We start from the raw sequence: 230686 nt of genomic DNA on the forward strand, positions 1-230686 counted from the left end.
GGCATATTTGGCATCGTTGCGGGTATTCAGCAGGAGGTTACTCGTGCTGTGGGAGCCGCCCGCCTTGACCGCAACTCCACAGGTGCCCCCATCGTTTTGGCCGCGGCGACGGTGGGAGGGCTCTGCGCTCTCGCAACCGTTGCGACTTCCCCCTGGTGGGCGAATGCAACGCTCCCCACGAATACCGCCGTTTCGGTCGCGCTCTTGGCTCTCGGTGTCGCGCTCTATGCGTTTCATTCCGCGTTGAGTGGTGCGGCCGCAGGTTCCCAGCGGTGGTTTCTGTTTTCCGTCTTTGGCGGTGGTGAAGCGCTCTGGCGTCTCGCGGCAATGGCGGCAGTGTCGCTCATTTCTGCATCTCTTTTGGGACTCGAGGCGGCCGCGATTTCACCGATTCTTTTGTGGCTAGTACTCGCCCTACTTGATCCCGGGACCCGAACGATCATTCGCTCACGAGCAGACGTTTCATACGGCAGGCTCATGCGAAACGTTTTCATGGCCATGGGCTCCTCAACCGCCTCGGCCGTCCTCATGACCGGGTTTCCGGTGCTGCTTAACGCGAGTGAGAAGGCGTCTCCTGGGTCATACACGTTCTTGGTCATGGGGGCACTGATTTTGGCAGTGTCGATTTGCCGTTCCCCGATCATGATCCCTCTTCAGGCTTTCCAGGGGGTGGCGATTGCGGCGTTTTTGCGCCAGCGTCACCGTCCTATCGCGGCGTTTACTCGCCCAGCCGCGGCGTTACTCGGTGTGGGAGCTGCGGGTGCGATTGCGGCCTTTTTCGTGGGGCCTTGGCTTTTTCTTTTGATCTACCCACCGAAGGCGGGGGCGGAGGGTGCGTATGCCTCTGTGGCAAGCGGTCCTGTTCTCGCTGCGTTGACGTTTGGCTCCGCGATTATGGCGCTCTTGGTTCTCTCCGGTACAGCGGTTCTTGCACTTGATCTTCACCGCACATACCTGGCGGGTTGGGTAGTCGCCGCGGCAGTGACGACAGCACTCTTGTTCGCCTTGCCCCTCAGCATCATTCCGAAGGTTCTTGTCGCGCTTTACTGCGGGCCAGCGGTGGGGTTCTTGACCCACCTGTTCGCCATGAAACGCTCCGCCGGCCGTTTCCGCGCTCGCGTAGCCGAGGCGATCTAGTTAGAGTTCATGCTCACGCCGTAGCGGCGCTTGATGTACGCGCCATAGAGCGCCCTGTAGAGGCTCGGCGAGACCTTGAGCAGTATGGCAGCAGCTCCGAAAACTGGTCGAACTTTAAGACAGGTTGCGGCCTCGCCGAAGGAAATACGACGGCGGATTTCTTTGAGCGCCTCGCTTGAAGTGCTGGACTTCGCGACCAATACCTGTTGAGCGTTATTGAGATACGTCAGAACTTTCGAAACCGTCAGTGCCTCGCGGAGCTTGGGGTCGCTTCGGTACTCGCTAGTCGCTTCAGCCATGAGCGTGGTCAGCTTGTCGCTTTCCTCCACCGGGGTGACCCTCCCCCACGTCAGTCCATCGGTATCGATCGAGTATCGATAGAGCGGCTCTTCTACTATGGAGACCAAGCTCGCGTTCATCAAGGCTTGAAGCACAAAAAGGGCATCTTCCGCACGATGAATCTCTTCCGAGAAACGAAGGCCCCCGGCGATTCGCGCGCGGAAGATCTTGTCCCACAAGAACGGGGTAAACGACCCACTCAACATTTTGATGGCCGCGCGCAAGCCTGCTTGCTGACCTAATTCGGCGGGTTTTCTTAGATTCTCCTCACCGTCGGCCGATATAACCTTGTGGCCGCACGAAACAACGTCGGTGTTCGCCACCTGTGCAGCCTCATGGAGTGTGGCGAGGAACGTCGGTTCGTAAGCGTCGTCCGAATCAAGGAAGGCAATCCACTCTCCGACCGCTTCTTCCAGTCCAGCATTTCGCGCCGCAGACACTCCGCGGTTAACTTCGAACGAAATAGTCTTCACTCGAGGGTCTGGCTCATCACTGAGATAGCGAGCGATTTTTTCCCGTGCATCGTCCGGTGAAGCGTCTATGACGACGATCAGTTCCCAGTCCGCATCGGTCTGAGCTTGCACCGAGGCGATTGCAGAAAGAACTGTCCGGCTGGTGTTGTAGACGGGCATAATGATCGATGTTCGGGGAGTTCTCATCTCCGTGACCGCTCCTTCTTGTCCAACAGAACTATTCCTCAGCCTCCAGGGCTAACGTCGACGCTCTCCTCCACATCGTTATCGTGGGAAGTCGTCGCAGGTACGGCTAGAAGGCCTCCGAGGGTAACGACAAACGCGAGCTCGAACTCGTTTAAACCACGCCGTATTGTTTGCGTGCATAGAGGGCGTACAGCCAACCGTATACGCGAGGGGCACTCTTCATGAGCATCGCAGCAATGGCAAGAGTTGGACGCACCGGCACCGTTCTCACGATTGGTTTGAAGCCGAGTTTTTTCCGCACGTCTTTCATGTAGAGAGCTTGGTCGTCGTCTTTCAGTAAGCGCAGGGCAGCGTGCCCCGCATTCACGTAAGTGTTAATCAAGCAGATCGAAAGCCCGGGCTCAATATCACGAGGGCTTCGCTGACTCCTCAGAACTTCTCGCAGGTAGTCGAGGAACTTTACCGATTCACTCATGGGAGGCACCGAGCTCCACGTGATCGATTTTTCGTTGACGGTGTAGAGGTGCAGAGCGTCCTCGATCACCCGAACGTTGCGCGCCATTCCAAAGACCTTCACGGCATACGCTGCATCTTCAAGGCGGTTGATGATGGGGAACTCCGCCCCTTCAATAGCAGAACGTCGGAAGATTTTGTCCCATGCGTACTGCGAGAGTCGATCAATGAGAAGGAGTTCCTGCGCCTCGCTTCCGCTGTAGATCCCCGCCTCGCCCTTGAGCCGGTCACGCTTGGGCTTTGCGTCGGGCCCTACGACCGTGTGTGCGCACACGACGATATCGACGTCCGCAGAAGTCGCCTCATGCATGCGCTCGAGGAAGTTCGGGCGATATGCGTCATCGGAGTCGAGGAACGCGAGCCACTCACCCCGCGCCTCACGTATTCCCGCGTTACGTGCACCGGGGAGGGTCAAATTAGTGTCGTTCTCAATGAACCGTATCCGGTCATCTTTGCACGAATCGAGGTGCTCCAGGATTACTGCGCGGGCGTTGTCCGGGCTGCAATCGTTCACGATGATCAACTCAAAGTCCGCAACCGATTGAGAGCGCACGCTTTCGATCGCTCGCACCACCGTGGCTTCGGTGCCGTAAACTGGCATGATAATTGAGGTGCGCGGGGCTTCATTCTGCTGAGTCATATGCACGGTCGAGAGTCTACCCGAGCACCGATGGCATGGAGCCAGCGCTTCTCCCCGTCGAATCGCCGCCCTTTCCACAATCTTGCGAGGAGTTCTCCCGTGACAGCTCACGACCATGAGGCCGCATCTGCTTTCGCCACCGACTTGGGCGCATTCGTCACCCAGTCGCCGAGTTCTTTCCATGCCGTGGCGACCGTGATCCGCACCCTCCTGGAAGCTGGCTACACGGAGCTGCATGAAGCGGAGTCGTGGGACGGGATCACCACCGGAAGCCGCTATTTCGTGCGTCGCGACGGCTCCATCATCGCTTTCGACGTTCCGACTGGAACCACTGGCACGACGCCTCTTCGCATTTTCGGGGCGCACACGGACTCCCCCGCACTTAAGCTCAAGCCCAAGAGCTCAATCAGCTCGCACGGCTTCAACCAGGTTGGTGTCGAGGTCTACGGCGGTGCACTTTTCAATTCGTTCCTCGACCGCGATCTGAAGCTCGCGGGTCGCATGGTCCTCGTAAGCGGTGAGGAGGTGCTCGTTCACACCGGGCCGTATTTGCGCGTGCCTCAGCTGGCCGTTCACCTCGATCGGGCCGTGAACCGAGACGGCCTCAAGCTCGATCCTCAAAAGCATCTCCAGCCCATCACCGGGCTTGCGGGCGGCGGCGACCACGATGTGCTCGCTGACCTCGCCGAGATCGCTGGGGTCAACCCCAAGGACATCGCCGGATACGACATCGTCACGGTCGATACGCAAGAGCCCCAACTCATCGGCGCACGCAAAGAGTTCCTCGCGAGCGCACGGCTCGATAACCTCCTCTCGACTTTCGCGGGCATGCGCGCGATGGCCGAGCTTCACAGCACTGAAGGCGCACCCATCGCGCTGTTCGTTGCCAACGATCACGAAGAAGTCGGCTCGGCGAGCCGCTCCGGAGCCGCCGGCCCGTTCCTTGAAGATGTCCTCGCGCGCCTCTACACGGCGCTTGGTGCAAGTGATGAAGAGAGGCGGCGTGCGTTTAACCGCTCGATTGTGGTCTCCTCCGACGTCGGACACTCCATCCACCCGAACTACGCCGAGCGGCACGACCCGGCCAACCAGCCCGTTGCCGGCAAGGGCCCGATCCTCAAGATCAACGCTGATCAGCGTTACGCGACCGACGCTCGCGGCGCAGCGTTCTGGGCCCGCGCATGCGCTCACGCCGGCGTGGCGTACCAGGAGTTCGTGTCGAATAACGCAATGCCGTGTGGCTCCACAATCGGCCCGATCACCGCGACTCGCCTCGGCATGACCACGGTCGACGTTGGTGTTCCCATCCTCTCAATGCACTCGTGCCGCGAGCTTACGGCGGTCACCGACCCCTATGATCTGTATCGAGCCGCGCTCGCCGTGCTCTCCCCCGAGGTTCCCACCGGCTTCTAGTCTCGAGCGGACTTCTACCCCCTAACGAATCGGTTTTATGTCGTCATCTGCAGCATCTGCTCCCACTCATCGTGCGGAGCTCCCGAAGGAAAAGCGTGTTTTTCGCACCGACGTCCACGGATTGAGGGGCCTCGCGGTTTTCCTCGTCGTGATTTACCACGTGTTCGTGGGTCGCGTTTCGGGCGGCGTTGACGTTTTCTTGTTCATCTCCGCGTACTTCCTCACCGGAACGTTCGTGCGACGCATGGAAACCGGAAAACCGATCGCTGCCGTGGGGTACTGGGGCCGAACATTCAAACGTCTGCTACCACCCACCGTGGTGGTGACGTTCGCGATTCTGGCCGCGACCTACCTTTTCCTCCCTGCGAGCACCTACGTGCCGATGCTCAAGGACGCGTTCTTCACCCTCATCCAGGGCGAAAACTGGTGGCTCATCAACCAGGCCACGGATTACTACGCAGCCGACCGCACCGCGGCAAGCCCCTTCCAGCATTTCTGGTCGCTGTCGATTCAGGGGCAGGTGTTTCTTGCCTGGCCTCTGCTTTTCGCACTTCTCGCCCTGGGACTGAAGGCTTTTGAGCGCCGCTTCCCGCCAAAGAGCCAGCACCAGCACAACATTCGCGTGTGGTCCACGAGCGGTATCGCGATCGGCGCCGTCACTCTCGCGAGCTTCATCTGGTCGGTAATCGAAACCGCCGCGGACCAGCAGACCGCGTACTTCGACACGTTCGCCCGCTTTTGGGAGTTCGGCCTTGGCGGGCTCGTCGCGATCGCTCTTCCACTGATTGCTGAGCGCACCGATACGCTCCATCCCCATAGCCCGAAGGGTCGCTCGTGGCGTTTTGCCCTGTCGATGGTCGGCGTTCTCGCGCTCGTATCGATGGGCATGCTCGTGGATGTCGCCGGAAAGTTCCCCGGCTGGCTCGCCATCTGGCCACTCTCGGCAGCCGCGTTCATCATGGTGATGGGCTACAACCCGATTCTCAGTTCGAAGCCGCTCCAAAAGCTCGGTGGCATCTCCTACGGGCTGTACCTCGCTCACTGGCCGCTGCTCGTGCTCACCCTGCAGATTCTTGACATCCCCAAGGCGCCGTTCTGGCTCGGTGTGATCCTCGTGCTCGCAAGCCTCGCGCTCGCATGGCTGATCACGAAGTTCGTGGACACGCCGTTCCGCCGTTGGAAGTGGGCCGGCGCCAAGACGCACAGGTCGGTCGCGGTCGCCCTTGTGACCGTCGCCGTCGGGCTCGTTCCCGTTATCGGTGCCCAGCAGTACCTCGAGTACCGAACGGAACAAGTGCGCGCGGAGGCTTACAAAAACAACCCCGGCGCGCGAGTACTCGCTGACGACTACACCCCATTCGAAGATGCTGATGACTCGGCTCCTGAACTTCCTGGGGCTGCGGGCCTAGAGAATGAATGGTGGTCACTGCCCGAGTCATGTGACGAAATTATTCATGATTCCAACGCACCCGCGCCGTTCGAGGATACGTGCCACGCCCTGCTTCGTGGCGAGGCCGACGCCAATACGATTGTGTATTTCGGCAACTCTCATATTCAACAAACGGCATCAGCTTTTGAGCCCTTGGCTGAAAAGGCAGGGTTTAATTCCGTCGCGCTCGTCAAGAATGGGTGCGCTCCGTACTTCGACGAACCCGACTACTGCGTTAGATTTGCGGAGGAAAGCACAAACGTCATCAAGGCGCTCCACCCGAAAGTGGTCGTGATGGACACGACTTTTATCGACGCAGAGAACGAGGAAAGCATTAAGCCCGAGGTCATCGGAGTTGTTCGAGAGTTGACTGACTCCGGAATCGAGGTCATTGCACTGAGGGACCAGCCCCACCTCGAGGCGAATCTGGTTCAATGCCGAGAAGCTAACCCTGACAACCCCGAGGCTTGCATCGACCGATCGTGGCAGAAGCTTCCCGCCGAGCGCCCCGATCAGGAGTTGGCAGATGACCCGCGTGTCCACTTCGTCGACTTCAATCCCAGCATCTGCCCTGACGGTGAGTGCGTCCCGGCCATTGGCAATGTGACCGTTTTCCTTGACGTCGACCACATCACGAAGTCATACGCCGAATCATTGCAGGACGTCGCGCAAAAGCAACTCGAGGAAAGCGGATTCTCGTTCTAGTTCGCCTACTCCTTGCGAACCGTCAAAGATCTAAGCCGCTTCCTCGATAGCCTCTCTCGCCGCGTCGGCGCGCTCAACGACCTCGTTATCGCCGGACGTGTCGCGCACGCGGCGCGCGTCCTTGGTGAGCTCGTCGATCTGGTAGAGGGCGCTATCGAGAAGCCCCTCGGCCGCGCACAAGAGAGCGAGATCGATGCGTGCGTGGATCACCTCGGGGGCGTCATCCCCATCGACAAGCAGCGCGGGAAGAGAAGCGAACGCACCCGCACTTGACGCGGGAGCCCCTTCGCTGAGAAGCGCTCGAAGGCGCGCCTCGGCACTTTCGCCAATCTCAACGCGGTCATCAAACATCGCGTACTCCCCCGTGCTCGGTTTGGGTGTGCGCCGGCTGCTCTTCTTCGCGCGCCTGGGCGGCTTCCAGATCGCGGCGCATTTGTTCCATTTTCGCGACGCTCATGGGCGGCCGCTCAAGCCCCTCACGCGTGGGATCTGCGGTTTCCGACGCTGGCCGGGCACCATCGACGCTCAACGATCCCGCAACGTCCACCCCAAAGATCGTGTGGATTGCTTCGAGGAACTGATCAGCCTGTCCAGTTTTGGCGAGTTCTTGAGCGCGCACCATCGGGGAATGAAGAAGCTTGTTGTAGACGCGCCCCAGCGAGCGTTGCACCTGTTCGGCGGCGGCTTCGCCGGAGCTTCGGCGCACCTCGTCTACTTCGAGAACGATCATGTCCTTGACGCTTCGGCGCAGAGCGCTCACGGCCGGATCAACAGCACGGATCTGCTGACGCTCCTCGAAACGCACCACCCCCGTATCAATCAGTTCACGTGCGCGCTCGACCTCACCGCGGGCACTCTCGCCAGCGCGGATCGATTCAAGAGCCAGTACACGCACACCCGGAAGCACCGCGGCTGCAGGGTCGACATCGGCGTGGAGGGCCAGGTCGAGGATCACGAGCTCCTCACTCGTGGCACGAGCCTCGAGGGCACGCTCAAGTAAAGGCGGATCGATCACGTGCGTGCCACCGCCGGAAGCCGCGATCACCACCGCCGCACTCGAAAGAGCAGCCTCGAGCTGGTCGGGCGCCACGGGAAGAGCGCCGTGCGAGTCGGCAAACTGGGCAGCGCGGCCACTTGGGGAGTACACGCGCAAGGTTCCGACGCCTCTTAGGTGGAGTTCCGCGCTTGCAACACGCGCGAGAGCCCCCGTGCCAATGAGAAGCGCCTCACGCCCCTCGAGCTCGGTCGTGAACAGATGTGCGGAATCGAGTGCCACCGCGACGGAGCTTCGGCCCGCGGCCCCCACCTTCGTTTTCGATGTGACCTGCTTCGCGGTGCGCAGCGCGCCCTGAAAGAGGTCGTTGAGAAGAGTTGTGGTGTGCCCGGAGGCGAGCGCGCTCGAGAAGGTCGTGCGCACCTGCCCGGTGATCTCGGCCTCGCCGAGCACCTGGGAGTTCATTCCCGACGCCACTTCGTACATGTGACGTGCGGAAATGCTGCCCGCATCCACGACGAGCATGCGCGCAACGTCCTCCGCCGGCAGGCCGCTCGTGTCAGTCACGGCGCGCGTGACGAGGTCGATCGCGTCGTGGAAACGGTCAACATCGGCGTAGACCTCAAGACGGTTGCACGTCGCGAGGCACACCCAGCCGGTGAGCGGCTGCTCGGGATGGGCCTCATTGAGCGCGGCGAGGCGCGCATCGAGGTTCTCGGAGCCTCTAGTGATGCGTTCAAGCCCCTCGAGCCCAAGGTTGTCGTGTGTGGCGCGCAGAGCAATAAGCATGCAGCAAGCCTACGGTGCGGGGACTTCTTTCTCATTGAGATCGGGCACAATAGAGGCGATGACCACGCCACATTCTGAACTGCCACCAGTCTCCTCCGCCGCACGCGAAAGCGCCCTCGTGAAGCGGCTCGCGGGCCGCGGTGCCGAGGTCGCTTCCGAGCCGCCGAGCGTGTGGTTCATGCGCCAGGCGGGGCGCTCGCTTCCCGAGTACCGGAAGGCGCGCGAAGGCACAAGCATGCTCGAAAGCTGCCTCATGCCCGAACTCGTCACGGAAATCACGCTCCAACCTGTGCGCCGACACAAAGTCGATGCAGGCATCTTCTTCTCCGACATCATGGTCCCGCTCAAACTCGCGGGAATCGACGTGAGCATCGAGCCCGGCATCGGCCCCGTGCTCGCCCACCCGATCCGGTCCAAAGCCGACATCGACGCACTCCCCCCGGTCGATGACGTGTACCGCGCCGCCCTCGAGCCCATTCGCGAGGCCGTTCGCCTCACGACCCACGAACTCGACAAGAAGCCCCTCATCGGCTTTTGCGGAGCCCCCTTCACGGTCGCGAGCTACATGGTCGAGGGCCGCCCGAGCCGCGATCACCTCCGCACGCGCGCCCTCATGACCGCCGAGCCCGAGCTGTGGGCACGCCTCGCACAGTGGGTCGCCGACATCTCGGGCGAATTCCTCCGCGCGCAGGTCGAAGCTGGGGCGAGCGCCGTGCAGCTCTTCGACTCGTGGGCGGGGTCCCTCGCTGAAGCGACCTACCGCGCGCACGTCCTTCCGTTCTCGAGGGCCGCACTCGACTACGTGCGTGACCTCGATGTTCCCCGCATCCACTTTGGTGTTGGCACGGGGCACATGCTCAAGGCCATCCACGAGGCTGGCGCAACAACCGTCGGACTCGACCACCGCACCCCCATCCCCACCGCGATTGAAACCCTGCCCGCCGGCACTGCCGTTCAGGGCAACCTCGACCCCGCCCTCCTTTTCTCCTCGGAAGAAGCCCGCTACGCCGAGGCCGCGCGCATCGTGCGCGAAGGCCGCGCGGCAGCCGGGCACGTCGTCAACCTCGGCCACGGGGTGCCACCGGACACGGACCCGCAGGTCCTCACCGATCTCGTGGCCTTCATCCACGAACAGTAGGAGCACTCGGCATGCACACGATCGACACCGTCGTGATCGGCGGCGGAGTATCCGGCCTCATCTACGCCCGCGAGCGCGCCCTCAAGGGCGATCAGGTACTCGTTGTCGAAGCCCAAGACAACGTGGGTGGAGCGGTCTGGTCGCACACGCTTCAAGGAATCGAAACCAACACCGGGGCGGAAGCGTTCGCGATCGGTCGCGACGCGATGCTCGGTCTCGTCAAAGACCTCGGGCTCAAGGATCGCATGGTCGCTCCCGCGACCGGCTCGAGCTTCATCGTGGGCGATGATCGCGCGTACGCCTCGCCCCGCAACGCCGTGTTCGGCATGCCCGCGAAGCCCCTCGCGAAGGATGTGCGCGAGGCCCTGGGATTCTGGGGTGCAGTGCGCGCCTGGCGCGAACGCTTCGTCCCGGCGAAGCGCGCAACGGGAGATGACGTCACCGTCGCGGAGTTCGTGCGGGCGCGCTACGGAAAAGCCGTGCTGGAGAGGCTCGTCACCCCAATCATTCGGGGCGTACACTCGGCCGACCCGGAAAAGCTCGAGCTTCGCGCCGTGATGCCTCGCCTCGCCGAGCGCGTGCAGGAACTCGGAAGCGCCCGGAAGGCCATCGAAGAAATTCTCGACCAACGCGGGGTGCGGTCAAGTTCGGGCTCCGCGGTCCACTCACTCACCCCCTCGATGGCTGAGCTTCCCAAGGCCCTCGCTCGCGACATCGAGGCCCACGGCGGAAGGATCTTCACTCACACCCCCGTGCTCGGGTTGCGCGCCTCAAGCGAGGATCGAACGTGGATCATCACTGCCGCGACCCAGGCAGCGGCCTTCACGCGCGAGTTCAAGGCCCGCACCCTCGTGATTGCTACGGGCCCCGAGTTCGCCCGGCACCTTCTGAGCGCACCGGCACCCGACATCGCAGACCTCATCCCCGTGGCCCCCGCAACGCCCGTGCGGCTCGCAACCCTCGTTCTCGACAACCCGGAACTGAACGCAAAGCCGCGCGGGAACGGCGTTCTCGTGGACCCCGCCGCGACCACGATCCGCGCGAAGGCCATGACCCACGCGAGCGCGAAGTGGGAGCACATCCACCGCGCCGCGGAGGCCTCGAAACCAGGGCGGAACGTCGTGCGGCTCTCCTACAACCCAGACGCCGACGGCTCCTTGCCCGATGCCGAGCGGTTCCCCGAGCTCGCGATCCACGATGCGGCCGCGATTTTTGGCCTGCAGGCGTCGGACCTCACCGTTGCTGACTGGGCCCTCACCGACTGGACCGGCACCATGCGCCAATCCGGTCCCGGCCACACGGCCGCCCTCAAGGCCCTCGCTGAGGCACTCGAAACGCAGACCCGCGGGGCCGACGCTCCCCTCCCCCACCTCGAGCTCACGGGCGCCTGGCGCGCCGGTAACGGGCTCGAAGCCATCACGCGCTTCACGCGCGAGCTCGCCTCACGTTAAATCCACTCAGCACCACAAAAAGAAAGGACCCTCCCATGAGCGAGGACGTCAAGGAACAAATCCGTTTCACCGCCTATTCCGTGTACCGCAAGATCGGCGGTCTCAACGACGAAGGTATCGTCACGCCTGAGCAGGTGCTCGAGGATCTCGAGCGCACCGTCGCCTCCCTCGCGAGCGCCGACGTCGAGGTTCTTGGCTTCTACGACGTTTCCGGTTTCCGCGCCGAGGCTGACCTCATGATCTGGCTCGCGAGCGAGCGCCCCGAAGCGATCCAGGAAGCCCTGCGCCTGTTCGAAAACTCGATCGCCAGCACCTACCTCGAGAAGGAATGGCAGGCCATGGGCGTGCACCGCGGCCACGAGTTCTCCCGCAGCCACAAGCCCGCGTTCATGGAGGCCGATAAAGAGCGCAAGGACTGGATCACCGTGTACCCGTTTGTGCGCAGCTACGACTGGTACCTCCTCGACGAAGCCGAGCGTCGCGAAATGATGAAAGAGCACGGCATTTACGGGCGCGAATATCCGAACGTGTGGGGCAACACAACCGCCGCTTTCGCGCTCGGCGACTACGAGTGGCTCTTGAGCTTCGAGGCCGACACCCTGCCCGAGCTCGTCGACATGATGCGCCACCTGCGCTACACGAAGGCCCGCCTGCACGTACGCGAGGAACTTCCCTTCCACACGGGCCATCGCATCGGTGAACTCGACGAGGTCGTGGAGGTGCTCCTGTGACCGAGGCGGCAGTGACCGAGAACGGCCGCGCCTACACGGCCGTGCTGTTCTCCTCGTTCGGCGGGCCCGAAAAGCACGAGGACGTGATTCCGTTCCTGCGCAATGTGACGCGCGGGCGCGGCATCCCCGATGAGCGCCTCGAAGAAGTCGCGACCCACTATCGCGCGCTCGGCGGAAAAAGCCCCATCAACGAGCAAAACCGCGACCTCATCACCAGGCTCGAGGCCGAACTGAAGCGCCGCGAGCTCGACCTTCCCGTGTACTGGGGCAATCGCAACTGGGAGCCGTACGTTGCCGACACGGTTCGACGGATCCACGAAGACGGCCATACGAAGGTTGTGGGCCTCGTGACGAGCGCGTATTCGAGCTATTCGAGCTGCCACCAGTACCACGAGGATTTTCGCAAGGCCCTCGACGAGACTGGACTGAAGGGCACGCTCGCGATCGATAAGGCCCGCGTGTACTACAACCACCCGGGATTCCTCGAACCCGTCGTGGACGGCGTGAAGAATGCCCTGGAGGCACACCGCGCGCACGGCCACGAGGCCGGTGCCATCGAGATTCTCTTCTCGACGCACTCAATTCCCACGACGATGGCGGATGTCTCGGGACCACGACACACGTGGGAAAAAGGCTCGGGCGGCTGGTACGTCGCCCAGCACGAGGCAGCGATCGAGTACGTGATGAAACGCGTGCGCGAAGAGCTGGGCTCTGCGCACACTCCCGAGAACTACCGACTCGTCTACCAGTCGCGTTCGGGTGCGCCGCACGTGCCGTGGCTCGAGCCGGACATCAACGACGTCATCGATGAGCTCGAGGGACGCTCGGCTGTCGTTGTCGTGCCGATCGGCTTCGTGACCGACCACGTCGAGGTCGTATGGGACCTCCACACGGAGGCGAAGGAATCCGCCGAAAAGAAGGGGCTCGCGTTCATCCGCGTGGCCACGTCCGGAAGCGACGACCGATTCATCGGTGCACTCGCCGACCTCGTCGAGGAGGCCGTGACACCCGGTTTCGAGCGTCGCGCCGTGATCGATGTTCCGGGCGCGCTCGAGAACGAGAAGCGCACCGGTGACTGCGGACTCGAGTGCTGCCTCGTCCGCACCCCGGAGGGCACGTTCGCATGATGCGGCTCGGCACACGCGCCTCGACGCTCGCGCGCACGCAGTCCGCATGGGTGGCCCGCCAGCTCGTCGCGGGCGGCGAGGGGGATTCCGACGGTTTCCAGCTCGTCAACGTGTCCACACACGGAGATCGCGACCGCACGAGCCCGCTCACGCGGATCGGCGGCACGGGCGTTTTCGTGTCCGCGGTGCGCGAGGCGCTCCTCGCCGGTGAGGTCGACGTGGTCGTCCACTCGCTCAAGGATCTGCCCACGCTTCCCGCCGACGGCATTCGCCTCGCGGCGATCCCCGTGCGCGAGAATCCGGCCGACGCGCTCGTGACCCGCGAGGGCGTGAGCGACCTCGCGGCGATCCCACACGGTGGCCGCGTGGGGACCGGCAGCCCGAGGCGTGCGGCGCAACTCATGCTCGCGCGCCCGGACCTCGAGATCGTGCCAATCCGAGGCAATATCGAGACGCGCATGGCTTTCGCCGAACGCGGTGAACTCGACGCCGTTGTGCTCGCCGCGGCGGGCCTTCTGCGGCTGGGGCTCAACGACCGCATCGCCGAGGTATTTCACCCGTGGCAGTTCCTGCCCGCGCCCGCGCAGGGAGCACTCGCGGTCGAGGTTCGTGAGGATCTGGATCCCGAAAGCGCTCTCGCCCTTGCGCTCTCGGCGCTCGATCACGCACCGACGCGCTTCGCTGTGGCAGCCGAACGCGCGCTTCTACGCGCGCTCGAGGCCGGGTGCTCGGCGCCCGTTGCGACATTCGCCGAGGTCACGGATGATGATCGACTCCTTCTCAAGGCTGGGGTATACGGTCGAAACACGACAATTGTTCGCGATATCCACACCGACGAATCGGTGACGGCGGCCTCGGCCGAGGCCGCGGGCAGAGCGCTTGCGGAGGACATGCTCGCCGCTGGCGCCCGAGATCTACTTGCTGAGGAGTGGCTAGCATGACAGCACCCGTTCTTGTGACGCGCCCCGAGGGGCGCGGCGAAGGCCTCGTCGCGGAGCTCAACGCTCGCGGTTTTGAGGCCGTGCATTCTCCGTTCACGGAGTTCTCGTTCGAAACGGACGCCGATCTTCGCGATGCCCTCAGCGACCTTGCCCACGGCGAATTCGATTGGCTGCTCCTCACGTCGGTCACGACCGTCAAAGCGCTTCGAGCGCTGCCGGAATGGTCGGAACTTCCCGCGGTCCAGGAGTTCAAAGCCGCCGCGGTCGGTGAGGCCACGGCGAAGGCCGCACGCGAGGCCGGCCTCGAGGTCGAAACGATCGCTCAGGGAAGCGCAGCCTCGCTCATTGACGTGTTCCCCGTCAATCAGCAGGGTGGCGATGGCCTCGCGCAGCGCATCTTCTACCCCGTGAGCTCCGCGGCCGCACCGCAGCTCGAGCTCGCCCTCCGCATGGCCGGCTACGAAGTTCAGCGCGAGACCGCGTACCGCCCCAAGACCATTCCGCAACCGAGCGAGATCGTGGACAACCTCGCAGCCGGCGGTTTCAGCGCCGTCGTCGCCACGAGCCCCATGATCGTGCGCGCTCTCTCGAAGCTCGCGATCCACGAAGGAACGAAGCTCGTCGTCATCGGAAAGCCGAGCGAAGATGCAGCGATCAGCGTTAATCTTCCGGTCGCCGCAGTCGCAAAAGACCCGAGCGACCGCGCGCTCGCCGAGGCCGTCGCCGAGGTCCTTGGAAAGGAAAACTGACCCATGAGCACCAATGCTCCCCTCCACCGCCCGCGCCGCCTCCGCTCGAGCGGCATGATGCGCCGCCTCAACCGCGAGGTGACTCTTCGCAGCGCCGATTTCATCCTCCCCGCGTTCGTGCGCGAGGGCGCGAGTGAACCGCGAGAGATCACCTCGATGCCGGGCGTGATGCAGCACTCGCTCGACTCGCTCGTCGAGGCGGCCCGCGAGGCTGCCGAACTTGGGCTCGGCGGCATCATGCTGTTTGGCATCCCCGAAAAGAAGGATGCCGTCGGGTCCGGCGCCACCGACCCGAACGGCATCCTGAACGTTGCCATCTCGCGCTTACGGGAAGAGGTCGGCGATTCTCTCCTCGTGATGGCCGATTTGTGCCTCGACGAATTCACCGATCACGGCCACTGCGGTGTTCTTGACGAGCGCGGTGGTGTGGACAACGACAGGACTCTCGAGGTCTACCGCGAGATGGCGCTCGCGCAGGCACGCGCGGGTGCGCACGTCGTCGCCCCCTCGGGCATGATGGATGGCCAGATCGCCGCAATTCGCGACGCGCTCGACTCCGAGGGCTTCACGGACGTCGCGATCTACGCCTACACCGCGAAGTACGCCTCGGCGTTCTACGGCCCCTTCCGCGAGGCCGTTGATTCCTCGCTCTCGGGCGACCGCAAAACCTACCAGCAGGACCCGGCAAATGGCCGCGAGGCGCTGCGCGAGCTCGAGCTCGATCTCGCCGAGGGTGCCGACATGATCATGGTCAAGCCCGGCCTCCCCTACCTCGACGTGCTCGCCGAGGTCGCCGCCGCGAGCCCCGTGCCCGTGGGCACCTACCAGGTCTCGGGCGAGTACGCGATGATCGAGGCCGCGTGCCAGAACGGCTGGCTCGACCGCGAGCGCGCCGTGCTCGAATCACTCCTCGCGTTCAAGCGCGCGGGGGCGGCGCACGTGCTCACGTACTACGCCCCGTACGCGGCAAAGCTCCTCGCAGATCTGCCCCCGCACCTTCGCGAATTCGCCTGATCCCCACCCCTCAGGAGGTTTCCATGTCCACGAACGCCGAGCTTTTCGCCCGTGCCCAGCACTCGATTCCGGGAGGGGTGAACTCCCCCGTGCGCGCCTTCGGGAGCGTTGGCGGCACTCCCCCGTATCTCGTGAGCGGGAAGGGTGCGCTCCTCACTGATGTCGAAGGCACCGAGTACGTGGACCTCGTGGGCTCGTGGGGGCCCATGATTCTCGGCCACGCCGACGAGACCGTCGTCAACGCCGTGACCGACGCCGCCTCTCATTCCCTCAGCTTCGGCGCTCCCCACGAGGGCGAGATTCGCCTCGCCGAACTCGTCATCAACCGCATCCCCGCGGTCGACAAGATCCGCATGGTCAACTCGGGCACCGAGGCAACCATGAGCGCGCTTCGACTCGCGCGCGGTTTCACGGGGCGCGATCTCATCGTGAAATTCGCGGGCTGCTACCACGGCCACGTCGATTCGCTCCTCGCGGAGGCAGGTTCGGGGGTGGCCACGTTTTCGCTGCCGGGCTCGGCGGGGGTCACGGATCCGACGGCCGCCGAAACCCTCGTACTCCCCTACGGTGACCGCGAGGCTGTGCACGAAGCGTTCACCGAGCACGGCGAGAGAATCGCCGCGGTGATCACCGAGGGCGCACCGTGCAACATGGGTGTGATCGATCCGGGAGATTTCAACGCTTTCCTTCTCGAAAAAGCGCATGCGGCAGGCGCGCTCCTCATCGTCGACGAGGTTCTCACGGGCTTTCGTGCGAGCGCTACCGGCGCTCACGGCCTCGACGGTGTGGTCCCGGACCTCGTGACCTTCGGCAAGGTCATCGGCGGCGGCATGCCCGTGGGAGCCTTTGGCGGCCGAGCCGACATCATGGAGCGTCTCTCGCCCCTTGGCCCCGTGTACCAGGCGGGCACGCTCTCCGGAAATCCACTCGCCACCGCCGCGGGTATCGCGACGTTGAGCCAGCTCGATGACGCGCTTTACGCCCAGCTCAACGAGTCGGTCACCACCCTTATCTCTGCATTCGACGACGCGCTGAGCGCCGAAGGCGTACCCCATTCGATCAATCGCTTCGGCACCCTCTTCTCCGTGTTCTTCACGGATCGCGAGGTGCGCTCTTACGAGGAGGCGAAGAGCCAGGACACCAACGCTTTTGCACGCTTCTTCCACTCGATGCTAAGCCAGGGTATTTACCTTCCCCCGAGCGCTTTCGAGGCGTGTTTCGTTTCGAAGGCTCACACGCCCGATATCCTTGATCGCATCATTACCGCACTGCCCGCCGCAGCAAAAGCCGCGGCCTCAACCAAGGAATGACCTCATGAGCGAAACCCAGGATTGGAACGCCCACGGCTACGGCGACGAAGCGTTCGCGGAGTTCCCGCCGAACCTTAACACCGACGCCGCCGCCGCGGCCTTCCTTGCGCGCCTTGGGCTTCTTGGCGCACTCGCGGGCGTTCTGGCAGGTCTTGCCGCCTCACAAATCACGTGGTGGCTTTCGCTTGGGCTTTTCCTCACGTGGGTGATTGGCGTGATCGCGGCAGGGTGCATCGCCGGCGTCGCCTCAAAGAAACATCGCGCGGGAGTGGGGTATCCCGCGGATGGAGAGGCATGGCTTCGCACTTTCGCGCGCACCTTTATGGTCGTTGGCATCGTGCTCGGCGTCGTCACCGTCGGAATTGCCACGGCGCTCGCCTTCGCCTTGCGACCCGGCGCGAACGCCGCGGCAGCTGAAGCCGCGACTTCCGCGAACTTCACCCCCGCGATCCTCCTGGGCATCGTGTCGATCCTCGCGATCGCAGGGATGCGGTGGATCGCCTCAACGCGCACGGCCTGGCTGCTCTACGGCGCCAAGAGGTAGCTCAGATCACACTTGAGCACTTGCTGCATTACAATATTATTACGATTGTGACGAAAGGCTTCTTCGGGGACCATCGGTCCGCATAACTGACCTAAGCTGAGGGCGTTCCATTCCTCTCGCGTGAGGCTGCTGCCATGTATCCCCTCTCCTCTCTTACCGGCCGACGCATCTCGGCTGCCCTTCTCGCCGCCGGCGTCACCTTCACCCCGCTCGCCGTGCAGGCTTCCCCCTCCGATCCAACCGACGAACCGACCCTCTCGACGACCGAGGCCCCCTCAGAACCGGCCCCCTCTGAAACCCCTGTTGAGGAAACCCCGGCCGCTCAAACTCCCGGCACGGAGGCTCCCAGCGAAAACAACACCGACGCGCCGCTCGAGGCCCCTACGTCCACGGACGAAACCCCGGCCCCTGCGCCTCGCGAATCGGCACCCGCCCCACGCGACTCCACAACCACCTCCGTGGAGGAATCCACCACCGATGCGCCCGCAGAGAAGCCCGCGTCGAGCATCCGAACCTTCAGCGCGACCCCCGAAAGCACGCCACGCTTCGCCATCGTCGGCGCGATGCGCGGCTACTGGGACGAGGCCGGTGGCGCGGATTCTTGGATTGGTAACCCCACGTCCAACGAGCAAAAACTCAACGGCGGTGGCTACGTCCAGCACTTCGAGAATGCCGACCTCTACTGGTCCCCGGGCAACGGTGGAGCACACGCCGTCAACCGCGGTGGAGGTTTCGAAACGTTCTGGAAGCGCAGCGGTCATACGCGCGGATGGCTGGGGTACCCCTCGACCGATGAGATTCGAGTGCCCGGCGGCGTTACGCAAAAATTCACGGGCGGAACCCTGTACTTCGACTTTGCCACGAAGAATGTGTGGGTCACCAAGGGCGGCATCGGTGACCACTACGAGTCACTGGGTGGGGCGCGCAGCTGGCTCGGCCTGCCCACGGGGAACGAAACCAAGACTCGAGGCGGCTATTATCAGCGCTTCCAAAACGGACACGTGTACTACTCGGGGCGCCCAGGTGCGCATGCCATTTCCCACAAGGGTGCAATTTTCGGCATCTGGGGTCGCAACGGTTACGAACGCGGCGAACTTGGCTTCCCCACGTCCGAAGAGTACTCGGTACGCGGCGGCCGAGCGCAAAACTTCCAAAACGGCACGATCTATTGGAATTCGCGCAACGGCATCACCGAGGTCACCAAGCATGCCATCCACGCGAACTACGTAAAACTGGGTGGGCCGAAGAGCGCCTTTGGGCTGCCTCGCACCGGTGAAATCACCCTCAACAATGGAGTGGTGATCCAGTACTTCGAGAACGGGCAGATGTACTGGCATCCGCGCACGGGCGCCTACGGCGTCCATTCGGGCATGCTCAACCAGTACGCCAAGCGCGGCTTTGAGCGGGGCTTCCTCGGCCTTCCCACCTCGAACGAGTACACCTACAAGGGGCAGTTCCGCCAAAACTTCGAGAACGGAGTTCTGTACTGGACGCGTTCGAATGGCACAGGGGTCGTGGGCTGGGAGCCCGCGAATCCCTACTACTTCGGCCCCACGAATAATCCCACGACCTCTCGCGGCGGGCACAACCTCACCAAGGGCTGGAACGGCGTTCGCGTAGCCGCTGTCCAAAAACGCCTCGGGATCTACTCAAATGGCCACAGTGCAACGATGAACGCGAAAACGATCGGAGCCGTCAAGTCTTGGCAGCGCAAGCGAGGTCTGCCCGTCACCGGTGTCGTGGATAAGCGCACGTGGGATTCGCTAGGCACTGGCGTGAGCTGGTACGCGGATGGCTTCACAGTGAAACCCAAGGTAGGCATCACTGCAAGCCGTCAAGAGCGCATCGACACCATGGTGAATTTTGCGCGTTCGCAGGTAGGCTCGCCCTACACTTGGGGCGGTGCCGGCGGCTACACACTAGGCTACGACTGCTCAGGCATCGCTATCCAGGCAATGAATGCCGCCGGTCTCGAGACGGGGGTAACGCCCGAACAACATGCCGGTGCAAACTGGCTCTCAACGCACTACTTCTACAACTCCAAGAAGTTCCGCAAGGTGCCAATCTCGCAGATTCAGCGCGGCGACTGGATCTTCTACCGAGACTCCGGCGGCACCATCCGTCACATGACGATGTATCTGGGCAATGGTCAGATGCTGCATTCCTGGGGTCCTGGCGTTCACATTCGCTCGTACACCCGGAACCTTCCCGGTCGCAAGGCTGACCCGTACGTTCTGAGGCCCTTCTAGTGCAACAGGTGACTCGCCGGGTCGTGTGCGCAACGGCCGCCCTGCTCGTAAGCGCTTGCGCAGCGTGCTCGGGCGGCTCCGCACCCGAACCGGGTTCGCGTTCCGAAAGCGCCACGGCAACACAAAGCGCTACGACTATCCCCGAAGAGGGGCGCGTGAGCGAATCCGAAGCGTCGCCAGGGGACGGATACGTGCCCTCAAAAGCTGACCCAGACGGAAAGTTTGACGAGTCACTCTTCACGCCCGAGGCCGCGAGCCTGCCCGGCTCTCGCACACAGGACACCCCTGAAATGTGGGAAACCTACGCGACAGCCGGTGCGCACATGTATGAGGAGGACTCCACCGGGCGCGGCACCTTCCCCGAAGGTGTTCTCGACATGGAAAAGGACCCGGCAGGTGACGGCTCGGCGTACATGAAAGCGTTCGGTGAGGTGATCTCCGACGTCGAGACGAGTGCTGATCGAGCGGCTGCAAGCCCAAATGACCCTGAGGCGACGATCGTAAACCGCTATGAGCAGTCAGTGTTGATCCGCATCCTCAAAGACGATGCCGGTGCGAGCTACGTCGTGGCTCAGAGCACCGACACACAGCACGTCATCACCTACGCCGCCAAGATCTAGCGCTACCTGCTATCGACCCGCGATCGCGCGGCGGTAAAGATCCACGAAGTCCTCGCTCGCGGCTACCCACGAGTGCTTTTCAGCCTCGCGTCGCGCTGCGGCTGCCACGGACGCTCTTAGCTCCACGCCTCTTTTTCCCGCGAGTACATTGAGCCTCTGCTCGAGTTCAGTTTCGCTGCCGAAGAGGAAACCCGTTTCACCGTCAACGATTTGCTCCATCGTGGGGCCGGAGCGAGCCGCGAGGGGCGGAAGGCCCGAAGCCATCGCTTCGAGGAGGACAAGGCCAAGCGTCTCGGTCACGGAGGGGAATACGAACAGGTCGTGGTCGCGGTAGGTTTGCGCGAGAGCCTCACCGCGGAGAACTCCTGCGAACTGTGTGCGGGTGCCGCGGTACTCACGCTCAAGAGTGGCGCGCTGCGGCCCCTCGCCCACGATCGTCAATTCCAGGTCATTGCGGCGGCGCATGAGGGGCACGAGTCGAATCAGATCTTTCTCGGCGGCGAGACGCCCCACGAAAAGCAGCTTCAACCTGCCTTGTCTGTCGCCATGTGGCGGGGCTAGCGTCGGACTCTCCGCCGGATGAAAAAGCCGCGTGTCCACGGCCCTGCGCACGACCTCGACGTGCTCAAGCCCCATCGAAAGAGCTTCCTCGCGCATCGCTTCGCTCGTAACGGCGTTGACGGCGGCACCGCGGTGGAGGCGCCGAGTTGCCTGTGCGATGATCGGCGCGCTCCACGCCCACCCGCGATATCGGGAAAGATATGCAGGAAGATTCGTGTGGTAGCTCGCGACAAGCGGAATCCGGTACCGCCGCGCCGCGCGGACGGCTGTCTGGCCGAGCAGGATCGGCTGCGCGGCATGGATAACGTCGGGGCGAAACTCCCGCACGACCCGCTCGGTGAGGCGGTGTGCGGAAGGGGTGGGGAGCGACCAGGGCCGGCTCGGGTAGAACGGCACGTGCACGGTTCGGGCACCGTGAATGGGAGCGCTCAGGCCCCGGCGCAGCTTCGTGGATTCCGACGCCACCTGGTATTTCTCGACGCCGAGCCCCGGCGCGATGATCTCCACCTCGTGTCCCTCGGTGAGGAGGTGATCAACGAGGTGGGTTAGGCGCGTGACGACCCCGTCGACGCTCGGCACGAATGTCTCGGTCACGAGGAGAACCTTGAGTGGTGCCTCGCCAGCCCAGAGGTTTACTTGCGCCACGTGACGCCCGGGAGGATCAACTCGTTCTTCACGCGGTCGGTGTGAGAGCGGGCTGACTCGAGGATCTCCACGAGCACGCTCTCGGTAAGAAGGTGCGGCTCGAGGCCCAGATCGATAAGGCGCGTATTCACCGCGTTGAAGTAGTGGTGGTATTTTTCCACGCGCGGGTTCTCGAGGTGGTCGATCCGTGCATCGATGCCGAGTTGCGCGGCTGCCGAGACGACCTTGACGGCGAGTTCCTCAACGCTGAATGACTCCGTGAACTGGTTGAACACGCGGAACTCACCGGGCGCCGCGGGGTTCGTGCACGCGAGTTCGATGCATCGCACGGTGTCCTCGATATTGAGGTACGCACGAGTTTGGGAGCCCTCCCCGTACACCGTGAGGGGGTGGCCGACCGCGGCCTGAATCAGGAAGCGATTGAGCGCTGTACCGTACACCGCGTCGTAGTCGAAGCGATTCACGAGGCGAGGATCCATGCGGGTCTCATTCGTGTGGAGCCCATAAACGATGCCCTGGTTGAGGTCGGTCGCGGCGATATTCCAGATCTTGCACGCGAACATGATGTTGTCGCTATCGTGCACCTTCGAGAGGTGGTAGAAGCTGCCCGGCTGCTTCGGAAACGGCAGGCGGTCCTTGCGGCCGCGGTGTTCGATCTCGATGAAGCCTTCCTCAATGTCGATATTGGGCTGGCCGTACTCGCCCATCGTTCCGAGCTTCACGAGATGACATTCTGGAGCACAGTCGCGGATCGCCCACAGAACGTTGAGCGTCCCCTCGACGTTGGTGCGCTGCGTGTAAATGGCGTGCTCGCGGTCGATCATCGAATACGGGGCACTGCGCTGCTCGGCGAAGTGCACGAAGGCCTCGGGTTGCACCTCGGTGACGACTGCGCGCAAGAAGTCGTAGTCGCCAAGATCGCCGATCCGTACGTCGATACTCGATCCCGAGATCTCCTTCCATGCGGCGACGCGCTGCTCGAGAGGGAGAATCGGAGTCACCGAGTTCGAGCCGAGTTCGTCATCGATATCGCGCCGCACGAGGGAGTCAATAATCGTGACCTCGTGTCCCTGCTTCGAGAGGTGCAGCGCCGTGGGCCAGCCGCAAAAACCGTCACCGCCTGCGACAATAATGCGGAGCCCACGTTTCGTACCCTGATCGCTAGCCTGCTGCACTGCCCGTTCCTCTCACTTCGTGTCGTTACTCCACAATAGTGACCTAGTGAACAGCATCGTTGTTCAGGATTGCGCTCGCGCCGCCCGAACGAGGGTGTCGTTGAGAGCGGGCCACACGTCGGCATGCTCCTCACTAAACGGCTTCGACGACAAAAATGCTGCGCTGAGCCCACCCGGAACCGCCTCCGGGTCAACCCAGAGAAACGACCCCGACTGGCCGAAGTGCCCAAACGTGCGCTCCGAGTTAAGGGCGCCCGTCCAATGCGGGTTTTTCTTCCCCTTGATCTCCACACCCAGACCCCAGTCATTCGGGCTTTGGCGGCCGTAACCGGGAAGAACACCGGAAAGATCCGGGAAATGAGGGCGGTGCGCGGATTCAGCAAGCTCCGACGATATGAGCGTGGGGCTCATTAACTCACGACCAAGCACAAGAAGATCCTCGATGCTTGCGCGGTAGTCTTTGGCTGGCGAGCCGGCCACCTCGACGCTCTCCATCCCCAGCGGCTCCGTCACGCTCTCGCACACCCACCGCTCAAAGTCCGTGCCGACCGCGCGCGCAACAACGCGCCCGAGTTGCTCAATACCCGCATTCGTGTACATGCGGCGCTTTCCGGGCGCGGCAAGAAACTCCCCGCCCTCGAACGCATAACCGGCGGCGTGGGCAAGCAAGTGTTCGACCGTGCAGCCCTGTGGAGTCTCGTCACCCGCAGCATCGTCGAGGGCAAGAGCTCCGCGATCGATCGCGACGAGCGCGGCGTATGTCGCGATCAGCTTCGAGACGCTCGCGAGCGGGAACACTCGGTCAAGGTCCCCGTACGCGGTGATTAAGCGACCGTCGGAACTGATGAGGCCAACGGCCGAATCAAAGCTCAAGGGCGAGAGGAGCGACTCAAGAGACTCCGGATCAACGTGGGCGGGATTCGCGTGCACATCACTCATGCACCAATCCTCCACCACATCCTTACATCTGAACGAATCGTGCATGCGGCGCACGCGATAGACTCGCGGCGTACGACGTTTACCCAAGGAGACCCACGTTGAGTTTTCTCGACCGAATCGAGCGCAGCCTCGACCGCGGAGTGTCGAACGTGTTCTCGCGCGGCGGCAGCATTAAGCCGCTTGACCTCGCCCAGGGGCTCAAGCGCGAATGCGACGACCAGATCCAGGTCCTCGATCGCGCCCGCACGCTCGCACCCAACACGTACTCCGTGTACCTCAACTCCGTGGACTACGAACGCTTCGCCTCGTGGGAAGACACCCTCGTGGAAGAGCTGCAGCGAATCCTCGTGGACCACGCCGATCAGCAAAAGTACCTGTTCGTGGGCAATGTGACGGTCGCCCTCAAGCGCGATGACGAGGTCAAGGCCGGCCGGTTCGAAACGGAATCGAGCACCGAACGCTCCTCGCTCGCACCCGCCACGACCGGCGGCGAAAACTTCCAGCCGATCCTTGAGATCGACGGCCAGCAGTACCTGCTCACGGGACGCGTGACCGTGATTGGCCGCGGGGGCGATAGCGACATCATTCTCGACGACACGGGCGTGAGCCGCCACCACCTCGAATTGCGCGTGGATGGCACCGCTATGACCGCGACTGACCTCGGCTCGACGAACGGCACGTTCGTTAACGGCGAGCGCATCACGACCCCTACCGGTCTGCCCGATGGCGCCACGATCCGCATCGGTCGCACTCGCCTCACCGTCATTCTGCCCTCGGGCGCTCCCTCCGAGTGGTGAGGTCTGCGTGAGCGAGCTAACCCTCATCGTTCTGCGCTTCGGCTTCGTCGTCGCGCTGTGGCTCTTCGTCATCGTTGCGCTCATCGTGATGCGCAACGACCTCTTCGGAACCACGGTCATTACGCGCGGCGGGAGCGGCCGAAAGGCAGGGGCTGAGCGGCGCACCGTAAGCGACCCTTCTGCGCTCCATCAAGGGCAGAAAACCACCGACCCGAATGCCGTGCAAACCCAGCTTGTTGTGACCGCCGGTCCGCTTCGCGGCACCACCATTCGCCTCGCAGCCTCGCCGATCCTTATTGGCAGGGCCCCCGAATGCACACTCGTGCTCTCAGATGAGTACGCTTCCAACCGTCACGCACGGGTATTCCCGCACGACGGCGAATGGTATGTCGAGGACCTGGGCTCCACTAACGGCACGACGCTCGCCGGCAAGCCGCTCGAAGGCTCCGCGCCCTTCAAACCGGGCGCCGCCATCACGATCGGCAACACCCAAATTGAATTGAGGCGAGGCCCCCGATGACCATCGCGTTGCGCTACGCCGCGAAAACAGACGTCGGGCTCGTACGCTCGAACAACCAAGACTCCGGTTACGCCGGCTCGCACCTCCTCGTCGTCGCCGACGGCATGGGTGGCCACGCCGGCGGTGATGTCGCAAGTTCCGTTGCGGTGGGGACACTCGCCGAACTCGAAACCGACGCTCCCGGAACCGACATCGTCGCCGCTCTTGAAGGCGCGGTTCTCGATGCCAACGACGCGATCCTGAGGCGCGCACGCGAAGAACCACAGCTCGCGGGGCTCGGCACGACCGTCACCGCGCTCCTTCGCGCGGGCAATAAGTTCGCGCTCGTCCATATCGGTGACTCACGCGCCTACCTCGTACGCAATGGCCAGTGCACGCAGGTCACAAAGGATCACACGTTCGTGCAGCGTCTCATCGACGAGGGCCGCCTTACGCCCGAAGAAGCCGAACGCCACCCGCAGCGCTCCATGATCATGCGCGTTCTCGGCGACGTTGACGCCGATCCAGAACTCGACCTGAGCCTCAAGCCCGCCGTCCCGGGTGACCGCTGGATGCTGTGCTCCGATGGCCTTTCGGGCCTCGTATCTTTCGAGACGATCAGCGACGTCCTCGCCACGGTCGAGGACCCCGAGGAATGCGCCGAGCACCTCGTCGAACTCGCCCTCAAGGCCGGCGGCCCAGACAACATCACGTGCGTCATCGCGGATGTCATCGATCTTGACACTCTCCGCAAGGGCGATCCAGGCCCCTCGAGCGGGAGCGTCGTGGTTGGCGCCGCCGCACGCGACCGTCACCGCCCCACCGCTGCAACGGGCCCCGCGGCGCGCGCCGCGGCCCTCACCCGCGAAGAAGCACCCTACGAAGACGAAGACTACGAAGAGGAACCTCCCCGGCGCTCCACGTGGCCCGTGATTGCCCTCTTCGCCCTCATCGGTGCGCTTCTCGTGGGCGGAGGGTGGTTCGCTTACGACTGGACGCAGGACCAGTATTACGTGGGCAGCAACGGCGAAAACGTCGTGGTCTACAAAGGCATCGCCCAGGACCTCGGCCCGCTCTCCCTCTCCCACGAAGAGCAAGTCACCGACGTTGCCCTGAACGATTTGCAGCCCGTGACACAAACCCAGGTCACGAACACCATCAGCGCGAAGAACCGCGAGGATGCCGACCGCATCGTTGCACAGCTCGCAGCCGAAGAGAGCCTCTCGAAGGACACCTCCACGGACGCGAGCGATCAGGGCGGCGCGAGCGACTCGAGCGGTACCCCCTCGGACGGTGGGCGATAGTGGCAACGGTGATCAGCTACCAGGCACGGACAAGGCGCATTTTGCACCTTGTTCTGCTCGTTGCCGCTTTTGCGATCGGTCTCGGCGCTAATGTCCTCGTGGATCTCGGTCGCAACGACCAAATCTCCTCCTTGACCTGGTGGCAGATCGGTGCTCTCGGCGTCGCAGCGTTGCTCACGTACATCGTCGCGTCGCTGCGGATCTCCTATGCCGACCCGCTGCTCTTGCCGATCGCTTTCCTCGTGAACCTCGTGGGTCTCGCCACCATCAAGAGCGTTGACCTCGTCTACGCCAAATACACGTCGTGGGGGCACGGTTTCGCCTCACGCCAAATCATGTGGACCGTACTCGGCCTCGCCTGCGTGATCGGTGTCCTGGTGCTCATGAGGGATCACCGCCAGCTACGTCGCTACACCTGGATCACGGGAGCCGTCGGACTCCTCTTCCTGCTCCTCCCACTCGCACCCGGCATCGGTGCCGCGAACTACGGGGCGCGCATTTGGATCCGTATCGCGGGCTACTCGTTCCAGCCCGCCGAGGTCGCGAAGATCCTCTTTGCCATGTTCTTCGCGGGCTTCCTCGTGTCAAGGCGCGATACCCTCGCTCTTGCGGGCCCGCGCATCCTTGGCATCACGCTCCCCCGCTGGTCCGATCTCGGTCCGCTTCTTTTCGCGTGGGCAGGCGCGACCGCCGTGCTCGTTTTCCAAAACGACCTTGGCACCTCGCTTCTGTTCTTCGGCCTGTTCGTCGTGATGCTTTACACGGCCACGGATCGCCTCAGCTGGTTCATCATCGGCGCGCTCATGTTTGCCCCTCCCGGGATCTACTACGTGCTCAAGCTCGGACACGTACAGCGGCGCTTCGAGTGTTGGCTCGACCCCATGAGCCGCGAGAACTTCAGTAACTGCGGGCAAATCAACAACGGCATCTTCGGCATCGCGAACGGTGGAATCTTCGGCACGGGGTTCGGTGAAGGCCGCCAAGACACGGTCCCCTTCGCGCAGTCCGACTTCATTTTCGCCTCGGTCGCGGAAGAGATTGGCCTCGTGGGCGTGTTCGCGCTCCTCGCGCTCTACGCGCTTTTCGTGCAGCGCGGACTCCGCTCGGCGGTGGGGATTTCCGACGGTTACGGGAAGCTCATCGCGGCCGGGCTCTCTTTCACACTGGGCCTTCAAGTATTCATCGTCGTGGGAGGCGTGACGCGAGTGATCCCTCTGACGGGTCTCACGCTGCCGTTTATGGCGGCGGGCGGCTCGAGCCTCGTGGCGAACTGGATCATCGTGGGGCTGCTCATGAAGCTCAGCGACGCGGCTCGACGGCCCGCTGCCCGCAGCCTCGGCGAAACTGAAAAAACGATCGCGGTCGAGCAGCACTCACGGCGCACCATGGACGCGGAGGTGACCGCATGAACAAGCCGCTTCGCCACGTTTCACTCGTGCTCGCCGTGCTCCTGCTCTTCCTCTTCGGCTCCACCACGTACTTCCAGGTCATCAAAGCGGAAGAGCTCAACTCCAATGGCCGCAACGCCCGCACGATTTACAACGAGTTTGGCCGCCCACGCGGGCCAATCGTCGTGGACGGCGTGGCAGTCGCCTCAAGTACGAAGGTCAACAACCGCTACGGCCTCAAGCGCGAATACGCTCGTGGCCCCCTGTACGCACCCGTCACCGGCTACAACAGCGTCGTGTACGGGTTCGGCGGCATGGAAAAGGCCGCAAACGAAGAGCTTTCGGGCAAGGCTGATTCACTCTTCTACGACCGGCTTATGACCGTGCTTTCGGGTCACGACCCTCAAGGCGCGCAGGTCGAACTCACGATTAATGCGAAGGCGCAAGAGGCCGCCTACGAAGCCCTCGGCAATCGCCGGGGAGCGGCCGTGGCGATCGACCCCACCACGGGCGCAGTGCTCGCGATGGTCTCAACCCCGAGCTACGACCCGAATGCCCTTGCCTCGCACAACTCAAAAGACGTGCAAAAAGCATGGAAGCAGCTCAACGACGACCCGAATAAGCCCATGCACAACCGTGCAATCGCGGGGAATCTGTACCCGCCGGGCTCAACGTTTAAGCTCCTCGTGGCCGCAACTGCGCTCGATTCCGGCGGCTACACTCCCGAATCGGAGATCCCCGGCCCCGGAAGCTATCAGCTGCCGAACTCGTCAGTCTCCCTGGCGAACCACCCGAGGGGCGACACCTCCCCATGCGGCCCGAATGATGTGTCGAGCTTGCAATCGGCTCTCGAGCAAAGCTGCAACACCTCATTCGCGATGCTCGGCGTGCAGCTTGGCGAAGACTCTCTGAAGAAGAAGGCCGCCGAGTATGGCTTCGGCGAGAAAATGGAGATTCCCCTCGCCGTCACGCCCTCCTCGATCGCCTCCGACATGGACGACGCGCAGCTCGCCATGAGCTCCATCGGCCAGTACGAAGACAAGGTGACCCCGCTCCAGATGGCGATGATGGCCGGGTCTTTCGCCCACGACGGGATCGTCATGGAGCCCCAGCTCATCAAGTCGGTGCGCACGGGTGACCTCAAGGAAATCACGACGCTCACCCCGCACAAGAAGAGCCAGCCGCTCTCCGCCGCAAATGCCGCGCAGATGCGGCAAATGATGGAAGCCACCGTCACCGACGGTACCGCCAAGCGAGCGCAGATCGACGGTGCCGACGTGGGCGGAAAAACGGGAACGGCGCAGTGGGCGAAAGGGAAAAAGCCCCACTCGTGGTTCGTTGGCTACGCAATCAAAGGCGACAAGAAGGTCGCGGTGGCCGTTGTCGTCGAAGAAGGCGGCTATGGAAGCGCCGTCGCAACCCCCATCGCGCGGGACCTCATGAAGGCAGTGATCGAGGAATAGCATGAAAACACGTAAAGGACTCGTTCTCGAAGGACGCTACGAGCTCACTCGCCTTATCGCCACGGGTGGCATGGGCCAGGTCTGGGAAGGCAAGGACAAGGAACTCGACCGTCCCGTTGCCGTCAAAGTTCTGCGCGAGGAATTCGCGGGCGAAGAGGGCTATCTCAAGCGTTTCCGCGCAGAGGCACGCCATACCGCCGCCCTCGCACACGAAGCGATCGCTGGCCTCTACGACTACGGTGAGCTCGATGGCCGCGCCTATATCGTGATGGAGCTCGTCAAGGGCCGGCCGCTCTCCGACATCATCGAGGAGAATCCCGATGGCCTCGGCGAAGAGCGCGTCATCGCCATCCTCAAGGAGCTCTCGAAAGCGCTCGACGCCGCGCATGTGAAGGGCGTCGTGCACCGCGATGTCAAGCCCGAGAACGTTCTCGTTGACGACAAGAACGACTGGGCGCTCAAGATCACCGACTTCGGCATCGCCCGGTCAAATGACCAGGCGAAACTCACGAAGACGGGCCTCGTGATGGGCACCGCGCAGTACCTGTCACCCGAACAGGCAATGGGCAAGCAAGCCACGAGCCTTTCCGATATCTACGCGCTCGGCATCGTCGCCTACGAAATGCTCACCGGTTCCCGCCCCTTCACGGGCACGAGCCAGGTGGAGATCGCGATGGCCCAGGTCAAGGAAGCGCCGCCGGAGCTTCCCGAGCGCATCAACGCGGATCTGCGGCGCCTCGTCATGATGATGCTTGCGAAGGCTCCCGCGAACCGGCCACGCTCGGCAGCCGTTGTTGCACGCATACTCGACTCGATCGAACGAGGCGAAGAGCCGCGTTTCGGGACGAGCGCCGTTCGTGCACCGGGCGCACGCTCAGACGCGGGCGCCACCTCGAAGAAGAACGACGGCACGCACTCGAGCCGCAAAATCACGTCGAAGGCCAACTCTCGTACGGCAAATCCGATTTCCCCCACGGGAACGCGGACTGCGGCGATGCCGCTTGCGGGCGTCGGGTCGAAACCCGTCACGATCCGCTCGTCGTCCACGGCGGCTTCGGCACCAAGCGCGCGTTCGGCCGCGAGCGCCAACTCCGCAGCGAGCGCGAGCAGCGAGCACAGTGAGGCGGCTCGCCGCGGGACATCCACGGGGCAGAGCGTAGGTAAGGTCAGCTTGCCGCTCATCATCGTCATTGCGGTGGTCGTGATCGCTGCAATTGTGGCAATTCTCGTGGGGACGGGGGTCGTGTCCCTTGGCGCGAGTGCAGATTCATTAGACTGGACGGGCGCGGACGTCAGCGCACTTTTGAGGAAGGCTACGGTGACATTGTGAGTGAAGATCGCATGTTGCTCAGCAACCGCTACGAAATCGGACGCCTTCTCGGGCGCGGCGGTATGGCTGAGGTATATCTTGCGCGCGACACGCGCCTGCACCGCACTGTCGCCCTCAAGGTTCTGCGCTCGGATCTCGCTCGCGACCCGCACTTCCAGGAGCGCTTCCGTCGCGAAGCGCAGTCGGCTGCAGGCCTCAACCACCCCACCATCGTGGGCGTCTACGACACGGGCGAGGATCACCGCACGGAGCCCACCGGCGAAGAAGTGACGATCCCGTACATCGTCATGGAATACGTCGAGGGTGACACTCTGCGTTCGTTCATCTCCGCAGAAAACCCGATGAGCGAGCATCGCGCTGCGGCGGTCATGGAGGGCGTGCTGAGCGCGCTTGAGTACTCGCACAACGCGGGCATTGTTCACCGGGATATCAAGCCCGGCAACATCATGATCACGAAGAACAATGAGGTGAAGGTCATGGACTTCGGTATCGCTCGCGCGGTATCCGAGTCCACGGCGGCGATGACGCAAACCCAAGCGGTGATGGGCACGGCGCAGTACCTCTCGCCGGAGCAAGCACGCGGCCAGCAGGTGGATGCGCGCAGCGACGTGTACTCGGCCGCCGTCGTGCTTTACGAGCTCCTCACGGGCCGCCCGCCGTTCACGGGGGACTCCCCCGTATCGATCGCCTACCAGCACGTTCGCGAGACTCCAGTTGTCCCTTCGACGTACAACCCGAACCTCGGTAAGTACATGGATGCCGTCGTGCTCCACGGCCTCGCGAAAGATCGCGAGGTGCGCTACCAGAGCGCCGCGGATTTCGCGAAGGACATTCGCGATGCCGCTGCAGGCCGTGAGCCGCGCATCCTCGGCGCGGCCGCCGCGGGCGCTGCTGGCCCCGCGAGCGCCGAAGCGGCAACGCAGGTCCTAAGCCCCTCGGATTTCTCGACTCCGGACTCGTTCCAGGACCAAGAAACTCAGATCATCCCCGCGCACACGGCTCCACTCGCCACCTCGAATGCCCCCGCCGCAGGTTCAGCTTCGCCCGCACCTCGGGGGGCACACAGCGCTATTGAGGAGATCGCGCCGGAAGAGGAGAAAAAGAGCCATGCGGGTATGTGGATTGCCGCGCTCATCGTTCTCCTCCTCGTCGTGGCTGGGGCCGCGTGGTGGTTCATTGCGCAGCAGAATCGCGAGCCTGAGCAGGTGAGTGTTCCCTCGGTCGTGGGCATGGCGGAAAGCGATGCGAAAAACACCCTCACCGAGGCGGGGCTGACTCCACAGTTCTCCGAGGAAGCAAGCACGGAAGTCGACGAAGGCCTCGTCATCTCGACCGACCCAGAGGCCGACACCGACGTGGTCAAGGGCTCAACCGTCAACGTTGTCGTCTCGAGCGGTCCCGATGCCGCTGCCGTCCCGAAGCTCGAGGGCCTCACTAAGGACGAGGCGAAACAGGCCCTCGAAGAGGCCGGCTTCTCCATGTCCGTTGCCGGTACGGAAGACTCCGCCGAGTTCGACAAGGATGTTGTGCTCCGGTCCGAGCCGAGCGAGGGCGCGAGCGCGCCGGAAGGCAGCGCCGTAAAGGTGTGGGTCTCGAGTGGCCAGGTGGAGGTTCCCAGCGTGGTTGGGTTCACCCAGTCCGACGCCGAACAGGCCCTCAAGGATGCCGGATTTGAGGTGACTGTAGCCGGCCGCGAGGCGAAGGACGGCGAAACGATCGGCACCGTTCTCGAGCAAACACCCGCCGAAGGCAAAGCAGCAAAAGGCTCGACCGTGCGTCTCGTCGTCGCTGCAGAAGCCGGACCGGTGACGATCCCGAATGTGGTGGGCCAAACTCTCGAGGACGCTCGTGCCCGCTTGAGCGACCCAGCTCTCAACCTTGGCACTCACGTACAAGAGGAGTTCTCTGCCACCGTGGAAAAGGGACGCGTTATCCGCACGGATCCCGAGGTTAATTCCGAGGTGAAGTCGGGCTCGAGCGTCACGATCATCGTGTCGAAGGGTCCGGAACCCACGCCAACGCCTGAACCTACGCCGGAGACGACCACCCCCGCGCCAACGGTTTCGCCAGTCAACGGGAATGGCAACGGCAACGGGAATGGCAACGGCAACGGGAATGGCAATGGCAATGGCAAAGGGAACGGTCGGGGCCGCGGTAATGGCGGCAACTGAACACTCAAGCGCCCCGTGCCGCATCCTCGTTGTCGATAATTACGACTCGTTCGTGTACACGATCGTCGGGTACCTCGAACAGTTGGGGGCCGAATGCGTCGTCGCGCGCAATGATGCCATCCCCGAATCCACGGGCGGCACCCCCGATCTTTCGGAGTTCAACGGGGTGCTCATCTCCCCCGGTCCCGGCAACCCTCTCACCGCGGGCTGCACGCTCGAGGTGATCGGCGAATGTGCCCGTACCTCAACTCCCATGTTTGGAGTCTGCCTGGGCCTGCAATCGCTCGCCCACTATTTCGGTGCGACCGTGACGCACGCGCCGCAGCTCATGCACGGCAAAACGAGCCTCATCCATCATGATGGTCGCGGCCCCTTCGCGTCGCTTCCTACACCTTTTGAAGCGACGAGGTATCACTCGCTCGCGGTTGTTCCCGAAACGGTTGATGAGGACATTCTTGAGATCACGGCCCGCGCTGACGACGGCAGCATCCAGGGGCTGTCTCACAGAAGCCTTCCACTTCACAGCGTGCAGTTCCACCCGGAGAGCGTGCTCACGAGAGGCGGGCATGCGATGCTCGCCTTCTTCCTTGAGCTTGCCGAGGGCCGCGATGGCTCACGCGCAAAGGACCGCGCCCGCGGGCTCGCACCCCTCCTCACGCCCGTCACCCCTCACTGAGGACGCACCGAAGGTTCCGTGTCGAGGGGCACGCCTTCGCCGCTTGCCTCGCTGAACGCGCTAGTAAGCGGCGAGGGCCGAAACTGTGCCTTGGTTGAACGGCATATACGGTGCGATCACGGGGAACACCCACCCGAACAGCAGCACCACGAGGGCCGCAAAGAGGATGAGTAGCACGAGCACCTTGACCCACCATGGGCCCGGAATGATCCTGTAGAGCCAGCCGTACATTACTTCTTTACCTCCGCAAGCTCTTTGGGGATGCCCTTGCTGCGATCAACCCAGTGGTCGTACTTCGCGTACGTGATGTAACGTTGCGCGGCTGAATACATGGGGTGGCACGCCGTCATGGTGAGCATCCGCTCCGTGGGCTCCTCCCCCGGTTTATTCGGAACCGGGGCAATCACCTGCACGTCGTTCGGCTGCACAATCTCCGATCCCGTTACGTAATACACGTAATAGGCCTTCGGACCTTCAACAATCACCGGATCACCGGGTTCAAGCCGCGCGATATCGTGAAGCGGCCGGCCATACGTCGAGCGGTGACCGGCGAACGCAAAGTTCCCCACTTCGCCGGGAAGGGCCGTGTCGGGGTAGTGGCCGTTGCCGATCACGTTGAGGACCTTCTCCATGCTCACGCCCTCGGCCATGGGAGACGTGGCCTTATCGAACTTCGGCACGTGAAGCTCGCCCCACACCTCGTTTTCTTTAACATTCTCGATCTTCGGCGGTTCACCTTTTTCCGGCGGCGCAATCTTCTTAGGCGACGGCCCGCCCCACTTCGACTGAAGCTCCTGAATAATCACCGCGTGCTCGCGGTCGGCAACGACGTCTGTCCACCACAGCTGCCACACAACAAAAAGGAGGAGGAAAGCTCCGACGGTAATCAACAGTTCGCCGAGCACACCGATAATGCTCGAGGCTATGCCGCGTTTACGCTCAGGCACTCGCCTGTGGCGGGAAGAGGTCACAATGTCTCCGATTCGGAAGGGGGTTTAATCGGCAGGCGTCGGAATCAAACGAACCTACTCCTTCACGCACTGTACCCTAATATATGCCGCTGCCGGCACCGCTCCCACCCCTCGGGGCGGGGCCGACACCCTCGTTCCAGTTGTGAAAGGTTACCGTTACCCATGGCCAAGAAAGTTCGGCGCTCCTCGACCATTCCCACCCAGCAGAATCAACCCGCACGGGATCGAGTGACACGCGCCGAGGCCGAAACCCGCCGCTCACGTCGCGCACAAGAAAGCGCCGCCGAGGCCTACAAACCGAGCCCCGCGTGGCTCGTGCCCACCGCCGTCACACTCCTCATCCTCGGCATTTTGTACATGGTCGTGTATTACATTTCGAGTGCGCAGTATCCGCTCCCCATTGGCGATTGGAACCTCGCCGTCGGCATCGGCATCCTTCTCGCGGGCGGGGGACTCCTGACTTTCTGGAGGTAGCATGAGCGACACACAAACCGCACCCCTTCACCCATGGCGGCGCTTTGTCGCCATCGGTGACTCGTTCACGGAAGGTATCGGCGACCCCGATCCGAACGTTCCAGGCGGGGTCCGCGGTTGGGCAGATCGTGTCGCCGAAGAGCTCGGGCGCACGTGCCCCGATTTCGCGTACGCGAACCTCGCAATCCGCGGCCGGCTCTACAAACAAATCATCGAGGAGCAGCTCGAACCGGCGATCGATCTCAAGCCGGACCTCGTGAGCTTCTTCGCGGGCGGCAACGATGTGATCCGTCGCGGCGATCCCGACGCGATCGCCTCCGATATCGAGGTCGCCGTCGCTCAACTCGCCGAAACGGGCACCGACATCATCCTGTGGACCGGCCCCGACGTTGGCAACACTCCCGTTCTGAACCTCATCCGAGGGCGTTCCGCGATCTACAACGAAAACATGCGCACGATCGCGAAGCGCTACAACACTTTCGTTGTGGACCTCTGGGCCACCCGCCAGCTCGTGCACGAAGGCATGTGGGCCGAGGACCGCCTGCATTTTTCACCACTCGGCCACCACACGATTGCGCGCGAAGTCCTTGCCACCCTCGACGTCCCGAACGAGCTTCGAGAATTTAAGCCCCACGACCCGCCGCAGCGCACGTGGCGCCAGGATGCCGAGAAGGACCTCGTGTGGGCTCGCGACCACCTCGGTCCCTGGGTGATGCGGCGCATTCGCGGTGAAAGCTCGGGAGATGCCGTGCATCCCAAACGACCCGAAGCCTCCCCCGTCTTCGGCGAGGGCATGCCGCCGGGCTCAGCTTCCCGGGAAGCGGAAGACTAGCGGCGCTCTTGTGCGATAGTGTGCACTCGGACACAACCCTCCTACCCCTAGGCATCCTCATGACGATGACTCAGCCACGCGCACTCAAAAAAATTGCAGCCCTCCTGATGATCCCCTTCGTCCTCCTCGTCGCCGGTTGCGGCAAGCTGGAGGCAACGCTCACCGTCGAGAGCGACGAGAAGGTCGTGTTGGAGGGAGTCGTGACCGGGCAGACCTCCTCACTTGATCTGATCGGCGCGACCCCCTCGGACGTATGCTCCGCGAAAGACACCACCAATGACGGTGGAGAAACGACCCAAGGCAAGGTCGAGGTGAAACTGACGGAAAGCGGCGACACCTTCGAATGCGAGTTCACCAGTACGGTCGAGGACGCCAAGGACATCAAGAAAATCCTCACCTACGACGAAGATTCGAACACGTACACGCTAAAAAGCATGTTGCCCCTACCGCGGATCGCCGACCAGCTCGCCGGAGGCGGTTTTACGGCTGACGTCACGATCGTCATGCCCGGCAAGGTCACGGAGTCGAGCGTCGGCACAATCGACGGCAACAAGGTCCACATCACCGATATCAAGGAGTTTCTCTCGGAGTACGAGATCAAGTCCGAAGGCTCCGGTTTCCCCTGGCTCATCGTCATCATCGTCGTGGTCGTGCTTGTCCTTCTCTTCGTCGTCGTCGCAGCCGCAGCCGCACTCTTCTTCCTGATGCGCAAAAAGAAGAAGGGGGCCGCCGCGAACGTCCAGAATTTCCAGCAGCAGGGCCAGCCTCCTTTTAGCCAGAACCCCTCGCCCGCCTTCCCCCAGCAGGCTCAGCAGTTCCAGCAGCCACAATGGTCGCAGCCGCACAACCAGGCGCCGCAGCAGAGCCAGCCACCTCAGGGCAACGGTCCCCAGAACTTCTACGGCGACCAGGGTCCCACTTCTGCCAACCACTAACCAGCCATCGTTGTCGACCAGCACACACCCGCGTTTTCATGAAAGAAAGGTTCCACGTGACGCACACACAGCCACGCTTCCTCAAGAAGTTCGCCGCCTTGATCGCCATCCCGTTCATGCTTCTCCTCGCGGGTTGCGGCAAGCTTGACGCGACCATCAACATCGAGAGCCCCGAAAAGATCACCCTCGAGGGTGTCGTCTCAATAAAGAAATCCTCGCTCGAGGAAATCGGCATGACCCCCTCTCAGTTCTGCGGCGATGAAGCTCTTAAGGAATTTACTGGTGAGACCAAGCCGGATCTCAAGCTAGAGGAGAAAGACGACGAGGTCGTGTGCACTTTCTCTGGCCAAAAGGATGAAAAAAACCCCATGGGCGATGCCTTGAAGTACGACGAGGAATCGGACACCTACACCTACCACGAAGACTCGAAGGGTTCATTTGGTGACCAGGCGGCGGCTGCCGGCTTCAAGGTCGATTTCACCTTCGTTTTCCCCGGCAAGGTCACCGAATCGAGCGTCGGCAAGATCGACGGCAACAAGGTCCACATCACCGACACGAAAGAATACTTCTCCGACATCAACATCAAGGCCGAGGGCAGCAGCTTCCCCTGGCTCATCGTCATCATCGTGGTCGTTGTTGTTCTTCTCCTTGTCCTTGCGGCGGTCGTCATCGGCGCCCTCGTGTTCATGAAGCGCAAGAAGAAGTCCGGTGCCGGCGACGCACACTTCCAGCAGCAGGGATCCTTCCAGAACTCGATCCACGGAGGTGCGCAGCCGCAGGGGCAGCAGGCACAGCCGAGTGCCCAGCCGAGCTTCGGCCAGCACCCCTCGCAGGGCACCTCTAACGCGCCCCAGCCGCCGAGCTACCAGGCTCCCCAGCAGGGCAGCTATGAAGCACCGCAGCAGGGGCAGCAGCCGCCTCAGCAGGGTTTCCAGGGGCACTCGTTCAGCGAACCTGGCAATCAGGGTCCTCAGGACAACCCCGGCCAGACCTTCGGTAAGCAGTAACCCCACCGCGCCCTGAGAGCATCACAACCGAGGGCCCGTGACTAGACTCACGGGCCCTCGGCTCGCACTTCGGGACGTACCGGAGTAAAGTAATACAGGTCAGTTCGAGAGAACAGACAAAAAGCGCCCGTAGCTTAACGGATAGAGCATCTGACTACGGATCAGAAGGTTGGGGGTTCGAATCCCTCCGGGCGCGCCAGCAACTAGGCCCTCCACTTCGGTGGAGGGTTTTTGCGTTCTCCACCGTTCATGGAGAGTGTGCCCCATGCGGAACGCCGCACCCCACCCGGCATGGGCGAGTGTGCGGCGTTCTCTTCGACCTCGATGGCCTGGGCGAATGTCAGGAGACGATCTTGCCGGGGTTGAGGTTCTTGCCCGGGTCCTGAGTCTCGTAGAGGTCACGCATCATCTTGACGCCGAGCGGGCCCACCTCTTCCTCAATCCAGGGCTGGTGCTCGGTTCCGACCGCGTGGTGGTGCGAGAGGGTGCCGGCGTGCTTCTGGAACTCACTTTGCACCGCATGCTTGATCGCCGTGTACTGCTCGAGCATGACCTCGTTGTTCGCGTAAGGAACGGCGAACGTGAAGTACAGGCATGCACCCTGGTGATAGCTGTGGCTCATGTGGCAGAAGAAGAAGCCGGGAATCCCGAGCTCCTCGAGCTTCGCGTAGAACGTGTCGTACACCTTCGAGTGCATCTCGTTGATCCGTGCCCACGTGGTGCCCGTATCGGAAACGTCGCCGAACACGTTGAGGCCAAGAAGGAAGTCACGAAGGTAGGGAGTATCGAACTTCTTCTGGTCATAGATCGCCCCGGGCCCCGCACCGAGAGTAATGCCGCCGGCCTTCTTGACGATCTTCTTCACTGCGGCCTGCTCGCGGCTGATCTGGGCTTTCGACCCCTCGAAGCACACGTAGCTCATGCACATCTCGTTCTCGGTGTCCCAGCCCTTCTTGCGCAGGTACGCGAAAAGGGTGTCCTGGACCTTACGGGTGATCTCGCCCTTTTTATCCTTGGGCTCCTTGAGCATCGAGAGGCTAAAGGCGGTCTCGGGGCCGTCGCTCAGGCGCGTGAACACGGGGTGGACTTCGCTACGGGCAATGGCGTGCATGGCGCGGATGCCGGATTCCCAGTCGGGGAACATGTACGCGATGACGACGCGGTTTTCTGCCATGCGGTGCACGCGCACGGTGCATTCCGTGATGACGCCGAGGCGGCCTTCGGAGCCGAGGATCATTTCGTGAATGCTCGAGCCGGAGTCGCGGCCGGGAATCGGCTTGGTCTCGACGATCCCGTCGGGGCGCACGACCTTGAGTCCTCGCACGATGTCCTCGATGTCGCCGTAGCGATCGGACTGCATGCCGGTCGAGCGGGTCGCAGCCCAGCCACCGAGCGTTGAGTACGTGAACGAGTCGGGGAAGTGCCCCATCGTCCATCCGAGCTCGTTGAGCTGCTCTTCGAGGTCCGGGCCGTACACGCCGGCATCGACGCGTGCGAGGCCCGAGGTGTCGTCGATCGAGATGACCTCGCGCATGCGGCCGAGGTTGATCGTGATGATGGGGCGCTTCTCGTCAACGTTGGGGGTGACCGAGCCGGAGATTGAGGAGCCGCCGCCGTAGGGAATCGCCACGAGATCGTGCTCGACGATGTAGGCGAGGATTTGCTGGACCTCGTCGTCACTCTTCGGGTAGATCACGGCGTCGACGATGCGGGCAAAATCCCCGGTGCGCGCGCGGAACAGGTCGATCACGGAGCGGCCGAAGGAGTGGACGACGCGGTACTCGTCATCATCGAGAAGGTTGTCCTCCCCCACAATGCCGGCGAGGGCGACGCGGTCCTCGGCACCGAGGCGGCTCGAGGGAACCTCATAGTCGCTCAGCTGCGGCTCCGGCGCCGGCGTGAGCTTCTCGAGATCCATGCCGATCTTGGACTTGGCGAAGCCGGGGAAAGCGGGCTTGTTGTCCCAGCGGAAGGTGATGTCGTCAAGACCCCACCCCCACCACTTGTGTCGCTTAACCTCGCGTGCCGAAATAGGGCTGTTCATGACGCTTGCTCCTCGGGTGGTTGGGTTCCCATGATGGCTAGGTAATTCTGGGTTTTGAGAGTTCCGACGGCTTCCTGAATCCGCGCGTTGAAACTGAGGGCGCTTTCGCCCTCCTCCGCGCGCATGGGCGCACCGAACACCACACCGACGGGAGGCTTGCCCGGTTTGGGCCAGCTTCGACCTTTCGGCATCGCTTCGTGTGCGCCGATAAGCGCGGCGGGAATGACAGGGATGTTTTCAGTGATGGCAAGGGAAGCCGCGCCGGGTTTGAACTCGGCCATCTTCCCGGTTTTTGAACGCGTGCCTTCGGGGAAAACGAGCACGGGGACGCCCGCGGTGAGCAGTGTTCGCGTGATGCCCGAGTGCTTGCGGGAGCCGTCGCGGTCGATGGGGAATGCGTTGAAGAGCGCTCGCACGAAGATGCGGCGGTACCAAATGTCAAAGAAGTACTCTCGCGCGACGCCCGTGGAGAGGTATTTTCCCTGGGTAAAGGGGAGACCTTGAGCAAGCATGGGTGCATCGAGGTGGCTCGAGTGGTTGGCGACGAGCAGGAATGCGCCGCGCACCTTTTTCACCTTGGGGTTGACGATGATCTTTTGCGTGACGGCGCTTTTCACGACGCCCTTGAAGCCGATTCGCACGAGCAGCGCGCGAAGGTAGGCGCGCCAGGGCGAACGATAGAGGGAAGGGTCGTGATACTTGCTCACTTGGTTCCCTTCTTGGGGGCTTTCGACAGTGGTTTTTCTTTATCGCGCCGCTTCGTAAACCATGCCGCAATCGAATGCATGATGTTCCGGGGAGCGGTGCGGGCGAGGAAAGCGAGCACCTTGAAACGCTTTGAGGGCACGGAGATGAGCTTTCCGCGTGCGACATCATCGAGGCATTCTTTGACGAGGCGCTCGGGAGAAAGCCACAGGAAATCCGGGATCGACGAGCCGGAGATGCCGGCGCGCTCGTGGAATTCGGTGCGCACCCAGCCCGGCTGGAGCGAGGTCACGTGCACGCCGCTTCCCGCGAGACGAACCGCGAGGGCTTCGGTATAGGTGTTGCCCCACGATTTGATCGCCGAATAATTGTTCTGCGGGAGATACCCGGAAACGGAGTTCACGTTGATGATCCACCCCTTGCCGCGCCGAGCCATCGCGCGACCGGCCGCATTCGAGAGGTGAAGCACGGCCTTGATCATGACCTCGATCCCCGAGTCATGAAGCGAGAGGTCATCGCCGAGAATGTCGCTGCGCACACTGAAGCCCGCGTTGTTGACGAGGATGTCAACGGCGGGGTGTTCGATGCTTTCTTGCGTAAGACGCGCTGCGACGCGGTCCCGCTCAGCTTCCACTTCGAGGTCGCACACCATTTCTTCGACATCGATGCCGTAGCGGGTGCGGAGGTCTTGAGCGAAACGCGAGAGGCGATCGGCATTGCGAGCAACCAGCACGAGGTCGACACGCCGCTTAGCGAATTCGCGCGCGAAAGCGGCCCCGATACCAGAGGTGCCGCCGGTGATGAGGGCCCTATGCATGGCCCCTACGATACACTAGGCCCGCGCGCCCACGAGCGCGCCCCAATACTTTCACCATTGCTCGATCGCGAGGATTTATCCGCATGTCTGTGCCCTCTACCAGCGCAAATACTCAGTATCGCGAAGTTCTTCTTACCGGGGCCACAGGCTTTCTAGGCCAGGCTGTTCTTCAAGCTTTCCTCGAGCATTTCCCCGAGGTTCGCGTGACGGCGGTTGTGCGCCCGAAGGGGACGCTCACGGGGAAGAAGCGTCTTGCCACCTTGCTGCGCAAGCCTTCGTTCACCTCGTGGAGTGATCGCGTAGGCGAGGACGCCGTGCGCAAAGCCTTCGAGGAACGCACCGACGTCATCGAGGGCGACCTGACGAATCTTCCCCCGCTCGAGCGCACTTTCGATGTCGTTGTGCACTCGGCGAGCTCGGTGAGCTTCGACCCGCCCATTAACGAAGCCTTCGCCACGAATGTGGGGGGAGCCAAGAACCTCTACGAGGCACTCCTCGAGTCGCAAAAGACCCTCCCGGGCGGCCAGGATCCCCACGTCATTCACGTGTCCACTTCGTACGTGAGCGGTCTCGCCAAGGGCCTGTGCCGCGAGGGCCGTCTCACGCACGATGTGAGCTGGCGCGAAGAGTACGACGCCGCGTTCGCCGCGGCTCGAGAGGTCGATGCGCTCTCGCGCACGCCAGAACAAATCAGGAAGAACCTGCGCCTCGCCGAGCTGAAGAGCGGCAAGATGGGCCCGAAGGCAATCGCCTCGGTCGCGGAGGATGCCCGCCGCGCGTGGGTGCGCGCCCGCCTGCAGGATTACGGACTCCAGCGCGCGAATTCGCTTGGCTGGACCGACATTTACACGTTCACGAAGGCCATGGCCGAGCGCGTCGGCGAGGAAATGTGGGCCGATTCCGGCCACCGCCTGAGCTTCGTGCGCCCCGCGATCATCGAATCCGCTGTCTCTCACCCCTTCCCTGGCTGGATCGACGGGTACAAGGTCGCCGACCCGCTCATCATGGCCTACGGCAAGGGCCGGCTCTCGGAGTTCCCGGGCCTGCCCGATTCGATTCTCGACATCATCCCCGTCGACCACATCGTTGGCGTGATCCTCGCCCTCGCAACTCAGAACGTTGAGCGCACGGGTGATGAGGCGTACTACCAGGTTGCCTCGGGTAACTCGAACCCGCTCCCCCTTCACGAGATGGTGAGTATCGTCCACGACTACTTCGTGGAGAATCCTCTGACGGACGACAAGGGCGAGCCGATCGCGGTTCCTATGTGGACCTTCCCCTCCGTTGATTTGGTAGAGGCGAAGTTCTGGGCAACCAATAAAGCAGTCAAGGCAGCCGAGGTTGCCGTCGGACGCCTCCCCGGCACTCGCACTACCCGCGCCTGGGCTGGCAAGCTCCACAAGAACTCCGCGGGCCTCGACACCCTCAAGAAATTCATGGGGCTCTACAAGGCGTACACGAAGACCGAAATGGTCTTTGACGATGCGAACACGCGCGCGCTTCGCGCCTCGCTCCCGAAGGAGTTCCTCGAGAAGTACGACTTCGACATCACGGATCTCGACTGGCGCTCCTATTTCCGCGATCACCACCTGCCCGCGGTCACCGAACTCACGAACGCCTACTCACGCCAGAAGGCGGCCCGCAAGGCTCGAGCCGAACGCAAGCCGAGTGAGCTGACAGCCTCGAGCGACGCTCTTGCCGTGTTTGACCTCGACGGCACGGTGATCGCGCAGAACATTGTGCAGCAGTACCTCGCGATCGTGAAGGAAACGCGTTCAAGCGCCGGTGGCGCAAAGGAAGTCGTCAAGCTCGCGGGGGCGCTCCCCCAGTACCTGCGCAATGAGCAACACTCGCGCTCGGAGTTCATTCGAAGCGTCATGCGCCGTTACAAGGGCTTCAGTGTCGCGGAGCTCAAGGAAGTTCTTGCGGGTGAGCTCGGCGAGAAGGTGCGGGGCCAAATCAGGGCTCAGGCGCTCGAGCGCCTCGAGGAGCACCGGGCTGCTGGTCACCGCACAATCCTCATTACGGGGGCCCTCGACATTCTCGTGGAGCCGCTCGCAGATCTCTTCGACGAAGTCGTCGCGACCCACATGCACGAAGAAAACGGCGTGCTCACGGGCTACCTTGCTACTCCCCCGGTCGTGGGAGAAGCCCGCGCGAATTGGCTCAAGAAGTACGCGCACAACGGGAACTTCGATCTCGCCCATTCTTACGGCTATGGCGATTCGCATGCCGACGCCGCCTGGCTCGCAGTGCTCGGACACCCCACGGCGATCTCCCCTGACCTCGGCCTTTACGCCGAGGCAAAGAAGAATCGCTGGTCAATTCTCGAGTGGAAATAGACGCTGATTTCCACTAATGACCGGGCGAGGGCGTAGGCTAGGGACACGGCGCACAGTGCGCTACTGCTCCCTTTATCCCTTACTCCTAAAGGAGACGTCCCATGGACGACCTCGCAAACAAGATTAATATCCCGCCTGCGCCGGCCATGGCGAAGGCTGTCGAAGATGGCATGTACGCGAAGGCCACGATGCCGGCATGGAAGATTTTCTGGCTCGGCCTCACCGGCGGTGCCTACATCGCCTTCGGCTTCATCATGTTCGTGACCACCCAGCAGGGTGCTCCCGGCGAATGGCCGCTCGGCATCACAAAGATGATCGGTGGCGCGCTCTTCGCGACCGGCCTCATCATGGTCATCAACTCCGGTTCTGACCTCTTCACGGGCACAACCCTCAACGTCATGCCGTTCCTGTCGAAGCGCATCACGGCCGGCCAGCTGTTCCGCCACTGGGGCCTCTCCTACGTCGCAAACTTCATCGGTTCGGTGACGATCGCAATCCTCGTGTTCCTCGCGAACACCCCTGCCACGAACAAGAGCGCGTGGGGCCTCATCATCCTCAACGTCACGAAGGGCAAGCTTTCGCTCGACTGGGGCAACGCTTTCGTGCTCGGTATTCTCTGTAACTTCCTCGTGTGTATGGCCGTGTGGCTGACCTTCGCGGGCCGTTCGTTCCTCGACAAGGGCCTCGCCATCGTCGTACCGCTCGTGATCTTCGTGTCCACCGGCTTCGAGCACTCGGTCGCGAACATGTTCATGCTTCCCATGGGCTGGCTCATCAAGACCTTCGGCGCGGATGCCTTCTGGGCTGGTGAAGCCGTCACGAACGCTGGCGTCACTGCCGCGGACTTCGACATGATCAGCTGGGACAAGATCATCCTCGGCAACCTCCTCCCCGTGACCCTCGGCAACATCATCGGTGGCGCCCTGTGCGTGGGCTGCTACTTCTGGGTGGCCTACCGCAAGGATGCCATCAAGGCCGAGCGCGCAGCCGCTGTCGCCGCTAAGTAACGGCGCACCTTCCTCGCCAACAGTCAAAGGCCCGGCTCCCTCACATCGAGGGGCCGGGCCTTCACGTTGACCGTGCTGCGGGGAATCAGCCGGTGTTCTTCATACCAGCGGCAACCCCGTTGATGGTCGTCAGCAGAGCGCGCTTTTCCGCATCCGTAATCTCGATGCCTCGTTCGTGCGAATCGCGCACACGCTGCAGCATCGCGACCTGCATGTAGCTAATCGGGTCGAGGTAGCGGTCACGCACCTCGAGGGTCCTCTTGAGCACGGGCGAGTTGTCGAGAAGGTTCAGCACACCCGTAAGGCGCTCGATTTCGGCAACCGCGAGCTCGTACTCCTCGCGGATCGTCTCGAACAGATGCCACAGGCGCGTGGGCACAAGAGAGTGCACATAGTGCGAAGCGATACCCATGTCGGTTTTCGCAAGCGTCATCTCCACGTTCGAAATGACCGTGCGGAAGAAATGCCAGTTCTCGTACATTTCCTTGAGGTCGTCCTCGTAGCCGGCCTCGCGCGCAGCCTTGAGGCCTGAGCCCGCGCCGAACCAGCCGGGGACGATCTGGCGGGACTGCGTCCAACCAAACACCCACGGAATGGCGCGCAAACCGTCGAGGCCTTTTTCGCTCGTCGTTCGCTTAGAGGGGCGCGAGCCGATCTTCAAGTCACCAAGCTGCTCCACAGGCGTGGACGCCACGAAGTACTCGGGCAGGTCGGGATCGTCAATGAGGGTGCGATAGCGCGCGAAGGAGGCGTCGGAAAGACTTTCCATCACCGTGCCGAAGCGCTCCAGATCTTCAGGGCTCGTGCGGGGCTTTCGGTGCAGAGCCGAGCCCTGCATGACCGCCGCGAGCGAAAGGTCGAGGTTTTCGCGTGCGAGCACGGGCAGCATGTATTTATCGGAGATGACCTCGCCCTGTTCGGTGAACTTGATTTCACCCTCGAGAACACCGTAGGGCTGGGCCAGGATCGCGTCATACGTGGGGCCACCGCCGCGTCCGACGCTTCCCCCGCGACCGTGGAACAGGCGGAGGGTCACGTTGTGTTTGGCGGCAACATCGCGAAGGCGGCGCTGCGCCTGATGGATCTCCCACTGGCTCGTGATGACGCCCGATTCCTTGTTCGAATCGGAATAGCCGAGCATAATCTCGTGGCGATCGCCGCGAAGGCGCACGATCTCGCGGTAGCTCGGGTCACTGAGGAGTTCGTCGAGGATCTCGCCGGCGTGGCGAAGCTCTTCGACAGTTTCGAGGAGAGGGCTAAAGCCGATGTCCGCGCGGGGTTCGTCGCCCGCAAGGTTCACGAGTCCGGCTTCGCGCGCGAGCAGTGCCACGGCAAGGATGTCGTCGGCGCCGCGGGTCATCGAAACGATATAGGTCTGGATGACATCGGGGCCGTACGTACGCTGTGCCGTGCGGATTTCGCGGAACACGTTGAACGTGTTCTGCACCGAGGGATCGAGCGGTGATTCCTCCCCGAGAAGCTGCGCGCTGGCGAGTGGTCGCTTCGACGCAAGCTCGGAGGAGAGCACCTTCGTGCGCTCTTCGCGCGTGAGCTCCCCGTAGGCCTTGTCGAGTTCGCCCACGCGGTCGAACATCTCCGCGAGGAGGTCATGATGTTTTTCGGCGTGCTCACGCACGTCCATGATGGCGAGGTTGAGACCGCTGCCAGCGAGAACGGACTGCGCGAGGGCTACCGAACCGTCGGCCATGAGGTCACCGCGGTGAGTACGAAGTGATGCGCGCAGCTCTTCGAAGTCGTCCTGGAGCTCCGCACCCGTGAGATAGTCGACGCCGGGCTCGTGGGCCTCGCCATTGTGGATGCGCTTGCGCGTTGCCGCGAGTTTCGCTCGCATCGAGAACAGCTTGAGCCGGTAGGGCTCGTGGGCGAAGAGCTCGAACTGTTTCTCAGGGACAAACGCGAGGGCCTCTTGATCCTTTTTGAGACTCTCGTTGAACTCCTGGTCTTCACCGATGAGGGTTGAGCTCATCGACAGTTCAAGCGTGAGCGAATCGAGGAACGCCTCGGCAATATCGATCGCGGCATCGGCCTGAAGTTTGAGGACTTCGCGCGTGACATCGGCGGTCACATACGGGTTGCCATCGCGATCGCCGCCAATCCAGGAGCCGAAACGCAGCGGCACCTTCCTCACGGGAAGATCCGCGCCGTAGTCGCGCAGTTCGTGGCGAAGGGCGTCGAGGACCTCGGGAAGAGTATGGAGGTAGAGAGAACGCAAATAGAAGATGGCGTTGCGCGCCTCATCTTGGGGCGTTGGCTGGGTGCGGCGCAGCTCGTCGGTCTGCCAGAGCGCCTCGATCGTCTCTGCAAGGTCGCGATCCTGCTTTTTACGCGCACGCGTGCCTTCGTCGGTGTCGGTTTCGAGGAGGGTGGACACGCGACGCAGCTTCGTGAGAACCGCGCGGCGCGATGCTTCGGTGGGGTGGGCCGTGAAGACAAGGCGCACATCGAGTTCATCGACCGTGCGCTGAAGCTCCTCGGCCCCGGCTTCTTCTGCAATCGACCGCACCGTGCGAGGGATCCACGAATCGTTTTCGTTCTGCCCCTGCAGTTCTCGCACGCGATAGGTCTGCTCGGCGGCATTCGCGAGCAAGAAGTACTGCGTGAATGCGCGGGTGAGTTCCGTGGCCTGCTCGATGGGCAGTTCCGCGAGGCGGCGCTGCACGCGCATCGTGTCCTCGGCCGATTTCGACTGCTTCGATTGCTTCGCAAGTTGGCGCACCTCCTCAACCAAGTCGAGGAGTTCTTGGCCGTGCTGATCGGCAAGCGTTTCACCGAGGAGTGTGGAAAGCCTACGCACAGTCGCGCGAAGCGGCGCGTCAATGAGCGGGTCATCACCCACGACCGGGAATTCCGCTGTCAATGTGGGCACGTTGTGAAGGCTATCGTCGTGCTGTTCGCGCACCTGAAACCTCTCGTTTGGAAGCGGGTGGCACCCGTGGCGAACCGAAAACACCGGCGCGGCGCCCGCGGTCCCCCATCAGCGCCGAATGAGCCGGGGCCAGTCTACTCCCCCACGCGTCCCACCTGCATCCACGGGGTTGAACCGCATCCGACACGCATTGCAGCGAGTGATACGAGGCACTCCAGCGCGTTCGTTACCTATGCGACGCCACGTGGAAAATCAACGCGGCAAAGGTTAAAAGAGATTCCCCCACCCGCGTTTAAGCGGGCGGGGGAACATCCCATCTGCGGAGACGAGAGGATTTGAACCTCCGAGGCGGCTCTACACCGCCTACTCCCTTAGCAGGGGAGCGCATTCGGCCACTCTGCCACGTCTCCTTGCGCGCACGGCGCTGAGTCAGCCTACCGAACTTCGTCGAGGGGCTCAAATTTTTCGCGGTACGCGCCACATTGCGTGGGGGCGAAGATCACGGTTTGACGTAGACGCCTTTGCCTTCAAGCTTGACGACGGTGAAGCCCATACCGAGCTCCTCAATTTTCACATCCGCGGTCCCGTCGCCGTGGTCCTTGACGGTAAAGGCGGCCCCGTCGAGGGCCTGTCTGATGGATTGTGCCTTGGTCGGATCCACGGGCGGAACGTTCTGATTCGCGGCGCGTATGCATGCGTCCTTCTCGATTTGGCTCTCGAGCACAAAGTAGGATCCGTTACTCTCGGCGGCCGCCAGCTCGCACGCCACTGACCAGTTGCTTTCCGTGCGCGCCTGGATGTACGCCGCGGTGACTTTTACGGCCTGCTGCTTTTCCTCCTCGGTGAAGGGCGTGGGGCTGAGCTTGACGGTCGCGCCACCTCCGGCAGTTGGATCTTGCGTGGCCGGCGCGGGCGCAGGGTTCGGCGCGGGGTTGGGAGCGGGACCGCCACTCGGGTTTGGCTGCGTAGGCGCAGGTGCCGGGGCCGTCTCCCCGCCTCCCGGTTTGGGGGCGGGTGCAGGCTTCGGGGATTCCGACGGTTGCTCGCTCGACGTGCTCGCCGAGCTCGACGGCTCACTGCCACCTCGCGAGGAAAGGATGGCGCCACACCCGGTGAGCGTCCCCGCCACGAGGACCGCGGCGAGGACAGTGGATAGAGGACGGGTTCTCCGGGCGGGGTTCATCGTTTCGCCTCCGTAACGTTGAGGTGTCAGGACCACGTGGGGCACCGAAAAGCTTTAGAAACCCTCGATCAGGATACGCAGGCTACCGTCGTCAAGCCGTACGAGTTTCTCGCCGCTGACCTCGCCATCGCGCTCGAAGGTTGCAGTTCCGTCACCATTGTCGTGGAGCGTGAAGCGTTTGGGGTCCGAATCTTCCATGATCTTCTCTTTGGGCATCGAGGAGATCTCGCCCTTCTGTATGTTCTCCTCTAGCTCTTGCGCACACAGAGATTTGAGCTCGGGGACATCAGCTCGCAACAGGTCGCCATTTTTCGCGAACACGAGCATGCCACACGCTTGCTCATACTCCCCCTCGAAAAGTTTCAAGACGAGGTCCTGCGGGAGCTGCTGACCTTTCTTCATCTCTTCAGCGGTGAGAGGTGTGGGATCGAGCTTTGCATGTGCGCTTTCGGGAATCCCTTGCGGAGACCCGGCATCGCTACCGTTTGAGGAGGTCGGCGACTGTTTGTCGTCGGGTTCGGTGGCGCCATGGGAGCCGTCAGCCTCACTGTCGCTCGCGCTTTCGGCAGGCGTGCCTGGCGTCGCGGCCGACGAGGACGAGGACGAGGTCGCTTCCTTGTCCTTTCTGCTCTCGTTCATCGCGCCGCACGATGCGGCACTCGTGACGAGCGCACCTGCTGCAAGGGTCACCGTGAGAGCTCGGGCAAGGTATTTTGTCGCTGTCATCTCGATTCTCCTAGGACCTAGTTCGGGTTTACGGCTGGCCAGTGAGATCCATTTGGGAGGGTTCGAGCCGAACGCCGCCGTCCTTGATCTTGAGGACATTGAAGCCGAGGGGTTGGCCGCTCATGGTGAGGGCATAGGTGCCGTCGCCGTTATCCTTCAGTTCAAATTTGGCGGGATCGAACTCCGATTTCACTTGTTCCTCGGGAATGCCCGCGCCTCCTTCCCCACCAGCGCCGCCAGCACCGGGGAACTGGCCCGTGTAGATCTGGGCGCATTGCTCGCGCGTTTCAGGCGAGCTGTCCATGCGGTAACGTGTTCCGTCAGTGTTTTTGAAAACCACGGTGTCACAAAACACCGTGAAGTCTCCGCTCACCGTGATCTTTACGAGAAGGTCGGACATCAATTGCTTGCCCTGCTCCTTCTCCTGTTCGGTGAGAGGCGTGGGGTCAAGCTCCGCGACCTCGCTACCGGCGGGGAAGGCGCCGCTACCCAAGCCACCGGGGCCCGGCGCAGGGGCGTCACCGCCGCCGTCGCTCGGCGAGGCAGGGTTCGGGTCTGTGCTCCCTTGGGTTGTCGGGCTTTCGGTCGGGTCAGGGAGTTCACTTGCCGAGGGCGCGGGCGTCGGCGAAGCCGCGCCTGTGGACGGCGATTCGGAAGCGGAAGCTTTCTTCGTTTCGTTGATGGCGCCACAGCCGGCTGCTCCAAAAACAAGGAGTCCTGCGGCAGCGACAGCAAAGAGCGATCGGGTCCTACGGAATGTCGTGGTCATGGGAACCTCTCAGATGAATGAGGCGTGGGGCGCGCCGGGTGGTGTCGTAAAACTAACGTAATGGGCGTTCCTGGCACATTCCTCGAACAACGCACCATATTGTCAGCCTGCGCAACTTTTCCTCGAAGACGACGACCACCCGCACCTCTCGAACTGCCGCCGTTAAAAGGCGAAGGTGGCTCGGTAGAACGAACTACCGAGCCACCCAGGCTTTACTCTTCTCTCACCTCAGCTCGGACCAGCGATTCGAGCCTTGGAGGCGATCATCACCAGTTCCGCAAATCGAGGAGCGGGCCCTCACCCTTCACCTTGACGAGCGAGAGGCCAAGATCCTGGCCCTGGAACGTCGCCTTGGCGGTACCGTCGCCATTCGGCTCGATCTCAATGTTTTCGGGCGTCAACATCTGCTTCATTTGCTCAGCCTGTTCCTCAGAGATGCCCTGCGAGGAGAGAATTTTCTCGTTCTGAGCAGCACACTGCTTGCGGATCTCTTCGGTGTCCGCACGCTCGTAACCGTCGCCGTTCCTCACCACCATATTGGGGCACGCATCCTCAAACCTCTTATCGAGCGAGCTGGTGAAGAAGTCGGCCACAACCTGTGCGCCCTTCTGCTTGTCCTCCTCCGTGAAGGGGGTCTCGTCAAGCTCCACGGGCGTGCCGTGCACGCTCGAGCCCAAGTCGTCGCCCGTGACAGCACCGCTGCCGGAGTCCGACCCCCCATCCGAGGACGAGGCTGAGCTCTCGCTCGACGTCGAGTCCTCTTTGGTTTCTGAAGCGGTCGTGGTCTCCTTCGAGGCGGAATCATCCTTCTTTGCTTCGTTGGAGGCGCCACAGCCTGCAAGGCCGAACGCGAGCACGCCAGCGGCGGCGATGATAGATACCGAACGGTTCTTACGCATGAAAGTAGACATCGTCAACCTTTCGTGTTGGTCAGGGCCAGCGGCCCATGAGTCTCGCCCTTCGCAGAGCCCTTGAGGTTCACATTCGTGACGCTCTCGAGATTCACAAAGGAACGCGGACAAACCTAGCATCACTATTTCCGTGCATTCTCAGGTTTAGGGAAGGTCGTCACACTTGCGCATCGAGGCTCAAAGCTTTGCGCACGAATTCCACGTGCGTTGGCGTTCCAACGCGATACTTCACGGCAGTAAGCACGCCGTGAGCATCGATGACGAAGCTCGAACGGATCACGCCCATCTTTTTCACGCCATACATATTCTTTTCTCCCCAAGCGCCGTATGCCTCCATGACGGCATGATCCTCGTCTGCCGCCATCGCATAAGGAAGATTTTCTTTTTCCACGAACTCCTCGACCTTTTCAATCGGGTCGGGGGAAATGCCGAGAATACGCGCACCATTCGCGGTCAGTTCTTCGACATGATCGCGAAGGTCGCGTGCCTGACGGGTGCACAGAGAAGTTCCCGCCGCTGGGTAGAACCATAAAAGGGCGCGCTCGCCTGCAAGGTCAGCGAGCGTGATTCGACCCCCACCGGCGAGCGGGAGGTCGAAGTCGGGGGCCTTATCGCCCGGCGCAAGTTTGACGTTCATGGGGGTTCTCCTTCGTGTCAGAACTGAGTCTCTTGATCGTACGTACGGCCACGGTGAGAAAAGCAAAACCCCGCACCGAACGCGCATTAAGCACGCCGGAAACGGGGTGGACGCACGGTGAGGCGTGCGCCTTCTTGCGGAGAGTAAGGGATTTGAACCCTTGGTGCAGGGTTGCTGCACAGCGGTTTTCAAGACCGCCACATTCGGCCGCTCTGTCAACTCTCCCTGCGCCCCAGAAGCGAGGCGCCCGTACATCCTACCCTCTCTCGATCAGGGGGAGGAACACAGGCCGGGCATCCCCCGCATCAACGCCCTTTCGACGTTTTCCCCACCCTCAAGGGAGGAAGCGGGAGTCGGGACCGCCGGTAAGGAGGCATTGCAGCACGAGTTCCGCGCCGTGCTCATCAATATCGAGCGTTTCCGCATCGGCATACGACTTCACACGATCGCTCGCCTGCCCCATGGCCACGCCCACGGCTGCCCAATCGAGCATTTCGACATCGTTCGAACCATCACCAACGGTCACGGTGTGCTCGGGATCCACTCCAAGGCGCTTCCGCAGAGACTCGAGCGCACTCGCCTTCGTCGTCCCGGGGGCCGACATGTCGAGCCAGCTCGACCAGCCCACGGCATACTCGCAGCCACTCACACCCGCGCGCTCAACGATGCGCGCAAATTCATCGAGGGGAATATCGGGCGCAGTCACCACGACACGCACAACATCCTTCGCCTCGAAAAGCTCCTCAATGCTCGCCGGGGCCGCCTGAATTCCGAAGTCAAGATCATCGAAGCTCTCGGTCCCGATGAAACCACCGCTCACCCGTTCAATCGCGAAGCGGGCCGTGGGCACAGCTTGGTACATGGCGCGTAGCGCAGGCTCGGGGTCAAACGTCACCGTCTCAACGATCTCGTAGGCGGCGTCGGAGGCCCCCGTGATCCGCGTAGTGACCGCACCGTTCGCGCTCACCGACCAACCGTCTGATACGCCCGCCAAGCGCACGATCGGGAGAGTCGTGTTGAGCGAACGCCCGGTCGCAATCACCACGTGGTGGCCGGCCTCGCGAACCGCATGAAGCGCGCTTCGCACGCGCGGATCCATGACACCCGCGTGGTCCACGAGCGTGCCATCCACGTCGAGGCCAACGAGGGCCCGATGCCCTGAAAGCGGTTCGAGCAGGGAACGCAAGTGTTCCTCGTCGAATCCTCTGGTGCTGCGCGCCGGGCTCATTGAACCTCGAAGACTTCGCGGCCGCCGAGGTAGGGGCGCAGCCCTTCGGGAACCACGACGCTGCCGTCGGCCTGCTGGTGATTCTCGAGCAGCGCGACGATAAAGCGGGTCGTGCCCAGCGTGCCGTTGAGGGTTGCGACCGGGCGCAGCGCCCCGTCCACTCGCTCGCGGATGTTGAGGCGACGTGCCTGGAACTGCGTGCAGTTCGAGGTTGAGGTGAGCTCGCGGTACGTGTTCTGGCTCGGCACCCACGCTTCACAATCAAATTTGCGGGCGGCGGATGTGCCGAGGTCGCCCGCGGCGGTGTCGATCACGCGGTAGGGCACGTCGATGAGGTCCATCATCTCGCGCTCCATGCCGAGCAAACGCTCGTGCTCCTCGTAGGAGTCCTCGAGCTTGCAGTAGGAAAACATCTCGACCTTGTGGAACTGGTGCACGCGAATGATGCCGCGCGTATCCTTGCCGTAGCTGCCCGCCTCGCGGCGGTAGCACGCACTCCACCCGGCGTAGCGCAGGGGCCCATTGTCGAGGTCGAGAACTTCGTCGCGGTGATAGCCCGCGAGCGCGACCTCGCTCGTGCCGACGAGGTAGAGGTCGTCGTCCTTGTCGAGGTGGTAGACCTCATCGGCGTGCTCGCCGAGGAAGCCGGTGCCATCCATCGTTTCAGGTAGGACGAGGGTGGGCGTGATGACGGGCGTGAAGCCCGCGCGCGTCGCCTTGTCGAGGGCGGCGTTGAGGATCGCGAGCTCAAGTTGCGCACCCACCCCGGTGAGGAAGTAGAAACGCGAGCCGGAAACCTTCGCGCCACGCTGCATGTCGATCGCCTTGAGCTTCTCGGCGATGTCGAGGTGATCGCGCACCTCGAAGTCGAAGCTCGGGATCTCGCCGTGGGTCTCGCGAACCTCAAAGTCCTCTTCGAGCCCTTCTGGGGCGCCTTCCGCGATGTTGGGGATCGCACGCAGCGCCTTCTCGCGCGCCTCCTCAGCTTCACCTGCGCGCTGTTCGAGGTCCTTAACCTTCTGGCTCAGCTCCTTCGCCTCGGCAACGAGCTTCTGCTTTTCCTCACCTTTGGCCTGGGCGACTTTCTTACCGAAGGATTTCTGTTCGGCACGCAGCGACTCAAACGACTGCGTGGCCTCACGCCAGGCCTGGTCGGCTTCGAGCACGGCGTCAACAGTTTTGGGGTCGCGGCGGCGCGCCTTCTGGGCCTCGCGCACGCGGTCGGGATTCTCACGGAGCAGTCGCAGATCGATCATGTTTTCCAGGGTACAGTGCCACGCCGCCCCCGTATGCTGGAGCGGTGGAAAAACTACACGTTGGGGTCGTCGTCAACCCGTCAAAGCTCAAGGATGTCGCCGAATTTCGCGGCCGGGTCGTGAGCCACGTCTTCAGTGTGGACCCGGATGCGCAGGTGTCGTTCTACGAAACAACCGTGGAGGATCCGGGCTTGGGGCAGGCACAGCAGGCGGTGTCTGACGGCTGCTCGGTTGTCCTCGCGGCCGGTGGCGATGGCACGGTGCGCCTCGTCGCCGCGGGGCTCGCCCATACTGGCGTGGCGCTCGGCATCATCCCGATGGGCACCGGTAACCTTTTTGCGCGCAACCTCGACATTCCGATCGATAATCTGCGCGGCGCGGTCAGGGTTGCCCTCACGGGTGAGGCCCTCACGGCGGACCTCGGCTACCTCCAGCACGGTGAGAGCCTCGAGGGTGCGAACAAAGCGAAGGAAGAACCGTTCCTCGTGATCGCGGGTTTCGGCTTCGATGCGGTCATCATGGAAAATACCGATTCACGCCTCAAAAAGACCGTGGGCTGGCTCGCTTACGTAGTAGCGGGAGCAAAGAAGATCGTGGGCCGCGGGCAAAGCGTCGAACTCGAGCTCGATGGCCGCGCCGCGAAGTCTCTCGAGGCCCGAACCGTCATGATCGGCAACGTGGGGCGCCTTCCCGGCGGGATTACGCTCATGCCAGGCGCGGATCGGTCGAATGGTTCCCTTGAGATTCTTGCGCTTGATTGGAAGGGGGCGGCGGGCTTTTCCCAGATCCTCGGCCAGCTCGTGCTTCCCGGCGCACCGAAAACCCTCGCAAAAATCTCGAATCACCGTACGTTCCAGGCCCGCGAGGCTGTCGTGAGCACCTCGAAAGCTCTCCCCGTTCAAGTCGATGGCGACTATCTCGGCGATGCCACGCATCTCGTGACGCGTGTGGATGCAGGCGCTCTCGTGATCCGTTCGGCCCGCTGATGCGCGTTAGTCTCGCGCAATGAGCGCCTCGAGGCCCGCGACGAAACCGCGTGCCTCTTCGTAAGCGGTATCAGCATTGTGGTCCACAACGTAGGGCACGGAACCGTCGGCCCTACCGTACGAGCCGAGGAACACGAGGCGCGAACAGATGCGATGGAGGCCTCGCAGCGCGGAGGCCACGCGACGATCCTCGAGGTGCCCCTCGAGGTCGAGGGAGAAAGAGTAGCGGCCGAGCGCGTCACCGATGGGGCGCGATTCGATGCGCGAGAGGTTCACGCCGTTCGAGCTGAGAACCTCGAGCATCTCGAGAAGCGATCCGGACCGATCGTGGGCGAGGTGCGCAACGATCGTCGTTTTATCGGCGCCCGTGCGCGCCGGGATGAGACCGTCGCGTTCCACGAGCACAAAGCGGGTTTCGGCGCCTTTCGTATCCTCGATGCCCTCGGCGACGATGTGCAGTCCAAAATGTTCGGCGGCGAGCGGCGAGCAGATCGCGGCGGCGGTACGGGCACGCGGATCTGCGTCGTCAAGCTCCGCGATCTCGCGGGCCGCAGCTGCTGTGGAGAGCGCGGGCTGCGGTGAGGCGCCGGGAAGGTTTTCGCGCACGAACGCCTGGCACTGCGCTTGGGCGTGCGGGTGGGAGTACACGGCTTCAAGATTCTCGAGGCTCGACGGCACACGGGTCGCGAGCACAAACGTGATGGGAACGATCTGCTCGGCGACGATCGTGATGCCGCCGGTCGCGGCGAGCACGTCGAGGGTGCCTGAAACCCCGCCCTCAACGGAGTTCTCAATGGGGGCCATCATCGCGTCGACCTCGCTCGCGACGAGGTCGCCGATCGCTTCGGCAACACTGCGGTAGGGCACGAGGGTCTGCTCTCCGTCATCCGGTCGCACGGGCAGCGGACCCATGAGCGCCTGCAAGAGCGCCTGATGGGTGAAGGTCGTCTCGGGGCCGAGGAATCCATATCGCATGTCCCTAAGAGTACGGGTATGCGCATGATCGCTACGCTTGAGTCCATGCACGAGATCTCTCATGCGCGTACACGCGTTGCTGGCGCGGGCCTCATCGCCGCCTGCCTCGCGCTTCTCGCCGCGCTCATCCTTGCCCCGTCCCTCCACTGGGGCGGTCTGCGCAAAGATGCGACACCACCGGTCGACGGGGTGCACACGCTCTACGTCACGAGCGGTCTCACGTGGGCAGACATCACGAAAGAGGACACTCCTGCCCTGTGGTGCTTCGCCGAAAATTCTGGCGCTGCGGGCCTCGCCCTTTCGAGCGAATCGGTCATGCCCACCAAGCGGCAGGGCCTCGAAACCCTTGCGACGGGCGCTCGCACCCCGGCACTCGGGGATACACATGCAGCGGGAACGGGCGGCAGTCCGGGTGGGAAGGAATGGTCCGACGCCACCTCCGCGCTCACCGAAGCCGGCATTTCACTCGTCGATCTCGGCGATGTGGCAACGGACAAGGGCGTCAGCAGGTTCGCGCACGAACGCAGTGTTCGCGACATCGATGCGGCATTCGCGAAGCACGCGGGCGACTGTGGCGAGCGCGGGGTGGCACTCGCGAGCATCGGCTCCCTCAATCCCTCCCCCGAGCAGGCCTACGAGGTGGAGCACACGCGTGGCTACGATGCTCTCCCCACCCCTCTCAACCTGCAGGTGTACATCGATTCGCGCTGGGGTCCGGCGTTTCTCACAAGCCCGTCGACGCGCCAGGTCGGCGTCGTCATGAATCTCGACCTCGCGGCGAGCTTCACCGGCACGGAGCAGCTCGGTATCGGCCGAGCCGCCGTCGGAACCTCCACCACCAAAGGCGCCCAGATCGCGCACGCCCGCGAGGTCACCTTCGCCTCCCGCACCACCGAGGACTCCCTCGCCCCCCTGCTCGGCGTGATCGTCGCGATCCTGCTTGTTTCAGGTGCCCTCGCGCAGCGCGTCCCGGCGGCGCGGCATGTCGCGAACGTCAGCATTCTCGCGATCCCCGTGGGCTATACCTCGAGTATCGTCCCGCTCAGCGCCCTCATTAACCTAGGAGTTCATCCTCTTTTCGCGATCGCGGCGTGGACCGTGCTCGGCACGGCAATTTTCGGCATAGGGCTCACGTGGGGCGTCACGCTTCTGGGCTCCGCCCTTCCCGAACACAGTCGCCGGCTCCTCACCCCCGCACTGGCGGCTCTCATGACCGCCGGCGCGATACTCCTCGACGCCGCGCTCGGTTCACACGCGAGCTTCACGTCGCTGCTTGGCAATCAGCCCATCTATGCTGGCCGCTTCTACGGCCTGAGCAACCACATCACGGGCATTACCCTCGCGGCGTGGGCCCTCGGAGTGGGCATGCTCATCCACGCACTTCCGGCCTTCACCACCGGCAGACGGCCAGGCCCTGCGCGCGTGCTGTTCGTGGGCGGCACAGGTGCACTCGTGGGGTTCTGTTCGATCGCCCCGGGGATGGGGGCCGACGCCGGAAGCGCCCTCATCTACGCTCCCGTGACACTCGTCGCCTGCCTCGCCCTCAGCGGCATTCAACTTCGCCCGTGGCACGTTCTCGCGGCGCTCGCGGCGGGCACAGGGGTGTTTGCCCTCGCGGGCGCTCTCGACTACATGCGCCCCGCCTCCTCGCGCACGCATCTGGGCGAATTCGTGGCGACGCTTGTGGAGAAAGGCTCCCCCGCGGGCGCCGCTTCACAGTTCTGGGCAGTGTTCGCGGATCGCACGTCACGCATGCTCGAACCGCTCACGCTCTATTCGCCGCTGCTCATGGTCCCGCCCGTGCTCTTTGCGCTCGCACTCACCTACGGCGCGGTACGCAGGGGCTCTCTCGCGCGTGAGCTCCCCTACCTCTATCGACTTCGCCTCGCTGCCATGGCTGGCGCGTGGATCGGAGCGCTCACGAATGACACGGGCCTCGTGCTCGTGGGCCTCGCCTACGTTGTGGGCTTCGCGTTGAGCCTCACGGCTCGCGCGGCACTTAGTGCTCGGGCTCCTCGCGAGGCTCGTCCACCGGCTCCACCGACCCCTCAGAAACTCTGACCTGCGCGTTCTTCTCGATCGAGGGAACCGCAAAATGTTTCACAGGCGGGTTCTCCACGATCTCGGGCGTCTCGGGGCGCTCACCCGTGAGCGCGCGCACCGGCCCCTCCTCGCCAAGTGGATCATTCGGCGACAGGGACCGCCGCTTCGAGAGCGCACGCATGACGTCTTTGAGCTGGCTCGCACGGTGAAGCTGCGAGCGAAGGTCCTTGCCGGTCGCACGGTGCGTAAGTTCGGCAGGGATCTCTTTCACCCAGAACCCCTTGTGCAGGGCGTCGATCGTGAGGCCCGTTTCCACGCCCCAACCGTCGGCGAGAGGCTGCACCGCATCCCACGTTTCGCGCGTAATGCAGCGCGTGCCACTCAGCGGCTGCACGGTCTCAAAGCCCGTGGCCTTACGGATGCCATTGCGAGCCGTTTTCACAACGAGGCCCATGCCTGCGGCGCCTTCTTGTGCGGGGAGGATGGCGATCGCCATGTCCACGTTGCCCTCGAGCACCGCATCCACGAGCGGCTGCGCACCGCTTGCGGATTCCTGCATGTCAGCATCGATAAACAGCAGCGCGCGTGCCGACTTTTCGATTGGCGACGGCTCGCCGCCCTCGTTCCTTTGCTCGGCGTGCTCGGTTTCCTCACGCATGTGCACGACGCGCGCGCCAGTCGCCATAGCCGCGGCCTTGCCGCGATTGCTGCGGTGGCGCACCACGACCGCCCCGGCGCCCTTCGCCAAGGCCGCCGTGGCATCCGAGGAACCGTCGTCGACAACGACAACGAGGTCGACGCCGCGGATAGTAAACGAGGCGGCAACGGTCTTTTCGATACGTTCGGCCTCGTCCTTCGCGGGGATCACGACAGCGGCTCGCGTGGGCCGCGCTTCCCCGAACGTCGCGGCGTCGACGCTGCTCATCGCAGGGTCACCTCACGTGCGACAATTCCGCCGCGCGCGCGACGCTCGAGAGCCGTAAGCGGCTCCTCGCTCGAAAGCGCCGCTTCGAAACGCTTGAGGAACTCGGGAACCTCATTCTCCACGCCCTCGACGCCGAAGCCCTTCGGCAGGTCCCATACGGGAATCGTGAGGCCATCAGCACGGAACGAGCCCACGTAGCGCGTGCCCTCGCCGATACCCGACTGACGCTTCGCGTGCAGGCGCGCAACCGCGTCGATCACGCGGTCTTCGCTTTCGTCGAGAACCCAACGCAGATGCTCCTTGGGGCCCGCATCGACCCAATACGCGTGCGGCAATCCGCCCACGGCGGCCGTCGGCATGATCGCCTCGTTGGCCTGCTCGAGGCCCTGCTCGATCTGCTCGGTGCGCTCCGCACCGGCGCCGAGCCAGTACTCGAACGAGTCGTGCACGTCGACCGTGTAGTTCTCCTCAATGACGAGGATGTCCTGAAGCCGCGGTGAATCCTCCGCGACCTTCACGGTCGTCACTGCCGTTCCGGGCTCCGAATCAAGCGCCTGCTTGAGCGCTGCGCCGAGACCGCGCGAAGTGTCATTACCGGGAACGCTCGCCTGCATCCCGAGCATGACTGTGCCGTTATCGCGCTTGATCGCAGCCCAGTTCATGGGGAGGATCGTGGCGATCACGGCATCGCCACCGCCAAACTCGGGGGCAATCTTCGCCTCGAGGGTCGCCGATGGGATGAGTTGGCGCATCGCCACGAGATCGTGTTCGGCGATGAGGCCTTCAAACGGACGGCGAACGAGAGTAGTGCTAGAAGTCATGGCCCAAGTCTAGCGAGGCGGCGGGGGAACCTCCCGAACGGCCACGATCAACACGCGAGGAATCCTCGCGTATCCACGTTTCGTGTGGATAGTGACCGTTTCCTCGTCGGTTTCGACAACGTAGCCGAGGGCATCCGCAACCTTTTCTCGACCTGCATGCGTGCGCGGGTCGAGCGCGTAGCGGGCCGTCACGCGCGTCCCCGGCGTGAGGATCGGCGCCCAGCCCGTACGCACTCTCTTGGACGGTTGCCCGGCAGTCATCGCGTAGAGGCGGCTTCCGCTGTCGCTGCGCGCGCGTCGGAATCCTCCGGCACCTCGGTTCCCGTGACCTTCCCGATCACCGTCATGAGGTGATAGATCACGAGCGCCGCAAGGGTGCCGAGCGCGATGCCGTTGAAGGTGATGCCGGCGTCCTTAGGGCCGAACGTCCACGTCACGTTTGCGATGCCCACGACGAGCGCGACGCCCGCCGTCATCTGGTTGCGCGGCCGCGAGAAATCCACGCGACCGTCAACCCACATGCGCACGCCCACGATGCCGATGAGACCGTAGAGCACGAACGTGACGCCGCCAAGCACGCCTGCCGGAATGGAGAAGATGAGCTGGCCGATCTTCGGCGACATCGACAGGGCGATCGCGGCAATGCCGGCAACCCAGTAGGCAGCGGTTGAGTACACGCGAGTCGCGCTCATGACACCGATGTTCTCGCCGTAGGTGGTTGTGGGCGAACCACCGAACGTTGCCGAGAGGGCCGTCGCAATGCCGTCAGAGAAGAGGGTGCGGCCCACCATGTGGTCGAGATCCTCACCGGTCATCGACCCCACCGACGTCACGTGGCCCACGTTTTCGGCGATGAGCACGAGGATCACCGGCAGGAACATCGGGAGAACCGAGAGGTCGAAGTGCGGGTGGTGGAACTCGGGAAGTCCGATCCACGGCGCCTTATAGAAGGCAGTGAGGTCAACTTCGCCGCGCGCGCGGGCGAAAAGGTAGCCCACAAGGACGCCGAGGAGAACGGAGACACGCCCGAGGATGCCCTTGAAGAGGGCCGTGCACAGGACGATCGCGAAAAGCGTCACCGTCGCGGTAAGGGCCGATTGCTGGAAGTTTTTGTAGGCCGTGGGCGCGAGATTGAAGCCGATCAGGGCGACGATGGCGCCCATGACGACGGGCGGCATGAGTGCGGCGATCCATCGTGTGCCGACGAACTGCACGATCACGCCAACGAGGGCGAGTGCCAGACCCGTGAGGAGCACGGCGCCGAGGGCGGTGCCCATATCGTGCGCTTTCGTTGCCGCAACAATCGGGGCGATGAACGCAAACGAGCTTCCGAGGTAGCTCGGGACGCGGTTGCCCGTGATGAGAAGGAAAAGGATCGTGCCGAGGCCCGAGAAAAGAAGGGTCGTGGACGGCGGGAATCCCGTCAGGAGCGGAACGAGGAACGTTGCGCCGAACATCGCAATGACGTGCTGGGCGCCAATCCCAATCGTGACCGGCCATGCGAGTCGTTCCGAAGGAAGAACGACTTTCCCTGGCTCAACGGTGAGCCCATTTCCATGAATTTTCCACAGTGGCATGGCGGCCTTTCTTTTTGGGGAGAGGGGTTACGACTCCTTGGCGGGGTCGGGATCAGGGGCAGCGGGCGAAAGTGCCTCGGGGGAAACACTCACGGGGAAGCGGTGCGTCCGACGCCGGGCTTCGGACACATCGGGGAGGAAAGCTGTAGCGTCAGCTACGCCGTTAATGCGGGCACGGAACTGAGCGAAGGTGCGCTCGAGATCTGGCGCGCCGTGCTCATCACGCATGGGCGCGGGAACCGTAATCATCAAGGCAGCGGTGATGCCCGCAACGAGGCCGAGTCCACCGTTTGTCAGGCCGGCAGCAGCCCCCGTGACGACCGAGAACACGACGACCCCGAGGAAACCGATAAGCGTGAGGGCCACACCGATGGACACCGCGTTTCCACGCGCTTTGACGGCACTCTTTCGCACGAGGGCCTTGCGACCAAAGTGTGAGAGGAGCGCGAGCAGAGCAACGAGGATGAGTTGAAGGATCACGAGGCCCGAGCCCCCGCGCGCGTCGTACCCCACGAGAACCGCGATGAAATACACGAGCACGGCTGCGAAGGCCACGATGTGCATCGTGCGGGAAAACTCGAACGTGCGGGCGGCATACATGAGCCAGTCCACGCGCTTGAAATTGAGTGTGCTCGAGCGCACATAAGGGCGTGAAATGAGAAGTCCGAAGGCGGCGAGCGCAAACGGGAGCCACACGTAAGAGGTGGAGAAGCTTCCCGGCGCCGCGTATTCGAGGCGCAGAGAGTTGTCGGCAGCCGCGCCCACAACCATCGCTGCCGCCGCACCCACGAGGAACACGTAGTGCGAGGGGCGCTCATTGAGCTTCGGATTCGCAATGAAGAGGCCAAGAGCGAGAGAACCAAGAGAGTAGGAGAAGGTGACGAGCGCGAACGCCGGGTCACCGTTGATCGCCTTGCCCACCATCATGACGAGCGAGAGCACGAAGCTCGCGATGAGCAGCACGCGCAGGAGGAGGATCCATCGCGCGGCGCGTCTCTTCGCGGCATCGCTCGGAACGTGTCCTTCGAAACCGCGTCGCTCGGACCCCATCACCGCACCCATGAGTAGGAGTGCAACCGAAACGCCAACGCCTACGCGCGGCCCATTCGGCAGGGGCACGAGGAGATCGGGAATCGAGGCAATGAGGTCGTAGCCGAGAGCACCGATCGAGGCCACAAACGCGGGAAGCATGCCTATCCGGCGCACGATCCCGAGATAGCCGAACTGCTCGGGCCTTTGGGGTTCCGCGTCCTTCATATAGGCGGGGACCCATCGCAGGAGATACACGGCGAGGATGGTCGCGATGCCAATTCCCGCCGCGACCGACGGAATCCACGCGGGAAGCGCGTCCGGGGCGTGTGTGTACGTGGTCGTGAAACTCGAACCGAAGGCGAGAACAACGATGATGTCGCGCAGCGCGTCCCAGCCGCTCAAATCGCTGAATTGCGGGGGAAGCTGCACGGAGCGCTGCCGAGGCGCCGCCGGAGGCGTGGCGCCCGAGCGCGCATAATCGCTCTCCTCGGGAGGCGAAGGCGCCGCGATTTCGGCCGTCTCCGTCACTGGCTCCTTCGGCGCCAGGCCCGGAGCAAAGTAATTCTCCGCCTCGCCCTCGAGGTTCGCTCGCTGCATTCTCAGGCGCGCGAAATCATCGCTATCGGGAAGCTTTTCTGTGGGGAGAGTGCCCGGTTCGGGAACAAAGATCCAGTCCTCGGCGGGATCTGCTCCCGCCTGGACGCGATCATCACGGTTCTCCGGTACCTGATCCTTCGCCATGAGCTCCCTCGTTTGTGTCGCGCGGCATGCCGATGCGGGGAAGCGCCTTCGAAGCAAGCACGGCAGGAACGCGCGCGTATCGCGAACATTGTAGAGGCGAGAAGGGCGCTCGGTGCGGCCGTTTCGCCTCGCGTGTCGAGAATCTCTTCAGGGCACCGTTTTACAGGCCCGAGTAGCGCCTCGAGAACCGTACAAGCGCAGAGCGCGCCGGCCCCTGCCGCGCCTCACGAACGCGACACACGAAAAGCGTGTGCGTTGCGGCTTCGTGCGACGATTCAACCTCGAGACTGAAGGTCGCAAGCGATCCATCAATATGAGCGTTGCCCCACGCATCCCGCTGATGGGCGACTCCTTCGAGCATCCCTTGAAGTGGGAGGCCCGGCTCACCGAAGCGCTCGGCGAGCCCCTGCTGCTCGGCGCCAAGTACGCTCAGCGCGCACACTCCCGTCTCGTCAAGCGCCTCCGCGGCGCGCGAAAGCGAATACAGGCTCACCGCCATCGTGGGCGGGTCATACGACACGTCAAGGAACGAATCGATCGGCGTCACGAGATCCCATCGCCCCACGCGCATGCTCACGAGCGCGATCGCCGACGCAATGTCCTCACTCAGTCGTCGATAGTTCTCAACATCCACGGCTGCTCCTTTAACACTCGGTCGCGATTCCAGGCAGGCAAGCGTCGGACCCACCCCGAATGCGAGCGTAACGGTTTGACGCTTACCGCGCCCTCTCCATACTCCCGAGCGGCCACCTAGTGCATTCGTTTGACCGACCCACACTTCGCCGCGTTCGCCGCCGCCGACATCGACACCCCCGGCACCCCCGGCGGAAGCATCAACAACCTGCACCCCGACGTCCTCGCGATCCTCACCAAAATGCGCCAGCTACATGCCGCACCAGGCTGGATCGGAATCAACCCCACAAACGGCAAGGCCCAACTGATCTGGGCCATCGATCCCGTCTACAGCGACGGCGACCCCACCAAGCCCAACCGCCCCATGAAACTGCTCAAACGCGTCCAACACGGCCTCAACCCCAACGCCTACCGCTGGAACTGCTACCCGTTCAGAATCCACAAGCTGAAAGACCTCGAAGCGATGCTCGAACAACTCGGCGCACTCACCACAGCCCCCGACAAAACCCCCACACCCGCAAAAACCGGGACAGACCTGATCCTTCAAGCCAAAGCCAACCGTGAACGCGCTCAACGCATGCGCGCCCTCTCCGACGAGCTGGACGGCCTCAGCGTCGAAGAACTCGAACGCCACGCCCCGTCCTACATCCAAGGCGTCCGCGTCCTCTACGACGCAGCAGGCACCCCACAACGGGACGAAACAGCCTTCCGCCACGCCCTCAAAACCGCCCACAGGCTCCACAAACGCGGCCAACGCCTCAAAGACAACCTCATCATCGACGCCTACGAACACGCCTACCGCATCGCCCACGCCCAAGACACCCTAGGCCGCCCCGACGAAATGCCACCTATGCGCGACCGCCTCACTATGGCCCGCCGCGTCCGCGCCTACGTCACCACCAACAAGACCGGCAAGGTTGCGGGAACTGGCCTCAGCTCCACCCAACACGTCACCCCCGTAGAACGAAACGCCCTACGCACCTTCGGCTCATGCGGCGGCAAAGCGACCGTCCAACGCCGCGCCAACAACCCCGAAGAACGCGAACCCCTCCGCAAAGGATGGGAAAAAGCAAACATGCAGCGCCAGCGACAGGCCAAAGCCTCGAAAGCGGAAGTGCTCGCCTTCCTTAGCAAACAGATCGCAGAGTCGGGGACACAGCCGACTAGACGTGAGGTGATGGACGAATTCAACCTCTCCGAGAGCACTGCAAAGCGGTACATTCGCACTGTGCGCGACCTGCTCTAGGGGGGGTCAGGCCATAAGCATAAAACGGTTCCCCCTCCCCCCAGGGAGGGCACAAGACTTCTAACCCACTAACCACTCGGAGCCCCCATGCCTAAGCCTCTTGTTCTCTCCGATGTCCGGACTCGTGCCGGAGCCTTTGTGGCTGACTGGCGCGAGGCTGAAGGCTACGAGAAGGGGGAGGCGCAAGAGTCTGTTCGAGGGCTGCTTGCCTGCTTTGGTATTAGTGGCCGCACGGCTGCGGTGTACGAGAAGCGAGCCAGGCGTGCATCCACCGGGCAGCATGGGTTTATCGACGCGCTGACCTCCGGTACGGCACTTATCGAGATGAAGAGCGCTGGAAAAGACCTCGAGACTGCCGAAGCACAGGCGCTCGACTACATCGAATCGCTTACTGAACACGAGCGCCCTGATTCGGGATTATCTCTAGCTCAGCCTTCATTACCTGGCAGCGCGCAATTGGTGGTGCGCTCGAGTCCCGCCTGCGCTTCTCGAACACGGTGGTGTGGAACAACCTCCCCCTGCCTGAAGTCGACGAGAAATCGCGGCAGCAGGTCATCGAGGCAGGCAAGGGTGTCATCGCGGCCCGTGAGCTGCACCCCGAACGCTCACTCGCAGATCACTACAACCCACTCGCCATGAGTCCCGAACTTCTCAAAGCACACGCCACCCTCGACCGCGCGGCGGATAAAGCGTTCGGCGCGAAACGAGCACTCCACTCCAACGAAGAACGCCTCGCGCTCCTCTTCGAACGCTACGTCGAGATGACTGCCTAGAGCTGGCTGGTTTCCTAGTAAATTGCAACGGCGTCGATGACTAAGGTTGGTCCCTTCAGGAAGAAGCTTTCGTCTTCGTGGTTTTGCCACGAAGGGTCTAATGTCGGAAGAAGAGTCTCTGAAAGGTCATCCATGCTTGGACGCATACGAGAACGGACTGTTGGGTCCCACCCGTGTAGTGTCCAGCGCTCAGTCGATAGATACCCCTCGTCAGGGTCGTCCGGGATGAGGTTTCGAACAGTACCCAGAACAGTTGCATCTCCCTCCAATGCGTCACTTCCTGCTATGCCTTTGCCGATGAAGTGTCCTGGGGTGCAACTGATGAAGAGGTGGTCAAAAACGCCCTGGATGTCTGGTGTCATGCGGTATAGCAAGGGGATGTCCGGTAGAGAGTTCCCGAAATAGACGGACTTGAGAACGCTGTAGATCTGGGAATCCGACATTATCCCGGAAGGGTTCTCTTCAGTGCACTCCCCACGAGAGATTCGTGCAAGAGCTTCCAGATCGACATCTTCTCTCGCAAGGAGCTGTCGAAAGGCATCCATGATCTTTCCGACCGCGCTTACAGGGCTAAGTGACAGCTTCCCGTCGACCTTCACAAAGGCGTCGCGCCAGGTAGTCCAGTGGTCTTCTTGGGTGCCGTCTCCTAATGGAAGTACTGTGAACCCTTGATTCTCTTTTTCCATCTGATCAAGGGGCTTGCTGAAAGTCACCTTGTCGGAGTTTTCGAGCGTGTACGCGTGCTGCACCTCCACCACTTTTGTCGTGGTGGCGCTGCCTCCGATGCCATATATACCGACTTTGCCTTCGGCCCCACCGGTGTTGCTAGATCGTTCGGAATATTCCACTTGCTTGGGTGTACGGGGGATGCCGCAGTACTCGGCTTGGGCGTAGAAGTCGGCTTTATTGAGATAGCGAGGCGATCGAAGTGGCATAGCTAATGATCTCACTCTCTACTCGTTGAGCGCCCTATTTTCGTGGATGCTTTCGCTTTGGCATGCCCAGTACGCGAGAGACAAAATCCGTGACCCAGGGTTGGGCCTGCGCCTCTAAATCAGATCGTGTTCCGTAGCATGAGATGGACCCGTACACCAGATCGCGTCAGTGTCGTAGTGGGGGTACACGTGATGCGTACCTAGCACTGCGCACAAAGAGCGATACCTGGACTATCGGGACCCACATCACCCGCAACCCCGGCACAGGCCAAGGAAAACGCTACCGCGCACTCATCCAAGAGCAACTTCTGAACATAGCTGACACCCACGGCATTACGATCACCGCAACCGCCGCCACCCCTGAGCTTGCCGAGCGATACCAACAAGAAATCCCCGGGCTCATTGCAGGGCGCCGAGTGTTCCCACGACGGGTTGCCCTCTGCCGAAAGCCTGCACCTGACGCGCTTCGTCACCTGGGGCCATGCGAAGGGTGACGACGACCGCGTCTGCAGGGGTGGCAGGCTGAAACAAGCTATCCCTCTGTGTCTCCTGCGAAACTTCTGGGACTTAGGTCTGTTCGTGATTGCTGTGATGTGAACGTAGCATTCAGTTGATGCCTCGGCCGGGGGTGTTATGGGAGCAGCAGTGGTGCTGCAAGTGAGTAGGGGTTCTCGCGTGGTTGGTTGGGCTGAAAACAGGGTTCTTCGTCGTGCCGTTTTTGCTGTGGCATTTATTGTGTGCGCAGCGTTGTTGATAGCGGGATTGGAGCCAGTTGAGGCGTGGGCAGCCCCACGCGGTGCAGAATCCCCGAGTGCCCCAGTTGCAGGGCCTACTGACTCGAAAGATCCTGTGGATTTTCCGTCTGCAGCTATCCGCGCACGCGCGACGGGTCAGCGTGTTGAGGTGACGGCGGAGCGTTCAGAGTCATCGACGACGTGGGTGAATCCGGATGGTTCGGTGACCACGGAGCAGTTTGCGGCCCCTGTGCGGTTCAAGAATGACAAGGGTGAATGGGCCTCGTTCAACACTGATCTGGTGGAGAAGGCGGATGGTTCGCTTGCTCCCGCGTCAGTGCCTGAGGGTGTTGTGTTGGCGGGCGAGGTGAATGGCACAGATGCTCAACCGGCTGAGGTGGCGTCACTGTCGGGTGGTGCAGCGGATTCACAGATTAGTGGCGGTTACAAGAGGACACGAATTACAGAAAATGGCACGTATCATCACTATAAAAACCGAGGCTATAATATGGAAAACAAAATCAGACCATGTAGGTATCGAAATTGTCGTTGATTTGTGAGGTGAAAATTGGTTACTGAATGGAGAGATTTTAAAGAACTGAAGAAGAGCCTTAAGGGAGCGGGGAAGAAGGAAATGCAAGCCTTTGTTCTGCTCCGCAATAGCCTTATGAGGCAGCTAGATCGCGAAGATGTTTGGCGGGAGCTATGTAAGGATCTTGGCTATAAGCCTGATGGTGAGGAGTTTCTCTTTCTCCGTGCCGGCATACTGAGCAAGGGGCCGTCGTTTTGTAAGTCTGTGATTGCTGACCCGTCTGTACTGCGCCGGCACAAGAACCAGGAGTGTGAGGAGATACTGTATCTCGCGGATGAGATTTTAGAGGATGAGATAGACGATGTTGGCTATGAAACGGGCGTAAACGCTAAGGGGTGGACAGCTGCCGGTCTAGAGGAGCTTTCTGAGGTTGACGGTGCGTACGTTGAACCTTTCGTCTTTTGCCATTCGGAAGATAGGAGGGAGCGTCCGGAGTATCAATCTGTAGATGACGATGGAGTATCGCGTATTCGATACCCAGCGATCGGTAATTTAAGGTCATGTGAAATCTTGGCGGGTCCAGCGATAGAGGATAAGATTCTTGTCGATTCAACCCTAAAGGAGATGCTCCCTACCACACTGAATATTCTTTATCGTGAAAAAGAGCATGATGGACCCTCTAAGGTGTACTTTGAACACGATTACTATATTGGTTTCTTCGTGGAGGAACTAGTCGTTGTGATCGAGGTTTCTTCTTCGCGCCTATCACACCTTGATGATGATACTATGGTTGAGAGGCTAACTTCCTTAGCGATTGAGGCTTTGCCGGTCCTCTTCTCACTTGACTCGGTGTAAAAGAACGCATTGGTGTTTCAAGTTTACTTCTGTTTGAGAAGGTGGGGGTAATCGGACTATGCCGAAAAATTTGATCGGTTGGTGAAGAATTGTGTGGCTGGTCTTGCGAAGAATCAGATCCTTACGGTAGGTCAAGTCTCTGTGACCCAACTCAGGTCGAACGCGTGGACCAGCCAACGATTATGCGGTGAGAACACGTCGGTGACAAATGTCGTATAGAGGAAGCCAGCCCTGGTATGAACATAGGTAATGTCAGCACCCCACAACCGGTTCGGCCCGCTGGCGCGGAAGTTGCGCTGGATCAGATCCGGGCGTGTATCAGGAGACTGAGAGCACCTGGTGGTCATCGGGGACGGACCGCGACGCACCCCGCACACACCAGCACCTTTCATCAACCGGGCGGTCTGATCCCGACCGATGTCCCACCCAGCTCGTCGCATAGGATGCCGCATCTTCCGTACTCCGTACACACCATAATTCTCAGTGCGAAGACGTGTGATGTCACCAAGAAGCTACTCATCGCGTCATGCCCGAGCTGAAACCGGGCGGCTTTTGGCTAGGCGTTCTCCTCACTCGTGATCCCCACGGCAAAAAATGATCGCGTTCATTGATATGTATCGTGATCGTTTCTCTCTCTCGAGTGCTGATGCCGTGTGATGAACGACCACGCCGTTGGTGGCCACTGAAGCGTTCGTTCGTAGTGCGGCCATGCTCCAAGGTGAGGGTCTACATAAGGCATGAATTCCTGTACGTAGCCGCCACATGGCCGTCCACTGCCGCATGTCTTGTGTGCTGTTTCAATAGGGCAGTGAAATGGAGCTTTTCCGTATTGGCTCGCGCTGCACGTGCGCGTCTCATTGAGTACACGCCATTGGCACGTACCGACCTCGTGTCCTCCGCGGTATCTCTGTGGGTACTCTCGAACTCAACGAGACGAAGTCCAGCAGGGTTTAGAGACAGGGGGACAGGGCGATGGTGACCTACACCGGGCAGCGCGTGGGGTACATGCGCGTGAGCTCTGTAGACCAGAACCTCGACCGGCAAAGCCTCGCGATAGGCGGCTGCGACAAGGTCTTCTCCGATAAAGCCTCCGGCAAGGGCGTAGACGGTCGTCAGGGGCTTCGAGAAGCCTTGAACTTCCGGGAGGGGGACCTGTTCGTTGTGGCCTCTATGGACCGTCTAGCGCGCTCCTTGCGTGATCTGGAGTCCATCGTCACGCGACTAACCGATGATGGCGTCACCCTCCACTTCGTGAAAGAGGACCTCGTCTTTCGACCGAACTCCGAGGACCCCTACGCGCGTTTCCAGCTCCACTTGATCGGTGCCGTGGCAGAGCTTGAGCGCTCACTGATTCGCGAACGCCAGCGCGAAGGGATCGAAGCAGCAAAAGCTCGAGGCGTCTATACCGGGCGAGCGCGCGTCCTCACCGACGAACAAGCCCGCGAGGCGAAGACCCTCGCTAAACAAGGCATGACCAAGAAAGCCCTCGCCCAGAAGTACGGGATCGGCCGCTCAACCCTCTACCGCTACCTCGCGCAAACCGAAGAAACGGAACACCCCTCAGATACGCACCCCACGTAGTTACCGACAGGAGGCGAACGAGCACGCCACTAACCCCTACCATCCCCCTGTTGCCTACTACTCACACGCCCCTTCACGAACCTTACCTTGAAGTGCCCCGGGGGTGCTCCTAGGCATTTGCCTTGATTTCTATCATTTCCTATGGCGAGTGCTGCTTCCAAAATTCGGTTTCAACCTCGGACAGAGTTCGGTATCCCACGCTTTGGTGGGGTCGTGCTTCTTTACACCACAACACCCACTCAAAGGTCGCTATTTCTACATCGACGATGTCGTTCCACCTGCGAATATGGATGAGCCCGTTTTATAGGAACCGTTGACGCTTTTAACTAGAGCATTGTCATAGGAATCGCCGACAGTTCCGGAGGAAGCGCGATCCCATGTTGGGAAATCCGCTCGTTGTAGACAACGCTGACAGGCTGGGAGCCGTGATCAGAGTGGGGCACCAAACCTGTTGTTTCTTCGGCGCACACATAGGTAGCATCCACCACCCACAGCTTGTTCGGGCCTTGGGCTTTGAACTCACGCCTCACCAACTCCGGGCACAAAACCGGCACGTGAGGCCAGCGAGTGGTGATAGGCAAGCGTCCTTTACCTTTGTTAGATACGGCCGCCAAGCGCATCAGCCTGGCGGTTTGTCCACGACCGAAATCGATTCCGTCACAGCGAGGAACAAGCCAAATCTTCCGCACACCGCCAACACCGTAATTAACTCTATTTACTGTATCCATGCGTTCAGCCAGCACAGTGTCACGAAGACGGCGAGCACTGAGTCCTCGGGCTTTAGATTAGCGATCATCACGCGAGGTTATGAACCCACCAGCCCGGCTTTTCGTCAACGTCTTGCAGACGAACTCGACAGAGAAATGATTCCGGTGCTCATCGATGAACCGAATCATTTCTGACAGGGGGTCGAGTTCCGACGTGAAAAAGCTGCGGCAGCTTTCAGTAGTTCATTGGTGTCACGTAGTCCGTGATTTTCACGGCGTGACCTCGCGTTTTCGGCGACCAGATCTTCAGGCATTGGTTCTGAGATCTCTCCTGCACGGCGGGCCCGCTGAGTCCATTGACGAACCATGCGCCAGGAAACCCTCACCTTTGGGGCTATTGCCTGACAGGCGGCCCGCATCGACATGTTCTCCGCCAAGATACGGTCCTCTACAAGACGGACCACACGGGCCTTCGCACTCTAATCAACATTTCTTGGCCTACTCTAAATTCCCCATCTACTCAAACGGAACAAAAACTGGGACACTTCACTTAGAAGCCCCGCACAGCGCCACACAACCGTTTAGGGGAATACGCCACACCCCGACTCTCACCAAACGGCGTGCGCGCACACTACCCTGGAATCCATGACCGGACCCGCACGCACTCCCAGTCGGCGCACCTTCCTCACGGCGGGCGCCTCCCTCGGCGCCCTTGCCCTCGCGACCACCGCCGCGGGCTGCCAAAGCTCACCGAACCCAGGCGACCCCGACTACCCCTCGATCGCCGAACAGTTCAACCTGGCCGTCCCCAAAGGGCACCTCGACGTCACAATCGGCGCCCCACTCGGGCATGACGGCCTCAGCCCATTTACGACCCGCTCCCTCCAGAACACCGCCGCGCTCTGGCACGTCTACGAGGGCCTCTCGATCATGGACCCCACACGCGGGAGAACCGAACCGGGCCTCTCACAAAACCTCTTCGACCCCGCTCAGGTCACCTTCGATGTCTTCCTTCGCGACGGCGCGATCTTCCACGACGGCACCCCCGTAACCCCCGCCGATGTTGCCTACTCCTTCGAAGCCGCGCTCGACGAGAACAACAACTACCCCCACCGCGAACTCCTCGACTTCTTCGACCGCGCCACCCCCATCGCCGACAACGTCGTGCAGCTCCGACTCAACTACCCCACGCCCGAAATCAACGAGCGCCTCTCCCTCGTGAAAATTATCCCCGAGGGAACCGACCCTGCCACGCTTCTCGAGAAACCCAACGGCACGGGCCCGTGGAAGATCACGGAGCACGACGCCGAAGCCGGGACCATCACCTTCGAAGCTTTCGACCAGTACTCCGGCGTATGCCCCGCGCTCTACGAAACCATGACCTGGCACGTCGAACGCGACGAATCCGCAATCACCAAAGCTCTCACGGACGGCAGCACGCACGTGGCCCTCCCCGTTCCCGCAAAGAAATACCGCGAGCTCGAGAAAAGCTCCCAGGCCAAGAACGGCACGCTCCACCTCGCCGCCCAGAAGGGCAAAGCCGGCATCTACGCAATGTTCAACCACGCCGAGGGACACCCGTTCGCCGCGATCGAGGCGCGACGCGGCTTCATGAAGGCCTTCGACTACAAAGGCTGCGCGAAACGGGTCTTTGCAGGCCACGTCGACCCTGTCAAGAGTCCCGTCTACCCCGGCACACCCGGCTTCACATCCGCTTCAAGCGTGTACACGCACGCACCTGAAGAGGCGCGCGAACTCTTTACCCGCGCGGAAGTCGGCAAGGTTCGCCTTCTCGCCAGCAACGAGACCTGGACTCAGGGAGTCGCCGAATCCGTCAAGGACAGCCTCGCCGCACTCGGGCTCGAGCCTGACCTCGAAGTTCTCCCCTGGTGGGATGTCGTGACGCGCATGGAAGAGGAATCCGACGGCTGGGACGCCGCCCTCGTGTTCCTCGACCCCGCATTTGTCGGCTTCAATCCCGACACACTCCTGCGCTCCCTCTACGCCTCACCCTTCTGGGTCGATTCCCGCCTTCGCCTCGGGGAAAGCGAACTCGTCGCGGAGATTCGCGACGTGCTCGACCGCAGCACGAGATCCGAATTCGTTGGCAACGAACTTCAGCGCGCCTTGGAAAAGCTCATGAACCACATCTCCACGGAGATCCCCATGTACCCGCTCGTGTGGATGCACACGCTCAGCGCGATCAACACCTCCAAGGTCGCTGACCTCCCCGACACCCGCTCCCTGGGTTTCGTCGCCTCGACCGCGACGCCGCCCGAGGAAATGGGGAAGAAGCGCTAGTTGGCGGCGACCTCGAGAAGGCGCCTGAGCGGGCGGTAATGCTCAATGACCGCTGCGCGGTAGGCGGCCGCATCGCCAGCAACGAGCGCATCAATGATTGCATCGTGGGCGTTCACCGTGTCACTGATGTCCTTGGCTTGCGGCAACCCGGCAGCAGGAACAGCTACCGTGTGAATCCGCCAGAAAGCCATGCCTAGCTGCTGCATCATGTGATTGCTTGTCGCCGCGAGTAGATCGGAGTGGAACGCCTCGTCACACGAAGCAAAGCCTCGACCTGCCTCGACACACTCGCGCATGTTCTTCACGTGCTCTCGAAGCTTCGGCTGCGAGGAACCGCGGTATACCTCAATGAGCTCATCGGTGAGCGCAAGGTCAAGAGCCATGCGCACTTCCACAACTTCACGCAACGTGCTCAGATCGTCTTTCGCATTGAGGCGGGCACGAAAAAGAACGGCTTCAATCATGGGGGCGAACGACAGCTCACCCACGCTCATGCCACGTCCGTGCTGAATAGAAACAATATCGAGCGACTGAAGCGTGCGCAGGGCCTCGCGCACGCTTGAGCGAGAAACACCCAAAGCACCCTGAAGCGATGCCTCCGTAGGGAGCGGATCCCCCGGGCGTAGGTGGTGCTCGAGGATGTACTCCTTGATCGCGTCGACCGTTGCGTTACTCGCGGTCCGGCGCTTGCTTAGCCGTTCACGATTCTCGGGCGCGAGCCCCATGGATTCTTCGGCCACGATCTGCCTTTCTCATGCTCCGAGCTTCCAGTATCGCCACCTCGGCAACATTGACAAAGTCTCGACGGTGCTCTTATGCTAACAGCAAGTCATCAGACGTCTGATGTCTCTATGTGGGGAGCGTTCCCCTAATCCCCCTTTGCAAAGGAGCAAAAGTGAGTAACTCACGCACTGTCTCTCGCCGCACAGTCCTCAAGACGGGTGCTTTCTCGGCCGGCGCCGCGGGCCTCGTCGCTGCCATTTCGGCATGCGCCCCCTCCGATAAAAAGTCCGGTGGTTCCGGCGGTGCAGGTGGCAACGCTGGTTCAGCAAATGAAGACGGCACGATTAAGGCCTCGATTTCCTACGAGCTCGGCACCAACGGTTACGACCCGATGACGACGACCTCGGCACTCACGATCGCAGTTAACTGGCACACCCTCGAGGGCCTCACAGAACTCGATCCGGCGACCGGCGAGGTGCACCCCGCGCTTGCGTCCGAGCTACCGAAGGGTGACAACACCACCGTCGATATCGAGCTCCGCAAGGACGCTAAGTTCCATGACGGCTCCCCCGTGACCCCCGCGGACGTCGTGTTCTCGTTCGAGCGCGTGCTCGACCCCGCGAATAACTCGCTCTACTCGCAGTTCATTTCCTTCATCGACTCCGTTAAAGAAAACGGCAACAACGGCGTGAGTATCGCCCTCAAACACCCCGTCGGCCCGCTTGCCGAGCGCCTCGCAGTCGTCAAAGTCGTTCCGAAGGCTGCCGTCGAGAAAGATGCCGCAGGTTTCGATGCCAATCCCATCGGTACCGGCGCATGGAAGATGACCGATAACGGCGCCGCTTCGAAGATTGTAAAATTCGAGCGCAATGACGACTACACGGGTCAAAAACCCGCGCGCGCCAAGACCATGGAGTGGCAGGTCATCCCCGACGCCGCGACTCGCACCAACTCGCTCCAGTCGGGCGACGTTCAGGCAATTGACTCGGTACCCTACCTCTCGATCGACGCCCTAAATTCCGTCGCGACCGTCGAATCCGTTCAGGGCTTCGGCCTCCTCTTCGCGATGTTCAACAACACCGAAGGCAACCCCTTCGCGGACGTCAAGAACCGCCAGGCCTTCCTCTACGCAATCGACATGGACAAGGTCATCGAGACCGGCCTTGCCGGGCAGGCAACCGCAGCCACATGCTTCGTGGATAAGGAGAATCCGGCTTACAAGGAAGCCGCGACCGTGTACACGCACGATGTTGACAAGGCTAAGCAGCTCTTCGGCGAAACGGGCCTCACCGAGTTCCGCATGCTGTGCACCGATCACGACTGGGTCCAGCAGGTCACGCCGATCATCCAAGAATCCCTCAAGGCGACCGGCGTCACCGTCCACTTCGAACAGAAGCAGTCCGCGGAGGTGTACACGTCGATCGACGGCAGACCTGGCGCCTTCGACGTGGTGATCGCCCCCGGCGACCCGTCAGTGTTCGGCTCCGATGCTGACCTCCTCATGCGCTGGTGGTACGCAGGCGACACATGGACCGATTCGCGCATGCATTGGAAGGGCAGCGAGGCTTACACGCAGCTCCAAGAGCTCCTCGACCAGGGCATTCAGGCGACTGAGGAAGCCGCCCAGCTCGAGGCGTGGCATGCGGCATTTGATCTCATCTCGAACGAGGTTCCGCTCTATCCGCTGTTCCACCGCAAGACCCCGACCGCGTACAACGCCGACACGCTCATCGACTTCAAGCCCATTTCGCTCACGGGCCTAAGCTTCATCGACGTCGGCACGACCCTCTAATCGAGGTTCTCTTCCCTCAACGCCGGGAGGCGAGGCGTTTCCACTGCCCCTCGCCTCCCGGTCACCACGCCAAAGATGGCGCTCACTCTTAAGGACAAAGTCGCATGGCTCAATTCGCAAGACTCATTGGCCGAAGGCTCATTTCCCTGCCCTTCATGGTTGTCGGCGTTGCGCTGCTCGTTTTTATCGTCATGAGCTTTTCAAACGTCGACCCGGCTCGTCTCGCACTCGGCGAAGCAGCATCGCAGGAAGCTCTCGCGCAATACCGCGAGGCACACGGCCTCAACGACCCGCTCCTCGTGAGGTTCTTCTCGTTCCTTGGCGGACTCGTCACTGGCGATCTCGGAACGTCCTCGGGTGGCGTCCCCGTGACACAGATGGTGGCTGAAGCTTTTCCGCGCACCCTCGAGCTCACGTTCCTCAGCCTCATCATCGCGGTCATTCTTTCCTTCACGCTCGGTGTGCTCGCCGCGCTCTACCGCGACACCTTCGTTGACCAGGTCATCCGCGTACTCTCGATCGCTTCGCTCGCGACCCCGAGCTTCTGGCTCGCAATCCTCCTCATCCAGTGGCTCGGCGACATCCCCGGAGGCTGGGGATTTTTCCCTGCGCTCGTCTCCGGGTGGACATCATTCGCTGACGATCCGCAGCAGTACCTCTTAAACATGACACTCCCGGCAATCGCGGGTGCCGTTCCCGTGGCTGGATCTCTCACGCGCGTTGTGCGCACCTCAATGGTGGAAGAACTGGACCGCGACTACGTACGCACCGCCATCGGCGCAGGCATCCCCTACCCGATCGTCATTTCTCGCAATGTACTCCGCAACGCTCTCATCACTCCAGTGACCGTCCTTGGTCTTCGCGTGGGTTACCTCATGGGCGGCGCGGTCATCATCGAAATCATCTTCAATATCCAGGCGATGGGCAAGCTCATTCTCGACGGTATCCAGCGCAACGATGTGTACCTCGTGCAAGGTGTCACTCTGACCGTGGCTATCGCGTTCATCGTTATCAACCTGCTCGTCGACATCCTCTACGTGCTCATCAACCCGCGGATTAGGAGCATCTGATGCGACCGAATCTTGACGCAAAACTCCACCGCTCTTCGGGCGGCACCCTCAAAGCACTCAAGGGCCTCAAGCCCATGAACGTGCTCGCGGCGGCGTTTCTCGCGATCCTTATCCTCGCGGCGATTCTCGCCCCCGTGATCGCACACCATGATCCACTCGCGACGGGCACGCCGGTGCAGCCACCAAGTGGAGAGCACCTCTTTGGCACTGACCAGATTGGGCGCGATGTGTTTGCAAGGGTCATCTACGGATCCCGCTCGTCTCTCATTATCGGTCTGAGCGCAACAGCGCTCGCTCTTCTCGTCGCGGCAGTCCTCGGCTCGTTCGCAGCGACGGCTCACAAATGGGCGTCCGAAGTTCTCATGCGGTGCCTCGACGTGGTCATGTCGATCCCCGGCATCGCGCTTGCCGCTGTGTTCGTCGCAGCATTCGGCAACTCGCTTCCCGTTCTGATCATGGCAATCGGCTTCCTCTACGTGCCTCAGCTCTCGCGAGTCGTGCGCGCGAATGTCCTCTCGCAATTCGGCGAGGACTACGTGAACGCCTCGAAAGTCATGGGCGCGGGGGTTCCCTGGATCCTCATCAAGCACGTGGCACGCAACTGCCTTGCACCAATCCTCGTGTTCGCCACCGTCCTCGTTGCCGACGCGATCGTGCTCGAGGCCTCGCTGAGCTTCATCAACGCGGGCGTGCAGCCGCCGAACCCGTCGTGGGGCAACATCCTCGCGCAAGGAAAGCAGCTACTTCTTTCCGGTTACTGGTGGCCCACATTCTTCCCCGGCCTCATGATCCTCGTTACCGTTCTGAGTCTCAACATCCTCTCTGAGGGGATGACCGACGCGTTCGCCTCGCCTCGCGTGAAAACCGTTGTCGATGTTGACGCCGACGAGAAGAAAGCCCAGACTGCGCCGGAGGCGAGCCTCAACACGCTTGGGCTCATCGATCCCCAGCAGGCCCGCGCGACCCTCCTCGAATCGCTCGATAAGCTCCACGTCAAGGAGAGCGCGCGCAAAGACCGTCTCGTATACGCGGGTGATCCTGAAGCGGAGCCACTCCTCGACGTGCGCGACTTGCGCGTCTCGTTCCCAAATGCCCACGGCGATGTCGACATTGTTGACGGCGTCAACTTTACGATTCGCCCGGGCGAGACCATGGGGCTCGTGGGTGAATCGGGCTCGGGTAAATCGGTTACCTCCATGGCAATCATGGGGCTTTTGCCAAAGACCGCGCGGGTGCGCGGAACCGCGACAATCGAGGGAAAAAACCTCCTCGACATGAACACTCGCCAGCTCAATGAGATGCGCGGACGCGAGATGGCGATGATCTATCAAGACGCACTCAGTTCGCTCAACCCGTCAATGCTCATTAAGAGCCAGATGGCGCAGCTCACCAAGCGCGGAGGCACGCGAAGCGCGGAAGAACTACTCGAGCTCGTGGGCCTCGACCCAAAGCGCATGCTCAAGAGCTACCCGCACGAACTTTCAGGAGGCCAGCGTCAGCGCGTCCTTATCGCTATGGCCCTGACTCGAGATCCGAAGCTCGTGATTGCTGATGAACCGACGACCGCACTCGATGTCACCGTGCAGAAGCAGGTAGTGGAACTCCTCAACAAGTTGCGAGAAGAACTCGGCTTCGCCATGCTCTTCGTGAGCCACGACCTCGCACTGGTTGCACAACTCGCCCACAAGATCACGGTGATGTATGCGGGTCAGGTCGTCGAGCAGGGAACCACGACGGAAGTTCTTACGGATCCTCGACACGAGTACACACAGGGCCTTCTCGGCTCTGTTCTCTCCATCGAGGCGGGCGCTGATCGACTCCACCAGGTACAGGGCACGGTGCCCTCACCCCGCGAGTTCGTTGCGGGGGACCGCTTCGCGCCTCGCTCCTCAACTCCAGAAATCGGACTCGCGGAGAAGCCGCGCCTGTGGGATGTTCCCGGCACCACTCATCGAGTCGCCTCAACCGTTGGACTTCCCGAATCCATCGTCGCCACCCGTTCCACGCGGGATGCGGCCACGAGCGCACACAAAGGTGATCAGGCATGAGCCACAGCGTCACATCACGAACAAACAACGGCTACCTCGCGCCGGACCTGCACGAACCGCCAGTCCTCGATCTTCAGGACATCCACGTCGTGCACACCCTGCGCACGGGATCGATTCTCAAGCCCGACACGATCCGCGCGGTTGATGGGATCAGCGTCCAGGTACGCCGGGGCGAAGTGATCGGCATCGTCGGCGAATCAGGGTCGGGAAAATCTACCCTCGCGAACGTCATGCTCGGCCTCCAACAGCCAACTAGCGGGAAGGTGCTGTTCAAGGGCAACGATCTTCGCCGCAGTCGCGCTGCTCGGCGCGAGCGGGGGCGGGCAATCTCGGTCGTGTTCCAGGATCCATCTACTGCTCTTAACCCGCGCATGATCGTCCAAGACACACTCATGGACCCCCTTCGCGTGCATGGAATCGGCACGGATCGTGAGCGGCTCGCGATGGTCAAGGAACTCATGCACCTCGTGGGCCTTCCCCAATCAGCGCTCTCGGTTCTTCCGCGACAGATCTCGGGAGGCCAGCGTCAGCGTGTCGCTATCGCGCGTGCACTCGCACTCGAGCCCGACATCGTGATCGCTGACGAGCCGACCTCCGCCCTTGACGTGTCGGTCCGGGCGCAAGTTCTCAACCTCTTGACCGACCTCAAGAAGGAGCTTGGACTCGGCCTCGTGTTCATTTCTCACGACATCAACACGGTACGTTTCGTGTCGGACACCCTCCTTGTCATGAATCGCGGCAAGGTCGTTGAATCGGGTCCGAGCGAAGAGGTGTTCCGAAGCGCCACGGATCCGTACACGCAAACGCTGCTTGCGGCGGCTCCTGCACTTCTTTAGCCCTCGTGAAGTACACGAAAAGGCGGGAGGCCCCGAGCCTCCCGCCTTTTCGCCTAAGCCTTGATGAGGGTATTGAGCGACTCCGTAATCCATCCCAGCGGAATTTCTGTAAAAAAGAGCCCGTGCCACTCGCGCTCCCACAAGAGTCCAAGATTGCCGTTCTGGAGCTGAGCCATCGACTGGTACACGTAGTGGCGTGGGTTGAACACGCGATTATGCGGCCACGTTCGTGCACCGTCAAAGCTGAGCCGGAGCGTACCGCATCCGCGGAAAGGCAAGAGTTCGCTCGCGTTGGCAAAAACCACCGCTGCTTCGCCGCCCACCTCGATCCGCACAGCATTGGGTTGGCTAAAGATTTCGGTGAGCTGCGGATCATACGAAACTGCCGACCACGTCTCACCCCCATCGGTGCTTCGCGAAACCGCGACTCTCCCGGAAGCATGCTGGTTACGCGCGAACACCACGAGATCGCCTCCTTCAACCTCCACGATGCTCGACTCATAAAGTGACGCTTCGCGGTTTCCGCGCCATTCGCGTGTGTCATTAGGAGAACCACCGAGACGCCACGTGCCTCCTGCGTTATCGCTCAGGAGTGCGGCACAGGCAAACGACGAGCCGGATTCATCGCTGTAATACACGGGCATGACAAGACGCCCGGCATGAGGCCCGTTTTCTATGCACACACCCGTGCCAGGCGAAGCGCCGAGGAACGGCATCCACGGCTCCTTTACTTGAGGATTCAGATCGATGGGATCGCTCCAGCTCTCACCGTCATCCTCACTGACAACCATCCACAAATAACTCGTGGGGACAGCGGTGAGTGGTGGTGCTGCCGGATCCCCCCGGAACATTTCGACGTGCCCAAGTTCAGTTTCACCGTTGCGCAAGCTACCGTCGGGATCGAGCACGAACTCCGTTAATTTCCCCGACTCCGTGCGGACTCGGCCATCGCTGCCCACAGCGTACTCTCGGCCTTCCCGGTCGAGCAGAACTCTCTCGCCGTTGCCCGTAAAGCCCGAACCCGCCACTGCGTTGAGCTGTCCGATCGCACCCGGAAAATGATCAACGAGCGCGATAATCCGCCCACTCTCGCGATGTTCGACGAGAACAGGGTCGGTTGCTGAGGCCCCCGTCAAGCCGCTACCCACGGAGCGAACGACGGTCTGAAGTGGCCCCCACGAGCGCCCACCATCGGTGCTGCGTCGGATGACAAAGTTAATGTGATTCGGGCTGTCGTTCGGGATGCTCGTGCGCTGATCAGCGCCCGCGATAAGAGTTCCCTTGCGGGTCGTGAGCAGTGCGGGGATGCGGTAGCTCTGGGCACCGTCGTAGCCAAGGTCGACAATCGCGCGCGTCGTCAAAGGATCGACACCGGCGAGACGTTTGACGTGGCGATCGGAGAGTACGCGGTCGTAAATCATCGCACTTTGCGCTTCTCCAAAAAGGCGAGCACCATCGAGGTCTTGCCCGACCGAGACGCGATCAACATGTGCGACGTCACCGAAGAAGCACACTCCTGCGGTTCGCGCGACCTGGAAACCGTCGATGTAAAGCGCGCTCGCACCATAGCCTGTCGTGACGACGAGGTCGTGCCAGTGACCGTCGTCCCATTGTCCGTGTGCCTCAAGCTCGCACAGCTTCTCGCCAGCGACGATGACACGATATACGATACTTCCACGCTCGATTGAAAGTGAGAGATTTCCATCTTCTCCGCGCGCTTCAAGAATTGTTCCTGCTTGGTGCTTTCCACGCACACGGAATCGCGAACGAATCGTGCCTTTTGAGAGCTTTCCTACGCATTTAGCGTCACGCGAAGAAAGGTGCGATGCCGCAAATTCAACGTACGGTGAGACAGCCGGGGCGTTCGCGAGGATTTCTCTCGGATCGAGCTCTCGATTGTCGTCTTGAACTTCGTGCACCTGGGGATCTCCGGGCTGGTTAACTACGGTCTCGGCGTCGGTTGAGCTCGGCCACGCGAGGGTTGAGGTCGAGCAGAAAGACTCGTATCCATCGAGATACAGGGTCGTTCCACACGCCGTTCTCGTGAGAGCAAGGGAATGCACTTCTCCATCATCTACATGGTCGGCATCTTCAGCGTCGAGACTGCGCTTGTAACCGTCTCGTTCAATGTGCGCAACAAGATGACCATTTTCAACAGCAACTTCTAGTCGTGCCTCTTCGGTGCTTCGGGACATCAGAGTGCCGTTTCCACGTGCAGTAAACGTGATGTGAAGGCTCGCTTCACTCTCAACCGTCGCGTCTTTCACCTTTGAACGAGACGCCGTTTCCATGATCCCTCTCCATCCTCTTTCCAAGCTTTTTCACCAACCACCATGAAATCGCGTGAATCTCACGGCGAGTGCGGTCAAAGACCCCGATCTTCTTGACGGAGCACTCCCCTCACTCTAGTCTGTTGTCAGACATCAGACATCCGACGTCTGGTTTTATGAGTTGGTCCGCCGGCAAGGACGCGGCGGAACCTCGAACAGAAGGAAATTGTTGCTATGGCTTCCCAGGGACGCCTCACGGGCGTCATCCCGCCTCTCGTTATTCCGCTTACCGAGTCGCGCGAACTCGATGTCGAATCGCTCGAGCGTCTCATCAACCACCTCATCGACGGCGGCGTCGATGGCATCTTTGCCTTGGGTTCGTCGAGCGAGGTCGTGTTCCATACCGATCGCATGCGCGAGCGCATTCTCGAAACCGTCACGGGGATCGTTGCCGGCCGCATCCCTGTTCTCGCTGGCGTGATCGATACCGAAACAAACCGCGTGCTCGAGCACGTGAAGATCGCCCAGAAGTACGGCGTCGCAGGCGTCGTCGCAACCGCACCTTTCTACGCGATTACCGGTCCCGCCGAAATTGAACGACACTTCCGCATTCTCGGCGAGCAGTCCGAGGTTCCCGTGTGGGCCTATGACCTCCCGGTCTGCGTGCACGTCAAGTTGAACCCCCACATGCTCGTGGGCCTTGGCAGCGAAGGGCTTCTCGCCGGGGTCAAGGACTCGTCGGGTGATGATGTGTCATTCCGGCGTTTGACCGTCATGAATCGTGCGGCTGGCAACCCGTTGAGTGTTCTCACGGGTCACGAGGTCGTTGTGGACGGCGCCTACCTTTCAGGTGCTGATGGGTCCGTTCCAGGCCTTGGAAACGTTGATCCCGCGGGCTACGCGCGCATGCACAAGGCATACCTTGCCGGTGATTGGGAAACGGTCCGCACAGAACAGGATCGCCTTGCGGCGCTCTTCGAGATCGTATTCCAGCCTGTTGGCAAGACCGGCCCCGCAGCTGGCGTGGGCGCATTCAAGACTGCGCTTCGCGAGCTCGGCGTATTCTCGACGAACGTCATGAGCGAGCCGATGACGGCGATCGAAGGCGATGCGGTCGAGAAGATTCGCGGGATTCTCACGGCGACCGGCCTCCGAAAGTAGGCGCTCATGCCCGCTGAGTTAACGCGAGTGCTCGCCGTCGACCTCGGCGGGACCAAGATCAACGCGGCCGTCGTGGGACTCAAGGGTGAAGGTGCTCCACACCTCGGGCCCGTGGCTACGGCGCCCACTCCGGCACGCGAGGGCGCCAATGCTGTGGTAGCCGCAGCGGTCAACGTCGCTCACGAAGCCCTTCAAGGCACCGATGGAGACGGACCTCCTCTCGCCGCTATCGGGATTGCCTCGGCGGGTGTGATTGACAGCGCTCGAGGCGTGGTAACCGCCGCAACCGACGCACTCCCCGGATGGCCGGGAACGGATCTTTCCGGCGCTTTCCACACCGAGTTCGAGGTGCGAACCCGCGCTCTCAATGACGTGCACGCGCACGGCCTCGGTGAGGCGATGTTCGGTGCCGGTCAGGGATGCAATTCGCTCCTTCTGGTCGCCGTCGGCACGGGGATCGGTGGCGCCTTCATCACCCGGGGTCAGGTACTCACGGGCTCTCGCGGCGCTGCTGGCCATATCGGGCACGTCCGCACCGCCGGTGTTCCTGGAGTCGAAGATCTCGTGTGCTCGTGCGGACGACGAGGGCACCTCGAAGGTTTCGCCTCAGGCCCCGGCATCGCGGCCGAACTCACGAGACGCGGCACTCCCGCAGCTTCGACACGCGAAGTCGCGGACCTCGCCAACAACGGTTCGAGAATTGCGCTCGGCACCCTCATCGACGCAGGCCGTCTCACGGGCCGCGCAATTGGAGATCAGCTCAACATTGTCGATCCGCAGGTCGTTGCGGTCACGGGAGGCGTCGCCTCCGCGAGCGGTGTCGCCGGTGAGGAATGGTGGGCTGCACTTCGCGAAGGAGTGCACGAAAGCGCCATGGATGCCGTTGGAAACACCCCCATTGTGCCCGCGAGCGCGGGCAACCACGCGGCGCTCCTCGGTGCCGCGCATTTCGCATTGACCGATCCCGCCACGGAAGGCTGAATCATGCACCCCGTTGTCAAAGCCCTCGAGGGTTCCCTCATTGTCTCGTGCCAGGCCTACCCAGGCGAGCCCATGCGCGATCCCCGCACGATGGCTCAGATCGCCGCTGCCGTCGAGCAAGGCGGCGCAAGTGCCGTGCGTGCGCAGGGGCTCGACGATATTCGCCAGGTGAAAGCGGCCGTGAGCGGCATTCCCGTAATCGGCATTTGGAAGGACGGCAACGAGGGCGTGTTCATCACACCAACCCTCAAGCATTGCGAGGCCGTACTGGATGCAGGTGCGGACATTCTCGCTCTCGATGGAACACTGCGTGAGAGGCCGGACGGCCTCACCTTCGCGGAAACAGTTACGCGAATCCGCGAACGTAGCGACGTACCGATCATGGCCGATTGCGATAGCGAGGAATCTGCGCTCGCGGCAGCCGAGGCGGGTGCCGACATCATCGGCACGACCCTCGCGGGATACACGGGCATGCGACGAAAGACCGACGGTCCCGATCTTGAACTTCTCGCGAGCCTAGTGGAGAAACTTCCCGGTCGCGCAGTGGTTGCCGAGGGACGCGTGCATAGCCCTGCCCAAGCAATGGCGTGCCGCGAGGCGGGCGCGTTCGCGGTCGTCGTGGGGACCGCGATAACGCACCCCACATCAATCACCACGTGGTTCAATGCCGCCGTGCGCGGCGTCGGTGACCGGGGATGACCGGCTCACCGGCGTGGATTGCGGGGGCGTATGCCGCTCTCGAGCCCGGCTTGACGGCGGAGCGCGCCGAAAGGGATGCGCGTGAACTTTACGCTGTTCTCGCACAGCCTGGTGCATTCGATGGCCTCGAGCTTCCCTATCGCTCTTCGCTGCCTGATCTCGCCCTCGTGACTGGCGCGTCTTTCACGCGGCATGTCATCACGGCGATTCCGGGGACGATGCAGCGCCTTGCAAAGGACTGCTCTTTCGGCCTTGCCTCGCGAAACGACGAGGGTCGGAAGGCGGCTCTCAACTTCACTCGAGAAGTCGTGCGAGCCTCACGCGACCTCGAGGGCGCCGTCGTGGCGATCGAAATTCACTCGGCTCCGTCGGACTGCGCCGATCCCAGCGCCTTTGCTGCCTCGCTCGAAACGCTCATGAGGGAGCGCGCAGAGAGTGACCCCGAGTTCGTGATCGAGCACTGCGATGCGGCTGGCATGCCGTTCCCAGGCGAAAAGCGCTTCCTATCCCTCGAAGAGGAAGTTCACCTCGCGAAGGAAACCGGCGTGGGTATCGCCCTCAACTGGGGTCGCTCCGCGCTCGAAACACGCAATCCCACAACAGCGCTCGAGCACGTCCAGCATGCAGCGCAAGCGGGGGTTTTGCGGGCATTTATGGCATCTGGAGCCGGCGCTGGCACCCCCGTGTACGGGCCCGAATGGGCCGACGCCCACCTTCCCCACAAGGATCACGAACCTTCATCAATGATGACCGACGACGCACTCTCCTCGTGCGCCGCCGCCGCTGGGGGCAACCTGCTCTACACCGGTGTCAAAATCCAGACCCCTCGGGGCTTTACGGCCTACGAGCGGTCTCGCGTGCTCGCACGCGTCGCGGAGCCAATGCGCTCCGTCTTCAGCCGCACGGGATAATCCGCGCGGCACCCCCACCAGATAGGAGTCCAATGATGAATTCCCCCTTTTCCCCGTACGCAAAGGTGCTCGCCTTTGGCGCCACTGTAGCGCTCACGCTCGGCGCTCCGCTTTCCGCACTCGCGGCACCTTCTGACACACCGGAATCGGCCGGGGCCTCTGCTGCCGAGTCGAGCTTTACCTCGCAGCGCATCGCTATGGGTGGCGAAGGCGGCTTTGGCAATTACCGCATCCCGGCGGTCATGCAGCTACGCAACGGCGACGTTCTTCTCGCCTACGACGGCCGCCCCACGGGCACCGATGCTCCCGGCCCAAACTCGATCCTCATGCGGCGTTCGACCGACGGTGGGAAAACCTTTGGCCCACAGACGGTGATCGCCGCTGGTGAAAAGTCCACACCCATTCATGGCTACTCGGATCCGAGCTTCGTGTATGACGAGGAAACGGGTGATCTTTTCGCGTTCTTCGTGCATTCCAAAGACACGGGCTTTTGGAATAGTCAGGAAGGGCATGATGACGCTGACCGCAAGGTCATGAGCGCCGCACTCGCAGTGTCGAAAGACAACGGCAAGACGTGGGATCTTCGTTCCCTCACCGCGACGGTCAAGCCTGAGGGCGTGCGCGCGACGTTTGCGACGAGTGGCCACGGTATTCAGCTCAAGAACGGTGCCCATAAAGGTCGTCTCGTGCAGCAATACGCGGGAGCCTTCACCGATGGAACCGTTCGCGCCTATTCGGTCTACTCCGATGACCACGGCGCAACGTGGAATATGGGCACGCCGGTAGGCACAAAAATGGACGAGAACAAGGTCGTTGAGCTCGCTGATGGCACGCTCATGATGAACTCGCGTGCCCACGACACGCACACGGCTCGCTGGGTGGCCTATTCGAAGGATGGCGGCGAGACGTGGAGTGAGCCTACGCTCGACCATACGCTCACCGACCCCCGTAACAACGCTTCGATCATCCGCATGAACCCCGCGGCCGCTCCCGAGACTCGCGAGGCACAGGAACTCCTCTTCTCGAACGCCAATTCCTCCGAGGGCCGTAAGAACGGCAGCATCCGCTATTCGTGCGACTCGGGTAAAACCTGGCCGACAATCACGACGTTCAATGCTGGGCCAACGTCGTACTCGGATCTCGTCGCGCTTCAGGACGGCACTTTCGGTGTGTTTTACGAGAGCGCCGATAGTGAGCAGCGCTACGGCTCATTCACACGGGACTTTGTGAACCCGTTCTGCGCGGCTTTCGGCGAGGCAACAGCCGACATCGATGCGGGAAGCACGAGCGAAGTGACGTTCACGCTGCGCAACGACGACACTCGAGATCTCATCTCTGGCACGGCAGTCGTTGACCTCCCGAAGGGCTGGAACGCACCTGCCGTGACGACCCCGACCCTCAAACCGGGCGAGAGCACAACAATCACCCTCACGGTTTCGGCCCCCGCGTGGGCGTCCAAGGGCGAGGTTCACGGTGAGGTGCGCATCGATGCTGGCGACACCACGGTCCGCGGCGACCTCGACCTCACCATCGTAAATGCTGCACCCAATACGCTGGGCGCCACGATCGTGGGGCGACCAGGAGATCCCGATCGGGATCTTAGCGAGAATCCATACAAGGTAGGCGACGAGGTGCCCTATACCTTCCGCGTTGACTCAACGGCGAACGTCACCGAGACCGTCACACCGGTGTCCGGCAATCTCTCCCCGCTTGTTCCGGAAGGACCCGGCAATTGCCGCTGGCGTCATCTCAAGGCCGGCGACGGTTACACGTGCGCGTCCCCCCGCTACACGGTCACGGAAGAGGATCTCGCGCGCGGTTATTTCATCCCCGAAAGCCAGTGGGAGCTTACCGGAACCGGACTCGACCCCGTAACGATAACCGTCACGGGCGAGAAGGTTTGGCTCGTAGCTCCGATCGAGAATCCAGTGGTACCACCGGCGGAAGAACCGGACAGCACCCCGGTCGAACCGCCAACGGATGAGGCAGGCGAGGAACCGTCGAACTCTTCGGATGGCGACCAGAGTGAGCCGGGTAAGTCAAACAACCCCCATGCCAGCGAACATCCTTCGAAAGACCCGGTCATTAACGGCACACAGCCTGCCGGTTCCCAGCAGGCGTCGCACGCGAATATCGGGAGGCCACAATCGGTAGTACAGCGTTCGGGGCAGAGCGCAATGTCCTCCCGCAGCCTCCCCCGCACAGGAACGTCAGCGTTGCTGACGGCGGCTGCCGCGGCGGGTGTCCTCACCGCGGGCATAGCGATGACGCTCGGGGTACGACAGCGCCGACAGCGCTAAGCTCATCGTCCGCTCCGCGGCACCGCGCGGATGACCCGGGGCGGCCTCGCCGATAGGGCGGGGCCGCCCCCGCTGTGCAAGCAACCGTCGGCCCCTCCCGGATACCGCGGCCCCACCGGCGTGACGAAACCGTCGCTCCCCGCGCCCCCTTCCGGCGTGCCGTAGCACCGCAAAACACCGTAGGCTTGGGTTATGACTGCACCGGAACTTGCCCTCACGACCCGTTTCCAGGATGCCTTCGCCGCGGCTTTCGGCGAGGAGTACCGCACCGCCGACCCCATTATTAGGCCGGGGAAGTTCTCGGACTTTCAGTGCAACGCGGCGATGGGCCTCGCGAAGAAGCTCGGGGCGAAGCCGCGCGACCTCGCCCAGCAGATCCTCGAGAAAGTGCAGCTCGACGACATCGCCGAGACACCCGAGATCGCTGGCCCCGGCTTCCTCAACATCACGCTCAAGACCGAGTGGGTCGCCTCCCAGGCGGCTGGCCTGCACGGCGATGATCGCCTCGGGGTGGGCAGCCCCGAGAAGGCCGAAACGATTGTGATCGACTACTCGGCGCCGAACGTCGCGAAGGAAATGCACGTGGGGCATCTGCGCACCACAGTCGTGGGCGATGCGCTCGCACGTGTGCTCGAGTTCGAAGGCCACACGGTCGTGCGCCAGAACCACATCGGCGACTGGGGAACGCCCTTCGGGATGCTCATCGAGCACCTGCTCGAGGTCGGCGAGGATTCTGAGGAGGCAAAGCTCCTCGAGACCGATCCAAACGCGTTCTACCAGGCTGCGCGCGCGAAGTTTGATGCGGATACGGAGCAGACCGATTTCGCGAAGCGGGCCCGCGCTCGCGTCGCGACCCTGCAGTCGGGTGATGAGGCAACGCTCGCGATGTGGACCAAGCTCGTGGGCCTTTCGAAGCAGTACTTCCACCGCATTTACGACATGCTCGACGTGACCCTCACCGATGAGGATCTCGCGGGCGAATCGACCTACAACGACGCGCTCGCGGGCGTGTGTGACGACCTTGAGCAGGCCGGAATCGCACGCGTGTCGGACGGCGCGCTGTGCGTGTTCCCCGCCGGCTTCACGGGCCGCGACGACCAGCCGCTCCCGCTCATCATTCGCAAGTCCGACGGTGGCTACGGCTACGCGACGACCGATTTCGCGGCGATTCGCCACCGCGTGGGTGACCTCCATGCCGATCGCATCGCTTACGTTGTGGGCTCCTCGCAGGAACTGCACTTCCAGATGGTGTTCACGACGGCGCGTGAGGCCGGCTGGCTTCCCGAGAGCGTGGATGCTGAGCATGTGAAGATCGGTTCGGTTCTCGGTGAGGACGGCAAGATCCTTCGCACGCGTTCGGGTTCCTCGCTGCGACTCATGGCCCTTCTCGAGGAGGGCGTTGTGAAGGCTCGTTCCGTGATCGACGAGCTGCGCCCCGACCTTCCCGAAGATGAACGCGCGAAAATCGCCCGCCAGATCGGCATCGGCAGCATTAAGTACGCGGACCTCTCGACCGCGCACGATTCGGATTACGTGTTCGATCTCGATCGCATGCTCGCTCTCCAGGGCAACACGGCGCCGTATCTCCAGTACGCCGTGGCGCGCATCCGCTCGATCCAGCGCAAGGCCGCGGATCAGGGCATCTCTGCCGAGCAGGTAGAGGCGGCAGCCCCGCGCGTGATCGACGATCCCGAGCGCACCCTCGCGCTTCAGCTCCTGCAGTTTGCGCCTACGGTTGCCGAGGTGGGCACCCAGTACGTGCCGCACAAGCTCGCGGCGTACCTCTTCGACCTCGCGCAGGCATTCATGAGCTTTTACGAGAAGTCGCCAATCCTCAAGGACGCGAGCGAAGACGTGCGGCTTGGTCGACTCGCCCTTGCGAAGCTCACCGAGCGCACGCTCGTCGCGGGCCTCGACCTGCTCGGCGTGCAGGCTCCCGCGCAGATGTGACCGCAGCCGAGGATGCTCGGGAGTTTACTTCCCGGGCGTCTCGGCGAGGTTGGCCTCGAGAAACTCCCCTTGCTCCTCGAGGAGTCGGGCCATGTCGGCGCCGCGGCGGAGCCTCGGGTTGACGCTAATCTTTCCGGGAATCTCGCGGTAGGTGAGGTCGATTCCTTCGCGCTCGAACTGGTGCGTGACGATCCTCGAATCGGTGAGGAACAGGTCCTTTGTGCCAACGCTGAGGTGCACGGGCGGCAGGCCTTGAAGATCGCCGTTGAGCGGCGAAAGCGCAGGGTCATCGAGCGGGGTGCGGCCGGCGTATTTCTTCGCGGCGAGCTGCATGATGCGGCGCTCGTGCACGGGATCGTGCTGGTTCGTTTCGCTCAGTTCGAGGTTTGTGAATTCGAGATCGAGCAGCGGGTTCATGAGCACAATGCCCGCAGGCTTCGCCTCGACGTTTGCGAGGCCGCCGTCGACTCTCGTGTTGACGAGCGAGGCGAGCGACAATGCAAGCCCTGCCCCGCTCTGGTGGCCGGCGACCGCCCAGTTGCCCTGGGTGATAAGGCCCTGGTGAGAAAGCCCCTTGATGACTTCGAAGGTGTCCTCGAGGGCCGTGGGGTGCATGTAGTCGGGGCCGTAGCGGTAGTCGATGAGAAGTCCCGCGCACTCACGCGCATCGACCTGCTTGCTAAGCCACTCCCAGTCGCCCACGAACGGACCCGCCATGTAGCTGCCGCCGTGGAGGTACACGATGATGCCGCGGTCGGCCTTGTGCTTGTCGAGCCACACGGTTCGCGTGCGGTTGAGCAGTTCGATGTCGATCGCGTGCCGCTTCTGCACGGGTGCGGGCGGCTTGACGATTCGCACCTTGCCGAACCCAATTTCGTACACGAAGTTGGGAAGCGGGGTGCGCGTGAGTGTGCGGCCCGCGATGGCGGCGTAGTGCTTGATGCGACCCATGGTGAGATCCTCCTGGCTCGATGCGCGAATCATCTTAAGGCTAGTGTTTCGACCTTACGAGATACTGGCTCCATGACTTCTCACGTTGATGTTCTCGTTGTTGCGGCGATGGCTGAAGAGGCTGCCGCCGTATCGTCCCTCTGCACCGACCTTCGCGCTCTCGCTCACCCATTTGCCGGCGGCGGGAAGGGTCGAGGCGCGGGCTCATCCGGCGAGGTAAGCGCATCGGTGGGCACGCTCGAGTGCGCGGGCTCGGGGGCGCAGGGGTCCGACGCTTGCCAAGCTCCCATCGCGCTTGTGACGACCGGTGTGGGCACGGCCGCGGCGAGTGCCGTTCTGACGTGGGCTATCGGGGAGTTTTCGCCGCGCCTCATCGTGAATGTGGGCAGCTGCGGCGGCCTCGCTGAGGACATCACCGTGGGCACGGTCGCCCTTGGTTCGTCCTATGCGTATTCGATCGCGGAGGCCACGGCATTTGGCTACGAGACGGGCCAAGTGCCGGGCGCTCCCGCGCAGTTTGGTGGGCAGGAGTGCGAGGCGCGTGCACGTCGCGCCCTCGAGGCCGTGGAGGCCGCGAGCCTTCGTGCTCGTTCGGGCCTCATGCTTTCAGGCGATGCGTTCGTCACGGCCGATATCGCCGAAGGGGTGCGCGCGAAGTTTCCGGGCGCGATCACGGCGGATATGGAATCGTGCGCGTTCGCGCACGTCGCGCACCTGATGCAGGTGCCGTTCCTCGCGCTACGTGCGGTGAGTGATTTGTGCTCCCCGCGAGCAAACGAGGAGTTCCACATTGGTCTCGAGGTGGCGGCGGAGGCGTCGGCCCAGGCCCTCGCGCACGCGCTGCCGTCCCTGCGGTAGCCCATCCCTCCTCTCTGCCCCTTTCCCCCTCCCTCTATCTGAAAGTGGTGAAAAATCGCCAACTCACGCGCAAAAACCGCCCCCTAACGCCGTTTTTCACCACCCTCACCACCCGCAAGTTCAGTCGGAGGAGAGGGGCCCGGCCGACCAGGCTTCTTGGTGAGGCCGTTCACCGAACCGCGCGCGCGAAACTCCACTTCATGTACGGTGGGGAAGCAAAGGCAGCCCTCAGGGCTGCTTTTTCTTGCCCTTTATCCGCACTGAAGGAGGTTGGCCTTGACGAGCGCAACGGCCACGAAACCCACGCGCACCGAAACCCCGCCCGGCACGAAAGAGCCGCGCAACTACGGCATGGCAAAGGGGGTCTTCTACCCCTCGGCCGCGATCATCATCGTCGCGGTGCTGTTCTCCGTGCTTCTGCCAGAGCAGTTCAGCCAGGTCGTGAGCACGATCAACACGACAATCGTGGAAAGCGTTGGCTGGTACTACATCCTCGCGGCGACGTTCTTCGTTGCCGCCGCTGCCGTGCTCGCGTTTTCGCGCCTCGGCTCGATCAAGCTCGGCAAGGACGATGAGGAGCCGCAGTACGGCCTCCTGTCATGGTTCGCGATGCTTTTCGCGGCCGGCATGGGCATCGGGCTGGTGTTCTGGGGTGCCGCGGAGCCGCTGACGTTCTTCGCTTCAAACCCGCCGCCGAATATCGCGGAGCTTCCCGATGCGGCCCGAGCACCGAAAGCCATGGCGCAGGTGTTCCTTCACTGGGGCCTGCACGCGTGGGGTATCTACGTCATCGTAGGCCTCGCCGTTGCGTACGCAACGCACCGTCGCGGCCGCCCGCTCTCCGTGCGCTGGGCACTCGAACCGATTCTTGGCCGCCACACCGACACGTGGATCGGCAACGTCATTGACACGATCGCCGTCGTCGGCACCCTCTTCGGCGTGGCCACCTCGCTCGGCTTCGGCGTGAACCAGATTTCCGCGGGCCTCGTGCACCTCGGCCTGCTGCCTGATAACCCGTGGCTGCGCTTCGTCATGGTCATCGTCATCACGGGCCTCGCGACCCTCTCGGTCGCCTCGGGCCTCGAGAAGGGCATCAAGTTCCTCTCGAACACGAACCTCATCCTCGCGGGCGTGCTGCTCGTGGTCATGCTCATCCTCGGGCCCACCCTGTTCCTGCTGCGCGATTTCGTGTCGGGCATCGGCAACTACCTGCAAAACTTCATTTCACTGAGCTTCCAGACCCTCCCGTTCTACGGCGATGATGGCGCCTCCTGGCTCAATGCCTGGACGACGTTCTACTGGGGCTGGTGGATCTCGTGGTCGCCGTTCGTGGGCGTGTTCATCGCGCGCATTTCGCGTGGCCGCACCGTTCGCGAGTTCATCATGGGCGTCATGCTCGTGCCGACCCTCGTGACGATCCTGTGGTTCACGGTCATGGGTGGCACGGCCATCTACAAGAGCGTGTTCGAAGGCGCGAACTTCCTCAACGCCGACGGCGCTATCGACAAGGATCTCGCCCTCTTCCAGGTGTTCGAGACGATGCCCGCGAGCACCCTCCTTTCGGGTCTCGCGATTCTTCTCGTGACGATCTTCTTCGTCACCTCGGCTGATTCGGGCGCCTTCGTGGTCGACATGATCGCGCACCGTGGCGATCCGGAACCGCCCCGAGGCACCCGTATTTTCTGGGCTGTCACGAGCGGCGCAATCCCCGCGGCGCTCATCGGCATCGCCGCCTACACGGGCTCGGGTGACGCTTCGGGCATGAGTGGTCTACAGGCGCTTGCGCTCATCGCCGCTCTCCCGTGGTCGGTCGTCATGATCACGATGGTCGTCTCCATGTTCAAGGCTCTGCGCCACGAGGTGCGCATGATCGAACGTCTTGAGCTGCAGATTCGCCGTCGCGAGCTCGTTGAGCACGTGACCGACCACGTCACGGAACACGTGACCGATCAGGTAGCTGATCAGGTGGCCGATCAGGTCGCTGACAAGGTCTATGAACGCGTCGCCACAGAAACGGGCCAGCTTGACCTCGGTGCGATCAGTGCGCCCGAAGCTGCACCGGCCGAGGGAGAGCCTAAGCCTCGCTTCCGCGACCAGTTCACGCATCGCCGCCAGGACTGATCCATCACACGAAAGGTGTGGTGCCGGGCCCAACGCCGCCCGGCGCCACACCTTCTTTATGCCCACTTGGGCCCTTAGGCCCTTTTTTCACGCTCCTAGGTAGTTAGGTTTAAATCATGACTACCTCAGGTTCGGCGTATTCAAAGCGCCAGTTCAACGTACAGCTTCCGATCGAACTCATCACGCAAATCAAGCATGCGTCGATCGACGAGTCGATGACTCTCTCGGAGTTTGTCGAACGGCTTCTTCGCTCCGCGCTCGAGGAGCGCACCGAGCCCGCTGACGAAGGCGCTGCCGCAGCCTAACGCTTGCGGTCCCGACGGTTGCCTAGGAAGCGTCGGACCCCGCCCCTTCACCCGTTTCCACCGCGCGTTCGGGGTTGCGCGACCATTCAGAGTATGAGCCTGCGTAGAGGTAGACGTGGGCGAACCCGGCGAAATCCATCGCGAGTGTGTTGACCGCGGCGCTCACGCCCGAGCCGCAATAGTTGAACGTGATTCGTTCCGTTGTCGCGCCCGCGCGTTCGAATGCGGCACGAATCTCCTCGCGCGAGCGGAAGGTCCCGTCGGCCTCGAGAAGCGACGTAAACGGGACATTTTTTGCGGTCGGGATGTGCCCGGGCCGCGGGTCGAGGGTTTCGGATTTTCCGCGATAACGCGCGGGCGGGCGCGCGTCGATCAAGAGAGCACCCTTGGTGGGGATCGCGTGCTGGACTTCGTCTTCGCTCACGAGCCGCACGTAGGGCTGCCACGGGAAGTCGCTCGGCTCGCGCCGCACCTCACCGCTGTCGAGCGCGTGCTCTCCCGCACAGCGCACGTAAGCCTCGAGCCCACCATCGAGAACGGCAGCATTCACGCCCACGAAGCGCAGCATAAGCGCGAGTCGAGCAGCGCCCATGGGGTCGCCCGCGCCGTAGCAGATCACCGTATCTTCGAAGTTGATGCCGAGCGCGCTAAGTTTCTCGGAGAGCTCGTCGTCGTCGGGGAACGGGTGGCGGCCGCGCTCTGGCGCCCCCTCCCCCGTGAGGTCCTGTTCGAGGTCCACAAAAATCGCCCCGGGAATATGCGCTTTCAGGTAACTATCGCGCATGGCACCCTCCGCAACGCTCCAGCGCACGTCGGCAATGACGAGGTCACCCGTGCCCGGCTCGAGACTTCCAATGTTCGCGCTCCCGGCCTCGGGCGCGCGCCCTCCCGTGCGTTCAAGGAGCGCCGCCGCACTCACGAACGGCGGCAGCTGCTGCCAGTCAAACTCGCTCATGTCCCCAGCGTAGTGCGAGCGAGGGCACGGGCTCTGAGGGCCGCGTCAATCACGTGGGCAACACCCGCGTCGGTATTTGCCGGAGCGAGGGCATCGGCGTGCGTGTGGAGATCTGGGTGGGCGTTGCGTACAGCAATTCCGATGCCTGCCGCGCGCAGCATCGGAAGGTCGTTTGGCATGTCTCCCACGGCCCACACCTGCGCGGGCTCAATCCGGCGTGCGTGACATGCGTGAGTGAGCGCGGTGGCCTTCGATATGCCGAGGGGGCTGAGTTCAGCGAGACCGCCGGATGTGGACACGTGCAGTTCGGCAAGGCCGGCAATGCGCGAGCGCACCTCGCGATAAAACTCCTCCGTGTCCAGAAGGCTCGACACCGCGAGGATCTTGCCGGCGCCGCACGAAATCTCGCTCAAAAGGGTGAAGGTGGCGTCGGACTCTCGATCCCGCTCCCCTGCCGCCGGCGCCGAAGGGAAAGCTCGCTCCCGCACGAAGCCTTCGGCGGTTTCGGCTGAAAGGGCGATTCCCGAAACGGGGGCAAGCGCACGTGCGACCGCGCGGACCTCACTCCTCGAAAATCCACGATCCTCAAGGATCGCGCCCGTCGCGGCATCGAGAATGTATGCGCCGTTCGCGGCATAGATCGCGCCCGCGCTGAGTCCCCGAAATCGTGTAAGCCACCGCGGAGGTCTGGCCGTCACGAGGCAGAAATCGAGCCCATTGTCGCGTGCCCTCTGGAGCGCGTCGAGATTCTTCGGGGGAATCGCACCCGTGTCGTCCACGAACGTGCCGTCGATGTCGGCGGCAATCAGGGCGGGCGCGGGCGGTGAAAGAGGGAGCATTGCCTCATCGTAGTGCCCGTACACTCGAGTCATGCCCCGAGTTCTCCATACCGCCCAGGCGCTTGTCGATGTCATGATCGAAGTTCCCGCACTTCCGAGTACGGGCTCCAACGTGAATGCGGTTGGTGTCCCGAGATCCTACGCAGGCGGAGCCGTCACTATTTCACTCGCCGCGGCTCGAGTGGGGGCAAAGGCCGTGCACGGCGGTGCCCACGGCGAAGGGCCGAACGGGGATCTCATCCGCGAGGTACTGCGGCAAAACGGGATCGGTCTTTCGAGCCCCGCAATCGAGGGCACAGACACGGGCTGCTGCTACGTGTTCGTCGAGCCCTCTGCCGAGCGCACGTTCGTGACGTGCTACGGCGCCGAACGTCGCATCACCGCGGAGTCCCTCGCCTTGCTGGAGCCCGAGGCGGGCGACCTCGTGTGCGTGAGCGGGTACAGCCTTTTCGAGCCCACGCGCGATCCGCTCCTGACCTTCCTCGATACGCTCGACTGCGGTGTTCGGCTAGTTCTCGACCCCGGCGCGCCGTTCGCGTCGTTCCCGCGAACGCTGCGGAAACGGATCCTCGCGCGCACCGACGTGTGGACGTCGAACGCCGATGAAGCACGCGAGATCACCGGCATCGACGACGTGAGAGGAACCCTGCCCGCCCTCGCCCGCCTTCTCGGGCAGGGTGCGGTCGTGATTGTGCGGGATGGGTCCGACGGTTGCTATCTTTTCGAGCGCGGCCACCTCGACTACGTTCCCGGCTACCCGCAAAAGGCGATTGACACGAACGGCGCGGGCGACACTCACACGGGCATTCTGCTCGGCGAAAGAGCACTCGGAGCACCGTGGCTCGAAGCCGCGCGACGAGCAAATGCTGGGGCGGCACTCAAGGTGACCCGTAAAGGCCCCATCACCGCGCCCACACGCGGAGAGATCGACGATTTTCTCGCATCGAATCCTGCCACGTCCCTTGAAGTGCACTGAGGTGCGCACGGTACTCTGGTATCGCACGTCACATTCTGCCCTCGATCGAAGGACCCTTCGTGAACTCTGCCCACACTGAGGCCACTACTCCCGCAACCCTGTTTGACTTTACGGTCACGGGCGCGAACGGCGAGCCGCGGGATCTCTCCGAATTCACGGGCAGGGTCACTCTCGTGGTGAACACCGCAAGCGAATGCGGATTCACGCCCCAGTACGAAGGCCTCCAGGAACTCCAGGAGCGCTTCGAGGATCGCGGTTTTAGCGTTCTGGCGTTCCCGTGCAATCAATTCGGCAACCAGGAGCCAGGCACGATGGAGGACATCGTCGATTTTTGCGAAACTCGCTACCGCACGAGCTTTCCCGTGTTCGCGAAGGTCGACGTGAACGGCAAGAATGCCGATCCACTTTTCACCTGGCTCGAACAGCAGCGCGGTGGGATGCTCGGCGGCCGCATCGCCTGGAATTTCACGAAGTTCCTCGTGGGCCGCGATGGGCTCGTCATTCGCCGCTTTGCACCCCCCATTCCTCCGTCGCGCATCGCGACATCAATCACCAGGGCCCTCGCGGCCTAAGCCCCACGAAGAAAGGACCCCCATGGAAGCTCTCGTCGGTATTCTCACCGGTGGCGGCGTCATAATCGTCATCATCATCGTTTTGCTCGCCCTGCTTTTCGGCGGCCTCCGCTCCTCGATCCTCTTCACCGTGAAAACGCAAGAAAACGTGATCGTCGAGCGCTTCGGCAAATTCCTGCGCGTCGCGAAGCCCGGCCTGAATACGAAGATTCCGTTCATGGACACACTCACGAAACCGATCTCGCTGCGTATTCGCCAGCTCGAGGTCAACATCGAGTCGAAAACGAAAGACAACGTGTTCGTGACCGTTCCGGTCGCCGTGCAGTACGTGATCCGCGAGGAGTCGGTTCAGGACGCCTACTACCGCCTTTCGAACCCCGAGGCGCAGATCCGCAGCTACGTGTTTGACACGGTGCGCTCGGCCCTCTCGGGCCTCGATCTTGACGCGGCCTTCGAATCGAAGGATGACATTGCCCGCAGCGTCGAGGCGACCCTCTCGACCCGCATGCAAGAGTTCGGTTTTCACATCGTCAACACCCTTGTGCAGGACATCTCGCCCGATCAGCGCGTGCGCGACTCGATGAACTCGATTAACGCCGCACAGCGCGACCGCGTTGCTGCACAGTCGCTCGCCGAGGCTGACAAGATCAAGCGCGTGACGCAGGCTGAAGCCGAGGCCGAGTCGAAGCGCCTCCAGGGTGAGGGTGTCGCGGCTCAGCGCCGCGCGATCGCCATGGGCATTGCGGAGCAGTACGAGATGCTCAAGCAGGTTGGCATCGAGAACACCGCTGAAGAACTACTGCTCATGACCCAGTACTTCGACACGATGCAGGACGTGGCCCGCAACGGTCGCTCGAACGTGCTGTTCCTCCCGTCCAATCCTTCGTCGGTGGGGGCTATGGGGGACGAAATCCGTTCGGCTCTCCTGCAAGCACAGGCGGCAAACGACACGATCAACGGCGATTCCACTCCCGTGAACCCCGCCGAGCCCGTTGACGGGGAAGGCAATTCGCGCGAGCACATTGAGCGTCTCCGCGCGGAGGCCAAGGAACGTGCCCGCCGCGCGCGGGAAGAGGCACGCCGTAACGCCGAGGGCGCCGCGCAGAGCGCCCGCGAGCACTTCGGCGAGTAACCGCCCCGGGGCTCCCCACGCCTCAACACTCGCGAAAAGGCGGGTCCGGATTTCTCCGGGTCCGCCTTTTGCACGTGGAGCGCCAAGCGCCTAACGCTTCGGCAAGAGTTCCTTGTCGAGTGCGTCCTTTTCGCCCGCGTCGAGCGTGAGACTCATGGCTTTCGCGGAATCCGCGATCGAGGCGGGGCGTGAAGCACCGGGAATGGGAAGCACGTGCTCACCGAGCGACATCTCCCAGGCGAGGACCACCTGCTGTGGGCTTGCCTCGCAACTGCGGGCGATATCGGCGATCGCGGGGAAGCGCTCTCCTACTTCGGCGGCGCCACCCCCCGTGCCGCCAAGAGGCGACCACGGCACGAACGTGATGCCGTGCTCGCCGCAGAACTGCAGCTCATCCCAGCTCGTGTGGTTAAAGCGCGGTGAGAACTCATTTTGCACGGCTGCGAGGTTGCCTTCGCCAAGCACCTCGAGCGCGATCTCGATTTCCTCGACGCTCGCGTTTGAAATGCCAATGTTCTTCACGTGCCCCTCGTCCTTGAGTTCCGCGAGGGTCTCGATGGCCTCCGCGTACAGGCGCGTGCGATCGGGGCGGTGGAGGTAGTAGAGGTCGATCTTCTCGACCCCGAGGTTCTTTTTCGAGCGCACGACGGCTGTGCGGAAGTGGCCAACGGAGCTGTCGCGGCCCCATTGTTCACCCTCGGCTCGCGTGATGCCGCCCTTCGTGGCAACGGCGATCCTCGCCCGGTCAAAGTCAGGGTGCGCGGCGGCGTAGGCTTCGAGAGCATCGGCAACCTGGCGTTCGTTGTGGCCAACCTTGTTCCACGCCGGGGCGTAGATGTCGGCGGTATCAATGAGCGTTATCCCGGCATCGAGCGCGGCACCAACGGTCTCGCGCGCGTTCTGTGTATCTTCCGCTTTCTCCTCGAACGAAAGCGGCATTGCTCCGAGCCCGAGTGGCGTCACCGTCAGGCGCCCGATTGAGCGCAAGGGGTAAGCGATGGATGGGGTAACTGCACTGTCTGCTGTGGTCATACCCCCAGCTTAGCGACCGTGTGTCTCGGCCAATCGGGCCAGCGCCTCTTCTAGCACCCGCGTAGGCGTACCGAGGTTGAGCCGCTCGAATCCGGGCGCACCGAAGGTTCGCCCATGCTCGAAGAACACGTGCGCCTCTTGATCGTGCAAGCGCGTCAGCTCGCGCTCGTCGATTTCAAGCTGGCGGAAATCGATCCACTGGAGGAACGTCCCTTCGAGGGGCGCGATCAACACCTCCGGGAAGTGCTCGGCGAAAAATTCTCTGCTGACGCGATCATTGCGGGCCACGAGCTCGAGGAGGCCCTCGAGCCAATCGCTCGCCTCCGTGTAGGCGATCTCAACCGCGCGATACCCGAGACAGTTCACGAAGTGGAAGCCCCACGCCTCGAGTTCACGCTCGTAGGCGGCGCGCAATTCGGCATTCTCGATGATCGCCCAACTCGTTTGCACGCCCGCAAGGTTGAAACTCTTCGACGCCGACGACAGGGTGATGGTCCGTGACGTCGCATCCTCGCTGATCGCCGCGAAAGGGATGTGCTCGAAACCCTCGTGAACGATATCCGCGTGGATCTCGTCGGCAATGACCGTGACGTCGTGTGCACGTGCGAGGTGCGCAATCTCCTCGAGCTCCGTGTACGTCCACACGCGGCCCGTGGGGTTGTGCGGCGAACACAGGATCAGCACCGAAACATCCTCACTCGAGAGGGCTTCGGCGAGGGCCGCGAAATCAATGCGGTAGCGCCCGCCCTCCCCGTCGAGGGGAACGCGGACCACGCGCCTGCCCGTTTTCTCGATTGCCTCGACCATGGGTGGGTAGGCGGGCGTCAAGAGCGCAACCCCGTCGCCCTCCTCGCTCGCTGCACGCACACCGGCAAAAAGCCCCGTCACGACGCCAGGCATCAGTGAAATCCAGCTCGTGTCAATCGCCCAGCGATGGCGCACGGCTTGCCACATTTGAATCGCCGAGAACAGTGCAGGCGTCGGACCCGTGTACCCCAGGACCGCACTCTCGAGGTGCTCGCGCAGCCCGCGCGTGATCTCCGGGGCGGGAAGGAAGTCAAGATCCGCAGTCGACAACGGCGCAATGCCAGCCGGCACGTCCCCACCACGCTCGCGCATGAGCTCCCACTTCACCGAGCCCGTATCCGTGCGATCCACGAGGGTTTCAAAATCGTATTCGGGCGCGGGAGTCACGGCTCATACCTCTCATATTGTCGTCGTTGAACGGCTAGCACCATCCATCGTACGGCGCTCACTCTCGGTTCGTGGTCGTACCATAATTCTTATGCGTGAAGCCCCTCTGATCTCATTCGTTGTGCCGTGTTACAACTCAGCGGAGTACATGCGAAGGGGGATCGACTCGATTCTTTTCGACGGCGGCGAGGTGCGCGAGCGTATCGAGATCATTCTCGTGAACGACGGTTCGACGGACGACACGGAGCAGATTGCCCGCGAGTACGAAGAACGGCACCCAGAGATTGTGCGCGTCGTGAGCCAGGAAAACGGCGGGCACGGCGCGGCGGTCATGGCAGGTGTGCGCGCAGCAGTGGGCACCTACCTCAAGGTTCTCGATTCTGACGATCGCCTCGATGCCCGCGCCCTCACGGCGCTGCTCGATGCCGTCGCATCTTTTCCCCCGGATAACCGCCCCGACGTCGTGCTCACCGACTACGTGTACGACAACCACGCGCTCAAGAAGAACCGCCGTATCGGCTACCGACGCACCGTTCCCGCGCGCCGAACGGTCACGTGGGATCAGGTCTCCCGGCCTCGCATGGGCAGTTACTTCCTCATGCACGCGATCCTCTACAAGCGCAGCGTGCTCCTCGAATCGGGCCTCGAGCTACCCCGCCACACGTTTTACGTCGACAACCTCTACGCGTCGATCCCGCTTCGACACACGCACACGCTCTACTATCTGCCCGTGCCGCTCTACTACTACTTCATTGGTCGCGAGGATCAGAGTGTCAACGAGAAGATCATGATTTCTCGGCTTGACCAGCAGCTTCGCGTCAATAGGATCATGATTGATGAGTTGCGCGTGGAAAACATCGCCTCGCGTTCGCTCCGCCGCTACCTGCTTCACTACCTCACGATCATCACGAGCGTGTCACTCACGTTCGCCGTGCTCGCGAAAACTCCCGAGGCAAAAGCTCAGGGCCGCGAACTTCTCGCCTACCTCAAGGCGCACAACTATCCCGCGTATCGGGCTTATCGACGCACCCCCATGAGCATCGGGCTCAGCGCACGCGGGCCGGGTGCGCACCGGTTTATTCGCACCACCTACGGGGTTATCCGCAAGCGGTTTGGGTTCAATTAGGTCCGACGTATGCCTCGCGAGCGTCGGAACCCTTTCGCGCGCTCTCGCTTAGAAAAAGTTCACGAGCAGCACGAAGGCGAGGGTGCCCGCGGCGACGCTCACGAGGGTGCGGCGACCACCGAAGAGGTGCACGGCAATCGTGACTCCTGAGGCGATCAGCAGGTGAACGAGACCACCGGGTTCCTCGGCGAGGGTGCTCTTAAAGGTCGCGAGCGCGAGGATCACGAGGATGCCCGCGGGCATCCACACGGCCATGACGCGCACGAATTGCGATTTGCGCAGTGGTTCGAGAATCGCGAACGGGAGCGCGCGCAGCGTGAAGGTCACGGCGAAGGCGATGAGGAGAACCGAGGCGAGATACCAGAAGGGGATGTCAAGCTGCATCGTCGCTCTCCATCTCTGCCGGGAGTGGCCTCGTGAGGCGCACGGCGATCGTGTAGCGCGCGGCGAGGGTCGCCACGAAGCCAATCATCGCGGCGAAGATCGGCTGGCTCGGGAGCAAAAGGAGCGCGAAACCGAAGGCGGCAGCACCGAGGAGAAGTGACGGGATCTCCTGTTTCGTGCGGCACGCATCGAGGGTCAGCGTGATGAACAGGGCGCACAGCGCGAAACTCAGGCCGCGGATCTGGAAGGGGATGAAGCTCGAGAGCAGTACCCCCATGAGGCCGCCACCCACCCAGCAGATCTGGAGTACGGCCCCTGCCGAGATCACGCGCGGCTGCGTCCACCCCTTTGGATTGGCAACCGTTACCGCGAAGATCTCGTCGGTGAGGGAGTACATCGCGTAGAACTTCAAGAACGGGTTCGTGACGACCTTGAGCGGGAAATTAAACGCGTAGAACACGTGGCGGAAGTTCACGAAGAACGATGCCGCAGCGATCGTTACAAGCGGCGTAAGCGACGTGATGAGCGTGATGAGCAGAAGCTCGAGTGAGCCCGCGTACGCGAAGAACGAAAGGGCGGGTGCCATCCACCACGGGAGCCCCGATTGCACCACAAGCAGGCCGAAGGCAATGCCGATCGGAATCATTCCGAGCCCTGCGGGGAGAATCAGGAGTGCGCCCTGCGTGATCTCGTGGCGCACGCTATAGGGTCGGTCGTTTGCGCCAGGCTGCGCCTCAACGCTCATGCACGACTCCCTTAATATCAATGAAGTTCCGAACCCTGCGGTATGCAGGCGAACTTAATCTTCGCACGTCAACAGTGCCCCAAGGGGCAAAAAAGGCACCTGACCTGTGTATACATTGCAGTGAGGGTGAGGTCGTTGAACCTTACGAGGATAAAGGGTCGCATATGGTGAAGCCCAAATCCTGGGCAACAGCGAGCATTTGCCGGTCGTGGCTCGCTACGGTGACCGCACTGCCCAACTGGAGGGCAGTCGCAAGATGAATGGCATCAAGCGAACGAACATTCTGCGGTAACGCCTCAGCGATCGAGAGCACTGCGTCAGTAATCGGCGCGACGCCGACATAACGGAGAAGCAATTCTCGCTCCTGTACTGGCCGTCCCTGACACCGCAACACCCGGGTTAACTGGTGTAGGTGACGCCCATATGTCTCACAATCTCTAGACCCGTGAACGGAAGTGTCTCACGGGCGAAGGTTTAGCGTTTTGAGACATATTGAGGGAGTCGTGGCGCCCCAGTCGCAAAAAGTACACAAAACGAGACACCATAGACAAGCTAGAAAGTTTGCAAGTTTGCTAGACAACCAGCAAACAAGCTGAAAGCCAAAAAGATATTTTGCCTGCGCAGACGGCATCTCGCCGCCTTGCCGCAAGAGCGGGTACAACTAGGAGACCACCATGGCTCACTTACACCCCATCAGGGCATACATAACACCTTCTCCTAGAGTCGCGAACTCCGCGCCTACTTACTTTGATGGTCGATCCTAGGATCGTAAATTCGCTCAGCAGTATTTTGATTTTGCTCATCTTCAGACTCAGAGGACAAGTGCTCCTTGGCCGCCCGAAGTTTTTCCCTGATCGCCTGCCTATTGGCGATTCCAATAGCAACGACCGTTGCTGCTGCAACGCCCACGGCACCCGCCGCAAGTAGCGGACCTGCGCCAGCTGATCCCTTAGGAGCTTCTCTTGAGGCGGGCTTGGCCAGAGCTACAAGTTGGCCCGTCACACTATCTCGCAACCCGCCCGAGGAAAGCTCCAGATTCTTGAAGGGAATGTCTGCCCCCTTTTCCAAAACAACTTCGGCGGTGTATCGGATCACGTTCCCCAGCGCATCATCATTCGCCAAATAAAACTCCCTCAAGTCCAATCAATTGCTCGCATCTGCAGCCTCCGTAGAGCTGCGCTAAACATTGAGAACACTGCCGTGTTCAGTGACCGTCACTTTCAATTCCATCGCACGAGCAAGTAAGCCAACCATCTATTTTCCGTACTCACACTGAGAGCCCGGGCCAGGTGTCGGCTCAACCCACACGTTGCCACACTTGATGAGCTTCATGCCGTCATGTCGGCGTAGCGCTCGAAGAGGAGGGCAAGGCGTTCCTCGTTCGAGTGGAGCGGCTTCTTCGCGCCGAAGGCTTTATCCACAACACGGTCGAGGGCGGCGTGGGCTTTGAGAAGCGCGGGGCTCATCGCGAGGGGGTTGTAGTGATCGGCGAGAGAGCGCTCGGGGTGCAGCTCACGCGCCGCGATCACGCCCTTGCCCGCCTCGATCACCATGTCGCGCAAGTCCTGATGGACGGTGGGAAGCGGAAGGTTGTTCCACACGAGCGTGTTCGAGAACCTCAAGTCAGACTTGATCTTCCCACCCACCGCGCGCTGCCACGTAATGAACATCGACGAGGAAATCACGCCGAAGAGAAAACCGTCGGGATCTTCGGCAGCAAAGTTCGCGTCACCGCAAATAACGTCGGCGGCGAAGCGTTTGACCGTGGCAAAAGCTCGCGTTTCCGAAAAGTGCCTTGGTATTCCCACGTAGGGAACGAGCGGTCGATGCTCGTTCCCTCGGAACAAATGTGGAGTATCGCGAAGCTTATACGCATCGCCGCCGGTTGTTTGCGACGAACGCCACCGACGGCAGACTTCAACCCGTTCCTTCAGTATCGGCGAACGTTGGATGTCACTCGGATTGAATTCTTCATCTGCCATCCAGAGGCACCAGCGTGGAGTGTTGTGAATTAGCTGTTTAGCCCCAATAAAGGGACGGAGATACTTCGCTGCGATGGGATCTTCCACGACTGCAGCGTGCTCGTTAGGCTCGACAATAAGGTTGCCTCCGTCAGCCGGTTTAGAGCCGAAAGCAACTTTCGGAAGCTGAGGGCTCAACGCCTTTGATCGCTTCTGTACAAGTACGTTCGGCCCATCCACGAGATACGCATTGATCTGCTTCGCGGGAACCTGCTGCGGTTCGCCCTTGACGTTGTCGTAGGTAAACAATTGCGGGGCGCTTCGCTCGTGCTTGTCGTAGCCCGTGATGACGCAGTGAACGGCCGCACCGCCGGGCGCTTCGCTCTGCCACGCGAACGTTTGGTGAGCGAAACGGATACGCCAGCCCGCGTCGAAAAGAGGGCCAAACAGCGCGGGAACGGGCTGGCCCTGCGCAATGGAGTTGGTTGATACGAATGCGAAGCGGCCACCATTGACGGGACGGAAGAAATCGCTCGCCTTCTTGAACCAGGCCGTCACGTAGTCAAGGTAACCGTCGTAAAGCTCGCCCCACACGAGCTTCATATCCTCCGTTTGATCCGCAGCCTTCGTGTACTGCCCAATGAACGGCGGATTACCCATGATGAACGTGTTCGGACCGGCCGGCAGAAGCTCGCGCCAGTCGAGACGCAACGCGTTACCCACGGTGATCTGCGCGGAATCCTGAAGTGGAAGCATCGGGTATGCGTAGCCAAGTGCGAGACTTAGGGCCTGGTTTGCTTGGTGCTCCACGAAAAACATTGCGGTCTTGGCGATGGTTGCTGGCCACTCTTCAATTTCGATGCCATGGAACTGACTAAGTTTCACATGGACGAGGCTCGCTGCATCGAGGGAGAGTTGTCGGCGCTTAGGGTAAAGTTCCTGTAGGCGCTGATGGATGCGTAATTCCAGCGCTCGGAGTTCGCGGTAGGCGATGATGAGGAAGTTGCCGCACCCACAGGCAGGGTCGAGGATGTTGAGGTCACCTAGTTTCTTGAGCAACGCTTCCAGCGCTTTCTTGCTGTCGTACGCCTTGGCGAAAGACTCTTCGAGGTCATCGAGAAACAGTGGGCGAATTGCTTTGAGGATGTTCTCTTCTGTTGTGTAGTGGGCGCCAAATTCGCGGCGCGCACGTTTATCTTTGACCGCCTGGAAGAGCGACCCGAAAATAGCAGGAGAGATTTCGGCCCAGTTGAAATAGGTGGCTTTGAGGAGTAGCTTTCGCGACTGCTCCGTAAAGGCGGGAGTTTCGGTTGCTTCACCGAAGACGCTGCCATTGACGTATGGGAATGCTTGGATGAGTTCGTCATCCTGGCTTGGCCGCTCTTCCCTAGGCTGGTTGAGTGCTTGGTAGAGGTCTGCGAGTTTTTCGCCAAGATCGCTGCCGTCTTCGTTGGTGCGTTCCTCGATATACCTGGTGAAGAGGTCGCGCTGCCAGAGGTCAGAATCGTCGGCGTAGAGGCAAAAGAGAGTGCGCACGAGAAAGACGGAGGCGTGGTGTTCATCGAAGCCGGTCGAATCAAGGTGAACATACAGTTCCGCCATGAGTTTTGCGGCGGCTACGGCCGATTCGGCTGCTTCGTAGTCGAAGGCTTCGCGCATGCGGGTGAGGATTTCCGGCAGTGTGGGCTCTTCGTCGAAGCCAATGCGAATGACCTCAAGTTGGCTCTCGAGGTGGGAGTCGGGCTGGCCAATGGCATGGGTGTGGGCGATGAGTTTTGCGTGTGTGCCGCCGTTTTCGGCGCGGCGGGGCCACCGCCACTCTTGGTGGGTGTCGTTGCCGAAGATGACGAGGCGTTCGTGGCTTTCGCGCGCGAGTTCTTGGTCGATAAGGCGCTGGATACGTCGCGGGGGAAGCTCATTGCAGTACCAGACGCGCAAGCCACTAAACCCGGCAACTTGCGTGAGGGTGTAGGTGTTGTCCTCTATTGAGAGTGTTACGGGTCGCAGTGTGGGGTTTTCCCACCCGAGGTGTTCGATGAAGAGGCGGCGAAAATCGTTGCGGTCTACAAGGTTAAGAAGTGTGTGCGTCATTGCGTGATTCCCATGGTGGAGACGATGCGGATGGCATCAGAGGCGGTTCCGGATTCAAATACAAGTTCCTTGTCGCGATGTAGTGAAGCGACTCGGGCGGCGAGAGCGTTGTCGTCGACGCCTTGGCGGATTGCTTGGCGTAGGCGGCGCTCTGCCTCGCGGGTTAGTGGGTGTTGATAAAGGGACTCGAGTGCCGCCTGGGTGTCGCGGTCGAAGGTGGAGAAGTTCAGTGTTGCTCCGAGCCGGTTCCATACAGTCTTACGGACTCCACGTAGTCGCCCAGCGACGGCGGCCGGGGTGGAGAGGTCTTTTCGCACGAGGGTTGTAACGAGGTGTTCGTGATCTTCTCGTGGGTCGAGGCCTGGCTCTTCAGGTGAGGCTTCGAACAGGGCGAGTGTCTCGTGTCCAGTGAGAACTTTAGTAGTCCCGCCGGGGTCAATAAATCCGAACCCGTCGATGCCGCTGGCGGTGCGCACGAAGCACGTCAGGCCTTCACTACTGTCACTGATTCGCTTGCGCCGTGTGGCATCAATGAGATCCGGTAGCGCTGCGATTCGCTGCGCTTCTGCCGGGTCGCGCTGCTCGAGAGCATGCCAGTACTCATATGCCAGTGATGATGCATCCACGTCTTCCGCGCTCTCTGCATCATCGAGCGATCCGTTGTAGAGGTCGTTGAGCATCCGGGTTTCGTCTTCAGAGCCGAAAAAGTTTTCGTCTGAACCGAAGACGGCAGCGTTACGCGAGAGTCGTTGGGCTATTCGTTGCCGTAGGGAGATGACGTTTTCGATGCTCTCGTGGAATATGGAGTAGATCAGAACTTCGGGCGAGATTTGCCCGATGCGGTCAACGCGGCCAGCGCGCTGAATGAGTCGGATGATCGCCCAGGGCAGGTCATAGTTGACAACAATATGGGCGTCTTGCAGGTTCTGGCCCTCCGAGAGAACGTCGGTGGCGATAAGGATGCGGGTTTCGTCCTCAGGCGCAACGACGGGATCGGCACCGGGCAGTGCGTTGGATCGGGGTGAGAATCTTTCTGCCATTCGTGTCGGGTCATCGGTCGCCCCGGTCACAGCTGCCACAGCGCCTACTCCTGCCTGGGCCAGCTGGGCTCCGAGATAGTCGGCGGTGTCCTTGTATTCCGTGAACACCAAGACTTTCTCATTCGGGTGTTGCACGCTCACTAATTCAATGAGGGCGGCAAGTTTCGAGTCCCTGTTCGGATCCCATACGCCTACCTTTGTCAGTAGTGCACGTAGGGCCTGCGTGTCTACCCGAAGATCTGTCGCGAACTGGGCATTGAAATGAGAGGCGGGCACCCACGTAATGTCACGTGGAGCGTTAGCTTTGAGTACCTGGTATCGAGTAGCTGCGTCGGCTGCCGTGAGGTCGAGACCGCTTTCGAGGGTGTCTTCGTCGCTAAGCATGTCAAGGTCATTGATGGTGCCAGCCGGCACGTCAAGATTGTTCTCGAGCGCGTACACAAACAGTTCGTTGCGGGCGAGATGGCGGGTGAGGGACAGCAGGAATGCGTGCCCGCCAGAAGAGAGCCGCTTATAGAGCATAGTTTTTACGAAGCCAGCAACGTGTCCGCGGCCGCGGTCAACGCCTTCTGCCCAGTCTTTGAAGAGTGGGTCTTTTCGAGCACGGTGGTTGAGGTACGAGCTGAGGTTGTAGCGAGGCAGACTTAGGTTCTCGATTACGGCGAGAGTGTCATCGTCAGCCAAAATCGTGGCCGGGTCGTCTTCGCCAAAGTCGTGCCGCAGCGGGATCGCCTTACGCGTAGGGAACGTGAACGATTCCCCATTGGGGAACTCCACATATTCTCGTCCGCTGTCGTCTTTCCGCGAGTAGTTTTGGCGGATGAAGGATCTGGTACGGCGAATGAGGTTTTCGCTCATCAGGCGCTTCCAGTCGTCAGGATCTTCTGACTTACGGAATGCAGCAAGTGTGGTGACCTTCCCATCGACTTGGTCCACAAGCTTGCTGTCTGCGGCAATAGCGTTCGTGGGAGCAATCGAAAGATCGTCATCCTCGTCAATCCACAGTGCCAACTGGTTCGCTACATCGGAGAACTCGATGTTGTATGGCGTTGCCGTCAAAGCAAGAACCTTCGACTCATTGCGACGAATGTAGTCAGACAAAGCGGTGTAGTCGCGGCGTTGATTATTGCGCAGTCTGTGGGACTCATCCACGATGACAAACAGATAGCGGCGTAGATCAGGGAGTATCTTGTGCGCCATCGAGTAGGGAACAACCGTGCCATGAAGGCCGTAGGCTTCGAAGTGTTCTTCCCACATCCGAACGAGGTTCTTCGGGCACACCACAAGCGGCATATACCCGTGCTCATCACGCAGCATCAGCGCAACCGCGATTGCCGTTAATGTCTTACCTAAGCCCACAACATCGCCGAGCATTGTTCCGCCGCGCGTGACAACTCTTCGAGCCAACGTTCGCACAGCCGTCGTCTGATAATCCAGGAGCTTGTTCGAAATCTCTGGAGGAATGGAATACTCCCCCAAGCCTTCACGCACGTCTCGTGAAAGCTCGTAGCAAACCTTCATAAAAACGTCATACGGTGGTCGGGGATTCGGAGTTGCCCATGATTCATCGAGCAACGCAAGAACATCCTCGCTCACCTCACGGGAGAACGGATCATTCCATCGATCCTCGAACCACTTAGCTAAATCATGGGCGCTCGTATGGTCGAAAACGTCCACGTTCAGCTCGAGATTCGACATGAGCCCGGGCCACGTCAAGTTCGATGAGCCAACGAAACCGCCAATGGACGTGTTTACGGACTGCCGATGAAAGATATAGGCCTTGCCGTGAAGAGGCCTGCGGGTGAATACCTTGACCTGGATCGCACCTTGCGCCAGCAAGGATCGAAGGGACTGCAAGGTTACGCGATCAGTCGAAGTAGGAAGGCCCCGCATCAACTGTACACGTAGCTGCTCGAGCAATGCTGTTCTGCGCGCTTGAGCGGCCGCTCGATCCGCGTCTAGTCGAACTTTCCCGTCAACCATTGACTGAAGGGACTCCAGCGCCTCCTCCTGCGGTCCGCCCGTCACCATGCCGATCAAGATTCGCGCAACTGGAAGAGTCTTCGACTGCGCCATTTGCTCCACGATCCCGTTGAAAACAGACCAACCGCGCAGGTTGAAGTAGCCCACAGCTACATCCATCCGATCGCTCTCCCGCAAAGTTTTTTGCAGGTGGGGTCCTAGCTGCTGATCGATGTTGTCGAAAATCCGTCCCATGCAAACAATTATGCCGAAGGGTGCTGTTGCAAAGTTGGGGCAGTAGGAAGAGCGACGTGAAATAGTCACAGCCATGGGTATCTTCTCCGGTCGTCGTTTCCCCCGTGACATCATTCTGTGGGCAGTGCGGTGGTACTGCCGCTACGGGGTGAGCTACCGCGATCTGGAGGAAATGATGACCGAGCGGGGCGTGCCGGTCGATCACACCACGATCTACCGCTGGGTCCAGAAATACGCCCCTGAGCTGGACAAGCAAACACGGTGGTACCGACAGGAACCTGACTGGCAGGCCAGTTCCTGGCGGGTGGATGAGACCTATATCCGGGTCGGCGGCAGGTGGTGCTACCTCTATCGGGCGATCACCGCCGGCGGCCAGACCCTGGACTTTTACCTCTCCGAAGCGGAACGTGGCCGCCGCGAAGCGTTTCCTGGCCAAGGCCCTCAGATCCAGTGCGTCAGCCGGGTGTCCCAGAGTGATCAACACCGATAAAGCACCCTCCCTAGCCAGGGCAATCGCCGAGTTGAAGTCAGAGGGAATCTGCCCGCCAACAGTGGAACACCGGCAGGTGAAATACCTCAACAACATCCTGGAAGGCGACCATGGTCGGCTGAAGCGGATCTTCGGGTCAAAAGGCGCGTTTAAGAACCGGACATCTGCATATCGGGCGTTGAAAGGGATGGAGGCGATGCATTCATTGCGGAAAGGGCAAGGCGCGATGTTTGCCTACGGGCAACCGAACCCGGACGCGGTGATCGTCAACCGGGTCTTCGAGACGGCCTAACAACGCCCACACGCAGCGGCCATCAGGGAATGAGAAACTGAATCTTCGCTGTTCTCCGCCCAACTTTGCAACAGCACCGGTTAACTCAGTTTGGAGGAGCCTGGAAGAGACCACTCCGCGACCTCCAACGGCTTCTTTAAACCACGCTCGCGCCGACACGTTTCCTTCGAGCACCGCTACCGCCACCGAAGTGTCGAGGTAGTTCGTCACCGGTCGCCTCTCGCCCAATCGACGAGTTCGTCTATCTCTGATTGCGGAGCGGCCGGCCGATCGGGCCAATCATCGTACGAGACCGGACCTCGATCGCGGGCCGGCGCTAAAGGTAGGGAGCCGTTCTCTTCCAGCGGGCCAAGCTGCGCCCAGGGGCGGTGATGTTTGGTCACGACATAGGTTTGCCCAGCAGCCGCATCATCGAGCGCGCGTGTGGGGTTCTGCCGGAGTTCGGCCACTGAAATCGTCTTCATGGCTCGAGTGTAGATGCAATATCTAGTCGAATCTAGAGCATTTTCCGCACCTGGGACGCAACGGTGCCCGGTGACTTTCTCGAATGTAGGGCTCTGGATGTTTGCAGCTTCTTGCACTCAGTTCGCGGCGACGAACTCCTCGAGCGAATCAAGCATCGCCGAACGCTCCGAATCCTCGGCCCACGAAATCTCGATCGAGTTCCGCGCGAGCTGTGCAACCTGTTCCTTCGTGAGCCTTTCCTTTTCCGCAAGCGTAAGGAAGTTATCCGCGATGTAACCACCGAAGTAGGCAGGGTCGTCGGAGTTAATCGAAACCTTCACCCCGCGGCCGAGCAGCTCCACAATCTCCTCGCCCTTCATCTCTTCCGTCACGAAGGAGTTCGACATGGGGCAGCTCGTCAGGCCGATCCCCTTCTCCACCACAAGCTTCACGAGCTCGGGATCCTCAATGATGTTCGTGCCGTGATCGAGGCGCTCGGCACCAAGCTCCGTGAGCGCGGTACGGATGTTGTCGATCGAACCGACCTGGTCGATATCGCAGTGCATTGTCACGCGAAGGCCATTTTCGCGCGCAAGGTCAAACGCCTCGGCGAACTTCTGCGGCGGGTTGTCACGCTCATCAGAATCGAGCCCCACGCCCACGAACATGTCCTTGTACGGAAGCGCCGCACGAAGGGTTTCAAGTGCCGAATCCGCCGACATGTCGCGAAGGAAGCACAGGATGAGATCCGCGCTCAGGCCATTCTCACGGGCCTCCTCGACGGCGCGGTAGTAGCCGCGGATCACCGCTTCGAGCTCGACCCCGCGCGAGGTGTGTGCCTGCGGGTCGAAAAAGCACTCGGCGCGCACAACGCCATTCTCCTTCGCCCGCGCAAAGTAGGCCGAGCCGAGCGCGTAGAAATCGTCCTCATCCTGAAGCACGTTCATTGCCGGGTAGTACACGGCGAGGAATGACGTGAGCGAATCAAACTGATACGAGGCCTCAACCTCGTCAACAGTCTCTTGACCGATATCGATTCCATTCTTCTTCGCGAGCTTGAGCTTGAGATCGGGCTCAAGAGTGCCTTCGAGGTGAAGGTGAAGCTCAGCCTTGGGGATGCCGTACGCGAATTCTCGCGAAATAGCCACGATTACTCCTCAACATCGTTCGAGAAAAATATGTCTGCGGGAATACCCTTCTTTATTGTTGCACCACGTGCGGCAGGCGAACGTCAGCCCTACCCCTACAGTGACTGCTCGCGGATCGTGCCGAGCGTGCGCGGGCGGATACTCGGATCCGACTGCAACCACTCGCCAACCTCGCGCGGTCGAACGTCGACCGTGTGGAGGTCGTTGATCTCGATCCACTTGACACCCACCTGGTGCGGGTCGTGGCCCTCCCCCATGCGCGGCTCACTACCGGGCTCGAGGTCGCACCAAAAGAGAAGATTTTGCTGGTGGAACACTTGCCCTGAGTCGCGGTGGCGGCCCACCTTCGCGCTGATGAGGTCGAACGTGCACGCAAGGTCGTAGACGCGCACGGCCGCGCCGATCTCCTCTTCGCATTCGCGCTTCAGCGCCTCCACTTGGCTTTCGCCGTGTTCTTGCCCGCCGCCGGGCAGCACGAACACGCGGTTGCCGTGAACATCGATGTTTTCGTTGAACAGCACGCTTGTTCCGCGCACGATAATCGCCTTGACGCCCACGCGCACGTTCGAATAACCGGGATCGAGTTCCATACCCCCATCGTAGGGGTCCGACGCCTGCCTGCCACCCTCGCGCCCTCTTTTGCGGGGAGTTTCTGCGCGAGAGGATCGAGAGACAATGGTGCGCATGAGTACGCAAACAGCAGTGGCAGATGAGCACCAGGGGGAAGTCGCCACACCTCGCGCGCCGTGGTGGGCCATCGCCATCATCATGGCAGGAGGCGTTCTCGCCGCACTCCAGTCGCGGATTAACGCCGATCTTGCGGGCCAGCTCGAGAACCCTTATCTCGCGGCCTTCGTGAGCTTCGGTATCGGCTGCCTTGGACTTCTCGTGATCGTGCTTGCTCTGCCCGCTGAGCGGCGTGCGGCGCGAGAATACGCGCGCGACATCGCGACGGGTCGCTTCGACTGGCGGTACGCAATCGGCGGTCTAGGCGGCGCCTTCCTTGTTTTCACCCAGTCCCTCACGGTCGGCGTGCTCGGGGTTGCCCTGTTCATCGTGAGCGTTGTCGCGGGGCAAACTCTCGCAGGCGCCGCTCTTGACCGCGGAGGTTTCGGCCCCGGTGAGCCTCGTCGCTTGAGCACCTCACGCCTTGTCGGCTCAGCCCTCATGGTCGCCAGTGTCGCCTTGGCGCTTGCCTCCGGGCTCACGAATGCCGTCCCGTGGCTCAACCTGATCCTGCCGTTTTTCGCGGGCATAGGCGTCGGCCTCCAAACGGGAGCCAACGGCATCGTCACGGCGCACACGGGAAGTTTTCTCGTTTCGGCTCTCGGAAACTTTACGCTCGGCTCACTCGCGCTCGGCATAGCCGCGGCGGTCAGCCTCGCGCTCACCCCGCTAGGTGGGGCGTTTCCCACCAACCCGGTTCTCTACCTCGGTGGCCTGATCGGCCTCACCTACATTGCCGCTTCCGCCGCCCTCGTGCGGTACACGGGCGTGCTCGTGCTGAGCGGCGCGGCGATAGCGGGCCAAATCATCGGGTCAGTCATGCTCGATGCGCTCGACCCGAGCGTGCACCTCTCCCCGCTCACGGCGACCGGGGCGGCGCTCACGCTGCTCGCGGCTGTCATCACCGCGGGCTACATTCCCCTGCGCTCAACCACGACCTAAACAACGCCCGCACCGTCGGTCGTATCCCGAGGCTCCCGCAATCGCGATACGCGTGCGCGCGGCATGGGTGTCGAGGTAACGAGCAAGCGTTTCGGGGGCGTGCTCGAAGACGGAAGTGCGCGTGATCCTCAAGCGATCACGCCCGATCGGCGACGAGGCGCGCACTGAGGCCGTCGGCGGCGAACTCAACGTGTGAGGACAGATCCTCAACCGATTCGAGCAGCGTTAACGTCGAACGCTGCGACGCCGCAACCGCGCGCCACACATCCTCACCCGGATCACTCGCCTCCGGGCTGAGCGCCGCGATCGCGCGCGTAACGGTATCCACGTACTCGTCGAGGCTCGTCGCAAGCAGGTGCATGTCGAGCTCCTCGTCGATCCACCACACGCCACCCGGGATGCCCTCATCATTGAGCGTGAGAATCACGGCGTCGTCGACGGTCTCGAAGAGGGGATAGTACGACGTCGGCTCGCCCAGCAACGTGAAGGGGCCCAGATCCGTGCGATCCTCAGCCAGGAGGTTCAGCTCAAACTCCTCCCCCACGCGTGCCCCCGCCATTTCATCGGCGAGATCTTTGAGGGCGGGGGGAACATCGGCCCCGGATTCTTCGGGGTCGATCAGTTCAGCAAGACCATTCGAGGAGGCGACTGCGACGGCAAGCCGCTCGAGTGCCGCCCGCATTTTCGAGGTGTCGACGTCGGTGGTAGGAGTGGGCCAGTCAAGTTTTACGGGCTGATTCACGTGCATCCTCCTCGGGGCGCCAGGCCATGTGTAAAGGTTTCGTGAGGAACCACGGCAATCGTACCGTGACCTCAGCCACGATTCCCAGACTCTAGCTCGGGAAAATGCACTACTACCAGCACAAACGACGAACTCGCGGGCGCTCCTTGCAGGAACACCGCGGCGCTCCCAGCGATTTGCTAGGCCAGGCACAGCGCCCGGGAAGAAAGAGGCGGTTATATGTAATCACGCGTTAGCGGCGTACCGATTCTTTGAGGAGAGGATCCGTACATCAGGCCCTAGCGCGGGGGAAAGGGATACGGCGCCGGCTCGTGGGGACGAGCCGGCGCCCTCTTTTATTCGAAGCGGCAAAGCTGCCCTGACCGGAGGGAAAAGAAGGGCCGCCCGGGGATCCACTCCCGTGCGGCCCTCCCAAGAGGCACCGGCCTTACAACCTGTGGCCGCGCCTACGACTCACCACGAGCACCGCGCCACCAGCGACGAGAGCACCGCCAACGAGCATGAGCCCTGCGACCTCGGCGCCCGTGCGGGGCATGAAGCCCGACGCACCCTTCGCCTTGCCACGACTTGGATTCTTGCCGCGCGGGCTGCCGGGAGCCGTCGGCCCCTCACCCTCGCCGCTGCCGCCGGAGCCCTCCGCACGACCGGAATCACCCGGCTTATCGGGGTGTGCACCGGCACCGGCATCGCCCGAGCCGCCCTTCGGGCCCGGCTTCGCAGGGGCGATGATTTCCTTGCCGTCATCGCCACCGTCGGTGCGTGCCGGCTCGACCACGCGGTACGTCCCGTGGGAGGAACCCACCCACGTGAGAGTGCCATCGGTCCAGGTCGAGCCGATCGGCTCCACGGTGCCGTCCTCGCGCACAAGCGCGACGGTCGACCCCTCAGGAGCAGGCAGCGTGAAGGTCGCCTCGAGCGGGCCGAACGCGTTCGACACCGCGATCGTGTGCACGCCGTTCTCGCTCGCGATATCTGCGGCCAGCACATCGTTGCTGCGGAACGTCGACGTAGCACTCAAGTCGCCCGTGTGCAGCGTGACCTGCTCGAGCTCGATCGTGACCTTGACATTGCGAACCACTTGGCGACCGGCCGCATCGGTCGCCACCAGGGCAACGGTGTTCTCGCCGGGGGCGAGAATCGTGCCCTCGCGAAGCGCGAGGCTCGTCGTATCGCCCTTTACGACGGTCCCATCGGGGAGAACGGCACCGTCATCCGAAACCGAGTACCCCTCAAGGACCTGCGCAGCAAGCGCCTCATCGTTCGCGAGGTCCTTCCGGTTCACAGTGAGGGAGAGCGCATCCTCGCCCTCGATCACGGGCTCCGCGTCAACATCGAAGGTGCGTGTCTCAGAACCCTCATTGCCGGCGAAGTCGGCACTTGTGGCGCTCACGGTATAGCGTCCTGCGGGCAAGCTCGATGTCTCGAGTTCACCCGAGAGATGCGTCGTTTCGGGAACGGCGAGGGTTCCCTCGGCGGTCACATCGTCGCCTTCACCCGGGGTGACCGTGTCCTCCGCGGGTGCTTCGACACCGTCAGCATGCTCCGCTTGCGGCTTAGAATCCTCTCCGTCGTCGACCTCGTCGATATCCACGAGAACGTTCTCGACCGTCACCTTCTCGGCATCGAGCGGAACACTCTCGTTCACGAATTCACGCGTGAGGTTGCCGTCGGCAGTCGCACCCGCAAAGCGTGCGTTGAGGCTCGCAAGGTGCGGGTCCGCAGCGCTCACGGTGAGGGTGCGGCCGTCGGTAATGCGCTCGCCATCGCCAACGGTGTCGATCGCCACCTCGGGCGCGACCTTGTCGACGATCACGGGGATCGCGGCCACTCGCGTGTTGCCAACGGAGTCGGCGAAGCTCACGAGGATCGTGTCGCCATCCGCCACCGCAACAGTCTCAGAGAACTCGCGGCGGTTCGCCTCGGGCCCAATCGCGTTCGGTACGTGGATGTCCACGGCCTGCTGGTTGTTGACGCGGAGGCTGTACCCCCATCCGTCGTCCTCAGCCGAACCCGCGAACGTCACTTCGTCCTTGTTCGTGAACAGGGTGCCGTTCACGAGGTTCGGGCTGTCGAAGCGGACTGTCGGCGCGTTGACGTCGAACCAGATGTTGAGGATCTGGCGGCCCTTCACCTCGCCCTCGGGATTCGTCACGACGTATTCGTAGTGGTTCTCTCCCGTTTGGATGGGAACCTTCGCGGTGAAGGTGCCGTCCTCGCCGACGGTTGCCGTGATGGGCTCGAGGCTACCGACGTGCTCGCCTTCGGCACGCGCGCCGGGGGTGAGGGTCACGGTCGAGCCGGGCTGACCGCCCTTGCCGCGCAGGGTGTAGGTCGAGCCGTCTTCACTGAGGTCGCCCGATTCGGGCGACACGAGGCACAGCGCGAATCCCTGGAGGCACTCGAGGTTCTCGAACTCGGGTGTCGGGGTGGCTTTGGAGCCTTTGACGCGCCCCGAGATCTCCACAACGAGGTAGGTAAAGTTGGCGTTGTCGCCTGCCTGAAGCACAAAGAAGGGCTCGCCTTCCTCGACGGAGGACGTGGTGACCTCGAACGAACCATCGGGTTCAGCACCCACGAAGTCCCAGTTCACACCGGCCCACAGGCCACCTTTCTTCGCGACCGGGTTGGAGGGTTCGGGGTCCTTGATGGTGCCCTTGATCGTGATCGACCCGTCCTCATTCGGGATGATGCGGCCGTCCTCGTCGAGGTTCGAGGCGGAGATGTCCACCGAGGCCGGTTGCGCATCGTAGTAGAACGTGAGGGTTTCGGAGTCGATCTCTTCGCCGGCCTTGGTGAACGCCTTGGCCGTGATCGAGTTTTCCGCATCGGGCTTCACATCAACGAGCGCCGTGAAGCCGCCGTTGGTGACCTCGTAGCTCTTGCCTTCGACCTCGACCTTTGCCACCTGGCTCGTCACGGTTCCGCTCAGCTGGAACTTTCCGTCCACGTACGCGTCGGAGGCATTTCCGAACACGAATTCGGGGTCGTTGTAGGTCTTCGTGTTGAGAAGCACGAGCGGGTCATCATCAACGAGGACCTTGCGGAACTCCACCTTGTTGTAGGCGTTGTCGGAGGCGATGAACCACAGGTACTTAGAGGCTTGGGCGTCCTTGACCGTCACGGTGTAGGTACCGTCGCCGTTGGCCTTGACCGGGAGACCCTCCCCCGTGGCATCGATGACGGACAGGGACGGGTTGGCCCCCGAGAGTTTGTCGTCGATCGTGATCGTGATGGTGCCGTTTTCAAGCTCGCCAACGCTTACTTCGGGTGGCGTGACGTCGATGCCGAAGGGCATATCGACCGTCTGCCAGTCGAAGTCTTCCGAAAGCCTGGACTTCACACGGTAGATGTAGCGGCCTTCGGGGACGTTCACGAATTCGCCCTTCGCCGGATCCCACATGCGGCCGTCGAAGGTGCCGCCGTTGATGAGGGTCGATCCTTCGGGGGCGAGCTTGTTCTTGACCTCGAGCACGTCGCCCGCGATGGTACGGGGAACACTGTGCGTGGCACCGAGCTCGACGAGCGGCTTGCCGTCTTCCGTCAGGACGCTGAATTCCACATCCGCGGCGTTACGCATCATGGCGAGCGCCGCGCTGGCTTCGTCACGCGTACCGTCGCCGTTCGGAGAGAGCCAGCCGCCCTCGGGCAGCGTGCTCGGGTAGGGACTACCGAACAGGTCGAGGGTCGTGGAAAGGCCCGTGACCTCGCTCTTCACTCCGAGCGCGTCCCACCCGTGACCTTGCTCAGCCACGATGGGTTCCGCGTTCCAGTCGCCCACGAAACCGAAGTACGGCACAGAAAGGGTGGGCACGCTCTTTGAGGTGAGCACCGCGTACCCCTCAATGAAGTGGTCGCCGGCGCTCAGGTCGGGCTTGAGGGTGAAGGTCACGTTCGCGGTGCCATTGGCGGGAACGGTCACGGATTTTTCCGACGCCTGCAGGCTTTCGTGGGAGACCACGCTCGTCGTCTCTTCTCCCTTGGCATTCGTTTCATTGAGCACGGTCTGCGCGGGGATGTCGTAGGTGACTGCCTCGCCCGAGTGGTTCGTGAGGGTCACCGTGAATTCGCGAACGGAATTGACCTCTTTGAGCTCGACGGCCGCCTCGCCGTCGACGGTCGCGTACACGTTCGTGTCGAGGGCGTTCGCCATTTGCGCGAGGCCCGCGCCGACCTGACGCGGAGGCGCAACGTGTTCACCGTTCTTCACGGGAATCGCCGTGTTCATGAGTGCCGTGCGGGCACGGGCAAGCCGCTCTGGACCACTGAGGTCGGGGTAGCGTTCGGCGTAGTTCTCAAGGAGCAGTGCGGACATGCCCGAGATGTTCGGGGCCGCCATGGATGTTCCGGACTTCGTGCCGTACTTGTTGTCGTTGAGCGTCGAGTAGACGCTTCCGCCGATGCCGGCGATCTCGGGTTCGAACTCGAGATTGGGGGTCGTGCCCCACGAGGAGAACGTCGAGGCCTGGGCTGCGGTGGGGTTCGCCTCTGAGCCAACCTCGTTTGTGAGGCGGACCGTCACGGGCGTATCGCCGCCCTTTGCGATCGCATCGCGAATAGCGACGCCCGTCGAGTGCTTGAGGGAACCGCCGATGATCGTGAAGTCTTCGATGCCGGCCATGCCGGCGAAGGCTTCGCCGCCTTCTTCGGAGTTGAATACGAGCACGCCGGCGGCGCCGTGGTCGATCGCGCGCTGGAACTTCTCGGTGAAGGAGATTTCACCACGCTCAATAAGGGCAATCTTGCCGCTTAGATCAGTCCCATCCGGGTAGTCCTCTTTTTTGCCGAGACCCAGGTGGGCGACCTCGTAGGGCTTGTTCGTCGCTTCGCCGATCTGGAGCTGGTAGCCGAAGGGGTGGTCGTCGCCGTCGTTGTAGAAGCCGCGAGGTGTGGAGACGACGTTGTTGTCAACCGAGGCGACCGTGAGGGCATTGCCCTGGATGCCGGGGGTGCCAACGGTGCCGTCGTCGAGCTTGCCGAGGGCGTCGTCGGTTCCTCCCGTTTCGGAAAAGTTGAGTCCGTCGTTGCCGGAGGAGATGACGGCGAGTACGCCCATCTCTTCAGCCTTCTTGAGGGCGAGGTTCGAGCCGTCGGAGTCCCACTTGACACCATTAGTCGACCCGAGGGAGAGGTTGATGACGTCGGCCTTGAGTTTGACCGCATCCTCGATGGCGGCGATCAGGTCAGAGTCGGAGGCGTAGGGGTTTGCGCCGTTGGAGAAGACCTTCAACGAGAGGATCTGGGCGTTGGGGGCGACGCCCTCGAGTCCGCCTTTCTTGCCGTCGGGGGCGTTGGCGGCGACGATTCCGGCGACGTGCATGCCGTGCTGGCTCGTCGTTGTATCCCAGAATTCGTAGTTTTCGTCGGCGTAGTTGTAGCCCTCGGGGATCTTCTTCGTGAACTTGCCGTTCGGATTCACCGTGTCGATTTTCGTATCAACGCCGTCGTCGATGCGCATGTCTTCGTGGGTGGGGTCGACGCCCGAGTCGATGACGGCGACGACCATCCCGGAGCCGTCAACGCCGTAGTTCTCGAAGGCCGCCGAAACCTGCTCCATTTCGCGCGCCTCGTATTCGGTGCGCTCGTACTGGCGCTCGCGACGCACGGAGTCGACCGCCGGTTCGGCCTGGAGCTTCGCCATGTTGGCCGCGGGCATCGTTGCCGAGAAGCCGTTGACGAGGAAGCCGAACTGGCGATCAACCTCGATGCCATAGGCCTTGCTCCACGTGTTGATGAGGCGAATCTGCTCGCGCAGGTTGCGGTTTTCACCGTTTGTGGAGGGCGATCCCGGCTGGTTCTTGAGGGTTACGAGAACGGCGACCCGGTCTTTGCTGGAGTTGGACTCGACGTGCGCCGGGTCCTTTGGGGGCTCGTTGCCGTGCGGCTGTGCGGCCACGGGCGCGGCTGTGAGCGTGAGCGCTGTGAGCGCTGCGACGCATGCGGCGGCGGCGCGCTTGAGTACTGGGAATCTCACCCGACACCTCTTCGGTAGTGACGATCCCGCGCCACGAATGTGACGCGCAGCCCATTTAAGGGTTGCGGTTGATCATAAGCATGTAACGCGCGACACGCAGCCGAATCTCAGAATGTGTACAAAAATGACTCAGGGTTCCGACGGTGCCTCGCGAATATCGATCCCAAAAACCCGTTTCACCTGGGCCGTCACGAGTTGCGGGTGGCGCCTATCGCTCGGGGTCGAGGCCCACGGCGTAAACAGCCCCGGGAAGTCGGGGTGGGTGATTTTGCCGTGAGTCGCGCCCGAGGTGGTGACCACGAAACCGTGCTCTTCGAGCCGGCGTTTGAGCGCGGCGCGATCGCCGGGGTGGCGCGTGCCCTTCTTTTTGCGGTTACTCGGGCCCGCAAAATCCGCAGGGTCGAACGAGTCCACCTCCTCGGGCCTCACCGAGAGAGCGTAGGCCGTGGGGAAAGCACCGATCACGTGATTATCGGATCGACGCACCTGCACGGTCCAGTCGCCGCGCTGGAAGTGGTCGCTCGCGCCGTTATCGCTCGTCCACGCATCCTCGGGGTCGGCGACGGTGAGCACGATGATGTCGTGCGTGATGCGCGCGAAACTCGCCCCCGAGACCGTGCGCACTTCGTCTTCGTGAACGGTCAGCGGGCGGGTGAAGGGGCGCGGATCGGTGGGATTGAGCGTGACGACGGTACCTGCGGGTGGCGCACCGAAGCCTCGAGCGATGTCGAGGCTCTCCGCTTCATTCGCCTTTTCACGCGCGGCCTTCGCAGCAGTGTGGGCTTCGCGCTGTTTCTCGCGCCTCTTTTCGGCTTCGGCGAGGAGATCCGCGAGGTCCTCGCCCGCCGCCCTGCGCCGCGCGAGCTCGGGGACTGCGTCGTAGTCCACCGCGCGTACTTCTCGCTTTGCGTGCGTACGCCCTGCGAGGGCCGCGGGGCTCGGTGCGCCCGGGCGGGTCGTTTCTCGCGGTGAATCTGCCATGTCCCCCACCGTACCGCGGTGAGACGTCCATCTCGCGCGGAGTTGATGCGGTTAACCTGGTGCTCGTCTCATTTCACCCTTAGGAGGACATTCGTGCGTGTTTCCACCTCGCTGCGGGCACTGGCGGCATGCGGCTGCCTAGCCCTTGCTCTTGCCGGTTGCGGCTCCCCCAATGAGCCGCAATCCTCCCCGCCTGCGTCGAGCGCAGCGGCGGCGAGCGATGGTGGCGGCCCCAGCGTCGTGATCAATGAGTCCGAGGGCAACGGGGACGCGCCACCGGTCCCCGAGATCACCGCCGGAGGCCTCGATCATGCCGAGCTCGGCGATTCCTGCAGCGACGAGGGCATGGTGAAGATCCCGCTGCACGGCGCCCCCGATCCGGCGCTCGAGGGTTTCAACGGCTCGTTCACGTACAACGGGTGGAAGGAAAACGGCGGCTCCTCGGAAGCGACGTTCACGATTAACCAGGGCGGCGGCAAGCAGCAGTTCGGTCCGCTCCAGGTTGGGGATCAATTCGAACTCGGTGGCGCCATGTATTCCGTGACGAGCATTTGCAAGGACAACGCCCAGCTCGACGTCATCGGCTAACCGATGTCCGCTTTCGCGCACCCGCGGATCGACCCCGACAGCGGGATCTGCGAGTACTTTTCTGCCGGGCAATGCGAATCGTGCAGCCTCATGCGCACCCCGCACGATGTCCAGGTACGCGAGGCGCATGCACAGCTCACAGAACTCCTCGCCGATGTGGCGACGCCTTCCACCGTGTGGGACGAGCCGCTCGTGAGCGCACCGTGGGGGTTTCGCACGAAGGCGAAGATGATGGTGCGTGGCACGGCGGCGGCCCCAGTCTTCTCCTTTCCAGGTTCACACGAGGGCGTTGACCTCGCTGATTGCCCGCTGTACCCCCCGCTTGTCACCGAGGTTCTGGAAAGTGCCCGCGCGCTCATTCGCCGCGCCCAGGTGCCGCCCTACAATCTCGACAAACGCCGCGGCGAGATCAAGTACGTGCTCGTCACCGCAACACCAACGGAAGCCATGGTGCGCCTCGTCCTGCGCAGCACTTCCGCGCTCGAAAGGATCCGCGAACACCTCGCGCTCCTTGATCCTCGCGTGAGCGTCGTCAGCGCGAACATCCATCCCGAGCACGAGGCTCTCATCGAGGGAGCTGAAGAGATCCACCTCGCGGGGGCCGATCGTCTACGCCTCCCACTTGGCAATATCGACGTTGACGTGCTCCCCCGCTCCTTCACGCAAACCAACACCGCCGTGGCGAGCGAACTCTACGCCCAGGTCGCACGCTGGATTCTCGACGCGGGCGCGCGCACCGCGTGGGACCTCTACTGCGGCGTGGGCGGCTTCGCCCTCGGCATCGCCCACGAAGCACGCGCCCGCGGCGCGCACATGGACATCACGGGCATCGAAATCACGAATGAGGCGATCGAAAGCGCACAAGGTTCGGCGAAGCGGCACGGTTTCGCGGGCGCCGTCGGACCCCACACCGCCCCCGAAGCTCACGTTCGCGTGCGCTTCGAGACCGCCGATGCAACCGACTGGGCCAGGCGTCAGGCGACCCTCCCGGACGCGATCGTCGTGAATCCGCCGAGGCGCGGCATCGGCGAAGCACTCTCCCGCTACCTCAACGACTCGGGGGTTCGCACCATCGCCTACTCGAGTTGCAACCCGGAAACGCTCGCCGCAGATCTCGCGCGCATGCCGCACTACCGCGTCGCACGCGCGAGGCTCATCGACATGTTCCCGCACAGCACCCACAACGAGGCTCTCGTTCTTCTTTCACGCGTCGCGCCCGAGAACGATTAACCTTCGTGGTCGAAGGCCGCCTCAACGTCGTCATCGACCCAGTCAAACGTGCGCTCGACGGCCTTGCGCCACAGGCGCATGCTGCGCTCGCGCACGTGTGCGTCCATCGACGGGGTCCAGCGCACGTCCTCGTCCCAATATTTCTCGAGGTCGTCGGTGGAATTCCAGAAGCCCACGGCAAGGCCCGCCGCATACGCGGCGCCGAGCGCCGTTGTCTCGATGATCTTCGGGCGAATCACGTCCACGCCGAGGATGTCGGCCTGGAACTGCATGAGGGTCTCATTCACGGTCATGCCGCCGTCAACGCGCAGCTCCTTGAGCGGCACCTTGGCATCCTCATTCATCGCGTCGATCAACTCGGCGCTCTGGTAGGCCGTGGCCTCGAGAACGGCACGCGCAATGTGATGCTTGTTGACGTAGCGGGTGAGGCCCACGATCGCCCCGCGAGCATCGTCCTTCCAGTAAGGGGCGAACAGGCCCGAGAACGCGGGCACGACGAAGCAGCCGCCCGAATCGTCGACCTTTGTTGCGAGTTCTTCGACCTCTTTCGCGCTCGAGATCAGGCCGATGCTGTCGCGGATCCACTGCACGAGCGAGCCCGTGACGGCAACCGAGCCTTCGAGTGCATAGACGGGATCGGCGTCGCCAAGCTTGTAGAGCACGGTCGTGAGCAGACCGTTATCCGAGGAAAGTGCCTCGTTCCCGGTGTTCACAAGGAGGAAGTTTCCCGTGCCGTACGTGTTCTTCGCGGTGCCCTTCTCAAAGCATGCCTGGCCGAACGTGGCCGCCTGCTGGTCGCCGAGGATGCCCGCGATCGGCACGTTCGTGAGCAGGCCGCGCTTGCGGCCCTTCCCGTATACCTCGGACGACGAGCGGATCTCGGGGAGCATCGACATGGGGATTCCCATCTCGCGCGCAATGTCCTCGTCCCATTCGAGCGTGTGCACGTTCATGAGGAGGGTTCGCGAGGCATTCGTGACGTCGGTGACGTGCGCGCCGCCCTTCGTTGCGCCCGTCATGTGCCACAAAAGCCACGTGTCGATCGTGCCGAAGAGCAGGTCACCCGCCTCGGCCTTCTCGCGCGCGCCCTCGACGTGATCGAGAATCCACTTGACCTTCGGGCCCGCGAAATACGTCGTGAGCGGCAGGCCGGTGACCTCTTTGAATCGGTTCACGCCCTCCTCGCCCGCGAGCTCGTGCACGATTCGCGCCGTGCGCGTGTCTTGCCACACGATCGCGTTATAGACGGGCTTGCCGGTGTTTTTATCCCACACGACAGCGGTCTCGCGCTGGTTGGTAATGCCGACGGCTGCCAGGTCATCCCGGTTCACTTCAGCCCTGTTCAGTGCGAGCGCGATGACCTCACGGGTGTTGCTCCAGATCTCCATCGGATCATGCTCGACCCACCCTGAGCGCGGGAAGATTTGCTTATGCTCGAGCTGGGCCTGCGACACCGCGTGGCCGTCGTGGTCGAACACCATCGCGCGCGAGCTGGTTGTGCCCTGGTCGATGGCGAGAATGTATTTCTGGTCTGAGGTCTCTGGCATGAGCGGTCCTTTCGGCTCCCGCGGGCACCGCTGCCCGCGCTTGATCATGGGTGCGCTTTCGCGCGCGTTGGTTAGCGCGCGGGAATCTCGCGCACGTTCTCGAGGAGGGCAGCGGCTTCGGCATCGCTCGTCGTGTGCTCCGCCTCGAGGCGGGCGGCGATAAACGCCGAGTACGCCTCGATCTCGGCCTCGCGCCGCGCCTCGTCCCAGCCGAGCTCGCCCGCGAGGATCTCCGCGACCTCGCGAGCAGCGCTCACGCCACGATCACGCGTCTCGTAGTCGAGGCGCGTGCGGCGCATGAGGGCATCGGCGAGGTGAAGCACGCCCTCGCTCCGGGCGGCGTACACAATTTCGGCACGGAGATAGCGAGGGGCGTCCGTGAGCGGTGTCGCGAGCTCGGGGTTCTCGTCCATGAGGGCGAAAATGTCCTCGAGCAATGAGCCGTAGCGGAAGAGCAAGCGTTCGAGGCGTACCTCGTCGATTCCGTACTTCCCCGCGAGCGCGGTTGCACGCACCCGCATCTCCTCGTAGCCGGCGCCACCGATGACGGGGATGTCGCGAGTTTTGGTCTTCGGGGCATCGGGGGTCCCGCGAAGGGCGAAGTCGACGACGTCTTCCGCCATGACGCGGTAGGTCGTGTACTTGCCGCCGGCGATCGCGCTCAGGCCCGGTTCGACCTCCATCACCGTGTGTTCGCGCGACACCTTCGTCGAGGCGCCGTCAGACTTTTTCACGGGCTGAAGAAGGGGGCGCAAGCCGGCGTAGACGCCGATGACGTCCTCGCGCGTGAGCGGGCGGCGAAGCACGTCGTTGGCCTTTTCGAGCACGTAGTCGATGTCGCTGCTCGTTGCGGTGGGCACCGAGACGTTTTCTTTCCACGGGGTGTCGGTCGTGCCGATCAGCCAGTATTCGTCCCACGGGATGATGAACAGCACCGATTTCTCGGTTTGCGTGATGATGCCCGTGTTGTCCTTCGCCTCAATCGCCTCGCGCGGCACCGTGATGTGGATGCCTTTCGAGGCAAGCACCTGAAGGCCTGAATCGGCGCCGGCGCGATCCTGTTCTTCACCGGTCCACACGCCACCGGCAAGAATGACCTCGCGCGCGTACACCTCGTACTCGTTACCCGTCTCGAGGTCCGTGATGGCAGCGCCCACGACGCGGCCACCGTCCTTGAGGTAGCGCGTGACCTTCGTATAGTTCGCGGCGGCAGCGCCGAGGTTCACGGCGGAGCGCACGAGCATCGCGACGAAGCGCGCGTCATCCATGCGGGAATCGTAGAACTCGATCGCGCCCGAGTTCTTTTCGGGGTCGAGTCCCGCGAAATCCTTCGCGAGGCCCTTCGAAAAGACGTGCTTGTGGATCGGGACCTCGCGGTGGCCGATCTGCATCGCGTCGTAGAGGGCGATGCCCGAGCCAATGAAGCCGCGCTCGAAAACGTTCTTCATGGGGAACATGAAGCTGATGGGCTTCACCAGGTGCGGCGCGGTCTTTGAGATGAGCAGGTCGCGCTCGCGGAGGGCTTCGGCGACGAGCGTGAAATCGAGCATTTGCAGGTAGCGGAGGCCGCCGTGCATGAGTTTGGACGAGCGCGAGCTCGTGCCACTCGCCCAGTCGTTCATCTCGACGATGCCAACGCTGAGGCCGCGGGTTGCCGCATCAAAGGCGGCACCGGCACCGTTGACTCCGCCGCCGACGATGAAGATGTCGAGGGGATTGTTGGCGCTCGTCGCGGCAAGTTTCTCAAGGTGTGCGGCACGCGAGCTGGGATTGAGTGCGGAGCGGGCGGATGAGGACATAACCACTTCCTTCGTCGGGTGTGCTCGGTTCGCCGTTGAACCACATTTCGCAAGCTCCGGTGAGGCTAACACCGCTACATCACCGTTCACGGAGAGTCACCGGCCGGCTCGGTTCTACACTGGTTGCACGCGCACCGGCACGCATAGGAGCACCCATGACCGCGACAGTTCGCATTCTCGTTCTCGGCCTCGGCGGCACGATCGCCATGAGCCAAAACCAGCCGGGCGGGCACGCCTCACCCGCGGCACAACCAGATGCGAGCATGTTCCCCATCCCCGGTATCGAGCTGGAGTTTCGGGAAATCGCGAACGTGGGTTCGCCCTCGGTCACGTTCGCGCACGTGCGGGAGGTTCTGCGGGTGGCGCGGGAGGGGTGCGACGCTGGCTTTCGCGGCATCGTGCTCACTCACGGCACCGACACTCTCGAAGAGACGGCATTCTTGCTCAATCGTTATTGGAACCTCGATACGCCCCTTGTTGTCACGGGTGCGATGCGCCCCGCGAATGCCCCCGGCGCGGATGGGCCCGCGAACCTTCACGACGCAATTGTGACCGCCGCGAGCGAGCAGGCGCGCGGCCTCGGCGTTCTCGCGGTTTTCGACGCGCTCGTGCACGCCGCCGATCGCGTGACGAAGGTCAGCTCTCGAAGTATCGACGCGTTCGATTCGGAGCCTTCAGGTCCCCTTGCGCTCGTGAGCGAGGAGGGGATTCGCGCGATGTATGCGCTGGAGGCGTCGGACTGCGTTCTGCCCACCGTGCCCGCCGAGCTTCCCTCCGTGCCTCTCATCGGGACGGGCCTTTTTGATCGCGGCGAGGCACTCGGGGCGCTCGTGCATCAGGCCGAGCCGCCCGCGGGCATCGTGATCAATGGCGTGGGGATGGGGCACGTGCCCGAGGCTGTCATGCCGCTCGTGCGCGAGGCCCGCGAGCGCGGCATCCAGATCGTTGTCGCGACGCGAATTCCCGAGGGCGGCACGTCGACCTACCACTACTCTTACCCGGGCGCGGAAGTGGATCTCATCAATTCGGGTGCGTGCATGGCCGGCATGTTGAGCGCGCACAAGGCGCGGCTACTGCTCCAGGTTCTGCTCGCTGCCGGCGCGAGCCGCGAGGAGATCAGCGGCGCGTTCGCGGGCTTCGCCTACTGATGCTCTGTGGCAGCCACCCCGGCCCTACTTTTCATAAATTTCATAAATTTCAAAGCAATTCATAAAACTCATAGATCTTCATAGGTGCTGCGGCCTACTCTTGAGGTATGACCGGTGCACGCAACCCCTTCCGCGCAACCCTTGGCGCCACTCCCCCGCTTCTTGTCGGTCGCAACGAAGCGGTGCAGAACTTTGCCTTCGCGCTCGATGACGGTCCCGGAGCTCACGAACGCATCTCGCTCATTGTGGGCCCAAGGGGAATCGGGAAGACGGTGCTTCTCAACGCATTCGAGGACACAGCCCAGGAGCACGGGTGGTTCGTCATAAGTGAGACGGCGACACAGGGCTTTGTGGAGCGCATCCGCAGCGAGATCATTCGCCGTTTGGCACGTCAGCGCTCGCAACTCAAGGGCCTAGGGCTCTCCATCTTCGGCGTTGGCGGCTCCGTCACCTGGGACTCCTCCTCGATCTCGGAAACGTCATACTCCTTGCGCAATGCCCTCGATGACTACCTCGCGTACAAGGCCGATCTCGATCGCTCTGCGGGACAACCTGCGAGCGGCGTGCTCATTACCCTCGACGAAATGCACCACCAACGCAACGATGAACTGATTGAGTTCGGTGCGACCGTTCAGCACCTTGTACGAGAGGGAAAAGACATCGCTGTCGCGATGGCCGGGATCCCCTCGGCGATCAAACCGTTGCTGTCCAGCCGAACGAGCGAGAGTGAAGGTCCAAACCCCATCACGTTCTTGCGCCGTGCCGAGAGAATTGAACTCGACCGTGTATCGGACGATGACGTGCGCCTGGCGCTCGAGAGTCCGCTAGCCGAAGCAGAGATCTCCTGGACGGAAGATGCACTCGAGACCGCTGTCAACTCGTGCCAGGGCTACCCCTTTATGATCCAGCTCGTCGGGCAGTGGGCATTTCGCGAGGCTCAGGGGAGGAGTATCACGCGAGAAGCTGCCGAACGAGGGGCAGACAAGGCCCGACGAAAACTCGGCCAACTCGTTCACGAACCTGCCTTGGCAGACCTTTCCGATGTTGATCGCTCGTTTCTCATCTTTATGGCGCGAGACGACGGTCCTACGGAAATCGCCGACCTCAAGGCACGGTTCGGCCGCTCAGACTCCTACGTCAGCAACTACCGCAGGCGTCTTATCGATGCCGAAATGATCGTCGAAGCTGGGCGTGGTCGCATTGATTTTGCGCTGCCGTATCTGCGCGAATATTTGCGCGAGCACGCCGCCAGCCTCGTGGACTAGGTGTACTAAGTGTACTGACCGGAGACGTTGATCGACGGTCAGGAGCTTGACCTTGACGCAGCGTCAATGTTTAGCGTCGTGGGCATGACAGTGACGATGATTGACAGTGCCGCTGGGATGCGGGCGATGGTGAGCAGTTCTCCGGAGCAGTGGAAGGACGCAGCTCGCAGACTGTGGGAGCCGATGGCGGGAATGTACTTCTTCATTCCCGGTGGACCTGATCTGGCCGCGGTTCACAGCCAGAACTTCGGTTTCGGACCCTCCGTAGCGGCAGGCAAGATCCTCGGCGCGGTCGACGCTTTGGAACGCGCCGATGCTTGGGGCCGTGTCGAGCGAGCGCTCGAAACGGGGCTGCGGGAGCTGAACGCTGCCGATCCGACTGTGGCGATGCCTGACCTGACGGTGTTGCTCGTGCTCGGGGATCCCACCAACAAGCACTTCATGGATGAGATACGCGGCCTGTCGGCCTTCGGTGGGATCAGCGGGTACATCGCCATCACGATCTGGCCCACCGACGAGGTTCTGGCGCGGTTGGAGGGCATCGCCCTGCACGAGCTCCACCACAATGTGCGGTACTCGCCCGGAGGCGTGGTGTGGAACCCGCAGACGGTCACGGTTGGCGAGCACGTAGTGGCTGAGGGTCTCGCGGACCTGTTCGCCGCCGACCTCGTGGGCGAGCAGGGATTCACGCACTTCGTCAGCGACCAGACCCGTACCAGTGACGAGGTGCTGCGCCGCGTCACCGAAGGCCTGGACGTGACTGGCATGCAGGATTTCGCGGCTTGGGTGTTGGGCGATCCGAGCGCTTGCCTGTTCGGCGCAACACCGGTCGGGCTGCCCACCGGGGCCGGTTACGCTGCCGGGGCACGCTTCGTGTCCGCTTATCGGGAGGCCACCGGACAGTCACCCGCCAGGGCCGTGGCCACGCCCGCCTCCGAGATCCTGGCCGTGGCACTGCCACAGTTGGGTCTGACAATGCCAGCCCGCTGACGAGAGAGGCCGAAATGATGGAGTGGACCGTCCAAGAACTCGCTGACCGCGCCGGCATCAGCGCCAGGACATTGCGTCACTATCACCAGATCGGCCTACTCGTCCCGGACCGGATCGGCGCGAACGGCTATCGCTACTACGGGCCTGTCGCCGTGGCACGCCTGCAACGCATCCTGCTCCTGCGTGACGCCGGCCTGGCCCTGGGTGCGATCGGCGAAGCGCTGGCAAGCGACGCGAACCCAGACGAGGAGATCACCGCCCTCGAGGCGCACCTGGTACACCTCGAGCACGAGCGGGAAGCGCTGGAACGTCGTATCGCGTCCGTCGAGCACACCGTGACGATGCGACGCGAGGGACGCCAACCGCGGATGGACATGGTACTCGAAGGCTTCAACGACCGCTATGAGGCCGAGGTGACCCAACGATGGGGACGCGTGGTCTTCGAGCAGTCCAACCGGTGGTGGCATAGCAAGAACCTCACCCAGCAACGTCAGTTCCAGGCCGACGCCGAACAGCTCCTGGCGCGGTGGGGCGAACTCCACCAGTCGGGTGTCTCCCCATTGAGCGACCAGGCCCAACAGCACGCAGCCGCCCATGCCGCCTGGTTCGCCCAGATCCCCGGGACGCCCGGGCATGCCGGCGACCTGGACAAGACCCGCGCCATGCTCACTGGCATGGCCAACCTCTACGCCACCAACCCAGACTTCCATCCCGCTTTCGGTGGTGCAGAAGCCGCCGGCTTCGCCGCCCAAGCGCTGCGCCACTACGCCCAGAGCCACTGAAAAGCACCCTTCGGGATGGTCGCTGCGACCGAAGGGAATGCCGCCATGACTCATGCCAATGCAGCACTCACTCCACGTCACCGCCTCGAGGTTGCGCGGCTCGTCGTTGACGAGGGCCGGTCTGTCAGCGAGGTCGCCGCACGATTCCAGGGCTCGTGGCCGACGGTGAAGCGCTGGGCCGACCGCTATCGCGCCGGGCAGTCCATGCAGGACCGATCCTCACGGCCACATCAGTCGCCGAACAAGACCAGCCAGGCGATGGCGAAGCGCTGCATCCAGCTGCGCCTCCGACTGCAGGAAGGGCCTGTGCAGTTGGCCTGTCGGCTGGGGATCGCGCCCTCGACGGTTCACCGGATCCTGGTCGATGCCGGCCTGAACCGGCTCTCGCACGTTGATCGCGCCACCGGGGAGTCAGTGCGCCGTTACGAGCATGACCATCCCGGGGCGATGCTGCATGTCGATGCGAAGCAGCTAGGCAACATTCCCGACGGCGGGGGCTGGCGCTACGTCGGCCGACAACAGGGCGAGAAGAACCGCGCCGCCACTCCGGACAAGCAGAAGAACAAGTACCGGGACCCGTTGATGGGCAAGACCTACGTCCATACCGTCATTGACGACCATTCCCGTGTCGCCTACGCCGAGATCCACGACGACGAAACCGCCATCACCGCCACCGCGGTCCTGGTGAGGGCTGTCGAGTGGGTCAACGCCCGCGGTGTGAGCGTCGAGCGAGTCCTGTCCGACAATGGCGGCGCCACCGGTCCCACCTGTGGCGATACACCTGCACCGAACTCGGGATCACGCACAAGCACACCCGTCTGTATCGTCCGCAGACCAACGGGAAGATCGAACGCTTCCACCGCACCTTGGCCGACGGCTGGGCCTATGCCCGCTGCTACACCTCAGAGGCCGAACGCCGGGGCGAGCTCGACGGCTGGCTGCACTACTACAACCATCACCGGCCACACACCGCCTGCGGCAACCAGCCGCCGTTCTCGCGATTGGCCAACGTCCCCGGTCAGTACAACTAGGCCCGCGCGCGACGAGCGATGAGCACGTGCGCGAACCAGAAGACGGCACCGCCGGCCGAAAGAGCAAGCCCACCGATACCGAGCTTCACCAGGTCGGCGCCGAGCATCGGCACCATCGCACCGGACACGATCGCGGCGACGATGAGGTTCACGAACGTCGCGAAGCTCGTCGCGGCGCCGCGCTCCTCGGGGAACATGTCGAGAACCTCGAGCTGCACGGGCGCCATCATGAGCGCCGCCCCCATGCCAAGAAGGCCCGGGCCAATCATGACCAGAAGGTGCCACACACCAAACTGCGAGGTGAGTTCGGGGGTGAGCATGGGAATGATCACCGAGAGGATCCCTCCGAGAACCGCGGTGATGAAGGCGATCGTGATGAGGCGCGAACGGCTCATGACGAAGGCGAGGCGCCCCACGAGGTAATTGCCGAGAATCATGCCCGCGATGATCGGGATAAACAGGACCCAGTAGTCCTGTTCGCCAAGGTGCATCACGTCGGGAACGATGATCGGCGCCGCCGAAATGAAGATGAAGTCGGCCTGGCTTGCGAGGCCAAGCGCGAGCGAGAGGCGCCAGATGACCGGCGAGCGCAGCACGCGCCCGAGCGAGGTGAGGATGCCCTTCGCGTTGAACGGCTGGCGTTTCTCGGGAAGGAGCGTCTCGGGGATGACAATGAGCATGAACACGAGGGTGACGAGCGCGTAAAGGAGCATCGCCCCGAAAATCCAGCGCCACGGTCCGAGCAGGAGGATCCAGCCGCCGAAGATCGGCGCCGCCGCGGGCGCGAGGGCGAAGATCATCATGACCTGGCTCATGAGCTTTTGCGCTTTGCCACCCCCGTAGAGGTCGCGGATCACGACGCGAGAGACGATCGTCGCTCCGCCCGCACTGAGCCCCTGGAGCACGCGGAAGGCGAACAGCATCGGGAGATTGACGGCGAGCGCCGCACCGAGCGAGCCGATCGAGAAAACGATGAGCGAAATGCTCATGACGCGCTTGCGCCCGATGGCATCGGAGAGCGGGCCGTGGAACATGCTCATGCACGCGAAGGAGATGAGATACAGGCTCGTCACCTGCTGCATCGCGGCTGCGTCGGTGTGGAAGTCGCCCCTCATCGCCGGGAAGCCCGGGAAGATCATGTCGATCGAGAACGGGCCGAGCATCGCGAGCAAGGCCATCGCAAACGTGAAACCGAAGGTGACCTTTTCGCTCCGCCCCAGGTGGAGGCGGAGCGCGGCTGTCTCGGTCGCGACTTCCTCGACCTGCTCGATCGGCCCGGTCACGTGGGAGACGTTGTCGGTGGGGTTGGCGAAAGCGACCTGCGGAATTTCTTCCGTTAGCGGCCGCGGCTCCTCGGTCGCGAGGCTTTCGGCGGCGCGCTCATCGGCAAGCCGCGCAAGTTCGAGTGCGCTGGTGTCGGTTTTCCTCTGAGAATCGTCTGTCACTTGGTCAAGTTTATGGAACTCTCGCGGCCTTCCAACCCCTCTCGCACAACATCACTCATGACGTCGGCGACACTCTTGCAACACTTCACCGCACAAGCGCGACCGTCAGTCGTTGAGGCGCAGATACTTTCTGTTTCTGCTTTGCGGCGGAGCAGTCGCCTTAACTAACCCCTCGTCAACGAGCGTTCGTAGCGCCGGCCTGAGCGAGGCCGCTGGTCGCCCTGTCATGTCTTCGAGTTCACGAATTGAGCGCGCATCTCGCAGGTCAAGTGCGCGAAAAACCTCGCCTTTAACACCTTTCAACGGGAGACCTTCGCACTGTCTAAGCCCCTCGGACTCACGTACGTGTCTCGCGAGCGACACCGTCACCCGAGCGGTGGTGGAAGCGCTGTAGTCCGGCTCGGGGAGTCCACTCTCCCGCATCGCATGAATCATGCGAGGTACTCCCGACCCTTGATTCTCTCCAACGGTGTCCGAGGAATCCGGCAGCGGCACGTCTGTGAGCAGTCGAGAAAGAGCAGCGTTTCGTGAATCGGAACGCCCTTCTCCCACATTTTCTTTGGAGCGATCTCCCCAAAAACCGCCGGGATTCGAGATATCAATTCGATCGGGATATATATCGACCGACACCTGCTGCCCAAGAACGAAAGCGGAGTAGTCACGATGCGTCACGGCGTTAGTGATAGCCTCACGAACCACTTCCTCGGGAATCTCTGGGACGTCTTCACCTCGCACCCCATTCACAGTCCGCGCGGTGATGAGATTCCGCATGACCGCGTGCACAGCATCGCGAATCGCCACAGGGATTGGGCCGTCGCACACCTGGCGATCCAGGAATCTGACTGCTGAGGAAGCCGACTTATTGCTCCGGGGGTGGGCCGTCACATCAATCGTGAGTTGAGGGAATCGCTGCTGAGGGTATTGCCCCAGCGCGAGGTAGCCCGCAAGAGTCGCACGCCCCTCGTTATCAAGCACGTTCAGTCTCGTTAGCGCCTCAGTCACATCGTCCTCACGGACACCGGCAAGTGCGTTGGAGCGGCTCGAACGTACTCGATCAAGCGTGCGGCGAACGCTAGCGGAGTCCAATGAGTCGACGTTCGTTGCCTCGACTGGTTCACGATCCGTGTAGTCGCGCCGGTGCGAATTTTGCATCGTGTACACCTCGTATGCGGTGAGATGCCTGTCGGCGTCGCCGAGACGTATGTAACTACCGCGCCCGATTCCTTGCGCAGTGACATAGCACGGTCCGATTTCTCCGAGACTCGCATTGAGTGGTTCGACGCGTATTCGCACGATGGGCGCCCCGTCGATCTCGTCGATATCTACATCGCAACTTGGCACCGGAGAGACCTTCGCGTGGACAGATCCATGCCGTTTGTCGACTCCCGAGAGGAATTCGTCACGCACGCGTTTGGCATCGAAACCCGGTGCAGCTTCAAACCTCTTTTGCTCATCTAGCCCGAGAATGATGAGACCACCTTCACCGTTGGCGAACGCTGATACGGTTTCCCACACTGTTTTAGGCAGTTTCCGGGAAGAGGCCTTGATCTCAACGCGCGCATCGTCGGTTCCTAGGCGTCGCGCTCGTTCGACTTCTTCACGCCAGTCACTGTCAGTCATGCCCTCACTGTACATCACTGAAGCAGTCACTTATATAAGTGAGAATGTCACTCATGTAAGTGAGGATGTTACTGAATCCTTCTGATATGCCGAAACTCGGGGTGCCCGCGCCAATCCCGAACGCCGAAAACATTGATATCGCCGCACTTCTCAATGCGACTCGTTTTCACGGGCAGGCGAGAGAGGGAGCGCTCTAAGGTCCCGCGAGTGATGCAGCGGACCTCACGGTCGCGCACGAGCGCACTCACGCGTTGCGCGAACAGCTTGTTAAGCTCGAGCCACACATCGCAGCGGAAGAAGGAGGAAAGCCATGCGGCGTCGCGCTCTTCTCGGCGGCGGCCTTCTCGCCGCGCTCGGCGCCTCGGCCCTGTATGTGGAGCGCGACAGCATCGCCGGCCTCTTTCCGCACGACGCGCACGAGGATCTCTACTCCCTCGGCGTCGCCTTCTCATCCGCGCCGGATTCACTCGCAAGTGAGGTCCAGGCGCACGGCGCAGCGTCCGTTCTGCACGCCGGGAACATCCCGGGCGTGGAGCGCACGTTTGTTCAGCCTGATTCGCCCCCGATCATTGCGGGCACGCGCACTCTGAGCACTGCACACGGCGCCGAGACCCTCACCGCGATCACGCAAGCATTCCTCGAGAAAGCTTCACGACCCGCGCCCACTCCCGCGCTCACGAGTCTCGACCGCTCGGCGCTCCTCGATATTTTCACCCTCACGTGGGCGCTTCCCTCCCCCATCGCGGCGCTCAGCCCCAACTGGCGTTACACGTGGCCGCGCGATACGGCCCACGTGATCGTGGCCCTCGCCGAGCGCGGCTTCGACGACTGGGCGCTGGGCCTTCTCGAACACCTCGCGCGCCTTCAGCGCCCTGACGGCACGTTTGAGGCTCGCTACCGCCCCGGCACTACACGCGCGCCCGATGCCCGCTCGCCGCAGTTCGATGGAATCGGCTGGTTCCTCTGGGCGGCGGCAACGCTCGCCAGGCTTGGGGTGTTGGCCTCCGACGCCTCCCCCGCTTCCTCGAGCCCGACTCTTAAACGAGCACTCACACGCTCCGCGCGCGCCGCCGTCGACGCCACGACCACCGCGAGCGGGCTTCCGAAGCCGAGTCCCGACTATTGGGAGGTACCCGAGCGGCGCCTCACCCTCGCAACGGCGGCCATGACGCTCAACGCGCTCGAGAGCGCGGCGCAGCTTTCACAACTGGAGTTACTTGAGGGCGAGGCAGGCGTCGGAACTGAAACACTCGAGAGAAGGGTCCAGGAAACCGAACGCGCCCTTATGGAAACTTTCGGCCCCGGTGCCTTCCACCGGTACGCGCGCGGCGGCGGTTTCGACGCAGGCCTGCTCATGCTCCTGCCGCCGTACCAAACGCAGGAGTTTGCCGAGCGCAACCCAGCGATTGCCGGCCACATCGACGAGGCTTTCGAGGCGATGCAGCGCCCCGCGGGCGGTGTCGCTCCGGGCGCGCGCTGGAAACGCGACGGCATCAGTTGGACCCCGCAAACGGCGATGTTCGCCCAGGCCTATGCGCGTCTCGGCGAGCGCGAGCGCGCTCTCGAGCTCCTCGAATGGCTCGCCGCCCACCGCACGAGCGCCGGAGCAATCAGCGAAAAAATCCTTGCCGACGGTAGCCCCGCCGCCGTCGCGCCCCTCTCGTGGCCAGCGGCGCTCGCGCTCAGCACGCTCGAGGCGCTGCACAGTTAGGAAGCGCTTGCGGGTGGACGCACACGGTCAAACTGCATGCGATCGAGCTCGTACACGCTTGTGCACAGCTCGTCGATGTCCTCTTGGTTGTGGCTGGTCATCACAATCGTGCGCCCTTCTTCATGGAGCTCATGGAGGAGCGCACGAATATCGCGAACGCTCGTCTTATCGAGCCCGTTGAAAGGCTCGTCTAAAAGCAGAAGCGGCTGCCCTTCCATAAACGCTTGGGCAAGAGCGAGCTTTTGTTTCATGCCGAGAGAGTAGTGGCGAACAGACTGGCGTAGGTTCGGCGCAAGGCCCACGCGGTGAAGCGCCTCTTCTATCTGCTGGTCTCCAATGAGCCCGCGAATAGCCGCGAGCCGACGCAGGTTGTCGAACCCCGTGAGACCACCGATGAAGCCTGGGCGATCGATAATAATGCCAATTTTGGAGGGGAAGTCCTCGCCAGCACTTTTCAACTTTGGTGAGACGACGACGCGACCCGAATCCGGCTTGAGGAAGCCGACGATAAGTTTGAACAGCACGGACTTACCCGAACCGTTAGGGCCTTGCACTCCCATGAAATCGTGTTCATCGATTGCAAGCGAGGCATGACTCAAGACTGGAGTCGAACCGAAAGCGATCGAAACGTCTTTTACATCAACAAGATTGACCATTCGGCACCTCTACAATCATGAATCAAACTGAGGAATACGGGTATTGCTCAGCACGAACCGGAGAAACACAACACTGGCGACTCCTACTGTCGCCGTTACGATAATGGCACCTGCCGTAGCCGGAAAGGCCCCATAAAAGCCCAGGGCAAATGGGGCCGGCCACAGCGGGTTCAACCACGGCAGCGTGAGCGCCGCGCATACGACCAAAGTTATGGCGGCTACCGCCATCGACCCAAACCTCCACGCAGCGGCCATTGAGAGCAGTGTCGTCACCACTACGGTCACGATCGAGCCCAGCCATACCTGCAGGGCTGGCAAGAGCTCCGTGGGGTGATGAGCCATGCTGCTTGAAACACCACCGAGCAACACAAGCACAAGGGACAGCGCAGCGATCGCAGTGACAAGCGAACCCCCTATTGTGCGAGTGAAGAGTTTCCACGGGTCTCCCGTGCGGATCGCCACCAGCGATGCCGCGGGTGCCGTCTCACCCGCAAAACGTACGAGCGCGGCATACGAAGCCCCGAAGACTAGCACCATGTACATGAACCATGCCGTAAAGGAAAACTCGTCGCGCGCCGAACCGTAAGTGAGATACATGAAAAGGTCGGCACCGTCGGGCCGCAAGAAACTCATGAGAGTCGCCACACCTACGGTTGCGATACACCAATATCCGAACGACCCTGTCCGCGCGAATGCTTTCCGAGCGCGCACCAAGACTGACGATCCACTCACACCAATAGTCAGGATCGTCGCGACGGCGAAAAAAAGCGGAACACACCATAGGGCGCCAAATGCTTCGACACCCGAGAAGGGCGCAAGGGCCACATCGGGATTGCTCCACTGCGGAAACCGCCATACATGGACGAGCACAAGCGGCACAAAACCTACCCCGACCCCAGGGATCCATGGCTTCACTCGAGTATTCACGATAAGGGCCCCTAGTAGGGTCGCCGCAAGCCCAGCGAGCCCGACCTCGAACGCGATTCCGTACGCTATACAGGCCACAGGGCTTAAGTGTCGACTGGCATAGGGCTGCAGAATTCCCTGCCATACTGTCGCCGGCTGCACAGAGAGCACTTCCGGGGTCCAGGACATGCGCCACGTGTATCCGGACGACGTCGCCAAGACCCCTAACAATTTGCTTGCTCCGAGCAGCGCTGCTATCCCAGCACCACGCATCCAGAGCGCAAGAAGTCCGTGCCGTTTTGACCCGAAACGAGACAACGCAAGCGGGTTCGCCACAAAGGCACACTGCCGCAAAAGCAGAATAATGAGCAGAGGCCATTGAAAGTAACGGAAGTAGTACGGGTCTTGCCCGAAGGCAAGCTCTCGTTCCCACAGCGAGATGCCGACGACCGCATCGAAATCGGCGTCGCCTTTGAGCAGGGGCTGCGACGACGTCACGATAGCAAGCAGTGCGCACACCCCGCAGATGAGACCCCACCCAGCTAGCGGACGCAAACGGTTCACAGCCCACATCAGCACAAGGCCTTCGGCAGCTTCGCTGAGAACGCGGCGTAAGCAGCAACAACTCCAGCGATGAGGAAAACAACAAGACCTACGACCACGGGGATGAGGGGATCTTGTTGGGTGACACCAGTTGGAATGAATGATCGTATAAGGCTGAAGTGGTCAACCTGAAGAGCCCCCGCGACAAACTCGGAGAGAAGCACGACGACAGGAAGCCAGAGGAGTGCAACAAATCGATTCTCAAAGAACATCGCCCCTACCGCTGCCAGCGTCGATAATGCCGCACCGCCGATCCCCACCCATATCGACTGGAAAGCAAAGTACAGTACCGGGGAGACGGCATAGAGCTGCGAGAATGTTAGACGTTCTGCTACCGGTTCAAGATCGTCACCGAAAGAGTTGAAGAAATCGACGGGGATGAGGTGCGGGTGGATTCCGTATGACATGACAGCCACGAGAGCGACACCTCCCGTGAAGGCGATAAAACCAGCGCACGCAGCGCGGACTGCGTGGCGCACAACGTAGGGGCGGCGCCCTCGCCTTGCCATGATGGGCCCCCACGCACCCCCAGTGCCGGCCTCCTGCATCACCACTGGCGCGTACAGCAGGGCGGCAAAAATTGGCATGAAGAAGGGCAGGAAGTTCGAGATCCCTAATGTGAACAGGGTGAATTGATCGGCGACCGCACTACTAGCGCGGGAGACCTCCATAAAAACGCTGGGAGTCACTAAAACAACGACGAACGTGAGAAAAGTTAACGCTTTTCCAGACTTTCCCACGAACGTCTTTGTGGATTCCGACACCATAATAGTTTAGAGAATTAAGTTAGTTACTACGCCACTTTCCAGAAACTTGCACAGAAACGTACGTGTTCCACGCATTATGAGCCACCAAACGCACCTTAGTACCTTTGGGAAAGGTGTTATTTAATGCCACATGTCGATTGTCGCCGACATGATGCAGGACTGTTGACCACTCCCCATCTCTCGAATTCAGGCTCAGATCCACGAAGTGCTTTCCTCCCACGCTACTGGTCCGCACATCGGCAGGTCGGCCCGCATAAGTTTTTGACTGGTACGAGGTGTACCCCTTGCCACTGAAAGGCGAGACTGTCGTGCTGAACGATTGATAGGACGTTCCCGCATAAGCCGCCGTGACCATAACGCTAATTCCCATGGCAGCAGCCCCCAGCAGCCGCGCAACTCTCCGCTTCATAAGAACTCCCCTTTTCTTGCTGACTTGTCGGTCAGCTACAACTATAACGACCACGCGTGTCCTACACTACACCAAGTCGCAACTGTCACATTCAGTTGCTTTTGCTGTCGATTCCTGCTAAGCGTCTTGGCTGACCGTTGAGCTGGAAGAGACCCCGGACTCCTATGTTAATCGGCGGACAACCTCATTTGGGCACACCCAGGGCGGCTTAGCCCTCTTGACCGCCATTAGTCACCACCGTCCACCCGGCCAAAGGGCTAGAGTGGTAGATCGGGATCGAGGACGATCCGCATCGAGTTTCGAGGAGAGGTCATGAACGAGAAGGCTAGTGCGCCCGATCTTCGCGCGGAACGCGTGAATTACACGAAGGGCCAACTCACCAAAACGCTCGCGGGCAACGACCCGCACGCACTGTTTGACGAATGGATGAGAGACGCGATCGAGCGTCGCGACCGCGAGGGCGATGTGCTCGAACCGAACGCGATGGTCGTCTCGACGATCAACCCGGAAACGGATTGGCCGGATTCGCGCGTGCTGCTGCTCAAGGAACACAAGAACAAGAAGTTCGTGTTCTTCGGCAACTACGAGTCCCAAAAAGGGCACGACCTTGACGTGAACCGCAAGGCCGCCCTGAACTTCACGTGGCTTCCGCTTCAACGCCAGGTGCGCATCCAGGGCAAGGTGCGCCGCATCAGCCCCGAGGAATCCGACGCCTACTTCGCGGTTCGCCCGCGTGGTTCGCAGATCGGCGCCTGGGCAAGCTCGCAGTCGGACGTCGTCGACTCACGCGAAGACATCCAGCTCGCAAACGAGCGCGCTGAAAAACGCTTCGAAGGTAAAGACGTTCCTCGCCCGCCGCACTGGGGCGGCTGGGCACTCACCCCGCACGTCATCGAGTTCTGGCAAGGTGGCGCTTCGCGCCTGCACGACCGCATCCGCTTCACGGCCTTGGATTCGGAAGAAGGCCGCTGGCAGGTCGACCGCCTCGCTCCGTGAGGACCGAAGGTGCACTTTGTGGGGCTCGGCTGTCTGCGCGGCAGCCGAGCCTCTTCTTCTAGGCGAAGGGGTTCCAGAACCTTCCGCCATTGACGATCGCGAGCACGATCGGCACCGCGAGCACGGCGAAGGAGAGGGCCATGATGAGCCAGTCTCGCCACGTCAGAAGCTTCTTGCCGTACCACGTGCGCCGCTTGCCGCGCCCAAAACCGCGCAGCTCCATCGCACTCGCCACTTCCTCGATGCGGTCAAATGCGCCGAGCAAAAGCGGGATGATGACGCCCACGATGTTGCGGGCGCGGGTCGCGATACCCGCTTTCGACGAGGTCTCGAGGCCACGCGCCTGATGTGCCTTCGAGATCGTCACGAAATCACGCTGAATATCGGGGATGTATCGAAGAGCGATCGAGACGGAGTAGGCGATCTTGTAGGGAACGCCGATGCGGCTCAGCGACTGCGCAAACTCTGGCGGGCGCGTCGTCGCAATGAACAAAAGTACGGGTGGAAGCACCGCGAAGTACTTGAGGGTCACAACGAGCTGATAAAAAAGCTGCTCACTCGTGATGTCCCAGTGCCACGGGCCGTTCACGAGCACGGTGCGCGTGCCATACAGTTCGGTTCCGTAGCCGGGGGCGAACAGGAAAATGAACACGTTGTTGAGCAGCATGAGACCCGCAATAATCACGAGCACAACGGCGAGGTCGCGCAGCTTCACGCGACTGAGAACCCACAGCACGACGTTGAGCACGAGCATCGCCGCAAGGTAACGCGCATCGAATCCCACGAGCGCACCCACGACGCTCGCGACGGCGAGCATAAGCTTTGAAAGCCCCGAGACTCGGTGCAGGAGCCCCGGCCGATCGACGTACCCGAGAACGGACTTAGCGGGCATCGCCCACCTCCCGCCTCTCGCGATCAACCGCGATCACGGCCTCCACAAACTCGCTGCGGCCAAATTCTTGGGTGCCGCGCTCATCGGTGGAAACGGGAAGTCCGACGGTTGCCGCGAGCGCGTCGAGGCTCGTGCGCACGAGGTTCGCGCGCCTCGTCACGTCATCGTCGACGAGGATTCGCGCGGGCGAAGAATCCGCGATGATCTCCCCTTCGCTCAAAACGACCGCGCGCGGCACATACTCGAGGGCAAGGTGCATGTCGTGCGTGATGAGCAGGATCGTCCTGCCCGCACGGTTAAGGCCGCGGATGAACTCCATGAACTCCGTGTAGTGGCGGAAGTCCTGGCCCGCGGTCGGCTCATCGAGAATGAGGATGTCAGGCTCGAGCGCAAGCGCAGCGGCGATCGTCACGCGCTTCTTCTGGCCGTGACTGAGGGCGCTCACGGGCCAGGTTTTGAACGGGGCAAGCCCGCACGTCTCGAGGGCGGATTCCACGCGCCGGCGCACCTCTTCCTCGTCGAGGCCGTGGGCACGTGGGCCGAGCGCGACCTCGTCGAAAATGAGCGGCTTCGAGATCATGTGGCCCGGTTCTTGAAGCACGAAGCCCACGCGCGTGCCGATCTCGGCGATACTCAAGTTCAGAACATCGTCGCCGAGCACCTCGACGGTGCCCGCGTTCGGCGTCGCAAAACCCGTGATCGCGCTCGCGAGCGTCGATTTTCCAGCGCCGTTGTTGCCGAGGATCGCGAGCATCTCCCCGCGCCGCACCTCGAGGTCGATTCCCCGCAGCGCGTGCACGCCCTCGTGGTCTTTATCGTGGCCGTGCACCACGTGAAGATTGCGCACGCTGATGGCCGCGGTGGCGTCGGACCCCTCCCCCGGCGCTTCCTGAGCCGAAACCGAGCCGAACCTCGCGGACCACTGCTCACGCCCCCACTCTCGCACCCTCGCGCATTCGCTCTCGCTCAAGCGGAGGGTGTCGAGCCGAGCGGGGTGCGCTGCGGCTGCCGGTTCGATCCCCGCGTAGTTGAGGGCCGTGAGGTGCAGCGGGCGGCGAATGCCGTGCTCGGTGAGGAGACCGGAGGTCACGAGCTCATCCGGAGTTGTATCGGCAACGAGGCGGCCGCCGGCCATCATGAGGATCCGATCGACCCCCCTGTGCAGTACTTCTTCGAGGCGGTGCTCGATGATGACCACACTCGCACCGCTCTCCCGATTGAGGTCGTCAGCCAGTTCGATCATCGCGCGACCCGTCGCCGGGTCAAGGTTCGCAAGCGGCTCATCGAACAGGAGAATCGGCACGTCGTCCACGAGCACGCCCGCGACGGCGACGCGCTGCTTTTGCCCGCCACTCAGTTCGTGCGGCGAGTGCTCAAGAAGCTCGGTGAGGCCCACGCGCTTGGCGACCCGCTCGACGATGCCCGGCATGTCGCCCGACGCAACCTCCTGGTTCTCGAGCGAAAAGGCGATGTCCTCCGCGACCGTGAGCGCCACGAACTGCGCGTTCGAATCCTGGAGAACCGTGCCGGCCACACCGGCGGTGCGCACGAGCGGCGCGCGCACCGGATCCACGCCACCGACCCTCACGCTGCCACTCACGCTCGCCTCGAAGCGATGCGGCACGAGGCCGTTCATTACGTGCAGCAGAGTCGATTTTCCCGAGCCACTCGGCCCCACGATCGCGACCTTCTCACCCCAGCCGATCGTGAAGCTCACGTTCTCGACCGAGGGAAGTTTTTGGGTGCGGTAATGCACGCTCACGTCATCGAAAACGATGGCGTGAGCGGCACGGTTCGCCTCAGGCGAATGGGAGGGAAGAGCCATGCGGAACGCTTAAGCGCCCACCTCGAGCGAGCCCGAGCGGGTGCGCGTCTTCGCATACAGCGCGAGGATGATCGTGCCAAACACACAGGTGAGAATCGCGTTCGTCACGAAGGCCACGAGGCCCTGCACGACGACCTTGTCGAACGGTTCGCCCATGAGCGTCACGTCCAGAATCCACGCGAGAACGCCCCATGCAACGAAGTGACCCACGATGACCGCGAGGTTGAAGCGCACGAGATCCCGGCGCGGGAACTCCCCCTCGTTCACGCGGTTACGAAGCATGAAGAAGCCTACGATGAGACCGAAGACAGCCGTCGGAATTTCCCACGAAAGCCAAATGCCGTAGCCGGTGGCATCCGCGAGAATGTGCCCAACAAAACCGGCAACGCCCGCAACGTATGGTCCGTACAGCACCGCGAGAACCGCGAGAAGGGCGTACTGGAACGTGATCGCGAGGTTCGGCACGGGAACGGGAATCGCGACGAAGCGGCTCAGCACGAAGAACAGGGCAGCGCCGATACCGATCGCGACGACCTGCGTCACGGGCGAGACCTTACGGGTCACGGGTAGCGGTGCACTGGACGTGGGGGTTTCGGGAGTAGACATGAGGGGATCCTTACTTTTCGACCTTCTCGAACGCGACGTGCCAGCTGTTGCCGCGCCCGAGGTGGAAGGCATTCGCGTACGAGCCGCGATTGATGGCGACAGCCACGCGATCAAGGGAATTCACGTAGATGAGCGATTCGCCGACCTCGACGTGCGCGAAGCTCGGCGCATACACGAGGCTCGTCGCGTGAACGGTTTGCCCGTTATGGGTGATCGTGAGGCGCACGTAATCGCCGTGGCAAATGCCGGCCTCTTCAAAAAAGGTGCGCGGGATGGACGTCCACAGCGAGCCGTAGCGGTTATCGTGCGCGTCAATCGTGCCCGTGAGTGCGTTGCCCTCGATCTTCGGCGCAAGCACCGGGAGAGTCACGACCTCACTCACCTCGCGCCTCGGGCCGACCTGCTCGTACGTGATCGTTCCGCTCGCGAGCCGCGCGCCGGTGAACGCGTAAATGTCTCGCCCGTGGAACGTGTAGGAATGCGCCGAACCCTCGCGCCGATTGAAGTGCTCGTCGATCTCGCGCAGCTCCTCGATCCCGAAAAGCTTCTCGATGTGGGTGAGGGTGCCGTTGTTCGGGGTCACGACGTAGTGACCGGTCGACGTGCGCGCCACCACGCTCAAGCGATCCGAGCCAACACCCGGATCCACGACCGAAACGAACACCGTGCCTCCGGGCCAATACGACACGACCTGCGCGAGGCGGTAGGAGCCCTCCCAAATGTCATAGGGAGGAATGTTGTGCGTGACATCGTGGATGCGCAATTCGGGGTGCACGCCCGTGGCGACGCCGTACATCGCACTCACGGCGCCATCGACGTACCCGAAATCTGATTGCAGAACGAGTGGCTTCACTGCGGGGCCTCCCATGCGACACAAAAGTTCATGACCTTCGTAAGCGTACCGATACCAGGAACGGGCGCGAATGCACGTGACGAAATATGAACACCGAGGCGAGACGTCAGTGACATGTGTCATTCACACTCGTGACAAAGCGCCGAGAAGCCCCTGACGTTTTCCACTATTACCCGAGTCTGGCGTGCCGAAGAGTAGAAGCATGACCACAACACACGACTCCATCACTGTCTCGAACCTGACCCGCACCTACGCGGGCGCAAAGAAAAAGAAAGCCTTCACCGCGGTGGACGGCATCTCCTTTCACGTACGCGAAGGCGAGGTTTACGGCCTGCTCGGCACAAACGGCGCCGGGAAAACCTCGACCCTCGAAATCCTCGAGGGTCTCGCCCCCGCAACGAGCGGGAGCTTATCGGTCCTCGGCATGCACCCCACGAAGGACCGCGCGAAGGTTCGCGCCCACACGGGAACCATGCTCCAATCCGGGGGCTTGCCCACCCAACTGACCGTCGCCGAAACGATCCGCATGTGGGCAGGAACGTGCTCGAATCCCATGGCCCCCGATCAAGCTCTCGCCGCCGTCGACCTCACGCACCGAGCGAAGGTCAAAGTCGGTTCGCTTTCCGGTGGCGAACAGCGCCGCCTTGACCTCGCATGCGCACTCGTGGGCCAGCCTTCGATCCTCTTCCTCGACGAGCCGACGACGGGCCTCGATCCCGAATCCCGCCGCGGCGTGTGGGCGCTCCTCGAAGACCTCAAGGCGCGCGGCGTCACGATGATCCTCACGACCCACTACCTCGAAGAAGCCGAGCGCCTCTGCGACCGGATCGGGATCATGCACCGCGGAAACATCGTTCTCGAGGGCAGTCTGCGCGACATCATCGCCACGGAGGCCTCGGTGATCAGCTTCAAAGTCGGAGAAAAGCCCGACGCCACCGGCGCCAGCGCCGAGCTCAGCCTTCCCGCCCTCGCCGGCACAAACGTGACGCGCACCGGCAACACCTACGAAGTGCGCACCGACGAGCTCCAAGACGATGCCCTCGCGGTTCTTCAATGGGCAAAAAGCGAAGGTCTCTCCCTCACCGATTTCTCCGCGACACCGGCCTCCCTCGAAACCGTGTTCATGCGCGTCGCGGGCGAACAGCGCTAACGCACGCGCCGACCCGCCTCCACAACACTTTGACGAAAGGACACACCGTGACCACAGCAGCCGCGAATGCCTCAAAGCCTCGCTCGAATCACCTCTCACGCACGATTGCCCTCGCGCGCTCCGAACTCGCCCAGTTCCTGCGCAACCCCACCCTGATCGTCATGGGAGTCGTGTTCCCCCTCGGTCTCACGGTGGGAATGTTCTTCCTTCTGAAACCGGCCTCCGGCACCGCGAGCGCAGCCGCTTCGAGCGCCATCGAGATCTGCATCCTCATGACCATGCTGCTCGTCGTGTATTACTCGGTTCTCTCGATGTCGACGACGCGCCGCGACGAAAAGGTCCTCAAACGCTTGCGCACGGGCGAAGCCACCGACGCCAACATCCTCCTTGGCATCACCGCCCCGAGTGCCGTGCTCGCGATCATCACGATGATCGTGGCCCCCGCCCTGCTCGTGGTATTCGGCGCACCAATGCCCGTGAACGTCGTGCCACTCGTTGTCGCAACAATCGGCGGAATCGCGGTGAGCGCAGCGTTCGGGTTCCTCACGAGTGGCTACACGAAGAATGCCGAGGCCGCCCAGATCACCTCGCTGCCCGTCATGATCCTCGCGATCGCCTCCCAAAGTTCGTTCCGCACCCTCATGCCCGAGCAGGTCAGCAGCATCGTTGACCGCACTCCCTTTGCGCTCATGGCCGATCTCGGCCAGCTCGCGTGGATCGGGAAGACAGCGAGCGATACCCACGAGCCACTCGATTCCGGTGCGGCCCTCGCGGCTGCAACTTCGCCGATGCTCATCCTCGCGCTGTGGGTGGTCGTGCTCGTCGCTCTCGTGCCGATGTACATGAAGTGGGAATCCAACCGGTAAACCACCGGCTACAACCCGTGGGACACTGGTGGGGCTTTTTAGGCCCCGCCAGCTTCTCCTTTTCCGCCAACGAACAGAGGACACCGCATGAGCACCGCCCCGCGCGACCAATTCGCAGAACCGGCGCGCGTGCGCAGCATGGAGAAATACGCGCTCTACACGAAGTGGTCCGTCACCCTTGCGGCACCCATCATGTGGCTCATCTTCGCTATCCCGAGTCTCACGGCAACAGTCTCGAAGCATGCAGGCCTCACGCCCCTCCTGTGGGCGGTCGCCTCGGCCGCGCTCACGCTTCTCGTGAGTATCACTCTTTTCCGCGAACCCGCACTCGAGCTGTTCCCTGAAAGGCCAGGACGCGCGCCCGGGGCGAAGGTCAGTTTCATTGTGGTGCTCGTGAGCTGGATCGTGTGCATCCTCGTGTCCGTCCTCGCGCCCGTTTCGATCGGGGCGTGGGCGAGCATCTACGCGATTTTGTGCACCGCGCTCTTTGCACTCGCCCACGCGCCGTGGATGCGACACAAGTGGATCGCCGTCACCATCGCCGCCCTTCTCACGTGCGCAACGCAGCTCAGGATTGACGCCAGCACCGCCCTCACGTCAATCTGCATTCCCCTCATCTTCCTCACCGCCACCCTCTCCGCCTTCTGGGGCCTCGACGTTTTGCGCGACGCTGACCGCGCCCGTCAGCTCGATGCCGAACTCCACGTCAGCGCGGAACGACTCCGCTTCGCCCAAGAGCTTCACGACACCATGGGCCAGAGGCTCGCGGCGATCAGCCTCAAAACACAGGTGGCGATCGCCCTCGTCGACCGTGGCGATAGGAACGCCATGAAGGAACTTCGCGAACTCCAGGAACTCGTGAAGGCCAGCACCGCCGATATGCGCGCCGTCGCCCACGGCTACCGGCGCATCAATCTCGCCACTGAAATCGCCGAAGCGCGTGCGCTCCTTGGCGCCTCGCGCATCAACGTCCGCGTCGACGGCGACTCCCTCGACGTTCCCAACAGCCGTCGAGAGGACGCTGCCTGGTTCGTCCGCGAAGCCACCACCAACATCCTCCGCCACTCCCACGCCACGAGTGCGCGCCTCACTCTTGCCGAGAACAGCGTGACCATGACGAACGACGGCGCGCACGAAAGCCCCGGCCCACTCTCGGGCCTCGAGTCACTCCGCCGCCGAGTAGCCACAGCGGGCGGAAGCATCACCGTCGAGCATGACGCCCCGCACTTCACCGTGCGGCTATGCTTCGACGAGGGACCGGCGAGCGTCGGACCCGCCCCCACCCACACACCCGAGGAGAGCGCATGATCCGCATCGCCATCGCCGACGATGAAACCCTCGTTGCCTCGTCCCTCGCGACCCTGCTCGGGCTCGAAGAGGATTTCGAGATCGCCACCGTGTGCGGCTCGGGCGAGGAGATACTCGAGTGGTGGGCGCGAGACTCCGGCGGGGCCGACGTTCTCGTGTGCGACCTGCAGCTTGGCGGGATCGACGGCATCGAAACTGCGCATCGCGTGCGCGAGAAACACCCCGGTGTGCAGGTGCTCATCGTGACGAGCCACGCACGGCCCGCAGCCCTCAAGCGAGCGCTCGAACGCGGTATCGCGGGATTCCTCCCGAAAACGTCGGACGCTAAAGAGTTCGCCGCGGCCATCCGCACCGTCCACGCCGGGCGGCGCTACCTCGACCCCGAAACAGCGGCCCTCGCGATCAACCAGGGAGACAGCCCCCTCACGGTCCGCGAGCGGGAACTACTGGAACTAGCGGGGCGGGGCCTCTCCATCGACGACATCGCCTCCGAAGCGCACCTCGCGGCCGGAACCTGCCGAAACTACCTCTCGAACGCGATGGCAAAAGTTGGTGCGGCCAACCGCTTCGAAGCCTTCACCGTGGCGCGCGAAAGGGGCTGGCTCTCGTCATGACCGCACGGAGCGTGCAGATCGAGAACGGCACGGTCACGAGGCCGGCAGGCCCCTGGACCTCCACGGTTCAAGCTGAAGACACGAAAAGGCGACTACTTGAGGTTCGCCCCTGACGACGCATTCGTGCGGCGATCCACGAATTCCTGGTAGGCGTCGGCAACTTCATCCACGTCGCCGTCGGCTACGAGCACGCCTTTCTCGATCCAGAGCGCGCGCGTGCACATGGCGCGCACGGAGGCGAGCGAATGGGACACGAAGAAGACCGTGCCGGCCGACTCGCGGATCTCCTCGATACGCGCCATGCTCTTCTTGCGGAAGGAGGCGTCGCCCGTCGCGAGAGCTTCGTCAATCATGAGAATCTCGGGACTGCGGATCGTGGAGATCGCGAACCGTAGGCGCGAGGCCATGCCCGAGGAGTACGAGGTCATCGGCAAGTAGAGGAAGTCACCAAGCTCGGCAAAATCAGCCACGTGCTCCACGCTCTCACGCACCTCTTTGGAGGAGAGGCCCAGGGCGAGGCCGCCAATCATGATGTTGCGCTCGCCGGTGAGGCGCGGCAGCATCGCTGCATTGACGCCAAGTAGTTCCGGCTCAGCCGAGGTGTAGACACGCCCCTCAGTAGGCGGCAGCAGCCCAGCGATCGCCCGCAGGAGAGTCGATTTACCCGAACCATTCGTGCCGAGAATCGCCACGGATTCACCGTGATGAGCCACGAACGATACGCCTTTCACCGCGGGCACATGGGTGATGGGGCCAGTGCTGGGGCGCCCCAGGCTAATCGCCTTATCCCACAGGCTCTTGCGCTGCTTTGCCGTACCGCCCCGGCGCCCACCGAACACGCGATAGGTGATGTAGAGGTCATCAGCGATCACCGACGGCGGCCCGAGAGGCTTACGCTTGACCTTTTTCGGAAGAACGCTCGGGTCAATTTCGAAGTCAATATCTTCAGTCACGTCCGTAGGTCTCCTCGACTCGCCAGAAGAACACAAAGCCGATCGCGAAAGTGCCCACCGCCCACACAATGGCTTCGAGCCACAACATCGGCGTCATGGGGATGAGGGCCTCGTTGCCGAAAACAGCGCGGAACAAGTCCAGGTACACCGTGAGCGGCTGATGAAGGAGAATCGGCTTGATCCACATGCCATCGGGCACCATAGCGCTCAGGAGGAACATGCCGCCTGAAGCGTAGCGCCCCAGCGTCAGGAAGAACGGCAGCGCATTCGCGATATCGGGGGCCCTCGCACCGAGCCGGGCGAAAACCATGGTCACGCCAGCTGAGAACGTCGCCAACAGCACCGCAGCAAAGGGCAGCAGCAGCCACGACCACGTGGGCCACACCGCACCCATGCCAGGCAAAAGCCCGGTGACCATGGTCATGATCATCATCGCCACGAGGATCGGCACGAACAGCACCAATTCGGTCATGACGCTCGCCAAGGGGACGATCGCCCGCGGGAAACGGTGGGACCGAATCAACTGCATATTCGTGGGAATCGAGTTGATTCCGGACATCACCGACGTTTGAAAAAGGGTATAGCTAAAGGTGCCGATGGTGATGAAAGCCGCGCGGTTATCGATTCCGGGAGCGCTGCCATGAAACAGGAAGCCGAAGATCACGACGTAGATTGAGGCGTCCAAGATCGGACGCAAAATTGCCCACGCCTGCCCCAGATAGGAACCCTGGTTACGGGAGTAGGCGCGTGAAGCGGAAAGATGCCAAATGAAGGAGCGACGCTGCCACACCTGGGCGATGTAGCGCCCAAGTGGCGGCCGCACGCCCATCTCCCTCAGGCCCGATTTACTCGCGAGTTCCGCTGCTTCCGCAGAACTCAATCGCGGAGATAACTCCACTTGGGGCTTGGTCTCAGCCAAAATTATGCTCCTATGGGCCTGACGTTGCGGCTCACAGTTGCAAGGCTGTGTTCGCTATGATCGGTCGGTGTGAACCACCGTGATCCATCGTCGCCGCTCGTGAGTGTCATCATGCCGGTTTTTAACGGCACTGCGACTTTACACCAGTCGATGACAAGCATCCTAAGACAGTCAATCCGGGATCTTGAGCTCGTGGTCGTTGACGATGGCTCGAGCGACGACTCCGCAGCGATCGCCGAGCGCCTTGCACAAGAGGACGGTCGAGTACGCCTCGTACGTCGAGCGGAAAGTGGTGGCCCGGCGGCAGCTCGCAACTCCGGGATCGCGACTGCAAAGGGGCGCTACCTGGCGTTTTGCGATGCGGACGACATGTGGCTGCCGCACAAACTTGAGTGCCAGATTGCGTGCGCGGAACGCACCGGAGCCCCGCTGATCTACAGCTCCTACCACCGCATCGCACCGGATTACCACGCAAGCGCTGCGGACTTCGAGCCGGAAGGCCGCGTGGTCAGCGTACCGGCGAAACTCACACACAACGGCCTTCTCGCCGGCAACCGCATCGGCAACTTGACGGCCATGGTCGATCTCAAGGCCACTGGTCACGTCACAATGCCCAACTACCAGGGCGCCGAAGATTGGGCTCTATGGCTCGCGATCACGCGCGAACACGGGGCAGCGCACGGCGTGCAGGAACCTCTCGCGCTCTACCGTGCTGAGCAAGATGGTTCACACTCCGCTGATCGCCTCCGGGCCATCCGAGCGGTATGGCGCGTTCTTCGCGAGCAAGAGGGTGTGCCACGATTGAAGGCCGCGTGGTACCTGGGGAGAAGTTCCGTGGCTGCACTGAAGAAGTCCACGATTTAGAAGACCGCAGGGTAGGTAGCGAGACATGATTCTGATTTGCACGAACGAGTTGGCTGGTCCAACCGGGTACCACAAGTCGGTGGTGCAACTGGCGAATGGCCTGCATGAGTCGGGCTACCCCGTAGCAGTGATGGCCTTCCTCGGCGGCGGCAATGTGTGGGAGCGCATGTTGCCGTCCTGGCCGCTCGATGAGGCAATTCCTGCCTACACGGTGCGCTCCCTACCCGCCGAGGGAGGCGCGCTACTGCATCGCGGTGTCTACCCGGAGTATTCGGGCAACCTCGGCGCGCTTCGATTCTCCTTCACCGCGAACCAGGTGGCGGTTCTGCGCCAGCTCAACGACGTGCTTGATGAAGACGACACAATCGTGTTCACGAACCCCGCCCAGGTTCTCGCCTTCCAATACGCGATTGGGGATGCGAAGCGTCGCCCACACACGATTCTCCAGATTCACGGCGACTACGCTCACCACAGGGAGCTGTGGGAACCCCTGAAGTCGGTACGCGGCAGCATTGATCGCCTGCAGACCGTGGCTGACGGCTTGCGCGCGCAATTTATCGATCTTTTTGGCGAATCTAACGTGGTGTTCATCCCGAACTTCCCGGGCGAGGGAAAAACGACCGTCCCGCGCGTCTCACACGAGGGCGTGAACATCGTTCTCCCGGCATCCCTTCAGCACCGCAAAAACCAATTGGACGCGGTGCGCGCGCTCGCGAAAATCGACGACGACTCGGTGCGGCTCAACCTGTGGGGCTCGGCGCACCCGCTCAACCCCTACGTGAGTGCGGTGCGCGACGAAATCGCGCGGCTCGGCCTGAACGATCGCGTGAATATTTGCGGATACGGTTCCGAACAGGACGTCTACTCCGAAGCGGACATCGTGCTCATGACCTCGCTGTCCGAGGGATTCCCCTACCCCTTGTTGGAATCGATGAGTCATTCACTACCCGTGGTCGCTTACGACTTTGACTTCGGCGCCCGTGAGGCCATCGAAGATGGCCGCAGTGGCTTCCTGATTCCCATGCTCGACGTCGACCTCCTCGCTCAGCGACTCGGCGAATTGAGCGCAGATGCATCCATGCGCGAGCGTTTCGGCGCCGCGGGTCGTGAGCGCTACGATCAGCACTTCTCACAAGAGGCAGTGGGCAAGCGCTACCAGGAATTCCTTGGACCGCACGGCAGGTCGATCGACCTCACCGCCGCCTTCGCCACGAATGGCGAGGAGCCTATCTCCACTGAGCAGATTAGCCACAGAGTGAAGTGGCGCGGGCTCTCGCGTTACCACCAGATCAGGGTCTCGGGCGATGCCCCTTTGCACGACGTGCAGATCGATAACTCCGAACGCACGAGCACCCCCACGGTGAAGCACCGCGCCAGCAAGCGTGGCAGGGGCGCGCAAGCAGCCCGCGAAACCCTGATTCAATTCCCTGCCTTCGGTAAGGACGTGATTTCCTACGCCGCGGCGCCGGGTTCCCAAGAGCGCCACTACCTCGGCCACACGACCACCCGCCATGAGCTCAAGGTCTTCGGTCACCTACGTCGCGATGCCGACTACACCCCTGTGGACACTCTTCACGCCGCCCAGGGCGGTGCCCAGCACGTGTCATGGTCCACGACGCCGAAAGCCTTCTTGTCCTTCCTCGATAAGGTTGCCGAAGCAGTCTCATGGAAAGTTCGTCAGGTCGGCACGGAACTCCACAAGCACCTGCAAGCCTCGCGCACCAAAGAGCAGCCGGCACAGGCCACAAGCTTCGCTACCCCGGCGGTTCGCACCACCGCGACGCCCAATGCACCGAAATCGAGTGTTCCTGCACAGAGCCCTGAGCCCGAAGCGCAGGCACACACTACGCAATCCGACGGCGGTCTCGGCCAGGGCCTTCGCGAGTTCGGGAAGGCGCTTGGGCTTTCCAACAAGCTCGTGACGAGCGTGTCCAGCGTCGCCAAGTCCTATGCGGGATCGGGCATCGCGCTGCTTCGCAACGCTGTCGCTGTCAAAGAACCCGTCGCGCCGCATCGCGAAATTGGCACCCACCCGTGGTTCCCGGTCACGGGCGGCACCGATAACTTCGGCACCCCGGTCAACACAGCCGGCGCCGTTGAAGTCAAGGCCGGTACGCTCACCCACGCACCTTCGGTGCTCATCCGCGGCGAATACGACTCGGTGCGGCTGCGCGATGGACTCTCCACCCGCACCTTCTCGTCTCCATTCACCTACGGAGAGTTCTTCGACCGCCTGTGCGAGGCCGAGCGCGAATACGGTCTTTTCGACATCACGACACGCGACGGCGACTACGTGTGGGAACTGGGACGCTCGGCCCTCGTGATCCAGCTCGCGGAAGCTCTCGGCCTGTGGGGTGCCGCAGATGCGATCGGCACCCCGGTGAAATCCGCGTACGACGGTCCCAAGCGCCTCACCACAGCGCCGCATGCGAAAACCGTGGTATTCGACTATGTGCGCCGCGGGCAGAGCGGATACCGCACCGCTCCGTTCATCAACGACGACACCCTGTTCGTCGTGCAGGCCGATGCCAACGGGTACCCCGGCGTCGAAGACTCCCCTCTCATCTACCCCTTCGCTGAGTTCGACCAATGGCGCCGCCACTGGCGCCAGCGCTGGTCACACTTGCGTGTGCCGGAGGTTGACGCGCGTCCCTTCGAGGAGGCCCTTAGCTCAGCGCTCGGCATGAACGTCGACCTCGGCGATCACTTGCGCAATCGCCTCGCGAAGTTCCAACTCGAACGCGATTTCTTCACGCCGGTATTCGAGCTCGTGAAGCCCGACGAGGTCATGATCGCCTCCAGCCACTGGCGCGCGGGCATCGTGAACGCGGCGCAGCGCTCTGGCGCACTCGTGGGCGATATTCAATACGCGCTCACGAGCCGTTACGCGCCAAGCTTCTGGTTCGGCGGCACCCCGCATTACGGCGCAAGCCGATTCCACGCCTGGTCGAAGATGTGGGCCGAGCGGACCAACGTCTACGACGAATGCGTGATCGTCCCGCGCGAACAAAGCGACTTTGAGGCCGCCAAGGAAGCCGTCGGCAGCGCCGAACCACGCTGGGACGTGTGCGTGATCTCCCAACCGCGTGTGCTCCGACGGCTCCTCTCCTTTGTAAAACAAATCGCCGACGAACGCCCCGAGCTTTCGATCGTCGTTGCCCCCCACCCGGCACAGCGCGCCATCATCGGCAAGGAGATCGCCGCCGCAGGACTCGAAGGCCGCGTCGACATCGCCTCAGAAAACACCCTGATCACCGTGAGTAAGTCCCAGATGAGCGTGGGAACGTTCTCCACCTCGCTGTGGGAATCGGCGGCGCTCGGCAAACCCACCTTCGTGATCGAAGTTCCCGGTTACGAAGAGACGCTCCAGGACGTGGAATCGGGCCTGTTCCGCCTCGCCCAGTCCCCCGCCGATCTGGTGCCCTTCACGGTTCCCGAATCGCGCCACCAGATCTTCGCGTAACGTCCATGGACATCCAAAATCACTACTACGGGCACAGCGCCGCTCTCGCGCGCTATGTCGGCGAGCCAACGGTGAGGCACATCAACGGTTTGGTGCAGCACGGTTGGACCGTGGCCTCGCCCACGCTCGTACATTTTTCCGACTTCGCGACACTCCCCCGCACGGCCCGCCGCCTCGTGTGGAGCCATCATTCCCGCGCGTGGGATCCGGGAAGCGACGAGTTCCCCACCACAGCGATCGGCTCGCCGTGGCTGTACCTGAGCGCCCTCACGCAGGGCGTTCCGGTCAAGCCGCTCGGAAAATCGGTCGCGTTCCCCGTGCACTCCACGCACCTCGTGAAAATCGAAGACGCAAACGCCGGTTTTGCGGAGGAGCTAGCCCGCCGAGAAGGCCCCGCCGTGGTGTGCGTGCACCCTGAAGACTTGGCCGATCCCGCAACCGTGGGCTTGTGGCGTGAGCACGGCCATGACGTGGTAAGCGCTGGCGATAGGCGCGACCCGAACTTTCTCGGCCGCATTCTCTACCTCGCTCGCGCGGCGAACCGCGTGGTGTCGAACCAGCTTTCCACGGCCGTGGTCTACGCCGCGGCCGAGGGTACTCCAACCGAGATATACGGCCCTCCCGTGGCTGTTGGCTCACTCGGCACGAGCGTTTCCACCCGCACGCAAGAGGTGTGGCCCGAGTTCTTCGATGCCTCTGCGGCCAGGCAGCGCGAAAGCATCGCGCTCGCAGAATTGGGCATCGACAACATGCGTGAGGCCGCCGAGCTTCGCGAATTGCTCGGGTGGGAAAAACGGCGGGTAAGGCCCTGGTTCGACTATTGGGGCGGAGCGCCACTTCGAAAGGCGGGTGCGGTACTCGGGATCGTCAAGCGGCCCGACGGCGCCCAAGACGCGGGGTCCCACAACTCTCCCTTGGCGTTCCTCAGGCACCCCCTCAGTCATTTGCCCAGCCCCCTGCCAAAGCTACCGGAGACCGATCGCTTACCCGCGCCGGTCACCGCCAACCCCATCGTGCCGGATCACGAGTCTTAGAACTCCTCGATCTGCAACTGTATGATCGGGGCTATGTCGCGACAGCAGACCGCACCCAAAACACTCACACTCAACAACCACACGATTGGTCACGGACACCGCCCCTTCGTGGCTGCGGAAATGTCCGGGAACCACAACGGCGATCTCGGCCGAGCCCTCGCGATCGTGGATGCGATTGCCGAAAGCGGCGCCCCCGCGGTCAAACTTCAGACCTACACGGCGGACACGATCACGATCGACGCCGATGGCCCCGCCTTCCAAATCAGCGCCGACCACGACCTGTGGGGCGGGCGCAATCTCTACAGCCTGTACCAAGAAGCGCACACCCCCTGGGAATGGCACGAGCCGATCTTCGAGCGCGCCCGCGAGCACGGCCTAGTGCCGTTCTCGAGTCCGTTCGATGCCACCGCCGTGGATCTTCTCGAAGACCTCGACGTTGAGCTCTACAAGATCGCCTCCCTTGAAATTGGTGATATTCCGCTCCTGCGCACCGTGGCGCGCACGGGTAAGCCGATCATTCTTTCCTCGGGTGCCGCGAACGCCGCCGACATCGATCTTGCTGTCGAGACGATTCGCGCCGAGGGCAACGACAACATCGCCGTTCTTGGCTGCACGTCCTCCTACCCGGCAACCGCGGACGCCTCGAACCTGCGCACCATCGAAGTTCTGCGCGACACCTGGAACGTCGTGTGCGGTCTTTCCGACCACACCAAGGGCATCGGCGTGAGCGTCGCTGCCGTCGCCTTCGGTGCCTCAATCTTGGAAAAGCACGTCACCCTGCGTCGCGCCGACGGCGGCGTCGACTCCGACTTCTCCCTCGAACCCGAGGAGCTCAAGGCGCTTGTCGACGAGTCCTACGCAGCGTGGCTCGCGATCGGTGACGTGCACATTGGCCCCGTGGCGAGCGAGGCGGAGAGCCAGCGCCTTCGCCGCTCCCTGTACGTGGTTGAGGACGTCCGTGCCGGCGATGTCGTCACCGAAAAGAACGTGCGTTCCATTCGCCCCGCAGGCGGCCTCGAGCCTCGCTACTACGACACGGTGATGGGTCGTACCTTCAGGGCAGACGCCGCAAAAGGGACCGCCCTCAGCTGGGATCTGATTTAAGGAAAGCTCCGAACTCAGGCTCGTTTCGATCGGGCCACGGCACATAGCCGGCCCGATCGAACAGGCCTGCGGAAGCTGCGTTATCAGCGCGGATAAACGCCACTATCGACGTATCCGGGTGGCGTCGGAAGAAAAGTTGCTCCGCTTCCGAAAGAGCCTTTCGGGCGAACCCGCGCCCCCGAGACTCCGGCGCCATGTTGATGGAGATTTCCCACGCGGCATCTTCCGCATCGAACCGCACCATTCCCACAGGGCGCCCCTCGAATTCAACGATCAGCAGTTCACGATCATCTCGCTGAAGCGTGCGTTCAAGCCAGGGGGCGTGAGAGTCGAGGCCGATGGCCTCAGTTGAGCGTGAAACCGCCCTGGTCGCTGGGTCATTGCGCCAGCGAAGCAGATGTAGGCAGTCATCCTTCGTGGCATCGCGCACGGTGACCGCCGCACCTGCCCCGTGAGCAACGTCAGAACCTCGAGCTGCTGCGTACCGCTCGTCGAAGGCGTCGCTCCAAGCCTGCACAATGCGGTCAGCTCCCCGACCATCCACCTTCGCCGTGGCTTGGCGAGTGCTCACCTCTCCCGCATCGAGCGCGGCAATGAATTCCGCCAAACGCGCGGCGGCCTGATCGAGGTTGGTGCGAATCTCTTCAAGAGTGCCCAAACCACTCGCGATTTCCGCCTCGATCGCAGCGGCATAACCCGCTTTTTGGTTATCGACGACCGCAACGAGCAAGGTTGGCACACCGATGCACGCGAGCTCCCACGCGCTCGTGCCGGCGGCGCTGATCACCACATCCATCGTGGCGGCGATGTCCAAGAATGCGGGAGTCGGCTCCAAGAGCTCAAGGCTCGAACCTGCTATTTCAGTGACGGCCCGCCAATGGCGTTTGGGAGCGATCACCGTAAGTTCGAGCTGCTGTGGGAGGGAAGCACACAGGCCCGCCATCGTGGCGGCGGCAGCCGTTGCGTCGGTTCCACCCATGACGATCAAGACTCGCGGAACGTCTGACGCAGTGAAGTGCTTCTGGCGGCTTTCCCTGGCCGCTAACACCTGCCTGCGCATCGGCGCATAAGTAATCCCTCGCAGCTGGCGGCCGCCCACCACCCGTTCCCGATCGGTAAGCTCGGCGCCGATCGTCGAATCGATCATCACATCGGCGTCGCGCTGGCCGTAACTGCCATCCTCCATTGACGACAACAACGCGCCACACGCGTGCACCTGCCCGCGGGCATCGTTGCCCACCGCATAGTCGTCCACGTGAACAATGGAAGCTCCCTGCTCTGCCGCCAATTCGCCAAGATCACTCGTGACCGGCACAACCGGGATCTGCGCCTGCGCTACCAATTGACGCGCGAGCGGCGACTGAATCGAACCTGCCAAGCACACCGAATAGCCCGCGCGAACAGCGGCGTCGGCGACCGAAAGGGCTCTCACTAAATGCCCGCTGCCACCCTCATCGGTAGCGTCACAACGCAAAAGGACGTGCATCAGCCATCCGCCAGTTTCTTCTGTCGAATCTTGGCGTTGATCTGGACGATATCCGGGCGCGAACGCAAGAGGCTGACCACGTCTTGCCAGGCCGGAGGCTGATCCCCCAACTCCGCGACAACCGCATCGAGTAGCTGGCCGTCCTCGGCAGTGTCCAAAGTGACCCGCAAATCGTTCGCCGCTGGTTGGACCACGAGCCCCATCGTGCGGAACGCACTCTTGCTGTCATACAGGTACGAGGTCACGTGGATCCGATGGAAGCTCTCGGCTTCCTCATCGGCGATGTGCAGCGCATTGCGCGAGGCAAGCTCGACATCGAGCCCGCGCGGCAACGTGCGGATCAACGTCGTGGCCACGTAATCCAGCGTGGGATCGACTTTCCACATGCTGACGATCGCGGAAATCAGCGCGGGATCGCACAGTGGGCAATCCGCGGTCAAGCGCACCACGGCATCGGCGTCGGTAGCCTCAAGTGCAAGCATGAAACGCGACAGCACGTCGTCTTCACTGCCACGCACGACCTTCGCGCCGAGCCGCTTCCCGAGAGTCTCGACCTCATCATCCTTGTCAGAAGTCGAGGTGGCGATCACCACATCGTCGATCCCCTGTGCCGCGCGAGCAGCCCGGACCATCCACTCCAATACTGGTCGGCCGGCGAGGGGGCGCAGCACCTTTCGCGGCAAACGTGACGACCCCGTGCGGGCTTGAATGACGGCTACGATTCGCTTGGTACTCACCGTGTAATCATGGCACGCTCAAATACCGGCGTGCCATAATGGCACGCGCGACAAGGAGAGTCGCGGAAACCTCAGCCGTGCACGGCGAACTCGCGCATGGACATCGATCAACGAAAGAGAACCTCAATGTCGATCCTCAGCGGTTCATCCATCCTCATCACCGGTGGAACCGGCTCCTTCGGTAAAGCATTCCTCAAAGAGGTGCTCGAGAATCACGACCCTCGACGCGTGGTGATTTTCTCCCGCGATGAACTCAAGCAGTACGAGGTTCGTAACCAGTTCAACAACGACCCGCGCCTGCGCTGGTTCATCGGCGACATTCGCGACGAAAAGCGCCTTCGCCGCGCTCTGCACGGCGTGGACTATGTGGTGCACGCCGCCGCGCTCAAGCAGGTCGATACGGCCGAATACAACCCCTTCGAGTTCGTGAAGACCAACATTCTGGGAAGCCAGAACGTGATCGAAGCGTCGATCGACGCGGGCGTGAAGAAGGTCGTGGCGCTCTCCACGGACAAGGCCTCGAGCCCCATCAACCTCTACGGCGCCACCAAGCTCACGGCCGACAAGCTCTTCATTTGCGGCAACCACTACGCAGCCGCCTACCCCACCCGCTTCTCCGTTGTTCGCTACGGCAACGTCATGGGATCGCGAGGCTCGGTGATTCCGTTCTTCCGCAAGCTCGGCGAAGAGGGCAAGCCCCTTCCGATCACGGATCTGCGCTGCACGCGCTTCTTCATCACCCTGCCCCAGGCCGTGAAGATGGTGACCGAGTCCTTCGAGTTCATGCAGGGCGGCGAACTCCTCGTTCCCCGCATCCCGTCGATGAAGGTCGTCGATCTCGCCCATGCCGTTGTTCCGGGCGCGGAACTCGTGGACGTTGGCCTGCGGCCAGGCGAAAAGCTCCACGAGGAAATGATCAGCCCCGAGGAGGGCCGCCGCGCCGTGAAGATTGCCGGCGGTAAGTACTACATCATCCAGCCAGATCTCGCGACCTGGGGTTACGAGACCCCGGCCGATGCCGAACCGGTGGAAGCCGGCTTCGCGTTCCGTTCCGACTCCAACGATGAGTGGTACACCCGCGAGGAGATCGCTGACATCATTGCGGAAGGGCTCTGAGATGCTTCCCTACGGTCGCCAATCAATCAACGATGACGATGTCGCAGCGGTCACCCGCGCCCTCGGAAGCGATTGGCTCACGACAGGCCCCGAGGTCGACCGCTTCGAAGAATCGATCGCGGAGCGCACCCACGCCGCACACGCCATTAGCGTGACGTCCGGAACCGCCGCGCTGCACCTTGCCTACGCTGCTGCTGGCGTTGGCGCCGGAGACGAAGTGGTCACGACCCCGCTGACCTTCGTGGCCACCGCCGCCACTGCCGCAGTTTTTGGCGCAAAGATCGTTTTCGCTGATGTCGACCCGAAAACGGGCAACCTCGATCCGGCCGCCGCGGAAGCTGCCGTCACGCCGAACACCAAGGTGATCGCCGGCGTCGATTACGCCGGCGTTCCCGTTGAGGCCGATGCCCTCCGGGCCCTTGCCGAAAAGAACGATGCGCTCTTCTTGGAAGACGCCGCCCACTCGATCGGCTCCCGCCGCAACGGCAAGCCCGTGGGCTCGCTCGCACACATGACCAGTTTCTCGTTCTTCCCCACCAAGAACCTCACCACCGCAGAAGGTGGCGCCCTGGTGACCGACAACGAAGAACTCGCCACCCGCGCTCGACGCTTCAAGAACCACGGTCTTGTGCGCGACAAGGAGCTTCAGCGCTACCCCGATGAGGGGCCGTGGCATCAGGAAGTTCATTCCTTCGGCATCAACTACCGCCTTCCGGATGTGCTCTGTGCGCTGGGCAATTCGCAGCTTCAGCGTCTGGATGATTTCGTGGCTCGTCGAGCCGAAATCAAGCGGACCTACGACGAGGCGCTCTCAGACCTCGACGGTGTTGACATCCCGTTCGCACCCGAGGGAGCCGAGCCCGCCTGGCACCTGTATCCGCTTCGCGTTCCCGCCGAACAACGCAGGGCGATCTTCGAGTCGCTGCGCGAACAGGGCATCGGCGTGCAGGTGAACTACATTCCGGCCTACTGGCATCCCGTGTTCGAGGATCTCGGCTACAAGCGTGGCATGTGCCCGGTTGCCGAAGACTTCTACCGCAGGGAGATTTCCCTGCCGATGTTCCCCGGCCTCACCGACGCTGATGTGGAGCGTGTGATCGAGGCTGTGCGAAAGGCCGTCGCGACCGCCTAACGCCAGGCCGCCGCTGCTCCACGCGAGCAGCGGCACCTACCCCGGTTCTTCAGATCAACCGCAATCGATCTCCACGAGCCGGGAATGCTCGGTTTCGAAGACCGTTGGACCCGGAGCGGGAAGTACGACGGTGCCGAGAGGATTGAACGACGGGTCGTACTGGTAGAGATCCCGTTCCTGGTAGACGTACCCGATGCCCGCTTCCTCGAGGAGGGCACATGCGTCGGGGTCGGCGTACGCGCGCGGCACCGCATCGATCACGGCGCGGTCCTTTTTCGAAAGCGCCATCCCTGCCACAGGGAAATACACCTTGGCGCCCTCTAACGCATACATGTGGGCGGCACCCGAGTAGGGACTCGCGAGAATAGAACGGTCGGCGTTCATCCCGGGCAAGGCCGCGGCAAAGTCTTCGCGCTCCCCCACCTGCAAGAACCTCCCGCGGCCCGGGTAGTCGGGTTGGAGGTTCTTTGCCGCGTCGGCATGGCGGAAGGGAATCGAACTGAGCGCTGCCACGACGGCAAGCACGAGCGCCGTCCCTTGCACGAGCGTGAAACGCCCGCGGGGTCGCGCGCCCAGTGCCTTGCGCAGCCACGCAGCAATCACCTCGATTCCAGGAATCATGAGGGCGATCGAGAGCATCGCGAGTGCGATTGAAATTCGATCTTGGCCGCGGAAGTAGAGGGCCGAAAGATTCAGCGGCGAATCAACGGCAGCATCGAAGTACAGGACCGCCACGGCGACCCAGCAGGCGGCGAGCCAACGTTCGCCGCGTACAAGGCTCACAACAAGCCCCGGCAGCCACAGGAGCGCCATGACGACCCCGAGCGGCATGGGCCACACCGTAAGGAGACCGAGGAACACCTCGCCGAATGCCGTGCTCATCGGCACCTGCAAACCACCGGAAAAGCCAGTCGCACGCGCGCCGATCGGCGTGAAGGCCACCGCGAAGACGGGGGCAAGCGCAAGCACCGGAATCGCCCACAGCACCCTCCGTTGCTTTGGCGCGCGCAGAATCCGTACGGCGCTCAGCACACCGAGAAGCAGAAGCAGTGTGACCGCGGTGTTCGGGTGCAAAAGTGCGAGGCCCACGAGTGCGAGGAAGGCGACGCCACCCATGCACACGAGCGGCTTCACCCACGCCGCAGCTTTACGCCAACCGGAAGGAGCGTGCGAAGAGCTCGAGGCTCGCGCACTCAGAATTCCACGTGGGGCTTGTGGCTGGACAGCATCTTCGAGGGTGAGCCACAGGGCGTAGGCAGCAGCGAGCAGCCCCGGGAGGATCGCGAAACCAATGAGGTTGGGGATCGGCGAAAGGTGGATCCACAGGTCCACGGGGCTCGCTGGAACGAGCGCTGCGCCGATGGCTGCCGTCGGACCCGCCCACCGCACGCGCGGAAAAACCACCGCCGCAAGGAGGGCATTGCCAACGACCCACGGCACAACCGCGAGCGCGAGCACCGAGCCGTTCAGAACGATAGGGATATTGGCGATCGGGACGAGCGAGGCAAGATCGTGGAAGCCAGCCGGATACGAGGCCGCCGAAAGGTCGGTGCGCGTAAGCGCATTCATGCTGAGGCTCGAGCCGTCGCCACGATCGCGAATGAACGCGAGGGCATTGAGGTGATAGAGCGCGTCGTAACGTTCAAGAATCGCCCCTGGGGTGCGCGCGACGACAAAAAGTGGCACAAGGCAGACCGCGAGCGCAGCAAGCAGCGCGGCAGCCCACGCCACAGCCTGCCGTTTCGACGGGAGCGCGAGAAGGGAGGCGCGCAGTCGCGTGGGCGGTAGCGTGATCCCAAGGGCGCGCGCCGCACCGCACGCCGCGATCAGGGCCGCGCAGGCCAAACCATACGGCACGAGGCTCCATCGCAGCCCCACGAAGCTCGCGCCGATCGCTGCAAGGCCCGCAATCGCCATACTGATGGCGGGGGCGAACGCCGTGGCGAGGAGGGAGGAGCCACACAGGATCCTCATGCAGATGTAGCCGGGCAGGTACGCGAGCACCAGGGTGAAGGCGATGACGACAATAAGCAACAGCATTTCAATCAAAAGGGGCGCAGCTCCAGTTCTCGTTGTCGAGGCTTTTCCAACGCCCCGATATCATGCGTGTCCCGCACGTAAGACTACGCAAGGTACACCCTTCGGCGGTCCAAACATCGTGCAGCATCAGATCCCCGGTGCACACTCACGATAGAGCATTGCAGCGTCTTGCTTCCTGTCACATGCTCACCACTGGGATCGCGTTTCAGATCCATGCGGTATCGTCCCGCACTCTCGGGAAGGGTTGAAATACTGCCCTGCCAAACACTGCAGCACCGCGGGGTCCTACGAGCGGATCGGCATAGCAAGAGGGGCCCCGCGCCGCAGCGCGAGACCCCTCCCGTTCAAGCCCTAGGGCTCAGCGGTTCATGCTCAGGCGTCGGCCTGGCCGTCACCTTCAGCCTCGGTTGCAGGCCCCGCGTCCTTGGCGGACTTCGCCGCCATCATGCCGCCGGCTGCGAGCAAAGCTGCGGCGCCTGCGGCAACCGGAGCGGCCTCGAAACCGGTGCGCGGAAGCGGGCCACGGTTGTTTTCTGCATCCTTCTTAACCTTCTTGACCGGCTTCTTCTTCTCCGGCTTCTTGGGAGCGGGCGCCACCGGAACGGCCGCGTCGCTCGGATCCTTGCCGGGCGCAGGCTGTGCCGACGGCTCCTCAGGCTTCGGTTCTTCCGGCTTCGGCTCGGGCTTGGGCTTGGGCTCCTCAGGCTTCGGCTCCGGCTTCGGCTCCGGCTTCGGCTCCGGCTTCGGCTTCGGCTTCTCAGCCTCATCCCAAATCGGCAGAACCTGCACGACCGTCGGGCGCGGGCCGGTCTTGTTGTACTCCGGGAAGAAGGAGTGCTGCTCGCTGAACTTGCCGTCTTCACCCGGGTGCTGAACCGACACGAATGCCGAGTAGTCCTCGTCGCGAACGATCGGGCCACACGTCTCTGCCTCGCGAGGCACAGAGAGGAACTGCTCGACGTTGCCGCGCATGTCTCCCTCGAGGGTCACACGGAACAGACCGTCGTTGTAGCCGATCCCACTCGGGGCGCCGTCGGTCGAAATCCAGAGGTTGCCCACCGAGTCGAACGCGAGGTTGTCCGGGCAAGAGATCGGCGAGACCGACTTCGGGTCAACATTGCCGTAGAAGGTCTGGTCGCCACCGTTGGGGTCGCCCGCCACGAGGAGAAGGTTCCACGCGAACTCGGTGCTCGTCTGGTCGCCGAGCTCGTCGAGCTCGAGCACCTGACCGTCGCGGTTCTTCGCGCGCGGGTTCGCTTCATCAACCTGGTTGCTCTCGCGCTTCGAGTTGTTCGTGAGGGCCGCGTACACCTTGCGCGAGTGGTGCGAGGGCTCGACGTCCTCGGGGCGGTCCATCTTGGTGGGCCCCACCTTGTCGGCAGCGGTGCGGGTGTTGACCGCGATCTCTTCGACAGTCATGCCCTCAACCTGCGACTTGCCGTCGAGGATCAGCGGGAGCCACTCGCCGGTGCCATCGAACTGTCCGTCGGCAGGAGTCTTGCCGCTGCCGTCAATTTCTGCAGCTGGCGAGTTCCCCGTGAAGCGCGCGACGTAAAGGTCACCCTCGGTGAGGAGTTTCATGTTGTGGGCACGATCGCCCTCGACGTACTTCTTCTTCGACACGAACTTGTACATGTATTCGAAGCGCTCGTCGTCACCGGAGTACACGACCGCGTGACCGTTCTCGGCGATGATGACGTTCGCACCCTCGTGCTTGAAGCGGCCGAGTGCCGAGTGCTTCTTCGGGGTCGAGGTGGGGTCCCACGGGTCGATCTCGATGACGTAACCGAAGCGGTTGACCTCGTTCTCGTAGCCGTCTTCAGTCGCGTTGAAGCGAGGGTCATTCCCTTCGAAGCCATACACCGACTCTTTCGAGTCGATGCCGAGGCGGGCGTTCGACTGAATGTTCTCATTGGCACGGAAGTAGCCGTGGAAGTTTTCTTCGCCCGAAAGGAGCGTGCCCCACGGGGTAAGGCCACCCGAGCAGTTCGCGAAGGTGCCGAGGATCGTGCGGCCCTCGGGGTCCTCCTTCGTTATCACGAATTCGGAGCCCGCGGCGGGGCCGGTGAGTTCATACTCCGTGTCGGGGAGGAAGCGGCGGTTGAGTTTTCCACCCTTGACGTAGGTGTAGGGCGACTTGCGGTCCTTGCGCTCGAGCTCCACGACGGTGAGGCCCTGAGCCGCCATGGTAATGGCGACCTGGTCGTGTTTCGGCATGTCCTCCGGGAACATGATGTTCGCGTTCGTGTACTCGTGGTTCACGAACATGACGGCGCGCAGGCCATCCGAGCCGGGGATCTCCTGGATCTCCGTGTAGTCGTTGTTGTACCCGAACTGCTTTATCTGCGCCTCAACCGACTGATTGTTCCAGTCAAACTCGGGCGAGTCGTCAAAGAGGGGGTCGCCCCACTTGATGACGGGTGCCCAGCGGTAGCCCTCGGGCACGTTGAACTCGTCGACATCCTTGTTGACGGGGGCGATCGGGGTGAAGCGGAGCTTCGAGCCGTTCGGCGCTTCGGGCGCCGAGCCGATCGTGGGGTTCGGGGCGCTCGGGTCGGCAGCGAAGGCGGCCTGACCCATGCCCTGCGTACCGCCGGCGGCGATCACGAGGGCGCTTGCGGCAGCACCGCCGAGGAGCGAGCGGCGGCTGATCGCAGCGGAGACGATGTCACCGATGTAGGAGTTGTTGCTCGTATTGCATGCGGGCTTCGCGCACTGGTTGTCGCACTTGAGTGCACAGGTCACTGCGGAACGCTTGCCGCGAACGTGATCCTTCATGAGGAGCGGGAGGTGGAGCACCATTGGAGGCATCCCTTCAATGTGGTTGGTGATCTGACGCAGTTACAGTGCTCTACGCGAGGGACCAACATCCGCAGTAAAAGTGACGCCCACGTGAATTTTTTTTCAAAGAACAGTCAAGACGTGCGCGTGCCGCCCGCAACGAGGGCGGATGAGGCGCCTGCCTACACCCTCACGAAGAAAACACAGGCGGGCGGCGAAAAAGCCCCTGGAAGAGCCGCGGCGCCGTGCGCGGGGTCGCATCACGCACCTCAGCAAGCGCGGGGATGCGCTTCGCGAGCGCCTTCTCAATGCGCAGGTGGAGCGTCACTTCGGACAGTTCGCAGCCCTTGCACGCCCCTGCGAACTCGACGCTCACCACCGGCCCGGCTTCGCCCCACTCGACGTCAACGATGTGCACGTTTCCGCCGTGCGAGGCGATGTAGGGCGCGAGGTCACCGTCAATCACATCTGTCGCGGCAAGGCGCACGGCCTCGACGCGCCTGTCCACCCCGATTTGCGCCTCGAACTCCGCGAGGTGGGGCGCCGCCTCGTCAAGCATGAGCGCAAGTCCCTCGCGAACAGCCTCGGCCTCGTTGTGCCAGGAATATCCCGCGCGCAGCCACACCCAGAGCCCGTGAGGCTCCGCCACGATTCGCTCGAGCTGCGGCAGCGCCTCGGCAATCGGCTCCCAGCCAAGCGGCAACGACGCCCCCTGCACGCTCCACCTAAGCGCTCGCTCCGCCCCGGTCACGCTCGCCGGAACAGGGGCGGCATGGCCAAGACCTGGCACGGATCGCTCGAGTTCGGTGGGCAAGGCGTCGGGTCCGACGCTTGCCGGGGAACCGTCGGACCCGTGGCTCACGCGAGCGCCCCCACCGCGAGCTTCGCGATAAACGCTCCCACCCACGCGAGCGCAAACATGTAGAAGAAGGCGAGGGCAGGCCATGTCCACGAACCGGATTCGCGACGCAGCGCCGCGATGGTACTAGTGCACTGCAGCGCGAACACGAAGAACACGAGGAGCGCGGCTATCGTGCCTGGCGTGAAGAGGAGCTGGCCTTCGTGCGGTCCGGGGCCCCACGTGAGAGAGGAGAGAGTATCGCCGGGGTTTTCTGGATCGGACGCACTCGCGATCTGCCCGAGCGTCGAGACGAACACTTCGCGCGCGCCGAGCGAGGCAACGACACCGACGCTCACGCGCCAATCGAAACCGAGGGGCTCGAACACGGGCTGGACGGCCTTGCCGAGGCCCGCGCCGTAGGAATGCTCAAGCTGGTAGGTCGCGACGGCCGCCGAATCGGACTGGTCGATGCCCGCGGCCGCGAGCTCCGCATCGCCCACGGCAGGGAGGTTGAGCAGCGCCCACAGCACGAGTGTGAGCAGGAGGATGATGCGTCCCACCTTCGTGAGAAAGCCCTTCACGGGAATCCACGTGTTCGTCACGAGCTCGCGCACCGTTGGGATGCGGTAGGTGGGCATCTCCATGTAGAAGGGGAGGTTTGCCCGACCGCGCCCGAAAATCTTCGAGAACACCCACGCCGAGCCCATCGCGGAGCATGCCCCAAGCACGTACAACCCAAAGAGCGCCGCGCCCTGCGCACCGATCACTCCGCCGAGGCGGGCATCGGCCGGGATCAGCATCGCAATCAACATCGTGTACACGGGAAGGCGTGCCGAGCACGTCATGAGCGGGATCGTAAGCATCGTCGCGAGCCGATCCTTCGCCGAGGGAAGCGAACGCGTGGCCATGATGCCAGGAATCGCACACGCGAGGCTCGAGAGCATCGCGACGAACGCCCGGCCCTCGAGGCCCGCGCCCGCCATGACCCGATCCATGAGGAACGCCGCCCGCGACATGTAGCCGGACGCCTCGAGGATGGCAAGCGCGAAGAACAGCAGGAAAATCTGGGGAACGAACGTGAGAACGCCGCCCACGCCACCGATCAAGCCATCGGCCACGAGACCGGCGAGCCAGTCAAGAGCGATATTTTCGCGCGCGACATCTCCGAGGAGCGCAAAGCCCTCTTCGATCCAGCCCTGAATGGGCGCAGCGACCGTAAAAATAAGTTGGAACAGCGCAAACATCGCTGCAAAGAACACGAGGCTGCCCCACACGGGATGCAGCAGCACCGCATCGAGCTTGCGGGTGCGGGCGTGGGTGCCGGGCGCGCGATAGTGGGCGGCCTCGAGCACCGACTCGATCCACGCGGCGGAGCCCTTCGGGTTGGTGGGCGCGGGTACGGCGGGGCTCGGCCAGTCCTCTTCCGACGCCAGCTGGGCTTTCAGCGCGTCAAGCTCTCGGTGGTTTCCGGCCGTCACGACGAGAACGCGGTGGCCAAGCGCCTTCGACAGTGCCGCGACGTCCACGCTGCCGCCGCGCTCAAGGAATTCATCGGCGTGGGTGAGCGTCACGAGGATCGGCAGACCCGTGCGCTGAAGCTGCGCGATGAGCCCGAGCGAACGACGCATACTCGTGGCATCGAGCACGGCGATGAGCGCATCCGCGCGGCTTTCATCGCTGAGAGATTCGAGAACAACCTGCTCATCGGGGCTAATGGGGTCAAGAGAGTAGGTGCCCGGGAGATCCTCCACCTGGGCATCGATTCTCGCGCCGGAGACGTCCCGCACTTCAACGCTACCCACGAACCTGCTGACCGTGACGCCCGGGTAGTTCGCGACCTTCGCCCGCATGCCCGTGAGGGCGTTGAACACCGTGGATTTACCGGCGTTCGGGTTGCCCACGAGCGCAAAACGGCGCGCACCGGTATCGCGCGGCGCTTCCGGCGCCGCATCGTGGCAGGTCATGCTGCCTTCTTCTCGACCGAGTTGTTGGGGTGCTCATCCCCAACGTGCACGAGGATGCGTGCCGCGTCACGCTTGCGCAGCACGATTTCACAGTCGGCAACGCGGAACACGAGGGGGTCACGCATGGGTGCCTTGCGCACGAGTTCCACCTCAAGGCCGGGGTGGAAGCCCAGGTCAAAGAGACGCCGACATAGCACCGAGTTCGCCTCGCGATAGGCGGCGATCACCGCGGTGACCCCCTTCGGCAGCTCATTGAGTGCAATGGTCGAAGCGAACGGGCAATCGAGAGTGCACACGAGCGCGCGGGAGGTGAGCTCCTCGGCGAGCGCGTCCATCTCGGTGTAGGCAACTGACATATTTGCAAGGTTAGCATTGCCTAATCTAACTAGGAAGGGATGTGCGGCACGCCACCGCCCCCTCTGCCCACACACCTGTCGCGTTCACCGATCTGAATACTCAGTGAACGAGCTGCAAAATTTGCCTCTCTGTCTTGCCGAAAAATCCCCACGATTGGTCTTCTTAAAGTGGTTTTAGAAAACCGCTCACTTCCGCCACTCTCCGCAATCCCTACACCCCAAAGGAGACCATCATGGCCACGTCCCCGATCGCCCGCCGATCCCTCCTCGCCGCTGGCGGGGCCGCCTTCGCCGCCGCCGCCGCAGGATGTGGCGGCGGAAACAAGGCCGCCATCAAGGACGCCACGAACGAAATTGGCGACGACCCGAAAAAGATCAAAGGCACGATCACCTACGCCTACTGGGACATCAACCAAGAGGCGATGCTCAAAGACGTAATGAAGGCCTTCAATGAGAAGTACCCGAACGTCAAGGTTCAGCTGAACATGGTGCCGTTCAAGGACTACTTCACAAAGCTCCGCGCCCAAGCGTCCTCCAAAGCTCTGCCCGACGTGTTCTGGATGAACGGCCCGAACTTCCGCTCCTACGCTGAAAACGGCCAGCTCGCCTCCCTCAAAGCCCTCGTCGACGACGGGCTCATCGACCCGAACAAATACCCGAGCGCACTCGTCGACATGTACACGGTCGACGGCGAACTCTTCGCGACGTGCAAGGACGTCGACTGCGTGGGCATCTGGTACAACAAGAAGCTCTTCGACCAGGCCGGCGTTGCGTACCCCGACGAGACGTGGACTCTCGAGACCTACAAGGAAAAGGCACTCGAGCTCACCGACAAGCTTCCCGACGGCGTGTGGGGCTGCGCCGAGGTGTTCTCGCGCACCGCGTCCTACTACCACTCGATCGCCATCAACGGCGGCTGGGTCATCTCTGACGACAAAACGAAGTCCGGATACGACGATCCGAAGACCATCGAAGGCGTGAAGTTCTGGCGCGACCTCATTGAGATCGGCGCATGCCCCAGCCGAGAGTTCCTCGCCGAAAACTCGTGCTACGGCATGTTCGAAGGCGGGCAGGTGGCCATGCAGTGGTCGGGCAACTGGCGAGTCGGTGCGCTCATCGACTCCTCCGTGAAGGACGATTGCGCCGTCGCGTACCTGCCCGGCGGCGACGACCGCAAGACAGCCGTGCACGGCCTCGGCCACGTGATCTCTGCACACACCGAGGATCTCGCGGCCTCCCAGGCCCTCGTGACCTTCCTCGCGGGCGAAGAAGCCGCAAAGATCAGCGCTGAATCTGGCATCGCGCTCCCCGCCCTCGAAGGCACCCAGGATCCGTACGTCGACGCCCAGCCCGGCTATAACCTCGAGGTCTTCGTCGACCAGGCACACAACTACGCCGCACCCTTCCCCGTCTCGAAGACGTGCCCCGAATGGGAAGAGCTCGAGGGTGAACACCTCTCGAAGGTCTTCGACGGGGAGATCTCCGCGGAAGAAGGCTGCAAGGCACTCGCGAAAGCCATGAACGAGGTGCTCAAGAAGGAAAATAGCTAAGCCTTCGAGCGCGCGCACGCGCACTGGCCCGCTTCCCCAACCGGGGAGGCGGGCCAGTAGCGTAAAAGGAGGTACCGCATACGGCATGCAACCGTCGGAACCCAAACCCTAACCGGGCTCAGGCGCGCACCTACCCCTTAACTGAACCCTCCGTGAGGCCACCGCGCCAGAAGCGCTGCAACACGAGGATGAGGATCGCGAGCGGGATCACTGACAGCAGCGCGCCGCCGGTCGTAAGCTGGAAAAACTCCGGCAAACGGTCCGTTTGCGCGCGCCAGTTATCGAGGCCCAAAGTGATCGGGTAGAGCTTCTCATCCGCAAGCATCACGAGCGGAAGGAAGTAGTTATTCCAGATCGCCACGAACTGGAACAACAGAATCGTGACCACCGCCGGCGTGAGCTGGGGAAGGGCAAGCCTGTGAAACAGCCCAATCTCGCTGACGCCATCGATTCGCCCCGCTTCGAGCATCGAATCCGGTACAGCTGCACTCGCGTAGATTGACGCGAGAAACAGGCCGAACGGGCTCACGAGCGAAGGAATGAGCACCGACCAGTACGTGTTCGTGAGACCCACGCTCGAGAACAGGAAGAACAGCGGGAGCGCGGTTGCGGTGCCCGGAACGAGCACGCCACCGAGCACGAACGCGTACACGGCCCTGCGGCCGGGGAAGCGGTATTTCGCGAGTGCATACCCCGCGGCAACCGCGAAGTATGTGGCAAGCACCGAGCCAATGCCCGAATAGAGCAGTGAGTTCAGCGCCCAGCGCGAAAAGATCCCACCATTGGCGGTGAACACGGCCTTGAGGTTGTCGAAAAGAAGGAATTCTTTGCCAAACCAGAAGCCGCTCGTACCAAACAGGTCCTCGGTCGATTTCGTCGCGTTCACGATCACCCAATACACCGGCACAAGGAAGTACATCGCGACGATCGCCAAAAGCGCCGTCACAATGATCGTCGTCGCCGGCTTGCGACCAGCCGAGCGGGCACCCGAACGCTGATCCCGCTCAAGGCGCATAGCCTGCTTCTTCCTCGAACGTTCGCTGACGTGCGTCGTGTGCGTGGCGCTCATCGCTTCCTCTCCGCCCACGAGGAGATCCCGAGAGCAATGGCCGAAAGAACAAAGGCCGAGACCGCGATGATCACGGCCTGCGCCGCCGCCATCCCCACCTCGTTGTATTGGAACGCGTACGCGTAGGCGCTCATGTTCGGCGTGTATTCGTTCGTGATGCCCGAGCTCATCGTCATCAGCAGGCGAGGCTCCGCGAACAGTTGGAGCGTGCCGATGATCGAGAAGATGATCGTCAGCAAAAGCGCCGGCCGAATGAGTGGCAACTGAATTGAAGTCACGATCTTCAGCGGGCCGGCCCCATCAATGCGGGCGGCTTCGTACAACTCACCGGGAATGGCCTTGAGCTGGGCGATGATGATGAGCATGTTGTAGCCCGTATACGTCCAGGTCACGATGTTCGCGATCGACCACAGCACCATGTCCGGGCTCAGGAAATCGGCCTCAATTCCCACAAGCTGAAGCGCATCAACAATGGGGCTCAGCCCGGGGATGTACAAGAACGACCAGAGAATCGTGGCGATCACGCCCGGAATGCCGTAGGGCAAAAAGTAGGCGCTTCGAAAGAATCCAGGCCATTTCGCGGCGGCGCTTTCGAGGAGGAGCGCGAGCACTGTCGCGGCGACAATCATGACGCTCACCTGCACGACGCCAAAGAGGATCATGCGGCCGATCGAGGCCACAAAGTTCTGGTTCGCGAGCGCGGCGATGTAGTTATCGAGGCCCGCGAACGAGCTCTCGATCCCACCCTCGCCGAGGAGGCCGTGGCGCTCCACGGTCGTGAAGCTGTAGCCCACCGCCATGATGATCGGCACCACCATCGTGCCGATGAACAGCACCAAAAACGGTGCCATAAGGACCCAGGGTGCCCACTTCGCTTTCATCGCGCCTCCTCCGCGTTGAGGCCCATGCCTTGCATAATCTCGGTGATGTCCTTCTGCGTGACCGCAAGGAGGTCCACGAGGGGCTGCTCGCCATTGATCGCTTTCGTCATTCCGGTGCCCACGACATCCATGAAGCGCTGCATAAGTGGCGCCCATGTCCATTCGAGGTTCTGCCCCTCCGCCATGGGCACCATGACCTCCTCGTTGTAGTTTTGGCCCGAGAAAAACTCTGACGGTTGCGTGCGGGACTGACCGATGTAGTCCGCCGACGGCGACCAGCCGATACCGCAGTTCTCGATCATCGCGTCGATTCCCTCGGGGCTCGTGCACATCCACGTGCAGAATTCGAGGGCCTCGGCCGGGTGCTTACTTGTGGAGAGGATCGCCGCTGATGAGCCGCCGTGGGCTCCCGAGGCGTAACCGTCGTCCCACGTGGGCATGGGCGCGACCGCCCACTTTCCCTTGGCGCCCGGCACCGCTTCGATAAGGGCGTCGCTCCACGATCCGGAGATCGTGCTGAGCACCTTGCCGTCACCCGTGGCCGCCATCCATGGCGTCGAAAAGGCGCCGTAACCGGTGCCCACGAGTTTGTCGGCGAGAATGCCGTCCCAGAACTCGGCAACCTTGAGCGACTTCTCGTCGGTCATGTTGATGATCCATCCATCGCCCTCGGGCTTGAACCACGTGGCGCCGGCCTGCATCGCCCACATCACGAAGTAGGAGCCGTCGCTCGGATCGAGGGTGAAGATCGTCTTTCCCGCATCCTTGACCGCCCCCGCAACCTCGCGGAAATCCTCCCATGTGGACGGTGGCGTCAGGCCAAGCTCCCCTTCGAGCACCTCGCGGTTATAGAAGTTTGCGACGGGGCCCGTGTCTTGCGGAACACCCCAGACCGACTCGCCCACTTGGGCCTGCGCGAAGGCACCCGCGTCGAATTTGTCCTTGGCAATGCCGTAGCGCGAGAGGTCCACGAGTGCGCCCGCGAGGGCGAACTCGGGGACGGAGCGAAGTTCCACCTGCGCGATGTCGGGACCGCCGCCTGCGGCTACAGCGGAGAGGATCTTCGCGTAACCTCCGCTCCCGCCGCCGGGGATCCACGACGCTTCCACGTGGATGCGGTCTTGGCTCTTGTTGAACACGTCGGCGACCTTCTGGAGGTCTTTCACCCACGCCCAGTACGTGAGCTTCACGCGCTCTTTTGAGGGTGGGATTGTGGCTTCGGCGTTCACCGAGCCGGGGTTGGGTGGGGCGCAGCTCGCGAGGGCACCCGCGAGTGCGGCGCCTGTTCCGGCGAGCGCGGTACGCCGGGTGAAGGGTTGCATGTGACCTCCTTGTCGATCCGCCACGGTGGGGGCCCTCGACTTCGGGTCGACCCGCACCCATGCGGCCTGCATCACAGTGGTGTCATCATACGTCTACCTCGACGGGACTGCGGTAACTAGCTCACTATGCGACCGCCCAAAAGGAGAAAAACACCCTAGGTATCGCAATTTTCGGAACCCCTGACACGGTTACTTTCTCCGGGAGGGCGATGCGACTGGAACAATGGGGACATGGCTGAGTTGGTGGACATCGCACCCGGGATTCTCGTGCACACTTCGCGCAAGGACGCACTCAACAGCATCGTTCTCGCGTCGATTAGCGAGGCGATGCTCGTAGATCCGGGCTGGGAGGCAGCGGAGCTCGACGACCTCGCGGTGCAGCTCGCCGAGCGGGGCCTCACCGTCCTCTCAGGCTTTGCCACTCATGCTCACCACGATCACGTGCTGTGGCACCCTGCCTTCGGGAACGCCCCGCGTTTGGCCTCCGCGGCAACGGTGCGCCTCGCCGGCGCCGAACGCGAGGATCTCCTCGCGCATGCCACCGCCGATGATCCCGCACTCGAGGCGCGACCCGAGCTTCTCGCGCTCATCGGGCGCCTCTCTCCCACGCCCCAAGCTCCAGCGAACTCTCATCACACGTGGCTCCCTCGCGGCGCCGCCCCGTGCGGCTTCGAACCCCAGCTACTCACCCACGATGCTCACGTGCCGGGTCACACCGCGCTGTGGCTTCCAGAGCAAAGGATCCTCATCGCGGGAGACATGCTTTCGAGCACGGAACTTCCCCTGCCCGATCTTGAGCAGCACGAATCTCGCGCACGCCTACTCCAAAAGCGAAGCATCGACCCCTTCACCGCCTATCTCGAGGCCCTGGACCTCCTCGAGCCCTATGCGCGAAAGGCACGCCTCGTTATCCCTGGCCACGGCCCCCTCGGCACCGATGCCCTCGAAAGACTCGAGCGGGATCGGGCCTACCTCACAGCGATTCTCAACGGCGATGACCCTCGCGATGAGCGTCGAGCAACACGGGGCATGGAGGCGTGGCATGCGCGGCTCGTGGAGGCGGCGGTGGAGCGCAGGTAACCGTCGGATCCCTCCCCAACCGAGGTGGAGAAAACTGCAGGTGCGCGCCCACAACCGCTCTCAAAACCCGGTTATCGACTCCTCTATTGAAGGCGAGCACAAAAAGGAAACCCCCGGCCCGCCACAAATGGCGGAACCGGAGGTCAATCCCTTTACCCTTATCCCCGCGCGAAGGAGTCACGTTTCACCGTGATCCGTGCGCGATGAGTTAAGGCAACTACGTCTTCCTTGGAAAATCCGGAATGCGCGCTCACGATTGGCTGCAATTCCTGCAATCTTGCTCAAAACCCGCACAAAACACCAGGCCAGAGCGTTGCGTTTCAGCCGCCAAGCACTCCAGTTCACATGAAAAAGTTCGAGCGGTTCCGGCGGCACGCCGCAGGCGTAAGCACATCGCGGTGCAGGCGGGAGCGAAGGCCCCAGTCCGACGCCACCCCGCCCCAAACATTGCTAATTTCATCAATGTGTGCGCCGGCTCACGCCAATAACGTGACCTTTGAAACCACAAGCTGCAATGGACCAAAGTCCCGCCTACGCTTAAAGCGTCACAGACTCAACGCTGGTCTTTTCGGCGTTTTCGCCGCGGGCCAGACGAACATCCGCGAAAGGGATGAAACTCCATGGCGAAAAAGACACTCGCCCAGCACACCGTTGATCAACTCGTCTCGATGGGCGTCGAGCGCATCTACGGCGTTGTTGGCGACTCCCTCAACCCGATCGTGGACGCCGTGCGCACGACCAAGGGCATCGAGTGGATCCATGTGCGCAACGAAGAGGCCGCCGCGTTCGCTGCTGGCGCCGAGGCTCGCGTGACGGGCAAACTCGGCGTGTGTGCCGGTTCATGCGGCCCGGGCAACACCCACCTCGTGCAGGGACTCTACGATGCCCACCGCGACTCGGTCCCGGTTCTCGCGATCGCCTCGCACATTCCGAGCCCCAAGATCGGCACGGGCTTTTTCCAGGAGACCCACCCCGAACTCCTTTTCAATGAGTGCTCGGCCTTCTGCGAAATGGTCAATTCCGGCAATCACGGTGCGCAGATGCTGCATAACGCGGCACAAACCGCACTCGCGAAGAAAGACGTGTCGGTTCTCGTGATCCCTGGCGATATCGCAAGCCAGGACGTCACGATCGAGGCCACCCGCACCCTCACCACGACTTTCGGTGCGGTTCAGCCGCAGGCTTCGGTCGTTGAGGAGCTCGCACACCTCGCAAACTCCGCCAAGAAGATCACGCTCTTCGCGGGCGCGGGCATCGAGGGCGCACGCGCGGAAGTCCTCGAGCTCGCCGACACCCTCAAGGCCCCGATCGGCCATGCGTTCGGTGGCAAGGAGTTCATCCAGTACAACAACCCCTTCGACGTGGGCATGAGCGGTCTGCTCGGTTACGGCGCCGCCTACGAAGCAACCCACGAGTGCGACCTGCTGATTCTTCTCGGAACGGACTTCCCGTACTCGGAGTTCCTCCCGCACGAGGGGAAGCCGAAGGTCGTGCAGATCGATGCGGACGGCTCGCGCCTTGGCCGCCGCGTGCCGCTCGATCTGGGCATCCACGGCGATGTGGCTCTCACGATTCGCGCGCTCCTTCCGCAGCTCAAGCAAAAGAAGAACCGTTCGTTCCTCAACTCGATGCTGCGCAAGCAGGAGAAGGAACTCACGCACGTCGTGAACTCGTACACGAAGCGGGCGTCGCGCCTCAAGCCGATTCACCCGGAGTATGTCGCGAGCCTCCTCGACGAGTTCGCCGACGACGATGCCGTGTTCACGGTCGATACGGGCATGTGCAACGTGTGGGCCGCACGCTACATCGAGCCGAACGGCAAGCGTCGCATCTTCGGTTCCTTCCGCCACGGCACGATGGCGAATGCCCTCCCTCAGGCGATCGGCGCGTCCGCTGCGCAGCCGAACCGCCAGGTGATTTCGATGAGTGGCGATGGCGGCCTCGGAATGCTCATGGGCGAACTTCTCACGGTGCGCCTGCACCAGTTGAACACGAAGATCGTCGTGTTCAACAACTCGAGTCTCGGCATGGTGAAGCTCGAGATGCTCGTGGCGGGCCTTCCCGACTTCGAGACCGACCACGATTCGGTGAACTTCTCGAAGATCGCCGAGGGCGCGGGTATCCCCTCGATCCGTATTGAGAACCCCAAGACTCTGCGCAAGGACCTCAAGAAGGCCCTCGCGGTACCCGGCCCGATGCTCATCGACATCGTGACCGATCCGGATGCGCTCGCGATGCCCCCGAAGATCACGCTCGAACAGATGAGCGGCTTCGCGACCGCGGGCGGCAAGATTGTGCTCGAAGGCGGCGTGGGCAAGATGGTCAATCTTGCGAAGTCGAATGTGCGCAACATTCCGCGACCCGGAGCGTTCTTCTAAGAACACTCGCGAGCGCGTAAGGCGAAAGGCGGTCTCCTTTAGGAGATCGCCTTTTGCAGTTGGTCGGCGGCGATGCGCACGGATTCGAGCATGTCGAGGTCGCGTGAGGAGTCGCTTCCCTGCCACGTGACAGCCACGGCGGCCACGGGCCACTTAGCGCCATCGAACACGGGGAGGGCAACGGAGCGGTGCCCGTCGAGAACCTCGCCGTTTTCCACGGCATAGCCGCGAGTGCGCGTGTCGCGAGCATCGGCGAGCGCCCGGGCAACGGGGAAGGCTGGGCCAACGTCGGCACCGAGATGAGGCTCGAGCACGGTTTCCCCCGTGAACACCGCGGCGAGCTGATTGGCGGGCAGGGCACTGAGGATCGCGCGTCCGCTTGCGGTGAGGTGTGCGGGCACGCGCACGCCCACGTCGGTGGGGTATGACGCGGGCTTGTTGAGTCGTGCTTCAACCACGTAGAGAACGTGGCGCCCCTGCAACACCGCGACGTGGGAAATTTCGCCGACCCGATCCGTGAGGCGTTCGGTCACGCGTTTGCCGAGGCGGGCGAGCGGGGCCTGGCGGGTGTAGCCGAAGCTCAGTTCGTAGGCGGAAGGGCCAAGACCGTAGGCGTGAAGGTCCGGGTAGTGCAGAACGAAGCCCTGGTCGAGGAGTTCGGCGAGGATGTCGTAGGTGCTCGAACGGGGAATATCGAGTTCGCTCGCGATGCGTGAGGCGGCGATGGGCCTCGAGCGCTGTGCGAGGTAGGTGAGGATCCTCAGCGTTGAGGCGGCTGCGGGTACTTTCGACGGCATGGGGGACACACTATCGGGCGCGCCTGGAGCGAATCTATTTGGATACAGTCCGCCCACCCATAATGGAGGGCGTGAACACGTTGAGCAGCATCGAAAGCAGTCCGTGGCAGGGTCGAGTCGACGGTGAGGGGACGGCGCATGCGCGCTGGCATCAGCGCGTGTCGCTCGTGAGCGAGGATCGCCCGCCCGTAGGCCCGCACGTCGCTCTCGCAGGCTTCGCCTCGCACGAGGGGGTGCGCCGAAACCATGGTCGCGTAGGCGCTGCGGAGGCGCCGCGGGCTTTGCGTTCGGCTCTTGCGGGCATGGCGCTTCACGGCCCGCTCGGCACGGGCGAGGCGGCTCTCGTGGACTGGGGTGACGTGGCGACGGTCGGCGAAGCGCTCGAGGAGGCACAAGCGGAGATGGGGCATCTCACGGCCCGTGCGCTCGGCGCGGAGGGGAATCGCCTCACGCTCGTGCTCGGTGGTGGTCATGAGACCGCATGGGCGAGTTACCTGGGGCTGCGCGAGCACTTGGGTGCGTGCGGGTCAGCGAAAGAAAGCACGCCTCGCCCTGGGGGCCCGGGGTCCGACGCATGCCAGCTCCCGTCGTGGGGTGTTCTCAACCTCGATGCCCACTTTGATCTTCGCAGCGCTCCCACGCCCACGAGCGGGACTCCGTTCTTGCAGATGGCGGAGGCGGAGGCGGCCGAGGGGCGCGCCCTCAACTATGCCGTTTTGGGTATCGCGGAGCCGGGCAATACGCGCACACTGTTTGAGACCGCAGATGAGCTCGGCGTTCAGTACCGCACGGATCTCGAGTGCCTTGAGATGGGCGCCGCGGGTGTCACGCGTTTCGTGGAGGAATTCGCGGCGAGCGTGGATGTTCTCTACCTGACGATCGACCTTGATGTTCTTCCCGCCCACACGGCCCCGGGGGTCTCGGCACCAGCAGCTCTCGGCGTGGATCTTCCCATCATCGTGGCGGCGGTGCGGGCAGCGGCGGCGTCGGAAAAACTCGCACTCATGGACGTTGTCGAGTTGAACCCGCGCTTCGACGTTGATGGACGCACGGCAAAATCGGCGTCCCGTCTCGTGAGCGAGGCCACGCATCTCGTGGCTAGCTGACTAGGATAAGGGTCACCCCTGTCCCTGCACCCGAGGAGATGCCATGAGCACTCAGGCAACCCCCGAAAACCTTTCCTCGAGCCCCGGTTTCATCGAGCACCAGGGCATCGAGATCGTCGCGGAATCCGAACGCACGGCGAAGCCGAGCGACCTTTTCTGGCCGTGGTTCGCCGCAAACATCTCGGTGTTCGGCATGGGCTACGGCAGCTACATCCTCGGTTTCGGCGTGAGCTTCTGGCAGGCCACGCTCGTGACCCTCATTGGCATCCCGATCTCGTTCTTCCTGTGTGGCCTGATCGCGATTGCGGGCAAGCGCGGGAGCGCCCCAACGATGGTGCTCTCTCGTGCGGCGTTTGGCGTGCATGGCCAGAAGGTTCCCGGAATCGTCTCGTGGCTCACCTCGATCGGGTGGGAGACGTTCCTGTCGATCATGGCGGTTCTTGCGACGGCAACCGTGTTCTCACGCCTTGGCCTTCCCAGTGGCACGCCCGTGCTCGTTGCCGCGACGGTTGCGGTTGCTGCGCTCATCGTCGTCGCGAGCGTGCTCGGCTATCACACGATCATGAAGCTGCAGTCGGTTCTCACGTGGATCACGGGCGCCATCACGATCCTGTACGTGCTCCTCACGTTCTCTCATATCGATTTCGACGCGATTCTCGCGGTCCCGAACGGCACGCCGCAACAGGTCATTGGCGCGCTCGTGATGGTCATGACCGGCTTTGGCCTCGGCTGGATCAATATCGCCGCCGACTGGTCGCGATACCAAAAGCGCGAAACCTCCGACGGCGCGATTATCTGGTGGAACACGTTCGGCGGTGCGATCGCCCCGGTGCTCCTCGTGTTCTTTGGCGTGCTCCTCGTGGCCTCGGATCCCTCACTGAGCGATGGCATCGTGAATGATCCGATCGGCACGCTCGCCTCGATCCTCCCGATCTGGGTGCTCATCCCGTTCTGGCTCACCGCTGTCCTCGCGCTCGTGTCGGGGGCCGTGCTCGGCATCTACTCCTCGGGCCTCACGCTGCTCAGCCTGGGCATTGATATCCCGCGCCCCGCCGCGGCCGCGATCGACGGCGTGATCCTCACGGCGGGCACGATTTACGTGGTGTTCTTCGCGCACGACTTCCTCGGCCCGTTCCAAAGCTTCCTCATCACGCTCGGTGTTCCGCTCGCGGCATGGGCGGGCATTCTTATCGCCGATATCCTCACGCGCCGCGTGGACTACGACGAACAGGCATTGTTCGATGCACAAGGCCGCTACGGCTCGGTCGATTGGATCTCGATCGCGACGCTCATCGTGTGCTCCGTGCTCGGCTGGGGGCTCGTGGTCAACGGCTTCGCGGAAGCTGCGGCATGGAACAACTGGCAGGGCTACCTCCTTGGCCCGCTCGGCGGGCGCGAAGGCAAGTGGGCGGACGCGAACCTCGGCGTTCTTCTCGCACTCGTCCTCGGCTTCGTTCTCACGTTCGTGCTGCGCCGTGGCACGATCCGCCGCCAGGAGTGGGCATGAGTACGGCGCCGACGCCTGTAGGCGCCGAGCTGACTCCTCACACTCACGTAGATCCCGCTCACGACTCCTCGAAGGCGTGGCTTCTCGTCATTGATCCGCAGGTGATTTTTGCTGAGCAGTCGTCGGACTGGGCCTCCCCCATGTGGGAGGCGGCCTGGGCGAATATCGAGCGCCTTGCGGAGGCGTTCGAGGGGCGCGTGATCCTCACGCGCTGGATTCCGACGGCTGACCGCTCGACCTCGTGGGGCGAGTATTTCGAGGCGTGGCCGTTTGCGGATGTGCCCGCGAGCGATCCGCTGTACGACCTCACTCCCGAGGCTGCCGCGCTCGGCGCCTCGCACGTGATTGATGAGCCGACGTTCGGCAAGTGGGGCACCCAACTCACGGCGATTACGGGCGGGAGTCCGCGTCTCGTCGTGGCGGGAGTGTCGACCGATTGCTGCGTGATCTCAACCGTTTTGCCCGCGGCCGATTCGGGTGCGTGGATCACCCTCGTCGGCGATGCGTGCGCGGGCTCTGACCAGGGAAATCACGAGCGGGCGCTCTCAATCATGGGGCTTTTTGCGCCGCAGGTGCGTATCGCCACAACGAACGAGGTGCTGTCCCTGGGTTGACGGGAGGAGGCTCCCTATGTTGTTAATGATAGCGACTCTCATTAACAACCGTTGCTCGCGGTTTTCGCCGGGCGACATAGAAAGGTGCTCCCTTGGTCCAGACAGCCACGGCGCCGGCGCGCACTCGCGCCACGTTGCGCGCGCTCCTCGCGGCGTTCGCTTCGCTCGCCGTTATCCTCATTCCTCTCGGCTCGGCGCACGCCGCCGGGCGCCTCGTGATCGAATCCGGCCACGTCGATGCCTTCAACGTCACCGCTGAGGGCGACGCGCTCAAGCTCGACCTCAAGGAAGACGTCACCGATTCGCACGTGACTCGCAAGCCCGAAGAGGTCGAGCTTCACGTGAAGTCGGCGGCGCTCACGGACGTGCCCAAAGGGTGGCCCGGAGAAGGTAAGGGATATGCTCTTCCGCTAACGCAAAACCCGAATCTGCTGTGGCCCGGATGGGACACACTGGGGGCACAAGGCACGGGCTTCGATGAGTCGATCAAGCTCAAGTTCGACGCGGTCGAGGGTCCCGGCAAGATCCACCTCTTCTCCCAGGCTAATTTCGGTGGCGTTGCCTCCGTCCTCGAGAACGACAGCACTGAGCTTCAAACCGGCTCCGTGCGCAACCAGGCCAAGTTCGCTCACACCCACGCCAACTGGGTCTTCACGAAGCCCGGCGTGTACACGCTGACCCTCCACGCCGAGGGCACGAAGGGTGGCAAGAAGGTCTCCTCGAACAAGGCGACCTACACCTTCACCGTGGGCGATGAGTTCAAGGGCAAGGCCGACGCCAAGGCTGAAAAGCCGGCACCGGCTCCCGCCCCCGCACCGGCTCCTGCACCGGCACCGGCACCGAAGGACTCGACGACACCCGAGAAGCCGTCGGACACCGCACCCACCGCGGAAGCGCCTGCGCCGAAGGACTCCACCGAGCCTGCCGCGCCCGCAAATCCCGCACCCGCGGATGAGTCGAAGCCTCGCACTTCCGCACCGAAGGCCAAGGCGCCGGAAAAGCCCGCCGCACCCGCGCCGAAGGCGAAGCCTAAGGCTAAGGCTGCGGCGCCAGCCCCGGAGGCCAAGAAACCGGCAAAGCACGCTGCTCCCGCGACACCGGCAGCGCCGGAAGCCCCCGCCAAGGAAGAGCCGAAGGCGCCCGTGTGCACCGCGACCGAAGTCGTGCGCGACGCCACGCAGGACGAAATCAAGGCCGCGACGAGCACCTCGAAGGCCAAGGTTGGCGGCTCGTACACGATTCCCGCGAACACGCACGTGCACCCCAACTGGGTGTTCTCCAAGCCCGGCACCTACAAGCTGAAGATCCGCCAGAGCGCGAAGGGCAAGGACGGTAAGACCTATTCCGACACCGCTACGCTCACGTTCAACGTGGGTAGCAGCTCGGGCGCCACGAGCGGCCACTTCGACTTCGGTTCACGCTTCGAGAACGGCAAGCTCATCTCGTCGATCAAGGACGACCGCACGTCACCCGCAAAGTGGGTTGACCCCTCCTCCATCTCGTTCGGCCTCGGCAACGCCGCAAAGGCAAAGGCCCCCGCGGGCATCGAGTTCATCGCCCCCGCAGGCTCGGACGTGTGGATGATCGGCTCGACTCAGGCCCCGAGCGTTCCGTGGGTCGGCGCGAACTCGATGCACCCCTCGATCATTCAGAATACGACCGGCGAAATCACGCAGACCCTTGTGTCCGCAAGCGGCCCGGGCAACGTGGGCGTGTTCACCTCGGGCAACTTCGGCCAGATCGTTGGCCAGAAGTGGTACTCCTCGACCGCCGGATCGGGCTCGAGCGTGAGCGCCGCAAGGGACCGCAAGAGCGCGAAGATCGGCCAGATCTTCAAGGACGGCAAGGGCTACAAGATTGTCGACCTCAAGGGCAAGACCGAGGACGGCGCCGACTGTGAGCTCAGCGCCGACCAGATCGTGGAGGCGGGCGGCTCCGCCGACTACGCCAAGTCCGTGACAGGCGACGCTCCCGCGGGTTCCGCTTCGGGTCTTCCGCGCACGGGCGCTGAGGTGACCGGCCTCGCCGGCACCGCCGCAGCGCTCATCATCGTGGGCGCTGGCACGGCAGTGGCGAGGCGCCGCTTCCAGTGACCTCCACCCCTCAACTGCGGCGGCGCTCCGTGCTCCTGGGCGCCGCCGCCTGCTCTCTCGGCGCGATCATTCTGCCTGGCCGCACCGCGCGCTCGAGCGAGGATCCTCGCCCGCGCGTCGTGGCAACGACCGGCATTCTCGCCGATCTCGCAAAGAACGTCGCGGGTCCCGATGCACTCGTCACGTCCCTCATCCCCGAGGGTGGCGACCCGCACTCGTTCGAGCCTCTCCCCCGCAACGTCCGCGACATCGCGTACGCCGATCTCGCGCTGTCGAACTACCTCATGCTCGAGGAACAGGCGCTGATCCGCACGATCGACGCGAACCTTCCCGCTGGCTCGACGCACCTCGCGCTCGCCGAAGAAGCCTCGACGCGGGGCGCCACAATCATCCCCCTCGTCGAGAACCGCTCTCTCGACACGGTGTGGCTCGGCCTTCGCGTCGCGGGACGCGAACGTGGCGCCGGGCGCCTCACGCAGGTGCGTCTCGCCCTCGCCGAGAGCGACGGGCCCGGCGCCCTGCACGGGTACGTGACCGGAACATTCGGGGAGCCCCAGCGCGTCTTTGATTCGTCCGACGGCGTCTCAGCCCGCACCGATGCCATCGACCTTCCCATGGATGCCCACACGCATATGAGCTGGGCCTTTACTAAGGCAGGCGTCTATCGCGCGCGCTTTAGGGGAACGTGGAGCGGTGGTGCGCTCGGCGCCGAGTCCTCCGCCGAGGGCGACGTCTGGATCTGCGTCGGCATCTCCCCCGAGGAAGCGGCGAAAAAAGGCGCCCACGCCTCCCTTGCGAAGCGACAGGTGATTTCCGCGGGCCACGCCGACATCACGGTCGACGTTCCCTCTGGCGCGCTCGTGATGCGCATCGACGACCCCGAAGCCGACGGCGGCACGCGCGACATTGCGCTCGACGACATGGTGATCCACGTGCCCCCGAAAGCACTGCTTCCGGTCCCCGCCGATCCGGCCTTCCGATTCATCGCCCGCGGCGGAACAGACGTCTACCAGCTGCCGCAGGCCGTCCTCGGCAAGCACGTGCACGGCGAGATCGACCCGCACCTGTGGCAGGACGTCACGAACGCCCAGGCCTACGTCGAGGTCATCCGCGACCACCTGTGCGGCCTCGACCCGGACCACGCGGGCGGATACCGCTCGTGTGCGGCCACATACTTGCGCGAACTCGACGACGTCGACTCCTACGTCCAGCGTTCGATCGATTCAATCCCGCAGGCCGGCCGCGAACTCGTGACGACCCACGACGCCTACGGCTACCTCGCGAACCGCTACGGGCTTCGTATCGCCGCCGTCGTCTCCCCCTCACCGGGGCAAGAGCCTTCCATCGCGGATCGCCGCCGCCTCGCCGCGACTCTGCGCGACCTCGCCCCGAAAGCGGTCTTCCTTGAAGCCACGGCGGGACCGGTATCGACGAGCCTCGTTGATGCCGCCCGCATGGAAAAGATTCCCGTCCAGCCCATTTGGGGCGACTCCTTCACGCGCGAGGTCAATACCTACGCCGCGATGATGAGGGCCAACGCCGACTCCCTCGCGAGGGGGCTCGGTGGAAAACCCCTGGGCGATGGCGACCGACAAGCGTCGGAATAAAACCCTCCTACCAACGAAAGATGAGCTCATGACTTCCCGTTCTTCTCGCGCCCTCACGCGGCGCCACTTCGCGGCCCTCGGCGCCGGCGCACTCGGCGCCCTAGCCTGCGCCCCCGCTGCCCTCGCGGCCCCCGCACGGCCCCTCCCGCTCGATCCGACCGATGGCGCGACCGACGGTGCCGACGACCCGGCTCTCAAGCAGAAGGTGAGCGATGACGAGAAGATCGTCGAGGGCGAGAAGGTCGTGATCGATGCGCATCACGTCGATCTCGGCCCGCGCCTCATCGACGGTGAGTGGATCTTCGCCGCGCGTGACGACACGGGGGAAACCCCCACGTGGCGCATGCTCGAGGACATCGTTTTCCAGGTCCATGACCAGGGAATTCTTCCCGTTCCGGACGATGAAGCGTACTCGTTCATCAAGGCCGAATCTGGCTCTGAGGTGTACGTCGTGCCCCAGACCGAAGTGTCGGGCGTCGTGTGGCTCGGGTGGAATACGCAGGATCCCGCAGTCGTCAAAGCATGCCCGCGCGGCGTCACGCTGCGCTTCACGCACGTGTCCGGTCCCGGCCACTTCAGCCTGTTCCTCCAGCCGGGCAACTTCGCGCCGCCGCAGCAGCTCGCCGATGGCGACACGCTCGAGCAGACCCCCGCCGACGTGTTCGTGGACATCAACACGCACACGCACGCGAACTGGGTGTTCACGAAGCCCGGCGTGTATCTCCTCGCCGTGGAAGCGGTGGCCGAGGGCGAGGACGGCACGAAGTACTCCGCTGGCGGCACCCTGCGTTTCGCGGTCGGCGATGCGACCGCGCCGGATGAAGCGATGCAGGCGACGCCCGCGTGGGGCAACGACGGTGCACCGGCTGCGGGAAGTGCGAGCGATGGCGGGTCCGACGTTTCCTCGGCTCCCGGTGCTGCGAAGGATGACGCGAAGGCTAAGCCCTCGAAGGGCGCTGCCGATGACGGCGCGAGCGAAAAGACGAGCTCGAACTCTCTTCCGTGGATCGTGGGCGGCGGCGCTGCCGTGGTTGCTGCCGCGGGCGGCGGAGCCTACGCGCTCAACAAGAAGAAAAATGAGCGCGCGCGAGCCGAAGCCGAAAGCGAAGCCGCAGGCACCGGCTCCTCGGCCGCGAACCAGCCGGGCGAAGGTGGCAGGAAGTGACCTCCGCCCTCAGCGCACACCCACGTGAGGCGGCTGGTGCGACCGCGGCGGGCCACACCGACGCCGCGCTTCCGCTCTCGTGCTCGCAGCTACGTGTGAATCTCGGTGGGCGCACGGTCCTTGACGACATCAGCCTCGATATCGAGGCTGGAAGCGTCACGGTGCTGCTCGGGCCGAATGGCGCCGGTAAAACCACCCTCGTGAAGAGCCTTCTCGGGGTGCTCCCCCTCGCTTCGGGAACCGTCGAGGCGCGCGGGGAACGTGCGTACGTTCCGCAGCGCAGCGAAATGGAATGGGATTTCCCCGCGACCGCGCACGACGTGGTCATGCTCGGGCTTATTCGCAAGCTCAGCCGCTGGCGCTCCCCCGGCAAGGAGCACTACAAGGCCGTCGCGCACGCCCTGTCAAAGGTCCGCATGGACGCGATGAAGGATCGCCCGATCGGTGAGATGTCGGGCGGTCAGCGCCAACGCGTCATGATCGCTCGCGCACTTGTGCTCGAGCCTGCCGTTCTTTTGCTCGACGAGCCGTTCACGGGGCTCGATATGCCCTCGCAGGAACTCCTGAGCGACCTGTTCGTCTCGCTCGCTCGCGAGGGCTGCGCCGTGGTCATGTCGACGCACGACCTCACGCATGCGCTGCACGTCGCCGATCGCGTGGTGCTGCTCAATCGCCGAGTGATCGCCGATGCCCCGCCAAGCGAACTGCGCGACCCCGGGCCGTGGCGGGAGACCTTCCGCGTTTCCGAGCACTCACCGCTTCTTACGCACGTCGCCTCCGCGGTCGACGCCGAATCGAAAGACCACTGATGCTGACTCCTCTCGACTTCCTCACCGACCTTACGAACCCGCAGCTGACCTTCCTGCCGAAGGCTCTCGTCGTGTCAATGCTCGCGGCGCTCGTGTGCGCCGTCGTGGGCACGCACGTGGTGCTGCGAGGCATGACGTTCATTGGCGACGCTGTCGCGCACGCGGTGTTCCCCGGGATTGCGGTGGCATTCGTGCTTCAGGGCTCGTTCCTCGTAGGCGGAATCGTCGCAGGCGTCATCACGGCGATCCTCATTGCCGTTTTCGGTAACCATCACCGGTTGCGAAGCGACGCCGTGATCGGCGTGTTCTTCGTCGCGGCGTTTGCACTCGGCATCGTGGTCATGAGCCGCGCCCCCGGCTACGGCGGCTCACTTTCGAGCTTCTTGTTCGGGGCGATCACGGGCATCGAGGATTCGGCGCTCGTCACCTCCGCGGTGTTCACGGCGATCGTCCTCGCCCTCCTCGTCATCCTTCACCGCGACCTCGTTGTCGTCGGCATGGACCGCGGCTACGCTGCGGCGCTCGGCCTGCCCGTGATGCTCCTCGATATCGCCCTCTCGGTGCTCGTGACTCTCGCGGTTGTCATGAGCATCCACACGATCGGCAACATCCTCGTCCTCGCCCTTCTCGTGACCCCTGCCGCTTCGGCGCGCATGCTCACCGACCGGATCGTGCCGATGATGGCGTGCGCGGCGGCGATCGGCATGGGCAGCGCCCTGCTCGGCGTGTACTTCTCGTGGGCGCTCGATCTTCCCACGGGCGGCACGATCGTGCTCGTTGCGACGGCGATCTTCGTGCTCTCGTGGGCGCTGAGCCCCCGCCACGGGGTGCTGCGCAACAAGCGCCGGGGCGAACTCGATAACGGTGCGGAGGGAACGGAGCTCGAGGCGGCGGTCTAAGGTTTACCGTTCGCCGACCCCGCTCGCCGGGGCATCACCCCGGCGAGGAGGTCCGGCTTCCTAGGCAGCGTAGCCGCGAATCACTCGCGGCTCCTTCGTGAGGGGGTGGTCGCTCGCACCGCTCGCAAACTGGGTGAAGTAGCGGCGCAGGTCAGTACCTGCACGGTCAATCTCCTCCCACGTGGCCCCCTCGAACGGGAGCGCACTTCGCCACGAGTCCTCGCGAGAAAACAGCAGCGCGATGTCCGTGACGTGCGGGGAGCCGAATGGGTTGCCGGGCACGCTCCACGGAACCACGGCGCGGTGGGCAACACCGCCGGCCGCGCCCCACTCGTGGGCGAGTGCAGCGATGTCTTTCGTAAACACAGCCCTGCTCGCCGAATCCACGAACGTCCAGTACGCCCGCTCCCCCACGCGCGGAAGCCCCCGCAAAAAACGGGCGAAAGGCATCGAATGCGCGAAGAAGCTGCTTTCGGTTCCCACCGCACTGATAAGGAGGGGCACCTTGGGCGCGATCGCGTGCCACGCCGCGAGCACGCTTTCCTCCGGCGGAAGTGGGTCGTGGCCGTATTGGACGCCGAACGGCATCGACCCCGCGTAGCCGAAGGGCGCCGCTGCCGTTTCAATCGCCTTTTGCGCCGCGAGCAGATCGTCAAGGGACGACTCGCGCCTCACGCGCTTCTCAAGAATCCTCGCGCTGAGCGCGTTCATGCGGCTGCGCCCCTCGCGGATCCCGAGCGGCGGGCTGAGCGCGATCGCGCGGTCGAAGAGCAGCTCCTCGTCGCGGCCTTCGAGGATCGCGTGCCCCATGGCGGCGGCGTGGTGCAGGATGGCGTCGGCCCCCGCCGACTCCCCGAGTGCCGTCACTCGCGCAGCGTCCCCGCCAAACGACGAAATGTTGCGCCGAACCCACCGAAATGCCTCCGCCTGGTCGAAGAGCCCGAGGTTCGCGGGGCCGAGCGAGGAGCCGAGGAAACCGAGCACCCCGAGGCGATAGGAAACGGTCACGACGATGACTCGGCGCTCAGTCACCCACCGCGCGGGATCGCTGAACGACGAATCGCCAGCCCCGGCGACGTACGAACCTCCGTGGACCCACACGATCACGGGAAGCTTCTCACCCTCGCGGATATCACCGGGAATGGTGATCGAGAGGTGTTGGCAGTCCTCGCTCACGTCAAGGTCCCGCAGCTCGGGGCCGAAAAGCGGCGGCTCCTCCATGGCGTTTTGCGGCGCCGACGGGCTCCACTCTCGCGCTTCGAACGATCCCAGTTCGTTGACGGGAACCGGCTTTTCGAAACGTTCGGCGCGGGCGTACGGGATGCCCGTCGCGCGAATCACCGTGCCATCGCGCCACCCGGTGATGCGCCCGGCCGGCGCGTCAACCACAATGCTCTGCTCTCGTGAAAAACGCTCGGAAGTCACGACACCATCGTACGAACGCCCTTCGGCGTCCTCGAGACTAGCCTGGGGATCTCAGCCGGTGATCCCGAACCTCTCGAGCAGCTTCTTTGCCTCAGCGCCGCCCGCGTTCTGAAGGGCGAGCAGCTCGGCGTAGATGCCGCCAGAGGCGGCGAGTTCGGCGGGCGTACCGATCTCGTCAATGCGACCATCGCGCAGAGTGATGATCCGGTCAACACCCGCGATCGTCGAGAGGCGGTGGGCGATGATGATCGACGTGCGGTTCTCCATGAGCGCATCGAGGCCCGCCTGGACCTGCCGCTCGGCTTTCGTGTCGAGGGCGGACGTCGCCTCGTCGAGCACGAGGATCGGGGCGTCCTTGAGCATCGCGCGCGCAACCGCGATGCGCTGGCGCTGCCCGCCGGAGAGTTTGAGGCCGCGCTCGCCAATCAGAGTGTCGTAGCCGTCGTTGAACCGCTCGATGAACTGGCTCGCGTTCGCACGACGAGCCGCCTCGCGTACCTCTTCGTCGGTCGCGTCGGGGCGGCCGTAGGCGATGTTTTCGCGGATCGTGCCGCTAAACAGCGCCGCGTCCTGGAACACGACGCCCACGCGAGAGCGCACCACGTCGATCGGCAGATCGTTCACGTTGTGGCCGCGAAGACGCACCTCTCCGGTGCGCGTGCGGTACAGGCCGAGGATCAGGTTCACGATCGTGGATTTACCGCCGCCGGACTCGCCGACAAGCGCGACCTTCTCCCCCGAGTCCACGTGGAAACTCATGTCGTGCAGGACGTCGTGGTTCTCTTCGTAGGCGAAGTTCACGTGGTCGAAAACGATGCGCGGGGCACCCTCCACCGCCTCCGGGAACGATCGTCCGTCGGCAAGCGTCGGCCATACCTCGACCTTCGTGTCCATGACCGCGAAATAGTCTTTCGACCCGGCAACCGCGCGCTGCGACGTGTCCACGACCCAACTCATGTTCTCGATCGGGTTGCGCACGAGGTTCATGAGCTGGATGAGGATGACCATGTCACCGACCGAGAAGTCGCCCTGAACCGTGCGGATGAAGATGATGAGGTACAGCACCGCGAACGCGAGATTAAGTGCCGCGAGGCGGTAGACATCCATCTTGTGCCAGTGGACCGACTGCTCTTTCGTGATCGCGTCGGTGCTGTTGAAGCGCTTCGTGAACGAGGCAAGTTCGCTCTTTTCTCGCACGAAGCTCTTGACCACGCGGATCTGGCCCACGACCTCCGCGAAGCGGCCCGAGGCGATGTCGATCTGCTCGTTCTTCTCACCTTCGAGTCGCTGCCACTTGACGCTCGTGAGGGAGGTCAGCCACAGGTACAGCGGGAACATGATGAACAGGATGAGGGCGAGCGGCCACCAGTACCACGCGCTGATCGCGAGCACGGCGATCGCGGTGATGATCATCGAGATGAAGGCGTTTGAGGCGATCTTCGCGAACGTTCCAATTTCGGCAATCGAACGGTTCAGGCGCGAGACGATCGTGCCCGTGAGTTCTTCGTCGTACCAGCGCTGCGGGAGGTTGAGCAGCTTGTCGTAGTAGCGGACGGAGAGCATCGCACGAAGGCGGTTGCCCATGACGTCACCGAAGTACCCACCGATGTTCTGGATGAGGGCACTCGCCATGAACGCGACGAAGATCCACACGGCCGTCATGATGATGTCGTGCAGGGCTTCGTCGCGCGTGAGCGTCCCCGCCACGGCCGCAGTCGCGGTATCGGTTGCAGAGCCGATGAGGAACGGAATGACGAGGGTCATCGCGGTCGTCAGGAGCGCCGACACAATGATCGCAAGGTAGAGCGGCCACAGCTCGCTCGTAAACCGGAAAATTCTCGAAAGTGCCTTCACCCCTCCAGGGTAGGCGAGATCCGACGGTTGCCAGGCTCACGCCGTTTCTCCAATGTGAGGAACTGCTCCCGCTTTCAACAATCACGACAGGGGCGCCGACCCCGCGATAATCGCGACGTCGGCGCCCCTTCGTTTCCTCAGGTGAGGACCATTCTCGTTACTTCATGCTCTCCTTGCGCGAGCGCGCCACGAGCACGCTCCCGAGGCCAAGGAACATGAGGCTTGCGAGTGCTCCTCCAAGCTCGACGCCCGTGCGTGGGAGGGACGCGTGGGAGACCGCCGCTGGAGTGACAACTCGCGCGGGGCGTGATGCCGTGCCGGAATCGGCGACACCCGACTGGGCATCTTCACGATTCGCGCCCGTGCCCTGCTCGGCGGGGCTTTCGGCGACGCTTCCATCATCAGCGGGACCCTCGGCGGTGGTGCCTCCGTCCGTGGGCTGTGCACCCTCGGGCCCTTCAGCGTCGGCCACCTCATCACCGTCGGCGGGAGCAGGCTCGGTGGGCGCCACACCGGTATCCGACGGCTCCTCGGCCGGATCCGGCTTCGCCGGAGCGCTTGCGCCCTCAACCGTGATGCACTGCGAGTGAGTGCGGCCGTTGACCTCAACGACAAGTTCGGCGGTGCCCGGGCGGATTGCGGTGACCTCACCCGTCAGGGGGTTCACGCGGATCACGGCGCTTTCGTCAGCAGCCTCGGCTGCCTCGGAACCATCATCAACGACGACGCCCTCGCCGTAATACTGTGCGGTCACGGGCCACGCGACGGGAACCTTGCGGCCGTCCTGTTCGATGACTGCCGAGAACTCGCCTGTCTCTCCCTCCGGAAGGATCTTCGGGAGCGTGAGGGTGACCTCGTCGACCCAGGGCTTCACCTCGGCGGCAAGCCATTTGACGCGGTCCGCGGTCGTCGGGTTCGAACCGACCTTGCCGGCGCCGGGGTTGATGCCGAGCATGGTCCAGCCGGTGAAGCCGCCGGTCGCAGGCGTTCCCGCGGGGTTCTTTCCGGAGTTGCCATTGACGAGGTAGGTGACGCCCTCGACAGCCGCGCCGTGGAACACGCCTACGTGGCCGTTCACAACCGCGGCGGACTTCCCGGAGCGCTCACGGAATTCACCGAGAACGCGCTCGAGTTCGCGGGCTTCACGCTGGTCGGCGAGCTGGCTCGACTTCGAGGGAAGTGGATCGCTCGGCGGATGGTGGAAGAACACGACAATGCCCGTGAGGGTATCCGACTGCTCCACGTCCTTGAGAGCCTTCTCGAGCGCCGCAATCTGGTCGATGCCACCCGAGCGGAGCGAGCCTCCCGCGGTGTTGAGCGTGACGATCTTCGTGCGGCCAAGGTCGCGGTTGTGGCGGGTAGCGCCGAAGGCATTCTCGAAGTTCTCGATTTTTCCGCCCATGATCTCGTGGTTGCCGGGCACGTAGATGTACGGAATTGACGGATCCCATTCCTCGTCGAGGATCTTCTTCGCAAGCTCATAGTCCTCGGGCGTTGCCTCATCAACAAAGTCACCGTTGATGATGAGCAGATCGGGCTTTTCCGCCTTGATCTCGCGGAGCGTGCGGCGGGCGCCCTTGACGCCATTCGACTCGGGGGCGCGTGCCACGAATTGCGAGTCGCTCATGACCGCGATGCGCTGCGCACGATCGTCGACCGAGCCGACCGTGAGGAGTGCCGGGTCGTGGATGGCCTTGTCTTCGCCCGCCTCAGCCGACGTGGTCGTCGTTGCGGTCAGCGCCGAGACCGTGAGGTCGCCCTTGTATTGCGCGTCGGGGCGGGTCTCCATGAAGCGAAGACGCTCAACGGTCAGCGGCTGCGCGAGCCCCTCGGGAACGGTGAAGACAACCTGGTTCCAGCCATCGAACGTGATGTTCTCGCCATTGATGTTCGTGCGGGTGCCCTTGCCGTCAACGACCTGAAGGCGCGGCCACACTCCCGTGGCATCGCCCTTGACGGTCGCGGTGAACGCGAGCGTGTTGCCCTCGACCTTCACGGGCTCGTTCGCCACGAGGTAGTAGCCGCGGGTCGCGGTCGACTGAGTGAAGTCGTACTGCAGGCGGACCGCGGGGTCCTTGCCGGTCTCGCCAGTCGCGGGCTCGATCGAACCGGCGGCACGAGCATTCGCATCGCTGAAGTTCTCCACGGCCGAGAAATCGAAGACCGGTGCCTCCGTGTAGCCGAAGCTCACGGGGACCGTCGTCTCGACATCGCCCACGCTGAAGGTCACGGTGCCAGCTTCGGCATCGCCCGTGCCGGCGATCGTCCACGTGCCAAGCCCATCGTCGGTCACGGAAAAGCCCTTGCTGGCCTCGACCTTGACGTCCTGGGTTTCGATGCGAGCGCGGCGGCCGTCGGAATCAATACCCGTGAGGGTGAGGCTGCGGATCGCATCGGCATCGGGAAGGCTCAGGGCACGGGCGCTCGGGCGCAAGGCGAGGAGATCACCGAGAACTCGCACGTTGAGTGAGTCCTGGTGGGCCCCGGTCGTGTACGTGACGGTTGCGGCACCCGGCTCGACGCCCTCGACGACGGCGGTAGTCGAATCGAGCTTGTCGACCGTGGCGTTACCCTCAGCGGCGTAGGTGCCGTCGGCCGCGAGCGGCGCAAGATTTTTCCCGAGGGCCGTGCCGTTGAGCGTGCGGTGAAGGCCGGGGAACACGCTCTTCTCGTTCTCGAGGGAGGTCGAGAGCTTGGCGTCAGAGATAACGTCCTTCGGCGCGCTCGAGTAGAACACGAGCGCATCAGCGACGCTGCGAACCTCGCCGTCCGAAGGCGTGTTCCACACCGTCGGGCCGTCCGAGCCGGCCTCACGTGCGATCATCGCGGAAGAGCCACCGCCGTCGAGATTCACGGCATTGTAAGCGCCGAGATCCTTGAAGAGCTGGCCTAGTTCAGGAAGGGTCATGCCGCGTGAGTCGGCGCTGCGGCCATCGAGCACGATCGCGAACACCTTCGAGCCGTCCTTGCTGACGCCAATCGCGGTTCGCGGATGCGCGGTCTTGACGAGGGAGTCGTCACTCATGGGGATGACCTCGCCGTTCGTGAGGATCTGGTCGCTTCCCTGCACGCCCATGTCGACCTTCTGATCGGGGCCGATAGCAACATCGACCTTGTCGCCGACCTTGAGGGCCGCGACCTTGTCGGCACCAGCCTCGCGACCAAGGAGAAGCTGGGCGCCTTCGGGGATCTCCTGCGCGCCCACGCCCTTCTCGACGATCCCGCTCACGTTCACGACCTCGCCATCTTGGATGAGCGCGAACGCAGCGTGAGTGCTCACCTTGTCGGGGCCTCCGATGGGACGATCGAGCGTGGAGGAGCCCCAGCGGGCGTTGTACACGCCGATCTGGCCCTCGGGGATGCTCGGGTCGTTGAGGGTGGCGAGCTCAAACGAGGAACCGTCGGCAAGTGTGGCCTTACCCGAGGTCGTGAGCGCCTGCACCACGGCCTTGCCGCCAGCGATCGTAAACGCCGGGCGCTTGCTATCCGAGCCAACGACCGACTCACCATTCGAGACCGAGCTATAGACCGGCGCATCGCTGAAGTTAATGTCGAAGAAGGCCGAGTTGATCGCGGCAACAGCCTGGTCGCCGCGCTCGCCCGAGGTCATGAGTTCGCCAAGCGGGGCCCGGCTCGCGACCGCACCGTTGTCCACGACGTCCATTGACAGGGTCTGCTCGGTGAGATCCGCGGTCAATACGCTTCCCTCGTTCCAGCCCGCGCTCTCGAGGCGCGAGAAGGTCGTGAGGTCGAGACCGGGTGCGACGCGGCGCGTCTGCGAATCCGCAAACACGCCACCCTTTGCAACGTCGTCTTCGCTTGGCGCGGCCTGGGCCGTAGCCGGAGCGAGAACGGAGGGGGAATCGGCGGGGAGGGCAAGAGGAGCGGGAACGGCTAACGCGAGGGTCGCGACAAAGGCGAGGGCGCGAAGGCCGCCGCGCGTGCGGCGCGTGCGCGAAGCGCCGGCGGGGGCAACCTCGCCCGTGGTGGGGATAAGGGGCATGATTTCTATCCTGAACTCGAGAAACAGTGTCTGGTTCAGGCTAGGAATCGAGTCCTAACGGGTTCTTGCCGAGCGGTGAATTTCAGGCTGCGCCAGCGGCAACACCGGAGTTCACGGATCGTTCACCGCCGTAACGCGCACGCAGCACAAGGGCCGCGGCGACGACACCCTCACCCCCACGGCTTGGGAACGGTTCGATGACATGTGCAGCACCGATGACCGCACCGACGAGCTCTCCGCCGCCTGGGGCATCAAGGAACAGCTCCGACGCCTGCTGACCACCGACACCCTGGCCCATGCCTGGGACGAACGGATGCGGATGGGCTACTACTGCCAGATCGCGAACATGCTCGAGGCAACGAAGCTCTACGGCACCGTCGTAGCCTGGTGGGAAGCGATCGAGGTCCTGATCGTCACCGGAGCGACCAACGCCCGGGTCGAGGTCCCGTACACCGGCATCAAGTACATCAAACGCACCGGCCGCGGATTCCGCAACCCAGAGAACTACCGGATGCGTATCCTGCTGACCAGCGCCGCAAGAACCGTAGCGCGAATACCCGCCCCAGCAGGATCATTCACCACAAACCGCGAAGAGCCGACAAAGACGACCCCGACCGCTTCCTTAGGCTGGACACGTCAATACGGGTACGCTGAGCCGAGTAAAACGCCCTCTCCGGGGCTCTCCTTCCCGGCTGATTCGACACCGCTCACCATTGACCGATCGGCCCACCGGCGCTGAGTCATGATGAACCAGCGCTTTAGCCTCGCCAAAACGTCCGGCGCCACAGTAGACCGCTGGCGGATGCTCTCTGCGTTCCACGCGGTCGCGATTGTCGCGGGCTCGTTCACAGCGGAGCGAAACAATCGCCCGAGCAGCGTAAGGTCGGCCCGCAGCGAAGCGGGGACTCGACCAGGCTCTGTCCGGACATCGAGGGCAACACCGCTACGTAGACTTGCCTGTCGGTCCCCCTAACGACACTGTTGATGCAACCCGCTGATTCACGAAGGAGCACTACAATATCCGAGCACCACGTCCCGTTTCAGCCCGAGGGCCACCCGCTGGCGGGATACCCGTTCTTCACCGACTCCACGAGCGCTCGAGAATCCTGGGACAAGCTCACGTCCGGGCGGCAGGCCCGCTACCTCCGCGCTGTTCCCTACATCCAAGAGGAATACCCCAACGAGGAGCTCACCGTCGGCACGATTGGCGCGATCGTCGCCGTCGGCGGTTGACCGTTATGCAGACGAGCGCAGCGTGCCCACACATTCGTTGCTATCAGCGCTCGCTGAGCGAAGAACACACCGCCGCGTTGCTCTCGCCGTTGCTGTCACACAGCGATTTGATCGCCTGCCCAGAACCGAAAATCTGGCTCGAACAAGGGAAGCCGGCTCTGGCAAGGAAGGGCCCCGTGGTGTGTGAATTCACGACATCGTTGACAGTCCTGATCGGCGATGTTGCTGGTGATCGTTGACCGGTGAGTCGCGTAATCGTCCGTTCCGTCCTTGAACAAGGCCTCACGCACGCCCACGCGGCTAAGCGCTATCAGGTCGCTCGTCTATAGGTCCATGTCCTGGTCCAGCGCCATCAGCTGGGCGGCCGGCCCCGCAGACCCGGAGCAACGCTCACGACCCGGCACTCTGTTTTTTGGCGGCGTAATCGGTTCAGTGCGCGATCTCGGCGCCGGTCTCCCTTTGCGTATCGTAGATCGGCCGAACACTCTATTCGTCCTTATGACGGCAAAAAAGACGATCTTCATCGCTGTAGACGATCCAGCTCCACAGCGAAGAAAGCCGAGTCCCGCTTCGGTGTCGTATTCGCGCTCCAACTCGCCGTTCTCCTACTCCAGACCGGTCAGGCGGGCATCCCGATCAGAATGGACGTTCGCGGCGGCGGCGCCACCGACCAAAGCCTCACGAACCCACATGCTCAACGCCTCCTTGTACTCTCCGACCTGCTAGGCGGTGCGCGCAATCACCCCGTAAGCGCGATCCAGGTCCGCCACCGCGTGCAACGCCGTCCGAGCCGCCCTTCCACGCCATTCGTCCGGAAATTTCCGTGACGCTGCCCCGAATCGCTTGCCCTTCCGGCTGCTCGATGTCTCCATCAGACCCAGGGCACTTCACCCGACCCGTGGTACCTGCAGCAGTACCGCCGGGCGGCCGTTCGTCCCGGATATGGGTCCTGAACAGAGGCGACGGGCCGGTAGCACATCGACAACATGATGACCGTCTACAACTAAGTGCTGAGGAAAGCAAGTTCACCGCTGTCATGCCATGCCGCTAGGGACCCGTGGAAGAACAGAGTGCCCCGGCCCTCTTAGTGCTCGACTACGCGTACGGTCGGTTCGAGTTCCAGCTTATCGGCGACCGCGTGCCATGACTCGGCGAAGTTGCCATATGCAGTCTTGATCGGAACGCCAACTGGTAGTTCTGGGCACTCGTTCTCGGTGTTCGACCCCCAGTTGACCCAGCCAGACTCCTTTCGCTGGACAATCTGGAATCCGCCTGACGGCTGACCCGTCCACCAGACCATCGCGCGTCCGTTTACCGAGTGAAACTCCGCCGACTTTTGCACCGCACCGGTGAAGATCGTGGCATCCGGGACGGCGGAAACATCCACTGGCCGTTCACTGATGACCCACGGTCGTTCTGGAGCGTCAGCCAGGACGTGCGAGTGCTCCCGCACGACGGCCAGCCGCTGAGAGATTTCCTCATCGGGGAGAGCCTCCTCCCATGCGCAGAACAGCCGCCAGTACAGGTCCCAATGTGCTGATTCCATACCGTCAGCCAACTGGTCCCGGATCTCAGTGAACTTCTCGGAGTCGCTCCTCCCGTGTGCGAGAACCTCCTCGACCATGTTCACAAGCTGCTGCGCATAGGGATCCCCCGCACGGTAGCGAGTGCTGTGATGAGACTCAAAACGGTCGAAAACGAGCTCGCCGGGCCCGCCCTCGAACTCATCACCCACGGTAATCTTGTCGGCGACAGAACGGCCGTTGATCACCGTTCTAAAGCCGTCCACGTCATATCTACGTCGGAACGACGGTGTCCCATAAGTAAAGATCCAGTCGATCCTGAAGGTCTTGCCACGCAACTCTTCAAGCAGACCATCCGGAACGGTGCCGTGCATCCGATAGTGGTGGAGAACGGGACCCTCTTCGACGGTCTCGATGCGTACCTTCGTGTGCTCGGGCGGATTGATGAGACCGTTCTCTGGAGTAAAGAACGGACCGTAGAACCCACCGATGGCATTGTTGCCGGAGGCCAGCAGGTCGACGCCCTCATGGTGAGCGCTGAAGTGCCGTAGCCCCCACTTCGAGGACCCCTCGCCTTCAGCTGTGCCAGAGCACAGCTCGAGATCAAAGTACCCCGTGTCCAGCCGGACGAAAGCATCGCCTTCTACTGCCTCGAGCGTGCGGATCCCGTCGACATCGCCGACCAAGGGCCCGCCGAGCTCGAGCGTCTCGGCCCCCTCCAGGTCCACCACAGCGATGAACGTGGTGGCAGAGGATCCGGAGCTAGAGTTCACCCGTTGACACATGACAACTTCACCCCGCGAGGTTTCGGCGGCGTACACCGCCTCGGGATAGTGGCCGGGGACGGTGAAGACGATGGGTTCCTTAATGCGACTTCCATCAAGTGGGTCGGCGACCTCGATTCGGATCGTCATTGCTTCTCCTTCATGAGAGATATCTGAACTCTGTCTGCGGCCGGTTCAGGCAACTCTGGGCTGGCCGACACGCCGACCGAACGTGATGCGCTTCTGCTTGAGGCTATCGATAGACACCGCGATCACAATGACGATGCCCTTCACGAGTAGCTGAGTGAAGAAAGGAACATTCATCAGGATGAGACCAGTGGTCAGCACCCCAAGGATGAGGGCACCAATGAAGGTGCCAACGACCCGACCCTTACCGCCGGCGAGGCTGGTACCACCAAGAACAACAGCAGCGATGGCGTCGAGCTCGTAGCCTTCTCCCGCAGTCGGCTGGGCCGAAACAACGCGACCGGCGAATAGGACGCCTGCGAGACCTGCGCAGGCGCCGGCAATCACGTAGACCGACGCAATGACGGCCTTGACGTTCACACCGGCCAGCCGTGCTGCCTCAGGATTCCCACCGACGGCATAGACGTGGCGACCGTAGGTGGTGTGCTCAAGGAGGAACCAAGCAACGATATAGACGATGAGCATCGCGATGACAGGTGCCGGTATTCCGAGAACGGCGCCGCTTCCCAGGGCGCGGAAGCTCAGGTTGCCGTCCACGATCGGCTGACCGCCGGTCAGGGTGTAGCCCAGGCCGCGCAAGAACGTCATCGATGCGAGGGTAACTATGAATGCGGCGAGGGACATGTAGGCGGCCAGGAGGCCATTAACGAGTCCGGCGAACGCGCCAGCGATCACTCCGATCAGTACCGCCGGGAGCGCGGGGACTCCTGCCATCGCGGCCATGACGCTGACGACCCCGGCGACAGCCACCGTCGACCCGACAGAAAGGTCGATTCCCGCCGTGATGATCACAAAAGTCATACCAGCGGCAAGGATGGCGTTGATGGAGATCGCACGGGCGATGTTCCAGAAGTTGTCCACCGACGCGAAGTTTGGAGCGATGGCGGCCATGAGCAGCACCAGTGCAATGAGCACGAAGAGGATGCCGTAACGGTCCCACCAGCGAGCAAAGTCGAACGACGGGCGGTCAGTGGGCGTCGAGGTCGTGTTGGTGGAGATCATTCTGCTTTCCCTTCGAGCGTGGCGGCGGTGCCAGTGGCATGGAACATGACTTCGGTCTCGGTAGTGGTGGCCGAGTTGAGCTCTGCAACGATCCGGCCTGCGCGCATGACAAACAGTCGGTCGCTGATCCCGATCGCTTCGGGAAGGTCAGACGAGACGACGAGGATGGCTTTACCCTCCTCGGCGAGAGCGCTAATCGCGTCGTATATCTCGCGCTTGGCTCCGATATCGACGCCGCGGGTCGGCTCGTCAAGGATCAGCAGGTCGAAGTCCGCCATCAGCCAGCGGGCGAGAACGGCCTTCTGCTGGTTTCCTCCGGACAAGTACCTCACAGGCAGGCCCATCGCGTTCTGCCGGAGGTTGAGTCGGGACATCTCTTCCCGTACCGCAGCGCTGATGGGGCTCTGGTGCAGCACACCGGCTGTTGCGTAGTAGCTGAGCGTGCTGATCGAGATGTTCTGCGCGACTGTGTGATCGAGGAACAGCGCGTGTTCCTTGCGGCTCTCTGGGACCATTGCGATACCGGAGGAGATGGCATCAGAAGGCTTGCGCACGAGCATCGGACGACCCTTGATCGAGATGGTTCCGCTTCGGTGTGGATCGGCCCCAAAGATCATTCGCACCAGTTCGGTGCGGCCGGCTCCGACGAGGCCACTCATGGCTACGACCTCGCCGGCCCGCACCGTGAGACTGGCAGGGCCAACCTCGTCGCCTTCAAGATCCTCGACCGCAAGGATGACATCTCCGGGGGTGCGAACAGGGTGCCCATAGAGGTCACCCACGTCGCGACCAACCATCATCCGCACCACGTCAGCGGGCTCGATCTCTTCCTTACTCCGTGTCCCCACAAGCTTGCCGTCGCGGAAAACGGTGAGTCGGTCAGCAAGGCGCCAGACCTCTTCCATGCGGTGCGAGATAAACACAAGTGCCACGCCTCTGGCCCGCATATCCTCTACGAGCTGGTAGAGCTGCTCCGACTCACTGCGTGAGAGCGCGGCAGTTGGCTCATCCAAAACGAGCACCCGGGCCTCCTCCCCGATAGCCCTGGCGATCTCGACCATCTGCTGTCGACCCACGCTGAGACGGCCAAGCGGAGTACGAGGATCGACGGTGGCACCGATCAATGCCAGCTTGGACTTGGCATCAGCGAGCATTTGCTTGCGATCGAGAGTCCCCAGCGCAGTCTTCGGCTCATGGCCGAGTGCCAGATTCTCGGCGACAGTCATCTCGGGGACTGTGTTCAGTTCCTGGTGAATGATCGCGATGCCGTGCTTCGTTGCGGCCGCGGGCGAACTAATCTCGATCTCTTGACCGTCTAGGAGGATCGTTCCGCTGTCCCGGGATTCGTTCCCAGCGAGGATCTTCATAAGGGTGGACTTCCCCGCGCCGTTTTCCCCCATGAGTGCATGGACCTCGCCGGAGTAGAGCTCGAGGTCGACACTGTCGAGCGCTTGCGTGGCACCGTAGCGCTTGGAAATACCGCTCAGTCTGAGTAGCGGAGACGGTGCGGAGTTAAGGGTGTTGGGAACGTGCTGTGTGACCACGATGCTCACCAGCCTTCGTAGGTGTCGATGTCGTCACGGGTGTAGAGCTCGCTGGGGATGAGGATGGTGGGGTCAGCGGGGGGCTTCCCGGCGATGATGTCTTGTGCTGCCAGGACGCCCTGGCGAACCATCTCGGCAGGATTCTGGGTAGCGAACCCGATGAATGGTGAGCCGGGCCGCTTGAGCTCCTCGACTCCCTCGGGACTGCCGTCGATGCCAGTAACGATGACCTGGTCGGTCAGACCGGCCTGTTCAACGGCAAGAACAGCGCCAAGCGCGGACGGATCGTTCATGGCCCAGATCCCGCTCACGTCCGGTGCGGACGTGAGCATGTCCGTGGTGACGGTGAGGCTCGAAGCACGGTCGTTGTTGGATGACTGGTGCCCAGCAATCTTGATGTCTGGGAACTCCTCGAGGACGTTCATACAGCCGGCAACGCGATCTCTAATCGTCTGCAAGGGCGTCCCGTCGACGATGAGGAGCCTCCCGGCGCCGCCCATTTGTTCGAAAAGATAGCGAGCCGAAATCTCGCCGGCTTCGACGGCATTGGTCATCACCGTAGCAGAAGCTCCATCAGCAGCGGTATCAACGGCGATGACGATGGCGCCGTTGTTCTGGGCTCGTTTAATGGCAGGAACGATGCCCTCACTATCGATAGCGCTGACAACGATGAGGTCGACGCCCTGGAGAATGAAGTTGTCGATCTGGTTGTACTGCTCAGCGAGGTCCAACTGAGCATCCTGAACGTTTAGGTCCGCTCCCAATGTGTGAGCGGCAGTCTTCGCCCCCTTCTCCATCGCGGCGAAGAACGGGTTGGACATGTCCTGCACCATCAGGCCAATCGACTCGATCTTGGTGGTGCGTGGCTTCACGGTTTCGTCGCCGGTGGTGCACGCGGACAGCTCGAAGGCTGTGGCTGTGAAAGCAGTGCCGAGCACGGCTCTACGGCTAATCTTCATGACATCCTCGTCGTGGTTGTGGGACTTGAGCAGGGTTCGAGTGTGGCTTACATCAGGTGTGACATCCGCAGGATTCACGGATCGTCAGCTTGGCGGGCATGACGATTTGGTCATGCGGCTTATAGATGTCGGTGACGGCAATTGCCTCGTTCGAGGACTCTCGCCGCTCGATCAGGTCCAGCAAGAGGGCTGCGGCCTGTCGGCCAATGCGTGCGGCACCCTCGTCGATCAGAGTCATCGTAGGAGTGGTGAGCGGAGCCCAGGCAAACTCGTCGAACGAGACCAGGCCAAGGTCTTGTGGTGCATGAAGGGAATGCGTAGCCAGGGCCCCCATGACGCCTCGGAGCAGTGGGTTATTGCCAGCAATGATGGCGTCCGGCCTGGAGCCAGAGGCTAGATACTCGGAGAGTGCATCGGCTGCGGACGTCATGTCGTTCCCCGCATCAAGAACGGTTAGGGACGCTCCATTGCGGCGTGCAGCATCCTGGAGCCCTTTCACACGCGGTGCTCGAGTTGGCCATCGTGATGGGTACATGACAGAGACCCAGTTGCGGTATCCGTGCAACCCGAGGTGGTCGCCGAGATCCCCGCTCGCCTTCAGGTTGTCAGTGGTGACACTGGCTGCTCGGTTCGCCCCCTCAGGAGGAGGTGAGTCCACGAAGACCACAAGCACCTCCCATCGCTCAAGGAGGTCGAGGTTCTTTTTGGACAGAGGCAGTGTCGTGATGAGGCCTGCCGGGCGCGCCCCGAGCACGGACTCTATAGTCTGGTCCTCTATTTCCTGGCTGTAGTGCCCCTTGGAGGCGATGTCGGAGACCATCGCAGTGTACGTGGATCCGCGAAGCTCGGCGTGGACTCCTTGAACAAGATCGACGTAGTAGCTGTTCTCCGTGCTGGCAGTGATGACGGAGATCCCGCTTCGCCGATTTCGCTTTAGGTCGCGGGCGGCGGAATTGACGACGTAGCCAAGGTGAGCGGCGGCCTCTTGGACGGCAACACGGCTCCTCTCCGAGACTCCAGACTTGCCGTTAAGGACCTGGGAGACAGTCCAGATGCTCAGGCCGCTATGCCGGCTGACATCGGCCATGGTGGGCTTCATTACCCCACACCCCCTAAACGTTTAGGTTGATGGTAGCGTGCATCACTTAGACTGAAATAAGCATACAGGGGCACGTCGCGGTTGTCAAGCTCCAACCCGAGGGCGAGACCTCAGAAAACTGCGCCCGCGCTGCCCGCATCGACAGCCACCTCGAGCCCCGCAAGCTCCTACGTGTTACCCCCACCGCGAAGACACCCTGTCCCTCGGCACCCTCGGCGTCAGCAACTGGTGCAGTCCCAGCTCGAGAAAGATCAGACTCACGGGCGGCCGAGACTTCCACATCGCGTTCGACGGCGACGTTGAGGTAACTGTCGCCAGGACAGCGCAGAGTTTCGACTGCAAGGGCATCAAACACACGATTACTAGACCAGCCACCCACGCGAGAATCCTCTACTCACTTGCAGCAACACTGCTGCTCCCGTAACGCCCCAGAGAGGGAGTCAGAGAAACTTTACTGCCACGTAAAAGGAGCGAAAAGCGTACTTAAGTCCCCTCAAGGTTGAATGACGTCAGCTCTTTGGGTGGGCTTCGCTGATGATGTTGTCGCTGCTGTGTCTGCTGGCTGGTTGGCAGCAGGCGGAGAGGGGCATTTGCCAACTGGACTTTGTGATGGTCTCCGTGGTGCCGTTGCCGTCGACGTAGGCAGTGTCGCCAGTTTCCACCGCTGCCATTACCGGGTTGAGGTTACGAGCGTAGAGACCGGGACACTCGGGGCATGATTTCCATCCTGAACTCGACAAACAGTGTCGAGCTCAGATTAAGAATCGAGTACTAACGGGGCCTTGCCCGTCGGTGAATTTCAGGCTTCGCCAGCGGCAACACCTGAGTTCACGGATCGTTCACCACGGCTGCGCGAGCGCAGCACGAGGGCCGCGGCGACGAGCACAAGAAGCGTCACGGCGAAGCCCGCGGGCGCCATTCCCGTTGCCGCAAACACGACGTAACCCACGAGCGAGGATCCGGCCGCGACGAGCGCATAGGGAAGCTGGGTGTTCACGTGCGTACTCACCTTGCAGCCCGCGCCCGTGCTCGACAGGATCGTCGTATCGGAAATCGGCGAGCAGTGATCGCCGAAAACACTGCCGGCGATGACCGCGCCGAACGCGGCGATCAGAAGCTCATTGCCTCCGGGGGAAGCATTCATGAGCTGGCCCGCGAGCGGCAGCAGAATGCCGAAAGCGCCCCACGAGGAGCCGGTCGCGAACGCCATGAGACCGGCCATCGCAAACAGGATCGGGACGAGCCAGTGGGCCGGGAGGTTCACGTGCGCGACGACGTCGGCGAGGAAGCTGCCCGTGCCGAGATCGCCGATGACGGCGCCGAGCATCCACGCGAGAAGAAGAATCGAAATCGCGGGAAGCATCGACTTCGCGCCCTGGAAAGCGCCACTGAAACGCACGGTTGAGGAGAAGACCGGGTTGGAGAGGGTGTAGCGGTACAGGTAGTAGAACGCGACGATGAGGCCGATGATGCCGCCGACGTTGAGGGACAGCGCCACGTTGGCATTGGCCATCGTCGAGAAGAGATCCCACGCGCCGGCCTCGAGGCCGCCGGTGACGTACATTCCGCCCACGACACCGAGAATGAGCAGAATGAACGGAACAAGCAAGGCGCGCTTCGCACCCGGTTCGTGACGCGGAAGCTTATCGGTCGCCTGGCTGGGAGCGTCCTTTTCATCGGCATGCACGCCCTCTCCGGCGAAGGCCCGCTCCTCTTCCTTACGCATGGGCCCGAAATTGAGCTGCCAGGCGATCACGAGCCACAAAAACACGAGCGCGGCAACCGCGTAAAAGTTCATGAGCGCGGCGCGCACGAAAGCCTCGACCTCGCTCATCTGAAGAGCGGAGGCCGCGAGGATAGGGGACATGATGCCGATGAGGGAGGCACCCCAGCTCGAGAAGGGGATGAGCACGACGACAGGGGCAGCGCCCGAATCGATCAGGTACGAGAGCTTGGCGCGCGAGACGCGTTGCCGATCCGAGATGGGCCGCGCGATCTGCCCCACCGAAAGAGCGTTGAAGTAGTCGTCGATAAAGAACGAGAGGCTCAAAAGGCCCGTGAGGATCTGGGCCCCGCGTCGTGTCTTTACGCGCTTTTCCACCCAGTCCGAGAACGCCGACGTCCCGCCTGCCATGAGGACGAGAGAGGTGATGATGCCGAGTTCGAGGAGGAAGGCGATGATGAGGATCGTGTACCAGTTCAGCCCGCCGTCTTCCCACACGAGTCCGAGGGCGGCCTTACCGACCTCTTTGAGTGAGGCGAGTGGCGCGAAGTCCGCGATGAGGATCGCCCCCGAGACAACGCCCGCGAAGAGGGATATGAGCACGCGTTTCGTCATGATGACGAGGAGAATCGCGAGAAGTGGTGGAACGAGGGTGAGGATCGGGTAGGTCTCGACCACAATGACCTCCTAGGCGTGTCGCAGACGCAAGAACACCCCCACAGTAGGCGCGCTTGCCCCACGTGAAAAGTGCAATAGCCCCCGAGGGGACCGATACGTGGTGAAGGATACGTGTGCTTAGGACGTCGCGAGCGTCAACACGCCTACCCCGGCGAGGAGAACCGCGAAAAGCGCCGTGAGACTCGAGGGCCGCGCCTTCGCCGAAACGGGCCCACCGACCATCCCACCGAGCACCGTTCCGGCCGCGAAAATGAGTACCGACGGCCAGTCGATGTGCGTGGGCGTCCCGATCCTCGCAAGCAACGCCGCGGCAGAGGTCATGATCATGACGAGCAGGCTCGTGCCCGACGCCGCACGCATGGGCAGCCCCAGCGCGATCACGAGCATCGGCACGGCAAGGAACCCACCGCCCACTCCAAAGAAGCCCGTGAGGAGCCCCGTGGCACTCGCGGCAAGCACGAGGGCAAGCCGGGAAGGTTGGGGTTCGGGTTCCGACGGTTGCCCGGCAAGCGTCGTACCCTTTTCTCTCGCGTTCTCCTCGGCGCGCAGTAGGCGCGCGCGGCGTGCCATCACTGCCGCAACAACGAGCAGTAGCACGCCGAAGCACAGCATGAGCGCGCGCTCGGGCACGAGGAGCGAGAGCCTCGAGGCAAGCGCCGCCCCCGCGATCGCGATCGCGCCGAAAATGGCGCCCTCTTTCCATCGCACGTTCCCGTGCTTCGCGGGGTGGCGGAGCGCCACAACCGCGGTGAGACCCACGACGACGAGTGAGGCCCCCGTCGCGTCGTGGGGTGCCATGCCGAGCACGTAAACGAGCACGGGCACGGAAAGGATGCCCCCACCCGCGCCGAGAGCACCGACCACGAGGCCGATGCCCACGCCGATCACCGCCGCGAAAAGGACGGCGTTCATCGCGTCACCGCGAGCTGCACGCCTAGATCACACCGAAATCGAGCATCGCGTCAGCAACCTTCACGAAGCCCGCGATGTTGGCGCCGACGACGTAGTCGCCGGGGCGGCCGTACTCTTCGGCTGTCGCGGCACACGTGTCGTGGATGTTCACCATGATGTCGGTGAGGCGTTTTTCGGTGTCCTCGAACGTCCACGAATCACGCGCGGCGTTTTGCTGCATCTCGAGCGCGGAGGTTGCTACGCCGCCCGCATTGGCGGCCTTACCCGGCCCGAAGGCGATCTGAGCTTCCTGGAAAAGGTCCACGGCTTCGGGGGTCGAGGGCATGTTCGCGCCTTCGGAAACCGCGATGAGACCGTTCTTGAGGAGAGTCTTCGCGCTTTCGCCGTCGAGCTCGTTCTGGGTAGCGGAGGGGATCGCAATCTCGCCGGGGACCTCCCACACGTTGCCGCCCTCCACGAACCGCGCTTTGCCGCCGCGGCGCTCGGCGTACTCGTGGATGCGGCCGCGCTCGACTTCCTTGATCTGCTTGAGCAGGTCGAGGTCAATGCCCTCCTCGTCGACGACGTAGCCGCTCGAGTCGGAAGCCGTGATCGCGGTACCGCCGAGCTGCTGGGCCTTCTCAATGGCATAGAGCGCGACGTTGCCGGAGCCGGACACGAGCACGCGGCGGCCCTCGAAGTCGAGGCCTTTCGCCTTGAGCATTTCGTTCGCAAAAATCGCAGCGCCGTAGCCGGTCGCCTCCGTGCGCACGAGCGAGCCACCCCAGGCGAGCCCCTTGCCTGTAAGGGTGCCGGCATCGAACCGATTCGCGAGGCGCTTGTACTGGCCAAAGAGGTAGCCGATCTCGCGGCCGCCCACGCCGATGTCGCCCGCGGGGACGTCGGTATCGGGGCCAATATGGCGGAAGAGTTCAGTCATGAACGACTGGCAAAAGCGCATGATTTCGCCCTCGGACTTGCCGTGCGGGTCGAAGTCGGAACCGCCCTTGCCGCCGCCGATCGGCAGGCCCGTGAGGGAGTTTTTGAAGATCTGCTCGAAGCCGAGGAACTTCACGATCCCGAGGTTCACGCTGCGGTGGAAGCGAAGGCCGCCCTTGTAGGGGCCGAGCGCCGAGTTGAACTCGATGCGGAAGCCGCGGTTCACCCGCACCTTTCCCTCGTCGTCCACCCACGGGACGCGGAAGATAATCTGCCGCTCAGGCTCGGCGATGCGCTCGAGGATCGCCGCCTCGGCGTATTCGGGGTGGCGCGCGTGGAGCAGTTCGAGAGACTCGAAAACCTCCTTGACTGCCTGGTGGAATTCGCTTTCACCCGGGTTGCGGCGTAAAACGGCGTCAAGAGTCGCGTCAAGTGATGTGGCCATCGATCGTCCTTCGTGGTGGTTGCGTGCGATTGTTGTCGTACACCTCGGCTGATACTGACTGGTAAAGGCGCACGTGAAAATCTACACGCCACGACCACCTTTCGGGAAACGCGGGTCTCAATATGAGAAATGCCGAGGCTAGTGGCCCGCGAGTTGCTCGATCGCCCAGCGCGGATCGTCAGTCGAAATCGACTCCGGGCGAAGCGCCACGGCCTTTGTGAGCTGCTCTTCCGTGTTCACGGTCCACACGTTGATCTTGTAACCGCGCGCGTGCGCTTCCTTCGCGGCCTCGGGGGTGAGTCCGTCAACGCTGCAGCTGAGCCACGTGCATCCGAGCTCCTCGAGCGTGTCCCAGGTCGAATCCTCGACCGTGTTCACAAGGAGACCGAGCCCCACGTGCGGCGCGATCTCGTGAACGGCGGCAAGAGCCTCGGGGACGAAAGAAATGACCGTATCGCGCTCTCCGTGTCCCGGACGCTTGTCGTGGATGAGCTGCGCCGAAGCCTTCGCGGCAGACGCGACCTTGACCTCGACGTAGAGTTCGAGATCCTCCATTGCGAGGAGCTCCGTGAGAAGCGGAACCCCGTGACCGCCCTGGAGGGACACCTGCGCGAGTTCAGCATTCGTGAGGTCCTTGATCGCGCCCTTCGCGGGGAGCGAGGCCGGATCGGCCATGCGGTCGATCGTCTCATCGTGCATGATGATCGGCGTGCCATCGGCACTCAGGTGCACGTCGCATTCGACAACGCTCGCGCCATCGATCTTCGCGCGCCGGAAACCCGCGAGGGTATTTTCGGTCGTCACGAGAGCCGCACCGCGGTGGCCAACGATCACGGGACGGTACCCCTCAACCCCCGCGACCTCCACGCCCTCGGCACGGGGCGGGGCTGTGTTCGCCGTAGGTTCATCCGTCACGATTGCGGGGGCACCCGTGCCCGCGTTCTGCTCGGGAAGGAAGTGATCGATGCTCGCAAGCACCGTGCGCAGGCCGTGATCGGCATCCTCCGTCATCGCGCGCACCTCATCGCCCGTGCTGAGCGTGCTCATGATGGTGGGGTCGATGCACTCGACGACGCTCTGTTCGTAGCTTTCCCCCGCGCGCACGACGACGTTGCACGGGAGGAGGGCCCCCATGGACTTATCCTCGTTGAGAGCGCGGCGCGCGAGCGTGGGGATACACGCCCCAAGAATCACGTAGGGGCCGAGCTCCGCACCGGCTTCCGCGCCGATTTTGTTGGAAAGCGTGCCCTGCATGTTAAGTTCGTACACCACCCCGAAGCCTTCTTCGGCGAGGGCGTGGCGAGTCGCCTCGAGGGCAACGTCAAAGGGCGCCGAGACCTGCACTCGGTGCGTGTACTTCACGGGAGACTCCTTTTCCTGAGGTGTGCGCTTTTTGCGCGTGATCGAGCCAGGCTAGGCCCGCAATCCCACGGGCGATTGACGCCCCGGTGGCCTCGAGGTGAACGAGCCGGGTTACATGACGGGGCGCAGCGGAATGAGCAGCTTTTCGGTGACCTTTTCGATACCTGCGCGTGCCTTCCATTTTTCGGGATCGACCTCGTAGCAGTCCTTGAAGTCGGCCTCGAACACCTTTTCGAGCGCCTCGGCGAAAGCCGGGTCGGCAACTTCGAGGTTGGTTTCGTAGTTCAGCGCGAGCGAAAGCCGGTCGAGGTTCGCGGTTCCGACGGTCGCCCACATTCCGTCGATCGTCGCAATCTTCGAGTGGTTCATCGCGGGCGTGTAGAGGAAAATGCGGACGCCTGCGTCGAGCAGATCTTGATAGAAGCCTCTCGCGACCCAGTCAACGACCACGTGGTTGGACTGCTCGGGGAGCATGAGGCGCACGTCGACCCCACGCGCCGCGGCTGCGCGCAGCGGCTCGAGGAGCTTGCCGTCGGGAACGAAGTATGGGGTCGAGAGCCAGATGTTCTTCTGGGCGCGCTCGATAGCCGCGAGGTACATGCGGCGAATCGGGTACACGGCCTGGAGCGGGAGGTTCGGATGGACCTCGACGCGTGTGTTCCACGCATTAGGGGCGACCCAGTCGATGCGCTCGTCGGCGCGGCGATCCTCGTTCCACACGTTCACGAATGCCTGGCGCAGCTCCCACACGGCGGGCCCCACCTCGCGCACGTGGGTGTCGCGCCATTCACTTTCGTAGGCATCGCCGATGTTGAAGCCGCCCACGTAGCCGATCTCGTCATCCACGACGAGGACCTTTGAGTGAATGAGGCCAGTCGAGCGAATCGGTGCACGCCAGAATGACCCCGAGATGGGGTACATGCGGTGAACGTTGATGCGCTCATCAAGCTGCTCGAAGAACTGGCGAGGAACCACGAGGTTCGCGAACACGTCCCAAATGAGGAACACATCGACCCCGCGCGCAGCCGCGTTGTTCACGGCGTCCATGAAGCGCTGCCCCACGCGGTCGCCCTTCCAAATGAAGGTCGCGAGCATCACCGTGTGCTCGGCACGATCGATCGACTCGATCATCGACTCGAAGAGATCCTCGCCGCTCGTGAAGATCGTGATGTCCGACTTCTCAACGGTCGACTCAAACGTGCCCGGCTTGGGGGCGCGGCGCTTCTTGCGACCGCGTTTCGTGTAGGCGTCCATCGCGAGGAGTGTGCCCACAGCGACTGCTTGCGAGGCGGCAATCCCCGCAGTCGCCGCAAGTGCGGCACGCTTCGCGACGCGTTTTGCACGTCCAATGGCGCTTTGCTGTGCAGTGTTCTCACTCATGGTTCAATTCTCGCAAGTCTTGCTGAAGTTTGCGTCCCCGTCCACGTGCTTTGCCACGGCAGCCGCCACCACAAGGTCCTGCCAGCTCATCCCCACCGTGGTAACGACCGTGGGGGCGTCCGGAACGTTCACCTCACCTGCCGCCATAGTCGCCTCTTCGCCAAGGAGCGCCTTCATGCTCACGAGTGCGTTGTCGGCAAGGGACCCGTCGGCTATGGCGCGCACAACGTCCCCGTTCTCGCGCAAGGCCACAGCTTCATCCTCGACGATGACGCGGGCGCGGCCCATCGTCGCGGCGGGAACCTCACGCGTATCGGGGGTGTGGGCGCCAACGGCGAGAATGGCCGCGTGCGGCTGCACCCACGGGTCTTCGAATACGGCTTCTTTCGCGGCGCTCGCGCACACGATCACGTCGGCGGCCTCGACGGCGGCGCGGCAAGCGTCGGACCCGGCACGCACCGCTCCAACCTCGCTCGCACACCCCTCCTCGCCGACCGCGAGCGCACTCTCGCTCACGCGATCCGGATCGCGCACCGCGTAGGTGACCGCGCCGAGCGCCTCGAAACCCACACCCCCGTCGCCGCATTCCGCCGCGAGGGCGCGCACGAGCCCCTCCCCCTGGACCCCCGCCCCGAAAGCGACGATATTCGGGCGACGCGTGACGTGCGCAGCGATCGCCGAAAGCGCAGGTCGCGCCCCCGCGATCGCGACGGCGGGCGTACGCAGTGCCGTGAGGGCGATCCCCTCAACGAGCGAGTGCGGCGTGAGTGTTTCCGCGTCGCACAGGAGATAGGTGCCCTGGATGAAGGGCCGGCCCTTCTCAGGGTTGTGCGGGGCGAGGGTGAGGATCTTGATCCCCGCATCCTTGCCAACGCTCGAGGGCATCGTGAGGAACTCGCCTGCATCGACAGGAGTGAAGGTGCGCTCGGGATCGCTCGCGGGGTCAAATCCCCGCTCGAGAGCGGCGGTCAAGGCGTCTGCCGCGGCGCGGTAGCCCAGGGCAAACACCTTTTCTGCGGTGAAGGTTTTCATGCCTTCACTGTGTCATGCGTGACTTGAGGCGAGCCGAATCCGGAAGTGGAGGCGTAGCCTCGAGGCATGCCCAGATTATTGATTATTCACGGAACGACGCGCCCCTCGCGCACGGGAATCCTCGTGTCACGAGCGCTGGAAGCCCTCGCGAAGGACATCACGAACTTCGACGTCGAATTCGCGGATCTCAAGGAGGTCAATTTGCCCTTCCTTGACGAGCTCGAGCCTCCCCGCGCCGGAAACTATCAGCGCCCTCACACGCGGGCGTGGGCCGCCACCGTGGACCGGGCCGACGCGATCGTGTGGGCAACCCCCCAGTACAACGGCTCGTTTTCGGCTCCGCTCAAAAACGCGATCGACTACCTCGCGGCGGAATGGGAGGGCAAGCCGCTTGGCATCATCGCGTGGGGCTACCACAATGGCGGGCTCGACGCGGCGCGCGCGCTCGCGCCCGTTGCCGCTTCCCTTCGCATGAGGCTCGTCGAGCCGCTCTTCGGTTACACGAGCTACGGCGCTGACCTCAAAGACGGTTCCCTCGCCATCAGTGAGGAATGGACCCAGAACGCCACAACCCTCCTCAAAGGACTCGAAGAACACTCAGCGTAAGATGCTCCCCATGCTTTCTTCACCCCTTCGTCTCGCCGGCGACTTCGTTGTTCTCGAACCGCTCTCGCTCGACCACCTCGCAGGACTCAAGGATGCGGTCACCGATGGCGATCTGTGGAAACTCTGGTACGCCAATATCCCGGAGCCCGCGCGGATGCGCCAGGAGATCGAGCGGCGCCTTACGCTGTGCGAGGAAGGCTCGATGCTCCCTTACACGGTGATTCGCAAAGTGGATGAGGATTCCGGTTACATCGCCGGGATGACGAGCATCATGAACATTGATCGGCCTCACCGCGTTGCCGAGATTGGCGCCACCTGGTACGCGAAGAGTGTGCAGGGCACAGCGGTGAACCCCGAGGTGAAGTTTCTGCTGCTACGCCACATGTTCGAAGTCGAGAAGCTCCAGCGGGTCGAGCTTCGCACGCATTCGCTCAATCACGCCTCGCGCGCGGCAATCGAGAAACTTGGGGCCACCTTCGAAGGTGTCATGCGCCGCCACCGGATCCTCGCGAACGGCACGACGCGCGACACCGCCCTCTACTCGATCCTTGACTACGAATGGCCCACCGTGCGCGCGGGGCTCGAGCACCGGCTCGCGCAAGCGCACGCCTAAAGGGGCGTTCGGTTCCGACGGCAGCCGCCCTACCTCCAGGCTTTTCGTGCCGAGGCGCTCACGAGGTCCACGAGGATCGAGAGCACGAGAAGCGCGAGGACAACCGTGAGCATCGAGGAGTAGTCGAAGGCCGTGCGCTCGGCCTCGAGAACGCGGCCGAGGCCACCCGCGCCCACAACGCCAACCACGACGCTTTCGCGAATGGTCACTTTCCCACCGGTAGAGGCTGTAGGCGGCAAATCGACCTTTCACGAGAGGGATCACTCCGTAGACGGTCTCGGCAAGTCGGCTTGCTCCGGCATGGCGCAGGGCGAGTGAAGGGCGGCGATCGACCGTTTCAAGAGACTCGGCGTAGAGCCGCCCAAGCACGCCCGCGTTGTAGATGCCGAGTGCGAGGGCGCCGGGGAGTGGACCCGGGAAAAGCACAAAGAGCAAGAGCAATGCCCACACGGGCGGCGAGGTCACACGCACGAGCAAGAGGATCGCGCGAGCGAGCGCGCCGAGGGCTTCGCGCGCGACGTGCAGCGTGCCACGCTCCCCCTCGGGAGTCACGGGAGGTGGCGTGGCAACAAACGCCATGACACCGCCGAGGAGCGAGGCCACGGCGATCGCCGCAATCGACATCGTGACCGTGAGTGCACAGTCCAGCAGCAACTGCGGCAGTGTCGAGGGAAGCGTGGGCGGGAGCGCCTTTTCAGCAACGCGCGCCGCACGTTCGGCGATCCGCACAAGGTCGAGCTTGACGATGTTCACGCGCAAGTGAAATGCCGAGAGAAGAAGAAGCACCGCGATGGTCATCGATGACCCGAGCATGAACCGGCGCGAAGGGTCACGAAGGTTCCGGCTCCACCATTCGCACGCGAGACCCACGAGAAGAAGGGCGTACATCACGGTCCACATTCGCTCAAAAGCGAGGCCCTGAAACGCCGTCGACAGCTCGAAGCCGAGCCCACCCACGCCGAGCATGCCGAGGATCACCGCGGCGCGAAGCGAGCAATCAAGCCGGTAGAAGGCGTAGGACACGAAATCCTTCCACACGCGAGGGAGGGTCCCGTACGCGAAGGCCGCAACCTTCCCTGCACCCGCGAGGCGGAGCGCATCCGAGGGGCCCGTGGAGGTCTCATCGATGATCTCCGCGTAAACCTTCGCGGTAATCGCCCCAAACGGTATCCCGATCGCGAGCACGCCCACGAGGGGATCTCTCCCGAGCACGAGCAGGAGCGCCACCGCCCATATCGTTTCGTGCACGCCGCGCGGAAGCGCACACGCGAGGCGCGCCGTGATCCACGCCGTGCGGGATCGCCACCAGCCCTCACTCATGAGTACCCCGCCGAAGAAACCGATCACGACCGCGAGGGCCGTGCCGAGTACGGAAAACGCGAGCGTCGTGAAAGTCGCCTCGAGGATGCGCGATACGTAGGAGAAACTCAGCTCAGGGGAGAAAGCCGCGAGCCAAAACCGGGCAAGCGTCGGAAAACCCCCGGTGCCAGGGCGACGCCCGGCATGACACTCACAACCGACACGAGAACGGCGACGACGGCGGCGATACTCCACCATCGCGCGCTGCGCGTTTTCGTCATGCGTCGATCCTGTAGAGGGCTCCTGTGCGCTCAGCATTCACATCGCCCGCGGGCAGATCGAACTCGATGTTTCCCGCGCGCAGGCCCACGACGCGATCGGCACACTCGGTCGCGACCTTCGGGTCGTGGAGGCTCACGATGAGTGCGGCGCCCGTTGAGTCAACGACGCGCGTAAGGATCGCCATGACTTCGCGCGCGCGGGCCGGATCGAGCGCGGCAATCGGCTCATCGGCGAGGATCAAGTCAGGCCGCTGCACAAGGATGCGGGCCAGCGCGACCCGCTGTTGCTCTCCCCCCGAGAGAAGTCCCGTGCGCCTCGAAGCGAGGTGGGCGATGCCGAGCTCCCGCATGGCGCTCTCGGCGATCTCGCGCTCGCGCGGGAAGGCGAGCGAGGTGAGAGCGCGAACACTCCCCCAACGGCCCAGGTTGCCCGCGAGAACGTTCTGGAGCGCCGAAAGTGGCTCGACGAGGTGGAGGCCCTGGTGGACCGTGCCGATTCCGGCACGCGCGGCCCGAAGCTGCCGGCCGGAAAGCTCGGCGAGGTTCTTCCCCGCGATACGCACCGTTCCGGCACTCGGGCTCACGGCCGCCGTGCACACGCGCAGGAGTGTGCTCTTGCCCGCGCCGCTCGGGCCGATGAGCGCAACTCTTTCGCCGGGAGCAACGGTGAGGCTCCCGGCGAAAGCGCAACGTTCGCCAAAGCGCACCTCGACGTTCTCGAGGTGCGCTGCGGCCGTGTCGCGACCGGTCATGCTAGCCGAGCAGATCCAGTTTCTCGGCGGCCTCTTCGATGCGTGCGTAATCTTCGGGCTTCGCGTCGATGATGCTGCCAGCCTTGTAGAGGTCGAGCACGGCCTTGCCGTCCTCGTCCTCGTGCATCGCGAAGAGGGCGTCCTTGAGTTTCTGGGCAAAGCCCTCACCAAAGTCCTTCTCGGCCTCTTCCCGAAGGATCCAGTGGTAGTCGTGGAACGTGGGCGTCTCGAAAACGGCGATGACCTTCTCGGTATCGACCGTGCCGTCTTCGAGGCGGCTCCTCCACACCTGCGCGTTCACGGCACCGCCCTCGTAGGTGCCGGCTTGCACGAGCTCGATGGTCTTATCGTGCGAGCCGGAGAAGCCTGGCTCGCCCGCGAGGTCACCCTCCTCGACACCCGCTTCGGCGAGGAATGACGACGGCATGAGGCGGCCCGAGGTCGAGGTCTCAGAACCGAACGTGAAGCGCTTACCGGCGAATGCCGAAAGGCCTGCAACCTCGCTCACGGGTTCAATCCCCGAATCCTTACTCGCGATGAAGATGCTCGTGAACTTTTCGTCGATATCGCGCTGACCGATGATCGTGACATCCGGGTTCTGCCTCCGGGCTTGCACCCCCGTGAGACCCCCGTAAAACACGAGGTCGAGATCGCCCGTGCCGAGCTGCGCGACCGACGCGGAGTAATCGGGAACGGCAACATACTCAACATCCCGTTCAAGCTTCTTCGCAAGATACTCGGCGAATGCTTCCTCACGTTCGGTGAGCACATCCGGGTCCTGATCCGGAATTGCGCTCACGCGAAGGGGGCGCGAGGAGTCCTCAGAAGATGACCCGCATGCGGCGAGAAAGGAAAGGGCGGGAAGTGCGGCGGCAGCCTGGATGACCCGGCGTCGCGAAACCATTAAAAAATCCTTATCAGCAGGGAGAACGGACGTTATCGAATCTTACGCGACGCCCATCGACGCTCCACAATCAGCCCAAATACGACGACGGCGATACCGACGCAGGCACCGATCGACGTTTCAACGATGCGGGGAACAAGCATCTCGTAGTTTCGCTCCGGATTTGCGAGATGCACCATGAGCAGCGCGAGCGGAGTGACGAACACGAGCCCGAGCGAGTAATTGCGCGTGACGAACATTTCCGCAAGGAACTGCATCACGACGATCCATACGACCGTTTGCCACGGCTCGCTCGGGAACGACATGAGGAACGCCGCAATCACGACACCGAGAACGGTCCCCACGACGCGATGGAGGGCGCGGTTGACTTGCCCTAGTCGACGCGTCTCGGAAAGTGGGGCGACGGCGGCCACCTGCGCCCAGTACGGCGAGGGGATCATAAGTGCGGTCGAAATGCTCCCCGCGAGTAGCGCCGCCGAAGAAAACCGCCCCGCATCCTGCACATAATCCGCGCGGGATACGCGCTCGGGCGCGGGAACCGCACGCCCCGTGTTAGCTTCACCGAGCACGTGAAAAAGCGCGCTAAACGCCAGGGAAATCACCACGCTTCCGCCGCCAACCAAGAGCGGCACCCACAGGGGAAAGTTATGCGGGCTCGTGGCGATGGCGGTCGAAGCGAAAACGAAAAACAGCACGCCCCTTGGGCGCAAGCCAAAGCGGGGCACGAGGCCCGACGTCAGGGCGGCAACAATCGTGCCAACGATGACGACGATCCAGGCCCCGGGAAGCGTCGGCACGAGCGCCCCAACGTGACGCGCGGCCGTCGCAAAAACCTCACACGCCACAAGGGCACTTCCCGCGATGGCTTGCTGGCGCACGCGTTCGCGCGTGGGCACGAATCGACCGTACAGAGAGCTGAAGGTGCCAAATGACGCAAACAGCGAAAGGTCAAGGCGCCCCAGCAGAAGGAGAATCACGAGGGGAAGGGCCACCGAAAAGGAGATGCGCACGGCGGGGACGAACTCTCCCCGCGCCTCGCCAAGGGTCACAAATGTGCGGGCGCTCGAGCCCACGTGCTCTCTCGCTTCGGCAGGAATCGCGTGCAGAAATGTTCGGTGGTGGCGGGAAACGTGAGATTCAGGCACGTTCTTCAGGATAAAACCATCCAAATTGAACGTGCATCAGCGCTAGCGGAAACTCACGCCGCGAGGTGTTCGATGAGGATCTTGAGGCCGAGGGCAATGAGCACCACGCCGCCGCCGATTTCGGCGGGTTTCCGAAAGCGGGCGCCGACCCGGTGACCAATGATGACCGCGAGGAAGGACAGCACGAAGGTGACGGCGGCGATCACGAGCGCGGCCTGAACGATGTTCACGGCGAGCACCGCGAACGGCACCCCGATCGCGGCGGCATCAATGCTCGTGCCAATTCCCAACACGAGAATCTTCTTGAGGTCGAAACCCGCATCTTCACGCTGTTCGCGAACATCCTCGGGGGCAAAGGCCTCGCGGATCATGAGGCCGCCGATAAGCGCGAGCAGCGCGAAGGCGATCCAGTGGTCGACGGGCGCGAGAATCTGCGAGAACTGCGACGCGAGGGCCCACCCGAGTACGGGCATGAACCCCTGGAATGCGCCAAACACGACCGCGATGAGCACCGCGGCCCGGTAGGAGAGTTGCCGCATCTGGACGCCCTGCGTAAGTGCGGCGGCGAAGGCATCGGCGGCAAGGCCGATACCCACAAGAAGAATTGCGAAGATGTCCACGTTTTCCCACACTTTCGCGCCCATGACCGGTGTGTCTAGAGGAAACCGAAAGTGAGGACGTCCAAACAATTTGACGGACCCTATCTCGCGGGCGATTCTTGAAGCGGGCCGAAGGGCCCTTCGCTGCCCGCGCATGAGAGGCCCCTCCCCATGAAAGCCACGTCGGAACCAACCAGGGTCACCGAGGACTACCTCGCTGTGATCTGGAAGGCAACCGAATGGCCAGACGACGGGCACACCCCCGCTACGAGTGCGATCGCTTCCGCACTCGGCGTCTCGCTCTCGACTGTTTCCGCGCAACTCAAACGCCTCGCGGGCGACGGCCTCCTCGACTATCGCCCCTACGGCGCGATCACCCTCACGAGCGAGGGCGAGAAAATCGCCCGCGAGGTCGTGCGACGCCACCGCATTCTTGAGACTTTCCTCGTGGAACACCTCGGATTCGCGTGGGACGAAGTGCACGAAGAAGCGGACCGGCTCGAACACGCGACGAGCGACAGGCTCATCGCACGCATGGACGATCTTCTCGGGCACCCCGCGGTCGATCCGCACGGGGACCCCATCCCGTGCGATATTCACGAGGCACCGTCACCGGGGGTCCCTCTCGCTCGCTGCGTGGAGGGGCAAAGGCTCGTTGTCTCGCGGGTCTCCGACGAAAACCCGGACATCCTGCGCTACTGCGCGAAGCGTGGCCTCGCACCCGGGGCGCACCTCACGATTCTCGAGAGGCTTGACTCGACGGGCCTCATGAGCATCGAGATGGAGCAAGGGCAGGTCGAACTGAGTGCCCAGATCGCCGGCGCGATCAGGGCGGTACCCAAAGGCGATTAAGCGCGCTGCTCGCGCGCCTCGGCACGCGCCACGAGGCGCTCGACGAGCTTTGCCCGGTTGGCTTCGGAAATCGGGCGTCCACTGAGGTGGTTGTATACCCACAGCCCCGCACTCAGAACGTGATCCTCGAGACGCTCAAGATCCTCATCACTCTCAACATTTTCACTCGGGTTGAGGAGCCAGCGCTCGTCAATCTCATCCCAGGCCCTCTCATAGTCATGATGGCTAAGCGCCTGGATGTTGAGGAGAATCTCGGCGAGTGGTTCTTCGCGCTCGAGCGCACTGACGAGCGCGCGCTCTCGCTGTGCCTGCGTGAGGTCCTCGGGGGCTTTGCCGCCGCTTACGCGAACAAGCTCGCGCTCCCACAGGTGCGCGGCGTACCGGTGAAGCTCGATGAGGAGGTCGTGGCGCGACGGAAAGTGGTAGATCAGGCCCGACTTCGACATTCCGCTCGCTTCCGCGAGCGAATCGAACGTGAGTCCCTCGACGCCACCGCACTCGGTGACGAGGTGGTAGGCGACCTTGAGGGCGAACTCTTTCTTGCTGGTTCTGGGCATGGGGGTCCTAGGGGCGGGGATCAGCGGTGAGGGGATTGCTTTTCAAAATAACAACGTTTGTTACCGTCCGTGGCGGATAGCGACTGAACGCGAGGTATGCCACATTTCTTACAGACGTAAGCGACATCTCTTTACATCTGTAAATCACTGGTCTACTTTTGATCCGGTCGAAAAGACTGACACCTGTAAATAAGAGCAGAGTCGAGGCCCCATGTCTGTCCTGTACGCCGCCAGGCGCGCCCTCGTCCATCGCGACGAGGAACTCCCGATCGATCCGCGAGCCCAAAAATCACGCGAATCGCTCATCCGCGTCATGATCGACGCCCTCGACGACAACCCGCAGCCACCGAGCGTCTCCGAACTCGTGCGACGCGCCGGCGCGAGCCGACCCACGTTCTACCAGCACTTCGGAGATATCCCAACGCTCATGCATGCGGCGGCCATGGAACGCCTCGAAGAGGTTTTCGCGATGCTGCCCCAGCAGGCGTCGGACCCCACGGAGCCCACAAGCCCCACCGACTTCCCCGACAACTGGACCCGCTTTGCGGCCGAAAGCCTCACGGCGCTCTTCACGCACCTGAGCGAAAACCGCGCGTTCTACCTCGCGGTTCTTGACGGCCCGAGCGGGCGTGCCGCCGAAAGCGAACTCACGCGATTCCTCGCGGGGCGTATGCTCGGCTTCGCCACGCTCCGCGACGCGCTCACCCGCCTCACGGGCCCCCGCGCCGCACGCTACGCCGAATTCCTTTCGGCGGGCCTCCTCTCGCAAGCAACCAAGGACCTCCGCGATGACCTCCCGGTCACCGCGATGGTCGAAACGACGACCGATTTCCTCGCGGCCGCGACCGGCCTCAAAGCCGCCTAAGGAGCACGTTTCATGTCACAAGCCACCAGAGAGGCCTCGCGCAAAGCCAAAGCCAACTCGATCGCGCGTCGCCTTCGCAATTCAGGCAACAGCCTCTCCATCATCCGCATCATGATCCTCGTGATCGGCGTCTCGCTCGTCCCGCTCGTCTACGCTGCGCTTCTCACGTGGTCGAACGTCGACCCCATCAACCGGCTTCACCAGGTCCCCGCGGCCGTCGTCAACCTCGACAAGGGCAACACCGACCCCGACCTCGATCTCGGCGACGAGCTCACCGACGAACTCCTCGATTCGACCGCGAACAACAACCTCGACTGGACGGAAATGTCCGAGTCGCGCGCCAACAAGGCGCTCCAGGACGGCGAGGTCTACGCGGTCTTGAGAATCCCCGAGAACTTCAGCAGCAATGTCGCCTCGGTCGGAAACGACGACCCCTCGACGGCAGTCAAAGCTCAGCTCTCGATCACGACCAATGACGCGAAGAACATGATCTCGGGCAACCTCGCCCAGACCATCCTCACGAAGGTCACCGACTCGCTCAACGAAAAGGTGAGCGACGAATACCTGCACAACATCTACGCGGGCTTCAACGACATGCACGACTCGCTCTCGGAAGCCGAGGACGGCGCAGGCCAACTCGCTGACGGTTCTTCCGACGCGAAAGACGGCGCCGACAAGCTCGCCGACGGCACCGCAACCGCGAAAGACGGTTCGAGCCAACTTGCCGACGGCACCGCCACCGCGAAGAACGGCTCCGGCAAACTCGTCGTGGGTCTCGGTGACCTCAAGGACGGCGCCGTCAAGCTTTCGAGTGGCGCTTCCACGCTTGCGAACGGCACGACGCAGCTCAAGGACGCGACGGGCCGCGCCGCTTCCGGCGCGGGTGATCTCGCGAACGGCGTGGGCCGACTCGACTCTGCCGCAGGCCAGCTCAACGACGGCGCAACCAAGGTCAATGCCGGCGCGCTGCGCTTGCGTGACGGCCTCACTAACGCTCAGGATGGCTCGGCGAAGATCGCTGCTGGCCTCAACGAACTGAACTCGAAGACGTCGATCCTTCCCGGTGCGGTCGCGGAACTCAAGAACGGGTCGGCGGCGCTTGCCGACGGTTCCGAACTCATCGCCGAGCGTATGGAGGACCTGAGCGAGCGCGGTCCCGAGATCGTGGACGACCTGCACAAGGTCAAGGACAAGACGCGCGGTGCGCACGATGAGGCCGTTGAACTCAAAAAGCTCACGGTCGAAGATGTCGAAGGCACCGAGGACTACGCGGAATCGCTCGCGGATATTCAAGCGCACTGGGATGAAATGGATCCCGACCAGCAGAAGCTTATGATCGATGGTCTCAAGGACGGCGCCGATCAAATCGCCGAGCGTTCCCGGAAGATCAACGCGGGCGTAAGCGACCTCGACCTCAAGATCATCGTTCCGCTCGATGTGGCCGCGCACGCTCTCGACAACAAGGTCAACGAGCTGCCCGCGCTGTTCGACCACGCGGCTGCAAAGTCGCGGGAAGTCGCAGACAAGTTCAAGCGGCTCGACGACGGCGTTGGCAAACTCGACGCGAAATCGACCGAGCTTGTGGATGGCATCAACCAGCTCGCCACTGGCGCGAACACACTCGACGACGGGCTCGGCAAGCTCTCGAATGGTGCCGGCGACCTCACAGACGGCACGGGTCGCTTGGCCGATGGCACAGGCCAGCTCAAGGACGGTACGGGCACCGCACTCGCGGGCGCTTCGGCCCTCGCCGATGGCGCGGGCAAGCTCGACGCCGCGAGCGGGAAGCTCAACGATGGCGCGCAGCGCCTCGCGAGCGGAACGGGCGACCTCACGAACGGCGCGTCGAAGCTCAAGGACGGCGCGACTAAGCTCGACGGCGGTATTGGCAAGCTCAACGATGGCGCGGTCAAACTCAACGACGGCATCGGTCAACTCGACGACGGTGCTCACAAACTCGGAGGCGGCCTCGGTGACCTCAAGGACGGCGCGAATGAGCTTCACGACGGTCTTGCTGCCGGTGTCGAAGAAGTTCCGAATTACAACACGTCCGAGAAGGATCACCTCGCGAGTGTCGCCGCGCAGCAAGTCGACCTCTCGAAGCACCGTTTGCACGAAGTGAAGAGTTACGGCTACGGCCTTGGCCCGTACTTCATGACGCTCTCGCTGTGGATCGGCGCGCTTGCGTTCTTCCTCGTATTCCCGGCCCTGAGCGGTCGCCGCGTGGGCAGCAACATGCCCGCGGCGATGGTCGCCCTCGCGAGCTACCTTCCGAGCGCGTTCGTGAGCCTGCTCCAGTCGGTGCTCATGGTCTCAACCGTGCACTTCCTCGTGGGCATCGACATGGTGCGTCTCGGCCAGGCGTTCCTCATTTCGTTCATCGCCTCGCTGACGTTCATGGCACTCAACCAGGCACTCGTCGCGTGCTTCGGCCCCGTGGGGCGGTTTATGTCGCTCATCTTCACGGTGCTCCAGCTCGCCTCGGCAGGTGCGACCTATCCGATCGAGACGACCCCGAAGCTCTTCCAGATGATTAGCCCGTACTTGCCGTTCACGTCCGTTGTGAACGCGCTCAGGGTGGCGATTGCTGGTGGAGACATCAACTTCGCCCACGTCATCTGGGTCATGGTCGCGTACGCGGCGGTGGCGGCGGTGATGCTCGTGTTGGGCGTCCGCGCGAAACGCCGGGTCGAGAAGCTCAAGGAGAAGATCCATGACCGCGTCGAGAGCGCTGAGCGCGAGGATGGGTCCGCGACTGAGACGGCGGAAGGCTCCGAAGGAGCAGTAGATCCCGACGGTCCCTCAGAAAGTGCGGAGGAGCCGGAGGACGCCGAAGCTCCTCGGGGAGAGGAAGGCACCGACTCTTCGGCTCCGGAGCAGGAAGCCTGAGTAGCACCGGGCGCGAGTTATTCACAATCGGGGTCCGACGCCCGCCAGGGCTCACCTGTTTCCGTAGGATCGAAGCATGACGCTTCCTTCCCAACCGTTTCAGGTCAATCTTCACGCGGTCGTTGAGCTTCTGAGTACGCATATTTACTCGCGCCCGAGTGTGTTTCTTCGCGAGCTGATTCAGAACGCGCGCGATGCGATCATGACCAGCATCGAGCAGGGCACGCTCGCGCCCGACGATGCCCTCATCCGCATCACGCCCGTCGGCCCGGAATCGAGCGAGCTCGTCGTCACCGATAACGGCGCGGGAATGTACCGCGAGGACATGGCGGAACTCCTCTCGACGGTCGGTCAATCGAGCAAGCGAGATATCTTCGATCTGCCTCGCACGGATCGCCTCGGCCAGTTCGGCATCGGTCTGCTGAGCTGTTTCATGGTGAGCGACGAGATCATCGTGGAAACCCGTCCCGCCGCGGGTGGTGAGGCGAGTCGCTGGGTGGGTCGCAGCGATGGCACATTCACGCTCGAGCCACTCGACGGCACCTCCGGTGCGGGGATCAAGGTTGGCACTCGAGTGCGTCTCACGCCTCGCCCCGAGTCACGCGAACTCACGATGTACGCGCGCGTGTGGGAGCTCGCGACCTTGTACGCGGAGTTTCTGCCCGTCACACTCGAGGTGTGCGGTCCGCGCGGGACCGAACGATTCGTGAACCGCACGCCGTTCTTCACGCGTCACCTCTCGCCGAGTGTTCTCCCCCCGGAAACAGGCACTCTGGAGGAGGGCAGCATCGAGGACCTCCACGCATGGGCCCTCGAGCGGGATCTCGAGCACCTCGCCGAATACGGCGCAGAACTGCTCGGTGCCCCTCCGCTCGACATGATCGACATTTCCGTTCCCGAAACAGGCACGCGGGGAACCGCTTTCGTACTTCCAGCCTCGCCCTCCCCAGGTGCGAAGCAAACCACGCGCGCTTACATGGGTGGCCTCCTCGTTTCCGAGTCCGTTCCCGATCTGCTCCCCGAATGGGCGTTCTTCGTAAGGGTCGTTCTCGATTCCACGGGTCTCACCCCCACCGCCTCGCGCGAAAACTTCGTCAACGACGAGGCGCTCGCGGTCACGAAGCGCGCGATCGCCTCGAGCCTGCGCGCATGGATCCTCTCGCTCGCCGAAAACGATCCTCGCGGCCTCCAGCGGTTCCTCGCCATCCACGACCTCGCATTGCGCTCCCTCGCAGTTCACGACGCCGAGCTCGCGCGCATCGTGCTTCCCCATTTCACGTTTGAAACGAACCAGGGACGCATGCTCGTGAGCGAGATTGTCGCGGCGAACCCCCGCGTGCGCTATGCGGAAACAACCGAAGAGTTCCGCCAGCTCGCGGGCGTGATTCCAAGCGACCAGATCGTTGTCAACGCGGGCTACGTGTACGAAAAGGACCTCATGCGGATGCTTGGGGAGGCCCTCCCCTCCGCGAGCGCCAACCCCATCACGCTCGGCGATGTGATCGCACAATTCGGCGCCGTGCTCGGCGCCGATGCCGAGGGCGCAGAACGCGTGCGGGCCCTCGCGGAAACCGCGCTTTTCGGGCTCGACTGCGACGTCCAGGTGCGCGCTTTCACGCCCGAAGATGTCCCCGCCCTCTACGTCGTCGACCCCAACGTTTTGCGAAGCATGGAGCTCAAGCGCCTCGAGGAATCCACAAGCGGATTCTGGGGTGATCTCATGCGTGAAGTCACGGCGGCGCCAAGCCCCGAGCAAGCGTCGGAAAACTCCGAGCCGGGCCTTCCCACCCTCGCCACGCTCGTGCTCAACTGGAACAGCTCCCTCGTGAAGATGCTCGCCGGCATCGACACGGATGATCAGGTCGTGGCCTCGCGAACGCTGCGGCTGATGTACGTGCAGGCGATGCTCGCGGGACACAACCCGCTGAGGCCCGCGGATCGCGCGATCCTCAACGAATCGCTTTCGGACATGCTCGCGCTCTCCACGAACCTCATGCGGCGCGATATCTCGGTCGAGGATTTTCTCGAGCCGGGTGACGGTCACGAAAGTTAGGCTGGGATCATGCGCGAACTTCAACACACGATCATCAGCGAGATGGGCGTGAAGCCCCATATCGAGCCCGCGGTGGAAATTGAGCGCCGCGTAGCCTTCCTCACCGAATACCTGCACGCGACCGGCACGAACGGCTTCGTGCTCGGCATCAGCGGGGGTGTGGATTCAACCCTCGCGGGCCGTCTTGCGCAGCTCGCGGTCGAGAAGGTGCGCTCGCAGGGCGGCGATGCCAGCTTCGTCGCGGTTCGCCTCCCCCACGGTGTCCAACACGATGAAGCCGATGCGGCAGCGGCGATGGACTGGATCGGTGCGGACCGAGAAATGACCATCAACATTAAGGGCGCTACGGATTCGCTTCGCAGCGAGTTCACTTCGGCGGCGGGCCACGAGACGAGCGACTTCAATGCGGGCAACATCAAGGCGCGCCTGCGCATGGTCGCCCAGTACGCAATTGGCGGCGACGAGGGACTTCTCGTAATCGGCACGGATCACGGCGCGGAATCCACGGTCGGGTTCTTCACGAAATTCGGCGATGGCGGTGCCGACATCCTCCCGCTTTTCGGCCTCAACAAGCGCCAGATCCGCTCGCTCCTCGAGCATCTCGGCGCACCGGAGCCGCTATGGCGGAAGGTTCCCACTGCCGACCTCCTTGATGGCAATCCGGGCCGCACTGATGAGGACGAGCTCGGCGTGAGCTACGACGACATCGACGATTACCTCGAGGGCCGAGAGATCCCCGTAGCCGCCGCCGAGAATATCGAGCGCCGCTACCTTTCTTCGCGGCACAAGCGCACGACCCCCGTCACCATCACCGATACGTGGTGGAAGGGCGCGCCGGGGTCTCGATGAGCGAAGCCGAAACTTTCGAAAGCCTCACGCGCCGCTTCGATTCCCATGCGCCCATGCCGCACCGGGAACGCTGGGACATCGGCAAACGCGCCGAGCGCCTCGCGGAAGAGTCTGGCGATAAGCGTGCTTTGTACGAGATCCGTATGCGTCTTGTGGGTTTCGCCTTTCAGGCCGCCGAAGCTACGGAGCAACTCACACTGTTCCTGTGGTGCGCGCACATGCATGACTCCGATCCGGCTCGCTACCCCACACGACCTCTCGAAGCTCAGCCGGACGTTGACCTCCTGTGGTGGTACAAGTGGCTCACGGTGATGCTTCTCAGCTACCCGCAGTACTCGCTCGCCCAGGTGCGCTCCGCGCTCGACATGATGCGCGCCGCCTACCGCCGCGAAGGCGCGGGCGAGGCGGGAATCCTGTGGGCCGAGCTCTCACTGGCTCTCGAAACGGGCAGAAACGATGAGGCGCGAGAGGTGCTCGCCCGCATCAAGGCTTCCCCACCCGACGAATACTCCAACTGCGATGCGTGCGCGCGGGCACAAGAGGCCACGATTCTGTGGGAAATGGACGACGATGAGGCGGCTCTTCGCCTCGTAGACGAGATCCTCGATCAGGGCTACGTGTGTGCGGAGGAGCCACAGTCGATCGCGTCGGAAGCGCTTCTAGCTTTTGCGCGCGCCGGGAGGCTTCCCGAGGCTGCGGCTCTCGCGGAATTCACGTATCCGCTCATCATGTCCTCGCCCATGCACCTCAGCCACCAGATCGACCACATGCTGTTCCTTCTCTCGACGGGCAATCCCCGCACCGCGGCGATGCTGTTCGTGCGGCATTTGCCGAATGTTCGCCACGAGGGTCTCCCCCCGAGCTCGTATCTCGCGGCTCTCAAGCAGCTCGTGGTGGTCGCAAGCGAGCTCTCTCGCGAGGGCTACGGTGCGATTGAGATCGAGGGGGTGCACGGCGAGGCTACGACCATTGAGGGCTTCATTGACTCGGCTCGCGCTGAAGCTCGCCCGCTCGCGATCGCCTTCGATAAGCGTGATGGCACGAGCGACCGCGTGAAATCGCTCGAGAGCGCCGGCAGCATGCCTCTCGAACGCTTCGAGTTCGAGCTCGGCGGCTGAGCGTACGTTCGCCCTCGCCGCTTACGTTCCACAAAAGCTCGTGAAGAAGCGCGCATTCGGCGGTGGAGATTCGAGATCGTCTAAGCCGTCCACGCGCGTAAAGGGGTTGCGGATCGCCGCGAGGAGCCGTTCGAATGTGGCGGCATTGCCCCGCTCAATGTCGCGCAGTGCCTTCTCGACATGGTGGTTACGGGGAATGTAGATCGGGTTCGCTTCCCGCATGAGTGTTGCCGCGTGCTCGGGGCTCGTGCCCGCACGTGCGCGATGCTCCTCGAGTTCCGCTTGCCACGCACTTCCCGCAGCGAATTCCCCTTCACGTTCCGCATCATCGGTGAGGGCCCTGAAGAACAGGGTGAAATCCTGCTCTTCACGCTCAAGTGCGTCGAGGGTATGCGCGATGAACTGCTCTACGCCCGCTTCCGGTGTGGCACCGATCCCGAGTTTCCTCGCGAACACGCGTGTAAAGGCCGCACGGTACTCCTGCTCAAACTCCCTCAGCACGGTGCTTGCCTGCTCGATCGCGGTTTCCGGATCGGGATCGAGCAAATCAAGTAGCGACTCGGCGAATCTCGCCATATTCCACTGCGTCATCGCGGGCTGCTGCCCGTAGGCATACCGGCCACCCGTGTCGATCGAACTGAAACACGCGCCGCTCTCGTACCGGTCGAGGAAGGCGCACGGCCCGAAGTCGATCGATTCGCCGGCAACGCTCACGTTGTCGGTATTGAGCACGCCGTGCACGAATCCCACGCCCATCCACTGCGCCACGAGTCGCGCTTGGCGCGAAGCGACACCGCGAAGAAGAGCAAGGGCGGGGGCCGTAGAGGCGTCGGGCCCCTCATCCCAAGCGGGGTAGTGCCGCTCGAGCGTGCTCCGCACGAGCCTTTCTCGCGTATCCGGCTCGATCGCGCCCTGGTCAGAAGCGATCCTCGCGAATTGGAAGGTCCCTACCCGCACGTGGCTCGCAGCCGTGCGCACGAGAATCCCCGCGGGTTCCGGCTCGGGAGCGCGGCGCCTGATCCGCTCCCCCGTCTCGAGAACCGCGAGAGTGCGGCTCGTGGGAATGCCGAGGGCATGAAGCGCCTCCGAGATGAGGTATTCGCGATACATCGCACTGAGCGGCGCCTTGCCATCGGAGCCCGGGCGCGAGAAGGGCGTGCGCCCACTGCCTTTGAGGTGCACATCCACGAGTGCATCGCCAATGGTCAACTCGCCCACGAGGTGGGCGCGGCCGTCGCCAAGAACGGGGGAAAACGTGCCGAACTGGTGGCCCGAATATGCCATCGCATGCGCGCTTGTCGCGTTCGCCAAGTCGCGAACGAGTCCCTCGACCGCCTCGGTTTCCTCCCCGGGGTCACTCCCGAGCTCTCGCGCAAGCGGGGCATTCACCGCCGCTACGCGCGTATCGGTGGGAATGTCGGGG

At 62.8% G+C, this 230686-nt stretch carries 185 protein-coding genes, 3 tRNA genes and 4 pseudogenes (2 of these 192 running past the window's edge); 98 read left to right on the forward strand and 94 right to left on the reverse strand.

What is annotated here, in order from left to right:
• A protein-coding gene (locus DAD186_RS09415; protein ID WP_065248452.1) for a hypothetical protein crosses the window boundary here: on the forward strand, window positions 1-1137 show its 3' portion. 165 nt of this gene lie to the left of the window's left edge; the window shows 1137 of its 1302 coding nt (coding positions 166-1302); its start codon lies beyond the left edge, outside the window; it ends in the stop codon at window positions 1135-1137.
• Here the strand turns inward: DAD186_RS09415 and DAD186_RS09420 are convergent.
• Window positions 1134-2135 (reverse strand): glycosyltransferase family 2 protein, encoded by a 1002-nt coding sequence (locus DAD186_RS09420; protein WP_065248453.1) that lies wholly within the window; start codon window positions 2133-2135, stop codon window positions 1134-1136. The two genes, DAD186_RS09415 and DAD186_RS09420, sit on opposite strands and share 4 nt — an antisense overlap.
• Before the next feature lie 151 nt (window positions 2136-2286).
• A complete protein-coding gene (locus tag DAD186_RS09425) occupies window positions 2287-3288 on the reverse strand; it encodes a glycosyltransferase family 2 protein (protein ID WP_065248454.1) in 1002 nt (333 codons plus the stop codon).
• Between the two features lie 99 nt (window positions 3289-3387).
• On the opposite strand from DAD186_RS09425, the gene DAD186_RS09430 reads away from it, so the two are divergent.
• On the forward strand, window positions 3388-4701 hold the full coding sequence (locus tag DAD186_RS09430; protein ID WP_065248455.1) for a M18 family aminopeptidase: 1314 nt from the start codon (window positions 3388-3390) through the stop codon (window positions 4699-4701).
• 37 nt (window positions 4702-4738) lie between these two features.
• Window positions 4739-6835, forward strand: coding sequence for an acyltransferase family protein (locus tag DAD186_RS09435; protein WP_082991177.1), 2097 nt, complete (start codon window positions 4739-4741; stop codon window positions 6833-6835).
• 30 nt (window positions 6836-6865) lie between these two features.
• On the opposite strand, the gene DAD186_RS09440 is transcribed toward DAD186_RS09435, so the two are convergent.
• Complete coding sequence (locus DAD186_RS09440) at window positions 6866-7186, reverse strand: hypothetical protein (RefSeq protein WP_082991178.1); 321 nt, start codon at window positions 7184-7186, stop codon at window positions 6866-6868.
• On the reverse strand, window positions 7179-8618 hold the full coding sequence (locus DAD186_RS09445; RefSeq protein ID WP_065248456.1) for a glutamyl-tRNA reductase: 1440 nt from the start codon (window positions 8616-8618) through the stop codon (window positions 7179-7181). The genes DAD186_RS09440 and DAD186_RS09445 overlap by 8 nt, the downstream gene beginning before the upstream one ends.
• 58 nt (window positions 8619-8676) lie before the next feature.
• Between DAD186_RS09445 and hemE the strand changes: the two genes are divergently transcribed.
• From hemE to DAD186_RS09500, 11 genes are all read left to right on the forward strand, one after another.
• A complete protein-coding gene (gene hemE, locus DAD186_RS09450) occupies window positions 8677-9756 on the forward strand; it encodes a uroporphyrinogen decarboxylase (protein WP_065248457.1) in 1080 nt (359 codons plus the stop codon).
• Between the two features lie 11 nt (window positions 9757-9767).
• The gene (gene hemG, locus DAD186_RS09455) at window positions 9768-11207 is read left to right on the forward strand and encodes a protoporphyrinogen oxidase (protein WP_065248458.1); all 1440 of its coding nucleotides are present in this window, start codon (window positions 9768-9770) and stop codon (window positions 11205-11207) included.
• A gap of 35 nt (window positions 11208-11242) precedes the next feature.
• Entirely contained in the window at window positions 11243-11938 is a 696-nt protein-coding gene (gene hemQ, locus DAD186_RS09460) for a hydrogen peroxide-dependent heme synthase (protein ID WP_065248459.1), read from the forward strand.
• Window positions 11935-13065 (forward strand): ferrochelatase, encoded by a 1131-nt coding sequence (locus tag DAD186_RS09465; protein ID WP_065248460.1) that lies wholly within the window; start codon window positions 11935-11937, stop codon window positions 13063-13065. Before hemQ ends, DAD186_RS09465 begins: the two co-directional genes overlap by 4 nt.
• Complete coding sequence (gene hemC / locus DAD186_RS09470) at window positions 13062-14006, forward strand: hydroxymethylbilane synthase (protein ID WP_065248461.1); 945 nt, start codon at window positions 13062-13064, stop codon at window positions 14004-14006. Before DAD186_RS09465 ends, hemC begins: the two co-directional genes overlap by 4 nt.
• A complete protein-coding gene (locus DAD186_RS09475) occupies window positions 14003-14755 on the forward strand; it encodes a uroporphyrinogen-III synthase (protein ID WP_065248462.1) in 753 nt (250 codons plus the stop codon). Before hemC ends, DAD186_RS09475 begins: the two co-directional genes overlap by 4 nt.
• Window positions 14756-14758: 3 nt before the next feature.
• Window positions 14759-15769, forward strand: a complete 1011-nt coding sequence (gene hemB / locus DAD186_RS09480; RefSeq protein WP_065248463.1) for a porphobilinogen synthase — start codon at window positions 14759-14761, stop codon at window positions 15767-15769.
• A gap of 23 nt (window positions 15770-15792) precedes the next feature.
• Window positions 15793-17079, forward strand: coding sequence for a glutamate-1-semialdehyde 2,1-aminomutase (hemL, locus tag DAD186_RS09485; protein WP_065248464.1), 1287 nt, complete (start codon window positions 15793-15795; stop codon window positions 17077-17079).
• Between the two features lie 4 nt (window positions 17080-17083).
• Entirely contained in the window at window positions 17084-17623 is a 540-nt protein-coding gene (locus tag DAD186_RS09490; protein WP_065248465.1) for a hypothetical protein, read from the forward strand.
• Between the two features lie 134 nt (window positions 17624-17757).
• On the forward strand, window positions 17758-19872 hold the full coding sequence (locus DAD186_RS09495) for an NlpC/P60 family protein (RefSeq protein WP_065248466.1): 2115 nt from the start codon (window positions 17758-17760) through the stop codon (window positions 19870-19872).
• A 155-nt stretch (window positions 19873-20027) separates the two neighbouring features.
• Window positions 20028-20492 carry a hypothetical protein gene (locus tag DAD186_RS09500; protein ID WP_157457129.1) on the forward strand — a complete coding sequence of 155 codons (465 nt, stop codon included), beginning with the start codon at window positions 20028-20030 and terminating at the stop codon, window positions 20490-20492.
• 9 nt (window positions 20493-20501) lie between these two features.
• Here DAD186_RS09500 and DAD186_RS09505 read toward each other — a convergent pair whose 3' ends face one another.
• The 3 genes from DAD186_RS09505 to DAD186_RS09515 all read right to left on the reverse strand — a co-directional run bounded on the left by DAD186_RS09505 (window position 20502) and on the right by DAD186_RS09515 (window position 23812).
• Window positions 20502-21647 carry a glycosyltransferase gene (locus DAD186_RS09505; RefSeq protein ID WP_236886247.1) on the reverse strand — a complete coding sequence of 382 codons (1146 nt, stop codon included), beginning with the start codon at window positions 21645-21647 and terminating at the stop codon, window positions 20502-20504.
• A gap of 38 nt (window positions 21648-21685) precedes the next feature.
• Window positions 21686-22873: an NAD-dependent epimerase/dehydratase family protein gene (locus DAD186_RS09510; RefSeq protein ID WP_065248469.1), complete on the reverse strand. Its 1188-nt coding sequence runs from the start codon at window positions 22871-22873 to the stop codon at window positions 21686-21688.
• A 63-nt stretch (window positions 22874-22936) separates the two neighbouring features.
• Window positions 22937-23812: a serine hydrolase domain-containing protein gene (locus DAD186_RS09515; RefSeq protein WP_065248470.1), complete on the reverse strand. Its 876-nt coding sequence runs from the start codon at window positions 23810-23812 to the stop codon at window positions 22937-22939.
• Between the two features lie 98 nt (window positions 23813-23910).
• Here DAD186_RS09515 and DAD186_RS09520 point away from each other — a divergent pair, with 98 nt between their 5' ends.
• Genes DAD186_RS09520 through DAD186_RS09555 form a run of 8 tightly spaced genes read left to right on the forward strand, consistent with a single transcriptional unit; the run spans window position 23911 to window position 33440 of the window.
• A complete protein-coding gene (locus DAD186_RS09520) occupies window positions 23911-24609 on the forward strand; it encodes an FhaA domain-containing protein (RefSeq protein WP_034370950.1) in 699 nt (232 codons plus the stop codon).
• Between the two features lie 7 nt (window positions 24610-24616).
• Window positions 24617-25129, forward strand: a complete 513-nt coding sequence (locus DAD186_RS09525; protein WP_065248471.1) for an FHA domain-containing protein FhaB/FipA — start codon at window positions 24617-24619, stop codon at window positions 25127-25129.
• Window positions 25126-26412, forward strand: a complete 1287-nt coding sequence (locus DAD186_RS09530) for a Stp1/IreP family PP2C-type Ser/Thr phosphatase (protein ID WP_065248472.1) — start codon at window positions 25126-25128, stop codon at window positions 26410-26412. Before DAD186_RS09525 ends, DAD186_RS09530 begins: the two co-directional genes overlap by 4 nt.
• Window positions 26413-26453: 41 nt before the next feature.
• Window positions 26454-27821, forward strand: coding sequence for an FtsW/RodA/SpoVE family cell cycle protein (locus tag DAD186_RS09535; protein ID WP_311201287.1), 1368 nt, complete (start codon window positions 26454-26456; stop codon window positions 27819-27821).
• Window positions 27818-29263 carry a peptidoglycan D,D-transpeptidase FtsI family protein gene (locus tag DAD186_RS09540; protein ID WP_065248474.1) on the forward strand — a complete coding sequence of 482 codons (1446 nt, stop codon included), beginning with the start codon at window positions 27818-27820 and terminating at the stop codon, window positions 29261-29263. Before DAD186_RS09535 ends, DAD186_RS09540 begins: the two co-directional genes overlap by 4 nt.
• Before the next feature lies 1 nt (window position 29264).
• Entirely contained in the window at window positions 29265-30593 is a 1329-nt protein-coding gene (locus DAD186_RS09545; protein ID WP_065248475.1) for a serine/threonine-protein kinase, read from the forward strand.
• An 11-nt stretch (window positions 30594-30604) separates the two neighbouring features.
• Window positions 30605-32764, forward strand: a complete 2160-nt coding sequence (gene pknB / locus DAD186_RS09550) for a Stk1 family PASTA domain-containing Ser/Thr kinase (RefSeq protein WP_065248837.1) — start codon at window positions 30605-30607, stop codon at window positions 32762-32764.
• Window positions 32751-33440: an anthranilate synthase component II gene (locus DAD186_RS09555; protein WP_065248476.1), complete on the forward strand. Its 690-nt coding sequence runs from the start codon at window positions 32751-32753 to the stop codon at window positions 33438-33440. The genes pknB and DAD186_RS09555 overlap by 14 nt, the downstream gene beginning before the upstream one ends.
• A gap of 60 nt (window positions 33441-33500) precedes the next feature.
• Here DAD186_RS09555 and DAD186_RS10995 read toward each other — a convergent pair whose 3' ends face one another.
• Both DAD186_RS10995 and DAD186_RS09560 read right to left on the reverse strand, forming a co-directional pair.
• Entirely contained in the window at window positions 33501-33671 is a 171-nt protein-coding gene (locus tag DAD186_RS10995; protein ID WP_164497571.1) for a hypothetical protein, read from the reverse strand.
• The gene (locus DAD186_RS09560) at window positions 33671-34411 is read right to left on the reverse strand and encodes a class E sortase (RefSeq protein WP_223845743.1); all 741 of its coding nucleotides are present in this window, start codon (window positions 34409-34411) and stop codon (window positions 33671-33673) included. The genes DAD186_RS10995 and DAD186_RS09560 overlap by 1 nt, the downstream gene beginning before the upstream one ends.
• 162 nt (window positions 34412-34573) lie before the next feature.
• On the opposite strand from DAD186_RS09560, the gene DAD186_RS09565 reads away from it, so the two are divergent.
• The 5 genes from DAD186_RS09565 (at window position 34574) to DAD186_RS09585 (ending at window position 37858) form a co-directional block, all read left to right on the forward strand.
• Window positions 34574-34885: a cell division protein CrgA gene (locus DAD186_RS09565; RefSeq protein ID WP_016663349.1), complete on the forward strand. Its 312-nt coding sequence runs from the start codon at window positions 34574-34576 to the stop codon at window positions 34883-34885.
• A 1-nt stretch (window position 34886) separates the two neighbouring features.
• Window positions 34887-35717, forward strand: coding sequence for an SGNH/GDSL hydrolase family protein (locus DAD186_RS09570; protein ID WP_065248477.1), 831 nt, complete (start codon window positions 34887-34889; stop codon window positions 35715-35717).
• 59 nt (window positions 35718-35776) lie between these two features.
• A complete protein-coding gene (locus DAD186_RS09575; RefSeq protein WP_065248478.1) occupies window positions 35777-36652 on the forward strand; it encodes a hypothetical protein in 876 nt (291 codons plus the stop codon).
• A 56-nt stretch (window positions 36653-36708) separates the two neighbouring features.
• The gene (locus DAD186_RS09580) at window positions 36709-37659 is read left to right on the forward strand and encodes a hypothetical protein (protein ID WP_065248479.1); all 951 of its coding nucleotides are present in this window, start codon (window positions 36709-36711) and stop codon (window positions 37657-37659) included.
• 123 nt (window positions 37660-37782) lie between these two features.
• Window positions 37783-37858: transfer RNA gene (locus DAD186_RS09585), tRNA-Arg, on the forward strand.
• A gap of 141 nt (window positions 37859-37999) precedes the next feature.
• Here DAD186_RS09585 and DAD186_RS09590 read toward each other — a convergent pair.
• Genes DAD186_RS09590 through DAD186_RS09600 form a run of 3 tightly spaced genes read right to left on the reverse strand, consistent with a single transcriptional unit; the run spans window position 38000 to window position 41225 of the window.
• On the reverse strand, window positions 38000-39703 hold the full coding sequence (locus DAD186_RS09590; protein WP_065248480.1) for an FAD-binding oxidoreductase: 1704 nt from the start codon (window positions 39701-39703) through the stop codon (window positions 38000-38002).
• Complete coding sequence (locus tag DAD186_RS09595; protein WP_065248481.1) at window positions 39700-40410, reverse strand: lysophospholipid acyltransferase family protein; 711 nt, start codon at window positions 40408-40410, stop codon at window positions 39700-39702. The genes DAD186_RS09590 and DAD186_RS09595 overlap by 4 nt, the downstream gene beginning before the upstream one ends.
• Complete coding sequence (locus tag DAD186_RS09600) at window positions 40407-41225, reverse strand: SDR family NAD(P)-dependent oxidoreductase (protein ID WP_065248482.1); 819 nt, start codon at window positions 41223-41225, stop codon at window positions 40407-40409. The genes DAD186_RS09595 and DAD186_RS09600 overlap by 4 nt, the downstream gene beginning before the upstream one ends.
• Window positions 41226-41308: 83 nt before the next feature.
• Between DAD186_RS09600 and DAD186_RS09605 the strand changes: the two genes are divergently transcribed.
• Together DAD186_RS09605 and DAD186_RS09610 are read left to right on the forward strand one after the other, a co-directional pair.
• On the forward strand, window positions 41309-43567 hold the full coding sequence (locus DAD186_RS09605; RefSeq protein WP_065248483.1) for an HAD-IB family hydrolase: 2259 nt from the start codon (window positions 41309-41311) through the stop codon (window positions 43565-43567).
• Window positions 43568-43668: 101 nt separating this feature from the next.
• Window positions 43669-44574 (forward strand): formate/nitrite transporter family protein, encoded by a 906-nt coding sequence (locus DAD186_RS09610; protein ID WP_065248484.1) that lies wholly within the window; start codon window positions 43669-43671, stop codon window positions 44572-44574.
• An 85-nt stretch (window positions 44575-44659) separates the two neighbouring features.
• On the opposite strand, the gene ppc is transcribed toward DAD186_RS09610, so the two are convergent.
• The 10 genes from ppc to serS form a co-directional block, all read right to left on the reverse strand.
• Window positions 44660-47461: a phosphoenolpyruvate carboxylase gene (gene ppc / locus DAD186_RS09615; RefSeq protein ID WP_065248839.1), complete on the reverse strand. Its 2802-nt coding sequence runs from the start codon at window positions 47459-47461 to the stop codon at window positions 44660-44662.
• Between the two features lie 320 nt (window positions 47462-47781).
• Window positions 47782-47871 (reverse strand) — tRNA-Ser (locus tag DAD186_RS09620).
• Between the two features lie 89 nt (window positions 47872-47960).
• Window positions 47961-48644, reverse strand: coding sequence for a hypothetical protein (locus DAD186_RS11245; RefSeq protein ID WP_065248485.1), 684 nt, complete (start codon window positions 48642-48644; stop codon window positions 47961-47963).
• A gap of 54 nt (window positions 48645-48698) precedes the next feature.
• The gene (locus tag DAD186_RS09630) at window positions 48699-49370 is read right to left on the reverse strand and encodes a hypothetical protein (protein WP_065248486.1); all 672 of its coding nucleotides are present in this window, start codon (window positions 49368-49370) and stop codon (window positions 48699-48701) included.
• A gap of 28 nt (window positions 49371-49398) precedes the next feature.
• The gene (locus DAD186_RS09635; protein ID WP_065248487.1) at window positions 49399-50139 is read right to left on the reverse strand and encodes a hypothetical protein; all 741 of its coding nucleotides are present in this window, start codon (window positions 50137-50139) and stop codon (window positions 49399-49401) included.
• Window positions 50140-50405: 266 nt separating this feature from the next.
• A complete protein-coding gene (locus tag DAD186_RS09640) occupies window positions 50406-51050 on the reverse strand; it encodes a hypothetical protein (protein WP_065248488.1) in 645 nt (214 codons plus the stop codon).
• Window positions 51051-51207: 157 nt separating this feature from the next.
• Complete coding sequence (locus DAD186_RS09645; RefSeq protein ID WP_065248489.1) at window positions 51208-51687, reverse strand: peroxiredoxin; 480 nt, start codon at window positions 51685-51687, stop codon at window positions 51208-51210.
• 137 nt (window positions 51688-51824) lie between these two features.
• Window positions 51825-51912 (reverse strand) — tRNA-Ser (locus DAD186_RS09650).
• Window positions 51913-52021: 109 nt separating this feature from the next.
• Window positions 52022-52915, reverse strand: coding sequence for an HAD family hydrolase (locus tag DAD186_RS09655; RefSeq protein ID WP_065248490.1), 894 nt, complete (start codon window positions 52913-52915; stop codon window positions 52022-52024).
• Window positions 52912-54171 (reverse strand): serine--tRNA ligase, encoded by a 1260-nt coding sequence (gene serS, locus DAD186_RS09660; protein WP_065248491.1) that lies wholly within the window; start codon window positions 54169-54171, stop codon window positions 52912-52914. Before serS ends, DAD186_RS09655 begins: the two co-directional genes overlap by 4 nt.
• Before the next feature lie 44 nt (window positions 54172-54215).
• On the opposite strand from serS, the gene DAD186_RS09665 reads away from it, so the two are divergent.
• Window positions 54216-55157, forward strand: a complete 942-nt coding sequence (locus DAD186_RS09665) for a diacylglycerol/lipid kinase family protein (RefSeq protein ID WP_065248492.1) — start codon at window positions 54216-54218, stop codon at window positions 55155-55157.
• 6 nt (window positions 55158-55163) lie between these two features.
• Here the strand turns inward: DAD186_RS09665 and pheA are convergent, their stop codons facing one another.
• Window positions 55164-56132 carry a prephenate dehydratase gene (gene pheA / locus DAD186_RS09670; protein ID WP_065248493.1) on the reverse strand — a complete coding sequence of 323 codons (969 nt, stop codon included), beginning with the start codon at window positions 56130-56132 and terminating at the stop codon, window positions 55164-55166.
• Window positions 56133-56150: 18 nt separating this feature from the next.
• Here pheA and DAD186_RS09675 point away from each other — a divergent pair, with 18 nt between their 5' ends.
• Window positions 56151-58193 (forward strand): hypothetical protein, encoded by a 2043-nt coding sequence (locus DAD186_RS09675; RefSeq protein ID WP_065248494.1) that lies wholly within the window; start codon window positions 56151-56153, stop codon window positions 58191-58193.
• On the opposite strand, the gene DAD186_RS09680 is transcribed toward DAD186_RS09675, so the two are convergent.
• The 6 genes from DAD186_RS09680 to DAD186_RS09705 all read right to left on the reverse strand — a co-directional run bounded on the left by DAD186_RS09680 (window position 58132) and on the right by DAD186_RS09705 (window position 63905).
• On the reverse strand, window positions 58132-59100 hold the full coding sequence (locus tag DAD186_RS09680) for a glycosyltransferase (protein ID WP_065248495.1): 969 nt from the start codon (window positions 59098-59100) through the stop codon (window positions 58132-58134). The genes DAD186_RS09675 and DAD186_RS09680 overlap by 62 nt on opposite strands.
• Window positions 59097-59921, reverse strand: a complete 825-nt coding sequence (locus DAD186_RS09685; RefSeq protein ID WP_065248496.1) for a DUF5926 family protein — start codon at window positions 59919-59921, stop codon at window positions 59097-59099. Before DAD186_RS09685 ends, DAD186_RS09680 begins: the two co-directional genes overlap by 4 nt.
• Window positions 59922-59930: 9 nt before the next feature.
• Window positions 59931-60182 carry a hypothetical protein gene (locus DAD186_RS09690; RefSeq protein WP_065248497.1) on the reverse strand — a complete coding sequence of 84 codons (252 nt, stop codon included), beginning with the start codon at window positions 60180-60182 and terminating at the stop codon, window positions 59931-59933.
• Complete coding sequence (locus DAD186_RS09695) at window positions 60179-61498, reverse strand: uracil-xanthine permease family protein (RefSeq protein ID WP_065248498.1); 1320 nt, start codon at window positions 61496-61498, stop codon at window positions 60179-60181. The genes DAD186_RS09690 and DAD186_RS09695 overlap by 4 nt, the downstream gene beginning before the upstream one ends.
• 27 nt (window positions 61499-61525) lie before the next feature.
• Window positions 61526-63271, reverse strand: coding sequence for a DUF7937 domain-containing protein (locus tag DAD186_RS09700; protein WP_065248499.1), 1746 nt, complete (start codon window positions 63269-63271; stop codon window positions 61526-61528).
• A gap of 160 nt (window positions 63272-63431) precedes the next feature.
• Window positions 63432-63905 carry a flavin reductase family protein gene (locus DAD186_RS09705; RefSeq protein ID WP_157457130.1) on the reverse strand — a complete coding sequence of 158 codons (474 nt, stop codon included), beginning with the start codon at window positions 63903-63905 and terminating at the stop codon, window positions 63432-63434.
• A gap of 129 nt (window positions 63906-64034) precedes the next feature.
• On the opposite strand from DAD186_RS09705, the gene DAD186_RS09710 reads away from it, so the two are divergent.
• The 3 genes and pseudogenes from DAD186_RS09710 to DAD186_RS09715 all read left to right on the forward strand — a co-directional run bounded on the left by DAD186_RS09710 (window position 64035) and on the right by DAD186_RS09715 (window position 65923).
• Entirely contained in the window at window positions 64035-65150 is a 1116-nt protein-coding gene (locus DAD186_RS09710; protein ID WP_167550782.1) for a replication initiation protein, read from the forward strand.
• Window positions 65151-65237: 87 nt separating this feature from the next.
• Window positions 65238-65501, forward strand: a pseudogene (locus tag DAD186_RS11330) (type IIL restriction-modification enzyme MmeI); the annotation flags it as partial.
• A 68-nt stretch (window positions 65502-65569) separates the two neighbouring features.
• Window positions 65570-65923 carry a type IIL restriction-modification enzyme MmeI gene (locus tag DAD186_RS09715; protein ID WP_065248500.1) on the forward strand — a complete coding sequence of 118 codons (354 nt, stop codon included), beginning with the start codon at window positions 65570-65572 and terminating at the stop codon, window positions 65921-65923.
• A gap of 14 nt (window positions 65924-65937) precedes the next feature.
• On the opposite strand, the gene DAD186_RS09720 is transcribed toward DAD186_RS09715, so the two are convergent.
• Window positions 65938-66771: a DUF6414 family protein gene (locus DAD186_RS09720; protein WP_157457131.1), complete on the reverse strand. Its 834-nt coding sequence runs from the start codon at window positions 66769-66771 to the stop codon at window positions 65938-65940.
• Between the two features lie 936 nt (window positions 66772-67707).
• On the opposite strand from DAD186_RS09720, the gene DAD186_RS10900 reads away from it, so the two are divergent.
• On the forward strand, window positions 67708-68145 hold the full coding sequence (locus DAD186_RS10900) for a hypothetical protein (protein ID WP_157457132.1): 438 nt from the start codon (window positions 67708-67710) through the stop codon (window positions 68143-68145).
• A gap of 15 nt (window positions 68146-68160) precedes the next feature.
• The gene (locus DAD186_RS09730; protein WP_157457133.1) at window positions 68161-68979 is read left to right on the forward strand and encodes a DUF4240 domain-containing protein; all 819 of its coding nucleotides are present in this window, start codon (window positions 68161-68163) and stop codon (window positions 68977-68979) included.
• Between the two features lie 154 nt (window positions 68980-69133).
• On the opposite strand, the pseudogene DAD186_RS10695 reads toward DAD186_RS09730, so the two are convergent.
• Window positions 69134-69491, reverse strand: a pseudogene (locus tag DAD186_RS10695) (IS3 family transposase); the annotation flags it as partial.
• A gap of 460 nt (window positions 69492-69951) precedes the next feature.
• Between DAD186_RS10695 and DAD186_RS09735 the strand changes: the two are divergent.
• The 3 genes from DAD186_RS09735 to DAD186_RS09745 all read left to right on the forward strand — a co-directional run bounded on the left by DAD186_RS09735 (window position 69952) and on the right by DAD186_RS09745 (window position 73568).
• On the forward strand, window positions 69952-70560 hold the full coding sequence (locus DAD186_RS09735) for a recombinase family protein (protein ID WP_065248504.1): 609 nt from the start codon (window positions 69952-69954) through the stop codon (window positions 70558-70560).
• 632 nt (window positions 70561-71192) lie between these two features.
• Complete coding sequence (locus DAD186_RS10905) at window positions 71193-71462, forward strand: hypothetical protein (protein ID WP_157457134.1); 270 nt, start codon at window positions 71193-71195, stop codon at window positions 71460-71462.
• A gap of 450 nt (window positions 71463-71912) precedes the next feature.
• On the forward strand, window positions 71913-73568 hold the full coding sequence (locus DAD186_RS09745) for an ABC transporter substrate-binding protein (protein WP_065248506.1): 1656 nt from the start codon (window positions 71913-71915) through the stop codon (window positions 73566-73568).
• Here the strand turns inward: DAD186_RS09745 and DAD186_RS09750 are convergent.
• Window positions 73565-74308: a FadR/GntR family transcriptional regulator gene (locus DAD186_RS09750; protein WP_236886249.1), complete on the reverse strand. Its 744-nt coding sequence runs from the start codon at window positions 74306-74308 to the stop codon at window positions 73565-73567. The genes DAD186_RS09745 and DAD186_RS09750 overlap by 4 nt on opposite strands.
• Before the next feature lie 155 nt (window positions 74309-74463).
• Between DAD186_RS09750 and DAD186_RS09755 the strand changes: the two genes are divergently transcribed.
• From DAD186_RS09755 to DAD186_RS09770, 4 genes are all read left to right on the forward strand, one after another.
• Window positions 74464-76083 carry an ABC transporter substrate-binding protein gene (locus DAD186_RS09755; protein WP_065248507.1) on the forward strand — a complete coding sequence of 540 codons (1620 nt, stop codon included), beginning with the start codon at window positions 74464-74466 and terminating at the stop codon, window positions 76081-76083.
• A 104-nt stretch (window positions 76084-76187) separates the two neighbouring features.
• A complete protein-coding gene (locus tag DAD186_RS09760) occupies window positions 76188-77153 on the forward strand; it encodes an ABC transporter permease (RefSeq protein ID WP_065248508.1) in 966 nt (321 codons plus the stop codon).
• Window positions 77153-79201, forward strand: coding sequence for a dipeptide/oligopeptide/nickel ABC transporter permease/ATP-binding protein (locus tag DAD186_RS09765; RefSeq protein ID WP_065248509.1), 2049 nt, complete (start codon window positions 77153-77155; stop codon window positions 79199-79201). The genes DAD186_RS09760 and DAD186_RS09765 overlap by 1 nt, the downstream gene beginning before the upstream one ends.
• Window positions 79198-80037 carry an ABC transporter ATP-binding protein gene (locus tag DAD186_RS09770; RefSeq protein ID WP_065248510.1) on the forward strand — a complete coding sequence of 280 codons (840 nt, stop codon included), beginning with the start codon at window positions 79198-79200 and terminating at the stop codon, window positions 80035-80037. Before DAD186_RS09765 ends, DAD186_RS09770 begins: the two co-directional genes overlap by 4 nt.
• A gap of 53 nt (window positions 80038-80090) precedes the next feature.
• On the opposite strand, the gene DAD186_RS09775 is transcribed toward DAD186_RS09770, so the two are convergent.
• Complete coding sequence (locus DAD186_RS09775; protein WP_065248511.1) at window positions 80091-82328, reverse strand: sialidase family protein; 2238 nt, start codon at window positions 82326-82328, stop codon at window positions 80091-80093.
• A gap of 213 nt (window positions 82329-82541) precedes the next feature.
• Between DAD186_RS09775 and DAD186_RS09780 the strand changes: the two genes are divergently transcribed.
• From DAD186_RS09780 to argS, 6 genes are all read left to right on the forward strand, one after another.
• Entirely contained in the window at window positions 82542-83468 is a 927-nt protein-coding gene (locus DAD186_RS09780) for a dihydrodipicolinate synthase family protein (protein WP_065248512.1), read from the forward strand.
• Window positions 83469-83474: 6 nt separating this feature from the next.
• Window positions 83475-84449, forward strand: coding sequence for an ROK family protein (locus DAD186_RS09785; protein ID WP_065248513.1), 975 nt, complete (start codon window positions 83475-83477; stop codon window positions 84447-84449).
• Between the two features lie 3 nt (window positions 84450-84452).
• Entirely contained in the window at window positions 84453-85148 is a 696-nt protein-coding gene (locus DAD186_RS09790; protein ID WP_065248514.1) for an N-acetylmannosamine-6-phosphate 2-epimerase, read from the forward strand.
• Window positions 85145-86059, forward strand: coding sequence for a DUF4862 family protein (locus tag DAD186_RS10910; RefSeq protein WP_065248515.1), 915 nt, complete (start codon window positions 85145-85147; stop codon window positions 86057-86059). The genes DAD186_RS09790 and DAD186_RS10910 overlap by 4 nt, the downstream gene beginning before the upstream one ends.
• A gap of 32 nt (window positions 86060-86091) precedes the next feature.
• Window positions 86092-88359, forward strand: coding sequence for an exo-alpha-sialidase (locus DAD186_RS09800; protein WP_065248516.1), 2268 nt, complete (start codon window positions 86092-86094; stop codon window positions 88357-88359).
• A gap of 192 nt (window positions 88360-88551) precedes the next feature.
• Window positions 88552-90309, forward strand: coding sequence for an arginine--tRNA ligase (gene argS / locus DAD186_RS09805; RefSeq protein ID WP_065248517.1), 1758 nt, complete (start codon window positions 88552-88554; stop codon window positions 90307-90309).
• Window positions 90310-90333: 24 nt separating this feature from the next.
• On the opposite strand, the gene DAD186_RS09810 is transcribed toward argS, so the two are convergent.
• Window positions 90334-91293: an alpha/beta hydrolase fold domain-containing protein gene (locus DAD186_RS09810; protein ID WP_236886250.1), complete on the reverse strand. Its 960-nt coding sequence runs from the start codon at window positions 91291-91293 to the stop codon at window positions 90334-90336.
• Between the two features lie 39 nt (window positions 91294-91332).
• On the opposite strand from DAD186_RS09810, the gene mtnN reads away from it, so the two are divergent.
• The 3 genes from mtnN (at window position 91333) to DAD186_RS09825 (ending at window position 94544) form a co-directional block, all read left to right on the forward strand.
• Window positions 91333-92118, forward strand: a complete 786-nt coding sequence (mtnN, locus tag DAD186_RS09815; RefSeq protein ID WP_065248518.1) for a 5'-methylthioadenosine/S-adenosylhomocysteine nucleosidase — start codon at window positions 91333-91335, stop codon at window positions 92116-92118.
• Between the two features lie 276 nt (window positions 92119-92394).
• Window positions 92395-94239, forward strand: coding sequence for a BCCT family transporter (locus DAD186_RS09820; protein WP_065248519.1), 1845 nt, complete (start codon window positions 92395-92397; stop codon window positions 94237-94239).
• Window positions 94240-94355: 116 nt separating this feature from the next.
• Complete coding sequence (locus DAD186_RS09825; RefSeq protein WP_065248520.1) at window positions 94356-94544, forward strand: hypothetical protein; 189 nt, start codon at window positions 94356-94358, stop codon at window positions 94542-94544.
• A 22-nt stretch (window positions 94545-94566) separates the two neighbouring features.
• Here the strand turns inward: DAD186_RS09825 and DAD186_RS09830 are convergent, their stop codons facing one another.
• Both DAD186_RS09830 and DAD186_RS09835 read right to left on the reverse strand, forming a co-directional pair.
• Window positions 94567-95499, reverse strand: coding sequence for a sulfurtransferase (locus tag DAD186_RS09830; protein WP_082991186.1), 933 nt, complete (start codon window positions 95497-95499; stop codon window positions 94567-94569).
• Window positions 95496-96338, reverse strand: coding sequence for an HAD family hydrolase (locus DAD186_RS09835; protein ID WP_065248845.1), 843 nt, complete (start codon window positions 96336-96338; stop codon window positions 95496-95498). Before DAD186_RS09835 ends, DAD186_RS09830 begins: the two co-directional genes overlap by 4 nt.
• A gap of 31 nt (window positions 96339-96369) precedes the next feature.
• On the opposite strand from DAD186_RS09835, the gene DAD186_RS09840 reads away from it, so the two are divergent.
• The 3 genes from DAD186_RS09840 to DAD186_RS09850 are packed head-to-tail and all read left to right on the forward strand — an operon-like array spanning window position 96370 to window position 99018.
• The gene (locus tag DAD186_RS09840; RefSeq protein WP_065248521.1) at window positions 96370-97314 is read left to right on the forward strand and encodes a PfkB family carbohydrate kinase; all 945 of its coding nucleotides are present in this window, start codon (window positions 96370-96372) and stop codon (window positions 97312-97314) included.
• Window positions 97315-97373: 59 nt separating this feature from the next.
• Window positions 97374-97886, forward strand: coding sequence for a glutathione peroxidase (locus DAD186_RS09845; RefSeq protein WP_065248522.1), 513 nt, complete (start codon window positions 97374-97376; stop codon window positions 97884-97886).
• 22 nt (window positions 97887-97908) lie between these two features.
• Complete coding sequence (locus DAD186_RS09850; protein ID WP_065248523.1) at window positions 97909-99018, forward strand: SPFH domain-containing protein; 1110 nt, start codon at window positions 97909-97911, stop codon at window positions 99016-99018.
• Between the two features lie 90 nt (window positions 99019-99108).
• Here DAD186_RS09850 and DAD186_RS09855 read toward each other — a convergent pair whose 3' ends face one another.
• Together DAD186_RS09855 and DAD186_RS09860 are read right to left on the reverse strand one after the other, a co-directional pair.
• Entirely contained in the window at window positions 99109-100050 is a 942-nt protein-coding gene (locus DAD186_RS09855; protein WP_065248524.1) for an aldo/keto reductase, read from the reverse strand.
• A 9-nt stretch (window positions 100051-100059) separates the two neighbouring features.
• Window positions 100060-101244, reverse strand: coding sequence for a MalY/PatB family protein (locus tag DAD186_RS09860; protein WP_065248525.1), 1185 nt, complete (start codon window positions 101242-101244; stop codon window positions 100060-100062).
• A 91-nt stretch (window positions 101245-101335) separates the two neighbouring features.
• Between DAD186_RS09860 and DAD186_RS09865 the strand changes: the two genes are divergently transcribed.
• On the forward strand, window positions 101336-102370 hold the full coding sequence (locus tag DAD186_RS09865) for a glycosyltransferase family 2 protein (protein ID WP_065248526.1): 1035 nt from the start codon (window positions 101336-101338) through the stop codon (window positions 102368-102370).
• A 48-nt stretch (window positions 102371-102418) separates the two neighbouring features.
• Here DAD186_RS09865 and DAD186_RS09870 read toward each other — a convergent pair whose 3' ends face one another.
• From DAD186_RS09870 to DAD186_RS09895, 6 genes are all read right to left on the reverse strand, one after another.
• Window positions 102419-102754 carry a branched-chain amino acid transporter permease gene (locus tag DAD186_RS09870; RefSeq protein ID WP_065248527.1) on the reverse strand — a complete coding sequence of 112 codons (336 nt, stop codon included), beginning with the start codon at window positions 102752-102754 and terminating at the stop codon, window positions 102419-102421.
• Window positions 102744-103499, reverse strand: a complete 756-nt coding sequence (locus DAD186_RS09875; protein ID WP_065248528.1) for an AzlC family ABC transporter permease — start codon at window positions 103497-103499, stop codon at window positions 102744-102746. Before DAD186_RS09875 ends, DAD186_RS09870 begins: the two co-directional genes overlap by 11 nt.
• A 142-nt stretch (window positions 103500-103641) precedes the next feature.
• A complete protein-coding gene (locus DAD186_RS11335; protein WP_157457135.1) occupies window positions 103642-103893 on the reverse strand; it encodes a PIN domain-containing protein in 252 nt (83 codons plus the stop codon).
• A 344-nt stretch (window positions 103894-104237) separates the two neighbouring features.
• Window positions 104238-104621 (reverse strand): hypothetical protein, encoded by a 384-nt coding sequence (locus DAD186_RS09885; protein ID WP_157457136.1) that lies wholly within the window; start codon window positions 104619-104621, stop codon window positions 104238-104240.
• A gap of 206 nt (window positions 104622-104827) precedes the next feature.
• Window positions 104828-107551 carry a class I SAM-dependent DNA methyltransferase gene (locus DAD186_RS11175; RefSeq protein ID WP_065248531.1) on the reverse strand — a complete coding sequence of 908 codons (2724 nt, stop codon included), beginning with the start codon at window positions 107549-107551 and terminating at the stop codon, window positions 104828-104830.
• Window positions 107548-110808, reverse strand: a complete 3261-nt coding sequence (locus tag DAD186_RS09895) for a helicase-related protein (RefSeq protein ID WP_065248532.1) — start codon at window positions 110806-110808, stop codon at window positions 107548-107550. Before DAD186_RS09895 ends, DAD186_RS11175 begins: the two co-directional genes overlap by 4 nt.
• Before the next feature lie 73 nt (window positions 110809-110881).
• Between DAD186_RS09895 and DAD186_RS10715 the strand changes: the two are divergent.
• Window positions 110882-111590, forward strand: a pseudogene (locus tag DAD186_RS10715) (IS6 family transposase).
• Window positions 111591-111796: 206 nt separating this feature from the next.
• Here DAD186_RS10715 and DAD186_RS10720 read toward each other — a convergent pair.
• From DAD186_RS10720 to DAD186_RS09915, 3 genes are all read right to left on the reverse strand, one after another.
• Window positions 111797-112054 carry a type II toxin-antitoxin system Phd/YefM family antitoxin gene (locus DAD186_RS10720; protein WP_081976389.1) on the reverse strand — a complete coding sequence of 86 codons (258 nt, stop codon included), beginning with the start codon at window positions 112052-112054 and terminating at the stop codon, window positions 111797-111799.
• Window positions 112055-112171: 117 nt separating this feature from the next.
• Window positions 112172-113182, reverse strand: coding sequence for an adenosine deaminase (gene add, locus DAD186_RS09910; protein WP_065248533.1), 1011 nt, complete (start codon window positions 113180-113182; stop codon window positions 112172-112174).
• Window positions 113183-113277: 95 nt separating this feature from the next.
• Entirely contained in the window at window positions 113278-113772 is a 495-nt protein-coding gene (locus tag DAD186_RS09915) for an NUDIX domain-containing protein (protein ID WP_065248534.1), read from the reverse strand.
• Window positions 113773-113866: 94 nt separating this feature from the next.
• Here DAD186_RS09915 and DAD186_RS09920 point away from each other — a divergent pair, with 94 nt between their 5' ends.
• Entirely contained in the window at window positions 113867-114850 is a 984-nt protein-coding gene (locus DAD186_RS09920; RefSeq protein ID WP_082991247.1) for a DMT family transporter, read from the forward strand.
• Between the two features lie 136 nt (window positions 114851-114986).
• On the opposite strand, the gene DAD186_RS09925 is transcribed toward DAD186_RS09920, so the two are convergent.
• The 3 genes from DAD186_RS09925 to DAD186_RS09935 all read right to left on the reverse strand — a co-directional run bounded on the left by DAD186_RS09925 (window position 114987) and on the right by DAD186_RS09935 (window position 122544).
• Window positions 114987-115592: a hypothetical protein gene (locus DAD186_RS09925; RefSeq protein WP_157457137.1), complete on the reverse strand. Its 606-nt coding sequence runs from the start codon at window positions 115590-115592 to the stop codon at window positions 114987-114989.
• A 427-nt stretch (window positions 115593-116019) separates the two neighbouring features.
• On the reverse strand, window positions 116020-121563 hold the full coding sequence (locus DAD186_RS09930) for a S8 family serine peptidase (RefSeq protein ID WP_065248536.1): 5544 nt from the start codon (window positions 121561-121563) through the stop codon (window positions 116020-116022).
• 129 nt (window positions 121564-121692) lie between these two features.
• Window positions 121693-122544, reverse strand: coding sequence for a hypothetical protein (locus tag DAD186_RS09935; RefSeq protein WP_065248537.1), 852 nt, complete (start codon window positions 122542-122544; stop codon window positions 121693-121695).
• 93 nt (window positions 122545-122637) lie between these two features.
• Between DAD186_RS09935 and DAD186_RS09940 the strand changes: the two genes are divergently transcribed.
• Window positions 122638-123132, forward strand: coding sequence for a hypothetical protein (locus tag DAD186_RS09940; RefSeq protein WP_157457138.1), 495 nt, complete (start codon window positions 122638-122640; stop codon window positions 123130-123132).
• Between the two features lie 90 nt (window positions 123133-123222).
• On the forward strand, window positions 123223-124362 hold the full coding sequence (locus DAD186_RS09945) for a methyltransferase domain-containing protein (RefSeq protein WP_236886251.1): 1140 nt from the start codon (window positions 123223-123225) through the stop codon (window positions 124360-124362).
• Here DAD186_RS09945 and glpK read toward each other — a convergent pair.
• Both glpK and DAD186_RS09955 read right to left on the reverse strand, forming a co-directional pair.
• Window positions 124359-125909, reverse strand: coding sequence for a glycerol kinase GlpK (gene glpK / locus DAD186_RS09950; RefSeq protein WP_065248540.1), 1551 nt, complete (start codon window positions 125907-125909; stop codon window positions 124359-124361). The genes DAD186_RS09945 and glpK overlap by 4 nt on opposite strands.
• 71 nt (window positions 125910-125980) lie before the next feature.
• Window positions 125981-127708: a glycerol-3-phosphate dehydrogenase/oxidase gene (locus DAD186_RS09955; RefSeq protein WP_065248541.1), complete on the reverse strand. Its 1728-nt coding sequence runs from the start codon at window positions 127706-127708 to the stop codon at window positions 125981-125983.
• A gap of 155 nt (window positions 127709-127863) precedes the next feature.
• Here DAD186_RS09955 and DAD186_RS09960 point away from each other — a divergent pair, with 155 nt between their 5' ends.
• The 5 genes and pseudogenes from DAD186_RS09960 (at window position 127864) to DAD186_RS09980 (ending at window position 132924) form a co-directional block, all read left to right on the forward strand.
• Window positions 127864-128856: an asparaginase gene (locus tag DAD186_RS09960; protein WP_065248542.1), complete on the forward strand. Its 993-nt coding sequence runs from the start codon at window positions 127864-127866 to the stop codon at window positions 128854-128856.
• 107 nt (window positions 128857-128963) lie between these two features.
• On the forward strand, window positions 128964-130121 hold the full coding sequence (locus DAD186_RS09965; RefSeq protein ID WP_065248543.1) for an ATP-binding protein: 1158 nt from the start codon (window positions 128964-128966) through the stop codon (window positions 130119-130121).
• Window positions 130122-130205: 84 nt separating this feature from the next.
• A complete protein-coding gene (locus DAD186_RS09970) occupies window positions 130206-131111 on the forward strand; it encodes a DUF2268 domain-containing putative Zn-dependent protease (RefSeq protein WP_065248848.1) in 906 nt (301 codons plus the stop codon).
• Window positions 131112-131125: 14 nt separating this feature from the next.
• Window positions 131126-131893, forward strand: coding sequence for a MerR family transcriptional regulator (locus DAD186_RS09975; protein ID WP_082991192.1), 768 nt, complete (start codon window positions 131126-131128; stop codon window positions 131891-131893).
• A gap of 45 nt (window positions 131894-131938) precedes the next feature.
• A pseudogene (locus DAD186_RS09980) lies at window positions 131939-132924 on the forward strand (IS481 family transposase).
• Here the strand turns inward: DAD186_RS09980 and DAD186_RS09985 are convergent.
• Entirely contained in the window at window positions 132921-134369 is a 1449-nt protein-coding gene (locus DAD186_RS09985; RefSeq protein WP_082991193.1) for a multidrug effflux MFS transporter, read from the reverse strand. The pseudogene DAD186_RS09980 and the gene DAD186_RS09985 sit on opposite strands and share 4 nt — an antisense overlap.
• Before the next feature lie 105 nt (window positions 134370-134474).
• Window positions 134475-135989, reverse strand: coding sequence for an ATP-binding protein (locus DAD186_RS09990; protein WP_065248851.1), 1515 nt, complete (start codon window positions 135987-135989; stop codon window positions 134475-134477).
• Between the two features lie 310 nt (window positions 135990-136299).
• On the opposite strand from DAD186_RS09990, the gene DAD186_RS09995 reads away from it, so the two are divergent.
• The gene (locus tag DAD186_RS09995; RefSeq protein WP_065248544.1) at window positions 136300-137700 is read left to right on the forward strand and encodes a glycoside hydrolase family 15 protein; all 1401 of its coding nucleotides are present in this window, start codon (window positions 136300-136302) and stop codon (window positions 137698-137700) included.
• Here the strand turns inward: DAD186_RS09995 and DAD186_RS10000 are convergent.
• From DAD186_RS10000 to DAD186_RS10010, 3 genes are all read right to left on the reverse strand, one after another.
• On the reverse strand, window positions 137697-138356 hold the full coding sequence (locus DAD186_RS10000) for an ABC transporter ATP-binding protein (protein WP_065248545.1): 660 nt from the start codon (window positions 138354-138356) through the stop codon (window positions 137697-137699). The genes DAD186_RS09995 and DAD186_RS10000 overlap by 4 nt on opposite strands.
• 15 nt (window positions 138357-138371) lie before the next feature.
• Window positions 138372-139760 carry a hypothetical protein gene (locus tag DAD186_RS10005; RefSeq protein ID WP_157457139.1) on the reverse strand — a complete coding sequence of 463 codons (1389 nt, stop codon included), beginning with the start codon at window positions 139758-139760 and terminating at the stop codon, window positions 138372-138374.
• A gap of 74 nt (window positions 139761-139834) precedes the next feature.
• The gene (locus tag DAD186_RS10010; RefSeq protein WP_157457140.1) at window positions 139835-140605 is read right to left on the reverse strand and encodes a hypothetical protein; all 771 of its coding nucleotides are present in this window, start codon (window positions 140603-140605) and stop codon (window positions 139835-139837) included.
• A gap of 748 nt (window positions 140606-141353) precedes the next feature.
• Here DAD186_RS10010 and pdxH point away from each other — a divergent pair.
• Window positions 141354-142037: a pyridoxamine 5'-phosphate oxidase gene (pdxH, locus tag DAD186_RS10015; protein WP_065248548.1), complete on the forward strand. Its 684-nt coding sequence runs from the start codon at window positions 141354-141356 to the stop codon at window positions 142035-142037.
• A gap of 58 nt (window positions 142038-142095) precedes the next feature.
• On the opposite strand, the gene DAD186_RS10020 is transcribed toward pdxH, so the two are convergent.
• Genes DAD186_RS10020 through DAD186_RS10035 form a run of 4 tightly spaced genes read right to left on the reverse strand, consistent with a single transcriptional unit; the run spans window position 142096 to window position 146228 of the window.
• Complete coding sequence (locus DAD186_RS10020) at window positions 142096-142929, reverse strand: energy-coupling factor transporter transmembrane component T family protein (RefSeq protein ID WP_065248549.1); 834 nt, start codon at window positions 142927-142929, stop codon at window positions 142096-142098.
• Window positions 142919-144754: an ABC transporter ATP-binding protein gene (locus tag DAD186_RS10025; RefSeq protein ID WP_065248550.1), complete on the reverse strand. Its 1836-nt coding sequence runs from the start codon at window positions 144752-144754 to the stop codon at window positions 142919-142921. Before DAD186_RS10025 ends, DAD186_RS10020 begins: the two co-directional genes overlap by 11 nt.
• Before the next feature lie 9 nt (window positions 144755-144763).
• Window positions 144764-145360, reverse strand: coding sequence for an ECF-type riboflavin transporter substrate-binding protein (locus DAD186_RS10030; protein ID WP_065248551.1), 597 nt, complete (start codon window positions 145358-145360; stop codon window positions 144764-144766).
• Between the two features lie 10 nt (window positions 145361-145370).
• The gene (locus DAD186_RS10035; RefSeq protein WP_236886252.1) at window positions 145371-146228 is read right to left on the reverse strand and encodes an SAM hydrolase/SAM-dependent halogenase family protein; all 858 of its coding nucleotides are present in this window, start codon (window positions 146226-146228) and stop codon (window positions 145371-145373) included.
• 187 nt (window positions 146229-146415) lie between these two features.
• Here DAD186_RS10035 and DAD186_RS10040 point away from each other — a divergent pair, with 187 nt between their 5' ends.
• The 4 genes from DAD186_RS10040 (at window position 146416) to DAD186_RS10055 (ending at window position 150151) form a co-directional block, all read left to right on the forward strand.
• The gene (locus tag DAD186_RS10040) at window positions 146416-147363 is read left to right on the forward strand and encodes an ABC transporter ATP-binding protein (protein WP_065248553.1); all 948 of its coding nucleotides are present in this window, start codon (window positions 146416-146418) and stop codon (window positions 147361-147363) included.
• Between the two features lie 47 nt (window positions 147364-147410).
• Complete coding sequence (locus tag DAD186_RS10045; RefSeq protein ID WP_065248554.1) at window positions 147411-148229, forward strand: ABC transporter permease; 819 nt, start codon at window positions 147411-147413, stop codon at window positions 148227-148229.
• A gap of 87 nt (window positions 148230-148316) precedes the next feature.
• Window positions 148317-149537 (forward strand): sensor histidine kinase, encoded by a 1221-nt coding sequence (locus tag DAD186_RS10050; protein ID WP_065248555.1) that lies wholly within the window; start codon window positions 148317-148319, stop codon window positions 149535-149537.
• On the forward strand, window positions 149534-150151 hold the full coding sequence (locus DAD186_RS10055; RefSeq protein WP_065248556.1) for a response regulator transcription factor: 618 nt from the start codon (window positions 149534-149536) through the stop codon (window positions 150149-150151). Before DAD186_RS10050 ends, DAD186_RS10055 begins: the two co-directional genes overlap by 4 nt.
• Before the next feature lie 92 nt (window positions 150152-150243).
• On the opposite strand, the gene DAD186_RS10060 is transcribed toward DAD186_RS10055, so the two are convergent.
• Window positions 150244-151104, reverse strand: a complete 861-nt coding sequence (locus DAD186_RS10060; protein WP_065248557.1) for an ABC transporter ATP-binding protein — start codon at window positions 151102-151104, stop codon at window positions 150244-150246.
• Complete coding sequence (locus tag DAD186_RS10065; protein WP_236886253.1) at window positions 151097-152023, reverse strand: ABC transporter permease; 927 nt, start codon at window positions 152021-152023, stop codon at window positions 151097-151099. The genes DAD186_RS10060 and DAD186_RS10065 overlap by 8 nt, the downstream gene beginning before the upstream one ends.
• A 99-nt stretch (window positions 152024-152122) precedes the next feature.
• Here DAD186_RS10065 and DAD186_RS10070 point away from each other — a divergent pair, with 99 nt between their 5' ends.
• The 4 genes from DAD186_RS10070 to pseI are packed head-to-tail and all read left to right on the forward strand — an operon-like array spanning window position 152123 to window position 158488.
• The gene (locus tag DAD186_RS10070) at window positions 152123-152887 is read left to right on the forward strand and encodes a glycosyltransferase family 2 protein (protein WP_472322000.1); all 765 of its coding nucleotides are present in this window, start codon (window positions 152123-152125) and stop codon (window positions 152885-152887) included.
• A 25-nt stretch (window positions 152888-152912) separates the two neighbouring features.
• Complete coding sequence (locus tag DAD186_RS10075; RefSeq protein ID WP_065248559.1) at window positions 152913-156350, forward strand: glycosyltransferase family 4 protein; 3438 nt, start codon at window positions 152913-152915, stop codon at window positions 156348-156350.
• A gap of 5 nt (window positions 156351-156355) precedes the next feature.
• Complete coding sequence (locus DAD186_RS10080; RefSeq protein WP_065248560.1) at window positions 156356-157384, forward strand: hypothetical protein; 1029 nt, start codon at window positions 156356-156358, stop codon at window positions 157382-157384.
• A 33-nt stretch (window positions 157385-157417) separates the two neighbouring features.
• On the forward strand, window positions 157418-158488 hold the full coding sequence (gene pseI / locus DAD186_RS10085) for a pseudaminic acid synthase (protein WP_065248561.1): 1071 nt from the start codon (window positions 157418-157420) through the stop codon (window positions 158486-158488).
• Here pseI and DAD186_RS10090 read toward each other — a convergent pair.
• Window positions 158469-159920 (reverse strand): bifunctional UDP-2,4-diacetamido-2,4,6-trideoxy-beta-L-altropyranose hydrolase/GNAT family N-acetyltransferase, encoded by a 1452-nt coding sequence (locus tag DAD186_RS10090; protein WP_236886255.1) that lies wholly within the window; start codon window positions 159918-159920, stop codon window positions 158469-158471. The two genes, pseI and DAD186_RS10090, sit on opposite strands and share 20 nt — an antisense overlap.
• Before the next feature lie 53 nt (window positions 159921-159973).
• The gene (locus tag DAD186_RS10095; protein WP_236886256.1) at window positions 159974-160711 is read right to left on the reverse strand and encodes a cytidylyltransferase domain-containing protein; all 738 of its coding nucleotides are present in this window, start codon (window positions 160709-160711) and stop codon (window positions 159974-159976) included.
• A 126-nt stretch (window positions 160712-160837) separates the two neighbouring features.
• On the opposite strand from DAD186_RS10095, the gene pseB reads away from it, so the two are divergent.
• Together pseB and pseC are read left to right on the forward strand one after the other, a co-directional pair.
• Window positions 160838-161827 (forward strand): UDP-N-acetylglucosamine 4,6-dehydratase (inverting), encoded by a 990-nt coding sequence (gene pseB, locus DAD186_RS10100; protein ID WP_065248564.1) that lies wholly within the window; start codon window positions 160838-160840, stop codon window positions 161825-161827.
• A 1-nt stretch (window position 161828) separates the two neighbouring features.
• Window positions 161829-162959: a UDP-4-amino-4,6-dideoxy-N-acetyl-beta-L-altrosamine transaminase gene (pseC, locus tag DAD186_RS10105; protein ID WP_082991195.1), complete on the forward strand. Its 1131-nt coding sequence runs from the start codon at window positions 161829-161831 to the stop codon at window positions 162957-162959.
• A 54-nt stretch (window positions 162960-163013) separates the two neighbouring features.
• Here the strand turns inward: pseC and DAD186_RS10110 are convergent, their stop codons facing one another.
• From DAD186_RS10110 to DAD186_RS10130, 5 genes are all read right to left on the reverse strand, one after another.
• Window positions 163014-164999 carry a DUF6541 family protein gene (locus DAD186_RS10110; protein WP_157457142.1) on the reverse strand — a complete coding sequence of 662 codons (1986 nt, stop codon included), beginning with the start codon at window positions 164997-164999 and terminating at the stop codon, window positions 163014-163016.
• A gap of 372 nt (window positions 165000-165371) precedes the next feature.
• Complete coding sequence (locus tag DAD186_RS10115) at window positions 165372-167801, reverse strand: PhoX family protein (RefSeq protein WP_065248567.1); 2430 nt, start codon at window positions 167799-167801, stop codon at window positions 165372-165374.
• Between the two features lie 169 nt (window positions 167802-167970).
• Window positions 167971-168642 carry a NifU family protein gene (locus tag DAD186_RS10120; protein WP_167550785.1) on the reverse strand — a complete coding sequence of 224 codons (672 nt, stop codon included), beginning with the start codon at window positions 168640-168642 and terminating at the stop codon, window positions 167971-167973.
• The gene (gene feoB, locus DAD186_RS10125; RefSeq protein ID WP_065248569.1) at window positions 168639-170585 is read right to left on the reverse strand and encodes a ferrous iron transporter B; all 1947 of its coding nucleotides are present in this window, start codon (window positions 170583-170585) and stop codon (window positions 168639-168641) included. The genes DAD186_RS10120 and feoB overlap by 4 nt, the downstream gene beginning before the upstream one ends.
• A complete protein-coding gene (locus DAD186_RS10130; protein ID WP_236886257.1) occupies window positions 170582-170941 on the reverse strand; it encodes a FeoA family protein in 360 nt (119 codons plus the stop codon). The genes feoB and DAD186_RS10130 overlap by 4 nt, the downstream gene beginning before the upstream one ends.
• 233 nt (window positions 170942-171174) lie before the next feature.
• Here DAD186_RS10130 and DAD186_RS10135 point away from each other — a divergent pair, with 233 nt between their 5' ends.
• Window positions 171175-172491 carry an ABC transporter substrate-binding protein gene (locus DAD186_RS10135; protein WP_065248570.1) on the forward strand — a complete coding sequence of 439 codons (1317 nt, stop codon included), beginning with the start codon at window positions 171175-171177 and terminating at the stop codon, window positions 172489-172491.
• Between the two features lie 130 nt (window positions 172492-172621).
• On the opposite strand, the gene DAD186_RS10140 is transcribed toward DAD186_RS10135, so the two are convergent.
• The 3 genes from DAD186_RS10140 to DAD186_RS10150 are packed head-to-tail and all read right to left on the reverse strand — an operon-like array spanning window position 172622 to window position 175763.
• Window positions 172622-173506: a carbohydrate ABC transporter permease gene (locus tag DAD186_RS10140; protein WP_236886308.1), complete on the reverse strand. Its 885-nt coding sequence runs from the start codon at window positions 173504-173506 to the stop codon at window positions 172622-172624.
• 50 nt (window positions 173507-173556) lie between these two features.
• Complete coding sequence (locus DAD186_RS10145) at window positions 173557-174441, reverse strand: carbohydrate ABC transporter permease (protein WP_065248572.1); 885 nt, start codon at window positions 174439-174441, stop codon at window positions 173557-173559.
• On the reverse strand, window positions 174438-175763 hold the full coding sequence (locus DAD186_RS10150) for an ABC transporter substrate-binding protein (RefSeq protein WP_065248573.1): 1326 nt from the start codon (window positions 175761-175763) through the stop codon (window positions 174438-174440). The genes DAD186_RS10145 and DAD186_RS10150 overlap by 4 nt, the downstream gene beginning before the upstream one ends.
• 231 nt (window positions 175764-175994) lie before the next feature.
• On the opposite strand from DAD186_RS10150, the gene DAD186_RS10155 reads away from it, so the two are divergent.
• Window positions 175995-176843: an MBL fold metallo-hydrolase gene (locus DAD186_RS10155; protein ID WP_065248574.1), complete on the forward strand. Its 849-nt coding sequence runs from the start codon at window positions 175995-175997 to the stop codon at window positions 176841-176843.
• 620 nt (window positions 176844-177463) lie between these two features.
• Complete coding sequence (locus DAD186_RS10160; RefSeq protein WP_065248575.1) at window positions 177464-179221, forward strand: pyruvate dehydrogenase; 1758 nt, start codon at window positions 177464-177466, stop codon at window positions 179219-179221.
• Window positions 179222-179259: 38 nt separating this feature from the next.
• On the opposite strand, the gene DAD186_RS10165 is transcribed toward DAD186_RS10160, so the two are convergent.
• A complete protein-coding gene (locus tag DAD186_RS10165) occupies window positions 179260-180018 on the reverse strand; it encodes an IclR family transcriptional regulator (protein ID WP_065248576.1) in 759 nt (252 codons plus the stop codon).
• Between the two features lie 62 nt (window positions 180019-180080).
• Here DAD186_RS10165 and hutG point away from each other — a divergent pair, with 62 nt between their 5' ends.
• The 8 genes from hutG to DAD186_RS10205 all read left to right on the forward strand — a co-directional run bounded on the left by hutG (window position 180081) and on the right by DAD186_RS10205 (window position 189818).
• Window positions 180081-181124, forward strand: coding sequence for a formimidoylglutamase (gene hutG, locus DAD186_RS10170; protein ID WP_065248577.1), 1044 nt, complete (start codon window positions 180081-180083; stop codon window positions 181122-181124).
• A gap of 43 nt (window positions 181125-181167) precedes the next feature.
• Window positions 181168-182631 carry a purine-cytosine permease family protein gene (locus DAD186_RS10175; protein ID WP_065248578.1) on the forward strand — a complete coding sequence of 488 codons (1464 nt, stop codon included), beginning with the start codon at window positions 181168-181170 and terminating at the stop codon, window positions 182629-182631.
• On the forward strand, window positions 182628-183245 hold the full coding sequence (locus tag DAD186_RS10180; RefSeq protein ID WP_082991197.1) for a cysteine hydrolase family protein: 618 nt from the start codon (window positions 182628-182630) through the stop codon (window positions 183243-183245). The genes DAD186_RS10175 and DAD186_RS10180 overlap by 4 nt, the downstream gene beginning before the upstream one ends.
• A gap of 92 nt (window positions 183246-183337) precedes the next feature.
• Window positions 183338-185338: a choice-of-anchor M domain-containing protein gene (locus DAD186_RS10185; RefSeq protein WP_065248579.1), complete on the forward strand. Its 2001-nt coding sequence runs from the start codon at window positions 183338-183340 to the stop codon at window positions 185336-185338.
• The gene (locus tag DAD186_RS10190; RefSeq protein ID WP_208854256.1) at window positions 185335-186945 is read left to right on the forward strand and encodes an anchored repeat ABC transporter, substrate-binding protein; all 1611 of its coding nucleotides are present in this window, start codon (window positions 185335-185337) and stop codon (window positions 186943-186945) included. The genes DAD186_RS10185 and DAD186_RS10190 overlap by 4 nt, the downstream gene beginning before the upstream one ends.
• A gap of 28 nt (window positions 186946-186973) precedes the next feature.
• Window positions 186974-188110 carry a choice-of-anchor M domain-containing protein gene (locus tag DAD186_RS10195; protein WP_065248580.1) on the forward strand — a complete coding sequence of 379 codons (1137 nt, stop codon included), beginning with the start codon at window positions 186974-186976 and terminating at the stop codon, window positions 188108-188110.
• Window positions 188107-188919 (forward strand): anchored repeat-type ABC transporter ATP-binding subunit, encoded by an 813-nt coding sequence (locus DAD186_RS10200; RefSeq protein WP_082991199.1) that lies wholly within the window; start codon window positions 188107-188109, stop codon window positions 188917-188919. The genes DAD186_RS10195 and DAD186_RS10200 overlap by 4 nt, the downstream gene beginning before the upstream one ends.
• The gene (locus DAD186_RS10205) at window positions 188919-189818 is read left to right on the forward strand and encodes an anchored repeat-type ABC transporter permease subunit (protein ID WP_065248581.1); all 900 of its coding nucleotides are present in this window, start codon (window positions 188919-188921) and stop codon (window positions 189816-189818) included. The genes DAD186_RS10200 and DAD186_RS10205 overlap by 1 nt, the downstream gene beginning before the upstream one ends.
• A gap of 60 nt (window positions 189819-189878) precedes the next feature.
• On the opposite strand, the gene DAD186_RS10210 is transcribed toward DAD186_RS10205, so the two are convergent.
• The 3 genes from DAD186_RS10210 to DAD186_RS10220 all read right to left on the reverse strand — a co-directional run bounded on the left by DAD186_RS10210 (window position 189879) and on the right by DAD186_RS10220 (window position 197100).
• Entirely contained in the window at window positions 189879-191243 is a 1365-nt protein-coding gene (locus DAD186_RS10210) for a carboxylesterase family protein (protein WP_082991200.1), read from the reverse strand.
• Window positions 191244-191294: 51 nt separating this feature from the next.
• Window positions 191295-193097: an ABC transporter ATP-binding protein gene (locus tag DAD186_RS10215; RefSeq protein ID WP_065248582.1), complete on the reverse strand. Its 1803-nt coding sequence runs from the start codon at window positions 193095-193097 to the stop codon at window positions 191295-191297.
• Window positions 193098-193254: 157 nt separating this feature from the next.
• Complete coding sequence (locus tag DAD186_RS10220) at window positions 193255-197100, reverse strand: phosphodiester glycosidase family protein (RefSeq protein WP_065248583.1); 3846 nt, start codon at window positions 197098-197100, stop codon at window positions 193255-193257.
• Window positions 197101-197179: 79 nt separating this feature from the next.
• Between DAD186_RS10220 and DAD186_RS11180 the strand changes: the two genes are divergently transcribed.
• Window positions 197180-197839, forward strand: coding sequence for a transposase (locus tag DAD186_RS11180; protein ID WP_257737094.1), 660 nt, complete (start codon window positions 197180-197182; stop codon window positions 197837-197839).
• A gap of 245 nt (window positions 197840-198084) precedes the next feature.
• A complete protein-coding gene (locus DAD186_RS10230; protein ID WP_065248585.1) occupies window positions 198085-198333 on the forward strand; it encodes a hypothetical protein in 249 nt (82 codons plus the stop codon).
• Between the two features lie 1084 nt (window positions 198334-199417).
• Here DAD186_RS10230 and DAD186_RS10235 read toward each other — a convergent pair.
• The 11 genes from DAD186_RS10235 to DAD186_RS10290 all read right to left on the reverse strand — a co-directional run bounded on the left by DAD186_RS10235 (window position 199418) and on the right by DAD186_RS10290 (window position 213881).
• On the reverse strand, window positions 199418-200770 hold the full coding sequence (locus DAD186_RS10235; protein ID WP_065248586.1) for a hypothetical protein: 1353 nt from the start codon (window positions 200768-200770) through the stop codon (window positions 199418-199420).
• Window positions 200771-200815: 45 nt separating this feature from the next.
• Window positions 200816-201829 carry an ABC transporter permease subunit gene (locus tag DAD186_RS10240; RefSeq protein WP_065248587.1) on the reverse strand — a complete coding sequence of 338 codons (1014 nt, stop codon included), beginning with the start codon at window positions 201827-201829 and terminating at the stop codon, window positions 200816-200818.
• Window positions 201826-203373 (reverse strand): sugar ABC transporter ATP-binding protein, encoded by a 1548-nt coding sequence (locus DAD186_RS10245; RefSeq protein WP_082991252.1) that lies wholly within the window; start codon window positions 203371-203373, stop codon window positions 201826-201828. Before DAD186_RS10245 ends, DAD186_RS10240 begins: the two co-directional genes overlap by 4 nt.
• Window positions 203374-203378: 5 nt before the next feature.
• Window positions 203379-204332, reverse strand: a complete 954-nt coding sequence (locus tag DAD186_RS10250; protein WP_065248588.1) for an ABC transporter substrate-binding protein — start codon at window positions 204330-204332, stop codon at window positions 203379-203381.
• A 52-nt stretch (window positions 204333-204384) separates the two neighbouring features.
• Window positions 204385-205419, reverse strand: a complete 1035-nt coding sequence (locus tag DAD186_RS10255) for a LacI family DNA-binding transcriptional regulator (RefSeq protein ID WP_167550786.1) — start codon at window positions 205417-205419, stop codon at window positions 204385-204387.
• An 811-nt stretch (window positions 205420-206230) separates the two neighbouring features.
• Window positions 206231-207832: a Na+/H+ antiporter NhaC family protein gene (locus DAD186_RS10265; protein WP_065248591.1), complete on the reverse strand. Its 1602-nt coding sequence runs from the start codon at window positions 207830-207832 to the stop codon at window positions 206231-206233.
• Window positions 207833-207949: 117 nt separating this feature from the next.
• Window positions 207950-208744: a sulfite exporter TauE/SafE family protein gene (locus tag DAD186_RS10270; RefSeq protein WP_065248592.1), complete on the reverse strand. Its 795-nt coding sequence runs from the start codon at window positions 208742-208744 to the stop codon at window positions 207950-207952.
• Window positions 208745-208766: 22 nt separating this feature from the next.
• Window positions 208767-210107, reverse strand: coding sequence for an NADP-specific glutamate dehydrogenase (gene gdhA / locus DAD186_RS10275; protein ID WP_065248593.1), 1341 nt, complete (start codon window positions 210105-210107; stop codon window positions 208767-208769).
• 138 nt (window positions 210108-210245) lie between these two features.
• Window positions 210246-211469 carry a glycerophosphodiester phosphodiesterase family protein gene (locus tag DAD186_RS10730; RefSeq protein WP_082991201.1) on the reverse strand — a complete coding sequence of 408 codons (1224 nt, stop codon included), beginning with the start codon at window positions 211467-211469 and terminating at the stop codon, window positions 210246-210248.
• 111 nt (window positions 211470-211580) lie between these two features.
• The gene (locus DAD186_RS10285) at window positions 211581-212849 is read right to left on the reverse strand and encodes a phospholipase D-like domain-containing protein (RefSeq protein ID WP_065248594.1); all 1269 of its coding nucleotides are present in this window, start codon (window positions 212847-212849) and stop codon (window positions 211581-211583) included.
• Window positions 212850-212852: 3 nt separating this feature from the next.
• Window positions 212853-213881: an ornithine cyclodeaminase family protein gene (locus tag DAD186_RS10290; RefSeq protein ID WP_065248595.1), complete on the reverse strand. Its 1029-nt coding sequence runs from the start codon at window positions 213879-213881 to the stop codon at window positions 212853-212855.
• 66 nt (window positions 213882-213947) lie between these two features.
• On the opposite strand from DAD186_RS10290, the gene DAD186_RS10295 reads away from it, so the two are divergent.
• Together DAD186_RS10295 and DAD186_RS10735 are read left to right on the forward strand one after the other, a co-directional pair.
• Entirely contained in the window at window positions 213948-214487 is a 540-nt protein-coding gene (locus tag DAD186_RS10295; RefSeq protein WP_065248596.1) for an NADPH-dependent FMN reductase, read from the forward strand.
• 10 nt (window positions 214488-214497) lie between these two features.
• The gene (locus DAD186_RS10735; protein WP_082991253.1) at window positions 214498-215100 is read left to right on the forward strand and encodes a GNAT family N-acetyltransferase; all 603 of its coding nucleotides are present in this window, start codon (window positions 214498-214500) and stop codon (window positions 215098-215100) included.
• 1576 nt (window positions 215101-216676) lie between these two features.
• On the opposite strand, the gene DAD186_RS10310 is transcribed toward DAD186_RS10735, so the two are convergent.
• Genes DAD186_RS10310 through DAD186_RS10325 form a run of 4 tightly spaced genes read right to left on the reverse strand, consistent with a single transcriptional unit; the run spans window position 216677 to window position 220125 of the window.
• The gene (locus tag DAD186_RS10310) at window positions 216677-217432 is read right to left on the reverse strand and encodes a phosphonate ABC transporter ATP-binding protein (protein WP_065248599.1); all 756 of its coding nucleotides are present in this window, start codon (window positions 217430-217432) and stop codon (window positions 216677-216679) included.
• A 1-nt stretch (window position 217433) separates the two neighbouring features.
• Complete coding sequence (locus DAD186_RS10315) at window positions 217434-218336, reverse strand: putative selenate ABC transporter substrate-binding protein (RefSeq protein WP_065248600.1); 903 nt, start codon at window positions 218334-218336, stop codon at window positions 217434-217436.
• A 32-nt stretch (window positions 218337-218368) separates the two neighbouring features.
• On the reverse strand, window positions 218369-219481 hold the full coding sequence (locus DAD186_RS10320; protein ID WP_082991204.1) for an FUSC family protein: 1113 nt from the start codon (window positions 219479-219481) through the stop codon (window positions 218369-218371).
• Window positions 219482-219534: 53 nt separating this feature from the next.
• On the reverse strand, window positions 219535-220125 hold the full coding sequence (locus DAD186_RS10325) for a manganese efflux pump MntP (RefSeq protein ID WP_065248601.1): 591 nt from the start codon (window positions 220123-220125) through the stop codon (window positions 219535-219537).
• A 126-nt stretch (window positions 220126-220251) separates the two neighbouring features.
• On the opposite strand from DAD186_RS10325, the gene DAD186_RS10330 reads away from it, so the two are divergent.
• Window positions 220252-220932 carry a metal-dependent transcriptional regulator gene (locus tag DAD186_RS10330; protein WP_065248602.1) on the forward strand — a complete coding sequence of 227 codons (681 nt, stop codon included), beginning with the start codon at window positions 220252-220254 and terminating at the stop codon, window positions 220930-220932.
• Here DAD186_RS10330 and DAD186_RS10335 read toward each other — a convergent pair.
• Window positions 220929-221489, reverse strand: a complete 561-nt coding sequence (locus DAD186_RS10335) for a TetR/AcrR family transcriptional regulator (protein WP_065248603.1) — start codon at window positions 221487-221489, stop codon at window positions 220929-220931. The genes DAD186_RS10330 and DAD186_RS10335 overlap by 4 nt on opposite strands.
• Before the next feature lie 211 nt (window positions 221490-221700).
• On the opposite strand from DAD186_RS10335, the gene DAD186_RS10340 reads away from it, so the two are divergent.
• The 5 genes from DAD186_RS10340 to DAD186_RS10360 all read left to right on the forward strand — a co-directional run bounded on the left by DAD186_RS10340 (window position 221701) and on the right by DAD186_RS10360 (window position 229263).
• Window positions 221701-222354 carry a TetR/AcrR family transcriptional regulator gene (locus tag DAD186_RS10340; protein WP_065248604.1) on the forward strand — a complete coding sequence of 218 codons (654 nt, stop codon included), beginning with the start codon at window positions 221701-221703 and terminating at the stop codon, window positions 222352-222354.
• Window positions 222355-222366: 12 nt separating this feature from the next.
• Window positions 222367-225243 (forward strand): YhgE/Pip domain-containing protein, encoded by a 2877-nt coding sequence (locus DAD186_RS10345; protein WP_065248605.1) that lies wholly within the window; start codon window positions 222367-222369, stop codon window positions 225241-225243.
• A 76-nt stretch (window positions 225244-225319) separates the two neighbouring features.
• On the forward strand, window positions 225320-227296 hold the full coding sequence (locus DAD186_RS10350; protein ID WP_065248606.1) for an HSP90 family protein: 1977 nt from the start codon (window positions 225320-225322) through the stop codon (window positions 227294-227296).
• A 9-nt stretch (window positions 227297-227305) separates the two neighbouring features.
• Window positions 227306-228145, forward strand: coding sequence for an ammonia-dependent NAD(+) synthetase (gene nadE, locus DAD186_RS10355; RefSeq protein ID WP_065248607.1), 840 nt, complete (start codon window positions 227306-227308; stop codon window positions 228143-228145).
• On the forward strand, window positions 228115-229263 hold the full coding sequence (locus tag DAD186_RS10360) for a hypothetical protein (protein ID WP_148110237.1): 1149 nt from the start codon (window positions 228115-228117) through the stop codon (window positions 229261-229263). Before nadE ends, DAD186_RS10360 begins: the two co-directional genes overlap by 31 nt.
• A gap of 21 nt (window positions 229264-229284) precedes the next feature.
• Here the strand turns inward: DAD186_RS10360 and DAD186_RS10365 are convergent, their stop codons facing one another.
• Window positions 229285-230686 carry the 3' portion of a protein adenylyltransferase SelO gene (locus DAD186_RS10365; RefSeq protein WP_065248609.1) on the reverse strand. The gene runs 71 nt beyond the window's last position, so only the last 1402 of its 1473 coding nucleotides appear in the window; its start codon lies off the right edge, out of view; its stop codon occupies window positions 229285-229287.

The sequence above is a fragment of the Dermabacter vaginalis genome (assembly GCF_001678905.1).
GTDB classification, from domain to species: Bacteria; Actinomycetota; Actinomycetes; order Actinomycetales; family Dermabacteraceae; genus Dermabacter; species Dermabacter vaginalis.

Coding starts and splice junctions, on each gene's coding strand:
- hemG (WP_065248458.1), top strand. CDS start 9,768: ATGCACACGATCGACACCGTCGTGATCGGCGGCGGAGTATCCGGCCTC.
- DAD186_RS09420 (WP_065248453.1), bottom strand. CDS start 2,135: ATGAGAACTCCCCGAACATCGATCATTATGCCCGTCTACAACACCAGC.
- hemE (WP_065248457.1), top strand. CDS start 8,677: ATGACCACGCCACATTCTGAACTGCCACCAGTCTCCTCCGCCGCACGC.
- DAD186_RS10325 (WP_065248601.1), bottom strand. CDS start 220,125: ATGGGCGCGAAAGTGTGGGAAAACGTGGACATCTTCGCAATTCTTCTT.
- DAD186_RS09700 (WP_065248499.1), bottom strand. CDS start 63,271: ATGGCGAAGGATCAGGTACCGGAGAACCGTGATGATCGCGTCCAGGCG.
- DAD186_RS09695 (WP_065248498.1), bottom strand. CDS start 61,498: ATGCCACTGTGGAAAATTCATGGAAATGGGCTCACCGTTGAGCCAGGG.
- DAD186_RS09745 (WP_065248506.1), top strand. CDS start 71,913: ATGACCGGACCCGCACGCACTCCCAGTCGGCGCACCTTCCTCACGGCG.
- DAD186_RS09975 (WP_082991192.1), top strand. CDS start 131,126: ATGATGGAGTGGACCGTCCAAGAACTCGCTGACCGCGCCGGCATCAGC.
- DAD186_RS09840 (WP_065248521.1), top strand. CDS start 96,370: ATGCCCCGAGTTCTCCATACCGCCCAGGCGCTTGTCGATGTCATGATC.
- DAD186_RS10175 (WP_065248578.1), top strand. CDS start 181,168: ATGAGCACTCAGGCAACCCCCGAAAACCTTTCCTCGAGCCCCGGTTTC.
- DAD186_RS10255 (WP_167550786.1), bottom strand. CDS start 205,419: ATGGCCGATGTCAGCCGGCATAGCGGCCTGAGCATCTGGACTGTCTCC.
- pseC (WP_082991195.1), top strand. CDS start 161,829: ATGCTTCCCTACGGTCGCCAATCAATCAACGATGACGATGTCGCAGCG.
- DAD186_RS09780 (WP_065248512.1), top strand. CDS start 82,542: ATGGCTTCCCAGGGACGCCTCACGGGCGTCATCCCGCCTCTCGTTATT.
- DAD186_RS10135 (WP_065248570.1), top strand. CDS start 171,175: ATGGCCACGTCCCCGATCGCCCGCCGATCCCTCCTCGCCGCTGGCGGG.
- DAD186_RS10340 (WP_065248604.1), top strand. CDS start 221,701: ATGTCTGTCCTGTACGCCGCCAGGCGCGCCCTCGTCCATCGCGACGAG.
- DAD186_RS09565 (WP_016663349.1), top strand. CDS start 34,574: ATGGCCAAGAAAGTTCGGCGCTCCTCGACCATTCCCACCCAGCAGAAT.
- DAD186_RS09970 (WP_065248848.1), top strand. CDS start 130,206: ATGACAGTGACGATGATTGACAGTGCCGCTGGGATGCGGGCGATGGTG.
- pseI (WP_065248561.1), top strand. CDS start 157,418: ATGTCGCGACAGCAGACCGCACCCAAAACACTCACACTCAACAACCAC.
- DAD186_RS09530 (WP_065248472.1), top strand. CDS start 25,126: ATGACCATCGCGTTGCGCTACGCCGCGAAAACAGACGTCGGGCTCGTA.
- DAD186_RS09440 (WP_082991178.1), bottom strand. CDS start 7,186: ATGTTTGATGACCGCGTTGAGATTGGCGAAAGTGCCGAGGCGCGCCTT.
- DAD186_RS10235 (WP_065248586.1), bottom strand. CDS start 200,770: ATGACGATCCGAATCGAGGTCGCCGACCCACTTGATGGAAGTCGCATT.
- DAD186_RS09640 (WP_065248488.1), bottom strand. CDS start 51,050: ATGTCTACTTTCATGCGTAAGAACCGTTCGGTATCTATCATCGCCGCC.
- DAD186_RS10020 (WP_065248549.1), bottom strand. CDS start 142,929: ATGCCCGCTAAGTCCGTTCTCGGGTACGTCGATCGGCCGGGGCTCCTG.
- DAD186_RS09785 (WP_065248513.1), top strand. CDS start 83,475: ATGCCCGCTGAGTTAACGCGAGTGCTCGCCGTCGACCTCGGCGGGACC.
- DAD186_RS09965 (WP_065248543.1), top strand. CDS start 128,964: ATGACCGGTGCACGCAACCCCTTCCGCGCAACCCTTGGCGCCACTCCC.
- DAD186_RS09495 (WP_065248466.1), top strand. CDS start 17,758: ATGTATCCCCTCTCCTCTCTTACCGGCCGACGCATCTCGGCTGCCCTT.
- DAD186_RS09655 (WP_065248490.1), bottom strand. CDS start 52,915: ATGAGCCCGGCGCGCAGCACCAGAGGATTCGACGAGGAACACTTGCGT.
- serS (WP_065248491.1), bottom strand. CDS start 54,171: ATGATCGATCTGCGACTGCTCCGTGAGAATCCCGACCGCGTGCGCGAG.
- DAD186_RS10910 (WP_065248515.1), top strand. CDS start 85,145: ATGACCGGCTCACCGGCGTGGATTGCGGGGGCGTATGCCGCTCTCGAG.
- DAD186_RS09895 (WP_065248532.1), bottom strand. CDS start 110,808: ATGGGACGGATTTTCGACAACATCGATCAGCAGCTAGGACCCCACCTG.
- DAD186_RS09540 (WP_065248474.1), top strand. CDS start 27,818: ATGAACAAGCCGCTTCGCCACGTTTCACTCGTGCTCGCCGTGCTCCTG.
- DAD186_RS09675 (WP_065248494.1), top strand. CDS start 56,151: ATGCGCATGATCGCTACGCTTGAGTCCATGCACGAGATCTCTCATGCG.
- hemB (WP_065248463.1), top strand. CDS start 14,759: ATGAGCACCAATGCTCCCCTCCACCGCCCGCGCCGCCTCCGCTCGAGC.
- DAD186_RS09555 (WP_065248476.1), top strand. CDS start 32,751: ATGGCGGCAACTGAACACTCAAGCGCCCCGTGCCGCATCCTCGTTGTC.
- glpK (WP_065248540.1), bottom strand. CDS start 125,909: ATGCCAGAGACCTCAGACCAGAAATACATTCTCGCCATCGACCAGGGC.
- DAD186_RS10350 (WP_065248606.1), top strand. CDS start 225,320: ATGACGCTTCCTTCCCAACCGTTTCAGGTCAATCTTCACGCGGTCGTT.
- DAD186_RS09575 (WP_065248478.1), top strand. CDS start 35,777: ATGACGATGACTCAGCCACGCGCACTCAAAAAAATTGCAGCCCTCCTG.
- DAD186_RS09875 (WP_065248528.1), bottom strand. CDS start 103,499: ATGAGCGTTGAGGCGCAGCCTGGCGCAAACGACCGACCCTATAGCGTG.
- DAD186_RS09990 (WP_065248851.1), bottom strand. CDS start 135,989: ATGACTGACAGTGACTGGCGTGAAGAAGTCGAACGAGCGCGACGCCTA.
- DAD186_RS10160 (WP_065248575.1), top strand. CDS start 177,464: ATGGCGAAAAAGACACTCGCCCAGCACACCGTTGATCAACTCGTCTCG.
- DAD186_RS10220 (WP_065248583.1), bottom strand. CDS start 197,100: ATGCCCCTTATCCCCACCACGGGCGAGGTTGCCCCCGCCGGCGCTTCG.
- hemQ (WP_065248459.1), top strand. CDS start 11,243: ATGAGCGAGGACGTCAAGGAACAAATCCGTTTCACCGCCTATTCCGTG.
- DAD186_RS09830 (WP_082991186.1), bottom strand. CDS start 95,499: ATGAGCGAGTTTGACTGGCAGCAGCTGCCGCCGTTCGTGAGTGCGGCG.
- DAD186_RS10720 (WP_081976389.1), bottom strand. CDS start 112,054: ATGAAGACGATTTCAGTGGCCGAACTCCGGCAGAACCCCACACGCGCG.
- DAD186_RS09790 (WP_065248514.1), top strand. CDS start 84,453: ATGCACCCCGTTGTCAAAGCCCTCGAGGGTTCCCTCATTGTCTCGTGC.
- DAD186_RS09935 (WP_065248537.1), bottom strand. CDS start 122,544: ATGGCAGATTCACCGCGAGAAACGACCCGCCCGGGCGCACCGAGCCCC.
- DAD186_RS10240 (WP_065248587.1), bottom strand. CDS start 201,829: ATGATCTCCACCAACACGACCTCGACGCCCACTGACCGCCCGTCGTTC.
- DAD186_RS09610 (WP_065248484.1), top strand. CDS start 43,669: ATGGACGACCTCGCAAACAAGATTAATATCCCGCCTGCGCCGGCCATG.
- DAD186_RS10330 (WP_065248602.1), top strand. CDS start 220,252: ATGAAAGCCACGTCGGAACCAACCAGGGTCACCGAGGACTACCTCGCT.
- DAD186_RS09435 (WP_082991177.1), top strand. CDS start 4,739: ATGTCGTCATCTGCAGCATCTGCTCCCACTCATCGTGCGGAGCTCCCG.
- pdxH (WP_065248548.1), top strand. CDS start 141,354: ATGAACGAGAAGGCTAGTGCGCCCGATCTTCGCGCGGAACGCGTGAAT.
- hutG (WP_065248577.1), top strand. CDS start 180,081: ATGGAGGGCGTGAACACGTTGAGCAGCATCGAAAGCAGTCCGTGGCAG.
- DAD186_RS10145 (WP_065248572.1), bottom strand. CDS start 174,441: ATGAAAGCGAAGTGGGCACCCTGGGTCCTTATGGCACCGTTTTTGGTG.
- DAD186_RS10025 (WP_065248550.1), bottom strand. CDS start 144,754: ATGGCTCTTCCCTCCCATTCGCCTGAGGCGAACCGTGCCGCTCACGCC.
- DAD186_RS10205 (WP_065248581.1), top strand. CDS start 188,919: ATGCTGACTCCTCTCGACTTCCTCACCGACCTTACGAACCCGCAGCTG.
- DAD186_RS10995 (WP_164497571.1), bottom strand. CDS start 33,671: ATGTACGGCTGGCTCTACAGGATCATTCCGGGCCCATGGTGGGTCAAG.
- DAD186_RS09960 (WP_065248542.1), top strand. CDS start 127,864: ATGACCGCGACAGTTCGCATTCTCGTTCTCGGCCTCGGCGGCACGATC.
- DAD186_RS09915 (WP_065248534.1), bottom strand. CDS start 113,772: ATGGAACTCGATCCCGGTTATTCGAACGTGCGCGTGGGCGTCAAGGCG.
- DAD186_RS10155 (WP_065248574.1), top strand. CDS start 175,995: ATGGCTGAGTTGGTGGACATCGCACCCGGGATTCTCGTGCACACTTCG.
- DAD186_RS09850 (WP_065248523.1), top strand. CDS start 97,909: ATGGAAGCTCTCGTCGGTATTCTCACCGGTGGCGGCGTCATAATCGTC.
- DAD186_RS10180 (WP_082991197.1), top strand. CDS start 182,628: ATGAGTACGGCGCCGACGCCTGTAGGCGCCGAGCTGACTCCTCACACT.
- DAD186_RS10030 (WP_065248551.1), bottom strand. CDS start 145,360: ATGTCTACTCCCGAAACCCCCACGTCCAGTGCACCGCTACCCGTGACC.
- DAD186_RS10270 (WP_065248592.1), bottom strand. CDS start 208,744: ATGAACGCCGTCCTTTTCGCGGCGGTGATCGGCGTGGGCATCGGCCTC.
- DAD186_RS10250 (WP_065248588.1), bottom strand. CDS start 204,332: ATGAAGATTAGCCGTAGAGCCGTGCTCGGCACTGCTTTCACAGCCACA.
- DAD186_RS09765 (WP_065248509.1), top strand. CDS start 77,153: ATGCGACCGAATCTTGACGCAAAACTCCACCGCTCTTCGGGCGGCACC.
- DAD186_RS10140 (WP_236886308.1), bottom strand. CDS start 173,506: ATGCGCCTTGAGCGGGATCAGCGTTCGGGTGCCCGCTCGGCTGGTCGC.
- hemL (WP_065248464.1), top strand. CDS start 15,793: ATGTCCACGAACGCCGAGCTTTTCGCCCGTGCCCAGCACTCGATTCCG.
- DAD186_RS10110 (WP_157457142.1), bottom strand. CDS start 164,999: ATGCTGTTGCTTATTGTCGTCATCGCCTTCACCCTGGTGCTCGCGTAC.
- DAD186_RS09825 (WP_065248520.1), top strand. CDS start 94,356: ATGACTACCTCAGGTTCGGCGTATTCAAAGCGCCAGTTCAACGTACAG.
- DAD186_RS10055 (WP_065248556.1), top strand. CDS start 149,534: ATGATCCGCATCGCCATCGCCGACGATGAAACCCTCGTTGCCTCGTCC.
- DAD186_RS09870 (WP_065248527.1), bottom strand. CDS start 102,754: ATGCAGCTTGACATCCCCTTCTGGTATCTCGCCTCGGTTCTCCTCATC.
- DAD186_RS10040 (WP_065248553.1), top strand. CDS start 146,416: ATGACCACAACACACGACTCCATCACTGTCTCGAACCTGACCCGCACC.
- DAD186_RS09570 (WP_065248477.1), top strand. CDS start 34,887: ATGAGCGACACACAAACCGCACCCCTTCACCCATGGCGGCGCTTTGTC.
- DAD186_RS09865 (WP_065248526.1), top strand. CDS start 101,336: ATGCGTGAAGCCCCTCTGATCTCATTCGTTGTGCCGTGTTACAACTCA.
- DAD186_RS09775 (WP_065248511.1), bottom strand. CDS start 82,328: ATGGAAACGGCGTCTCGTTCAAAGGTGAAAGACGCGACGGTTGAGAGT.
- DAD186_RS09605 (WP_065248483.1), top strand. CDS start 41,309: ATGTCTGTGCCCTCTACCAGCGCAAATACTCAGTATCGCGAAGTTCTT.
- DAD186_RS09770 (WP_065248510.1), top strand. CDS start 79,198: ATGAGCCACAGCGTCACATCACGAACAAACAACGGCTACCTCGCGCCG.
- DAD186_RS10735 (WP_082991253.1), top strand. CDS start 214,498: ATGCTTTCTTCACCCCTTCGTCTCGCCGGCGACTTCGTTGTTCTCGAA.
- DAD186_RS10335 (WP_065248603.1), bottom strand. CDS start 221,489: ATGCCCAGAACCAGCAAGAAAGAGTTCGCCCTCAAGGTCGCCTACCAC.
- DAD186_RS10165 (WP_065248576.1), bottom strand. CDS start 180,018: ATGCCGTCGAAAGTACCCGCAGCCGCCTCAACGCTGAGGATCCTCACC.
- DAD186_RS10310 (WP_065248599.1), bottom strand. CDS start 217,432: ATGACCGGTCGCGACACGGCCGCAGCGCACCTCGAGAACGTCGAGGTG.
- DAD186_RS10000 (WP_065248545.1), bottom strand. CDS start 138,356: ATGGTCAATCTTGTTGATGTAAAAGACGTTTCGATCGCTTTCGGTTCG.
- gdhA (WP_065248593.1), bottom strand. CDS start 210,107: ATGGCCACATCACTTGACGCGACTCTTGACGCCGTTTTACGCCGCAAC.
- DAD186_RS10195 (WP_065248580.1), top strand. CDS start 186,974: ATGACTTCCCGTTCTTCTCGCGCCCTCACGCGGCGCCACTTCGCGGCC.
- DAD186_RS10290 (WP_065248595.1), bottom strand. CDS start 213,881: ATGAAAACCTTCACCGCAGAAAAGGTGTTTGCCCTGGGCTACCGCGCC.
- pknB (WP_065248837.1), top strand. CDS start 30,605: ATGTTGCTCAGCAACCGCTACGAAATCGGACGCCTTCTCGGGCGCGGC.
- DAD186_RS09760 (WP_065248508.1), top strand. CDS start 76,188: ATGGCTCAATTCGCAAGACTCATTGGCCGAAGGCTCATTTCCCTGCCC.
- DAD186_RS09635 (WP_065248487.1), bottom strand. CDS start 50,139: ATGACCACGACATTCCGTAGGACCCGATCGCTCTTTGCTGTCGCTGCC.
- DAD186_RS09645 (WP_065248489.1), bottom strand. CDS start 51,687: ATGAACGTCAAACTTGCGCCGGGCGATAAGGCCCCCGACTTCGACCTC.
- DAD186_RS10345 (WP_065248605.1), top strand. CDS start 222,367: ATGTCACAAGCCACCAGAGAGGCCTCGCGCAAAGCCAAAGCCAACTCG.
- DAD186_RS10230 (WP_065248585.1), top strand. CDS start 198,085: ATGCAACCCGCTGATTCACGAAGGAGCACTACAATATCCGAGCACCAC.
- DAD186_RS10050 (WP_065248555.1), top strand. CDS start 148,317: ATGAGCACCGCCCCGCGCGACCAATTCGCAGAACCGGCGCGCGTGCGC.
- DAD186_RS09515 (WP_065248470.1), bottom strand. CDS start 23,812: ATGAGTGATGTGCACGCGAATCCCGCCCACGTTGATCCGGAGTCTCTT.
- feoB (WP_065248569.1), bottom strand. CDS start 170,585: ATGACCTGCCACGATGCGGCGCCGGAAGCGCCGCGCGATACCGGTGCG.
- DAD186_RS09855 (WP_065248524.1), bottom strand. CDS start 100,050: ATGACCACAGCAGACAGTGCAGTTACCCCATCCATCGCTTACCCCTTG.
- DAD186_RS09800 (WP_065248516.1), top strand. CDS start 86,092: ATGATGAATTCCCCCTTTTCCCCGTACGCAAAGGTGCTCGCCTTTGGC.
- DAD186_RS10075 (WP_065248559.1), top strand. CDS start 152,913: ATGATTCTGATTTGCACGAACGAGTTGGCTGGTCCAACCGGGTACCAC.
- DAD186_RS09490 (WP_065248465.1), top strand. CDS start 17,084: ATGAGCGAAACCCAGGATTGGAACGCCCACGGCTACGGCGACGAAGCG.
- DAD186_RS10115 (WP_065248567.1), bottom strand. CDS start 167,801: ATGGTGCTCCACCTCCCGCTCCTCATGAAGGATCACGTTCGCGGCAAG.
- DAD186_RS11175 (WP_065248531.1), bottom strand. CDS start 107,551: ATGACGCACACACTTCTTAACCTTGTAGACCGCAACGATTTTCGCCGC.
- DAD186_RS09810 (WP_236886250.1), bottom strand. CDS start 91,293: ATGATTCGCGCATCGAGCCAGGAGGATCTCACCATGGGTCGCATCAAG.
- nadE (WP_065248607.1), top strand. CDS start 227,306: ATGCGCGAACTTCAACACACGATCATCAGCGAGATGGGCGTGAAGCCC.
- DAD186_RS10150 (WP_065248573.1), bottom strand. CDS start 175,763: ATGCAACCCTTCACCCGGCGTACCGCGCTCGCCGGAACAGGCGCCGCA.
- DAD186_RS11245 (WP_065248485.1), bottom strand. CDS start 48,644: ATGAACCCCGCCCGGAGAACCCGTCCTCTATCCACTGTCCTCGCCGCG.
- DAD186_RS10315 (WP_065248600.1), bottom strand. CDS start 218,336: ATGGTTTCGCGACGCCGGGTCATCCAGGCTGCCGCCGCACTTCCCGCC.
- DAD186_RS10035 (WP_236886252.1), bottom strand. CDS start 146,228: ATGGGAGGCCCCGCAGTGAAGCCACTCGTTCTGCAATCAGATTTCGGG.
- DAD186_RS10295 (WP_065248596.1), top strand. CDS start 213,948: ATGCCCAGATTATTGATTATTCACGGAACGACGCGCCCCTCGCGCACG.
- DAD186_RS09590 (WP_065248480.1), bottom strand. CDS start 39,703: ATGAACAGCCCTATTTCGGCACGCGAGGTTAAGCGACACAAGTGGTGG.
- argS (WP_065248517.1), top strand. CDS start 88,552: ATGACTGCACCGGAACTTGCCCTCACGACCCGTTTCCAGGATGCCTTC.
- DAD186_RS09685 (WP_065248496.1), bottom strand. CDS start 59,921: ATGACTTCTAGCACTACTCTCGTTCGCCGTCCGTTTGAAGGCCTCATC.
- DAD186_RS09920 (WP_082991247.1), top strand. CDS start 113,867: ATGAGTACGCAAACAGCAGTGGCAGATGAGCACCAGGGGGAAGTCGCC.
- DAD186_RS09690 (WP_065248497.1), bottom strand. CDS start 60,182: ATGACTGCCGGGCAACCGTCCAAGAGAGTGCGTACGGGCTGGGCGCCG.
- DAD186_RS09955 (WP_065248541.1), bottom strand. CDS start 127,708: ATGTCCTCATCCGCCCGCTCCGCACTCAATCCCAGCTCGCGTGCCGCA.
- pseB (WP_065248564.1), top strand. CDS start 160,838: ATGTCGATCCTCAGCGGTTCATCCATCCTCATCACCGGTGGAACCGGC.
- DAD186_RS09425 (WP_065248454.1), bottom strand. CDS start 3,288: ATGACTCAGCAGAATGAAGCCCCGCGCACCTCAATTATCATGCCAGTT.
- hemC (WP_065248461.1), top strand. CDS start 13,062: ATGATGCGGCTCGGCACACGCGCCTCGACGCTCGCGCGCACGCAGTCC.
- DAD186_RS09835 (WP_065248845.1), bottom strand. CDS start 96,338: ATGCTCCCTCTTTCACCGCCCGCGCCCGCCCTGATTGCCGCCGACATC.
- DAD186_RS09945 (WP_236886251.1), top strand. CDS start 123,223: ATGCGCACCCCGCACGATGTCCAGGTACGCGAGGCGCATGCACAGCTC.
- DAD186_RS10080 (WP_065248560.1), top strand. CDS start 156,356: ATGGACATCCAAAATCACTACTACGGGCACAGCGCCGCTCTCGCGCGC.
- DAD186_RS09600 (WP_065248482.1), bottom strand. CDS start 41,225: ATGCATAGGGCCCTCATCACCGGCGGCACCTCTGGTATCGGGGCCGCT.
- DAD186_RS10130 (WP_236886257.1), bottom strand. CDS start 170,941: ATGTCAGTTGCCTACACCGAGATGGACGCGCTCGCCGAGGAGCTCACC.
- DAD186_RS09445 (WP_065248456.1), bottom strand. CDS start 8,618: ATGCTTATTGCTCTGCGCGCCACACACGACAACCTTGGGCTCGAGGGG.
- DAD186_RS10285 (WP_065248594.1), bottom strand. CDS start 212,849: ATGAGTGAGAACACTGCACAGCAAAGCGCCATTGGACGTGCAAAACGC.
- DAD186_RS09475 (WP_065248462.1), top strand. CDS start 14,003: ATGACAGCACCCGTTCTTGTGACGCGCCCCGAGGGGCGCGGCGAAGGC.
- DAD186_RS09735 (WP_065248504.1), top strand. CDS start 69,952: ATGGTGACCTACACCGGGCAGCGCGTGGGGTACATGCGCGTGAGCTCT.
- DAD186_RS09630 (WP_065248486.1), bottom strand. CDS start 49,370: ATGACAGCGACAAAATACCTTGCCCGAGCTCTCACGGTGACCCTTGCA.
- pheA (WP_065248493.1), bottom strand. CDS start 56,132: ATGCGATATGGATTCCTCGGCCCCGAGACGACCTTCACCCATCAGGCG.
- mtnN (WP_065248518.1), top strand. CDS start 91,333: ATGACTTCTCACGTTGATGTTCTCGTTGTTGCGGCGATGGCTGAAGAG.
- DAD186_RS09545 (WP_065248475.1), top strand. CDS start 29,265: ATGAAAACACGTAAAGGACTCGTTCTCGAAGGACGCTACGAGCTCACT.
- DAD186_RS09680 (WP_065248495.1), bottom strand. CDS start 59,100: ATGAGCAGCGTCGACGCCGCGACGTTCGGGGAAGCGCGGCCCACGCGA.
- DAD186_RS09995 (WP_065248544.1), top strand. CDS start 136,300: ATGCGGCGTCGCGCTCTTCTCGGCGGCGGCCTTCTCGCCGCGCTCGGC.